The 230686-nt window shown below is 55.3% G+C and carries 193 protein-coding genes, 4 tRNA genes and 1 pseudogene (2 of these 198 running past the window's edge); 94 read left to right on the forward strand and 104 right to left on the reverse strand.

Annotated features, from left to right (window positions below):
* Positions 1-1243 carry the 3' portion of a magnesium transporter gene (mgtE, locus tag JQC75_RS15905; RefSeq protein ID WP_203324999.1) on the forward strand. The gene continues 122 nt to the left of window position 1, outside the view, so only the last 1243 of its 1365 coding nucleotides appear in the window; its start codon lies off the left edge, out of view; its stop codon occupies positions 1241-1243.
* On the opposite strand, the gene JQC75_RS15910 is transcribed toward mgtE, so the two are convergent.
* The 3 genes from JQC75_RS15910 to JQC75_RS15920 form a co-directional block, all read right to left on the reverse strand.
* Positions 1232-1663: a hypothetical protein gene (locus JQC75_RS15910; RefSeq protein WP_203325000.1), complete on the reverse strand. Its 432-nt coding sequence runs from the start codon at positions 1661-1663 to the stop codon at positions 1232-1234. The two genes, mgtE and JQC75_RS15910, sit on opposite strands and share 12 nt — an antisense overlap.
* Before the next feature lie 75 nt (positions 1664-1738).
* Entirely contained in the window at positions 1739-2470 is a 732-nt protein-coding gene (locus tag JQC75_RS15915; RefSeq protein ID WP_283165563.1) for a molybdate ABC transporter substrate-binding protein, read from the reverse strand.
* A gap of 266 nt (positions 2471-2736) precedes the next feature.
* A complete protein-coding gene (locus tag JQC75_RS15920) occupies positions 2737-3405 on the reverse strand; it encodes a YiaD family glycine zipper/OmpA-like lipoprotein (RefSeq protein ID WP_203325002.1) in 669 nt (222 codons plus the stop codon).
* Positions 3406-3780: 375 nt separating this feature from the next.
* Between JQC75_RS15920 and JQC75_RS15925 the strand changes: the two genes are divergently transcribed.
* Complete coding sequence (locus JQC75_RS15925) at positions 3781-4026, forward strand: transposase (RefSeq protein WP_203325003.1); 246 nt, start codon at positions 3781-3783, stop codon at positions 4024-4026.
* 26 nt (positions 4027-4052) lie between these two features.
* On the opposite strand, the gene mnmC2 is transcribed toward JQC75_RS15925, so the two are convergent.
* The 4 genes from mnmC2 to JQC75_RS15945 all read right to left on the reverse strand — a co-directional run bounded on the left by mnmC2 (position 4053) and on the right by JQC75_RS15945 (position 7659).
* Entirely contained in the window at positions 4053-4766 is a 714-nt protein-coding gene (mnmC2, locus tag JQC75_RS15930; protein ID WP_203325004.1) for a tRNA (5-methylaminomethyl-2-thiouridine)(34)-methyltransferase MnmC2, read from the reverse strand.
* Positions 4767-4851: 85 nt separating this feature from the next.
* On the reverse strand, positions 4852-5382 hold the full coding sequence (locus JQC75_RS15935; RefSeq protein WP_239002163.1) for a hypothetical protein: 531 nt from the start codon (positions 5380-5382) through the stop codon (positions 4852-4854).
* A 205-nt stretch (positions 5383-5587) separates the two neighbouring features.
* A complete protein-coding gene (locus JQC75_RS15940; protein ID WP_203325006.1) occupies positions 5588-6772 on the reverse strand; it encodes a winged helix-turn-helix domain-containing protein in 1185 nt (394 codons plus the stop codon).
* A gap of 134 nt (positions 6773-6906) precedes the next feature.
* Positions 6907-7659, reverse strand: a complete 753-nt coding sequence (locus JQC75_RS15945) for an MBL fold metallo-hydrolase (protein WP_203325007.1) — start codon at positions 7657-7659, stop codon at positions 6907-6909.
* A 305-nt stretch (positions 7660-7964) separates the two neighbouring features.
* Between JQC75_RS15945 and JQC75_RS15950 the strand changes: the two genes are divergently transcribed.
* On the forward strand, positions 7965-8531 hold the full coding sequence (locus JQC75_RS15950; protein ID WP_203325008.1) for an excalibur calcium-binding domain-containing protein: 567 nt from the start codon (positions 7965-7967) through the stop codon (positions 8529-8531).
* A gap of 27 nt (positions 8532-8558) precedes the next feature.
* On the opposite strand, the gene JQC75_RS15955 is transcribed toward JQC75_RS15950, so the two are convergent.
* The gene (locus JQC75_RS15955; protein ID WP_203325009.1) at positions 8559-8798 is read right to left on the reverse strand and encodes a DUF3624 domain-containing protein; all 240 of its coding nucleotides are present in this window, start codon (positions 8796-8798) and stop codon (positions 8559-8561) included.
* A 108-nt stretch (positions 8799-8906) separates the two neighbouring features.
* On the opposite strand from JQC75_RS15955, the gene JQC75_RS15960 reads away from it, so the two are divergent.
* On the forward strand, positions 8907-9557 hold the full coding sequence (locus JQC75_RS15960; protein WP_203325010.1) for a glutathione S-transferase: 651 nt from the start codon (positions 8907-8909) through the stop codon (positions 9555-9557).
* A gap of 74 nt (positions 9558-9631) precedes the next feature.
* On the forward strand, positions 9632-9919 hold the full coding sequence (locus JQC75_RS15965; RefSeq protein WP_203325011.1) for a hypothetical protein: 288 nt from the start codon (positions 9632-9634) through the stop codon (positions 9917-9919).
* On the opposite strand, the gene JQC75_RS15970 is transcribed toward JQC75_RS15965, so the two are convergent.
* On the reverse strand, positions 9916-10434 hold the full coding sequence (locus tag JQC75_RS15970) for a SixA phosphatase family protein (protein ID WP_239002026.1): 519 nt from the start codon (positions 10432-10434) through the stop codon (positions 9916-9918). The genes JQC75_RS15965 and JQC75_RS15970 overlap by 4 nt on opposite strands.
* Before the next feature lie 250 nt (positions 10435-10684).
* Between JQC75_RS15970 and JQC75_RS15975 the strand changes: the two genes are divergently transcribed.
* Positions 10685-12238 carry an MFS transporter gene (locus JQC75_RS15975; protein WP_239002027.1) on the forward strand — a complete coding sequence of 518 codons (1554 nt, stop codon included), beginning with the start codon at positions 10685-10687 and terminating at the stop codon, positions 12236-12238.
* A 266-nt stretch (positions 12239-12504) separates the two neighbouring features.
* On the opposite strand, the gene JQC75_RS15980 is transcribed toward JQC75_RS15975, so the two are convergent.
* On the reverse strand, positions 12505-12978 hold the full coding sequence (locus JQC75_RS15980) for a LabA-like NYN domain-containing protein (RefSeq protein ID WP_203325012.1): 474 nt from the start codon (positions 12976-12978) through the stop codon (positions 12505-12507).
* Positions 12979-13741: 763 nt separating this feature from the next.
* Here JQC75_RS15980 and JQC75_RS15985 point away from each other — a divergent pair.
* The 4 genes from JQC75_RS15985 (at position 13742) to JQC75_RS16000 (ending at position 19935) form a co-directional block, all read left to right on the forward strand.
* On the forward strand, positions 13742-14638 hold the full coding sequence (locus tag JQC75_RS15985) for a Tim44 domain-containing protein (protein ID WP_203325013.1): 897 nt from the start codon (positions 13742-13744) through the stop codon (positions 14636-14638).
* 1110 nt (positions 14639-15748) lie between these two features.
* A complete protein-coding gene (locus JQC75_RS15990) occupies positions 15749-16981 on the forward strand; it encodes an ABC-three component system protein (protein WP_203325014.1) in 1233 nt (410 codons plus the stop codon).
* On the forward strand, positions 16962-17627 hold the full coding sequence (locus JQC75_RS15995) for an ABC-three component system middle component 1 (protein ID WP_203325015.1): 666 nt from the start codon (positions 16962-16964) through the stop codon (positions 17625-17627). Before JQC75_RS15990 ends, JQC75_RS15995 begins: the two co-directional genes overlap by 20 nt.
* Positions 17602-19935, forward strand: a complete 2334-nt coding sequence (locus JQC75_RS16000; RefSeq protein WP_203325016.1) for an AAA family ATPase — start codon at positions 17602-17604, stop codon at positions 19933-19935. The genes JQC75_RS15995 and JQC75_RS16000 overlap by 26 nt, the downstream gene beginning before the upstream one ends.
* Before the next feature lie 894 nt (positions 19936-20829).
* On the opposite strand, the gene groL is transcribed toward JQC75_RS16000, so the two are convergent.
* A complete protein-coding gene (groL, locus tag JQC75_RS16005) occupies positions 20830-22467 on the reverse strand; it encodes a chaperonin GroEL (protein ID WP_203325017.1) in 1638 nt (545 codons plus the stop codon).
* Positions 22468-22522: 55 nt separating this feature from the next.
* Entirely contained in the window at positions 22523-22813 is a 291-nt protein-coding gene (locus tag JQC75_RS16010; protein WP_203325018.1) for a co-chaperone GroES, read from the reverse strand.
* A gap of 228 nt (positions 22814-23041) precedes the next feature.
* Here JQC75_RS16010 and JQC75_RS16015 point away from each other — a divergent pair, with 228 nt between their 5' ends.
* Positions 23042-24409, forward strand: a complete 1368-nt coding sequence (locus JQC75_RS16015; RefSeq protein ID WP_203325019.1) for an MATE family efflux transporter — start codon at positions 23042-23044, stop codon at positions 24407-24409.
* 93 nt (positions 24410-24502) lie between these two features.
* On the opposite strand, the gene JQC75_RS16020 is transcribed toward JQC75_RS16015, so the two are convergent.
* From JQC75_RS16020 to JQC75_RS16035, 4 genes are all read right to left on the reverse strand, one after another.
* Positions 24503-25042 (reverse strand): hypothetical protein, encoded by a 540-nt coding sequence (locus JQC75_RS16020; RefSeq protein ID WP_203325020.1) that lies wholly within the window; start codon positions 25040-25042, stop codon positions 24503-24505.
* A gap of 199 nt (positions 25043-25241) precedes the next feature.
* The gene (locus tag JQC75_RS16025; protein ID WP_203325021.1) at positions 25242-27626 is read right to left on the reverse strand and encodes a zinc-dependent metalloprotease; all 2385 of its coding nucleotides are present in this window, start codon (positions 27624-27626) and stop codon (positions 25242-25244) included.
* 21 nt (positions 27627-27647) lie between these two features.
* Entirely contained in the window at positions 27648-31358 is a 3711-nt protein-coding gene (locus JQC75_RS16030) for a response regulator (RefSeq protein WP_203325022.1), read from the reverse strand.
* A 195-nt stretch (positions 31359-31553) separates the two neighbouring features.
* Complete coding sequence (locus tag JQC75_RS16035; protein WP_203325023.1) at positions 31554-32945, reverse strand: PhoH family protein; 1392 nt, start codon at positions 32943-32945, stop codon at positions 31554-31556.
* A gap of 317 nt (positions 32946-33262) precedes the next feature.
* Here JQC75_RS16035 and rapA point away from each other — a divergent pair, with 317 nt between their 5' ends.
* The 3 genes from rapA to JQC75_RS16050 all read left to right on the forward strand — a co-directional run bounded on the left by rapA (position 33263) and on the right by JQC75_RS16050 (position 39040).
* A complete protein-coding gene (gene rapA, locus JQC75_RS16040) occupies positions 33263-36166 on the forward strand; it encodes an RNA polymerase-associated protein RapA (RefSeq protein WP_203325024.1) in 2904 nt (967 codons plus the stop codon).
* Between the two features lie 161 nt (positions 36167-36327).
* Complete coding sequence (locus JQC75_RS16045; protein ID WP_203325025.1) at positions 36328-38031, forward strand: amidohydrolase; 1704 nt, start codon at positions 36328-36330, stop codon at positions 38029-38031.
* Positions 38032-38161: 130 nt separating this feature from the next.
* Positions 38162-39040 carry a DUF3530 family protein gene (locus JQC75_RS16050; protein WP_203325026.1) on the forward strand — a complete coding sequence of 293 codons (879 nt, stop codon included), beginning with the start codon at positions 38162-38164 and terminating at the stop codon, positions 39038-39040.
* 1 nt (position 39041) lies between these two features.
* Here JQC75_RS16050 and JQC75_RS16055 read toward each other — a convergent pair whose 3' ends face one another.
* Together JQC75_RS16055 and JQC75_RS16060 are read right to left on the reverse strand one after the other, a co-directional pair.
* A complete protein-coding gene (locus tag JQC75_RS16055; protein WP_203325027.1) occupies positions 39042-39542 on the reverse strand; it encodes a YqhA family protein in 501 nt (166 codons plus the stop codon).
* An 84-nt stretch (positions 39543-39626) separates the two neighbouring features.
* Positions 39627-40433 carry a crotonase/enoyl-CoA hydratase family protein gene (locus tag JQC75_RS16060; protein ID WP_203325028.1) on the reverse strand — a complete coding sequence of 269 codons (807 nt, stop codon included), beginning with the start codon at positions 40431-40433 and terminating at the stop codon, positions 39627-39629.
* Positions 40434-40720: 287 nt separating this feature from the next.
* Here JQC75_RS16060 and JQC75_RS16065 point away from each other — a divergent pair, with 287 nt between their 5' ends.
* Positions 40721-41728 carry a response regulator gene (locus tag JQC75_RS16065; RefSeq protein WP_203325029.1) on the forward strand — a complete coding sequence of 336 codons (1008 nt, stop codon included), beginning with the start codon at positions 40721-40723 and terminating at the stop codon, positions 41726-41728.
* A gap of 13 nt (positions 41729-41741) precedes the next feature.
* Entirely contained in the window at positions 41742-42701 is a 960-nt protein-coding gene (locus JQC75_RS16070; protein ID WP_203325030.1) for a sensor domain-containing diguanylate cyclase, read from the forward strand.
* A gap of 54 nt (positions 42702-42755) precedes the next feature.
* On the opposite strand, the gene rraB is transcribed toward JQC75_RS16070, so the two are convergent.
* From rraB to JQC75_RS18945, 6 genes are all read right to left on the reverse strand, one after another.
* Positions 42756-43181 (reverse strand): ribonuclease E inhibitor RraB, encoded by a 426-nt coding sequence (gene rraB, locus JQC75_RS16075; protein ID WP_203325031.1) that lies wholly within the window; start codon positions 43179-43181, stop codon positions 42756-42758.
* Positions 43182-43266: 85 nt separating this feature from the next.
* Positions 43267-44004: a 1-acylglycerol-3-phosphate O-acyltransferase gene (locus tag JQC75_RS16080; RefSeq protein ID WP_203325032.1), complete on the reverse strand. Its 738-nt coding sequence runs from the start codon at positions 44002-44004 to the stop codon at positions 43267-43269.
* Positions 44005-44148: 144 nt separating this feature from the next.
* Positions 44149-44904 (reverse strand): metal ABC transporter permease, encoded by a 756-nt coding sequence (locus JQC75_RS16085; RefSeq protein WP_203325033.1) that lies wholly within the window; start codon positions 44902-44904, stop codon positions 44149-44151.
* Positions 44905-44907: 3 nt separating this feature from the next.
* Positions 44908-45813 (reverse strand): metal ABC transporter solute-binding protein, Zn/Mn family, encoded by a 906-nt coding sequence (locus JQC75_RS16090; RefSeq protein WP_203325034.1) that lies wholly within the window; start codon positions 45811-45813, stop codon positions 44908-44910.
* Entirely contained in the window at positions 45797-46990 is a 1194-nt protein-coding gene (locus tag JQC75_RS16095) for a hypothetical protein (RefSeq protein ID WP_203325035.1), read from the reverse strand. Before JQC75_RS16095 ends, JQC75_RS16090 begins: the two co-directional genes overlap by 17 nt.
* 79 nt (positions 46991-47069) lie before the next feature.
* Entirely contained in the window at positions 47070-47363 is a 294-nt protein-coding gene (locus JQC75_RS18945; RefSeq protein WP_239002028.1) for an ABC-type zinc uptake system zinc chaperone, read from the reverse strand.
* A gap of 204 nt (positions 47364-47567) precedes the next feature.
* Here JQC75_RS18945 and JQC75_RS19010 point away from each other — a divergent pair, with 204 nt between their 5' ends.
* Entirely contained in the window at positions 47568-47690 is a 123-nt protein-coding gene (locus JQC75_RS19010) for a hypothetical protein (protein WP_275403198.1), read from the forward strand.
* Here JQC75_RS19010 and JQC75_RS16105 read toward each other — a convergent pair.
* The gene (locus tag JQC75_RS16105) at positions 47687-48016 is read right to left on the reverse strand and encodes a hypothetical protein (RefSeq protein WP_203325036.1); all 330 of its coding nucleotides are present in this window, start codon (positions 48014-48016) and stop codon (positions 47687-47689) included. The two genes, JQC75_RS19010 and JQC75_RS16105, sit on opposite strands and share 4 nt — an antisense overlap.
* A gap of 145 nt (positions 48017-48161) precedes the next feature.
* Here JQC75_RS16105 and JQC75_RS16110 point away from each other — a divergent pair, with 145 nt between their 5' ends.
* Positions 48162-49763 (forward strand): mechanosensitive ion channel family protein, encoded by a 1602-nt coding sequence (locus JQC75_RS16110; protein WP_239002029.1) that lies wholly within the window; start codon positions 48162-48164, stop codon positions 49761-49763.
* A 73-nt stretch (positions 49764-49836) separates the two neighbouring features.
* Here JQC75_RS16110 and JQC75_RS16115 read toward each other — a convergent pair whose 3' ends face one another.
* Complete coding sequence (locus JQC75_RS16115) at positions 49837-51519, reverse strand: formate--tetrahydrofolate ligase (RefSeq protein ID WP_203325037.1); 1683 nt, start codon at positions 51517-51519, stop codon at positions 49837-49839.
* 170 nt (positions 51520-51689) lie between these two features.
* On the opposite strand from JQC75_RS16115, the gene JQC75_RS16120 reads away from it, so the two are divergent.
* Positions 51690-52580 carry an aldo/keto reductase gene (locus JQC75_RS16120; RefSeq protein ID WP_203325038.1) on the forward strand — a complete coding sequence of 297 codons (891 nt, stop codon included), beginning with the start codon at positions 51690-51692 and terminating at the stop codon, positions 52578-52580.
* A 125-nt stretch (positions 52581-52705) separates the two neighbouring features.
* Here JQC75_RS16120 and JQC75_RS16125 read toward each other — a convergent pair whose 3' ends face one another.
* Positions 52706-53542, reverse strand: a complete 837-nt coding sequence (locus JQC75_RS16125) for a MaoC family dehydratase (protein WP_203327254.1) — start codon at positions 53540-53542, stop codon at positions 52706-52708.
* A gap of 244 nt (positions 53543-53786) precedes the next feature.
* On the opposite strand from JQC75_RS16125, the gene JQC75_RS16130 reads away from it, so the two are divergent.
* On the forward strand, positions 53787-54557 hold the full coding sequence (locus tag JQC75_RS16130) for a methyltransferase domain-containing protein (RefSeq protein WP_203325039.1): 771 nt from the start codon (positions 53787-53789) through the stop codon (positions 54555-54557).
* On the opposite strand, the gene JQC75_RS16135 is transcribed toward JQC75_RS16130, so the two are convergent.
* Together JQC75_RS16135 and JQC75_RS16140 are read right to left on the reverse strand one after the other, a co-directional pair.
* On the reverse strand, positions 54554-55192 hold the full coding sequence (locus tag JQC75_RS16135; protein ID WP_203325040.1) for a chemoreceptor glutamine deamidase CheD: 639 nt from the start codon (positions 55190-55192) through the stop codon (positions 54554-54556). The two genes, JQC75_RS16130 and JQC75_RS16135, sit on opposite strands and share 4 nt — an antisense overlap.
* A gap of 119 nt (positions 55193-55311) precedes the next feature.
* Positions 55312-56223: a TraB/GumN family protein gene (locus tag JQC75_RS16140; RefSeq protein ID WP_203325041.1), complete on the reverse strand. Its 912-nt coding sequence runs from the start codon at positions 56221-56223 to the stop codon at positions 55312-55314.
* 42 nt (positions 56224-56265) lie between these two features.
* On the opposite strand from JQC75_RS16140, the gene JQC75_RS16145 reads away from it, so the two are divergent.
* Together JQC75_RS16145 and JQC75_RS16150 are read left to right on the forward strand one after the other, a co-directional pair.
* Entirely contained in the window at positions 56266-56574 is a 309-nt protein-coding gene (locus JQC75_RS16145; RefSeq protein ID WP_203325042.1) for a prephenate dehydrogenase, read from the forward strand.
* Positions 56575-56638: 64 nt separating this feature from the next.
* Complete coding sequence (locus tag JQC75_RS16150; RefSeq protein WP_203325043.1) at positions 56639-58390, forward strand: bifunctional diguanylate cyclase/phosphodiesterase; 1752 nt, start codon at positions 56639-56641, stop codon at positions 58388-58390.
* Positions 58391-58399: 9 nt separating this feature from the next.
* Here JQC75_RS16150 and JQC75_RS16155 read toward each other — a convergent pair whose 3' ends face one another.
* On the reverse strand, positions 58400-58924 hold the full coding sequence (locus tag JQC75_RS16155) for a DUF3016 domain-containing protein (protein WP_203325044.1): 525 nt from the start codon (positions 58922-58924) through the stop codon (positions 58400-58402).
* A 245-nt stretch (positions 58925-59169) separates the two neighbouring features.
* A complete protein-coding gene (locus JQC75_RS16160) occupies positions 59170-59679 on the reverse strand; it encodes a DUF4240 domain-containing protein (RefSeq protein ID WP_203325045.1) in 510 nt (169 codons plus the stop codon).
* Positions 59680-59775: 96 nt separating this feature from the next.
* On the opposite strand from JQC75_RS16160, the gene JQC75_RS16165 reads away from it, so the two are divergent.
* From JQC75_RS16165 to JQC75_RS16180, 4 genes are all read left to right on the forward strand, one after another.
* Positions 59776-60186: a hypothetical protein gene (locus JQC75_RS16165; RefSeq protein WP_203325046.1), complete on the forward strand. Its 411-nt coding sequence runs from the start codon at positions 59776-59778 to the stop codon at positions 60184-60186.
* A gap of 111 nt (positions 60187-60297) precedes the next feature.
* Complete coding sequence (locus JQC75_RS16170; RefSeq protein ID WP_203325047.1) at positions 60298-61098, forward strand: response regulator; 801 nt, start codon at positions 60298-60300, stop codon at positions 61096-61098.
* 131 nt (positions 61099-61229) lie between these two features.
* The gene (locus tag JQC75_RS16175; RefSeq protein ID WP_011761265.1) at positions 61230-61502 is read left to right on the forward strand and encodes an HU family DNA-binding protein; all 273 of its coding nucleotides are present in this window, start codon (positions 61230-61232) and stop codon (positions 61500-61502) included.
* Positions 61503-61722: 220 nt separating this feature from the next.
* A complete protein-coding gene (locus JQC75_RS16180) occupies positions 61723-62412 on the forward strand; it encodes a TorF family putative porin (RefSeq protein ID WP_380797689.1) in 690 nt (229 codons plus the stop codon).
* A gap of 20 nt (positions 62413-62432) precedes the next feature.
* Here the strand turns inward: JQC75_RS16180 and rimK are convergent, their stop codons facing one another.
* The 4 genes from rimK to JQC75_RS16200 all read right to left on the reverse strand — a co-directional run bounded on the left by rimK (position 62433) and on the right by JQC75_RS16200 (position 67702).
* Positions 62433-63338: a 30S ribosomal protein S6--L-glutamate ligase gene (rimK, locus tag JQC75_RS16185; RefSeq protein ID WP_203325049.1), complete on the reverse strand. Its 906-nt coding sequence runs from the start codon at positions 63336-63338 to the stop codon at positions 62433-62435.
* Positions 63339-63416: 78 nt separating this feature from the next.
* Positions 63417-65147 (reverse strand): EAL domain-containing response regulator, encoded by a 1731-nt coding sequence (locus JQC75_RS16190; protein ID WP_203325050.1) that lies wholly within the window; start codon positions 65145-65147, stop codon positions 63417-63419.
* 10 nt (positions 65148-65157) lie between these two features.
* Positions 65158-65586: a response regulator gene (locus JQC75_RS16195; RefSeq protein WP_203325051.1), complete on the reverse strand. Its 429-nt coding sequence runs from the start codon at positions 65584-65586 to the stop codon at positions 65158-65160.
* Positions 65587-65590: 4 nt separating this feature from the next.
* Entirely contained in the window at positions 65591-67702 is a 2112-nt protein-coding gene (locus JQC75_RS16200; RefSeq protein WP_239002030.1) for a CHASE domain-containing sensor histidine kinase, read from the reverse strand.
* Positions 67703-67975: 273 nt separating this feature from the next.
* Between JQC75_RS16200 and JQC75_RS16205 the strand changes: the two genes are divergently transcribed.
* Together JQC75_RS16205 and JQC75_RS16210 are read left to right on the forward strand one after the other, a co-directional pair.
* The gene (locus tag JQC75_RS16205; RefSeq protein WP_203325052.1) at positions 67976-68158 is read left to right on the forward strand and encodes a PA3496 family putative envelope integrity protein; all 183 of its coding nucleotides are present in this window, start codon (positions 67976-67978) and stop codon (positions 68156-68158) included.
* A 123-nt stretch (positions 68159-68281) separates the two neighbouring features.
* The gene (locus JQC75_RS16210; protein WP_203325053.1) at positions 68282-69637 is read left to right on the forward strand and encodes a flavohemoglobin expression-modulating QEGLA motif protein; all 1356 of its coding nucleotides are present in this window, start codon (positions 68282-68284) and stop codon (positions 69635-69637) included.
* A gap of 357 nt (positions 69638-69994) precedes the next feature.
* Here the strand turns inward: JQC75_RS16210 and JQC75_RS16215 are convergent, their stop codons facing one another.
* The 7 genes from JQC75_RS16215 to metB form a co-directional block, all read right to left on the reverse strand.
* Complete coding sequence (locus JQC75_RS16215) at positions 69995-71374, reverse strand: alanine/glycine:cation symporter family protein (protein ID WP_203325054.1); 1380 nt, start codon at positions 71372-71374, stop codon at positions 69995-69997.
* Positions 71375-71485: 111 nt separating this feature from the next.
* Entirely contained in the window at positions 71486-72040 is a 555-nt protein-coding gene (locus tag JQC75_RS16220; protein ID WP_203325055.1) for an SRPBCC family protein, read from the reverse strand.
* A gap of 41 nt (positions 72041-72081) precedes the next feature.
* Complete coding sequence (locus tag JQC75_RS16225) at positions 72082-72282, reverse strand: cysteine-rich CWC family protein (protein ID WP_203325056.1); 201 nt, start codon at positions 72280-72282, stop codon at positions 72082-72084.
* Positions 72283-72507 carry a hypothetical protein gene (locus JQC75_RS16230; RefSeq protein ID WP_203325057.1) on the reverse strand — a complete coding sequence of 75 codons (225 nt, stop codon included), beginning with the start codon at positions 72505-72507 and terminating at the stop codon, positions 72283-72285.
* Between the two features lie 123 nt (positions 72508-72630).
* Positions 72631-73521, reverse strand: coding sequence for a methylenetetrahydrofolate reductase (gene metF, locus JQC75_RS16235; protein WP_203325058.1), 891 nt, complete (start codon positions 73519-73521; stop codon positions 72631-72633).
* 174 nt (positions 73522-73695) lie between these two features.
* Positions 73696-76089: a bifunctional aspartate kinase/homoserine dehydrogenase II gene (locus JQC75_RS16240; protein WP_203325059.1), complete on the reverse strand. Its 2394-nt coding sequence runs from the start codon at positions 76087-76089 to the stop codon at positions 73696-73698.
* A gap of 13 nt (positions 76090-76102) precedes the next feature.
* Positions 76103-77263, reverse strand: a complete 1161-nt coding sequence (metB, locus tag JQC75_RS16245) for a cystathionine gamma-synthase (RefSeq protein WP_203325060.1) — start codon at positions 77261-77263, stop codon at positions 76103-76105.
* A 215-nt stretch (positions 77264-77478) separates the two neighbouring features.
* On the opposite strand from metB, the gene metJ reads away from it, so the two are divergent.
* Together metJ and JQC75_RS16255 are read left to right on the forward strand one after the other, a co-directional pair.
* On the forward strand, positions 77479-77793 hold the full coding sequence (gene metJ, locus JQC75_RS16250; RefSeq protein WP_011761279.1) for a met regulon transcriptional regulator MetJ: 315 nt from the start codon (positions 77479-77481) through the stop codon (positions 77791-77793).
* A gap of 63 nt (positions 77794-77856) precedes the next feature.
* On the forward strand, positions 77857-78594 hold the full coding sequence (locus JQC75_RS16255; protein ID WP_203325061.1) for a sulfite exporter TauE/SafE family protein: 738 nt from the start codon (positions 77857-77859) through the stop codon (positions 78592-78594).
* Positions 78595-78612: 18 nt separating this feature from the next.
* Here the strand turns inward: JQC75_RS16255 and JQC75_RS16260 are convergent, their stop codons facing one another.
* From JQC75_RS16260 to phsA, 4 genes are all read right to left on the reverse strand, one after another.
* Positions 78613-79806, reverse strand: a complete 1194-nt coding sequence (locus JQC75_RS16260) for a conjugal transfer protein TraF (RefSeq protein WP_203325062.1) — start codon at positions 79804-79806, stop codon at positions 78613-78615.
* 139 nt (positions 79807-79945) lie between these two features.
* Complete coding sequence (nrfD, locus tag JQC75_RS16265; protein WP_203325063.1) at positions 79946-80908, reverse strand: NrfD/PsrC family molybdoenzyme membrane anchor subunit; 963 nt, start codon at positions 80906-80908, stop codon at positions 79946-79948.
* Between the two features lie 2 nt (positions 80909-80910).
* Complete coding sequence (locus tag JQC75_RS16270; RefSeq protein ID WP_203325064.1) at positions 80911-81477, reverse strand: 4Fe-4S dicluster domain-containing protein; 567 nt, start codon at positions 81475-81477, stop codon at positions 80911-80913.
* Positions 81478-81490: 13 nt separating this feature from the next.
* Complete coding sequence (gene phsA, locus JQC75_RS16275) at positions 81491-83773, reverse strand: thiosulfate reductase PhsA (protein ID WP_203325065.1); 2283 nt, start codon at positions 83771-83773, stop codon at positions 81491-81493.
* Between the two features lie 640 nt (positions 83774-84413).
* Here phsA and JQC75_RS16280 point away from each other — a divergent pair.
* From JQC75_RS16280 to JQC75_RS16295, 4 genes are all read left to right on the forward strand, one after another.
* On the forward strand, positions 84414-84743 hold the full coding sequence (locus tag JQC75_RS16280; protein ID WP_203325066.1) for a c-type cytochrome: 330 nt from the start codon (positions 84414-84416) through the stop codon (positions 84741-84743).
* 137 nt (positions 84744-84880) lie between these two features.
* A complete protein-coding gene (locus tag JQC75_RS16285; RefSeq protein WP_203325067.1) occupies positions 84881-86620 on the forward strand; it encodes a DUF3373 domain-containing protein in 1740 nt (579 codons plus the stop codon).
* A gap of 88 nt (positions 86621-86708) precedes the next feature.
* Complete coding sequence (locus JQC75_RS16290) at positions 86709-88076, forward strand: tetrathionate reductase family octaheme c-type cytochrome (RefSeq protein ID WP_203327256.1); 1368 nt, start codon at positions 86709-86711, stop codon at positions 88074-88076.
* Positions 88077-88417: 341 nt separating this feature from the next.
* Positions 88418-89539 carry a putative sulfate/molybdate transporter gene (locus JQC75_RS16295; protein WP_203325068.1) on the forward strand — a complete coding sequence of 374 codons (1122 nt, stop codon included), beginning with the start codon at positions 88418-88420 and terminating at the stop codon, positions 89537-89539.
* A gap of 24 nt (positions 89540-89563) precedes the next feature.
* Here JQC75_RS16295 and JQC75_RS16300 read toward each other — a convergent pair whose 3' ends face one another.
* Complete coding sequence (locus JQC75_RS16300; protein WP_203325069.1) at positions 89564-91393, reverse strand: sensor histidine kinase; 1830 nt, start codon at positions 91391-91393, stop codon at positions 89564-89566.
* Positions 91394-91554: 161 nt separating this feature from the next.
* On the opposite strand from JQC75_RS16300, the gene JQC75_RS16305 reads away from it, so the two are divergent.
* Both JQC75_RS16305 and JQC75_RS16310 read left to right on the forward strand, forming a co-directional pair.
* Positions 91555-92130 (forward strand): response regulator transcription factor, encoded by a 576-nt coding sequence (locus JQC75_RS16305; RefSeq protein WP_203325070.1) that lies wholly within the window; start codon positions 91555-91557, stop codon positions 92128-92130.
* A 421-nt stretch (positions 92131-92551) separates the two neighbouring features.
* On the forward strand, positions 92552-93040 hold the full coding sequence (locus JQC75_RS16310) for a cupin domain-containing protein (RefSeq protein WP_203325071.1): 489 nt from the start codon (positions 92552-92554) through the stop codon (positions 93038-93040).
* Between the two features lie 444 nt (positions 93041-93484).
* Here the strand turns inward: JQC75_RS16310 and JQC75_RS16315 are convergent, their stop codons facing one another.
* The 6 genes from JQC75_RS16315 to JQC75_RS16340 all read right to left on the reverse strand — a co-directional run bounded on the left by JQC75_RS16315 (position 93485) and on the right by JQC75_RS16340 (position 99650).
* Positions 93485-96685 (reverse strand): efflux RND transporter permease subunit, encoded by a 3201-nt coding sequence (locus JQC75_RS16315; RefSeq protein ID WP_203325072.1) that lies wholly within the window; start codon positions 96683-96685, stop codon positions 93485-93487.
* A gap of 141 nt (positions 96686-96826) precedes the next feature.
* Complete coding sequence (locus tag JQC75_RS16320) at positions 96827-97984, reverse strand: efflux RND transporter periplasmic adaptor subunit (protein WP_239002164.1); 1158 nt, start codon at positions 97982-97984, stop codon at positions 96827-96829.
* 74 nt (positions 97985-98058) lie between these two features.
* Positions 98059-98226 (reverse strand): hypothetical protein, encoded by a 168-nt coding sequence (locus tag JQC75_RS16325; RefSeq protein ID WP_203325074.1) that lies wholly within the window; start codon positions 98224-98226, stop codon positions 98059-98061.
* A gap of 329 nt (positions 98227-98555) precedes the next feature.
* Positions 98556-98939 carry a hypothetical protein gene (locus JQC75_RS16330; RefSeq protein WP_203325075.1) on the reverse strand — a complete coding sequence of 128 codons (384 nt, stop codon included), beginning with the start codon at positions 98937-98939 and terminating at the stop codon, positions 98556-98558.
* Positions 98940-99071: 132 nt separating this feature from the next.
* Positions 99072-99248 (reverse strand): DUF3012 domain-containing protein, encoded by a 177-nt coding sequence (locus tag JQC75_RS16335; protein ID WP_203325076.1) that lies wholly within the window; start codon positions 99246-99248, stop codon positions 99072-99074.
* A 30-nt stretch (positions 99249-99278) separates the two neighbouring features.
* Positions 99279-99650 carry a SpoIIAA family protein gene (locus JQC75_RS16340; RefSeq protein ID WP_203325077.1) on the reverse strand — a complete coding sequence of 124 codons (372 nt, stop codon included), beginning with the start codon at positions 99648-99650 and terminating at the stop codon, positions 99279-99281.
* A gap of 90 nt (positions 99651-99740) precedes the next feature.
* Between JQC75_RS16340 and arfB the strand changes: the two genes are divergently transcribed.
* The 4 genes from arfB to JQC75_RS16360 all read left to right on the forward strand — a co-directional run bounded on the left by arfB (position 99741) and on the right by JQC75_RS16360 (position 102502).
* A complete protein-coding gene (gene arfB / locus JQC75_RS16345; protein ID WP_203325078.1) occupies positions 99741-100154 on the forward strand; it encodes an alternative ribosome rescue aminoacyl-tRNA hydrolase ArfB in 414 nt (137 codons plus the stop codon).
* Positions 100155-100264: 110 nt separating this feature from the next.
* On the forward strand, positions 100265-100720 hold the full coding sequence (gene aroQ, locus JQC75_RS16350) for a type II 3-dehydroquinate dehydratase (RefSeq protein WP_203325079.1): 456 nt from the start codon (positions 100265-100267) through the stop codon (positions 100718-100720).
* A gap of 5 nt (positions 100721-100725) precedes the next feature.
* Positions 100726-101148 carry an acetyl-CoA carboxylase biotin carboxyl carrier protein gene (gene accB, locus JQC75_RS16355; protein ID WP_203327257.1) on the forward strand — a complete coding sequence of 141 codons (423 nt, stop codon included), beginning with the start codon at positions 100726-100728 and terminating at the stop codon, positions 101146-101148.
* Positions 101138-102502, forward strand: a complete 1365-nt coding sequence (locus tag JQC75_RS16360) for an acetyl-CoA carboxylase biotin carboxylase subunit (protein WP_203325080.1) — start codon at positions 101138-101140, stop codon at positions 102500-102502. Before accB ends, JQC75_RS16360 begins: the two co-directional genes overlap by 11 nt.
* On the opposite strand, the gene JQC75_RS16365 is transcribed toward JQC75_RS16360, so the two are convergent.
* The 3 genes from JQC75_RS16365 to JQC75_RS16375 form a co-directional block, all read right to left on the reverse strand.
* Positions 102470-103510, reverse strand: coding sequence for an MJ1255/VC2487 family glycosyltransferase (locus tag JQC75_RS16365; RefSeq protein WP_203325081.1), 1041 nt, complete (start codon positions 103508-103510; stop codon positions 102470-102472). The genes JQC75_RS16360 and JQC75_RS16365 overlap by 33 nt on opposite strands.
* 19 nt (positions 103511-103529) lie before the next feature.
* Positions 103530-104042, reverse strand: coding sequence for a phosphatase PAP2 family protein (locus JQC75_RS16370; RefSeq protein ID WP_203325082.1), 513 nt, complete (start codon positions 104040-104042; stop codon positions 103530-103532).
* A 105-nt stretch (positions 104043-104147) separates the two neighbouring features.
* On the reverse strand, positions 104148-104396 hold the full coding sequence (locus tag JQC75_RS16375; protein WP_203325083.1) for a YgjV family protein: 249 nt from the start codon (positions 104394-104396) through the stop codon (positions 104148-104150).
* A gap of 340 nt (positions 104397-104736) precedes the next feature.
* On the opposite strand from JQC75_RS16375, the gene rraA reads away from it, so the two are divergent.
* The 13 genes from rraA to JQC75_RS16440 all read left to right on the forward strand — a co-directional run bounded on the left by rraA (position 104737) and on the right by JQC75_RS16440 (position 116176).
* The gene (gene rraA, locus JQC75_RS16380; RefSeq protein WP_203325084.1) at positions 104737-105222 is read left to right on the forward strand and encodes a ribonuclease E activity regulator RraA; all 486 of its coding nucleotides are present in this window, start codon (positions 104737-104739) and stop codon (positions 105220-105222) included.
* 165 nt (positions 105223-105387) lie between these two features.
* On the forward strand, positions 105388-106425 hold the full coding sequence (locus tag JQC75_RS16385; protein ID WP_203325085.1) for a formimidoylglutamase: 1038 nt from the start codon (positions 105388-105390) through the stop codon (positions 106423-106425).
* A 232-nt stretch (positions 106426-106657) separates the two neighbouring features.
* Positions 106658-107413, forward strand: coding sequence for a bifunctional demethylmenaquinone methyltransferase/2-methoxy-6-polyprenyl-1,4-benzoquinol methylase UbiE (gene ubiE, locus JQC75_RS16390; protein WP_203325086.1), 756 nt, complete (start codon positions 106658-106660; stop codon positions 107411-107413).
* Entirely contained in the window at positions 107413-108030 is a 618-nt protein-coding gene (locus tag JQC75_RS16395) for a ubiquinone biosynthesis accessory factor UbiJ (protein WP_203325087.1), read from the forward strand. The genes ubiE and JQC75_RS16395 overlap by 1 nt, the downstream gene beginning before the upstream one ends.
* On the forward strand, positions 108027-109676 hold the full coding sequence (gene ubiB / locus JQC75_RS16400; protein WP_203325088.1) for a ubiquinone biosynthesis regulatory protein kinase UbiB: 1650 nt from the start codon (positions 108027-108029) through the stop codon (positions 109674-109676). The genes JQC75_RS16395 and ubiB overlap by 4 nt, the downstream gene beginning before the upstream one ends.
* Before the next feature lie 62 nt (positions 109677-109738).
* Complete coding sequence (gene tatA, locus JQC75_RS16405) at positions 109739-109972, forward strand: Sec-independent protein translocase subunit TatA (RefSeq protein WP_203325089.1); 234 nt, start codon at positions 109739-109741, stop codon at positions 109970-109972.
* A 6-nt stretch (positions 109973-109978) separates the two neighbouring features.
* On the forward strand, positions 109979-110356 hold the full coding sequence (tatB, locus tag JQC75_RS16410; protein WP_203325090.1) for a Sec-independent protein translocase protein TatB: 378 nt from the start codon (positions 109979-109981) through the stop codon (positions 110354-110356).
* Positions 110357-110359: 3 nt separating this feature from the next.
* On the forward strand, positions 110360-111112 hold the full coding sequence (gene tatC, locus JQC75_RS16415) for a twin-arginine translocase subunit TatC (RefSeq protein WP_203325091.1): 753 nt from the start codon (positions 110360-110362) through the stop codon (positions 111110-111112).
* A 93-nt stretch (positions 111113-111205) separates the two neighbouring features.
* Complete coding sequence (locus JQC75_RS16420) at positions 111206-111748, forward strand: hypothetical protein (protein WP_203325092.1); 543 nt, start codon at positions 111206-111208, stop codon at positions 111746-111748.
* A gap of 23 nt (positions 111749-111771) precedes the next feature.
* Complete coding sequence (locus JQC75_RS16425; RefSeq protein WP_203325093.1) at positions 111772-112575, forward strand: TatD family hydrolase; 804 nt, start codon at positions 111772-111774, stop codon at positions 112573-112575.
* On the forward strand, positions 112568-114442 hold the full coding sequence (locus JQC75_RS16430) for a sensor domain-containing diguanylate cyclase (RefSeq protein WP_203325094.1): 1875 nt from the start codon (positions 112568-112570) through the stop codon (positions 114440-114442). The genes JQC75_RS16425 and JQC75_RS16430 overlap by 8 nt, the downstream gene beginning before the upstream one ends.
* 14 nt (positions 114443-114456) lie before the next feature.
* Entirely contained in the window at positions 114457-115467 is a 1011-nt protein-coding gene (hemB, locus tag JQC75_RS16435; protein ID WP_203325095.1) for a porphobilinogen synthase, read from the forward strand.
* 172 nt (positions 115468-115639) lie between these two features.
* Positions 115640-116176, forward strand: a complete 537-nt coding sequence (locus tag JQC75_RS16440) for a thioredoxin family protein (RefSeq protein ID WP_203325096.1) — start codon at positions 115640-115642, stop codon at positions 116174-116176.
* Between the two features lie 67 nt (positions 116177-116243).
* Here the strand turns inward: JQC75_RS16440 and JQC75_RS16445 are convergent, their stop codons facing one another.
* The 3 genes from JQC75_RS16445 to rhlB all read right to left on the reverse strand — a co-directional run bounded on the left by JQC75_RS16445 (position 116244) and on the right by rhlB (position 121714).
* The gene (locus JQC75_RS16445) at positions 116244-119249 is read right to left on the reverse strand and encodes a TonB-dependent receptor (protein WP_203325097.1); all 3006 of its coding nucleotides are present in this window, start codon (positions 119247-119249) and stop codon (positions 116244-116246) included.
* A gap of 216 nt (positions 119250-119465) precedes the next feature.
* Positions 119466-120383 carry a Ppx/GppA phosphatase family protein gene (locus tag JQC75_RS16450; protein ID WP_203325098.1) on the reverse strand — a complete coding sequence of 306 codons (918 nt, stop codon included), beginning with the start codon at positions 120381-120383 and terminating at the stop codon, positions 119466-119468.
* Between the two features lie 11 nt (positions 120384-120394).
* On the reverse strand, positions 120395-121714 hold the full coding sequence (gene rhlB, locus JQC75_RS16455; RefSeq protein WP_203325099.1) for an ATP-dependent RNA helicase RhlB: 1320 nt from the start codon (positions 121712-121714) through the stop codon (positions 120395-120397).
* A 151-nt stretch (positions 121715-121865) separates the two neighbouring features.
* On the opposite strand from rhlB, the gene trxA reads away from it, so the two are divergent.
* Both trxA and rho read left to right on the forward strand, forming a co-directional pair.
* Positions 121866-122192: a thioredoxin TrxA gene (trxA, locus tag JQC75_RS16460; protein ID WP_011761323.1), complete on the forward strand. Its 327-nt coding sequence runs from the start codon at positions 121866-121868 to the stop codon at positions 122190-122192.
* A 215-nt stretch (positions 122193-122407) separates the two neighbouring features.
* On the forward strand, positions 122408-123670 hold the full coding sequence (gene rho, locus JQC75_RS16465) for a transcription termination factor Rho (RefSeq protein ID WP_011761324.1): 1263 nt from the start codon (positions 122408-122410) through the stop codon (positions 123668-123670).
* Positions 123671-123789: 119 nt separating this feature from the next.
* Here rho and JQC75_RS16470 read toward each other — a convergent pair whose 3' ends face one another.
* From JQC75_RS16470 to JQC75_RS16490, 5 genes are all read right to left on the reverse strand, one after another.
* The gene (locus JQC75_RS16470) at positions 123790-124764 is read right to left on the reverse strand and encodes a LysR family transcriptional regulator (RefSeq protein ID WP_203325100.1); all 975 of its coding nucleotides are present in this window, start codon (positions 124762-124764) and stop codon (positions 123790-123792) included.
* 104 nt (positions 124765-124868) lie between these two features.
* A complete protein-coding gene (locus JQC75_RS16475; RefSeq protein ID WP_203325101.1) occupies positions 124869-125597 on the reverse strand; it encodes a fumarate reductase iron-sulfur subunit in 729 nt (242 codons plus the stop codon).
* Positions 125594-127633, reverse strand: a complete 2040-nt coding sequence (locus JQC75_RS16480) for a fumarate reductase flavoprotein subunit (RefSeq protein WP_203325102.1) — start codon at positions 127631-127633, stop codon at positions 125594-125596. The genes JQC75_RS16475 and JQC75_RS16480 overlap by 4 nt, the downstream gene beginning before the upstream one ends.
* A gap of 80 nt (positions 127634-127713) precedes the next feature.
* Positions 127714-128388, reverse strand: coding sequence for a fumarate reductase cytochrome b subunit (locus JQC75_RS16485; RefSeq protein ID WP_203325103.1), 675 nt, complete (start codon positions 128386-128388; stop codon positions 127714-127716).
* Positions 128389-128552: 164 nt separating this feature from the next.
* Positions 128553-129284: a fumarate reductase cytochrome b subunit gene (locus JQC75_RS16490; protein ID WP_203325104.1), complete on the reverse strand. Its 732-nt coding sequence runs from the start codon at positions 129282-129284 to the stop codon at positions 128553-128555.
* Positions 129285-129625: 341 nt separating this feature from the next.
* Between JQC75_RS16490 and JQC75_RS16495 the strand changes: the two genes are divergently transcribed.
* The 8 genes from JQC75_RS16495 to JQC75_RS16530 all read left to right on the forward strand — a co-directional run bounded on the left by JQC75_RS16495 (position 129626) and on the right by JQC75_RS16530 (position 135742).
* Positions 129626-131035, forward strand: a complete 1410-nt coding sequence (locus tag JQC75_RS16495) for a DUF4397 domain-containing protein (protein ID WP_203325105.1) — start codon at positions 129626-129628, stop codon at positions 131033-131035.
* Positions 131036-131170: 135 nt separating this feature from the next.
* Positions 131171-132058, forward strand: a complete 888-nt coding sequence (gene prmA, locus JQC75_RS16500) for a 50S ribosomal protein L11 methyltransferase (protein ID WP_203325106.1) — start codon at positions 131171-131173, stop codon at positions 132056-132058.
* Positions 132059-132205: 147 nt separating this feature from the next.
* Positions 132206-133177, forward strand: coding sequence for a tRNA dihydrouridine synthase DusB (gene dusB / locus JQC75_RS16505; protein ID WP_203325107.1), 972 nt, complete (start codon positions 132206-132208; stop codon positions 133175-133177).
* A gap of 14 nt (positions 133178-133191) precedes the next feature.
* Positions 133192-133497 carry a DNA-binding transcriptional regulator Fis gene (gene fis / locus JQC75_RS16510; protein WP_011761333.1) on the forward strand — a complete coding sequence of 102 codons (306 nt, stop codon included), beginning with the start codon at positions 133192-133194 and terminating at the stop codon, positions 133495-133497.
* Positions 133498-133790: 293 nt separating this feature from the next.
* Positions 133791-134027, forward strand: a complete 237-nt coding sequence (locus JQC75_RS16515; protein WP_203327258.1) for an AlpA family phage regulatory protein — start codon at positions 133791-133793, stop codon at positions 134025-134027.
* Positions 134027-134251, forward strand: a complete 225-nt coding sequence (locus tag JQC75_RS16520) for a helix-turn-helix transcriptional regulator (RefSeq protein WP_203325108.1) — start codon at positions 134027-134029, stop codon at positions 134249-134251. Before JQC75_RS16515 ends, JQC75_RS16520 begins: the two co-directional genes overlap by 1 nt.
* Positions 134252-134442: 191 nt before the next feature.
* Positions 134443-134682 carry an AlpA family phage regulatory protein gene (locus tag JQC75_RS16525; protein ID WP_203325109.1) on the forward strand — a complete coding sequence of 80 codons (240 nt, stop codon included), beginning with the start codon at positions 134443-134445 and terminating at the stop codon, positions 134680-134682.
* Between the two features lie 442 nt (positions 134683-135124).
* On the forward strand, positions 135125-135742 hold the full coding sequence (locus tag JQC75_RS16530; RefSeq protein WP_203325110.1) for a YagK/YfjJ domain-containing protein: 618 nt from the start codon (positions 135125-135127) through the stop codon (positions 135740-135742).
* A 538-nt stretch (positions 135743-136280) separates the two neighbouring features.
* Here JQC75_RS16530 and JQC75_RS16535 read toward each other — a convergent pair.
* The 11 genes and pseudogenes from JQC75_RS16535 to JQC75_RS16585 all read right to left on the reverse strand — a co-directional run bounded on the left by JQC75_RS16535 (position 136281) and on the right by JQC75_RS16585 (position 150643).
* Positions 136281-136640 carry a hypothetical protein gene (locus tag JQC75_RS16535; protein WP_203325111.1) on the reverse strand — a complete coding sequence of 120 codons (360 nt, stop codon included), beginning with the start codon at positions 136638-136640 and terminating at the stop codon, positions 136281-136283.
* Between the two features lie 212 nt (positions 136641-136852).
* On the reverse strand, positions 136853-137575 hold the full coding sequence (locus JQC75_RS16540; RefSeq protein WP_203325112.1) for a M48 family metallopeptidase: 723 nt from the start codon (positions 137573-137575) through the stop codon (positions 136853-136855).
* Complete coding sequence (locus JQC75_RS16545; protein WP_203325113.1) at positions 137575-140838, reverse strand: type I restriction endonuclease subunit R; 3264 nt, start codon at positions 140836-140838, stop codon at positions 137575-137577. The genes JQC75_RS16540 and JQC75_RS16545 overlap by 1 nt, the downstream gene beginning before the upstream one ends.
* Positions 140839-140848: 10 nt before the next feature.
* Positions 140849-141925: a type II toxin-antitoxin system antitoxin DNA ADP-ribosyl glycohydrolase DarG gene (darG, locus tag JQC75_RS16550; RefSeq protein WP_203325114.1), complete on the reverse strand. Its 1077-nt coding sequence runs from the start codon at positions 141923-141925 to the stop codon at positions 140849-140851.
* On the reverse strand, positions 141925-142575 hold the full coding sequence (darT, locus tag JQC75_RS16555; protein ID WP_203325115.1) for a type II toxin-antitoxin system toxin DNA ADP-ribosyl transferase DarT: 651 nt from the start codon (positions 142573-142575) through the stop codon (positions 141925-141927). Before darT ends, darG begins: the two co-directional genes overlap by 1 nt.
* Positions 142568-143887 (reverse strand): restriction endonuclease subunit S, encoded by a 1320-nt coding sequence (locus JQC75_RS16560; protein ID WP_203325116.1) that lies wholly within the window; start codon positions 143885-143887, stop codon positions 142568-142570. The genes darT and JQC75_RS16560 overlap by 8 nt, the downstream gene beginning before the upstream one ends.
* Positions 143880-146576, reverse strand: coding sequence for a type I restriction-modification system subunit M (locus tag JQC75_RS16565; protein WP_239002031.1), 2697 nt, complete (start codon positions 146574-146576; stop codon positions 143880-143882). Before JQC75_RS16565 ends, JQC75_RS16560 begins: the two co-directional genes overlap by 8 nt.
* Before the next feature lie 433 nt (positions 146577-147009).
* On the reverse strand, positions 147010-147201 hold the full coding sequence (locus tag JQC75_RS16570) for a hypothetical protein (RefSeq protein WP_203325118.1): 192 nt from the start codon (positions 147199-147201) through the stop codon (positions 147010-147012).
* 227 nt (positions 147202-147428) lie between these two features.
* Entirely contained in the window at positions 147429-147698 is a 270-nt protein-coding gene (locus tag JQC75_RS16575; protein WP_203325119.1) for a helix-turn-helix domain-containing protein, read from the reverse strand.
* A 414-nt stretch (positions 147699-148112) separates the two neighbouring features.
* Positions 148113-149378 (reverse strand): tyrosine-type recombinase/integrase, encoded by a 1266-nt coding sequence (locus JQC75_RS16580; RefSeq protein ID WP_203325120.1) that lies wholly within the window; start codon positions 149376-149378, stop codon positions 148113-148115.
* Positions 149379-149627: 249 nt separating this feature from the next.
* Positions 149628-150643: pseudogene (locus JQC75_RS16585) on the reverse strand (IS630 family transposase).
* A gap of 915 nt (positions 150644-151558) precedes the next feature.
* On the opposite strand from JQC75_RS16585, the gene JQC75_RS16590 reads away from it, so the two are divergent.
* Complete coding sequence (locus JQC75_RS16590; protein WP_203325121.1) at positions 151559-151894, forward strand: hypothetical protein; 336 nt, start codon at positions 151559-151561, stop codon at positions 151892-151894.
* 365 nt (positions 151895-152259) lie between these two features.
* Here the strand turns inward: JQC75_RS16590 and JQC75_RS16595 are convergent, their stop codons facing one another.
* Entirely contained in the window at positions 152260-152655 is a 396-nt protein-coding gene (locus JQC75_RS16595; protein ID WP_203325122.1) for a c-type cytochrome domain-containing protein, read from the reverse strand.
* A 369-nt stretch (positions 152656-153024) separates the two neighbouring features.
* Here JQC75_RS16595 and JQC75_RS16600 point away from each other — a divergent pair, with 369 nt between their 5' ends.
* Entirely contained in the window at positions 153025-153525 is a 501-nt protein-coding gene (locus JQC75_RS16600) for a hypothetical protein (RefSeq protein ID WP_203325123.1), read from the forward strand.
* A 36-nt stretch (positions 153526-153561) separates the two neighbouring features.
* On the opposite strand, the gene JQC75_RS16605 is transcribed toward JQC75_RS16600, so the two are convergent.
* Complete coding sequence (locus JQC75_RS16605) at positions 153562-153834, reverse strand: hypothetical protein (RefSeq protein ID WP_203325124.1); 273 nt, start codon at positions 153832-153834, stop codon at positions 153562-153564.
* Positions 153835-154471: 637 nt separating this feature from the next.
* On the opposite strand from JQC75_RS16605, the gene JQC75_RS16610 reads away from it, so the two are divergent.
* Complete coding sequence (locus JQC75_RS16610; RefSeq protein WP_203325125.1) at positions 154472-154858, forward strand: DUF3718 domain-containing protein; 387 nt, start codon at positions 154472-154474, stop codon at positions 154856-154858.
* 407 nt (positions 154859-155265) lie between these two features.
* Positions 155266-155970: an iron-sulfur cluster repair di-iron protein gene (gene ric, locus JQC75_RS16615; protein ID WP_203325126.1), complete on the forward strand. Its 705-nt coding sequence runs from the start codon at positions 155266-155268 to the stop codon at positions 155968-155970.
* Between the two features lie 24 nt (positions 155971-155994).
* Here ric and JQC75_RS16620 read toward each other — a convergent pair whose 3' ends face one another.
* Together JQC75_RS16620 and JQC75_RS16625 are read right to left on the reverse strand one after the other, a co-directional pair.
* Positions 155995-156447: an Sbal_3080 family lipoprotein gene (locus tag JQC75_RS16620; protein ID WP_239002032.1), complete on the reverse strand. Its 453-nt coding sequence runs from the start codon at positions 156445-156447 to the stop codon at positions 155995-155997.
* 129 nt (positions 156448-156576) lie between these two features.
* Positions 156577-157473, reverse strand: coding sequence for a DUF72 domain-containing protein (locus tag JQC75_RS16625; protein ID WP_239002033.1), 897 nt, complete (start codon positions 157471-157473; stop codon positions 156577-156579).
* 40 nt (positions 157474-157513) lie between these two features.
* Between JQC75_RS16625 and JQC75_RS16630 the strand changes: the two genes are divergently transcribed.
* Positions 157514-157660: a hypothetical protein gene (locus JQC75_RS16630; RefSeq protein WP_203325129.1), complete on the forward strand. Its 147-nt coding sequence runs from the start codon at positions 157514-157516 to the stop codon at positions 157658-157660.
* 60 nt (positions 157661-157720) lie between these two features.
* Here JQC75_RS16630 and JQC75_RS16635 read toward each other — a convergent pair whose 3' ends face one another.
* Positions 157721-158743 carry a porin gene (locus JQC75_RS16635; RefSeq protein WP_203325130.1) on the reverse strand — a complete coding sequence of 341 codons (1023 nt, stop codon included), beginning with the start codon at positions 158741-158743 and terminating at the stop codon, positions 157721-157723.
* 59 nt (positions 158744-158802) lie between these two features.
* Positions 158803-160140 (reverse strand): MFS transporter, encoded by a 1338-nt coding sequence (locus JQC75_RS16640; protein ID WP_203325131.1) that lies wholly within the window; start codon positions 160138-160140, stop codon positions 158803-158805.
* A gap of 258 nt (positions 160141-160398) precedes the next feature.
* On the opposite strand from JQC75_RS16640, the gene JQC75_RS16645 reads away from it, so the two are divergent.
* The 4 genes from JQC75_RS16645 (at position 160399) to JQC75_RS16660 (ending at position 165840) form a co-directional block, all read left to right on the forward strand.
* Positions 160399-161658: an ABC transporter substrate-binding protein gene (locus tag JQC75_RS16645; RefSeq protein WP_203325132.1), complete on the forward strand. Its 1260-nt coding sequence runs from the start codon at positions 160399-160401 to the stop codon at positions 161656-161658.
* Complete coding sequence (locus JQC75_RS16650) at positions 161658-164033, forward strand: ATP-binding protein (protein ID WP_203325133.1); 2376 nt, start codon at positions 161658-161660, stop codon at positions 164031-164033. The genes JQC75_RS16645 and JQC75_RS16650 overlap by 1 nt, the downstream gene beginning before the upstream one ends.
* Positions 164005-165285 carry a sigma-54-dependent transcriptional regulator gene (locus JQC75_RS16655; RefSeq protein WP_203325134.1) on the forward strand — a complete coding sequence of 427 codons (1281 nt, stop codon included), beginning with the start codon at positions 164005-164007 and terminating at the stop codon, positions 165283-165285. Before JQC75_RS16650 ends, JQC75_RS16655 begins: the two co-directional genes overlap by 29 nt.
* A gap of 63 nt (positions 165286-165348) precedes the next feature.
* Entirely contained in the window at positions 165349-165840 is a 492-nt protein-coding gene (locus JQC75_RS16660; protein WP_203325135.1) for an AlbA family DNA-binding domain-containing protein, read from the forward strand.
* 20 nt (positions 165841-165860) lie between these two features.
* On the opposite strand, the gene JQC75_RS16665 is transcribed toward JQC75_RS16660, so the two are convergent.
* The 7 genes from JQC75_RS16665 to lptM form a co-directional block, all read right to left on the reverse strand.
* Complete coding sequence (locus JQC75_RS16665; RefSeq protein ID WP_203325136.1) at positions 165861-166430, reverse strand: HupE/UreJ family protein; 570 nt, start codon at positions 166428-166430, stop codon at positions 165861-165863.
* A gap of 134 nt (positions 166431-166564) precedes the next feature.
* A complete protein-coding gene (locus JQC75_RS16670; RefSeq protein WP_203325137.1) occupies positions 166565-167281 on the reverse strand; it encodes an HAD-IA family hydrolase in 717 nt (238 codons plus the stop codon).
* Positions 167281-168171, reverse strand: coding sequence for a tyrosine recombinase XerC (gene xerC, locus JQC75_RS16675; protein WP_203325138.1), 891 nt, complete (start codon positions 168169-168171; stop codon positions 167281-167283). The genes JQC75_RS16670 and xerC overlap by 1 nt, the downstream gene beginning before the upstream one ends.
* Before the next feature lie 2 nt (positions 168172-168173).
* Positions 168174-168809: a DUF484 family protein gene (locus tag JQC75_RS16680; RefSeq protein WP_203325139.1), complete on the reverse strand. Its 636-nt coding sequence runs from the start codon at positions 168807-168809 to the stop codon at positions 168174-168176.
* Complete coding sequence (gene dapF, locus JQC75_RS16685) at positions 168806-169633, reverse strand: diaminopimelate epimerase (protein ID WP_203325140.1); 828 nt, start codon at positions 169631-169633, stop codon at positions 168806-168808. Before dapF ends, JQC75_RS16680 begins: the two co-directional genes overlap by 4 nt.
* A gap of 62 nt (positions 169634-169695) precedes the next feature.
* On the reverse strand, positions 169696-170940 hold the full coding sequence (gene lysA, locus JQC75_RS16690; RefSeq protein WP_203325141.1) for a diaminopimelate decarboxylase: 1245 nt from the start codon (positions 170938-170940) through the stop codon (positions 169696-169698).
* A gap of 11 nt (positions 170941-170951) precedes the next feature.
* Entirely contained in the window at positions 170952-171113 is a 162-nt protein-coding gene (gene lptM / locus JQC75_RS18950; RefSeq protein WP_239002034.1) for an LPS translocon maturation chaperone LptM, read from the reverse strand.
* A gap of 80 nt (positions 171114-171193) precedes the next feature.
* On the opposite strand from lptM, the gene cyaY reads away from it, so the two are divergent.
* Positions 171194-171526, forward strand: coding sequence for an iron donor protein CyaY (cyaY, locus tag JQC75_RS16695; protein WP_203325142.1), 333 nt, complete (start codon positions 171194-171196; stop codon positions 171524-171526).
* 24 nt (positions 171527-171550) lie between these two features.
* On the opposite strand, the gene JQC75_RS16700 is transcribed toward cyaY, so the two are convergent.
* A complete protein-coding gene (locus JQC75_RS16700) occupies positions 171551-173980 on the reverse strand; it encodes a class I adenylate cyclase (RefSeq protein WP_203325143.1) in 2430 nt (809 codons plus the stop codon).
* Positions 173981-174185: 205 nt separating this feature from the next.
* On the opposite strand from JQC75_RS16700, the gene hemC reads away from it, so the two are divergent.
* The 11 genes from hemC to JQC75_RS16755 all read left to right on the forward strand — a co-directional run bounded on the left by hemC (position 174186) and on the right by JQC75_RS16755 (position 199604).
* Complete coding sequence (gene hemC, locus JQC75_RS16705) at positions 174186-175118, forward strand: hydroxymethylbilane synthase (protein WP_203325144.1); 933 nt, start codon at positions 174186-174188, stop codon at positions 175116-175118.
* A gap of 2 nt (positions 175119-175120) precedes the next feature.
* Complete coding sequence (locus JQC75_RS16710; RefSeq protein WP_203325145.1) at positions 175121-175840, forward strand: uroporphyrinogen-III synthase; 720 nt, start codon at positions 175121-175123, stop codon at positions 175838-175840.
* 57 nt (positions 175841-175897) lie between these two features.
* On the forward strand, positions 175898-177088 hold the full coding sequence (locus tag JQC75_RS16715; RefSeq protein ID WP_203325146.1) for a uroporphyrinogen-III C-methyltransferase: 1191 nt from the start codon (positions 175898-175900) through the stop codon (positions 177086-177088).
* Positions 177085-178251 (forward strand): heme biosynthesis HemY N-terminal domain-containing protein, encoded by a 1167-nt coding sequence (locus tag JQC75_RS16720; RefSeq protein ID WP_203325147.1) that lies wholly within the window; start codon positions 177085-177087, stop codon positions 178249-178251. Before JQC75_RS16715 ends, JQC75_RS16720 begins: the two co-directional genes overlap by 4 nt.
* Before the next feature lie 316 nt (positions 178252-178567).
* On the forward strand, positions 178568-191266 hold the full coding sequence (locus JQC75_RS16725) for an Ig-like domain-containing protein (RefSeq protein ID WP_203325148.1): 12699 nt from the start codon (positions 178568-178570) through the stop codon (positions 191264-191266).
* A 94-nt stretch (positions 191267-191360) separates the two neighbouring features.
* Positions 191361-193532 (forward strand): type I secretion system permease/ATPase, encoded by a 2172-nt coding sequence (locus JQC75_RS16730; RefSeq protein WP_203325149.1) that lies wholly within the window; start codon positions 191361-191363, stop codon positions 193530-193532.
* Positions 193529-194911 carry an HlyD family type I secretion periplasmic adaptor subunit gene (locus tag JQC75_RS16735; RefSeq protein ID WP_203325150.1) on the forward strand — a complete coding sequence of 461 codons (1383 nt, stop codon included), beginning with the start codon at positions 193529-193531 and terminating at the stop codon, positions 194909-194911. Before JQC75_RS16730 ends, JQC75_RS16735 begins: the two co-directional genes overlap by 4 nt.
* A gap of 29 nt (positions 194912-194940) precedes the next feature.
* Complete coding sequence (locus JQC75_RS16740) at positions 194941-196350, forward strand: TolC family outer membrane protein (RefSeq protein WP_203325151.1); 1410 nt, start codon at positions 194941-194943, stop codon at positions 196348-196350.
* On the forward strand, positions 196347-196952 hold the full coding sequence (locus JQC75_RS16745; RefSeq protein WP_203325152.1) for an OmpA family protein: 606 nt from the start codon (positions 196347-196349) through the stop codon (positions 196950-196952). The genes JQC75_RS16740 and JQC75_RS16745 overlap by 4 nt, the downstream gene beginning before the upstream one ends.
* A 16-nt stretch (positions 196953-196968) precedes the next feature.
* Positions 196969-197676, forward strand: coding sequence for a transglutaminase-like cysteine peptidase (locus JQC75_RS16750; RefSeq protein WP_203325153.1), 708 nt, complete (start codon positions 196969-196971; stop codon positions 197674-197676).
* An 8-nt stretch (positions 197677-197684) separates the two neighbouring features.
* Positions 197685-199604, forward strand: a complete 1920-nt coding sequence (locus JQC75_RS16755) for a bifunctional diguanylate cyclase/phosphodiesterase (protein ID WP_203325154.1) — start codon at positions 197685-197687, stop codon at positions 199602-199604.
* A gap of 196 nt (positions 199605-199800) precedes the next feature.
* On the opposite strand, the gene JQC75_RS16760 is transcribed toward JQC75_RS16755, so the two are convergent.
* From JQC75_RS16760 to JQC75_RS16775, 4 genes are all read right to left on the reverse strand, one after another.
* Positions 199801-199877 (reverse strand) — tRNA-Pro (locus JQC75_RS16760).
* Positions 199878-199954: 77 nt separating this feature from the next.
* Positions 199955-200031: transfer RNA gene (locus JQC75_RS16765), tRNA-Pro, on the reverse strand.
* 23 nt (positions 200032-200054) lie between these two features.
* Positions 200055-200130: transfer RNA gene (locus JQC75_RS16770), tRNA-His, on the reverse strand.
* Between the two features lie 35 nt (positions 200131-200165).
* Positions 200166-200242: transfer RNA gene (locus tag JQC75_RS16775), tRNA-Arg, on the reverse strand.
* A gap of 215 nt (positions 200243-200457) precedes the next feature.
* Here JQC75_RS16775 and JQC75_RS16780 point away from each other — a divergent pair.
* Entirely contained in the window at positions 200458-203046 is a 2589-nt protein-coding gene (locus JQC75_RS16780; protein ID WP_203325155.1) for a bifunctional diguanylate cyclase/phosphodiesterase, read from the forward strand.
* Positions 203047-203062: 16 nt separating this feature from the next.
* On the opposite strand, the gene rep is transcribed toward JQC75_RS16780, so the two are convergent.
* The gene (rep, locus tag JQC75_RS16785) at positions 203063-205075 is read right to left on the reverse strand and encodes a DNA helicase Rep (RefSeq protein ID WP_203325156.1); all 2013 of its coding nucleotides are present in this window, start codon (positions 205073-205075) and stop codon (positions 203063-203065) included.
* Positions 205076-205219: 144 nt separating this feature from the next.
* On the opposite strand from rep, the gene JQC75_RS16790 reads away from it, so the two are divergent.
* From JQC75_RS16790 to ubiK, 5 genes are all read left to right on the forward strand, one after another.
* The gene (locus JQC75_RS16790) at positions 205220-205786 is read left to right on the forward strand and encodes a TetR/AcrR family transcriptional regulator (RefSeq protein WP_203325157.1); all 567 of its coding nucleotides are present in this window, start codon (positions 205220-205222) and stop codon (positions 205784-205786) included.
* 16 nt (positions 205787-205802) lie between these two features.
* Positions 205803-206921: an efflux RND transporter periplasmic adaptor subunit gene (locus tag JQC75_RS16795; RefSeq protein ID WP_203325158.1), complete on the forward strand. Its 1119-nt coding sequence runs from the start codon at positions 205803-205805 to the stop codon at positions 206919-206921.
* A gap of 12 nt (positions 206922-206933) precedes the next feature.
* Positions 206934-210005: a multidrug efflux RND transporter permease subunit gene (locus tag JQC75_RS16800; RefSeq protein WP_203325159.1), complete on the forward strand. Its 3072-nt coding sequence runs from the start codon at positions 206934-206936 to the stop codon at positions 210003-210005.
* Positions 210006-210295: 290 nt separating this feature from the next.
* Positions 210296-212452, forward strand: a complete 2157-nt coding sequence (katG, locus tag JQC75_RS16805; RefSeq protein ID WP_203325160.1) for a catalase/peroxidase HPI — start codon at positions 210296-210298, stop codon at positions 212450-212452.
* Positions 212453-212570: 118 nt separating this feature from the next.
* Positions 212571-212828: a ubiquinone biosynthesis accessory factor UbiK gene (gene ubiK / locus JQC75_RS16810; RefSeq protein ID WP_203325161.1), complete on the forward strand. Its 258-nt coding sequence runs from the start codon at positions 212571-212573 to the stop codon at positions 212826-212828.
* Positions 212829-213103: 275 nt separating this feature from the next.
* Here ubiK and JQC75_RS16815 read toward each other — a convergent pair whose 3' ends face one another.
* Positions 213104-213412: a hypothetical protein gene (locus JQC75_RS16815; RefSeq protein WP_203325162.1), complete on the reverse strand. Its 309-nt coding sequence runs from the start codon at positions 213410-213412 to the stop codon at positions 213104-213106.
* Positions 213413-213692: 280 nt separating this feature from the next.
* Here JQC75_RS16815 and creD point away from each other — a divergent pair, with 280 nt between their 5' ends.
* Both creD and JQC75_RS16825 read left to right on the forward strand, forming a co-directional pair.
* Complete coding sequence (gene creD, locus JQC75_RS16820; RefSeq protein ID WP_203325163.1) at positions 213693-215132, forward strand: cell envelope integrity protein CreD; 1440 nt, start codon at positions 213693-213695, stop codon at positions 215130-215132.
* A 148-nt stretch (positions 215133-215280) separates the two neighbouring features.
* Complete coding sequence (locus JQC75_RS16825) at positions 215281-216063, forward strand: phosphatase PAP2 family protein (RefSeq protein ID WP_203325164.1); 783 nt, start codon at positions 215281-215283, stop codon at positions 216061-216063.
* Here the strand turns inward: JQC75_RS16825 and JQC75_RS16830 are convergent.
* From JQC75_RS16830 to ilvC, 7 genes are all read right to left on the reverse strand, one after another.
* Positions 216060-216776, reverse strand: coding sequence for a substrate-binding periplasmic protein (locus JQC75_RS16830; RefSeq protein ID WP_203325165.1), 717 nt, complete (start codon positions 216774-216776; stop codon positions 216060-216062). The genes JQC75_RS16825 and JQC75_RS16830 overlap by 4 nt on opposite strands.
* 84 nt (positions 216777-216860) lie before the next feature.
* Complete coding sequence (locus JQC75_RS16835) at positions 216861-217991, reverse strand: pyridoxal-phosphate-dependent aminotransferase family protein (RefSeq protein WP_203325166.1); 1131 nt, start codon at positions 217989-217991, stop codon at positions 216861-216863.
* Between the two features lie 428 nt (positions 217992-218419).
* Positions 218420-220015, reverse strand: a complete 1596-nt coding sequence (gene ilvA, locus JQC75_RS16840) for a threonine ammonia-lyase, biosynthetic (RefSeq protein WP_203325167.1) — start codon at positions 220013-220015, stop codon at positions 218420-218422.
* Between the two features lies 1 nt (position 220016).
* On the reverse strand, positions 220017-221873 hold the full coding sequence (ilvD, locus tag JQC75_RS16845; protein WP_203325168.1) for a dihydroxy-acid dehydratase: 1857 nt from the start codon (positions 221871-221873) through the stop codon (positions 220017-220019).
* A 63-nt stretch (positions 221874-221936) separates the two neighbouring features.
* Positions 221937-222188, reverse strand: a complete 252-nt coding sequence (gene ilvM / locus JQC75_RS16850) for an acetolactate synthase 2 small subunit (RefSeq protein ID WP_203325169.1) — start codon at positions 222186-222188, stop codon at positions 221937-221939.
* On the reverse strand, positions 222185-223840 hold the full coding sequence (gene ilvG / locus JQC75_RS16855; protein WP_380797059.1) for an acetolactate synthase 2 catalytic subunit: 1656 nt from the start codon (positions 223838-223840) through the stop codon (positions 222185-222187). The genes ilvM and ilvG overlap by 4 nt, the downstream gene beginning before the upstream one ends.
* Before the next feature lie 510 nt (positions 223841-224350).
* Positions 224351-225832 carry a ketol-acid reductoisomerase gene (gene ilvC, locus JQC75_RS16860; RefSeq protein ID WP_203325171.1) on the reverse strand — a complete coding sequence of 494 codons (1482 nt, stop codon included), beginning with the start codon at positions 225830-225832 and terminating at the stop codon, positions 224351-224353.
* Positions 225833-226047: 215 nt separating this feature from the next.
* On the opposite strand from ilvC, the gene ilvY reads away from it, so the two are divergent.
* Positions 226048-226926, forward strand: a complete 879-nt coding sequence (gene ilvY, locus JQC75_RS16865; protein WP_203325172.1) for an HTH-type transcriptional activator IlvY — start codon at positions 226048-226050, stop codon at positions 226924-226926.
* A 51-nt stretch (positions 226927-226977) separates the two neighbouring features.
* On the opposite strand, the gene paeA is transcribed toward ilvY, so the two are convergent.
* Positions 226978-228288: a polyamine export protein PaeA gene (gene paeA / locus JQC75_RS16870; RefSeq protein ID WP_203325173.1), complete on the reverse strand. Its 1311-nt coding sequence runs from the start codon at positions 228286-228288 to the stop codon at positions 226978-226980.
* A gap of 80 nt (positions 228289-228368) precedes the next feature.
* Between paeA and JQC75_RS16875 the strand changes: the two genes are divergently transcribed.
* Positions 228369-229172: a substrate-binding periplasmic protein gene (locus JQC75_RS16875; protein WP_203325174.1), complete on the forward strand. Its 804-nt coding sequence runs from the start codon at positions 228369-228371 to the stop codon at positions 229170-229172.
* 86 nt (positions 229173-229258) lie between these two features.
* Here the strand turns inward: JQC75_RS16875 and JQC75_RS16880 are convergent, their stop codons facing one another.
* Positions 229259-230686 carry the 3' portion of a sensor domain-containing diguanylate cyclase gene (locus JQC75_RS16880; protein WP_203325175.1) on the reverse strand. Its footprint extends 402 nt past the window's final position, so 1428 of the gene's 1830 nt are visible here — the last part of the coding sequence; its start codon lies off the right edge, out of view; its stop codon occupies positions 229259-229261.

Consider the following 230686-nt stretch of genomic DNA (forward strand, 5'->3'; position numbering starts at 1 on the left):
CATCGCCCTGGTGCTCGAATCCTCTCCCCCCCGCACCCGTCAGGTACTGTGGCAACTTATCGACCCTGAGCTTGCCGGTGAAGTGCTCGAAGAGCTCGGCGAAGAGATGAAAGACAAGTTTATCCGCCAGATGAGCCCGGAGCGTTTGGCCCGTGCGGCAGCGGGGCTGGATACTGACGATCTGGCCTATATTCTGCGCTCCCTGCCCGACAGCCTCTATAAGCAGGTGCTGCAGTCCATGTCGATTCAGGACCGCAGCCGCGCCGAGCAGGCGCTCTCCTACCCGGAAGAGACCGCCGGCGGCATCATGAATACCGACACGGTCACCATACGCCCCGATGTGAATGTGGACGTGATTTTGCGCTACCTGCGCCAGCTCGGTTCTCTTCCCGAGGCCACAGACATGCTCTATGTCGTGGACCGGCACGATGTGCTGCTCGGGGCGGTGCGGCTGACCGCCTTGCTCACCTGCAACCCCTCCATGCCCATTCGTGAGCTGATTGATGCCGATATCGAAGGCATTCCGGCGAGCATGTCGGATACCGAGGTCGCGGCCCTGTTTGAGCGCCACGACTGGGTGTCGGCCCCCGTAATAGACGCAGAAGGCAAACTGCTGGGGCGCATCACCATCGACGATGTGGTGGATGTTATTCGGGAGGATGCCGAACACTCCATGATGGGGATGGCCGGCATGGACGATGATGAAGATACCTTTGGCCCCGTCCTGAAAAGCAGTTTCCGCCGCTCCCTGTGGCTGACGGTCAATCTGTTCGCCGCCCTGCTGGCGGCCTCGGTCAGCAATATGTTCGAGTCTACCCTGGAACAGTTCGCCACCATCGCCATCCTGATGACCATAGTGCCCAGCATGGGCGGTGTGGCAGGCAATCAAACTCTGGCATTGGTGATAAGGGGCATGGCGCTGGGTCACATAGGCCAAAGCAACTCCCGCTGGCTCATCGGCAAGGAGCTCGCCATCGGCTTTCTCAACGGCTTACTCTGGTCAATTTTGGTATTTGTGGCCATTTGGCTGTGGAAAGGCGATCTGGCCCTTGGGGCATTGATAGGCGGCGCCATGTTGATCAACATGACTGTGGCAGGGCTCGCCGGCGCCAGCATTCCCTTGCTGCTTAAACGACTTAAAATTGACCCGGCGCTGGCTGGTGGTATGGTGCTGACCACAGTCACAGACGTGATAGGGTTGTTTGCCTTTTTAGGTTTGGCAACGGCATTTTTAATGCGCTGAAGCGTCACCGGGCAATGGGGTGTACTGTACGACTTGCTGGCAATCACACCAGCGAACCTGGGGCTGCATCGCCAGGGTTAACACTGAGATGCACTCTTTCTCGGTCACCACCAAAAACTCCCGTGGTGAATGGTGGCTGCTGGCCATAAAGCCGCTGCGCAAGCTTTCCTGCTCGAGCCAGCCCCCCTCTGACACCTCATATAACCAACCGTTGGACAGGCTCAGTTCTGCCCAGTATTCCAGCAGATCGCCCTCATCCAACACCCTGAACCCCAATAGCTTTTCAAATGTAAGCTCACAGCATTGGCCTTCGATGTTGAGCGAAACCTTCAATCCGCGATCCTGGTAATGCAAAAACAGCAAGCGCACATTGTCGCCAAGACGTTCCACTGCCAGTGCAACTCCACGAGGATGACCCATAGCGCCGGACTCCTTGATAAAAGTTACTTTTCATTTAAATGATTTATTTTTTATCTTGCAAGTCCGGCAACACAATCAGCGTGGCGCGGCAAACCCATAATCGCTGAGAATGGCCTGTCCGGCAGGGGACAAAATGTAGTCGGCCAGCGCCCTGGCACGCCCATCTATCACCAACAGCCCATAGTCGGCGCCCACCGCCAAATTGTCCGGTAAAGGCACCAACTGCAGCTCGGCATATTCTTTACTGGCCAGACGACCATTGGTGCAGTAGGTCAAAAAGATATCCGCCTGGCGGGTTTTCATCACATGGGCATAGGGGTTTACGCCCTTGGGCGGTTTGGCACTGTTTGGCCCACCTGTAAGCTGCAGTGCCTTGGTTTTGAGTCTTGCCTCGGCGCCGGGTGTCACAGTTTCTGCCAACTCAAAGACCCGAAAGGCATAGTCACCGGAGGGGTCCGCCTTGGGTGTGGAAGTCCCAACACGCACATCGGCTGACAACATGCGCTCAAGCAAGGTTGCCGGGGTCAGCGAAATTTCCGGCTGCGCCAGCGCACAAAGCTGGTTGCGGGCAAAGGGTTGCACCTTGTCTCCCATCCCTTTGGCCATGAGGGTTTGCGGATGTTTCATATTGGCAGAGGCAAACAGGTCAACTTTTTCACCGGACTCAATACGCTCCCTGAGCAGCCCAGAAGGACCAAACTGGGCCACAACAGTTTGCCCCCTGTCTTTTTCAAAGGCCTGCACTATGTCGCCCATGGCGGCTTTAAGACTGCCCGCGGCGCGCAGCTCCAGAGGTTCATTGGCCATGGCGCAGCCAATGGAGGTCAGTAATGATATGAGCAGCAGAGATTTTTTCATTATTCATCCGTGATATTGGTGAGGAGAAAGGCCCAAGCTGGCCTTCGCAGGTCTTATAACAGGGTCCCAAGCAAAACCCAGTACCAAAACGCTGGCAAGGAGCAGGATCACAACCCGCGACCTATCAAACTTTGGTTTGACCCAGTAATGCAGCGCCACGCCAATAAAAAAGGGAGGCAGAGCCTCCCTTTGAATCGGTGCATGCTAACCCGGACTTAGCCGATAGGAGTCAGAATAATCTCTACGCGGCGATTTTGCGCGCGGCCTTCGGCTGTGGCGTTGGACGCGATGGGGCTGGCTTCGCCCATACCCTGGGTGGAAACACGCGCGGCGGCAACGCCCTTGCTCAGCAGGTAATTGCCCACTTCAGAAGCGCGAACCTGAGACAGGCGCAGGTTATAGCTGTCGGCGCCACTGGAATCGGTATAACCCAGCACATTCAAACGTGTCTTACTGTACTCTTTGGCCACCAGCGCCACTGAGTCCAGTACCTGCATGGCGCGTGGGCTCAGGTCAGTCTTGTCAACGGCGAAAGTCACGTCGTTTGGCATGTTCAGTATGATGTTGTCACCACTGCGGGTCACGCTGACACCGCTGGCCTGCAACTGCTGACGCAGCTTGGTTTCCTGCACGTCCATGTAGTAGCCGATACCGCCACCCACGGCCGCACCGGAAGCGGCACCAATCAGGGCACCTTTACCGCGATCGCTCTTGCTGGAAGAGGCCACGCCTACGGCGGCACCGGCAACGGCACCTATGATGGCGCCGGTGGTGGCTTTGGCTGTTTGCTGCTCGTTGGTATAGGGGTTCACTGTGCTGCAACCAGTGCCCATGGCCGCCAGGGTAAATACGCCAGTCAGGGTCAGAATTGCTTTCTTGTTCATGGAAATACCTCTTGTCATTTTTACGTCCAGTATAACGACTGCAAGATGACTGGCAACTGAACGTTGTGCGTTTGGCCATTGCTTACCCGATTTACCTTGCCAGGCACCAACTTGGGGCAAGGTGCCCTTAAATCAGGCAAATCCAACCCTCGCCCTGACATAAATAAATCATAAACATTTGATATTAATGCCATTAGCAAATTGACATCAAAGTTGCATACCTCTTTGTAGGTGTTGAATAAAGGAGTCGAACATGAAGTACCTGACATCTGTATTTAACCACTTGAGATCAGAGTGGCACTACATTGGGTCTGCTGGCGTCAGTCAGTGGGAACTGGGACGAGAGGTAAAATTCAGGAGGACAGGATTATGATCATGTCCGCAGCATATGAGACCCGACGTCAGGAAGCCGTTACAGCGGTACTGGAAGGCGGCCGTCTGCCATCTGAAGTCGCCAGGGATCACGGCATTGCCAGCAAGACCCTGCTCAAATGGATCCGGGAATCATATCAATCCCGCAGTAGCCGCCAATCGAGGATCATGCAGGAAATTGAAACTCTGGAGATCCGGCTCTCCAGTCTCAAGCGAGAAATAGACAAGCTACAAGCCTTCAGCATGTGAATCCCGTATGCCAGGCACATGGCAAGTCAGGTTAAGGATAGGGATGACACACTGTCCTTCCAGGCCCGGGTCATGTGCCTGCGACCCATTGGGCCTGGATAGCTCTCGACCCTGAATCCTGCGGCTTTCAAATCCCGCTTGAACTGCCCATTGGCACAGTAGCTGACCAATAGCCCCTCTGGCGAAAGCGCATTGAACAGGTTAATGAAGTTTTCTGCTGCCCACAGTTCGGGTTGCTTGGCGGGGGCGAAGGCGTCGAAGTAAATCAGGTCAAAGCTTTCGGGAGAAAACCGCTGCTCCTCGAGCCTGCTACGGATTTTATGGAGCCTGAACCTGTGCAGTTCGGTTTCACTATCCCACGGCGCCTGATGCAGCGCACTGAAGCGCCGGGCAAGGGTATGGCGGTCGCCATAGCCGCCCAGTGCCGCCAAACAGTCTACATAATTCAGCGCGGCCACTATGTCATCATCCAGCGGAAACGGCTCCAGGGTGGTGAAATGGGTCTCAAGTTCCAGGGCTCCGGCCTTTTGCTGGGTCAGGAGCACATTCAGCCCGGTACCAAAACCCACTTCCAGTATTCTCAGCGTGCGCTTTCGTGCCGCCATGGGAACCAGGCCTGCCTCTATATACACATACACAGACTCGGTCAGCGCCCCTTTAAAAACGTGATAGCTCTCATCGAGCAAGCTGTTAACCAGAGTGTGTGAGCCGTCTGCCGTGACTTCTAACTTGATGTTCATGCGAGGAAATACTGGATTAATGACGATAAAAACCAGAGGATTTTAGGCAATTGCGCCATGAATTTCCATGGCGCAAAAAAGGGGTTCAGAGGTTCCGCAGGTGGCTTTGCAGCTGAAAACACAGCTCAACATATAAAATGGCTTCGGCCTTACCCACCTGGAAATCCCTGGCATGGGCAACCTTGTTTCGCAGCCGGCGCAGCTCGGTAAAGAGCTTGCCCTTGGCGGTATCCAGTTTTTGCCCCATCACCAAGAGCTCCCCCATGTGTTTGTATGGTGTATCAGGGCTTAAGGACAAGCCCGGATTATCCCGGCGCAGCAATGTCTCGGCGGCGTCCTCCACTTCGGCCCAGGCGCCCAGAATGGCAGAGTTGGGCAGGTTTTCCACGGCGGCAATCAGCTGCGCCTTGCGATCAGACACCAGTTCGGGGAATGCCTGACGCGCATCTCGGCTCGCGACCTTGAGCTCTTCACCGAATTCCATTTCAAAGTCTTTGTACCTGAGCTTTCGTGCCTGGGGCAGCAAGGCAACCAGCGGCGCCCTGAGCAAGGCGCAGAGGATAAGCACTATCAAAGGCCAGATAAGAATATCCAGCAGTGACAGGGTAAATTCCATCCAGTTCAAGGGGGCTCTCCATGCAGGTGTTTCAGGGCGCAGGCACTAGCGGCCAACATGCCCTTTGGGCGGACAACATGATGCCAGCGACGGCTTCAGGCTGCAAAGGCCTTGTGCAAAGCCAAGTTAAAAGCGCTTGTGCAAATCCAAGTTAAAAGCGCTTGTGCAAAGCTAAGTTAAAAGGGCTCAGGTAAAAGTACTTGGGTCAGATCCACACCTGTCGGGCGTAATGGCGTTTAAGCTGCTTATCGCTGGCGGCTTCCAGCTTCCAGCGGGCCAGACCGTTAAAACGGCAAAACTCAGCCAACGCCTGCTCCATGGGCACTAAAAAAGGCTTAAGGGAACCTGACTTATCATAGGCGGCGTCTTCCAGCGTCAGACGTCTTAAGCGCAGCAATCCCTTATCCCGGTCGGCCTTGACATCCACCCGCCCAACGAAGGTATCGCCCCAGAGTATGCCCAGACTGTAGTAACCAAATCGCCGCTTGGGTTCGGGCACATACACCTCTATCTGGTAATCAAAGTCGAACCACTGTTTCAGGCGATTTCGCTGGATAAGCAGGTTATCGAAGGGGTTGAGCAGCCATACCCGTGAAGGCAACTGCACAGGCGCAATACTGTGCCTGAAATACCTGAGCTTACCGTCGCTGACAAAGCTAGCCAGTTCTCCATTTTCGAGCATATCGTCGATGACTTTTTTCACCAGCGGCTGCACATTGCGGCGCAAATAACAGACTTCTGCCAGGCTGCCATGGCCATGGGCATCCAAAAAGCGCTGCACCAGATAACGGCCGTATTCATCATCGCTGGGTACCCTGTCATCCACACTGGCTGGCAACACCCGCTCGGTTAAGTCGTATACCTTCTGGAACCCGTCACGGCGGGTCACCATCAGCTCGCCTTCCATAAAAAGTTGCTCCAGCGCCTTCTTCGCGGGTTTCCAGTCCCACCAGGCACCGGCCTTACCCGCTGGCGCCTCAAAGTCCGATGCCTTCTGCGGCCCCTCAGCCCGTATACGACTCAGTACTTCACGCATCTCCTTGCTGTCACGCTCGAACCAATGTCGCTCACCGTTCCGAAGTGCCAACTTTCTTGGCAGGCTGAAACGGTAGTCGCTCATCGGTAAATAAGCGGCCGCATGGGACCAGTACTCAAATATCGACTTGTCGGCAATGGCAGCGGCAAGCGCCTCGGGTCGAAAATCGGCCAGACGGCTGTGAAGCACATGGTCGTGGGCCCGTGCTGCCACCTGAATGGAATCAATCTGCACATAACCCAGGCGGGTAATGCAATCTGTCACGTCTCTTGGCGCATCAATAAGTCCCTGTGCGGCGATGTTGATGGCGCGCCACTCGGCGGCAGAAAAGGGGGAAGCGTTTTTCAGGGTCATGGCGCTGTCGAAAGGGCTGTGATGACTTCATCTTGCCGACGAATGCCCTCCACCGCAAGGGAAGCGACCAGCGCGTCAGCTCACCTCGGCGCTGCGCTGCAAAGTGGCCGGTAAGCCTTCACACCAGCCACAGTTCAGGCGCGATGGAAAATTTGTTTCAGCTTGATTTTCACCGAGCGCCAATGGGTCATGGGCACTGTGGGCGAGTCGGCCAGTACCCGGTCCAAATCCACCTCGGCCAGACTGACCTCGCCGCCGTGTGCCAGCAGCACCCGCTTAGGTGCCAGGCATTTGAGTTTCATTAACGAGCTCTTGTAGCGGTTGGGATAAAACAGCGGAAAAGGCGGGATGTACCTGCCCTTTACCTTCACCAGGAGATCGGCCACATAGGCACAGCCTTCTTCCTCATGGAGCAACACCAGATCCCGGTCGGTATGGCCGGGACAATGAAACACCCGCCACTCGGGGAAATCCGGTAAGCGGCTGTCGTCCGAAAGCAAAATATCGGCCTCGAGCCTGCGGGAATACCAGAGCCAGCGCATCGGCTTACCAAGGCGTTTGGCAACCCAGGCAGCGAGCGCCATATCGGTGAGATGCATAGCCACGCCATCCAGCCCCCGGTACCAGTGGCCGGGAACATCGGCGGCGGCAATGCGGGCGCCGGTTTTTGCCCTCAGGGCATGTGCGCCACCGGCATGATCCGGGTGCATATGGGTCACCACCACCAGCTTGAGTTCAGCCAGCGCACGCTTGAGCTTATGGCGAATAAAATGGCACACCAGCGCCACATCGGCCCGGCAACAGCCGTCCAGCAGCACCAGCCCCTGGGGGTGCTCGGCAAGATAAATGGTCTGGATATGGCCCTTGAGCCGGTGAAGCTTGTACATAATCATTCCCTGAACCATGGAAAGATGATTATGGACAAACTCATCAGACCACTCAAGCCCACCCAAGACGCAGGAAGGTGCCTCTTTAGTCGACGTCCTTTAATACCTGAGCCCACAGGCTCAGATTTCTCCATTGACTCAAGCGTGCCATGGCTGCGCCCGAGCGTTGCCAACAACGCTTGTCTCCCCCCGGCGGCACCGGTAAAGTAACCGACATAACCAGGCCCTCTTAAACATCCAATTGGGCATTCAGGGATGGAACAGGCACCACTGTGCTCACTCATTCGCATAAACAGGGAAGCACTATGCAACGCGGTAAACTGGTCAGATGGAACGACGAACGGGGTTTTGGTTTTATCAAACCAGAGCTGGACGGCACTGGCGATGTGTTTATTCACATCTCGTCACTGAAACAGATGAGCCGTGCTCCACGTGTCGGCGACATCATAGTGTTTCAATTGGAAACCTCATCAGACGGCAAACAGCAAGCCGGTATTGCCCGTATCGAAGGGGTGGCTATCAAACCCGCCTCACCAATCAAAGCCCGCAAATCAGCAACGACCTTTCCATTGGGTAAACTGTTAAAGGGCGTGGTACTGATAGCCTTGATAGCCTTCGCCGTGCCCAAATTAGCCCCGCTGGTGGAAGGCTTTACCTCCCAGGATACCCACTATTCACTGCCGCCCATGGAGACCGAGGCCATAGTGCCGGAACGATACCCAGAGCCAGTGTTTCGCTGCGAAGGCAAAACCCACTGCAGTGAGATGCGCTCCTGTGCCGAAGCCACCTTCTATCAAAACAATTGTCCTGGCACGAAAATGGACGGTGACAACGACGGCATCCCCTGTGAATCCCAATGGTGTGGTCATTAAACAGCGGGGTGGCCATGAAACAGCGGCTTAATCGCGCCCAGACAGCGTTCGCCACGCCCATACAACAAGATGCAGCGCCAGCAGGCCAGTCCAGGCGATACAAAACGCCAACAAGGTCAGAGACTCCACACTGGTAATACTGTCCCAAAAGAGCAGATACCAAAGCGGCCAGCCAAGCATGCAAAGCCCCGTGAGCATCAGCATGCAGCGCTTGCAGCGGCCAATCTTCTGGCGAAAAACAGACGAGATACAATCCTCACAAGCCATGGAAAGACTCCATAATTGCCCGGTTTACGGCGATAAAAAAACAGGAAAACACCGTCCCGGGGCGGACGCGTGTTAAAGTGGGCCCACGTTCATTGCTACCGTTTCAACATGACTGAACAAGCCCTGCTTTACAGCTTCCGTCGCTGCCCCTACGCCATGCGCGCCCGTATGGCGCTGATATTTTGCCAGTTACCCATCAGAGTAAGGGAAGTCGCCCTGAAAGATAAGCCCGCCGAGTTACTGGCACTCAATCCCAAGGGCACGGTTCCTGTTCTGGTGAGTGGCGACACCCTGCTGACCGAAAGCCTGGATATCATGTTGTGGGCCACAAAGCAGTCCAGCCAAGCCGCAGCGACCGCTCTCAGGCAACAATTACCTGCCGCGTTGGCCCTGATAACTGCCAACGACGAAGGCTTTAAGCCCTGGCTCGACAAATACAAATACTTTGACCGCCATCCCCAATTCGACCAGAGCTATTACCGCGACAACGCCTGCGAATTTATCGCCGGCCTGGATGACCGGCTCAGCCAAAGCACCATGTTACTGGGTGAGGAGATAAGCCTGGCGGATTTGGCGATTTTCCCCTTTGTGCGTCAGTTTGCGGGGGTAGAACCCGGCTGGCTCGACACCAATTACCCCAAGGTCGCGCGCTGGCTGGATAATCACCTGGCATCAAAGGCGTTTGCAGCTTGTATGTACAAGTATCCCCTCTACCAGCAGCAAGGCGACACTTTGCCTTTGGTGCTGATGACCGGGTAGCGAGTATGCCACAGCCGCCCTGCCAGCGAGTGTGACAGGGATGCCCGGTTCACAACGACAGGATAAGGAAGCACATGAAAGCCGCCCTGGAAGCCGAACTGAAAACCACCCAAAAAGCCATGGCTATGACCCAATGGATTGGCGCTACAGGCCATATCCTGCTGGGGCTTGGCCTCTACGGTATCTTTACCGGTGAGGCCGCATTTCACCCTTTTCTGAGTGACCCCATTCACTGTTATGCCCTGCTCAGCATTGGCGGCATGATTGCCCTCTGGGAAGGCCTGCGGATCATTAAACTGGCGAGGCACAAACAAAAGCTTAAAAATCAGCTCCAGCAACTGTCAGAGCCCAACCGGGATTAAGGCTTATGGGGATCCGATGACAGCTCCTGCAGACTGAAGCCCTCTGCGGCCGGCACAAGATGATAGAGCACATCGAACCTGTCTTCGGGGATATGGCGCTCAATGCCGGTCAGGAGTTTGAGTAACTCAGGCGTGGTGTTGCTGTGACCGGCCACGACAACTGTGCCATCCAGCGTACTCAGCTGCGCCGCCAACTGTGCCAAGTCAGCGGGGTCGTAACTCTCTACCGTCACACCTGTCGCCTTGGCCAGCGGCGCTATGGTTTCCTGGGTGCGGCGATAATCCGTGGAATAGAGCCGGATGTTTTCGCCGGTCGATGGCGCCCTGAGGATAAGCCCGGCAATACGCTGTGCCCGCTCTTTGCCCGCGTCGGTCAGCGCAGGCTCTTTCCCCGGCGCCTTTTCACCGTGGCGAAACAGCCAGATATCGGCGGCCCAGCCCGGGCTGGCAAGCACGCTCAAGAGCAGACCAAGCCCGGTTAAGGCGAATGCCATCCTGTTTTTGTTTTTCAACATCTTACATTCCTCCGCGTCGCCAACCCTGAATCGCTCAACATCAAGGCTGCCCCATGACTGGGGGCAGCCTTGAAGCTTAACGGCCCGGCTTAACGGCCACAAGCCGCACTGTGCCCAGCAGCAAGTATTGGCGGCTTGCGCAAAAATCCGACTCAAGATGGAGACCCAGCTCCCTTTTCTGTATGGATTCCAACAACCTGATGGGTCATTGTTGTTATACTCTCGGTGGCATTGTGACAAGGAGTAGTAGATGACCAACCCACTGCGGACCTTTGCGTCGCTGTACAGCACCACCCTCTTGACGGTGCTGGCCGGTGGCCTGTTAACCACCTATCTCGGCCTTAAGCTGTCGGCCATGCAGGTGCCCCAGATTTGGATTGGTGCCATGATGTCGGCCTACTACGCGGGTCTGGTGGCGGGCTCCAAGATTGGCCATAAGCTCATCGCCCGGGTGGGCCATATTCGCGCTTTTGTGGCCAGTGCCGGTATAGTCACCGCCTCCGCCCTGGGGCATGCCTTGGTAGACGACCTCTCGATTTGGATTGTGCTGCGCCTCTTGGTCGGCCTTGGCATGATGTGCCAGTACATGGTGCTGGAGAGCTGGCTTAACGAGCAGGCCGACAACAGCCAGCGCGGCACCGTGTTCGCAAGCTATATGATTGTCTCTTATCTGGCACTGATTTTGGGTCAGGGCGCCATCAGCCTCTATCCGGATTTGGGGCTGGAGCCACTCTTGCTTATCGCCATCTGTTTTGCCCTGTGCATAGTGCCCATCGCCCTCACCCGCCGCATTCACCCGGCGCCCCTGATACCCGCGCCCCTCAATGTGACCCACTTCTTCAAAAAGGCGCCACAGGCACTCACCACGGTTGCCATTGGCAGCATGATTGTGGGCTCCTTTTACGGTTTGGCCCCTGCCTACGCCAGTAATCTGGGGCTGGACCCGCAGCAGGTGGCGAGCTTTATGACCGCCACCATAGCCGCCGGTCTGCTGGCCCAGTGGCCCATGGGCAAGCTGTCGGACCGGATGTCCCGCAGCCGATTGATTCGTACCAACTGCCTGCTGCTTGGGGTGCTCACCCTCGGCATTGCCATTACCCCCTATCAGCCCACGGTGGCGCTGGTGATGACCTTCCTGTTCGGCATACTCGGCTTTACCCTGTACCCGCTGGCCACGGCGCTGGCCAACTCGCGGGTGGAGCAAAGCGAGCGGGTGGGGCTGTCTGCCACCATTTTGCTTACCTTCGGCCTTGGCGCCTGTATCGGCCCCCTGATTGCCTCGACCCTGATGCAGTGGCTGGGCAACAGCATGCTCTACGGCTTTATGTCGGCCTGCACCCTGGTACTCTTTGCCGGGCTTAACTACATCAATGCCCGTCAGAAAGCGGAAGAGCCTTCCACCAACGACTACATCATGGCCACCGGCGACCTGGTATCGTCACCCCTGGCCGCCGCCCTCGACCCCCGTGTGGATATCGAATCTGTGCAGGAGCAGATGACCCCCACCATAGACACCGGTGAGGCCAGCGCGGCAGATGAAGACTCAAGGGATACGGGCGCCAGCGATACGCTTGATGACCTCGATGACCTCGATAACAAAAACGGTGACAGTGACAGTGACAGCGACGCAGGCATCGACAAAGACGCGGACAACGACTCAGCCACCAATCCCTTTATCCGCGAGCAGGACTTTATCGCCGAGCCCGAGCCCAGCGATGAGGCAGATGTGTCAAAGGTGATGGAAGCACAGAAAATCGCCGATGAGGTCGACGACAGGGAAAACGCCCCCAGCAAGCAGAGCTGATTCTTTCATTGAGAGTGGCTCTTAGAGTGGCTATGAGAGAGCGGCTTTTAGAGTGGCACTGAGAGAGTGGCTATGAGAGAGCAGCTTTTAGAGTGGCACTGAGAGAGTGGCTATGAGAGAGCGGCTTTGAAAGTGGCTATGAGAGAATGGCTTTGAAAGTGGCTATGAGAGAATGGCTTTGAAAGTGACACTGAGAGCGTGGCTTTGACAGTGGCACTGAGAGCGTGCCACGCAGAGAGAGTAGCCATTTCCAGCGTGGCCATTATCTAGAGAAGCAAGGACTCATCTATGGGATGAAAGCGGCTTGCCGCCTCCATCAGGGATTTTGCGGTGAGCGCAGGCACACCATACACCTCAGCCTCGACGGCGTATTTTTGCCTTATCTTCGAAAGCAAGAGCGCAAAGTCCCCATCGCCGGACAGCAGTATCACGCAATCCACCCCGGGCGCGGTCTCCAGCACATCTATGGTGATCCCCACATCCCAATCACCCTTGGCCGAGCCATCGCTGCGCTGAATAAAGGGCTTGAGCTTAAGCTCAAACCCTATATGCCTCATGGCATCCTGAAACTTTAACTGGCCATCGTCACCCCGATGAATGGCGTAGGCAAAGGCGCTGACAATCTCCCCCTCGCCACTTACCTGCTGCCAGAGTTTGCGATAGTTAAACTGGCGCTGATACGCCTCACGGCAGGTGTAATAGATGTTTTGTACATCGACAAACAAGGCGATTTTTTTCACGGGCGATTCTTATAACAGGCCGATTCATAGTAAAGACGAGTAGGCTTTCAGCATTCGGCTGTCAGCGGCGAGACTCTGCGCACTTTAGCACAGGTAGAAACTGATGGCGCGCACCGAACAAGCTGCACCTGCTTTAATCCACAGGCCTCAACACAAACGACAGCAGTCAGCCCTACGCCTGTGGCTCGCCAAAAAAACACTCGATATCGCTGGTGCCACAGTATTATTGAGGCGCGTCTTTATATTTTTCTGGCGAATATTCCAGGCATTCATCCAGGGTTAATTTAATAATCCAGGCAAGAGGTTTTATAATCACAACGCTGACTAAAATTAAACCAACTGAATACACAACACCTTAATAGCACGATAAAAGTTCAATACGCCATAAAGAGCTTGGCGAGCCACTGCCATCTTACTAATTAAAAATACAAAAACCCGATACCACCAATTAATAACAACTTGATAAAAACCACAAAATAAAGCCGGTATCATGCTGATATTGTTGAGCTTTTCATTATACTCACTCTAAATAATCACATAGTAAATACCTGCAACCTTGATAGCTTAAAAAAAAGACGCAGCACGACTCAGGCACTTTGCCTAACGGGTTAAAACACCCTAAAGCTTAAATCAATCTTAAATTAAACTGCAGGATTTTTAATATTCAGCGCTTTCTTATTAATGCGACTTTTATCACCATTGACATGAACTAACATGACGCTATGATGCCTGCCATTCGGTGATCAAAATAGAGATGGAATAAATGAAAAAGTTATTCATTATGCTGGCGATGTTTTTTGCCGTCAGCCTGGCAACCAGCCCCGTGGTGGAAGCAAAAAAATTCGGCAGCAATAAATCTGCCGGTAAGACTCAGGAAACGGCACAGTCGCAGCCTGCGGCCACCAATACCACTGCCACCAATACCACCAATACCACTGCTGCGCCTGCCACGGCAGCACCTGCGGCTAAAAAAGGCATGATGGGCGGTATGCTCGGCGGCCTGCTGGCGGGTGGCTTACTGGCGGCACTCTTTATGGGCGAAGGTTTTGAAAACATCCAGATTATGGACATAGTGATCATCGCCTTGCTTGCCTTCGTGCTGTTTAAAGTCATCCGCATGCTGATGGCCTCCAAAGCACAGGCGCAGCCAAGACCAGCCTATTCAGGTGTAGGGCAAGCCAGCGCCGCGCCTGGCCAGGACCTTTATCGCCAGCAGTCTGAGCCTGCCGCCTTTGGTGGCCATAGCGGCAACAGCGGTTTTGCCCAGCCCCACAGCACAGTGCCATTTCACTTGCCGCCGGGTTTCGATTTAGCCGCCTTTTTGGAAGGCGCCCGCGGCCACTACAAAACCCTGCAACAGGCCTGGAATGAGGGCGATCTGAACAAAATTCAGGAATACGTGTCGATTGAGCTCTTTAACGAACTCAGCCAGCAACGCCGTGAACTCGATGGCCAGCAGCACACCGAAGTGATGTTCCTCGACGCCGAACTGGTGCGCGCCACCTACAACAACGAGCTTGCCGAAGTGAGCGTAAAATTCAGCGGCCGCTACCGCGATGCCGTTGAAGGGGTAGAAGAAGACATCAAAGAAGTCTGGCATTTGGAGCGTAACCTGATCCAGGCCAACGCCCCCTGGCTGATTGTGGGCATCCAGCAATAAAAGCGCGCAGTAGCATGCTCTTTGCCACGCAGTGACACCAAGCAAAACCCCGGCACAGTCCGGGGTTTTCTTTTTACAGTCCGAAAGTCGATAGCAGCCGTTTGCAGAGCTGCCCTCTCTTAAGAAACAAAGAAAGAAGCAAGCACTCACCCGCTCCTTATCGGCTTCGTGATTTACCGCAGCCAACACTTGCCTGTTAAAACACCATACGGTAGTCTGGTTCGGCTGTTTCATTGGCGTACTTTCAGCCGATAAGCGTATGATTATCAAAGTAAGCTTTAGCAGTTGCTGAATCATGGCACGAGCCACGCTGGTATGGGGCGCTCATGCGCTGCCTGTGCTAAAAAGGGCACTGCAAAACAGCGCACAACATACTCAGCACAACAATGTGGATCAGGGAAGAGACGCAACACCGTTAAGACGGCGCAGCAAGGAAGGCTTTCAGTTAAGTAACCCCTCTTCGTTTTCCCCTCCAATTTGTCGCCACTGGCATCGGTGCATTTTTTGACCTCAACCAAGGTTTAGCCGCCGCCAAACTGTTAGTTTTGGTGTTGTTTTAAAAATGATTTTTTGATCAAGGTGCGTTTCACAAACAGAACGCGCCGTGCGGTAGCCATCTCGAAATTTACCTATCGCCCTTCGGTCGCTGGGATTGGATGCCAAGCTGCGCTTGGCGAAAGAGGTGTGGGTGTCCGCACTCTTCGTGGATCAGGGAAGATGCGCGCAGCAAGGATTAGCTTTCACCCCCTCAGCTTCGCCCTTTGCTTTTTGCATTAGCAGCAGGCTCTCCCCTCACCCACCAACTAAATTGTTGACCTGAACCAAGGTTTCGGCAACGACTAACTGATAGTTTTAGTTTTGTTTTTCATGATTTTAATTTGATTTTTACGCTATCTGGCAGCCAGAGTCCGTGCGGTAGCCATATCTAATGGAAGTGATACCGGTGGGACCAAATGCCAAGCTGCGCTTGGCGAAAGTTAAGGGTGTCTGCGCTCTCTTTTTTGTTGAATCATGATTTCAACAACTCTGACCCCTTGAGTCGCGTCAGCACTATTTGGAAACTCAAGAAGAGTGATGGTTGTCCGCACTCTTCCTGTGAAAGGAGTTCATGTGAGCCAAGAAGATGATGAGAAATACCCAGCCAGCGCCATATCCTCGTGGAGCGGCTTCGTTTATCAAGGGAAAGTTGCACTATATCACTCGCTCAAGCTTATTCACGATGGCGACTTGGATTTCGAGCTTCAGCTAGACAGTAGTGACGACTTCGCTATTTATAAAAAAGGAAAGCTACAAACCGCACATCAAGTCAAAGCTAAGATAAGTAAATACCGGAGTGGCTACACCAACGCATTGGAACAGTCCACTTTAATCGAATACGACAAGATAAAAGGGACGACCCGGTATTTTCACGTATCGGTCCAGCTAAACAATGTAGATGATCACAAAGGCGCTAGCGGAGAAACAGTGAAATTCTACCGCTACGGAGACAACTATCATTGCGGACTGGGAGAAATTGAAGGGCTGACCAAAGAACTCATAAAAAAAATATGTGAGAAACAGTCCATCACTGTCAGTGATAACCTTATAAATTTTAACTATTGCTTACTGTCAGAAAAAATAAGCACTAAGGCAATACACAATCATAAGTTAAATCAAGTTGATGAACTCTCAGAAAATAAAGCCGCATACGAGGGCCGTATCAAGGCCAGAAGTATTTTAGATGACCTTCTGAACGAAAATCCTTATCAGAATAGAGACTACTATGCAGTTGAATTAAAGGCTAGACTCCAAACCCATCTAGAAGAAAGACTGGATCAGGCGCTACCAACAATGAGTGACGCCACTTATGAGAGAGCCAGGCGTCTGTGTGAGCACATTCGCGAAACGCACATCAACGAATTAAAAACCCTATGCCAAATGATGAAGCCATCCGAACGGTTTCAAGACGTTCAGACGAACGACATCAGGCGATACACCAAGCTCATACAGACTATTTCGGTGGAGCCCATATTCAACCATCTTCCGCATTACCTCGACAGCGAAAATCGGTTCTACGTACCTACAGCGCTTGACGTAGATGAAAGCGAAGAGTGCGAGTCTGACATGATCCATGAAATGAAAAACAACGGGGATCTGCTGAGACTACTTTTTGAGTACAACCATCTAATTGCCAGCAAAGCGGAAACCTCATTCACCTTTAATACAAAATTCACAAACTCGGATGACTACGACAACAAGCAGGCCACTGAAAAGCTTGAAAGCAACATCACCAAGTCGCTATGCATTAGCGTGATAACAAAAGACGACGCGGAAGATCTACTTAATGATAAAGCAACTAATTAATGAAGCACTTATTGCCCATGGCTTTGTGAGTAAACTCGAACTGGATACCACAAGCTTCTATATTCGCGAGTCTGGAACAGCCGTCAGATTCGCAGTCCTACATAATCTTGACGGCCTGCTAGACCCAGCCGAGCTGAATATTAGAATCAATCAACTTGCTCCTGAGGAGTTTCTCAGAAACCCAAGCTTTAAGAAAAATTGTGATTTGATTTGTATTCACCGCCTTGATGTTCTGGCCGAGTTCAAGGATCACGAAGAAGAAATCTTCGCAATCGAAGAAGACCCGCACTTTTATAAAAAATATGTCCTCTATTACAGTACTGCGGAAGAAAGTGCGCTCACTAATTTCACCTACGAAAAACTGGTATCTGTGATTGCTGACAAAAGGGAATTTCTTGACTACAAAGAAAACCCTCTTGACGCTACACAATACAGCTTCGCAGCAAAGACCTTTATCAAGCTTCCTTTCTTAGAGCTACCCAGCAATCAGGGAAACCTTATCTCCTTGAGGTTACAGGCAGTTGAGGCCGTCGCAGAAGCTGGCCTAAACGACACATATTCGACTATCCAGAAAGTTACAGATAAAAACGCCGAAAAAATTATCAAGGAAATGATTAAAAATGAACTGGAAAATATCCAAGATTGAAGTATCTAGCTTCAAAGCATTCAAGCATATCTACTTGGATCTCGGCGAGTCGTCCTTACTAACCTTGGACGGCCCTAACGGTTATGGTAAAACAAGCATCTTCGATGCAATCGAACTTCTGCTCACCGGCCAGATCAGTCGAATACAAAACCTATTCAATACATTATTAACCAAGAAGAAAAGAGACTACACGGACAACCTCTTCTGGAACAATCGCTCCGGCGATAACGACCTCTGCGTTAAAATTGAATTCGTTAATGATGCTCAAAAACTTGTTTTAGCCAGACATTGCCCAGCTGCGATTTTCAAAAAACCAGCAAACAATCGTGCAGACAAATACGAAAACTTCAAGCTTTACGAGTTACCAGAATTCGAATCATCTGACTTCACAAAAACCAATCAGCGTGACAATAGTTTTCTTGACGAAGTTTTCGGAAAAAATTTCAGGGAAAATTTTTCCTTCCTTAACTATCTGGAGCAAGGACAAAACCGGCTGTTACACACCCGGGTAGATGAACGCAAGGATAAATTAGGAAACCTCTTTAACATCAGCGATATTGAGGCCGAGATTGAAAACTGCAACACCTTATACAATAAGTTCACAAGGTACATCAACAGTCCTGAGCGCACGGCAAAAACGGCATCACTCGAAGAAGAGATAGCCAAACTAAGAGAAGCATTGCAGCCAGAGGCTCGGGTAGTTGAGTACAAAAAACTCACGACGACCGATGTCCAACCAGGATGGGACAAGGAGAGCTTGTTCTCAACCTATTCAGCGGTAGATCATGTTGCTTACCAGGAATCTGTTCGCAAGATCATTGCTCTTCTGCCACTCAGAGCCACGATAAAAACCAGGGTTTATAACGAGACAATCGATGCTGACATTAATCGTAACGAGGAGTCTCTGAGGAGCTTGGCTCGGTTCGGCAAAGACGTTGATAAACTTGATGGTCTTGAAGCAATTAAGAAGAGGATTGATGAACTACGGAGCGCAGCGAAGATCATCAATCGCGGTGCCTCGGTCATCAAGGTCGAAGAAGCCAGAACACTACCAAACTGGAAGGATGGACGCCTTAAGTGGTTTGAGTTACAAATTGAATCTCGAAATAAACTAGGAGAAAAAAGCACCGCCAACGCGAGCATCGTAGCCGAATTGGAACACCTGAAAAAGCAGTTACTTGAAAAACATAAAAAATCCTATCCAGACGACCAGTTGTGCCCTCTCTGTGGCGCTGATTGGGAAGAATATAAATCAATGGTGGATGCGATTGAAGCAAGAACCAAGCAGATCTCTGAGTCGCTATCCCAATACGGCAAGGATTTAGTTAACCTTATCGCTGCAATGGACGAAGAGTTGAAGCTCATCGACACCCATATACAAGACAGCCTCAAAGTTCTCACGCCTACATTTGAAGCAAATCTTCATACAGCACTTTCCAAAATTAAGCTTCGGCTCCCGGCTATAACTCAGCTAAAGGAGAAGCTGCAAAACGAAAACATTCAATTTGCTGACTCATTTACGGAAATTGATGACGTAGTAAATGAGCGACTTGAAAAGCTCAAGGAGATTCTAAGAAGTAAAAAGCAGGTTGAATCTGATGCTTTAGCGCTGCCGGAGGACTGGCGAGAAACAACAAACAACGCTTTCAAAGACCTACAGGACTTCTACATAATTACGGCTGAAGACTTGAGGGATAAAGAGCAGTACATATCGATTAAAGCTAACGAGGCTAAAAATGCCAGGCTACAAACCTGTCTTTCCGATCTTAAATTTATCGAAAAAGAAACCCTGGCAGCCCAAAAAGCACAAGGTAAAATCAAAAAACTCCGCGACACACTAACGGAGACAGAGCAGAGTTATACTGACCAGACAATTTCGGCTATTGAGCTCATATTCCACATCTACAGTGGCCGACTGATCCAAAACTACCAGCGCGGCCTGGGCTTATTTATCGAGAGCCGCGAAGGTACACAGTTGAGGTTCCTGACTGCCGAAAAGTCTGAACACGACGCAGTCATGTCCATGAGTTCTGGTCAGGTGTCCGCTCTTAGCCTTGCCTTCTTTCTATCACTCAACAAGGTCTATGCTAAGGTGCCTCTCATCTTGATTGATGACCCGTCGCAATCCCTGGATGAAGTAAACGTTGCTTCCTTGACTGACCTACTCCGTTGCGAACTCAAGCATTGTCAATTGGTTGTCTCCTCCCACGAGGACGATATCTCGGCCTATATGCGCTACCGATTTGACAGAGCGGGTTTGACAGCAAGTTCGCTCAACATGCAGCTCTTGGCGAAAGAAGCTTCGTAAAAGCCGCTCCTGGCAACCTAGTAGAGCTGGGTGTTCGTGATGGTAATGCTGATGAGTTGGCCATCTTGGAGATGGCAGCTATCAGCAGCCTTTGTCATGAGAGAGACTAATCCGACTTTTACTAAGCATGGCATTTTCATGGCTACTCGATCATAGAAAGTCAGGACACCCAAAACAACTTTTGCCGAGGAATACACCAATCCCGCCCAAAGCGGCCGCAAGGCATAGGTGTCCGTTGCGTGGCCGAGGCATGGATGCCGAGGCAGCGTCAGTCGAATCAGGGATGAGCGTCTGACGCGATAACAAAAGGACGCCTAGTGCCCAAGGGACTGTCCGCTTCGTCGCGGGCGCCCTTTGAGGATAAAGGGGTCCGATAAAGGGGTCGGAGTGAATAATAGAAAACTCAGTACACCCAAAACACTTTTGCCGAGGAATACACCGAACCCCGCTCGAAGCGGCCGCGGGGCGTTTGAGCACATGGCGTAGCTGAGACAGGACGTCGAAGCACGAGGGTCGAGCAGGATGCGAGTCTCTCGTGTAGCCAATGGGCTCAAAAACGCACAAGGAGTCGTCCGCTTCGTCGCGGGTGTCCTTTGGGATGCAAGGGGCTTTGGACAAGCAAAGCTCCTTGCCCGGAGGCGGGCTGGAAGGCCGCGACTTTAAGCCGCTGAAAGCGGCTACAATCCATAAAAGTGCTTCCCGAAAATGCCGGAAGCCATTCCAATACCAAACCATTCCCCCGTCCCCGGCAGATACCGCTGAAATGGAAAAGGCCCGCGTTCGATACGCGGGCCTTTTCCTGTACACCAAAAACTAAACCCAGCCGAAGCTGGGTTTAGTTGTGGTCTCAGAGAGACCAAGGCAACCGCCTTGATCAATCTGCGGCGGGGCAGATTACATCATACCGCCCATACCGCCCATACCACCCATACCACCCATATCAGGGGCATCGGCCTTTGGCAGCTCGGCTACCATGGCTTCGGTGGTGATCATCAGACCGGCTACAGAGGCTGCGAACTGCAGGGCTGAGCGGGTTACCTTGGTTGGATCCAGGATACCCATTTCCAGCATGTCGCCGTAGGTGTCGTTACCGGCGTTGTAACCGAAGTTACCAGAGCCGTTCTTCACCGTGTTGGCCACTACAGAGGCTTCTTCACCGGCGTTGGTGGCGATTTGGCGCAGTGGGGCTTCCATGGCGCGCAGGGCGATAACCACACCGTGCTTCTGATCTTCGTTGGCCACTTCTACGTTGCCAATCTTGGAAGCAACGCGTACCAGGGCTACACCGCCGCCTGGAACCACACCTTCTTCAACGGCGGCGCGGGTGGCGTGCAGGGCGTCTTCAACGCGGGCTTTCTTCTCTTTCATTTCCACTTCGGTGGCAGCGCCAACCTTGATAACGGCAACACCGCCGGCCAGCTTGGCCATACGCTCCTGCAGTTTTTCACGGTCGTAATCGGAAGTGGTTTCTTCGATTTGCTGCTTGATCTGACCCACGCGAGCCTTGATCTGCTCCTCGGCACCGTTGCCATCGATGATGGTGGTGTTGTCCTTGGTGATCACAACGCGCTTGGCAGTACCCAGATCTTCCAGAGTGGCTTTTTCCAGCTCCAGACCGATTTCTTCGGCGATAACAGTACCACCGGTGAGGATAGCGATATCCTGCAGCATGGCCTTGCGACGGTCACCAAAGCCTGGGGCTTTAACGGCAGCAACCTTCACGATACCGCGCATGTTGTTCACAACCAGCGTGGCCAGGGCTTCGCCTTCCACGTCTTCGGCAACGATCAGCAGCGGCTTGCCGGTCTTGGCCAGACCTTCGAGGATAGGCAGCAGTTCGCGGATGTTGGAGATCTTCTTGTCAACCAGCAGCACGAATGGGTTGTCCAGTTCAACAGAGCCGGTTTCTGGCTTGTTGATGAAGTAAGGAGACAGGTAACCGCGGTCGAACTGCATACCTTCTACTACGTCCAGTTCGTTTTCCAGCGCCTGACCTTCTTCAACGGTAATCACGCCTTCTTTGCCCACTTTTTCCATGGCGGTGGCGATGATCTGGCCGATGGACTCGTCAGAGTTGGCAGAGATGGTACCTACCTGAGCAATGGCCTTGGAGTCGGCACATTCCTGAGACAGGGCTTTGAGTTCTTCCACGGCGGCGATAACGGCTTTGTCGATACCGCGCTTCAGATCCATTGGGTTCATGCCGGCGGCAACGGCCTTCAGACCTTCGTTCACAATGGCCTGAGCCAGTACGGTGGCGGTGGTGGTGCCGTCACCGGCAGCGTCGTTGGCCTTGGAAGCCACTTCCTTCACCATCTGGGCGCCCATGTTCTCGAACTTGTCTTCCAGTTCGATTTCCTTGGCCACAGACACACCGTCTTTGGTGATAAGCGGCGCGCCGAAGCTCTTTTCCAGTACCACGTTACGGCCCTTGGGACCCAGGGTCACTTTAACGGCGTTGGCCAGAATGTTTACACCGGCCAGCATTTTTACGCGGGCGTCGTTACCAAATACTACTTCTTTAGCTGCCATGTTCGATTTCCTTTAAATACTTTGCGTTAGACTGAAATTTCACAATTTGAGTGGATTAGCCCACTACAGCCATCAGATCCATTTCGGACAGGATCAGTACTTCCTGACCGTCGATTTTTTCTTTCTTCACGCCGTAACCTTCGTTGAAGATCACCACGTCACCCACTTTTACATCCAGAGGACGTACGGTGCCGTTTTCCAGGATCCGGCCATTGCCTACCGCAAGCACTTCGCCACGGGTAGACTTTTCAGCCGCGCTGCCGGTCAGCACAATGCCACCAGCTGAAGTGGATTCCACTTCCAGACGCTTAACGATTACGCGGTCATGTAATGGACGAATATTCATCTATGGATTCTCCTAAAGATTTTTTGCCCAGCAATGAGGCGGTTTTGTTGAAGTCGCGGCAACCCTTGCGGGCACGCCGCTTGATGGAACCTATATGGGGACAGGGATGTGCGGTCTCAAGGGGGATTTACAAAATTTTTTGGATTTTTTTGGTCTGGATTTCCATCCCCGGACCTCATTCCTGCTAGAATCGCGCCTCGAACCGCAAGAAGAGATGACCCGGCCCCAATGAAAGACAGACACGGCCTTTTAACAGCACCCATAGCAGGCGTGCTTTTAAAAATGACCCTGCCCAACATGCTGGGGATTTTAACCATACTGGGGTTCAGCCTGGTCGATACCTTTTTTGTGAGCCAGCTGGGCACAGAGGCCCTGGCCGCCATCAGCTTTACCTTCCCTGTTACCCTGGTGCTGTCCAGCATTGCCGTGGGCATAGGCGCCGGGGTTTCCACCAATCTGGGCCGTTTGATTGGCTCGGGCCATGCCCCCGATGCCAAGGTGTTTTTGCACGACGCCCTGCTGCTGACCTTTGCCATCGTGGGCACGCTCGCCTCATTGGGGCTCATGTTTATCGACCCGCTCTTCAGCCTCCTGGGGGCCAACGAAAAAAGCCTGCCGCTTATCCATGAATACATGCTGGTGTGGTATCTGGGCAGCCCACTTTTGGTGCTCTTGATGGTGGGCAATCAGGGGCTGCGCTCCACCGGCGATACCAAGTCACCGGCCAAGATCATGGCCCTGGCCGCCATCATCAACCTGATTCTCGACCCCTTGCTGATTTTTGGTTTGGGGCCTTTCCCCCGGCTGGAAATTCAGGGCGCGGCCATCGCCTCTGTTATCTCCTGGGTGCTGGCGATGTCGCTTTCAAGCTATCTGCTGATTGTGAAGCGGCACATGCTGGCGCTCACCGAAATCGCCTGGCCGAGGCTTAAGGACAACTGGCGCAAACTGGCCCATATTGCCCAGCCTGCGGCGCTGATGAACCTGATGAACCCCATCGCCAATGCCGTGATCATGGCCATGCTGGCCCGTATCGACCACGGCGCCGTGGCCGCCTTCGGGGCAGGCACCCGGCTGGAGTCTGTGCTCCTGATAGTGGTGATGGCGCTGTCATCCAGCCTGATGCCCTTTGTGGCGCAAAACCTCGGCGCCGGGCAACACCAGCGAGCCCGGGACGCCCTGATGATGTCGCTGCGCTTTGTGCTCTTGTTTCAGTTTTTGCTGTATCTGCCCTTGCTGCTGCTGGCGGGCCCCATTGCAGGCCTCTTCAGTGATGAACCCAAGGTGTTGGAATGGCTGACGTTTTACATTATCGCCCTGCCCGCCGCCTATGGTCCGCTGGGGGTGGTGATCATTACCGCCACCGCCCTCAATGCCTTCCACCGGCCGCTGGCGTCGCTGATTATCAATGTGTGCCGCCTGTTTTTGCTGATGCTGCCCCTGTGCGCATTGGGGTCTTTCCTCTACGGCGTAAAAGGCCTGATGGTGGCACTGCCGGTAACCAACGCCCTGATGGGCATGGCCTGTTACTATCTGGCGAGCCGGGTGACAGAGCCTGACAACGTGCCGGGCGCGGGCGAGAAGGCGAGGAGCTAGGCCCTCGTCTACCGTCTACCGTCTACCGTCTACCGTCTACCGTCTACCGTCTACCGTTTACCGTTTACCGTTTACCGCTTCCCGCTCAGCGCCTTACAAAAACTCCAGCGAGTCGAGAAAGGCCATGGCGGTTTTCCGCTCTCTGGCGTCCGTGGCATAGCTTGCCATCAGCATCAGCAGGTGGTTGTCGTGGGTGTAGATGCGTTGCACCATCTCGCCCCTGTCCTGCCCAAGACTCACCACCAACTCATAGCCTTTTTTACCCTGATGCTCGATAAAGCCGCGCCTTACCAGCGCCGCATTCAGCCCGGTATCTGTGCCGAACCGGCGGCTTAAACTGCCCAAATCTTCCCGGGACAAGGCATGGATGTCCTGTTCATCAAACACCTCATAGGCGGTGCCCATGGCCAGCACCAGCAGTGTCATGTCGGCGCGGGGCGAGCTGGCGCTGACAACCTGCTCAACGCTGATTTCGCCAGTGACTTTGGAGGCGGTATTGGGCTGGGGCAACATGCGCACCTTTACGGGCACACTGGCCAGAAAATGGCTTTCCAGCGGCAGGGGGGCGAAACATTCCCGGTAAACGAAAAAAACGCCCACCATGGATAACAGCAATATAACCAGTCGTGTCATGGTTCAATCCTTTGAAGCTGACAGGGGGAGGTGTGGCCGACCATAGTAACAGCCAGGCCCATGGCTGGCGTGAGGCAAAAGGCTGACTTATCCCGGAGATCCCCTACAGGACGTCAGGGTGTAAGTACCTGACCGGAGACATACCCGCCAATCAAAAAGCCCGCAAATGGCGGGCTTTTCTGTTTGCAGCGCTGACGGCTTAAATGGGCGAGCCCGGTGGCATGGGCAGCGGCTTGGTGATAATCCGCACCAAAGGATCGTCCAGCCCCCTGGCAACGCCCAGAGCCAGATACTTGAAGTGGGCGGCATCGGCCTCGCTGGAGCGGCTGGCTTTACGCTCCAGCTGCTTGATGGTGTAGGCCAGCTTGGCCCCCAGCACCGCCTTGACCTCGGCACTGGTGTCGTCATGGTGGAAGGCCTCCAGCAAGGTGTCTACCACCACGGCGTTGAGGCGCATCCATACCCCGCGCTCAAGGCCTGTCTTGCCTTCCTGATACAGGGTGACGGCCATCAGCTTGTCCAGAAGCTCATTCACCGACAGCTGCTCACTGTCGCTCTGGAATCCCTGCTCGACGCGGTTAAGGCGTTTGGGCGCCAGCAGCGCCTGAAGGGTATGGCGTGAGAGCACCTCGGCCATGCCCACGGGGTCGGCGACGACGCCAAGACCCGAGGCAAAGCTTTCACGGCCACGGCTGTAGTTACCCTGCTTGGGCAAAAGGGACTCCACCAGCTCACGGGGCAGGGTCAGCTCCGCCGTGTCCAGGGTGGCCAAGAGGGTGCCAAGCGCCTGCTTTTGCAGCTCGGGGGCCACATAGTGCCAGCTGTATACCCCATCGTAGCCATAGTCGGTGCCGCCAATCAGCTTGGCCGCCGCCTCGATTTGGTAACGGCTCAGGAGGTAAATGGGCACCAGGCTGTCAGCGAGCTCGCCCAGCGGCTCGCCGGGCAGCAAGGCCTCGGGATTAAAATCGGCCAGCGCCTTTTGCCGCACCTGCTGCAGGCGGGCAAGCTCGGCCACCGGGTCTGAGCCATTGTCCCACAAACTGGCGTAGGCGTGGCTCGCATCCGGGCTTCGGGAATCACTCTCGCCTATGTATCTCAGCCCCTGGGTCTGCACCTCGACAAGCAGCTGCGACAGGGCTTCAGCCTCGCTGTCGCCAAAGTCGCCGTAGCCATAGGCAATGGCAAACTTGTCCCAGGCACCCACGCCGGGCACATAGGGCTGGCTGATGTCGATTTTGCCGTTACTGATGGTCACCATGGGATGGGGGTAGTCCATCACAGAGGCATTGCTGTTGCTGGACGCGGCAAAGTTATGGTCCAGGCCCAGGGTATGGCCAATCTCGTGGGCCGACAGCTGACGGATACGCTCCAATGCCAGATGCCCGGCGGCTTTTGCGGCGGCGTCTCTGTCTTCCCAGCCTGCGGTGAGGCCTCGGGCAATCAGGTGGTCCTGCCGCACCCGCAGGCTCCCCAGGGTCACATGGCCCTTGATGATTTCGCCGGTGCGCGGGTCGGCAATGGCCGAGCCGTAGGACCAGCCGCGGCTGGCACGGTGTACCCACTGCACCACGTTAAAGCGGACGTCCTGGGGATCGGCATCGTCGGGCAAGAGCGCCATCTTAAAGCCATTGATAAAACCGGCCGCATTGAAGGCCTCTTCCCACCAGCGGCCGCCATCGAGGAGTGCACTGCGGATGGGCTCGGGCACGCCCGGGTCGAGGTAATAGACTATGGGTTCCACCACCTCAGAGGGGGCGGCGCCGGGGGTTTGCTTTTGCAGGCGATGGCGCAGCAAGTGGCGCTTCACCACAGGGGTGTCGATGGTGCTGGCATAATCCAGATACTCATCAGACAGATAGCCGCTTTGCGGATGGTAGTCGCGGGCCACATAGCCTGCCTCAGGCAAGGCGATAAAGGAGAAGCGCATGCGGATGGAAATCGCCTTGGGATCCGGCGTCACCTGAGATACATAGGCGCCCGGCTCCCCGGAGGCAAAGGTGAGCTGCGCGTCTATATCGCTGTTGTTCGGGAAGGATTTCACGTACTCGGGGATAATGAGGGAGCGTGACTTATCCAGGCTGAAGTTGCCCTGCCCCGATGCCTTCAGGGCATCGGCCACACCGTGCAGATCGTTGAGTACCAGAGCGCTCAGGGGGGCGAGGGGCGTTTTGCCATCGAGTACAGAGGCGCGCCACAAAATGGAGTCGGCAAAGGCCTCTTTTACCGCGCGCTGCTCGGGAGCATAGTCGCTGCCGGCACGATAGCGGGTATTGAGCTCCCGCAGGATGAGATCCGGGCCTATGCGTTCAAACTGCACCATGCGGGTGCGGCCAAGCTGACCACGGTCGAGGCCGATATCGTTGGAGCCCACGCCCTGTGGCAGGCTGGTGACCAGCAAAAACGGCTGGTTGAGCCGACTTGCCTCGACAAAGACCTCGCCCTTGTTGTCGTAGTGGAAATTCAGAAACCCCCTGGCCGATTGGCTCTGTTTGATAATGGCTGCCGGGTTATCGGCGGCCCAGACTGACATGGCCGGTGTGCTCGCAAGCAATAGCGCCAGGGCGAGAGTCGAGGGTTTCATTTTATCTCCTTGTTATGGGGGCTAAGGGTTGCCCCTGTGTTTATCTTTATGTCCTATCCAGTGGCTCAGGGTTTCAAAGAGTTCATTGAGCACTATGGGTTTGGTGATGTGGGCATTCATGCCGGCAGCGAGACTCTTTTCCCGGTCGCCGGACATGGCGTGGGCCGTCATGGCGATAATCGGCAGTTCGTCGAAGCTGTAGCGCTTGCGCAGTTCGGTCGCCGCCGTGAGGCCATCCATCACAGGCATTTGAATATCCATGAGTATCGCATCGTAACTGCGCTTGCCCACCATCTCCAGCGATATCTGGCCATTGTCGGCCACATCCACCTCGTAACCGGCGCTCTTGAGAAGCTCGGTGGCCACCTGTTGGTTGATAAAGTTATCTTCCACCAAAAGCACCACGCCCTGATGCTCACCCTCATCCTGCACCTCAGGTGCCGGCAGGGCCTTGGGCGCAGGCGGCGCAAAGGCGCGGATGATTTCATCGAACAGGCTGGACGCCTTGAAGGGCTTTTGCAGCATGGCAAACACGCGGTCGCTGTCCAAATCCACCTTCAGCGGCTCGGCGGCGTAGGCGGTCATGATGATGATCACCGGCCGGGCGGCGAGCTTGCCTTCGGCCACCATCTCATCGATGGCGTCTATCACCTGTATGCCATCCATCTCCGGCATCATCCAGTCGAGCAGCACCAGATCCACCGGCTGTTTACCGAGCTTATACAGGGCCTCGGCGCCGGTGGAGGCGGTTTCCACCTCAAAGTGGAAGTCGCGCATCACGCTGGAATAAATCTGCAGCGCCGTGGGGTTATCGTCCACCACCAGGGTACGCAGGCTTGCCAGACGCTCGGGCACCACCATGGGGGCGACCCTGGCTTCTTCGGCGATTTCAAAACTCACGGTGAAGCTGAAGGTGGAGCCCACACCGGGCTCACTCTCTACCTGCATGGTGCCGCCCATCATGGACACCAGGTGCTTACTGATGGAAAGCCCCAGGCCCGTGCCGCCATACTTGCGGGTGGTGGAGCCATCGGCCTGGGCAAAGGCGTCGAACAGCTTGTCCTGCTGCTCGCGGCTGATGCCTATGCCGGTATCCCGCACCCAGAACTTGAGGGTGATACGGTGGTCGCGCTCGCCCACGTCTTCACAGCCCAGTTCAATTTCGCCGTTTTGGGTGAATTTCACCGCGTTGGACAAGAGGTTAATCAGCACCTGCCCCAGACGCAGCGGGTCCCCCTTGAGCATGATGCCCGCCGACACGGGGGCATACAGCAGGAGTTCGATGCCCTTTTCCTGAGCCCGCAGGGCGTTGAGGTCCAGCGAGTGGTCCAGCACCTTGTCCAGCGGGAAGGCGACTTTTTCCAGCTCCAGCTTACCGGCCTCAATCTTGGAGAAGTCGAGGATGTCGTTAATGATGCGCAGCAGCGACTGGGCCGAGAAGCTCGCCTTATCCAGGTAATCTTTTTGCTGCTCGGTGAGGCTGGTGCGCCCCGCCAGTTGCAACATGCCTATGATGGCGTTCATGGGGGTGCGGATTTCGTGGCTCATGTTGGCCAAAAATTCGCTCTTGTAGAGGTTGGCAAGCTCCGCATCCTGCTTGGCCTCCAGCAGCGCCACCTCGTTGCTCTTGTGGCGGGTAATGTCCTTGTGGGTACCCACCATCCGCTTGGGCTGGGCATCCTGGGTAAATTCCACCACCCGGCCACGGCTCAACATCCAGTGGTACTGGCCCGTCTTGGCGCGCATCCGGAACTCAATCTCGTAGGCGCCTATGGGGTCTTTGAGGTACTGCTCGCGGTACTCCTGCACCCGGATGCGATCGTCCGGATGAATCAGGCTGTCGATGGTGGAGAGCAGCGCCGGGAACTCGTTGGTCTTGTACCCCAGCATGGAGTAATAGGCCGGGTTGCAGATGATTTGCTCTGAGTCGAGATACCAGTCCCACAGGCCATCTTCCACCGCGTCCATGGCGAGATGGTAGCGCTCTTCCGACAGCCGCAGCTGCTCGGCCGACTCGTATTCGCGGGTCACGTCACGCCACACCGCAATCAGGCCCATCAGCTCACCGCGGCGATTGTAGAAGGGCAGCTTGAGGGTATCGAGCAGCACAGGCTTGCCGGCCAGTTCGATTTTTTCCTGATAACGCAGCGGTTTGCGCTCTGTCAGTACCTGCTCATCCTCGGCACGGATGCGGCTGCCCTGCTCGGGGGATGTGAGCTCTTCGCTGGACAGGCCAATCATCTCGGCTTCGCTGAAACCCAACATACGCTCGGCAGCCTTGTTACAGCCGAGGTAATGGCCTTCCTTGTCTTTGAAAACAATGGCCTCGGGAATGGAGTCGAGCAAAGAGCGCAAGAGCGCATATTCACGCTCGCGGCGCTCTGTGGTTTCTTTCAGCCTTTCGGTGCGGCGCGCCACCAGCTTGTCGAGGCGCTTGTTCTGCTCGGCCAGGTGCTTGGTGTACTGCTGGTTTTCTTCAAAAATACGGCTTACCAGCTGGAACCATGGCTCCCAGCCGGGGGTGATTTTTTCCGGCACGGGCATGGGCTCGGCCGAGCAGCCCTCGAGGTGTGAGAGCAGCCTGGATGCGGGGCTTACGAAGGAGCGGCGGGTCTGCCAGTGCACTATGGTCACCAGCACCGAGAGCGCCAGTACCACCAGAATAAAGGTCAGCTGCAGCTTCGCCCAGCTCTCCTGGAAGAGGTCATCCACATCCTGAATGTACAGCAGACGCCAGGGCGCATTGTGCAGCGCCACCGAGTGAATGTAGTAACCATTGCGGATAATGCCGCCCTGGGCATCAAAGAGTTCCGACTCCGGCAACGAGTGCAGCTCAGAGGGGATCTTCTGGCTGATGTGCAGCACCCGCTTGAGGTCGTTGCCCGCCATGTCGGAGTGGGACAGTATGTTGTTGCTCTGGTCGAGCAGGATTACCGTGCCCGGCATCTTGAAGTAGAGACGGATTTGCCGCGCCAGCGAGGCCAGGGTCATGTCCAGATTGATGGAGCCGATAAACTCATCTTCAAGGTAGATGGGTACACCCAGGGTGGTCAGCAGGCCCTTGTCGGTGGAGTCGAGATAGGCCTCACTCCAGAACACGCTGCGCTGGGGGTTCATGGCCGGGGTGGCCAGCTGGAACTGTTTCTTGTTCAGCAGTTCGTCGCGAAAGCGTTGTTCATCCAACGGCCAGGGGAAGTAGGACATCATCCGCCGTTTGGAGATGTAGTAGATGGCAGACGCCTTGGGGGCGGCCTCTTTGGCCACCGGAAACGACAGCGACAGCTCAAACAGCATTTCCAGTTCCTGATAGAACTTGTCGCTTCTGTCTTTGAGGGAGCCAATACCCGTGATGCGGCCCATGTTATTGAAGGGCTTATTGCCCTGGGCATAGTGGGGCTCGAGGGTGAAGTACTGGCCGTCTTCGTTGAATTTTTCGTACTGGGGCAAGCGATCTCTGCGCACCAGCTCACCGAGGCGCAAATGATCCACGGCGACGTCACGCAAGCTCTTTACCGCCCGGATGCTGGACTCCAGCAAGAGGTCGATTTGCAGTACGTGTCGGTCAATTTGCTCTTCGCGCTGGGCCAGCTGCTGGGTCTTTTCCCGGTCGAAGAAAAACCAGGCGGTCAGGCACGCCATCACAATTACACCTATGTAGGTGTAAAACACGGCGCGGTTGTAATTGCGCTGAATAGGCGATTTGAGCTGCAAATCCGGCTCAGTCGATTTCATCAAAAACCCTTTGGCATCCGCTGTCGCGGGTCCCTGCACCCGCAAAACTTAACGGATAATACTAACAGGAACCCCGAGCCAGTCACATCAAATAATTGTCATCGAATTTGTTTCAAAGTCGCTGTTTTTGCATCGCATTAAGGATAAAAAACGGACCCGGCGGGTCCGTTTGTCTGCCATGCCACAGGCGCTGACTTACAGGTGCTCCTCGGCGAATTCGGCAAGCCGGGATCTGACCACACCATTGAGGTAGACATTGGCACTGCCTTCGAAGTTCTTGAACCTTTCCACAATGTAGGTCAGGCCCGAGGTCACGGCGGTCAGATAATTGGAGTCTATCTGGGCCAGGTTGCCCGAGCAGATAAGCTTGGTGCCTTCGCCCATGCGGGTGATCATGGTTTTGATTTGCGATGCTGTGAGGTTTTGACATTCATCCAACAGCACTATGGCATTCTGGATGGAGCGGCCACGCATAAAGTTGATGGATTTGAACTGGATGTTGGCTTTTTCCATGATGTAGTTCATGGAGCCGTGGGGATTGACGTCGTTCTTGTGCAGCACTTCCAGGGTGTCAGTGATGGCCGCAAGCCAGGGGGCCATTTTCTCTTCTTCTGTGCCGGGCAAGAAGCCGATGGACTCGGCAATTTCCGGGGTGTTGCGGGTCACTATCACCTTGTCGTACTGATTGCGTTCCACCACCAGCTCAAGTGCCGCCGCCATGGCCAGCAGGGTTTTACCGCAGCCGGCGGGGCCGGTAAGTATGACCATGTCGATATCCGGATCCAGCAGCGCCTGCAACGCCATGCCCTGATACACGTTTTTAGGCCTTATGCCCCAGGCTTCCAGATTCAGCAAGCGGCTGCGCCCCAAATCCACTATGTGCAGGTGGGTATCGTCCTTGGAGATGACTCTGCCACAAAAGTCAGATTCTTCGTCGATAAGGTATTGGTTGATATAGAGATGGTCGTCTTCGAGATCTTTAAGGGGGACTTCGTGGATAGTCTGGCGGCCGTGGCGGGTAGTGGACACCTTCTCCAGATGCTCCCAAAAATTGCCTTCAAACTGATGAAAGCCCTTAGTTAAGAAGCGAATGTCATCGATAAGTTGGTCGGTGCGGTAGTCTTCTACCAGTTTGATGCCGGCGCCCTTTGCCTTGAGGCGCATATTGATATCTTTGGTGACCAACACCACGGGACGTGGTGAGTGCTGTTTTTGCAGATAGAGCGCAGTATTGATAATACGGTTGTCGTTATGGTCGCCGGGCAGGCCGCCTATGGTCATTTCAAGTTGATGGTCGGGGAAAATGGCGAGTGTGCCTGTGGCTTCGTGGCCTTCGCGGGCCGGCAGGGGAACGCCTGCAATAATCTGTTCGGGGGTGGTTTCGCCGCCAAGGGTATCTTCCAGTGCCCTGATGGCGACCCGGGCGTCACGGCTGACATCCCGCTTGCGGTCTTTGATCTGGTCCAGCTCTTCAAGAACAGTCATAGGGACTATGACATCGTGTTCTTTAAAGGAATAAATCGCTAAGGGTTCGTGCAATAAAACATTGGTATCCAGTACAAACAACTTTCTGTCGTCTTGTTCCATGGCGCCTCCGGTTTTAGTGACATAGGGCGATGATATTGTGATTGCGCTGGGATGTATGGCTGGGGCGGGATCCTCCTTGGATGGCTGGGACGGATAGGACAAGGTCACATCCTGTCGTTGAATCAATACTGACACCCTTCCCGGCAAAGCTCAACACTCCATTAACACCCAATTCCATTCAAAGACAAATGTATGACAAGCCCGTGACAGAATGAAAGTTGTCAGCTGCACGATGGGGATCTAGGCTGATTCAAATATCCGGGCCGTTGGTATAACATACGCGCCCTTTGAGTTCCCCCTTGAGTTGAGAGAGTAAGATGTCGTTTGCGGTTGGGCAGCGCTGGATCAGTGACACAGAATCGGAATTGGGTTTGGGCACAGTGGTGCAGATAGAGGGCCGCATGGTCACTCTGCTGTTTCCTGCCACCGGTGAAAACCGCATGTTTGCCATGGCCGAAGCGCCCCTCACCCGGGTGATATACAACCCCGGAGACACCATCGACAGCGCCGAAGGCTGGGGCATGACGGTGGACAAGGTCGAAGAATTAAACGGCCTGGTATTTTATTTGGGCAAGCGCACCGACACGGGTGAAGACACCCTGCTGCGCGAGACCCTGCTCGAGCACAATATTCGTTTCAACAAGCCCCAGGATCGCCTGTACGCCGGCCAGATTGACCGTATCGAGCGCTTTGGTGTGCGTTATAAGGCGCAGTTGCTGCGCCACAAGCAGGCCACCTCGCCACTGCTGGGCCTGCAGGGCCCAAGGGTTGGCCTGATTCCGCATCAGCTGTGGATTGCCCATGAAGTGGGCCGTCGCCACGCCCCGCGGGTATTGCTCGCCGACGAAGTGGGTCTGGGTAAAACCATTGAAGCGGGCCTGATTATCCACCAACAGCTGATAACAGGCCGCGCCGAGCGGGTACTGGTGATAGTGCCCGATACCCTGCGCCACCAGTGGCTGGTGGAAATGCTGCGCCGCTTTAACCTGCGCTTCTCGGTATTTGATGAAGACCGCTGCGTGGAGGCCTTTGCCGACCACGACAACCCCTTCTACACAGAGCAGCTGGTGATTTGCTCGCTGGAGCTGCTGCGCAAGAAGCGCCGATTGGAGCAGGCGCTGGATGCCGATTGGGATCTGATGGTGGTGGACGAAGCCCACCACCTGGAGTGGAGCGAAGACGAGCCCAGCCGCGCCTATCAGGTGGTCGAGGCCCTCGCCGCCGTGGTACCCGGGGTGCTGCTGCTCACCGCCACTCCGGATCAACTGGGCCACCAGAGCCACTTTGCCCGTTTGCGCCTGCTGGATCCCGACCGTTTTTACGACTATCAGGCCTTCCTCGAGGAAGAAAAAGGCTACCAGGCCGTGGCCGAAGCCGCCGATGCCCTGGCAAGCGGCATCAAGCTTTCCGATGAGGCCATCAACGGCCTGACCGAGCTCTTGTCGGAGAAAGACATAGCCCCGGCCATTCGCCAGATCCAGGCCGAAAACCTCGACGAAGAGCTGCGCCAGGCCGCCCGCGATGAGCTGCTGCAGGAACTTCTGGACCGCCACGGCACCGGCCGGGTGCTGTTCCGTAACAGCCGCGCCTCGGTAAAGGGCTTCCCCAAGCGGGAGTTCCACAGCCACGGCTTCGAACTGCCTGAGCAATACGTGACCGCCATGCGGGTAAACGCCATGATGGGCGGCGCCCGCACCCAGGAAGCCCGGGTGGCCCAGGCCCTGAGCCCCGAGCGTATCTATCAGGAGTTTGATGACAACAACGCCAGCTGGTGGAAGTTCGACCCAAGGGTCGACTGGCTTATCGACTTTTTGAAGTCCCATCGCTCCAAGAAGGTGCTGGTAATTGCCAGCCGCGCCGAGACGGCACTGGCGCTGGAAGAAGCCCTGCGCACCCGTGAAGGCATACAGGCCACTGTGTTCCACGAAGGCATGTCCATCATTGAGCGCGACAAGGCCGGTGCCTACTTTGCCCAGGAAGAAGGCGGCGCCCAGGCGCTGATTTGCTCGGAAATCGGCTCTGAAGGCCGTAACTTCCAGTTTGCCAGCCACCTGGTACTGTTCGACCTGCCCCTGAACCCGGATTTGCTGGAGCAGCGTATCGGCCGTCTGGACCGTATCGGCCAGCGCCACGATGTGCAGATTCACCTGCCGTTCCTCAAGCACACGGCTCAGGAACAACTGATGCACTGGTATCACGAAGGGCTGTGCGCCTTCGAACTCACCTGCCCCGGCGGCCATGTGCTTTTTGGGGAGTTCAAAGAGCGTCTGCTCAGTGTGCTGACCGGTGAGAGTGACGAGCTGGATGAACTGATGGCCGACACCAAGGCACGCTACAAGGCGCTGAAAGCCGCCATGGAGCAGGGTCGCGACAAGCTGCTTGAACTCAACAGCCACGGCGGCGCCAAGGCCGAAGCCATTGCAGCCAGCCTCAGCGACGCCGACGAAGATACCGACCTTATCGCCTCGGTGATCCGCCTGTGGGACGTGATAGGTATCGACCAGGATGACAAGGGTGAAAACTCCATCGTGCTGCGCACCACGGATCATATGATGTACCCCACCTATCCCGGTCTCAACGAGGATGGGGTGACTGTCACCTTCGATCGCAACACGGCACTGTCACGGGACGATATCGCCCTTATCACCCTGGAGCATCCTCTGGTGCAGACCGGGCTCGACCTCATCACAGGGTCTGATACCGGCACCACCTGTGTGGCACTGTTGAAAAACAAGGCGTTACCGGCGGGCACCATTTTCCTGGAGCTGATTTACCTCGCCGAAACCACAGCGCCCAAGGCCAGCCAGCTTTACCGCTATCTGCCGCCCACGCCGGTGCGTGTGCTGCTGGATAAGAACGGTAACAACCTGTCTGACAAGGTGGACTACGACAACTTCGACAAGCAGCTGTCCGGGGTGAATCGCCATATCGCCAGCAAGCTGGTCAATGCCTCCCAGACCATATTGCATCCGCTGTTTGCCAAGGGTGAAGAGTTTGCAGGGGAAGCCCTTGAAATCCTGACCAGGGATGCCAGGGCGCGCATGGAAACCCAGCTGGGCGCCGAGCTCTCACGGCTTGAGGCCCTCAAGGCGGTGAACCCCAGCATCCGCGAAGAAGAGCTGGAGCACCTGCGGCAGATGATGCAGGAACTGTCGGGCTACCTTGGCAATACCCAGCTGCAGCTGGATGCCATCCGCCTGGTGCTGGTAAGCCACAACTGAGGCAAGCCAAATCAAGGCGCCCAAGCCAAGCCCAATCAAAGGCCCGCCACTGCGGGCCTTTTTTATGCCATTCATGGGGTGACTCGGACGAAGGAGCAATGCTATAACCTTAAAAAACATAACAAACTTTAAACATTTCACTCTCTGCACAAGGATTTCCCATGGTCGCTCACCGCTCCTTGCATACAGGCTCACGTTCTCTCAATTCCCTGCCACGCCGCACATTGCTGGCCTCCTTGCTGCTGTTTTGCTGCCAGGGCGCCCCCACAGCCGCCACCATCAAACTGGAAAATATCCGCGGTTACGGTTTTGATGACGAGCGTCAATTGGTCTCCTTCGACACCCTCGCCTATGACGATGCCACCGGCAAGGTGCTGGCAAGGGGCAAGGAGGCGCAGTCGCTGACCACAGACAAGGTGCTTAATGGCGCCGGCAAGACACTGTTACCGGGGCTGATTGACGGCCATGGTCATGTCTTGGGGCTGGGACAGAGCCTGAGCCGGGTTGAGCTCAGGGAAAGCCGCACCGAAGCGGCGGCCGCCAGTCTGGTGAGTGACTTTGCCCGTGCCCATCCGGAGCAACGCTGGATACTGGGCCGAGGCTGGAATCAGGAACTCTGGGACAGCCGCGCCTATCCCAGCAAGGCCTCGCTGGATGCCCTGATAAGCGACAGACCCGTTTGGCTGCAGCGTGTTGATGGTCACGCAGGCTGGGCCAACAGCAAGGCGCTGGCCCTGGCGGGGATAAGCCGGGATACCCTCGACCCGGACGGCGGTCAAATCATCAAGGACGCAAAGGGTGAGCCCACGGGCGTGTTGGTGGATAACGCCATGGCGCTGCTGGAAAGACACATTCCCGAACCCGATAAAGCCGAGCGGCTCGCCGCCTTTGCCACCGCCTTTGACCACCTGCTCTCTCTGGGTATCACTGCCACCCATGATGCGGGCATCAGCGCCGCCGAGCTGGGCGACTATCAGGCACTCAGGCAGCAAGATAAGCTGCCGGTACGGATATACGCCATGCTGTCGGCGGCCGATCCGGCGCTGGATACCTGGCTGAAACAGGGCCCGATTCTGGATGAAGACGAGCGTCTGGTGGCGCGCTCGGTGAAAATTTACAGTGACGGCGCCCTTGGCAGCCGGGGGGCGGCGCTGCTGGCACCCTACAGCGACAGACCCGGCGAAACAGGACTGCTGGTCACCCCTGAGCCGGAACTTGGCAGCCTGATAAAGGCCACGGTAGCGGCCGGTTTTCAGGCCAATGTTCATGCCATAGGCGACAGAGCCAACCGCATGGTGTTGGATAAGTTCGCCCAATTGGATAACAAAACCCGCGAGGCAGGTCGCCATCGCATCGAACACGCCCAAATTATCGATCCCGAGGATTTGCCGCGCTTCGCCACGCTCAAGGTATTGCCCTCCATGCAACCCACCCACGCCACCTCAGATATGAATATGGCCGGGGATCGCCTCGGTGAGCAGCGTCTGCGTGGTGCCTATGCCTGGCGTACCCTGGTGGACCTTGGCAGCCCCATTGTGGGTGGCTCCGACTTCCCGGTTGAGCTGGCTAATCCCTTCCACGGCCTCCATGCCGCCGTCACCCGTCAGGATCAGCGTAATCTGCCGGAAGGTGGCTGGCGCCCGGCTGAGAAGTTGACCCTGGCCGAAGCCCTGCGTGCCTTCACCCGGGATGCGGCCTATGGCGCCTTTCAGGAGCAGAAAATGGGCAGCCTGACGCCGGGCAGCTTTGCCGATTTTATTGTGCTGGACAGGGACATCTTCGCCATCGCACCTGAGCAGCTGTGGCAGACCCGGGTACTTGAAACCCATGTGGCAGGTAAGCAGGTGTATGCCCTGGGGCAATAATGACGGCGCCCGGCACGAAACACCGGGCCCAAGTTCCCATGCCGGTTTATGATCGCCAAGTCAGGAGTTCTGTGGGAGGCGTCAGGTGGGTTATTATCAGCAGGTACATTGCCTTAAAAACGGAAATCCCATGCGCGCCCTCTTTGCCCTGAGCCACAGTGTTCTGCTGAGCCTGAGTCTGTTGTTGAGTCTGTTATTACCCACAGCCCAGGCCGCCGATGATCCTGCATTCGATTACCTCAAGAGCCGCCAAATGCGCGCCATCAACGTGGAAGGCACTGAGCTGCCGGTATTGGTGCGCCCCTGGGAAGGCAAGAGTCAGCACGGTGCGGCGCTGATTTTTGCCGACACCGGCTTTGGCGCCGATGCCCCGGGACTGGTGGCCTTTTTGCGGGATGGTTTAAGCCCTCTGGGCTGGGCCAGTATCAGCATGACGCCACCGAGTAACCCACCCCACCCAAGTTTTTCCACGGCGCCGGAAGAGGTGGCAAAGGCGGGAGACAAACAGCTGTCATTGCCACCGGGCAAGGCCATGGACAGGTTCAGCCCAGAGGAATGGCAACAACATGTGGACACCCAGCTGGGCTTTGTGGAGGCCAGTCTGGGGCAATTGGATCAGATAGGTGCAGCCTATCCGGGCAAGCGCATCCTGGTGAGCATGGACCGCAGCGCCGCCCTGCTGCTGCAGCTGCTGGCGGATGGCAAGGTGGCACCACCGGATCTTCTGGTGATAATCAACCCCTACAGCGAGTCGCCGGACTTTGACGAACGCCTGCCGGGGCTGGTGGCCATACAGGAAGTTCCGGTGCTGGATATTCAATCGCCGGATGGCAATAGAGCGAGCCTGGCTGCCGCCTCGCTGCGGCGAGCCAATTCGGCCATGAAAGATGCCATGGCCTACCGGCAGCTGCCACTGGCGCTCAACATCAGTGAACCCGATGCCTGGGCCGATGTGCTCAGCGCTATCCGGGGCTTCGCCGCCAGTGTCAAGGCCGCTCCCCTTAACTGATTCAGGCCTGCTTGTCCTTGGTGAGCATCAGCGCCAGGGCAACCAACACCACCACGCCGGCCATATACAGCAGCTCCAGTGCGCTCTGGGGCTTGAGCTCGCTGAAAAAGGAAAACAGCTTGATCACCAGCATCATGAGTATGACCTTGCCAAGCTTGCTTTTGAGTGAGTCTATGCTGCTGATAATCAGAATTTTACCGCCAACCTCTGACTCTGACGCCGGCTTGATGTCACGGATAAAGAGCTCGTAAAGACCGAAGGCAAAAATCAGCAGCACAGCGCCCAGCAAAAAGGTGTCGAGGATTTCAATGACCACCATCACCAGATCGTTACGCACCTCAAGGCTGCCACTGGCAAGGTAATCCCACAGCAGGTGAAGCATGTGCAGCACGTCCTTGGCGCCCATGATAAAGACCACCAGAGCCGCCACGATACAGGCCACCACCCCAAAAATCACCGACAGACGGCTGCTCCACAGCAAACGCTCCAGTTGGTTTTTCATCTTCCTGCTCCCTAAAAATAAAGCGCCGATTGTGGGCGCTTTGGCGGGTTGCACGCAAGTCCAATTCCTTGGATTGTGAAGGGTTTACCAGAATTTTTGTCGGGGCCGGTAATCCTGGTCAGTTTTATCCTGTTGGCGCCGGGCGGCGATGGCAAAGTTTTTCCCCAGCAGCAAACGTACCTGATACCAGGACTCCCGCGCCAGCAGCCGGCGGATACCGCCCGTCCAACTGAGATGAATTGAGCCCTTGATGGCCGCCAGTGCATCGGGAGAGCGGGTCATCAACTCGTTGGCAAAAGCCATGGCGTCTTCCATGGGGTCAGCCGTTACCCGACTGACCAAGCCCAAAGCCGCGGCTTCCGGGGCTTTGACTATTCTGGCGGTCATCGACAGCTCCAGCGCTTTATCCTTGGGCAGAATGCCCCTGAGGCTCACCAGCCCTGCCATGTCAGGCACCAGCCCCCACTTGGCTTCCATAATGGACAGCTCGGCACCCTCGGCCGCAAAGCGAAAATCGGCCCCCAGCGCGATTTGCATGCCACCGCCATAACAATAACCTTCAATAACGGCGATAACAGGCACCGGCAAACGACTCCAGCCAATGGAGACCCGCTGCGCCAGATTGGCGTTGCCGGGCAGCCACTTGGCCAGCAGCCCCAAAGGTTGCAACGGCTTGCTGGTCACACTCTTGATATCGAGCCCCGACGAAAAGTGCCCCTGGGCGCCTTGCAGTATCACTACCCGCACCTGTCTGTCCCTTGCAAGCAGCTTCTGCACCCGGCAGATCTCTAAAAACATCTCATAATTCAATGCATTGAATTTTTCTGGTCGGTTTAGTGTCACAAAGGCTATGCCATCCTTTATGACCAAGGTGACTGGAGATTGTGTCATGCCGCATCCTAACTGGTCTGTCCAGAAGCGATAGTAACATATTTGGCATAAATGACTATTCGACGTAACATACGTCAAACTTTTTGACGTCCGTCAGCATTTTGACATTGGAAATTTATTACGGGTTGCACCCCAAACACAGCGGGGTATGATTCGGCCATGGGAAACGCCAGCTTCAGGGCTCACCATGGGATCCAGCCAGGAAAGGCACTACGACCCAGAGCAGGATGACATCAGAAATTGGTGTTATCTTGAATAAGAAGAACAATCGAGGACCTTATTCCAGCATGGCACTTCCAGTATTGATATGTGACGACTCCGCAATGGCTCGAAAGCAGATGGCCCGGACACTGCCCAAGGATTGGGATGTCGACATTACCTTTGCCACCAATGGTGCCGAAGGCATAGAGGCCATCAAAGCCGGCAAGGGCGAGGTGGTGTTTCTTGACCTCAATATGCCTGTCATGGACGGCTATGAGGTGCTGCAAACCATTCAGCAGCAGGACTTGCCTGCGCTGGTCATAGTGGTATCGGGTGACATTCAAATTAAGGCTCACGAACGGGTTAAGGCGCTGGGTGCGCTCGATTTTATCCAAAAACCTGTCAGTGCCGAGGCCATCGCCGGCATACTCCAGGAATACGGTATTCTCGTGCCCGGCGAAGGTGAGGCCGACGAGACCGAAGACAACCCCCTGTTAAAAGTCGATATGCGCGATGCCTGCCAGGAAATCGCCAACGTTGCCATGGGCCGTGCAGCAGACCTGCTGGCCAAGTTGCTTGATGTATTTGTGGTATTGCCCATTCCCAACGTCAATGTGCTGGAAGTGAGTGAGCTGACCATGGCGCTCAAGGCCACCGAAACCTCGGCCAAGGTCACCGCCCTGTGTCAGGGCTTTATCGGTGCCGGCGTCGCCGGTGAAGCCCTGCTGCTGTTCCATGATTCCAGTTTTCAGGATATGGCCAAGCTGATGAAGCTCGATGGCCCCAACGACGAGGCCACCGAGGTGGAAGTGCTGATAGACACAGGCAATGTGCTTATCGGCGCCTTTTTGAATGGCATCGCCGAACAGCTGGATATGCATTTCAGTCAGGCGCATCCCGTCGTACTTGGGCGCCACTGCACAGTCAACGACCTTATCCACGACAACGCCGAAAAATGGCAACGCACCCTGGCGATGGAAATCAACTATCGCATCGAAGATCACAACATTGAATGCGATCTTCTGCTCCTTTTCACTGAAGACTCGCTGCCGACCCTGAACTACAAGCTCGGCTACATGTTGGATACCGATTGAGGCCAAACCGCTGATGTCCAATGACGCAGACCTGATGAACGAACTCCACTGGCTTATCGATATGGTGCAAACCATAGAAGTGGGCCTGGTGGTACTGGACAGAAACTTCAATATCGCCCTGTGGAATGGCTTTATGGAAAACCACAGTGGTGTTTCTCCCAATTCCATCAAGGGCAAAAACCTGTTTGAAGAGTTTCCCGAACTCCCCGCCGCCTGGCTTAAGAAGAAGATGGAGTCGGTGTATCTGCTGAAGAACCGCGCCTTTATCAGTTGGGAGCAGCGCCCTTTTGTGTTCCAGTTTAAAAACTACCGCCCCATCACAGGCCGGGCGGAGTTTATGTACCAGAACGTCACCCTGCTGCCACTGGCGTCGCTCACCGGGCAAATTACCCACATCAGCATCATTGTGTACGACGTTACCGACGTGGCAGTGAATAAACTGCAGCTGAAAAACGCCAATGAGCGCCTGGAACACCTGAGCCAAACCGACGGCCTGACACAACTGCACAATCGCCGCCACTGGCAGGAATGCATGAACCGGGAATACGAGCGTTTTAACCGCTATGGCGACCCGGTGAGCCTGGTGATGTTTGACATAGACCGTTTCAAGCAGGTCAACGATGAGCACGGCCATGTGGCAGGTGACAAGGTTATTCAGCACATAGCCCACCTGCTGAGCCAATCACTGCGGGAAACTGACTGCGCAGGCCGTTACGGCGGCGAAGAATTTGCCGTGGTCCTCACCGGCACCACCGCCGAAGAGGCGTATCATTTTACCGAGCGCCTGCGGGAGAAAGTGGCCTCCTCTGCCATCCAGTTTGGCGGCAAGAGCATACAGGTCACCATCAGCCTGGGCATTTGCGGTATGGATGACTTTGTCGACAACGAATCCCAGTGGCTGGCGTTCGCGGATCAGGCGCTCTATCAGGCCAAACAACAGGGGCGCAACCGCACTGTCATTTACAGCGAATAAGCCGATTTACAGGCATAAAAAAGCCCGTCTCTGGACGGGCTTTTTTATTGAATATCAGTGGCGCTCAATGGGGAAGCCATCATTGTCGTAGTCTTCGTCGTCATCTTCGTCGTCGAAGTCTTCATCGTCGCCCATAAAATAGGTGCCCCAGCCGTCGTAGTCTACCTTCTGCTTGGCCGCGAGGTTAATCAGCTGCTCACAGGCCTTGTCTATCAGGTCAACGTCCAGTGCATGGTTGGCGATAGCATCGAAGCAGAGGATCACACTGCCATCTTCCAGCTCCAACTCTTCGGCGTCAGTCACCTCGAAGCCCAGTTTGAAGGCGTCTACCGCGGCTTTTTCAAGGCGATCGAAATTGGTGCTCGAAAAATGATGTTCAATCATGTACTCGGCATCCGGGTCGGAACCATCATCCAGCAGCGACTGAACGATATCACGGGTCTCTTCCTGTTGGGCCTTCAGCAGGCGCTCAATAGACATGGGCTGACTCCAATAAACAAAGCAAGCGCCTGCCCACCACGGGAGGCGCAATCGGGGTGCAGTATAACAGAGATTAAAAAAGGCGTCAGTTGGCCAGACGGGTGCGGCCCATCAGGGCTTCGGCCTCTCGGTTGAGCTGTTCAAGCTTGGCCGACATGGCGGCATGAATACGCTCAGACAGTTCCTTGACCTGACTCTTGTCCAGCCCTTTGGTTTCAAAGGGTTCCATCTGCTCGATGATCACCACGCCATTGTTCCAGCGATTGAGCTTGATATGGCACTGGTTGGATGCCAGCACAGGCACCATGGGCACACCGGCGGCAATCGCCGTGTGGAAAGCACCGGCCTTGAAGGGCAGGAGTCCACGGCCGCGGCTGCGGGTGCCTTCGGGAAAAATCCACACCGACAGGCACTTATCTTTGATTTTTCTGGCGGTGTTCGCCATGGTCTCAAAGGCGCGATTACGATTTTTACGATCGATAAGGATATTGCCCGACAGCCAGTAGATCTGGCCGAAGAACGGCATCCAGGCAATGCTCTTTTTCCCCAGGCTCACGGTGCCTTTTGGCACGGCTGCGGTATGGGTGAACATATCAAAGTTGTTTTGATGGTTGGCAAGGTATACGCAAGGTTCGCTGCTGGCGGCCTGGGGACGACGTACTATCACCTTGATCCCCAATACCGGGGCTACGGCAGAGAACCATTTGGCGAACATATGTACATTGTCACGGTGCCTTGGACGCAGCAAACAGGCGATGGAACCCACGATGAATGCCATCAGCAGCAATATAGCCAACAGCAAGGATCTGACGATTAACAGCACGACATACTCCCGGTAAAAACTCCTGCGCAGTATAACGACTGAGCAAGACAGGAACAATATTTTGTTTACACGTGTGCGCTGATTTATTAATTGATTATTAAAATCATAAAGTTAAAGCCCACCTCTCGGTGGGCTTTCCGGGGATTATCGCTTGGCTGCCAGCAGCCTGAACACCATGGCAGACAGCGCCAGGGTTGCCACTATCATGGCGCCGCTTGGCAAGTCGAACATGGCCGACAGCAAAAGCCCGGCCAGATAACCGCAAAGGCCAACCAGATAAGCCCAACCCAATGCTTTGCTGCAGCTGAGCTTATTGACTGCCAGCGCAGGCAAAATCAGGGTACTGAACACCAGATAGACTCCAACCAGCTCAACCGACAGGGTGATCACCAGGGCAAACACCAGGTAGAAACCCGCCCCATCGAGCACGGTTGGCCGCGCCATGATGAGCGCCAGCACCGCGGCAGACACCAGCGCGGGCAGATACAGTTGCTCCCAGCTAACCCAAAGGATCTGACCGGACATCAGCTGCTTGAGCAGCTCCGCACCATGGGGGTCATTGGCGAGCAGCAACATGGCCCCAACGGCCGCCAGCACATAGAGACAACCAATCATGGCCTCCAGCTCATCGGCCATGCGCCGCGAGAGCCAGGCAATCAGCCCTGCGCCGGCAAGGGCAAAAAGCGCCGGCATCCAGACTCCCGAAAATGGCGCGTCCTCCAGCACGGGGTGCATGTGGGCCACAATGGCCCCCAGCGCCGCCACCTGAGCAATGGCCAAATCGATAAAGATGATGCCACGCTTAAGCACCTGGCGCCCCAGCAGCACATGGGTAGAGAGCACCAATACCCCGGCGGCGAGCGCCGGCAGCAGTATGTCCAGCAGATCCCAGTCAAACATAGGTCAATTCACCCCGTTCAAAAGGTTAATCACGCTGTCGTAGAGACTGAAAAGATCCTGACTCTCATCGTTGCCTCCCACAGACATGGGCAGCACCAGCACCGGCAAGTTGGCTTTTTCGGCCAGCCAGTTGGCGCCGCGGGTATCCTGATAGGAAGCCACCACAATCGCCGAGACATCCCCCTTGCGGGCACGTTCCAGCAGGCTGGCGAGGTGACCACTGGAAGGCGGCAGACCCGGTTTGGGTTCCAGATCCGCCACCTGCTCTATACCAAGCCAATCAAAGAGGTAGCGAAAGCTGGTGTGATAGGCAATCACCTTACGTCCGGCAAGCCCGTGTGCAGAGGCTTCCCAAGCCGGAATGGCGGCCTGCCAGCGCTCGCTGAAGCTTGCAAAGGCCGCATCGTAGCCGGCGCTGTTGCCGGGATCCAGGCGCTTAAGTCTGGCGGTAACCGCTTCGGCCACCTGCAATAAGCGGCCCGGTGAAAAGTGCAGGTGCGGATTCCCCTTAACATGCACATCCCCCATGGAGCGGTCGACCTTGTCCAGCTTATCCAGGGTCTCAATCAGCTCGGCTGCGTAAAGCATGCCGTCGCTGCCGTCTCTGACCCTGGCATTGGCGGATTTCATCTGCAGCATTGGCAGCCAGCCAATCTCAAGCTCAGCTCCGGCGCAGAGCGCCAAATCGGCCTGGCGCATCTTGGCAATCAGGCTCGGACGAGCCTGCACCTGATGAGGATCCTGCATGGCGGTGGTCGCCGAGTAAATCCTGGCATCCGGGGCCAGCTCTTTGGCCAGCGCCGCATATTCGGGCTCGCAGGCGAAGATATTCAACCCGGCCACGGCACTGGCGCTGTGGCCCAGAGTCAGGGCCAGCAGGCCCCCGAGCAACTTAGAATTGATGCGCACCATGGGCCCCCAGAGTCATCACGTATTGCAGAGTGAACAGGTTATCGTCGCTGATACCGTCAAAGTTGGTTCCCTGTTGGCGGGTATACTGCAAACGCACTGTGGAGAAATGGCTGTGATGCCAGTTTAAGCTGACTTCGGTTTCTTTCAGTTTCTGGGCATCAAAGTGGTCATCGTGGGCCAGCTGGGTATCCAGCTCACCGTAACGAAGACCGGCAGACCAGTTGGGGCTGAACTGATACACACCGCTCAGGTACCAGCCCTGATGGTAGTCTTTGCCATGGGAATGCTCGTGGCCCTCTTCTTCCTCGTGTTCCTCTTCATTGAGCTCAGGTGCCTTGAAGTCGTTCACTCGGAAGAACTCGCCGCTCAGGGTCAGGTGCTGATACTTGTAGTTGCCGTTGGGCGCCCATTTGTAGACAAAGTCAGCCACATAGGTATTTTCGCCCGTGTAGGCAGCGCTATGGCTGTGATCATGGGCTGGCTCATCTTCCTCATGGGGCTCTTCCCCTTCTTCATGGGGTGTCAGGCGGCCGTTCTGGTTTTTCATGTAGGCCAATCCCAGCTGCCATGAACTGTTGTCGCCTATGTCGCCACCCAACTTGGTGAAAGCGTTGTAAACCCCCACGGTATCGAATTCACGCTCGCCATGTTCATCTTCGGCGCGCATATTGTCGCCTTTCAAGGCTTCAACGCCAAAGGTCCAGTAAAGGTCCGTTGGGGCCACCCAGCTCAAGCGCAGACCATCATCAAAGTAATGGCCCCCGAGGAAGGCGCGGTACACCGCTGGGCGACCGGCAAAGGCGTCAGTATGCAGGTGTTGGTTGTTCAGGTAGCCCACATCCGACAGAAAACGACCGGCACGCACGGATAATCCGGCTGGCATTGCCAGCGTCTGGATAAAGGCTTCTTCAAGCTCCAGCTCAGTTTCGCCGTCGTGAACTTCAATCACTGCGGTCAATTTGCCATAAAAGAGGTCATCGATATTGGCGCTGATGGCAAGCTCACTCTCACCCAATCCAAAGCCTTCTTCGCGACCACCCAGGGCGCGATCACCGCTCTGATAATAGCCGTCCAATACAGCACTGATGGCAGGGTTACCCAGGGTAGGTGTCTCAGCAACTGCCACGGCAGAGATCAGGGAAGATGCCAACACAGACAAACGAAAGCTATTCATAAATTCTCCAAAAATACAGCAAGCGCCCGACAGCGAACCACCATCGGGAAATAGTTAAATTATTCAATGCGATATGTATTTATGGAGCGAGAGGTGGCCCACGGGCCTGGGGATGTGGGCGAGCAGATTCTGCCACAAGAAGCAGCGGAGCCTGAGGTTGCTCGAACACCTGAAGCTGAGGCACCTTGGGCAGGTCTGCACCGGGCAAGAGCTTGTTCAGCTGATGCTGGTGGAAGCACAGGGTACAGTGGTTGTAAGCATCTTCATTGAGGTGAGTCGTGGCGTGAGCGGCAGCAATAAACGACAGCACCACCAGTACGGCAGAAAGCCATACAGCGATAAGTCGATGAATTTTGCGCCTTGGAAATTGCACGCACCCTACTCCGGTGATTTGTGAAGCGGCTCAAGTTTACGGCAGCCCAAAAGGGCTGGCAACCGTGACCGCAGTAGAAAAGTTACAGAATGTTACCCAAAGGGCAAGGCGCAGGTTTTCGCCTTAATCTTGTGTTAAGCCGCCTGGCATACTATTCACCACTGTTAAGGTGCTAGCTTGCTTACTCAATCAGGAGAATGCGTTATGGGCCAATTTTTCAAAGAAAACATCAAACTCATTTTGGTTGCGGCCCTGGTGATCGGCGGCATTTTCGGCGGGATCTGGTGGGTTGAAGCCTCACTCAGCGCCCAGGAAACCGTGCTCTAACGGTACTTTTGCCGCTCATGGCTCTTGTCTTCCACTTCAGGAGCCTCCACCACGATAAGCTGGTCCATTAAGTGAGATATCAGCAGCAGCGCCAGGCACATTGCCGCCACCAATACGGCAACACCGCGCCATGGCGCCTGCAACCAGGCAACCAGCAGCGACGCGGCACCCAGATAAAATCCCAGTAATTTCAATTTAACCAGCAAACCACTGCGGGCAAGCCAGGCATCACAGTGAGGACACTGGATCTGGGCATTCAAGCCCTTGCCACGCTGGTCCTTTACGGCAGTCGCATTGAAGTTTTTGTGGCAATGACTACAGATCATGATTTGTCCTCTACACCTTTGGGCTGCAAATTCTACCAGAGCCTGATGGTTTTTGGATAAGAGTTCTGTTCCTGTCCCGGTTGATTGTACGCCCGCGCCATCAGGGGCTATGATGCTTACATCTTCAAGCAACAGGATGTTGAATATGCGTCTGTTAATCCCCTTCCTCTTAAGCATGAGCCTGCTCAGCCCGACGGCAGCACTGGCCGTCAGCGATGAGTTTCGCAGCAATGTTGAGCAGCTGGAACACACCATAGCGCAGGATCTCAAGGCCCTGTCCCAGGTCAAAGGTGAACTGGTTGCCATCAGTGAATATCGGGTAAACCAAAAAACTGCCGAGCTGAGACAACTTATCAGCAGCGAAATTGAGGCCCCTGACGCCGACCGTGCCTACCTGCAAACCCTGGTGGAAAATCAGCTGAGCTTTATCCAGCAGACCCAGGCTTACCTGAGCAAAGACATCCAAAAGCTCAAAAGCAATCTCGGCGGCGCCAATGACGCCGAGCTCTTGCTGGCGCTGTCCAACCGCGAGCGTGAGCGCGACACCAACTTCAAAAAAGAGCTGCAAACCCTGGATTGGGGCAGCAAACTGGGCATGGACACAGAGCCGCGCCGGGCAGAACTGAAACAGGCACTTGCCGAACGGGCAGACCGCCTGGCAAGCCTGGTGAATTACACCCAGGAGCAACTGAAACATGCCGTGGATGAAGCCCGTGCCGCGGGTAAAGATGTGAGTGCCGAGCAGACCGCCCGAGTCAGTGACCTCAAGGCCCGGCTCGAGCAAAACAGCCTGAGTCTGAGCACCGTCGTGGGTTTGATGGAAGAGCTCGGAGCCGATACCACGGCGCTGAAACAGGTGCTCTTTACCGTGTCAGGAGACATTACCCAGGATGTGCTGGATATCGACCTGGTAGGCAGTCTGCTTGGCAAATGGCTCAGTGTTGCCGAGTCGCAGGCAATAGAAAATGGCCCGCGGGTACTGTTTAAGGTGTTTATCTTCCTGCTTATCCTCTTTGTCGCCAGCCTGGTTGCCAAGCTGGTGAAGAGTGTGGTGAAAAAGGCTGTCAGCAACTCCAAACTCAAATTCAGTAAGCTGCTGCAGGACTTCTTTGTCTCTCTGTCCGCCAAGGGTGTATATACCCTGGGGTTACTGATTGCCCTGTCGCAACTGGGTTTTGAACTTGGGCCCCTGCTGGCCGGTTTCGGTATTGCCGGTGTCATCATAGGTTTTGCGCTGCAGGATACGCTGTCGAACTTTGCCTCCGGCATGATGATTTTGATTTACCGCCCCTATGATGTGGGAGACCTTATCAGCGCTGCTGGCGTCACAGGGCGGGTCAGCCATATGAGCCTGGTATCCACAACTATCAAGACCCTTGATAATCAGCGGCTTATTATTCCAAACAATAAAATTTGGGGTGATACCATCAACAACATTACCGCCGAGCGCCATCGCCGGGTCGATATGACTTTCGGCATCAGTTACGGCGACAATGTCGAGCATGCGGAAAAAATCCTGCTGGATATCGTCAACAAGCATCCAAAGGTGCTCAAAGACCCCGGCGTCACAGTGCGCCTGCACTTGCTGGGCGAATCTTCGGTGGACTTTGTGGTTCGTCCCTGGGTGCGGCCGGATGACTATTGGGACGTATATTGGGACGTGACCAAGGCGGTGAAGCAGCGCTTCGATGCCGAAGGCATCACCATTCCCTTCCCGCAGCGGGATGTGCACTTCTACCGCAGCTGACCACAGGCACTCGCTAAATGCGGTAAACAGAAAGGCACCCTCGGGTGCCTTTGTTGTTATTCACCAGGCCCCATTATCCCAGGCCAATGATGTCGCCCTTATCGTTGATATCGATATTCAGATAGCCGGGCAAGAGCCCCAGCCCCGGCATGGTCATTACCTTACCTGTGAGCACAGTAATAAAGCCCGCACCGGCACTTAAGCGTAAACCCACAACGGGCAACTCAAAGCCGCTGGGCGCACCTTTAAGAGCGGGATCATGGCTGATGGACAGGGGCGTCTTCGCGATACAAAGCGGCAACTTGTCCATCCCAAGCTGGGTAATCATCGCCAGATCCCGGCGCGCATCCTCAGACAGGCTGACACCGGCGGCACCATAACGCTCCGCCAGTGTCATCAGGCGAGCCCCAAAATCCATCTGGTCGTCATACAGGTACTCAAAGTTTGATGGCGCATCGCAGGCGCGGGCTACGGCTATGGCCAGCGCCCTTGCGCCCTCGGCCCCATGGCTGAAGGCATCGCTGATTTCACAGCCAAAGGCCCCTTCTGCAAGGCAACGCTCTTTGAGCCAGGCCAGTTCGGCCATGGAATCATCGGGGAAGCGGTTAATGGCAACCACCAGAGGCAAGCCATAACCCATCACGTTTTGCATGTGCCAGTGCAGGTTGGCAAAGCCAGCCTCCAGGCGTTCACTGTCGTCGCCATCCACGCCGGAATTGGCCTTCAGCGCCCTTAAGGTCACCACCAGCACGGCAGCAGATGGAGCAATGCCCGAGGCACGGCTCTTGATATTGCAGAACTTTTCAAAGCCCATATCGGAGCCAAAGCCACCCTCGGTCACCACATAGTCATGGTGTGCCAACGCCACCCTGTCGGCGATGATGGAGGAGTTACCATGGGCAATATTGGCAAAGGGCCCCGCGTGCACCAGGCAAGGGGCGCCACTCAGGGTTTGCATCAGCGTGGGCTCGATGGCATCACGCATAATGGCTGTCATGGCTCCTGCCACCCCCAGATCGTCGGCGCTGATGGGGTTACCGTCCCGGCTCATGGCCAGGATCACCCGACCGATGCGGGCGCGCATGTCGGCAATGTTTTCACACAGGGCCAGAATGGCCATCAGCTCTGACGCCGCGGTAATGTCGAAACCACCGCCGTGAACCGGACCATTGTTATCTCCAAGCCCCAGCTCAATCTGGCGAAGGCTGCGATCGTTGTGATCCAACACCCTGCGCCATAGAATGCGTTCGGGGTCGATGTTCAGTGCCTGCAAACCCGTTTTGGCGCTGAAGGCGTCCGGGCCGAGTCGGGTTTCGTGGAAAAGACGGGCATCGATGGCGGCCGCAGCCAGATTGTGGGCGCTGGTGACGGCATGGATATCACCCGTCATGTGCAGGTTCATCACCTCCATGGGCACCACCTGAGCATAGCCGCCACCGGCAGCCCCACCTTTTACCCCAAAGACAGGGCCGAGACTGGGCTGACGGATACAGGCACAGGCCTTGTGCCCCAGCAGATGCAGGCCCTGGGTTAACCCTATGGTGGTCACGGTTTTACCTTCCCCATGGGGTGTGGGCGTCACGGCCGTGACTATCACCAGTTTTCCACGCCGGGGCTCACGGGCGGCCTCAAGGCTGATTTTAGCCATGGCGTGACCCGCCTCCCGCCACAAATGCTTGCCAAGGCCAAAGTCGTCGGCAATCCAGCCTATGGGGCGTACATTGGCCTGCCGGGATATTTCCATATCTGTCAACATAGTGGAGTTCTCGCTGTAGGGTATGCTTGTGATTGTTATTGTGAGACCCTGTGGCGGGTCCTGGCTCAACACAGCCTAAGCCAAAGGCCCGGGCTAAAGAAGCTCAAGAAATGACTAATTCATCTTTCCTGAATCCAAATCAATTTCAGTGCACTTTTTTGGGGAGAACCATGGTGTCAACTTCGCTCAAACTGTCCGAATTTATTGCCGGTTTCTGGCGGCTGGCCGATTGGCAAACCACCCGGCCTCTGCGGCGTGAATTAATCGAAACCTATCTGTCCCTCGGCGTCAGCTCCATGGATCACGCCGACATCTACGGCCGATACCAGTGTGAGCGCCTGTTCGGTGATGTGCTGCGCGAGGCACCTGCGCTGCGCCACCAAATGGAAATCATCAGCAAGTGTGGCATCCGGCCTGCCATTGTGGGTAATCCAGACCGCTATGTGAACCACTACGACACCAGCCGGGATCACATAATCAGCAGCGTTGAACAGTCATTGAGCAACCTGGGCACGGATTATCTGGATCTGCTGCTGATCCACAGGCCCGACCCTTTGATGAATGCCGATGAAATGGCCGAGGCTTTTTATGCCTTACGCAAGGCGGGTAAGGTGCGCCACTTTGGCGTGTCCAACTTTACCCCCAGCCAATTTGAGCTGGTGCAGTCGCGGCTCGATTTTGCGCTGCAGACCAACCAGGTGGAGCTGTCGCCACTGGCAATGCAGGTGATGCACGATGGCACTCTCGACCAGTGCCAGCGCCTGGGTATTCGCCCCATGGCCTGGTCATGTTTGGCGGGAGGCGCACTGATGTCAGGCACAGATGAGCGGGCTGCGCGGGTGCGAGCCGTCCTTACCGACATACAGCAACAAACCGGCGCCGATGACCTCAGCCAATTGGTTTACGCCTGGGTGCGGATGCACCCCAGCCGTCCACTGCCCATTATCGGCAGTGGTAATGCTCAGCGTATCAAAGCGGCACTGGCATCAAGCCATATAGTGCTTAGCAGGCAGCAGTGGTTCAGCATCTGGCAGGCGTCCATGGGGCACAGCGTGCCCTGAAAACACCACATCGGGCACAGCGTGCCCTGAAAGACAATAAAAACGGCCGCTGATGCGGCCGTTTTTATGCTGGAAGGCGTCATACGCCAATCCGGGGGATTTCTGCTGGTAAGTCAGCCCAGCTTTTAGTCATGAAAGGTCACTTCACCACTCAGATGCGGCCTGCGCCCCTTCTGATCCCTCAGCTCAAACCGCAGGCCATCGTCTTTGGCTTCGCTGGCAAAGGTCACTTCGCCGGGCATAAACAGCGGCAGTTTAAAGGCCACGTCCAGCGTGCAGGGTCTGTTACCTATCTCGCCCATCAACTCGGCCACGCAGCGGGCCTTGGACCACATACCATGGGCCAGTACCCGTTCAAACCCGAACCGTTTGGACAGGAAAGGATGCAAATGGATAAGGTTGAAATCACCGGAAGCCCGGGCATAGCGCCAACCCAGCTTATCGTCCAGGGTCCAGGTCTTGGGGTTATCCCACGCCATGTCGCTGCCCTTTGGGGGGCGGGCGCGGCGACCGGCGCTTTCAATGCGGTACAGATAAATGGAGTGGGCTTCCCATACCAGTTCATCGGCTACCCAAACCTTGGATACCAGCTCAAATTCCAAACCGGCATCGGTTTGCTCACTGGATGCCAACACGCATTCCAAACGAACCTGCTCTGACACTGACACTGGACGGTACTGGCTGATGCGGTTTTTAAGGTGGATCATGCCAAGCAGCGGAAAGGTCACAGCGTCATGGGTGAAGATCACCGCATGCAGACGAAACGCCAGAATGTACAAAAAGGTGGGGGGCAGCGTCTTGCCGTCAAAGTTGAACTCACACACCCGGGCATAGTCGGCCACCACCGCTGGCGACAGCGACACCTGGGGCACAGACACGCGGATTACAGGCAGCGGCTGCTGATCCCAACCGGGTTTGCGGCCGAAAAAAATCTTGCGATACAAAGACAACAGCGACGGCATCCCATCCAGTGCCACTTGATGTTCCATGGTGTAGGTTCCCCCCTGACAAAGAGCGGGAATTATACTCTCATTCACTGCAATGTGTAGCCCCAATAAAACCAAGCAAACAAGTGACTATATTTCAAAGCCTTAAGCCTATTTTGGTCAGCAACAATTCACTGTGTCGTACGAGCAACGAGAGACTGCCAAAACGGCTTCGGCTGTGAGAAACTAGCGCCCGACCTCCCAGCGCCGGACACTCAGATTGCAAGACAAGAATTTCGATACCCTCGCGGGTAAGTTTGCCAAGAACATCTACGGTACCCTCAAAGGGGATATTCGCGCGGCCGTGCTGTGGCGCGATCTGGAAGACATGCTGCCACTCCTGGGTGAGCGCAAACTCAGGGTACTGGATGCCGGTGGCGGATTTGGCTTTTTCAGCCAAAGGTTGGCGGCACTGGGACACAGTGTGGTGCTGTGTGATATTTCTGCCGAAATGCTAGCCGAGGCCAAGCGGCAAATTGCCCTTAGCCCCACCCCGCTCGACATCCAGTGCATTCATGCCCCCATTCAGGATTTGTCACCGGATGCCCTGGGGGACTTCGACCTCGTTCTGTGCCATGCCGTGGTGGAATGGCTCGCCGATGCCAAAGGCACCATGACCAGTCTGCTGACATTGCTCAAGCCCGGCGGCTTGTTTTCACTGATGTTTTATAACCGCGATGCCATGTGTTTCCATTCACTCATCGCCGGTAACTTCGGCTATGTGCAGTCAGGATTCAAGGCTAAAAGGGTTAAGCTAAGCCCCAACTTCCCGGTGACAGTGCCCGAGGTGGAAGCCTGGTGCAGCGACTGGCAGATGGACATTCACTGCCGTTCCGGCGTGCGGGTTATTCACGACTATTTGAAAAAAGGCAGCCTGTCCACCGAATACAGTGACGCAGGCCTGATTGAGATGGAGCTGAAATACTCCCGCGAACCGGCCTTTTTGCGCCTGGGACGCTACGTGCACTTTGTAGCCCAAAAGCCTGCCTAATCAAAAAGCTCTATGGAGCCGGGCTCAGGGGCTTTTGCCTGCTCGGCCACATCGTTGAGATAGGCCTGCTCTTCGCGCTCGATTTGGGCCATGCCGGTCATTTCGAGCCGCTTCAGCCTGACCCTGCCACTTTGGGGATGAAAGAGCACCTTACGCGGCCAGGGGCCACCGAGATCTTCTGACATCACGGGGATCCCCTCCAATGCCAGATACTCCCTCACAAAGGCGATATTGGACTGACCCACATTGAGCACAGAAATGCGCCCCAAATTGGCACCACCGAATATTTTTGCCCTGAGACGGGACTTAAGCCCTCCCGCAGTAAGGATGCCGTTGATTAATTGCTCCATGGCCCAGTTCCCGTAACGACAGGAGTAACTGGTAAGTTGGTGCCAATCTTCGTGGAGGGCTTTTTCAGGTAACAGGAAGTGATTCAGGCCACCAATGCCCATCAGGGGATCCCAGATACAGGCCGCAACACAGGACCCCAAACGGGTGTAGATAAACTCATCCTGACAGGAATAGTAGTATTCACCCGGGTCGACCCGGGCAACCTGCGACTGTTGTTCGTTGTCCCAGAATCGTGGGATCTTTTCAAATCCTGGATATACCAGTTGAGGGGATTGCAAGGCCATGGGTCCTCCGCGGCTGTCTTCCTGAGTATAGCCAACGCTGGCAAATACCCCGGTAATTCAGTCCCTCGGACGACCCGGCGGCGATTAAGCCGCTTTGTCTGGCAAAGGTCGACACCCGCTTACTGGCACAGTCCCTGGGTGGCGGCGCAGTGGCCCAGGTGCCCTTTCACTTTTATCCCACGTTCGGCCAGAATAGACACCAAACTCTGTTCTCCCACCAGATGCCCCGCCCCCACCACAACCATCAGAGTCTTTGGCGTATCCGCCCGGGTCAGGAGGCTTTGCAGCGTATCGGCCATTCGATGGTTTCTGTCCCACAGCAGCAGCTTTAACAATTGGGTATCGTCACCTTCTGCCATGGAGTCGTGCATCACTGCGGCGAGTTCATCACTGTCGCCACCTCGCCAGCTATTGACCAGGGCACCGACTTCTTCATCTGAAGCAACAATGGCCTCACGCACCATGGCCCACTGCTGCGACTTGTCCAGCGACGCCATCAATTTGAACTGATATTCCATACCTTCCAGCTCAAATATCGCCTTGCTGCCCCGGGCACGATCCAAAAAGTGCTGGTCGACACCAAACTCAGGCTGATACCCCAGGCCAGCAAACTGCATCACGGTAATTTGCGATGCCTGCATCCAGGGTGAAAAAGGCGCCATGGCCTCGCAGATTGGCTTTCTGCTGCTGCAGTATTGTTCCAACACGGCGGCGGACTCGGCATCCGGGGAGGAGGCATCCACACCATAGGTCATCAAGAGGCGCTGAATATCAGCACCGGCCGCACCTATATCTGCTTCCACCACCAGCGCTTCGGCGCTGTTAAATGCGCTTTCCACCACCTTGGGCATGGGATAAAAATCGGCACTGCCGACATGAATGGAGCCCAGCAGGTAGACGGTTTTACCCTTGTGGGAAAATTCATAGAAAGGGGGTTTATCTGATTCTTTCGCCAATACCGGCGCCAAACCCGACAACGCCCAGAGTGCCACAGCGCCAATGAGTCCTGTCCTTAAACTTGTTGCCTTCATCCTTGCCTCTTATAATCCCGAAAAATCTGATTGGAAGCTGTTATGCCATATACCAAGGTCCTTGAGCAACTGACCGAAAATCTGCAACTGGCCTATCGCCAGGCAATCGACGCCGATACCCGACTGGATGAATTGCAAAAAGCCGGCATGGGTAAGTTCAGTCATATCTTTAGCGCGGAAGAGGGATTTTCAACCCGCAGCAACCGGTTTGGCCCCTATGTGCAGGAGCTGGGTCAGGACTTCGCCGACCTGAAAGCGGCAGAGGTGACACCCGAAGCGCTTGAGCTCGTAGTCCGCAAACTCGGCGTATTGCTGCAAACCCTGCAAGCTTTCAAATCACAGAGTAAATAAGCGGTCATCTTTCTGTCACAGGGCTGCCATAGACTGCCGGAACCTTGGGCTCCCGGTACTCATCATGGCCGCCATCGATTTACAGGCAGAACTGACAAAAGTCATTGAAAAACAAAGCATATACTCGCTTTTTCAACCCATATTCAATATCGGTGCCGGTAAAATCCACGGCTTTGAAGCCCTCTCTCGGGGGCCTGTCCACAGCCCTTTATATTCCCCGGTTCCCCTGTTTAAAACGGCCGAGCACGAAGGGCGCCTGAGCGAACTGGAGACCCTGTGCCGCCAAATCGCAGCTGGGCGTTTTGCCGAACGTAAACTGCCGGGAAAGCTCTTTATCAATATTTCGCCCAAGGCGCTGCTGGACCCGGATCACCCCAAGGGTAAAACCCTCGCCATGCTTCAGCAGCTGGGCATATCCCCATCTCAGGTGGTGATAGAACTCTCTGAGCAGCACCCAGCTGACGATATCGACTTGCTGAAAACCTGCTTGCTGCACTATCGCAATCAGGGTTTTTTAACCGCCATTGACGATTTGGGTGCCGGGTACTCCGGGCTGCGGCTATGGTCGGAGCTGGCGCCGGACTATGTGAAAATCGACCGCCACTTTATTCACCAAATCGACAAGCATCCGGTCAAACAGGAGTTTGTGCGCTCTATCGTGGAACTTTGCCAGAGCCTGACCTGCAAGGTGATTGCCGAAGGAATAGAAACCGAGGCCGAACTGCAGGTACTCAGGCAGCTCGGGATAATTTACTGCCAGGGCTTTTTACTCGGTCGCCCGCAGACCAACCCAAACACACTCCTGCCCCCGGGGCTAAACCCCCAGCCCAACATGGGACAGGCCACCCACAGATACATAGAAACCGCCGAAAGTCTGGCATGCGGCGCTGTTACTGTGCCGACCGACACCAAACTCAAAAGCATCAGCGACCGTTTCAGCAGCCAACCGGCGTTGCAGGCGGTGGTGGTGGTCGACGGCGACACGCCGCTGGGGCTTATCAGCCGAACGGCCCTGCTTGAATTATTTTCAACTCCCTATGGCCGCGCACTTCATGAAAATCACTGTGTTACCGAAGTGATGAACACCAGGGTGCCCCAATTTGATGCATCCGAGGCGCTCAGCAGCGTAAGCCAGTTGCTGACCTCAGAGTCAGATCGGTTCATGGCGCAGCAGTTCTTGATACTGCGTCAGGGAAAACTCATCGGCGTGGGCCACACCAAGGATCTGCTTGCCCGGATCACCGAGCACCGCATCAAGGTGGCACGCCACGCCAACCCGCTCACCGGATTGCCGGGTAATGTGCCCATTCAAGAAGAATTACAGCGACTCAAGCAGCAAAGCCGTGCTTTTTATTTGGTGTACTTCGATTTAAGCCACTTCAAACCCTATAACGATACCTATGGCTTTTGCCGGGGAGATGAGGTGATTTGTCATGTGGCGTCACTGCTTGCAGTGCATCAGGATGCCGACTGTTTCGTGGGCCACATTGGGGGGGATGACTTTGTGATGATTACCACGGACGATCCCGAATATAAGGTGGCGGGGATCCTCAAGGATTTTGAATCCGAAAAACACAGCTTTTTCCAGCAGGCCCATTGGCAGGCGCAATGTATTTCCGCCGAAGACCGCCAGGGCACAATCAGCCTCCAACCTCTGATCTCCCTGTGTGCGGGCATACTGTCGCCAAGGCACACCTTCAATGCCACCGAACATGAGCTGTCGGCGCTCAGCGCCCGGGCAAAAAAACAGGCAAAGCTCACCGACAGTGGACTTTGCCTGCTTGGCAGTACCCCGCCTCAGCTGAGGCAGGCCTAGTTCAGACAGTTACAGCTTGGGAGCAACCTGCTTTTCAAACCATTGGGTTAACAGACGGACCTCATGGGAAAACGGTCTGTCATTCACCGAACGAATTTCGTTCATAAAATTCAGATTAGTCAGTTTTTCATCGCCGGCAATCACCACCTGATCACCATCGAGTACCTGATAGCTGAAGCTGATGCGTGGGGGATAGATTTCTTTCACCACGCGCAGGTCATTTGCGGTGGCGCCAAAGGTTGGGCGCATATCACCGGCCATATCCACATCTGTGACCACCAGCTCCAATTTTTGACTGGGTTTGAGCGACTTGGACGCTTCTTTGTTCAGTTCCTTGGTGAGGGTCTCAAACATGCGATTTTCGAATCTGGACTGAAGCTCACCGCTGGACTTAATGTCGCGGAATTTCTTGGGCTCCTGCCAGGTGATTTTTACAGCGCCGTTTTCGGTTTGTGGATCCACAGTGGCTGCTTCATCCGCCATCGCTGAACCCGCAACAAAGATGCCGGCAATCAGAATCATCGGGAATTTCATATGAGCCTCCTTAAGGCCTGTAAGCGATTAAATCGCATTCACTTTAGCGAATTTAAGCTGAACCAATACTTAACAAAAACTGCCGTAATCAGACGCCGTCCTGAATATAAGTTTCTGTTTATTATTTAGTTTAGACAGATTAATCCCAAAAGGTTCAGGTATCAATTTGTATCATGAAAAACACACCCAAGACTGAGTGACACTAAGTAGACAGTGCCCAACCGAAACCGTCGGGCATGGCAATATCAGAAGGGGAACAAGCGGCAAAGTTCAGGATAATTGGCTTTGAGGTCTTTGGGACGGGAACTGAATTTCTTGCCGGCCGGATTCACGCTGCCGGACGGCACAAAGGGCAATTCTTGCTGTGTTCTGTCTTCATAGAGCTGCCCGGCAATCAAATCGTAGTCTTCCACAAAGGGGTACGCATAGCCGTCCACCGTTGGCCAGCCGGGCAATCCTGCCAACGCATCCGGCGTGGCGATGACCCGCTCAAACCATTCCTGCCCCAAAGAGATCAGAAAACAGCGAAACTCTGCAAAACCATAATCGGTGTCGCAACCCGTGATCACATAGGCGGCGCCCCATAACGGCCAGGTGTAGGCACGGCGCATCTGCTGGCCAAACAACTTGTCAAATGCCTTTAAGGCCTCGTTGTCCATGGCGCTCAACGCATTGCGCAGGCGTTCTGCCAGGCTCTCCTGTGATTCGTCCGGGCTTTGGCGGCTTACCAGCTGCCAGAATTCTTGCTCAGTCATGTCATTGCCTCTGTTTTGGGAGCGCTATTTTACACCGAACTGGACTGTCCCTCCGGCTTTTTCTACACTTGGGCGACTTTTTTACCGGAACCCGCCATGAAACTGCCACCGCTGCCCCTGTGCCTGTTGCTCTGCCTGTATATTGTGCTGGCGCTTTTATCCATAACCCGCGCCATCATTACCGGTAATCTGGATATGTTTACGCTTGGGGTATTACCGGTACTGGTGGGTCTGGTGCTTAAAACCTCCTGGGCGATTTGGGCAGTGCGTATCTATACCGCCATTCAAACCCTTGGCTGCGCTGCACTTGGGGTCACGGCCATTCTGGCCACCCACATAAGCCCCGAAGATACCCGGCTGTTCTTCGCCGGGACTGAAATTCCACTGTCGCTGGTTGCTGTCACTCTTGTCGCGCTGCTGTCATTTCAATGGTGGGTGGCGTTTCTCCCGTCGACCCGCGATTACCTGCTGGTACAAGCTGAAGCAGACACCCCAAAAAACCACTGAGAATGACCTTGGGCTACCGCATTGGTACGTTGGTGAGCTTGATAAGCGTGCTTGCCAAAGGCTGAGCACTTGAGTTAGCGTTACAAACCCGCAACAAAAGTCACTATAGCCATGCATCAATTGTCACCGGGCGAGCTGTCCATCCTACTGGTGGAGCCTTCAGACACCCAACGTAAAATCATTATCGCCAGCCTGAAAAATGAAGGCATTCTCAACATCGAAACCGCCGGCGGATTTGATGAGGCCAGGCAAATACTCACAGAGCACAAGCCAGATTTGATTGCCAGCGCCATGCACTACAGTGACGGTGACGCCCTCAAGTTACTGACCCACATCAAGAGTGACAGCCGCTGTCAGGACATCCAGTTTATGCTGGTTTCCAGTGAATGCCGCCGCGAGCAGTTGGAGGTATTCCGTCAGTCTGGTGTAGTGGCGATATTGCCTAAACCCTTTTCAAAAGCCCATCTTGGAAAAGCACTTAACGCGACCATAGACCTGTTGTCCAACGATGAACTGGATTTGGATCATTTCGACGTTCAGGACCTGCGGGTATTGGTGGTGGACGACAGCCGTATGGCACGTAACATCATCCGTCGCACCCTGACCAACCTGGGTATGCGGCAAATTATTGAAGCCTGTGATGGCGCCGAGGCGATTGCACTGATGCAGTCGCACATGTTCGATTTGGTCGTGACCGACTACAACATGCCCAGTGTGGATGGCCTGGCCCTGACCCAGTTTATTCGCAACGAGAGTCAGCAGTCCCATATCCCCATTCTGATGGTGTCGTCAGAGGCCAACGATGCCCACTTATCCAATGTGTGTCAGGCCGGCGTTAACGCCCTGTGTGATAAGCCATTTGAGCCACAATTGGTGAAACAGATTTTGTATCAGCTGCTGGATGCCAATTAATGTGACAAAAGCCGCTGGAAAATTGATCCCGAGCGGGATTTGCGCCCCAAAACCGCTTCCCAAACGCTAATGCCTGTGGCATGTTAGGCGAGTTTTAAAACAATAATCACGGAAAGACGAGTATTTAGCATATGAACAGAACTGAACTTATCGCCAAGATCGCTGAGAGTGCTGACCTGACCAAGGCCGAAGCCGGCCGTGCGCTGAAATCCTTCGAAGAAGCTGTGACTGCCGCCATGAAAGACGGCGACAAAATTTCTATCGTAGGTTTCGGTTCTTTTGAAACCAGCACCCGCGCAGAGCGCACTGGTCGCAACCCGCAAACCGGCAAGGAAATCAAAATCCCTGCGGCGACCATTCCAAAATTCAAGGCCGGCAAGGCCCTGCGTGACAGCGTGAACTAATCTCGGCACTCATGCAGTCAAAGCCTCCTTCGGGAGGCTTTTTGTTTTGAGCGCACCAAGTGTGTGCATTGGCGCACGCAAAATGTGCATTTTTCAGCCAATTCACGACGTGTTTAAACACAATTTCTTTGTAAACAATAAGTTAAAAAATGGCATAACCTTGGCTTTAGGTATTCCCGACCAATACAAGTACACACAATAATCATTGAAGGGGAATATGATGACCAAGGTATCCACACTCGCTCTGCTGCTTTCCTGCGCCTTTGCCGCCTTGCCAGCCAAGGCTGAATTTGAGGGCAATATCGGGATAAGCTCCAACTACCTGTGGCGCGGGATCAGCCAAACCCAGGACAGTACTGCCGTGGATGGCGGACTGGATTACAGCCACGAGAGCGGTTTTTACGCGGGTATGTGGGCAGCCAATGTAGACTTTGGTGATGACACTACCTTCGAAATGGATTTTTATGGCGGTTATAGTGGTGATATCACCGACAGCCTGAGCTTCGATGTGGGCTACCTCTACTACGCCTATCCAGATGCTGATGCCGACATAGACTTTGGTGAACTCTATGCCAGCCTGACCTGGCAGTGGTTAACCGTGGGTTATGCCCTTGTGGTCAATGGCGGCGACGATATGGCCCCAGATGAGTTGTCCGATGATGATATGGACTATCTCAGCGCCGATGTCGCCATCCCGCTGGGCGAAACCCTGAGCCTCGACCTGCACTATGGCTATTCAAGCGGGGATATCGCTTTGGGCTGGTATGGCGAGTCCAGCTACAGCGACTATGCCGTTTCGCTGACCAAGAGCACCGAGCTTGGCGATGTCAGCTTTACTGTGTCTGACACCGACCTTACCGAGGACGACCCCAAAGTGGTGCTGCGCTGGTCATACGGCTTCGCACTCTGAACCCTTAACCCTGACTGAGTTCAGGCAATCACCTGGTGGTTGGCCCGGCGGGCCGCCACCACCTTTTCAATGTACTCAACGATGGGCTCGGCAACCTTAATACCCGTTGCCTGTTCTATCCCTTCTATGCCCGGCGCCGAGTTCACCTCCAGCACCAGGGGCCCACGGGCTGAGCGCAAAATATCCACCCCGGCAACCACCAACCCCATGGCCTTGGCCGCCGCAACTGCCGATTTGCGCTCCTGAGGCGTGATCTTCACCGGCTCGGCCGAACCGCCCAGATGCAGATTGGAACGGAAGTCGCCTTCCGGGCCCTGCCTGCGCATGGCGGCCACTACCTTATCACCCACCACAAAACAGCGGATATCGCTGCCGTTGGCCTCTTTGATGTATTCCTGCACCATGATGTTGGCCTTGAGACCCAAAAACGCCTCAATCACACTCTCGGCAGCCTTGCGGGTTTCTGCCAGCACCACCCCAATCCCCTGAGTGCCCTCGAGCAACTTAATTACCAGAGGGGCGCCGCCCACCATGTTGATAAGGTCAGGGATGTTATTGGGTCTGTTGGCAAATCCGGTTATCGGCATGCCAATACCTTTACGAGACAAAAGCTGCAACGCCCGCAGCTTATCCCGGGAGCGGGCAATGGAAATGGAATCATTGGCAGCAAACACCCCCATCATTTCAAACTGGCGCACCACGGCACAGCCATAAAAGGTGACGCTGGCGTGAATTCTGGGAATGATGGCATCAAACATGGGCACCTCTTCCCCTTCGAGATGGATGCTGGGTTTGACCGAGTTAATGTTCATGTAGCAGTTGATAGGGTTTATGACCCAGGCTTCATGTCCCCTGGACTCACAAGCCTCCACCAACCGACGTGTCGAGTAGAGTTCGGGGAATTGGGACAGCACACCGATTTTCATCGCAGTATACCGTGGCGACTCAGGCGCCAAAGAAAGTTAGGTGAGAAAATTCTGTAGTAATCACCAAGGCTTGGCAAGTTATCTCTCTTGGAATTTGGTGAGGGTTGGCAGCAGGAATTGCGTTTCAAATGTCTTGGCATCCACAGGCTTACCAAGCAGATATCCCTGCAGCAGGGTACAGCCATGGTGAGTGCAAAAATCAGCCTGAGCCTGGGTTTCAATCCCTTCCGCTACCGACACCATGCCAAAGCCCTGGGCGAAATTCAGCAGCGCCATTAACAAGCGACAGCCTTTTTCGTCCTGTGGTACGGTTGCCACCAGGCTTTTATCTATCTTGATAACCTGTATGGGAAAATGCATCAGGTGCTCGAGAGACGAATAGCCTGTGCCAAAGTCATCCAGTGCCATGGTAACCCCCATAAGCTCAATTCTCTGAAGCACAGAGGCAATTTCTTCGGGGTTTTTAATGAGCGCGTTTTCGGTGATTTCCAACTCAAGGTTATGCGCCGGCAGTCCGCTGTCTGCCAATGCCTGCTCAATCACAGCAACCAAATTCACCGCCGAAATTTGCGAGGCAGAGAAGTTTACGGCCACGGAGAACCCCGGCATATAGTCACCAATCTGTTTTAACCACTGGCTGACTTGCTGACAGGCAGTATTGAGTACCCATTTGCCAATTTGTTCGGTCAGACCGACATCCTCGGCAATTCCCAAAAACTTGTCCGGGGCCAACAGGCCATCGGTGGGATGTTGCCAGCGCAGCAGCACCTCCACACCACTGAGATAGCCAGACAGCGCATCGAATTTACCCTGGTAATAGAGCACCAGTTCGTTGTTACTCAGTGCGAGTCGCAGCCCCTGTTCGATGCGGGTGCGATATTTAACTTCATTCTCCAGATCCCGGGAATAAAACTGGATTTGATTCCGGCCCTCTTCCTTGGCCCGGTACATGGCGATGTCGGCGCATTTCAAGAGGTCATAAGCTGTGTTGGCGCACTCGCCGTAAATGGCGATGCCCAAACTGGCCCCCATCATCACAGCGCTGTCGCCCAGCTGGAAAGGCTCTTCAAAGGTACTGAGTAACCGCTTGGCGAGATCAAATGGCAAAAAACGGGTGTCCTGATCGCAAATCAGGGCCACAAATTCATCGCCGCCGATTCTGGCTATCAGGTCATTTTCACGCAGCGCCGATGACAGACGCGTGGCCACCTCAACCAGCAACACGTCTCCCATCTGGTGGCCAAGGGTATCATTGACCCCTTTAAAATCATCCAGATCAAGCAAGATAACACTGAGCATGCCACCGGAACGCCGCACCTGACTGAGGGCGCGGTTAAGGCACAGTTCGAACCCGTATCGATTCACCAACCGGGTGAGGGAATCGTGTTCGGCAAGCTCCCGTAATTTTTCATGGCTTCTACGCAATGCCTTGGCCATGGAGAAACGCTGCTTGGCGTTGATAATGGCCCGGCACAGACGGCTTGAGGTGACTTCATCCTTGAGCAAAAAGTCCTGCGCCCCCAATTCTATGCAGCGCTCGGCCAGCTTTTCATCCTCGTAGCGACTTATCATCACCACCGCAATACTCTCGTTGCTGATGTCATTGAGCCAGGTCAGTACTTCGAGGCCATTGGCATCGGGCAGCATATAGTCCAGCAATATGCCATCAAAGTGCTGCTGCTTAATTTTGATCATCGCATCTTTGGCATAGCAGGACTCAGACACGCTGAAGCCACGCTCTGATTGAGACAGTGCGCGAACTATCATTTCACGATCGACTTCATCGTCATCAACCAGTAATAAATTCATGGTTTAACCTTCACAATTGCGGTAATTCCACAATCCGCCAATACCCATCCAACATATTGATAATACTATCAAATTCATCTTTTATATTGCTTTTGACCACATAGCCGGCCACATTGAAACTATAGGCCGCCAACTTGTCTTCGTCGGCACGGGAAGTGGTCAGCACAAACACCACTGCAGAGGCATACTGTGGATTGGCCCTCAGGGCTTGCAGAAATTCAAGGCCATTCATACGTGGCATGTTCAGGTCCAAAAGGATCACAAAGGCGCCCTGAACAACGCCATCTTTGAGCATTTCCAGCGCGGCCTTGCCATCTCGGGCTCGCACCAGCGGATTAAGCAGACGCATTTGACGCATGGCGCGCTCAACCGCCATGTAGTCAACGTCGTCGTCATCCACCAGAAAGAGCACCACTTCACGATATTGTGCTTCTGTCATGCCTTTATGCCCCTAATTGTTTTGGCCATGAAAACCAGAACTGACATCCTCTCCCCTGAGAAATCAGCCAGACCTTGCCGCCATAGCGCTCTACGGTTTTGCGCACCAGCGATAAACCCAATCCACAGCCTTCCACTTCATCCCGGGCCTTGAGTGTTTGAAAAATACTGAAGACTTTCTCCTGATACTCGGCCGGGATCCCCGGTCCATCATCAGCCACGCAGAATTCCACCATGTCGCCCCGGCTATCGACACTGACGCTGATTTCCCCCTCGCCCTTGTCGTGGTGCTTAATGGCATTGGAAAAGAGGTTTCTGATCACCAGCTCCAGCGGCACCTTGGCAGTATGGATTGTGGGAAACTCACCGCCGAGTTTGAGCTTGAAACCAACAGGGGGCGCGACCAGGGCAAAGGTGTCTTTGATGAGGGATTTGACCTCCACCGATGAGAAGGACTCCTCGGCCCGGCCAATACGTGAGTACAGCAGCAGGCCATCCAACAGTTGGGACATGCGCAGGATACGGCTTTGGATAAGCTGTAAATACTTACCGGTGGACGGGTCCAACTTGCCCTGCAAGTCTTCCTCAATCCATTGGGCCAGCTGCTCAATTCCCCGCAGTGGTGATTTAAGATCGTGAGAGGCGATATAGGCGAAACTGTCGAGCTCTTTGTTGATACGCTCCAGCTCAAGTGTATGAGCCATCCTTTGCTCCTCAATATTACGACGCACCGAAATATCGTTGATGGTGGCCAGCACCGAAATCCCGGAAGCAAAGTGAATCGGTGTTAACCCCACTTCCACCGGCACCAGGCCGCCGGATTTGGTCCTGCCATAGAGTTCATCCCTGAGCGACATCTTCTTGGCAATGGGATTCGCCAGGTATGACGCCATGTGCCCCTGGTGCACCTTTGCCAGGGCTTCAGGCAAGAGTACATTCACACTCTTACCCAGCAGCTCTTCTCTGGTATAGCCGAACAGCTGCTCTGTGTGCTTGTTCACCAGGGTAATAACACCGTGCTTATTGGTGATGATAAGGGCGCTGGGTGACGCCTCCACCACCAATCGAAACCGGCTTTCATTGTTCATTATCTCCCGTGAAAGCAAGCTTTCGTGGTGCCTGGCTTTGGCTATGCTGAGCAAGAAATAAAACATCAACAGCTGAAAAACGACCGCCATCAAAAGCATTAATTGACTCTGAAGCGTCTCCGACCGACTTAAAAAATCAGCGTTGCTACCCACGTGCAGTAACCACTTATGTCCACCCATTTCAATGGGTAACTCAGCTTGATTGCGCCAGCTGTCGGCTCTTTGCGGAGAGCGAAACATCAGGTTCTCTTCGCTTGGCTCACCGCCATCAAAAATGTCCAACTGTAACTGGGTAAATCTATTGCCCAGGATGCCGCGAATAAGATCGTCCATCCTAAACGCCGCATAAACCGTGCCCCGCAGCGCCAGAGGACCAGGCTGAATATCCCGGGCATAAAGGGGCAGATACATTAAAAAGCCGGCCTGCATGTCTTCGCCGGTTTCCTGCACCAGGGTAATTTTGCCGGAAATGGCAGCATCACCGGTATCGGTTGCCCAATCAATCGCACGCCGACGCCTGGGTTCTGAATACATGTCGTATCCGAAGGCCCGCTGATTACGCCAATCGAAGGGTTCGAGATAGAGAATAGAATGATAGATGGGGCGGTCACCGTCGGGGTAGACCTTAAACGCCGGGAATCCCTCCGCTCTCACCGCTTCCTCAAAGGCTTGCAGCTGGGGCTTGCTAACCACCTGACTGAACCCCACCCCCTGTATGCCCGGATAGTACTTGTCCAGCTTGGCATTGGCGACATAGGTACGCCATTCGTCACGGGACACACCGTCGGATGCCTTGAACAAGCCCACACCACTTCGCAGAACCTGCTCATAGGCCAGCATGCGGGTCTCGATTGCCAGTTTCAGTTCCTGCGCCATATCGTCAAAGCGTTCTTCCTTGAGGTCGTTGATGTATTGATGGAACAGATACCAACCGGTAAAGGCAAACACCATAGACACCAGCATCACCCCCCATACGAAAGGAGGGAGGTGAAATCGAGTGGGGTCTTTGATTGGTGTCTGAGAATTCACCTGAAATCATCCTTGATTTTAAATGGCTAACGTCACTGACGGTCACTTAACACATGCTTTTAGTCTGGTTCATCCAGACCAATGTGCAAGTAAATGCCCGACTTTTTTAGTAGGACTTTTATCCCGCCCTCAAATCCCCTTTTGGAAATTTATGATCATACTCACAGAGTGGAATAGGGAGAGCATTTTTTACCCATTCAACAAATAATTTTTGCTTTTCTCAATCCACCAAAGTGGTTAGAAAGTCCTTAAATAACCCATGAGGAATTCGTTATGGCTCGAATAGTTGAAATCCTGCCCCAAGATAGCGAAATGGAAGAACTGACCTCACCCAAAAATGCGCAGGCCGCAAAAGCACTCAAGCGCCGTCAGGAGGTCAAGCGTCGACTCGATGATTATCTCGAACGTGCGGAGCTCAAAAAGGCGCTGGGACTCGACGACGACGATGACTTTTAACATCGTGGGCAGGTAATCCCCTGCCCCGGATACCTTGCCAATCTTATAAATTCAGCCGCTTAGGTGGTTCTCCATGGCGCTTGTAGCTATGATATTCCCAAGCCGTCCCCAGAGCGTTAATGAATGAACGATGCAAAACTCAGGTACTGTGAACACCTGCGACGCTTTTCCGACCAACTGATCCAGCTGCAAGCGCCCATCAAAATTTTGGATGCCATTAAGTGGCCCAGAGAACTGGAACAGCAATTTTTTGATGCGGGTGCCAGGCAGCTACCGCCAGTAGACAAAGCTTTTTACGACAATCTTCCCCTGCCATTTGATACCCAAGCCACCCAAAGGGCACTCAAATCCCTGAAGCAGGACATCCAAAAGACGCTGGGCAAGGACGATGATCTGGGAAAGCTGCTGGTTGCCAACGTCGACCAATACCGACTGGTTATCGATATGCTGGGCCACAGAGGAACACCCCAATTTGGCAAACTGAGTAAGGTGCTCTATGGCAGCGCCAGCAACAAACTCCATGGCGACAGGCACACACTGAGGCAGTTGGGTGACCGCCTGAGTTATATCTTCTCGCTGCCCGCAGCCGCGCACATGAACAAGCAGCATCCCAAAGAAATAGATGCGGCCAGCGCCGTCGAACACCTGGGCACCCGTCTGGGGCGTTATTTCCACAGTGATGAAATGCGGGTGCGCCTGAGCGACGGTATTGTTTCCGATGCTGCCGTAGGGGGCGACACAGTTAAAATCAACTCCAAAGCCATGTTCAGCAAAGCAGACCTGAATGTGTACGAAGTGCACGAAGGCTGGGTGCATGTGGGCACCACACTGAACGGCCGCGCCCAGCCCCACGCCACCTGGCTGAGCGTAGGCTCCCCCAGGGTAGCGGCGGCTCAGGAAGGGCTGGCAGTGCTGCTGGAGATGTTGACCCTGAGTTCGACGCCGGGGCGCGCCAGACGTATCAGCGATCGGGTAGCGGCAGTGGATATGGCCGAGAACGGCGCCGACTTTATTGAAGTGTATCGCTATTTCCGCGACCAGAATCTGAGCAAAAAAGACAGTTACCGGGTTACCCAAAGGGTGTTCCGGGGCGGCATGGTCGCAGGTGGCAGCTGCTTCACCAAAGACATTTCCTATGTGCGCGGCTATGTGGAAAACGTAAACTTTATCCGCAGCGCCATCGCCGCAGGCATTCCTGAACTCATCCCCATGTTGTTTTTGGGCAAGCTCGCCATCGAGGATATTCCCACGCTGTATCTCGCCTATCGGGAAGGCATACTCACAGGGCCAAGGTATCTGCCGCCCATGTTTGATGACTACAGCGGTCTCTATGCCTGGTTCGGCTTTGCCTCAGGTCTTGGCAACATCAACCTTAAAGGGGTGCAAAGGCACTTTCAGCGGCAATTCCGCTGCCTGCCAAATGTGGAACCCATGTTCCCCACCGTCGAAGACACAGAGCTTGATGCCTCGGCAGAGTAAGCCGGATGCAATAAAAAAGGATGCCATGGCATCCTTTTTTATTGTTCAGGTTCTGACTGTGCAGGCTTAACCAACACGTTCACTGTCGGCATAACCACCCGCTGACCGCCTGTCGGCACACTGACAAAGCGCCTTCGAGCCGGGTTTGGCAGGCCGTGGCGACCAGTTCTGCGAGTCCCTGATGGTGATCCCTGAGTGATGCCCAAGGCACTTCTTCCTGACTCATTCTTACTGACCCATTCTTCCTGACTCAAGAGCGCGACCCCAGTCGCATTGCCTCCCCCTTGTTAACCAGTAAACCTGGCGAACGAACAGCCCGCCAGGTACATGGGCTGCCTCGGCCCCTGGCCTGCGCAGTTACTCCACTTCTACAGATTTAGGGCTTGCCTCATCACTGCTTGAGAAGAACTCCCGGGTCAACTTGAATACCACAGGGCTCAGCAGCGCCAGCGCAATCAGGTTGGGAATGGCCATCATGGCATTGAGGGTATCGGCCAGAAGCCACACAAAGTCCAGTGAACCCATGGCACCCAGGGGCACCACCAGGGTCCAAATCAAGCGAAACGGCATCACCGCCTTCACCCCCAGCAGATACTGGACGCATTTTTCGCTGTACACACTCCAGCCAAGGATGGTGGTAAAGGCGAAAATCGCCAGCGCGATGGCTACTATGTAGTCGCCGATTGGCAGCGCATGGGAGAAGGCATAAGAGGTGAGCGCCGCACCATTTTCACCGGAGGTCCAGGCGCCCGACACCACGATGGCAAGGCCGGTGATGCTGCAGACTATGATGGTGTCGATAAAGGTACCCAGCATACCCACCAGGCCCTGAGTAACCGGGCTCTTGGTTTGCGCCGCAGCATGGGCAATAGGCGCACTGCCAAGACCCGCCTCGTTGGAGAATACGCCGCGGGCAACCCCCATCTGGATAGCCACCATCACAGCGGCACCGGCAAAGCCCCCCTGCGCAGCCACAGGGCTGAAGGCGCTGGAGATAATCAAACTAAAGGCGGCTGGGATTTCACTGGCATACACCACCAACACGGCAAGGCCGGCGGTAATGTAAAAAATGGTCATCAGGGGAACCAGCTTACCCGCCACGATGGCGATGCGCTTAATGCCACCCATCAGCACCAGGCCCACCAGTACCATCATCACCACGCCCGACACCCAGGCAGGCACACCGAAGTTGCTGGTGAGCGCCGATGCCACCGAGTTGGCCTGCACTGTGTTGCCTATGCCAAAACCGGCGAAGGAACCGAACAGCGCAAACGCGGTACCAAGCCAGGTCCATTTGCTGCCAAGACCATTCTTGATGTAATACATGGGGCCACCGATATAGTTGCCCTTTGCATCTACTTCGCGATAACGCACCGCCAGCACGGCTTCAGAATATTTGGTGGCCATGCCCACCAGGGCGGTACACCACATCCAGAACAGCGCCCCGGGTCCGCCCACAAAGATGGCGGTGGCCACCCCGGCGATGTTACCCGTGCCTATGGTGGCGGAGAGCGAGGTCATCAAGGCGTTGAAAGGACTGACGTCACCTTTCACCTCTTTGCCCTGACCGGGAGTTCGACCCGACCACAGTAACCTGAAGCCCTTGCCAAGCTTAAGGATGGGCAACAGCTTGAGCCCCAATGACAGGTAAAGGCCGACGCCGAGGATCATGACCAGCATGGGAATCCCCCACACCAGGCTATTGAGCGATTTTACTAATTCAGATACAGCTTCCATTCAAACCTCGTCGATGCTTTTCTTCTTATTTATCTTGTTCTTCTCACACCCGAACCCGGGTAAGCGCAGCGACCAGATTACAACGAATAGTTAACAATTGGAAAGCCAGAATCATTCAGGCACAGGCGTCGGTGGCCGCTCCAGTATCTGTTTTAAATTGGCAAGGCCGCTATCCAGGTCTTTCAGGATTAAGGACTCTACATCCATCAGGGGAATGAGCAGGTTCATGGGGTAAGCCATATGGCCAACAAAGCCCCAGGTTACCAGGGTACTGCCATCTTCAATGGGCTCAGTGATGAGATAAGCCTTGTCATTGGAGGCAAAGGGCTCGATAAATCTCAGGGCATAGTCAATGCGTTTGCCGGGCACCATGGCCATGATTTCCTGCTCGCCTTTGCCCACTTGCGGATTGCTGCTCTCCCAGGCACTGACAAAACCGGGCTCGCCATCGGTGCCGGTAAAATGCTGCTGCATGTTGGGATCCATCCTGGCCCAGACGCTGAATTCATCCTGATGTTTTAACAGTCTGATGTAGTCGAAGACTTCGTCAACCGGACGGTCGATGGTGCGGCTGACACTGACCTCATAATCCGACTTGATAAACAGTGCCGCGATAAAGGGGGCGGCTATCAGCAGCAACATCAGGATAAGGAATTTTTTCAACATAGCGGGCTCCGGCTCCGGTGATTGCGGTACGGCCAACTCCGCTACTTCACCTGTTTTAAGCCCAATTTCTCGACTTTGGCAAGTCTCTCGGCGCAGCGCTGGCACAGGCACGAAGACATGACTTCGGGTAATTGCTTGGGAAAAGGAGCGCCCAGACACCAGCACGTGTCAATGGACTTACCGTTTTGCACGGCACAGTCATTGTTGTTCTGGCAAAGAGGGCACTGGTTGGGGTTAGTCATTCAAGGTCGCTGGCGGTAGCAATGCTTCAAGGTCTGCAACCGATACAAGAGGCTGCCAAGGGAGAGAAGCGCATAAATGAGCACCGCACTCCACAGCAAAACCCCTGATGGATTATCTGGTCGCAACTGCAAGAAAAATAAAGCAACAATAATGGATAACGAGATTATCAGCTTAACCACATCCATGGGAAGCTGCTGCTCGAGCAAACGGATTTTATCGTTCATGGTGTTTGGCCTCCTTGTCCATCACCCTAAAACCTCAGCACCTAAAACCTTAGCGTAAGCACCGCCAAAAACCAAAAGGGCTCCTTCAAAAAGGAGCCCTGCCTGGCCTGTTTCGGGTGAAAATCAGTCCTGCCTGGGACGTACCCCCAGGGTATGACAAATGGCGTAACTGAGTTCGGCACGGTTCAGGGTGTAGAAGTGGAAGTCCTTCACCCCTTCACGGGCCAGTACCTTCACCATATCGATGGCCACGTTTGCACCCACCAACTGACGGGTGGCGGCGTCATTTTCCAATCCCTCAAACTGGCGGTGCAACCACCCCGGAATGCTCACATTGGTCATGGCGGCGAAGCGCTTGAGCTGGGTAAAGTTGGTCACCGGCAGAATACCCGGTACGATTTCCACATCGATGCCTGCGGCCACGCAGCGATCGCGGAAGCGCAGATAGGACTCTACGTCGAAGAAAAACTGGGTGATGGCACGGTTGGCACCGGCATCGATTTTACGCTTGAGATTCACCAAATCCGCCTGGGCATTGGCGGCCTCAGGATGCACTTCAGGGTAAGCCGCCACCGAAATATCAAAGTCGGCAACACTCTTCAGCAAACGCACCAGATCGGCAGCAAAACGGGTTGGTTTGGGGCTGCCGGCAGGCAAATCACCACGCAGTGCAACAATATTGCGAATTCCCTGATTCCAGTAGTTTTTGGCCAGAGACAACAGCTCTTCGTCGCTGGCATCCACCAGGGTCAGGTGCGGGGCGGCAACCAGTTGGGTTTCTTGCTGGATACGCTCGATTACACCATGAGTGCGGTCACGCACGCCGGAGTTGGCACCATAGGTCACAGACACAAACTTGGGATTCAGCGGTTCGAGGCGGCGGATAGAGTTCCACAGGATCTGTTCCATTTCAGGGGTTGAGGGTGGGAAAAATTCGAATGACACATTGATATCGCCAACCTCAGCCAGATTCTGGTTCAGTGAGTTTGCGTGTTGTGCGTGATGAAATGCCATTGATAACTCCCTCAATTCTTTAAATGGACGTTTGGACGTCTATATGGCCATATACTAGAGATTCCCGTCCCTAAGTCAAGTTAAAAAATGGCCCGATCTTGTCCTTTTCGCGAACAGAAGGCGGAAAAAACACAGGGACTCAAAAGAGTCCCTGTTATTCAATATGTTACAAAATCATTCCTGTAAGAGATCCCGACAGATCTGCACCAGATCTGACTGAACAGCTGCGGCAGTTACCTCACGGCCAGCGCCTGGCCCTCGAATAATCAAGGGATTACCCTGATAGAAAGTACTGCGGATCACAAACACATTATCACCCGGGGTGAGATTGGCATAAGGGTGAGCCCTATCAACCCACTGCAAACCTACGCGGGCCGTCAGTTGACCACCGGCTCTGTCCAGTGCTGCGATATAGCGCAGCACCTTGCCCTCGGCCGCTGCAGCGGCCAGTGCTTCTGCCATGGGGGTATCGAGTTCATCAATGCGGGCAAGAAACTCATCCAGCGGCAGCTCCGCCAGATGCTGGGGCACAGGGGACTCCACCTCAATATCATCCAGCTCCAAATCCAGGCCGATTTCCCGCGCAAGGATGAGCAGCTTACGCTGCATATCGCGACCAGAAAGATCGTCCCGGGGATCCGGCTCAGTGATTCCAAGACCACGGGCCTCAATCACCAATTCCGAGAACGGACGCTGGCCGTCATAGTGCTCAAAAAGCCAACAAAGCGTACCGGAAAAAATCCCCCCCACGGCCTCAACGCTGTCACCACTGTTGTGCAAATCGTTGAGCGCATGCTGCACAGGCAAACCGGCACCACAGCTGGCGTTGTAGCGCCAATAGAGTCGACGGTTACCCAGTTGCTGCTTGAGATCGCGATAAAAGGGCAAGGGGCCTGAGCCTGCCAGCTTGTTTGCGCTGACCACATGTATGCCACGGGCAAAGAATTCAGGGTATTGGAGTGTCAGGCTGGCACTGGCACTGATATCCAGCGCAACCAGCTCATCGCAATTGAGCGTCGACAAGGCATCGAACAACTGCTCGTACTGCCAGTCGGTGGCGTACTCCTCAAACTCGGTTTTCCAGTTATCCAGGTGCACACCGGTATTATTGATGTAGGCGCGGGATGAACTGACCAACCCCACCAGTTCAATACGGGCTTCGAGTTCACGGCACAAACTGCTTTGCGCCCGGCGAAACAGGCTGACCCAGGCTTCGCCGATATTGCCCACGCCAAGGAGGATAACCCCGATACGTTTGCGCGGCCCGGCGCAGCGGCGATGCACCTTTTGCGTCAGCAGGTTTACCTGTGACTTGGGTACCAGAGTCACCAAACTCAGACCGTCCTGATACAGGGGTTTGGCTTCGCGACTGAGCAGCCGGGCAAAGCTCCTGCGATAAAGCACAGCATCGGCACTCACCAATGCCACCAGACCAAAATCATCGCTTACAGTCACTTCACCCAGCGCATACGCCTCTGAGTTAGCTTTTAAAAAGGCACTTACCTGCTTAAGATTTTCCGGGGTATACGCCAGCTCCACCCCTCCACGGGAACCCTGCCAATTTGCCAGCGGTGTTAAGCCCGAGGCAGACAGCGCCGCCACCAGGTCATCGGCGTCGCCCTGGGTTGTGAGGCTAAAGAGCGCCACTTCGCAGAGGTTAGTCACCACGGGGGCACTGGCCTGAGAGCTGGTTGGGGCAACCAAAGTGAAGTCGGTGTGGGGCGCATAGCTTGAGCGCACCGCCATGCTCACCTGAGTATTAAACAGTGGCTGCAGAGTACGGCTGTGCAGCACAGGCGAACCCAGACGTGCCAGACGGTCTGCCTCAGCCAGGGACATGCTCTTGAGCAGCTTGGCATCATTAATCTTGTTCGGGTCGGCGTTGAACACCCCTTCCACATCGGTCCAAATGGTGACCCGTTCGATATCCGCCAGACTGGCAATCAGGGTGGCGGAAAAGTCTGAGCCGTTGCGACCGAGCAGCAGGGTTTCACCGGCGGGGTTTGCGCAGATAAACCCCGTGATAACGATGCGTTCGTTTTCATGTTCGGCCAGCATGGCCGCCACTTTTGCACGGGATTCCTGCTCACGGATATTGGGCACAGCCCCTTCATCGGCCACCAGTATGCTGCAGGCATCCACATGGCTTGCTGCCACGCCGGATTCACGCAACAGCGCCGCCATCAGCCTGGCAGACCAACGCTCACCAAAGCTCACCACATGGCTGGTCTGGTAATCGTTCAGGGTATCCAGTGATAAGAGGCTGACCAGCTGAGCCTTATCGGTGGACAGACGCTCACGCAGATAACGGGCCTGCTCGGCACTCAGTAACTGCTCAATCAGGTTTTGCTGATAACTTATCAGTACCTGTAACTCTTCCTGCCACAGCGCTTTGGCATCACGCAGCGAAAGCAGCTTATACAAAAAGTTGGTGGTTTTACCGGCGGCGGACACCACCACCAGGTCGTCGCTGTGTCCCTGAGTCAACAGGATATGGGCCACGCGGCGGTAACAATCGGCATCGGCCAGACTGGAGCCACCAAACTTATGCAAATGACAACGCGCCATCACTGACTCCTATTCAACAGGCTGCTACGGCAGCCAGGCCGGCTTTGATATCGGCCACCAAATCTTCTGCATCTTCAATCCCCACCGACAGGCGCAGCAGGGTGTCTTTAATTCCGGCCTCGGCGCGGGCTTCTGGCACCATGGCCCTGTGGGTCATGGTGGCGGGCACGGCCACCAGCGACTCCACGCCGCCCAGGCTTTCGGCCACACTGAAGTGCTGTAAGGCTTCGAGGAAGGCCACCACTTCTTTTTCTCCGCCCACCAGTTCAAAACTCAGCATAGCGCCAAAGCCTTTTTGTTGCCGCGCGGCAATGTCGTGGCCCGGGTGGTCGGCAAGGCCCGGGTAATACACCTTGCTCACCTGGGGGCTGTTTTTCAGTACTTCCACTATGCGCTGGGCATTGGATTGATGCTCACGTACCCGCACGCCGAGGGTACGAATGCCACGCAGGGTAAGATAGCTGTCAAAGGCGCTGCCAGTAAGGCCCAGGGTGTTGGACCACCAATGCAGGGTCTCCCCAAGCTCGGCATCTTTGGCAATGACGGCGCCGCCCACCACATCGCTGTGACCGTTGATGTACTTGGTGGTGGAGTGGATCACTATATCGGCGCCCAGCAGCAAGGGTTGCTGCAAAATCGGTGACAGGAAGGTGTTGTCCACCACCACCAGGGCGCCGACCTTGTGGCTGGCGTCACTGATGGCCTGAATATCCAGCACCCGCAGCAGTGGGTTGGATGGGGTTTCGAGCCACACCATGCGCGGCTTTTGGGCTATGGCCTGCGCGAGCGCAGCCTCGTCAGTCTGGTCCACTACCGCCAGCTTAAAGGCGCCTTTTTTGGCGAGGTTGGTAAAGAGGCGATAGCTGCCACCGTAACAATCGTGGGGCACGACCAGGAGATCGTCCGGCCCCAGGAGGCTGGTCACCAGAGTAATGGCGGCCATGCCGGTGCACGTAATAACGCCGGTCGCACCCTGCTCCAGTTCTGCCAGAGCCTCGCCCAGAATACAGCGGGTCGGGTTACCCGAGCGGCTGTAGTCGAATTTACGCGGATTCTTGTGACCATCGAAGGAATAATTGGTCGATAAATAGATGGGAGGAACCACGGCACCGTGCTGGGTGTCGCTCTCTATGCCTTGACGCACCGCGATGGTGGCTGCTTTGCGCTGTGTCATTCTGTACTCCTCCGATGTTACCGCACGGAAATAAAGATGTCTGGACGGCTAAATTTACCTAAGCACTGTCGACAGGTCAATAGGCATCAAGACGTTTAGACGTCTAAACGTAAGAAAATCTATTGATGTTTGGGGTGATTTCGCAGCAATAATTTGACTGTAGTTTGTAAGGGTTTAAAATCTGCTGCGAATTTTGGAATAAATCAGGTGAGTCAATGACTGAGTGGAATGGCGATTACATCAGCCCCTATGCTGAGCACGGCAAAAAGAATGAGCAAGTGAAAAAGATCACCGTGTCCATTCCTTTAAAAGTGTTGAAAATCCTCACTGACGAACGTACCCGTCGCCAGGTTAACAACCTTCGTCACGCCACCAACAGTGAATTGCTGTGTGAAGCATTTTTGCATGCCTACACCGGCCAGCCACTGCCAAACGACGATGATCTGTCCAAGGACAAACCCGACTCTATCCCTTCAGAGGCCAAGAAGCTGATGGATGAGATGGGCATCGAATGGGAAGACATGGAGTAAGCCTCCCTTCCACACCAGCACAAGGACCCCGCCGGGTCCTTGTGTCGTTTCAGGAGTTGGTAAATGTTGTCCGATCCTCTCACTCTGGTGTTGGCGCTGCTGATTATTTTCAGTGGCGCCCTGATCCAAAGCCTGATTGGTTTTGGGCTTGCCGTGGTTGCAAGCCCGCTGCTGTATCTGGTTGAGCCCGAGCTGGTACCTGTCCCTGTTATCCTGATGGGCTTTTCCATTGCCCTGCTTACGTTACTCAGGGAGCGCAGCGCCCTTGAGTTTGCCGGTCTTCAATATGCCCTGCTGGGGCGAGTTCCCGGCGGCATCCTCGGTGCCGGCCTGCTGCTGATGGCACCCCAATCCATATTGGGTCTTGCCATTGCCGTGATTGTGGCGCTGGCCGTGATGCTGAGCCTGATGAAAATCAGCGCACCTATCAACCGCCTGACTCTGTTTATTGCTGGCACGGTTTCCGGCGTTTTTGGCACCATAGCCGCCATTGGTGGACCGCCAATGGCGATTCTGTTGGCAGGAAAAGATCCCAACAAGTTCCGAGCGGCCCTGTCGGCATTTTTTATTTTCAGCTCATTGATTGCCTTGAGTATTCTGGCATTTGCCGGCCTGGTTACCGCGGCACAGCTCCAGTGGTCACTCATTCTGTTGCCCGCGGTATTTTGCGGCTATTGGGTCGCAGGTCGCCTTCTGGGACGGGTCGATAAACAAAAAACCAGAGTCGCGACCCTGGTTCTTTGTTCAATCAGTGCACTGGTGCTGGCGACCAAGTCGCTGCTCGCCCTGCTGGCAAGCTAATGCCAAACCTCTTGCGACTCAGAAGTGATAGGAACTTTGCAGTACTGCGCCCAGGGTATCCTGTTCTCCCCACATGCCGGCCAAATCCAGTTTAAAGCCAGACCCTATCTGAAAGCCGGTACCGAACGAATAAAGATCTGCCGTCATGTCATTGAGATCCTGACGGTAACCCACCCGCAGCGATAGCCAGTCCAGCGCCTGCCACTCGGCTCCCAGACGCCAATATTTGGTGCCCTCCAGCCCAACAAACTTCTCATTGTCCATCAGGTCCAGGTCTGAGCTCAGCTGCCAACTGCCAGTTTGAAACGCGGCACCAAAGGTGACCATGGGCCCGGCCCGGTATGTCGCACTGACCCCTTCTGACTCTATGGTATCCAGCTCACGCTCAATCAGGTTCCGGCCCACCAGCCCCAATGTCAGTCCTTCCATGGGCATCATGGCAATACCGGCATCCAAATTAAACCCTGAGTCGTCGTTACGATAGTCGTCGCTGTCAAAATCACCGGCATCGAAATTGTTGGCACTGACGGCATAGTTAAAACTGTCGAGCCGCTGCAGTTTAGGGGTCAGGCCTACGGTAACGGGCATATTGACTATGGATAACGGCAAACTGACCGAAAGCGCCAGTTCAGATGAGGCACCGGCAATCACCCGTCCCTGGGAGGTTAAGTCTTCCAGTGCCGGGGGAGCCTGCGGATCCAGGGCTTCCAAAAGTTGAATATCGGCATCGCTGATATCGGCTAAGGCAATCCCATCAATGTAGCTGCGGTAATACACACCCCAGCTTATTCCCTTGGTAGGCATGGCAAAACTGAATCCAATACCGCCAGAGGCATAAGCGGTATTGCCGTCCAGTCCGCGCAAATCACCCAGCAGCGCCTGACGAAAACTGTCGATGGCAGCTGCGTCACCGCGGTTAATCGCCGCATCCAGGCCATCGTAGTTGTCTTCGAGGGTATCGAACTTGTCGGTCATGTTGTCCTTGTCAGACACCTCGGCCCCAAGCACAGGAATAAGCAGCCCGAAATCCCCTTCGGTATAACCGGGCAGAGACAGGAGCGCCGGGTTCATCCAGGGTGCGGCCTCCAAACTGGCCGACGCCACACCCGTGCCCCCCAAGGCATCACTGCGGGCTTCAAATACATCCTGGGCAGCAAAACTGTATGGGCAGAGTATCAGCCCCAATGAGGCTGCGATGGGTTTCATCTTCATGCTGTTCTCCCTGATTTTTCTATTTTTGACCCGGCAACAGTCATATAAAAGCGTAGTTCAGGGCGGAACAAAGGGCGGCGATATCATCATAAAAAAAGCCCGCAAACGCGGGCTTTTTTCTACTAATCGATTAGCGCAATCAGGACAGATAAGATTGACCGGCGTAAAGGATGAAATGCCGAAGCGCAAGTACCCCAATCAGGCTGGCACAGGCCGCTGTCACCATCACGCTGCGACCATGTTTTCCGCTAAGACGCATCAGCAGCGGCACACCAAAGCCGATGGCGACCACCCCAATCCAGAACACCGATGCCCAGAGCCCGTCCGAGAGTGACGCCAGCGCCGCTGCCGCTGCGCCGCCTTTAAAGTAAAGCGCGGTAAACAGCATAAACAGGAACAGCATTTCCATGCCCATCACAGGCAGTTCAAAGGCGTGCTGACGCTCAAGGTCGCCCGAGGGTTCGCCGGTATGCTTATCGCCGCCAAACATCAGTACCGCCAGTAAGCTGTTGGCCGCCGCGCCCGCCGACAGGCCAGACACCAAAAACAGCGCAGGCAGCACCGCGGTATTGAGCATCGGATACGCATTCATGGCGGAAATCAGGAAGCCGGTATAAGCCCCCACCACCAGCGACAGCACAAAGAGCGCACCTTCAAGCATGCCGCGAAGCTTGCCAAGGCTATCGGCAAGGCCAGCGAGGAAGCCCAGACCACACTTTGGCAGCTCATCTCTGAACACCACCAGGGCATAGGCAAAGGTCAGCGGAATGTAAGCCAGGAGCGCTATCACCCCAATCGACATCACGGAGCTTAAGTTGTAGTTAATCAAAATCAGCCAGAAGTGGAACGGCTTGGTCAGGTCAAACACCAGACACAGCATCCCAAGGCAAATGGCGATGGGCGCAATCAAGGCAGCGGCCTTGAGCACGGCGCTTTCAGCACGGCTCTGGCCACCTCCCTGGGTTTGGCCGCGATACCAACGCAGACCAATCCCCATCAGCAAACTGCCCGCCGACAAACCGGCCATAAAGAGGTACACCGCAATCACCCAATGCCAGGTAATGCCGTCGTACTGACTCATATCACCCCAGATATTGTTCATAATCAGATACCTCCACGCTTGGCTGGAATACGGTACAGCCTGGGTTTGGTGCCAAGATGTGTCTTGTCCTGATAGCTCACCTTGGTGGCAAGCAGTTTGGATACCTCGCTGCCTGGGTCGGCCGCATCACCAAAGCACAGGGCATCGGTGGGGCACACAGTCACACAGGCGGGTTGTTCACCCCGGGCAAGACGGGTTTCTTTACAGAAGTTGCATTTATCGGCCACCCTGGTTAGGGGGTTCATAAAGCGCACCTTGTAGGGGCAAGCTGCCACGCAGTACATGCAGCCCACGCACTTGTCGGCCTTGATGGACACAATGCCATCGTCGCCCACATAGGCGGCGCCCGTGGGGCACACCTTGACGCAGGGCGCATCTTCACACTGCTGGCACGACACCCGGTTGTACTTGAAGTGCAAATGGGGTGCCTCGCCGAAGGGGCCTTCGATGCGAACCTGCAGACGGCTCACGCCATCGGGTACCTGATTGATGCTGCGACAAGCCACGCTGCAGGCCTGACAGCCGATGCACTTGTTCTCGTCGTGCACCATTACATATCTTTTGCTCATAGTCCGGGCCCCCTTATGCCTTTTCCAGGATCACACCCGTGGTGTGCACGTTCATGCCGCAGACCGGCGCCGTCACATTGGGCAGCAGGTTTCCACAGTGAATACCCTTGCCGGTGGCGCGCACCAGCTCGCGATTCTTCGACCCAAACCCCATGTAAGCAAACACGGTATCCGGACGAATGCCCTTGGTGACCAGCGCCTTGCCCTCTTCCACACCCACGCTGGATTTAAGCCGGATGGCATCACCATCCTTGATACCCAGCGCCTCGGCGGTGCTGGGATGCACCCATACCGCGTTGTCCGACATCAGGTTGGCCAACATGGGGATGTTGTGTGTGGCACCATTGGTGTGCACCGCCACCTTGCCCTGAATGAAGTAGAGTTCATCCGGCTGTTTTAAGGTCACGGGTCGGTATTGGATGCCGCCACGGCCCGGGGCCATGGCTTCCACCTTGGGGCTCACCAGCTCAATCCGGCCACTGGGGGTTTTGAACTTGAGCAGACTGGCGTAGCTGCCATCCTCATCCGCGGCATGGGCGCCGGGGTAGGCGGCCACAAAGTCCTGCACCATGGATTTTTCACGCAGCATCAGCGGTTTGCCATAGCTGACAAAGCCCTTCTCCTTGATGTGATTCAAAAGCGCGACATCCTTGTTGGTCTGCAGCAGTTGCAGGGTTTCCATGTTCTCCCAGGGGTAGTACTTTTCCATGCCCATCTTGAGGCCCAGCTCGCGGAAGATTTGCCAGGAAGGCTTGGTATCGCCAATCACGTCCACCACCCGCTGACGCACGTAGTAGCCGGGGCTCTTGCCGGACTTGTCGCTGATCTCTTCATCCCGCTCAAGGTAAGTTGACTCGGGCAGAATAAGGTCGGCCCAGGCGGCGGTCTCGCTGATATACACATCCACCACGGCCACAAAATCGAGCTTTTTCATTGACTCAACCACCTTGGCGCGGTCGGTCATGGTTTGCATCGGGTTAGTGCGGCACATCACCCAACCGTGCAGCTGATAGGGTTTGGCCTCCAGGGTTGCATCGATAACCGACTGATAAATGCCGCCTTCGCTCCACATCATGGCGTACTGCTCGTCCACCTGATCGATGCGCTTTGCGGTTGGCTTTGGCATGTCGGCCACGCCGGGTTTACCCAGTACGGGGGCTACGGCTTCACCGGCCAGCTTGTTGTAACCGGCCGCCTTTTGGCCGAAGTAGAGGCCGCCCTTGCGCTCAAAGTTACCAATCAGCACGTTGGCCGCATACAGAGCCCGGCGCATATCAAACTCTTCCGGGGTGAAGGTGGCACGGTGACCAAAGTCCACCACCGCATGGGGCGCGGCCTTGGCAAATTCCCGGGCGATGCGGCGAATGTCTTTGGCGGGTACATCGGAAATGGCTTCTGCCCACTCGGGGGTATAGGCGCTGACTTCGGCGGCAAAGGCCTCGAAGCCTTCCACATAGCGCTCGATAAAGGCTTTGTCGTAAAGGTTTTCGCTAATCAGCACATGGCACAGTGCCAGCGCCACCGCCACATCAGAGCCGGGGCGAATGGCGTACCACTCGTCGGCCTTGTCGGCCACGATGGAGAAGCGTGGCTCAAACACCACCAGCTTGGCGCGCTTGTCGGTTTGCGCCTTCATCATGGCGCGGGTTTCGGACATATTGATACCTTCGTAAAGGTTATGGCCGAAGTTGATGATGTATTTGGAATTACCCAGATCCCGCTTCACCTTGCCACCGAACATGGCATTGGCCGCTATCACATAAGCGCCGGGGCAGGTGGAGGCATGGGTAAAGGTGTTGGGGCTGCCAAAGGCCTTGGCAAAGTGGAACAGATGGCCCGAAAGCGACCCGGATTTGGAGGAGAAAGCCACGGCTTCGGCGCCGTGTTCGCGGCGAATTTGCTCAAGCCGCTGGGCCAGGATGCTGTAAGCTTCGCTCCACTCAATTTCCTGCCACTTGCCCTCACCGCGCTCGCCGACACGCTTCAGAGGCTTCACCAACCGCTGTGGATCGTACAGCAGGCTGTGTCCGGCGCCGCCCCTTGCACACACCTTGCCGCCAAAGGATTTGGCTGCGGCGTTGCCTTCGATGTACACGGCCTTGCCATCCAGCACCCGCGCCGAAATCGGGCAACGGGTGGAGCACATTTCACAAATACTCGGAATGGCTTTTTCGCTGCCACTGAGGGGCTGTGCCCCCATGGCCGCCAGCGTCCCCGGCAATGCCGTGGCCAGGGCGCACCCCGCTCCGGCCGCACCGGCACCTTTGAGAAAGTCGCGCCTGCAGAGCTCTATCATGGTTTCCTCCAAATGCCCAAAGGGCAGAATGGGATTAGCGTTATCGTTCTTCTGTGGCGAATGACAGGCATTCACCGGCTAATGCCATTGTCGGCAGGGCGTATTGGCAGGGATATTGTGGAAAACCACATAGCGCGCCCCTTTGTGATGCAGGCAACACTAATAAGCTCTCCCTGGGAAAAGGAAGCCTTGAGACAGGAGCGTTGGGGAAATGGGGTAACAGAGAGACTTGGGGGATTGGCAATCGACCGAGGCGGTCAGCTTGATGCTCACGGTTCACTGAAATTGACATGCTGAACAAGGCCGTTAACAAGTCAGCGAAATCGGGTTTCACCCCCTAAAGAGGTAGTTAAGGGAAGGGTGAAGTTCAAAAGTGTCACATGGATCACACGTCGTTAACCAGTGTTTCACGCCCAACATCAACAATCACTTAAATAAAAATCATCTATTTTTCTGTAGGTTAATAGATATTCATTAGATTTTTTTCAATGAAATTTTTATCAATTAGATAATTTTCATGGATCTGATCCACTTCAAATTTCTCCGTGTCGTCCTTTGTTAAATTTTAGCCAACAGGAAAACGAGGGAGCCAGGCTCCCCGCTCAGGGAAGAAAACCAGCCAACCCGCGAAAGGAAGATGATGATGAAAACCACCCACTCCATTGGCCTTGGACTGCTCCTTGGCCTGATCCTCGGCAGCAGCGCTCTGGCTGCAGACGGCGGCAATCCCAAGAAAGGCAAACATCTCTACAAAAAAGAATGCAAAACCTGCCACAGCAAAGGCGACGCTGCCGGTGAACTCACGCCCATGAGCAAAACCATGGCTCAGTGGGACAGATTCTTCGAAAAGGATATGCACAAGGGCAAACCCGAAGTATTCCAAAAGCTGTCTGAGCAGGAACTGAAAGACGTACAGCAGTTTCTCTATGACCACGCTGCCGACTCGGACCAACCGCAAACCTGCGGCTAAGCCCAAGGGCTGAAGTCTAGCCCGCCAATAACGGGCAACCACCAGAAAAATATTCCCGGGTTGCGGGACACATGGGGCAAGCCCCAGGGCCTTGTACAACCCAAATTCGACCGGCATGACCGGTCAGGAGCGTGAGTATGCGTACCCTTATCTCTCTGGCAGTAGCAAGTGCACTGGGATTCACTCCCCTGCTGTTTACCCCTCAGTCGCTGGCCGCTGACAACACAGCAGCAAACGATCAGGCCAAGATTGAGCGTCTGCAACAAAAAATCGATGAACTGTCGGAAGAACTGGCTGACCTCGATACCCGAGTCAATAAAACCGAGCGCCACACAGCGCTGGACAGAATTACTTTCAGCGGCGACTTTCGAACCCGGGTTCACTCGCTGCACTACCGGGACGTGACCTGGAACCCCGGCATCAAGATGAACTTTGATGACTTTGGCCGCCGTGCCATGGCCGGTGAATATGGCGATCCCATGGATCCCACCTCCCCCCTTGGCAAGATGATGGCCGCCAACCCGGATCTGGCCGCCGCCTTTATGGGTGGGCAACTGGCCGGTGTTATGCCCTGGGCCCTTGGCAGCACAAACACCTACGATATCGACAACGATCTTTTTTACACCACCCGACTGCGCCTCGATATCAAGGCCAATGTGTGGGAAAACGTGAACTTTGCCGGTCGCCTGTCCATGTACAAAAACTGGGGCGACTCCACCGGGGTACAGGTATTTGACTCCTGGCGCTCCTTCTCCATGGACGGCACCAACTCCGGTAATACCAGTGGCGACTGGCTTAGGGTAGAGCGTGCCTATTTCGACTGGAAAAACATCGGTGGCAGCGAGTTCTATCTGTCCATCGGCCGTCGCCCTTCAACCTATGGCCCACCGTCTCACATCCGCGAAAACGAGCAGCGCGGCGGCACGCCGTCTGGCCACCTGGTGCACTTTAACTTCGATGGCGCCACCCTGGGTTATAACCTAGGCGAAATCACCGGTATCGAAGGCCAGGTGGTACGCTTCTGCTACGGCCAGGGATTCGAATCCCAGTGGGGTAACGGCGAACTCTTTGGCAATCTGGTCACAGAAGACACCCACCTCGGCGGCTTGAATATCGATGTCATTAACGATGGCAACCACTTCGTGCAGCTCACCCTGTTCGGTGCCAAGGACATCAACGATGGCTTCAAGGGTTCCATGGCGTTCCCCAATGAGCTGGCCGCGATTTTTGCCCCCACCATGTACCAGGACATGCAAAAGTTCGACAGTTTTAACTTTGTCACCCGGGTACAGCCCAGTGGTGTGATTGGTGACATGTTCCTGGGCGGCCTCGGCTACGTGTATGAATCCGATGACGACTTCAAAGCCTTTGCCTCTCTGGGCTGGACCCGCGCCGAGTCAAACGGCAATGCCGGCATGTTTGGTGGCCTGCTCACAGACGCCACCTTTACCGGCAAGCTCAGCGCCGATGGCAGCGAGCTGATGATGGTGCCTCTGGCGGCCGAGAGTGATGCGTCCCACGACGGCTACGGCGTTTATATCGGCATGCAAATGCCCGCCCCTGGCGGCAAGTTTGGCCTCGAGTACAACTATGGTTCCAAATACTGGAGCCCCTTCACCCAGGCCCAGGATGACCCCATCGGCAGCAAGCTCGCCACCCGCGGCCATGTGGTTGAGGCTTACTACCTGTTCGAGGTCAATCCACGCATGTTTATCAAGCTTGCGGGTCTCTACTACGACTACGAGTACACAGGCTCGGGCACCCCGGTTGGCGCCCCCGCGAAGGTGGATGATGTGATGGCTGGCAGTGCCGTATCCCTGCTGCCGGTAGTGGATACCGCCATGGACCTCAACGCCTCACTCACAGTGAAGTTCTAACCTCATCAGGCCCCGGCACTGCCGGGGCAGGAGTTTGACCATGAGAACAGTTTTGTCCCAATGGGCCCTCGCCCCACTTTCCGGCCTGATGATGCTGGGCAGCGGCATGGCAGTGGCCGACAATCCCCATAAGGAAGCCATCGAAGGCCCCTTCGCCGCAGGCACCGAGGTGACTCAGCAGTGCCTGGCCTGCCACGAAGATGAAGCCCACGACTTTATGAAAACCTCCCACTGGAGCTGGAGCCTGACCCAGGAGCTGCCCGGCCGCACGGTGGAGCGGGGTAAAAAGAACGCCATCAATAACTTCTGTACCTCCATCGCCGGTAACGAGCCACGCTGCACAAGCTGCCACGCGGGTTACGGTTGGAAGGACAGCAGCTTTGATTTCTCCGACGCCTCCAAGGTGGACTGCCTGGTGTGCCACGACACCACGGGCACCTACATTAAAGACCCCGCAGGCGCCGGTGAGCCGCTGGCCAAGGTGGATTTGGAAAAGGTGGCCAAAAATGTCGGCAAGCCAGTGCGCGATAACTGCGGCAGCTGTCACTTTTACGGTGGCGGCGGTGATGCGGTGAAGCACGGGGATCTGGACTCTTCCATGGCCTACCCGGACAAGACCACCGATGTGCACATGGACTCAGACGGCAACGACTTCCAGTGTCAGGCGTGCCACACCACAGAGTCCCACGCCATCAGCGGCAATGCGATGGGCGTATCTCCCGGCGGTATCGACCACATTGGCTGTGAAAACTGCCACGACGGCGCACCGCACAAAAACAAGAAGATCAATGAGCACACGGCCACTGTGGCCTGCCAGACCTGCCACATCCCCTTCTTCGCCCGTAACGAAGCGACCAAGATGAGCTGGGACTGGTCAACTGCGGGACAAGACAGGGAAGAAACCCTGGACGAGTACGGCCGCAAAACCTTCCAGAAGAAGAAAGGCAGCTTTACCTGGGGCAAGATGGTTAAGCCTGCATACGCCTGGTACAACGGCAAGGCCGGTGCCTACATGGCAGGCGACCCCATCAAGGCCGATGAAGTGACCCGCCTTTCCTATCCTCTCGGGGATATTCAGGATGCGGGCGCGAAAATCTACCCCTTCAAGGTGCACACAGGTAAGCAAATCTATGACAAGAAACACAATATTCTTGCCACTGCCAAAACCTATGGTGCCGGTGGTTACTGGACCGAGTTTGACTGGGATAAAGCCGCCAAACTGGGGATGGAAGCCAACCCCACGCTCACAGCCAAAGGTATCAGTTACAGTGGTGAATATGGCTTTGCACCCACTGAAATGTGGTGGCGAATCAACCACATGGTGTCACCAAAAGAGGAAGCCCTCAAGTGTAATGCCTGCCACAATGGCGGCGACCGTCTCGACTGGAAAGCCCTGGGGTATGAAGGCGACCCGATGAAAACCAAACAGGGACCGAGACACAACAAGGCCAAGTGACGCAATCTGCTCACCGGCACAACAAGGGGCCTGGCAAGCAGGCCCCGAGGTTCATCACCCTCCCGCCGGGGATAAACGGCGGCATCTTTGCAACAGATTCCAGGCACTCGCTCCTGCCTGAACCGGTTCTCTCTGAGTACCGGTTTTTTTATTGGCTGAGCCCCCGGCGAACAGCATCAAAAAGTCACAACAATCCAAGACTTGAAGATAACCAGGGTCAAGTTGTCCCAGGCCTTGTTATAACCCTGGAGTCTTTGTGACTTTGACCGCCTGCCATGGCGTTTAAAGCTGGCATTACCCTTGCTGTATAAGAGGCAATAGTCACACATCAGGCAAGCTGCATGCGCCCATGTCCCCCAATCAGGCTCACCGAATTTACCGGTGCTTTTGCCGATTTGGGTACCTTTCTGCCACTGGTCCTCGGCCTTATCGCGCTCAACCAATTTTCGCCCCAGGGGATTTTCCTCGGCTTTGGCCTGTTCGCCTGTGCCACCGCGCTCTTTTATCGCCGCCCCATTCCGGTACAGCCCATGAAGGTAATAGCGGCTCTGGTCATCGCCCAGCAGCTCACGCCGGGCATGATGCAGGCCAGCGCCATGCTGATGGGTATCATACTCCTGGTGCTGGCGGCCTCCGGTGCCATCAGCTGGCTGGCACGGCAAATTTCCCAGGCTATCAGCGTAGGCATTCAGCTCGCTATTGGGCTGCAACTCTTGTGGATGGGGCTTAAGATGATGGCCGACGCCCCTGTACTGGGCTTTGGTGCCTTCGCGCTGATTTTTGCGTCCCGCTTCTTACCCGTAAGATACCTCGCCATGCCCCTGGTCATCCTGCTCGGCATGCTGTGGCAGTATCACAGCGGCGCCGCAATGAGTCAGAGCTTTAACAACACCCCATGGCAACTTGCCTGGCCCGATGCTTCCGATTGGGGCGCGGCCGCCACCTTGCTGGTATTGCCCCAGTTGGCTCTGACGCTGACCAATGCGGTGATTGCCACCTCTGTGATGGCCAAAGACAAGTTCCCCGACGATGCCAAGCGCTTCAGTACCAAGGCGCTGGCCACCAGCTCGGGACTGGCCAATTTGCTGTTGAGCCCCTTTGGCGCGGCGGCCATGTGCCACGGCGCAGGAGGTCTCGCGGTGCAGTACCATTTTGGCGCAAGGCAACTGTGGGCAGGGCTTATTTTCGGGACAGGCTGCCTGGTGATAGCCCTTGGCTGGAATGAACAGATAGCCTGGCTGTTGGGGCTTATCCCCATGGCTATCCTGGGTAGTCTGCTCTCCACCGCCGGGCTGCAACTTGCCTGGTCCAAACGCTTTCTCGATGGCAGGCCTTACTGCCTGTTTGTGATTGGCGCCACGGCGATTGTCAGCCTCGGGGTCAATGCCGCCGCCGGACTGGCAGCGGGCATGCTGCTGGAATTGGGCCGCCGTCAGTGGCTCAATCAGAGGCAACCGGGCTAAGCCGAAAAGAGCGTGCCCGCTGATTTACACCGGCTCTTCATCTGCCATCAGCGGCAACCACACGGTGACCCGGCAACCAGGGCCATCGCGGCGGTTTTCCAACTGAATATGGCCGCCGTGCTGATTGACTACATCACGGCAGATTGCGAGCCCAAGGCCCAACCCTTCGTCTTTGGTGGTGGCAAAGGAGAGCATCAGCTCGGCCGCCTCAGCCTTAAGACCACTGCCGTTATCCAGCACCTCCAACCGCAGCCAGCGCACCCTGGCCACGCTGCCGGGTTTACTCGCATCAAAATCCAGGGTGATCTGTATCTGCCGTCCGTCAGGCCTGGCGTCCATGGCATCGAGGGCATTTTTCAGCAGATTAACAAGCAGCTGACTGAGGCCAACTGCGTCCCCAAAAAGCGGCCGCTCTTCTCCCTGCTGGGCCAGTATCAATTGCACCCGCTGCTGCTCAAAGGGGCGCTGAAACAGAGCCTGCGCCTCACTGAGCAGCGAGCTCATATACACCGCCTCCTGATTGGCTCGGCGGCGGCGCAGCAGGCTGCGAATGCGATGCACCACGGCCCCGGCACGCATAGACTGGCGATTGATTTTACCCAGCACCTCTTCCACCTCCTGCAAACGCTGCTCTGTACTGGCCTGCCCCTCCTGTTTCAGCGCCATCAAACCGCCCTCGCTGTATTGGGTGATGGCGGCGATAGGTTGATTGAGTTCGTGTGCAAGGCCCGCTCCTATCTCCCCCAAAATGGCGGCACTTTGCATCCGCTCCAGCATCAGCTCTCTGTCTCTTAGGGTGCGCTCTGCCGCAATCAGGCTGTCGCTTTTTTGCCGAAACTTATATTCGAGCCACAGGTGGTAAACCATGCCACCAAACAGAAACAACACCGCACTGACGGCATATTCGAGATTGGCCTTAAGCCAGGCGCGCACCAACTCCAGCGGCCGGGTGCTGTTGCCATGGAGCAGAAGCTCCTCATACAGGCGAATGACGGTAAGCTGACTGATGGGGGCGGTCCAGCCCAGCGTGCGGGCCCGTATGGCAGCCTCTGAGTCTGAGGGCAACTCAAACAGTGCCTTGGTCACCATCTGGGTGATGCGGGCGGGTACCTTATCGGAAGCGGCAAAGGACCAGTTTGGGTACAAACTGGTGCTGATTTCACAGTCATAACCTTCCGGACGCATGCTGTTGAGCACCCGAAAATCCTCCCGGCGCACCAGGCCCGAGTCCACCATTTCCTCCAGGGTGCAGTAAGGCGTAATGGCGCCATCCACCATGCCATCGCGCACCTGATACACCAGCGGCTCCAGCGGAAACCCCAAAAAACGCACATCGGCAAAAAAGTTGCGCGCATCCAAGCCGCGGCGATTCAACAGGCCAATGGTGGCCTGATAACCGCCGAGCGCCTGAGGATCGGAGGCCACGATGCGAGCCCCTTCGAGCTGTTCGATATGCTGCACCGGACTGTCGCTGCGCACTATGATGGTGGAGCCAATGGCGTAGGTGGCACCGTTATGCTTGCGGCTGCGCATGGTGGCAAGCCAGGAGAGGGGCATTTCATTGGACAGGCTCAGGTACTGGCCGGGATTGGTCACAATAAATTGGATGCGCAAGTCCAGCAGCGACTCGCGCATGGCATCAAAGTCCAGCGGTTCGACTTCAAAACGAATGCCGGGCACCCTGTCCGACAAATAGTTCATCATGGGTTGCCAGCGCTGTTTCGCCTCACCAACACCATGATTGGCCAATACCCCGACCCGGAACACGGCTTCGATGGGGTCATCGCCCATCTCGGCATCGGTCGCCAGAGCAGACAGGGGCCACAATAACAAGCACAGCAGCAATGACTTCATCTCATTCCTCCACAACACATTGTGCCTTGGGCAGAGGGATGCCAACGTGAATCGCCCCACAGAAAATACTCTGCGGGCGTGATCCATCGCCAAAACCGAGCAAGCAGACTTGAGCCCTTCTCAACACTTTTCTAGGCTGGTAAAAAACGCGGGAGTACTTTATGCGCCTGTATCTGGTGGACGATGATGAAGCCATTCGGGATTCACTGACCTACATGCTGGATCAGTGCGGTCGGCAGCTAACCAGCTTTGCCAGCGCCGAAGCCTTTCTGGCACAAGCAGACATAACCCAGCCCGGCTGCCTTATTCTGGACAGCCGTATGCCCGGTCTCAGCGGTGAAGCGCTGCAACATGAACTGGTGAATCAGCAAAGTCCCCTTGGGATTATCTTTCTTACCGGACACGGCGACCTGCCCATGGCACTGGCCGCGTTTCGCGAAGGCGCCTGCGATTTCTTTCAAAAACCGGTTCAGGCCGCACCTTTGTGTGATGCCATCGACAAGGCTGAGGCCGAAAGCCAGCGACGCTACGAGGTAGCAGGGCTCAGGTTGAAACTTGCCCGGCTCAGTGAGCGGGAAGCCCAGGTACTGCGGCTGCTAACCGATGGACTTACCAACAAGCAAATTTCAGAAACCCTTTACCTGTCGCTCAGAACCATTGAAGTACACAGAGCCAGCATGATGAAAAAGCTTGGGGTACACAATCTGGCAGAGCTGGGGCGTTTTGCCTGCCGCTGAGGCCGGATTGGTGAAATGAAGAAGTGCAGTGTCTGCCAGCCAACATAGGCTGGCAGAACGACCCGTTAGCCCTGTGTGGAGAACAGAGACATCAGGAGCAATAGACCTGTTACCCGTGCGGCACCGGCAGACTGAGGCCGAGCTTGCTTGGTATGGCTTTTTTGCTGTGTTGGTTTTGGCATGATACACCTGTGGGGTTTAACGCAATGCCCGGTTGGGCGATGCAAATTACAGCAGTTTCCACTGGCAAAAACAAGGGTTCAACGCACACTTTGTGCAATATAATCAACGTGTTAAATTATATTTACCACTTTGTTACACGCTTGATCCTGCACAACTTTTGACCACACCAGATTCATTGCCAAATTTATCAGCCGTGTAACAATAAGCCTCTATTCCTCCAGTCTGAGCAGCCGCGCCGATGAAACCCCTTATCAACCTTAATAACCTCACCAATGGCCAAAGCAGCAGCCAGGGAATCTATGGCGAAACCTATTTTGTGGTGAGCGAGCTCATCGGGGCCAAACGCCTTGGCTACAGCGTCTCTGTGGTGCCGCCGGGTAAACGGGTTTGTCCCTTCCACAACCACAGGGTCAATGAAGAAATGTTTTTGGTGCTTGAAGGCACCGGCACCCTGAGGTTTGGCGAACAAAGTTACCCCATAGGCCCCATGGACATCATCGCCTGCCCTCCGGGCGGGCCTGAGGTCGCCCATCAGATAATCAACAGCGGCAGCACAGATCTCAGATATCTGTGCCTGTCGACTGTGGATCCGGTGGAGGTATGCGAACAACCGGACTCCGACAAACTACTGGTGTTCACCGGCCCACAGGAGGCGCGAACACTACGCCACGTATGCCGCAAACAGGATGCTGTGGACTACTGGGAAGGCGAACACGCCGGGGATTGACGCCCTTCAAACCTGCAGCTCTGCCTCTGGGATAAACCGGATAACCGTCCGCAGCTTCAGAGACCCGCCAGCTTCAGAGACAAGGCAGTATCAGAGACTCGCCACTAAAACCACCCTACCGGACACCGGCGATATCGGCATAAAGCACCTGGTCTGTGGCGGGCTCGCAGAGGCATGCTGCGGCCCTGATGACAAAACCCCGTTTTGGGGACGGGGTTTCGAAGAGAAGTTCACCATTTACCCAAACGACATGGGTTATGGTCGCGCACATGCCCGTAAAACGCCTGCACATCCAGCCTGCGGTAAGGCTCAGAATTTCATACCGCATGGTCCAGCTTGGGCAGCGTTCAAAAACGCCATCATCGCCAAATGCTCATGGTGAAACTCGTCCACAGCGGTTACTGAGTAAAACATCAGGCTGCAGGCCACCGTGGTCAGCCAGGCTCATTCAGGCTCTTCAATCTCACGCTCATCGCGCCGGTAAAGCGCCATGTACAGGGTCGGCAACACCAGCAGCGTGAGGGCTGTCGAGCTGAACAGGCCGCCGATAATCACCACCGCCAGCGGCTGTTGAATTTCGCTGCCCACACCGCTTGAGAGCAAAATCGGAATCAGCCCCAGCGCCGAGGTCAGTGCCGTCATCAGCACCGGGCGCAGACGCGCCGCCGTGCCTTCGTACACCGCCTGGTACAGGGCTTCACCACCTGCACGGCGCTGGTTGATGGAGTCCACCAGTACCACGCCATTGAGCACGGCCACGCCAAACAGGGTGATAAAACCGATGGAGCTGGGCACCGACAGATAGGTGCCGCTGACATAGAGCGCCACCACACCGCCAATCAGCGCCAAAGGCACATTGGCCATGATGAGCCCCACTTGCTTGAGCGCGCCGAAGGAGAAGTACAGCAAGAGCGCTATCAAACCGATGGACACAGGCACCACCAGCATCAGCTTCGCCTGAGCCCGCTGCTGGTTTTCGTACTGACCGCCAACACTCACGGTATAGCCCGGCGGCAGCTTGGCCTCGGGCACCAGGGCGTAGATGTCTTTCACCACCGAGCCCATATCGCGGCCGGAGACGTTGGCCTGCACCACCACCCGGCGCTGCACATCGTCGCGGCGAATGTTGGGCGGCGCCATTTCCACCACCACATCGGCCACCTCACCCAGGCGTACCCGGGCGCCGTTGGCGCCAACCAGCAAGAGATCCGCTATGGCATCGGCGCTGGCGCGGGTGTCGGCCTTAAGGCGCACATTGATGTCGTAGCGGGCGTTGCCGTCAATCACCTGCCCGGCGGCGCTGCCACCAATGCCGGTGCTGACAAGGTTCATCACCTCATCCACGCTGATGCCGTAGCGCGCCAGACGGGCACGGTCCGGGCGCACCACCAGCTGAGCTTCACCGCTCACCTGCTCAAGCGACACATCCACGGCGCCGGGCACTTTTGACACCAGATCCGAAAGCTGCTGACCTTTTTCGGCAAGCACGTCCAAATCCGGGCCAAACAGCTTGATGGCAAGCTGGGCTTTTACGCCGGATAAGAGCTCATCCACCCGGGTGGCAATGGGCTGAGAGAAGGTAAACAGCAAGCCCGGGAACACCGACAGTTTTTCTTCCATCAGCCGCTGCAGCTCGACGCGACTGCCTGCCGACTGCCACTCATCGATGGGCTTTAGGCCGATATAGATTTCGATGTTGCTCACAGGCTCAGGGTCGCCGCCAAGCTCTGGGGCACCGATACGCGACAGGGCATATTCCACCTCGGGAAATTCCAGCAGCATGGCTTCAAGCTTGGGCGCTACCATCAGCGAGGTATCCAGGCTTGCGGTGGGTGCCAGGGTTACCCGCAGGTTGATGGTGCCTTCCTCAAGCTCGGGCACAAACTCGGTGCCAAGCCGTGGCAGCAGCGCCATGCTGAGTCCAAACAGCAGCAGTGCTGTGATACCCAGGGTTTTGGGGCGCGCCATTACGGCGCCCAGCACCCGGCGGTAGCCTTTATCGATGGGGATAAGCAGCGGGCTTTGGCGCAGATGCACGCCGTGGCGAAACAGATACACCGCCAGCGCAGGCACCACCACCAGCGCCACCATCAGTGCCGACAGCATCGCCAGAATGATGCTGACCGCCATCGGCTGGAACAGCTTGCCTTCCACTCCTTCGAGGGCAAAGAGCGGCGCAAACACCACGATGATGATGAGGGTCGCGAAGAAAATCGGGCTGCACACTTCCCGCGCCGCCTGCAAAATCCGCATGGCAATACCGCCATAGCCGCCTTCACGGTGGGCGTCTTCTTCACTGAGGCCCGGGTCGGTCGGCTGGCCATCATCAATCCGACCGTCAGGCTGGGTGAGGTGGCGGAAAATATTCTCCACCATCACCACAGAGCCATCCACCAACATACCTATGGCCACGGCAAGGCCGCCGAGGGACATCAGATTGGCCGACATGCCGAAATAAGACATCACCATCAGCGCCAGCGCGATGGCAACCGGAATCGACAAGAGCACCAGCGCGGTGGCGCGCACATTCACCAAAAACAGCGCCAGCACAGCCACAATAAACACGAAGGCCAGCAACAGGGCGTCGCGCACCGTGGTCACCGCCTTGGTCACCAGATCAGACTGGTCGTAGAACACCTCGAAGGTCACCCCATCCGGCAACGCCTGCTGAATCAGGGCGGTACGGCTGTTGATGTCATCTATGGTCGCCTTGGTGTTGGCGCCCATGCGCTTCAAAATCACCCCGGCCACCACTTCACCCAGTGGCTCAGGGCTACCGGCTTCGTCACGGCGGGTCATGGTCACGGCACCGACGCGGATTTCACTGCCAAAGGCAACCCTGGCCACATCCATAATCCGCACCGGCGTGCCCAGCCATTCTGCAAGGGGTATTTGCGCAATGGCATCAAGCCCGGCGTCACCGGCAGGCAAGAGGCCATAGCCGCGCACCACCAATTGCTCCTGGCCCTGGGCCATAAACCAGCCACCGGCGTTACGGTTATTGCCTTCCAGCGCTGTGGTCACATCGTCCAGTTTGATGCCATAAGAGAGCAGCTTGGCCGGGTCGACCTGTACCTGATACTGGCGTACCTCACCACCGAACGAGAGCACATCGGTCACGCCACCCACCGGCATCATAATGAGCTTCACCAGATAGTCGTTGAGGCTGCGAAGCTCGTCAGGGGCTATGCCCGACTCGGGCGCAGCCCGCAGAATGTACTGGTACACCTGCCCAAGGCCCGAGGTGTTGGGGCCAATCTCCGGCACGCCCACACCGTCCGGAATAGTCTCCCTTGCTGCCTGCAGCTGCTCAAACACCTGCTGGCGGGCAAAGTAGATGTCGGTGCCTTCTTCAAACACCACGGTCACAATGGAAAGCCCGGTGCGCGACAAAGAGCGCACTTCGGTCACCGAAGGCAGGGCATACATGGCCGATTCCACCGGGTAGCTGATGAGCTTTTCCACCTCTTCGGCGGCGAGCCCCTCGGCGGCGGTATTCACCTGCACCTGCACGTTGGTCACATCGGGAAAGGCATCCAGATTCAACCTCGGCAGCATCACGGCAGCAGCTGCCATGGCGGCTATCAAAAAGATGAGCACTATCAGACGGCTTCGCACCGCCTGCTCTATGAGTTTCTGTAGCATGGCTTGCCCTCTTATCAGTGGTTGTCGTTGTTCGCAAAAGGCGAATCCAGACTTGGCCCAAACGCTTGAGACATATTCCACCCACCTGGGTTTGAATAACCAATTTTATTCATGTATTTCAGCAGCATGGATCAAACCTCATCAGTGGTTGTGGATATCAAAACCAGACTTGGCCAGCTCAGAGGCCAGGAAGAAGGCACCGGACATCACCACGGCGCTGCCGGGCTCAATCCCCTTCACCAGATTCAGGCCTCGGGCACGGGATTCGATTTGCACTTCCACCGCCTCAAAACCGTCGGCGTCTTCCACAAACACCTGCCAGTCGCCATCGCTACTGCGGCTCAGGGCCGAGTCCGGCAGCACTATTCCCTGTTGGCCGCCCTGCTGATTGGCTTGCTGGGGCAAAAACAGCTCGGCAAACTCACCGGCGTGCACCTCGTGGCCGGGGTTTGCCATCGACAGCAGCACCTTTTCGGTACGGGTGATGGGGTTAAGCTCGTGGGAGCGGCCAATCACCCTGGCCTTGAGCCACTTGCCGGACACGCTCACCCGGGCATCGCTGCCCATGGCAAGGCCGCGGGACTGCATTGGCGTCAGCTCGGCCTCTACCCACAGGAAGGATTCATCGGTCAGCTGCATCAACGGCGAGCCGGCCGGCATTACCTGACCACGACTGGCCACATCCTGCTGCACCCGGCCCTGGATGGGTGCCAGCAGTTTAAAGCTGCCGATGCTGTCCGGCGCCGTTTCCAGGGCTTTGATTTGCTGAGCCGTCATCTTGATGGACTCGAGAATGGCGCGCTTAAGTTCGTAGTCCACCCGCGCCTGCAACCTGTGGGATTGACTCACGGCACTTTCGCCCATGCGGCTGATTCGGCTCCATTCGGTGGCGGCATTAATATAGTCGGCCTGGGCCTGAGCAATGGCGGCGCCACCCAGGGTGAGTAAGGGCTCACCCTGTTTTACCTCCTGCCCGGGCACCACATGGCGCTCCAACACTCTCATCTCAAGCTGCGGCGCAAGGGTAATGGTGCGGTCACGGTCCACCACCAGGCTGGCGGTAGCCACGGCGCTTAAATCAAAGCCTGTGGCCGACAGGGTTTCGACCCGAATACCGGCAAGGTCGCGCTGGGTCTGACTGAGCTTCAGCGCCTTGTCTTCGTCATGGGCGTCTTCGATTTCAACGGCGCCTTCTGCCGCGCCATGGCCATCGCCTGCCAAGGCAGGCTGCGACACAGCTAACGCAAACGTGAATGCAACCACGAACGCCAGTGCAGACAACAAGGTTTTGGCATTCATTGCAGACAAGGCGTCAGCTCCGCTGATAACTGATTTACTAAAGAAAAATGGTTTCATCGGTTGGCCTCCGCCGTCTAGGTTTCGCTGATAAAGGGCAACGTGGGTTCGGCGCTGATATCGGGCCTGGCTTTATTCGCAGCCAGCTTTGCCAGTTGCACCCCCGGATAAATCAACATCAGCGCAGCCGGCATATCGCCAGCTACAGCATGGGTGCCACCAGCCGCAAGTAAGGTCTGTTTCATACAGAGTCCTGAACGTAAAGGGACAAAGTCGGTTAACGCGCCGTCAGGGCGGTTAAGTCATGGGGAAAGAAGATGACCTTTGGCAGCAAACGCCTGAACTGAGCCGTGGCGACTCATGTGCCATAGGCCGGTTACAGGCGGTGCTTGCTGATTGCCTTTGCCACAGCCCTCTCGAACCTGATGGCGATTGCGGCAACCCGCGAAAGCGACAGCCACAACGACCAGTTGCACAAATCAGCAGGTGCGAAAAGTCACACGCAGGCCACGCAAAGCGAGACTTTATCACTCAGCAGGGCTGAGGGCGGTCTTCTTTCCTGAGATGATCAGGTTCAGACAATGGGAGGGCGGTAATCGGGGTAGCCCACTACCGAGAGGTAGTCAGACGCGTATCCGGGTGCCTGTGTGGCAAGGGGGTGATAATCGAGATTGACCAGGCCTGCGACGAGGCTTGGGTGACCGCCATGACAATGGCAATCGAGACAAATATCCAGCTGTTTCAGCTCGGTTTTTTCAACCTTGTCGTGTTGATGCGTGTCGCTGGCCACGATGTCAGGTGGGCAGGTGCATTCAATACATTCACCGATGGATGTCACCTCGGCCATAAAGGTCAGGTGGCTGTGATTGCGCGCTTCCTCATCGGCACTGCCAGTGTGCAACTGGTGCGCGCCCAGATTGGCACCTGCAAATTGCAGTACCACCACGGCCAGCAGCATCAGGCTCAGTCTGTGCAGTGTGTTGAGGGAGAAACGAATCTATTCAATCCTCGGCTGGTTAATGCGCCCAACGGAGTGCTTTGCAAAGTCAGACCGGGGACTCGTGGTTAAGTTCCCCGGTCTGACAATCTCTTACTTGAATACGCAGTGCTTGGCGTAGTCAGCGGCTTCGTTAGACGTCCAGTCACCTTTTGGCTTGTCTTCCATCTTTTTACACCAGGCTTCACTGCCCACTTCGGGGGCACAGGCGGCAAGGCCGGCAACCAGAGTCAGAGCGGCGGCGATCTTGGCCAGTGTCAGCTTATTCATTGTAGCGTCTCCTTTTAATATATTGATTTTTCAAGCTTTGATTAGCGAACGCTTTTGAATCCAGGCAATGGCTTTTGCCTTATCCTGAAGGGGAAACCAGGCGATTTCACCGGCCACAAAGGGACCGAGCAGTCGAATGGCGTTACCGACCCAATCCGGACCGCCAACAAAAACCAAGGCATCGAACGCAGGTAACTGTACCTCACCGGCGCCGGACAGGGAAGCTTGCTCCCAGCCTTCCAGCAGTACGTCGGCCTCAATATACAAGCAGACCTGACCCCAATCCTCCCGATAGCGCTTGATGGCCGGCTGCAAATGGGTGCGATAATCCTGGGCCGTAATGCGGCCGCTGGCAAAAAGACTGATTACGCCCTTAGCAATCTCGGGGATCTGGCATAACATAAAGGTTCTCCCTGGGGCTGGCTCGGCCATCTGCCGAGGTTGCCGATAATAACAAATTCCTTCAGCTCACATTAAGCCAAAACTTAGGCCATGATCACAATCTCACAGCGCGTCCAGCTGCAGGACCAGGAAATCGAATGGCAGTTCATCCGCTCCAGCGGGGCCGGTGGCCAGAACGTGAATAAAGTCTCCACCTGCGCCCAGCTTATCTTCGATATCCGAGCCTCTTCATTGCCGGAGTTTTATAAAGAAAAGCTGCTGGCCAGGAGCGATCATCGCATCACTCCAAGCGGCAAAATCATCATCAAATGCCAGGAGACCCGCAGCCAGGAAGCCAACCGCGAAACCGCGCTGGCGCAATTTATCAGTCTGGTGCAGTCGGTCAATCAGGTACAGAAAAAACGTATTCCCACCAAGGCCACCCGTGCCAGCCAGCAGCGCCGGGTGGATACCAAAAAGCAGCGCGCCTCCACCAAGGCCATGCGTGGCAAGGTCAGTTACTGAGAAACGCTTTCCTGCCTGCTTAAGATTAATTGCATTGAAAATGCAGGCAAGTTTGGCGATATTGGGCCTTATTGAGTTCAACATGTCGATAACTGACAAAAAGGATACCCATGACTGCCAACCAAACTGTTCCCAAGGTATTGCTGATAAACGGCCCCAACCTGAATTTATTGGGAAGGCGCGAGCCGGGTGTGTATGGCAGCCAGACCCTGGCACAAATCGTCGCCGGATTGGAATCACAGGCAAGCGCACTTGGCGTGGCGCTCGAGCATATCCAGTCCAATGCCGAGCATGTGCTGATTGACGCCATCCACAACACGGATGCGGATTTTGTGATTATTAATCCCGCCGCCTTTACCCACACCAGTGTGGCCCTGCGGGATGCCCTGCTCGGGGTCGCCCTGCCCTTTATCGAGGTGCATCTGTCCAACGTCCATGCCCGTGAGCCCTTCCGTCATCATTCGTATTTTTCAGATAAGGCCGTTGGCGTGATTCTGGGGCTGGGCCCCAAAGGCTACTCGCTGGCACTCGCAGCGGCAGCCGAAAGGCTCAAAGGGAGCAACTGATGGCCATGGATCTGCGAAAAATCAAAAAGCTGATTGAACTGGTGCAGGAGTCCGGCATCAATGAGCTTGAAGTTAAAGAAGGCGAAGAGTCGGTACGCATCATTCGCCACGGCAATCTTCCGCCCCAGGTGACCGAGGCAGAGACAGGCACCAAGGCTGCCAGCGCTCCGCTTGCACAGGAGGCAGGCCACCGAGTGCTATCCCCCATGGTGGGCACCTTTTATCGCGCTCCCAGCAGCGAAGCCCGCCCCTTCGTGGAACTGGGCACTGAGGTCGCCGTGGGCGACACGCTTGCAGTGATTGAAGCCATGAAAATGATGAATCAAATCGCCGCCGACCGCGCCGGAACTGTCAAAGCCATTCTGGTGGATAATGGGACAGCAGTGGAATTTGACCAACCCCTGTTTGTGATTGGTGATGCCGACTAAAGCCCGCTTTGAACGGGTACTGGTGGCCAATCGCGGTGAAATCGCGGTGCGTATTATCCGTGCCTGCCACCAACTGGGGCTGGAAACCGTTGCCATCTATTCAAGCGCCGACAAGGGCGCGCTGCATACCTTGCTGGCAAGTCGCAGCCTCTGCATAGGTCCGGCGACAGCCAAAGACAGCTACCTCAATATCAACGCCATACTGGAGGCTGCCAAACTCGCGGCTGCCGATGCCATACATCCGGGTTATGGCTTTCTGGCCGAACGGGCCGAGTTTGCCAGGGCAGTCACGGAGGCGGGCCTCGTCTTTTTGGGGCCGGATGCCGACACCATAGCCACCATGGGCGACAAGGTCAGGGCCATTGAAGCCATGAAGGACGTGGGTATACCCACTCTGCCGGGATCAGATGGCGCGCTGGACGACGATATGGCCAAGATTGGGGCGCTCGCCTCCGATATCGGTTATCCGGTTCTAATCAAGGCCAGCGCCGGAGGCGGTGGCCGCGGCATGCGCCGTGTCGACTCGGCAGAGGAGCTGGCTGCGGCCATTGCCCTTACCCGCAGTGAGGCGCTGTCTGCCTTTGGCGACGATACCCTGTATCTGGAGAAATTCCTCACCCATCCCCGCCATATCGAATTTCAAATGCTGGCTGATGGCGAAGCTGCGCTGTGTCTGGGTGAGCGCGACTGCTCAGCCCAGCGCCGCCATCAAAAGCTGATTGAAGAAGCCCCGGCGCTTGGAATTGCCCGAGAGCAAATCCGGGAGATGGCCAATATCTGTGAGGCGGCCTGTCGACGCCTGGGTTATAGAGGAGTGGGCACCTTTGAGTTTCTCTATCAGGATGGCGCCTTTTTCTTTATCGAAATGAACACGCGCATACAGGTGGAGCACACTGTCACCGAGATGGTGACCGGACTGGATCTGGTTGCATGGCAACTCAAGGTGGCACTTGGCCAGGCTCTGCCCCCTAAACCCCAGATACAGGGTCATGCCATCGAGTGTCGCATCAATGCCGAAGACCCACACAGCCAGTTGCCTTCACCGGGTTTGGTTACCCAGCTCAAGGTGCCAGGGGGGCCTGGGGTGCGCTGGGATTCTTATCTTTTCCCCGGAGCAAGGGTGCCTGCCTTTTACGATTCATTGGTGGGTAAACTCATCTGCCATGGTGCCACCCGCGAAGAGGCCATAGCGCGCCTGCGCCAGGCACTGACAGAGCTCGAAATTCAGGGGATCGCCATCAATAGCTCTCTGCATCTGCAACTCATCGCCTGCGAAGCCTTTCAGCCCTGGCAGCGGGACATTCATTTTGTTGATGCTCTCTCAGCGCCAGGTATCGGGCAGACGAACCTGTGACCACAAGAGTTCGCTGAGCCCATCGCCCCTGTGCCATTCTCCCTGTTCAATCCATTTCACCAGCTCATCTCCCACGGCAGGATAACGCACAGGCTCAGGACTGGCCGACTTCAGCCAGGAGCGCATGGCGTCGCGGCTTAAGTACATCATGCTGTGGGCCGCGCCCAAAAGCTGCAACGCCGCCACGTTTGAAAGCTGTTCAAACTGCCCCAGCAGCGGCTTTACCAGCAGTTTTTTTCCCAGCGTCAGTGCTTCGCTGGCAAGTTCAAATCCGGCATTGGCCACCACACCACCGGCCTCTGCCAGGTGCTTACGAAACCCCTCACGACAGAAGCCATGCCACTGAATATGCTCGGGCGCTGCGCCGCTGGGTGACTGAGCGTGGTAGACCAAAAATCGATAGTTATCGAAGGGGCGCAGGAAGTCGATGATGTCGTCCGGGGCCTCAAAGGGCAGATACACCAGGATATCGTGGCCATGCTCTTCGCTGACCTCTCCCACGTCTACAAAGGGTGGCAGCAGCGGAAAGCCAAAATGATGCCAGTGGCAGCCAAGCGCCACATCCACGGGAGCAAAGTATTCCAATAAGCGCTCGTTAAACCAGGTATTGCCCATCTTGGGTACATCAAAGCGCAGCGCCGCCTGATGGCTGATGCCAATGCAGGGTACCTTTTGCCGCCGGGCCGCCCAGGCACTCACGGGGTCAAAATCGTTGAGCACCAGGTCGTAAGACGAGAGGTCGAGGGCACGAATATCCTGCCACCAGCGGCAACTGAGATTGTGACGCACCGTGTCCACCGGGCTGATACGCCCGGCCCGGCTCAGAAAGGTCAGCCCGGTGGCGACCCGGTAATCGCCGAATACATCCATATCAAAAAACTGCGACCTGGGTCTGCCGCTGAATAAATAGTCCACCTCGGCACCGCGCTCGGCAAGGGCCCTTGCCATCACCCTCGCCCGGCTCAAATGGCCATTACCCGTCCCCTGCACTCCGTACAGTATTTTCATGTTTTCAATGACATCCTTATCAAATGAATTTGTCTGCCCAGACCACAGACAGGCTGCCAAGTGCAGCGCCGGCCAGAATATCCATGGGGTAATGTACCCCCAGCGCCACCCGGGACAGGCCAATCAGGCTCGCCCAAAGGTACAGGGGCAGTATGGCGGCGGGATAGATGCTGCCGATGGCACCGGCCATCACGAAGGCGGCAGCCGTATGACCGGATGGCAGGCTGAACTTGTCCGAAGGCTCAAAGCTGCAACCCAGACCTATGGCGCTGTGGCAAGGACGAGTACGGCGAATGCTGTTTTTCAGCAGCAGGTACAGGGGCAGCTCAAGCAAAAAAGCGGCCAGCGCCAGGCGCAGCAGCTCTTCTCCCCGGCTGTCGAACAGCATCAGGGCAACGCAAAGGTAGATATAGAGGGGGCCATCACCGGATGCAGATACCAGCAAGGCCGGTTTGTTCAACCCGTGCTCACGGGCTCCATCGACGATGAGCAGATAACTGCATCTGTCAAACTCGGCAAGGCGTGCCAGCATCCAGCGTCCTCAGGATTTAACCAGGATGTCTCGAATGCTAGCTGGGGTGCGTGACGGGCAGGTGACACCCACCCGACACTTTTATGACATTCGCCGGGGCGAAACTCAGGCTACAACGGGCTTTTGCGTCTTGGCGCGGTAAATCTTGAAGAGATGGTAAATGTTGATACAGGCAACGAAAGCGTTCATGCCCGCCACCGGCCAGGCCGTGATGGCAACACCGTAGGCAACAAACAGGCTGCAGCCGACGAAGTTCAGCCATCTTAGCCAGATAATATCTTTCATCATCAGCGAGATAGCGACCATCACCGAGGCCATGTAGCCGACGATTTCAGTCATGTTCAAAGCTTCCATAAAGGCACCTCGATATAAGGCCCTCTGCCTTCCCTGAGCTTAATGGGGGGTCCGTGCCCCTAAAGCGATTTGTTAATTGAAACTGGAGTGAGACTGGGGACTATAGTAACAAAAGCCACCACAGAGCTGTAATAAAAAACCGTCATATGATGACAAAAGTCAAAATATTGCGCCATAAAGATTGGAAGTGATGAAATTAAACTACATAAGTGACTGGAGAGTGAGGCTCGCCAATACCGTGATTGATAACACTTTTCTTTTCAAGATTCCCTTATATACTGGCCTAAGTTCAGTGTAGAGCTGCCTAACAGCCTGATTTAGGGCGAAACAGGAGATGACTATGGAATACAACACCTCAGAATTATGTGACATGTTTCTGGACGTCGTGGATGTGGTAGAGCCCATGTTCAGTAATTACGGTGGTGTTAGCTCATTCGGAGGCGCCATCAGCACAGTCAAGTGTTTCGAAGACAATGGGCTGATTGCCGATGTGCTGGCTGAAGAAGGGGAAGGACGTGTCTTGTTGGTCGATGGCGGTGGCTCCCTGCGCCGTGCTCTGATTGATGCTGCCGTGGCTGAAATCGGCGTCAACAATGGCTGGGAAGGCATTATCGTCTACGGCAGCGTCCGCGATGTGGATGCCCTGGAAGAGCTGGATATTGGTATCCAGGCACTGGCCTCCATTCCCGTGGGCGCCGATAACAACGGCATAGGCGAAATCGATATACCGGTGAACTTTGGCGGCGTCTCTTTCCTGCCCGGCGACCACATTTATGCCGACAGTACCGGCATTATTCTATCGCCCGAACCTCTGGATATCGAGTAACGCGCGTTATTTCTGATTCAGCAAAAAGCCGGCCAGTGGCCGGCTTTTTCATGCCACAAGAGACAGACTGGATCGCGCTTCCACGCGCCTTTGGCTGCTTTCCCGTTGCCTTTTTCCCGGCCTTTGCCACAATAACCATCAAACAATCCAAAGAATCCAAACCCTATGCAGCACCTTATCGTTTTTTCTGCCAAAGACATGATCCCCATCCTCGGCAAACGCCCCGGAGAAACCCGTCTTGGAAACCACTTTTTGCTGCCCGAAGGGCCAACCCTTGCCGCCACCCTTGAGTCGGCCAAGGCAAACGGCGCCCGATTTGCACTCCTTGGCGTGGGAGAAGATGCCGGCCCCCGTGCTAACCTGGGCCGCGGCGGCGCAACCAATGCCTTTGAGGCCATGCTCAAATACCTGGTTAACCTGCAATCCAATCGTTTCTATCGTGGCGATGACTGCCTGCTCCTTGGCCAGCTGGACTTTGGCGATCTGCTGCCCGGGGAAGATGCCGATGTAGACAGCCTCAGAGCAGCCGTTGCCGCCATGGATGAGCGGGTCATCGAAGTGGCCACGGCCATTATGGAGGCCGGACTCGAACCCATAGTCATAGGCGGCGGCCATAACAATGCTTTTGGTTTGTTGATGTCGGTGAAAAACGCCTTCGGCCGCCCGGCCGCCGCGGTAAACCTGGATCCCCACTCGGATTTCCGACTGCGGGAAGGACGCCACAGTGGCAACGGCTTCAGCTACGCCGCAGCAAGTGGTGCGCTGGATTTTTACCATGTACTGGGTCTGCATGAGCTGAAAAACAGCGAGGCCAATCTCGAGCAACTGGCCACCTTTGGTGGCAGCTGGCACACGCTGCAGCAAATCTGGGTTCGGGGTGAGCTGAGCCTGGATGACGCCCTTAAGCAAATCGGCAAAAACCTGCGGGCCACCGGACTGCCGGTGGCATTGGAGCTGGATGTGGATGCCATTGCCAATATGCCATCGAGCGCCATGACAGCCGCCGGGGTCCCGCTGCTGGATGCGGCCAGGTACATCAGCCATATCGCCCGCCACTGTGATTGCGCCTATCTGCACCTGGCCGAGGCAGCTCCTTCCTGCCACGATACCGGCGAAGACGCAGGCCTGCGTGAAACGGGGCAGAGCCTCACCGAACTGGTTTACGCCTATATTCGTGGCCGCCATTTGGCTCTCGGCGCCTGAGTCCTGACATCCAAAGCGCTGGTTTCAGCGCTATTCATTAAATTCGCATATTGTGGTCTAATGCGCAGTCATTGCGCGTACGCCAAAATCCTACCGGGCTCACAAGCTTGACATTCCATGGGTCACTGGATAGGCACTGGATCACAAAGCTGGCGGCTCAAGGATTCAGCTGAAGTGCTGCTTTAGCGTACACTCGCGTTTAAACAGTTTGGGAAACAATAGGAAAGAGCAGATGTCCGACGGCACATCAAATAGTACTCACTTTGGTTTCAAGACAGTCGAAGCCGATAAAAAGGCAGATCTGGTTGCCGGTGTATTTCACTCGGTGGCAGCCAAGTACGACATCATGAACGATGTGATGTCTTTCGGGATCCACCGCCTGTGGAAACGATTCACCATCGAGACTGCGGGCGCGCGCCCCGGCATGAAGGTACTGGATCTGGCCGGTGGCACCGGGGATCTGACTGCCAAGTTTTCCCGTTTGGTGGGTGACCGCGGTGAAGTGGTTCTGGCCGACATCAACGACTCCATGCTGAAAGTGGGCCGCGCCAAACTCAGAGATCTGGGTGTGGTGGGTAACGTCAGCTATGTGCAGGCCAACGCCGAGGCACTGCCGTTTCCTGACAACCATTTCGACATTATTACCATTGCCTTTGGCCTGCGTAACGTCACCGACAAGGACGCCGCGCTGCGCTCCATGCAGCGGGTGCTCAAGCCCGGTGGCAAGCTGCTGGTGCTGGAATTTTCCAAACCCCAGCACGAGGTGATGCGCAAACTATACGACCTCTACAGCTTTAAGATTCTGCCCAAAATGGGGGAACTTATTGCCCAGGATGCCGGTAGCTACGAGTACCTGGCCGAATCCATCCGCATGCACCCGGATCAGGACACCCTCAAGGGCATGATGCAAGACGCAGGCCTCGAACAGGTGGACTACATCAATATGACCGACGGCGTGGTTGCGCTGCACCGGGGTTACAAATTCTGATGGTCAAGCGGGAGCTGGCACTGATTCTTTGCGGCGCCGTGGAACTCGGCTTTGAAAAACTATTGGCCCAAACGGGTGTCAGCCCCAGACAGTACGGCCTCTATGGCAAACGTATCGCCATCACCCTGTCTGAGCTGCCTTTTGCCCTGCACCTGATTTTCGATGACAGTGTTACTGTACTCAGCCGGGATGAAGCGCAGGCCGATGTGTCTGTCAAAGCTTCAATATCTGCGCTCTATGCCCTCAGTCAGGGCGAAAGCCTGAGCCTGCTCATCAAGAGCGATCGCCTCGATATCGATGGCGATTTAAACGTGCTCCAGGGTTTCAGCCGCCTGCTCAAAGAGCAGCAGTTTGATATTGGCGAGCCCCTGTCACGCTATATCGGCGATGGCCCTGCCCACATGTTGCAATCGGGCGGACGCAAACTCGGACAGGAACTGCAGCGCGTGGGCCACAAAACCCTCAGTCATCTCGCACAGCTTTCCACCGAAGAGTATAAGCTCGCGCCACATCGTATTGATTTTATTCATCTCAAGGACAATATTGACACCCTGGTTCAGGCCGTAGACGCCATGGAACACAGAGTCAATCAGTTAAGGGACCGCCTCACACCATGACCTTCGCCAGTCTTCGCCGTGGATATCAGGTGATTCGGACACTGCTCCACTATGGCCTGGATGACGTACTGCCACCCACCCTGCTTCCTGGGTATTTCAAACTGCTGCGTCTGTGCCTGTTCTGGGTACGCAACCGCCATAAAGACAAGTGCGGCGGTGAGCGACTCAAACTCGCCATGCAGGAACTTGGGCCTGTGTACATCAAGTTTGGCCAGATGCTCTCCACCCGTCGCGATCTGCTGAGTGACGAATGGGCGGATGAATTGTCTATGTTGCAGGACAGGGTGCCACCTTTTGATTCTGCATTGGCACGTGAGGCCATCGAGGCCGAACTTAAAGCCCCCATCGACAGCCTGTTTGATGATTTCGACGATACCCCACTGGCTTCGGCGTCCATCTCTCAGGTGCATACTGCCACCCTCAAGTCCAATGGTCAGCAGGTCGTGCTCAAGGTGCTGCGCCCCAATGTGGAGGCCAACATCAAGGCCGATCTGGATCTGATGCTGCAGGTGGCCACCTGGGTCAATCGCTTGCTGGGCGAAGGCAATCGCCTGCGGCCGGTGGAAGTGGTGCAAGACTACCAAAACACCATTCTGGGCGAACTTAACCTCAAACTCGAGGCGCTCAATGCCATCAAGCTGAGGAATAACTTTCTCGACTCAGACGCGCTCTACATCCCCTACGTGTATGAAGAGCTGTGCCATCCCAGACTCATGGTGATGGAACGCATCGACGGCATCCCGGTATCAGACGTAGAGTCCCTCAATGCCCAGGGCACCAACCTGAAGCTGCTGGCCGAGCGTGGCGTGGAGCTGTTTTTCACCCAGGTATTCCGCGATAACTTTTTCCATGCCGATATGCACCCCGGCAACATCTTTATCAGCCGCGAACACCCTGAGAATCCATTCTACATCGGGCTCGACTGCGGCATTATGGGGAGCCTGAATGAAGAGGATAAGCGCTATCTGGCGGAAAACTTCCTCGCCTTTTTCAACCGGGATTATCATCGCATCGCCCAGCTGTATGTAGAATCGGGTTGGGTTTCAGCCGATACCGACATCCTGGCTTTCGAGCAGGCGGTCAAGCTGGTGTGCGAGCCCATGTTCAATAAGCCACTGAATGAAATCTCCTTTGGCCATGTGCTGCTGGAGCTGTTTCGCACCGCGCGGCGCTTCGATATCGTGGTTCAGCCGCAACTGGTACTGCTGGAAAAAACCCTGCTGTATATCGAAGGTCTGGGCCGCCAGCTCTATCCTCAGCTGGATTTATGGCAAACCGCCAAGCCCTTTTTGGAGCGCTGGATGGCAGAACAGGTGGGGCCCAAAGCGATATTCAAAAAAGTGCAAACAAATTTGCCCTTCTGGTCTGATAAACTCCCGGAGTTTCCTGAACTTATTTATGACAATCTCAAGCTTGGCCGCAAGCTTCTGGGCAGTCAGCAACAGATGCTCGACAGGTATCTCAAGTATCAGCAAAAGGCGCACAAGAGCAACTTCCTGCTTATCACCTCTGCTGTTTTGTTGATCTGCGGCACTATTTTGTTTGCCCAAACAGATACACTGTGGCTCGCATCTGCTTGTCTTGGTTCCGGCGCACTGGTTTGGGGAGCCGGATGGAGATCCAGACCAAAGAATCGCAAATTTTAGCTAGCACTAAATAATCACAGGTTCATAATAGAACCACTTAATTTTGTAGAGAGGAATCCTTCATGGGTGGTATCAGTATTTGGCAATTGCTCATCATCGCACTTATCGTGGTTCTGCTGTTTGGTACCAAGAAGTTGCGTTCTCTGGGTGGCGACCTCGGTGGCGCTATCAAGGGATTCAAAAACGCCATGTCTGATGAAGAAAAAAAGGCATTGGAAGACAAAGAAGCCTCTGCTCAAACCACACAACAGGCAACTGAAAAGAAGCCTGAGGCCGACAAGAAAGAACAGGCGTAATTCCTTATGTTTGACGGTATCGGCTTTATGGAGCTTCTGCTCATCGCCATCATAGGTTTGGTGGTGCTTGGGCCGGAGAGATTACCTGTTGCAGTGCGTACCGTGTCCGGCTGGATCCGGGCCATGAAACGCATGGCCAATTCGGTCAAAGACGAACTGGAACAGGAATTGAAGATAGAGCAGTTACATGCCGATCTGAAAAAGGCCGAAAGCAAGGGGCTTTCCAATCTGTCGCCAGAGCTGCAGGAATCAATCGACCAGCTCAAGCAGGCCGCACAGGAGGTTAACCGCCCCTATCAGGTCAGCGAGCCAACCCCGGAAACACCGGCGGCGACCGAAGCGACCAAAGATCCAGGCGTCGAGCCCCCTAAAGCCAACGGATAATTCATGTCGTCACATCAACAACCTCTGATCAGCCACCTGCTTGAGCTGCGCACCATACTGCTCAAGTGTATTGCCGGTGTCATGCTGGTATTTGTTGCTTTGGTCTATTGGGCCAACGATATCTACCACTACATGGCCATCCCTCTGATGCAGGCACTGCCAGAAAGCTCAAGCATGATTGCCACCGATGTGGCCGCGCCCTTCTTTGCGCCCTTCAAGCTGACCTTGGTGCTGTCGTTTTTCATCGCCGTGCCCTATGTGCTTTATCAAATCTGGTCATTTGTGGCTCCGGGGCTCTATAAACACGAAAAGCGCCTGGTGGTCCCTCTGCTTGTCAGCAGTACCTTGCTGTTTTATCTGGGTATTGCCTTTGCCTACTTCGTGGTGTTCCCCGTGGTATTCGGCTTTTTCACCAGTGTCGCCCCGGAAGGGGTCACGGTGGCAACTGACATCAGCAGCTACCTGAATTTTATTCTGAAACTCTTTTTTGCCTTTGGTTTGTCCTTTGAGATCCCCATTGCCGTGGTGCTGCTGTGTTGGGCGGGGGTAACCAGTGTCGAAGACCTCAAGGCAAAACGCCCCTATATTGTGGTTTCCGCCTTTATTATCGGAATGCTGCTGACGCCGCCGGACGTGATTTCACAAACCATGTTGGCCATTCCCATGCTGTTGCTGTTCGAAGGCGGATTGCTTGCGGCCCGCTTTTACAGTAAAAAGAGCGAAGACGAACAAGAAGAACAACCACACGCCGATTGAACGATTGGCCTGTGACCGTGTTTTATCGGCCTGTCCCGTCTGGGTTGGGCCGATTTTGTTATTAATGCCAAGGTAGAAATACAAGGAATAATTATGCGCAGCTTTTGGCTTCTGGCCCTCGGCCTGACTTCTCTCTCTGCATCCGCGTCCGTTGAACAAGGTCTGGCCCAGTGTGCTGCGGTTCAGGACAAGCTCGACCGTCTTATCTGTTATGACAAACTGGCCGAAAGCGTGGCCAGCAACCCTGCTGCCGCAACAGTTACCCAGCCTCAGGCTGGCGCGCCAGCGGCCGTGGTAGCCGCGACGCCGGCTGCAACAGCAGTGAGCGCCGCCCCTGTTGCTCCTGTTGCCCCTGTGTCTCAACCCGCCCCGGCTATGGAAGATAGTTTTGGCAAGGTGAAAAAGACCGAGGCAGAACCTGAGCGTATTGAACTGGTGATTTCCGCACTGGAAACCGATGCCTATAACAACCTCAAGATAAGCTTTACCAATGGCCAGGTGTGGAAACAAACCGACGGTCGCAAATTCAAGCTGAAAACCGGTGAAAACGTCTACATCGAAAAAGGTGCCCTTGGCGCTTTCTATCTGGGCCTTGAGAGCCGCAACACCACCATCAGGGTAAAACGTCTTAAGTAACTATCTCATTACCTTAAGTGAATATGCCCCGTTACCTGGACATTGCCGTCAACCTGATAGGCAGTGCGCTCGAGAGCGATATTGAAGCTGTGATTGCCGGCGCTGATGCCGCCGGCGTATCACCGCTTATCGTCATTGGCAGCAGCCTCGAAGAGAGCGAGGCGGTTTTGGCCGCCTGCCAGCGTTTCCCCGGCAAGCTTTATGGCACGGCCGGAGTGCATCCCCATCACGCCTCAACCTGGCATCAGCAAAGCACGGCACTGCAGCGCCAACTGTGCGGTGACAGCGCCATAGTCGCCGTGGGTGAGTGTGGCCTCGACTATAACCGCGATTTTTCTCCCCGCCCCAAACAGCGTGAAGCCTTTGCGGCCCAGCTGGCGCTTGCCTGTGAGCTGGGAAAGCCTGTATTGATGCACGAGCGCGATGCCCACGATGACTTTATCGCCATTGTGAGAGAGCATTGCAGCCAGCTCGGCGGCGCCTTGCTGCACTGCTTTACCGGCACCGCCGTCCAGATGGAAGCCTACATAGAACTTGGGCTTCACCTGGGTATCACTGGCTGGGTCTGCGATGAGCGCCGGGGCCTGGAGCTGGCCGAACTGGTGAAAGACATCCCCATCGAGCGGCTACTGATTGAGACCGACAGCCCTTATCTGCTGCCAAGGTCGATGCGCCCCAAACCCAAGTCAGGCAAAAACCTGCCACAGTACCTGCCCTATATTGCCAACGAAATTGCTCGCCTCAGAGGGGAAGACCCCGGTGACTTTGCCCGGCAGGTGTACGACAACAGCCTGGCGTTCTTTGGTCTGGACAGGGCCCATGGGTAGACTCCTGCTGTTGTTACTCGCCCTGGGATACAGCCTGCTGGTACAGGCTGCGGGCCCATCATTGGTCTACACCGAAGAGGCCGGCGAAGTAATAGATCTCACCCCCTGGGTGAGCGAGTTTCAGGCCAGAGAACTTCTTGATTACCGAAAACTTCCGCCCCAGAATGACCCGCGCTGGCACCAACTTCCCAAACAGGGCATCCGCGGCATGGGCGCCCAAAACCGCTGGTTGCGCTTCGATATTGATGTCAGAACCCATCCGGGCAGCCGGGTACTGAGCATCAACAACCCGCTGCTGGATAACCTGCGGATCTACCATCTGGTCAATGGCAACCTGATGGACGAGCACCATTTTGGCGACAGTCTGCCATTCGATGAGCGTCTGCTGCAAAGCACTCAATTTCTTTATCCGCTGCAATTACGCCCCTGGGAACATCACACCCTGCTGCTGCGTGTAGATACCGAGGGCAGCCCCCATGTTCCCCTGAAACTCGTGACGCCCGGCCATCTGAGCCAGATGCTGGAAAGCCGTAATCTGAGCCAGGGTTTCCAGCTTGGGATCCTGACCGCTATCGGCCTGTTCAGCCTGTTCGTGGCACTGGCCTCCGGCTCCTTCAGCTACAGCTATTACGCCGCCTACGTGCTGTCCATGACCCTGCTGGTTGCCTCCTTGCAAGGGGTCGCATTTCGCTATCTTTGGCCGCAGCTGCCCGCCATGCAGGCCTGGGTTATCCCCTTTCTGCTGCCGCTGGTGATGTGTTTTGCACTCATGTTTGCCGAAAAGGTGCTGCAACTTAAGTACCTGAATATCCGAATGCTGCGCATTTGCCGCTTCAGCGCCGCCTTCAGCCTGTTTTTGGCGCTGCTATCGCCCTTTGTCAGCTATAACCTGGCTGTGTATTGCGACATAGTGGCCCTGCTGGGCATTGCCGTGGTACTGCTCGCCTTCGCCCTGGTGCAGGCCCTTCGAGGCCAAAAGCTCGCCCGGCTGTATTTCATCGGTTGGATAGTGCTGCTGGCCAGCGTCATTGTGAGCAGCCTGATTTATCTTGGCGTCATCCAAACCTCGCTGGACCCACTCAGTCCTGCCATGGCCGGGGTGACCTTTGAGATTGTGTTTATGTCACTGGTGCTGGCCATTCGCTACAGTGATGAGCGCAAGGCCAAACAGCGCATTCAGCAGGAGGCGTTGGAACAGGCCAAACGCATCCGCGAAGCCCGGGAAGAAGCCCTCAAGACTGAAGCAGAATCAAACGAACGCCTGGAAGAAATGGTGCAGGAACGTACTCTGGAGCTTGAAATCGCCCTGCGAGAGCTTAACGAGGTGAATCAAAAGCTCACCGAGCAAACCACCATCGACAGTCTCACCGGGGTAAGAAATCGCGCGGCATTCAACAAACGCTTACAGGCCGAAGGTCGGATAAGCAGACGCCAGCAAACGCCTATGGCACTCTTGATGCTGGACATAGATCATTTCAAGAATATCAACGACAAGTACGGCCACCTTGCCGGCGATCACACCCTGAAAATCATAGCAGACACCCTGAGTACACAGCTGAGGCGCCCAACGGATCTCGTGTCACGTTTTGGGGGGGAAGAGTTTGCTATCATACTGCCATCCACCGATGCCGAAGGGGCTGTGGCCGTCGCCGAGCATATCCGCGAAGCAGTAGAGCAGCTCACCATCGAGTGGGAACAATTTGAGATCCCGCTGACCGTGAGCATAGGTGTCAGCAGCAATATTATTGAGAGCGACGAGCATCCGCTGCAACTGCTGGAGCAGGCGGACAAGGCGCTCTATCAGGCCAAACACGACGGCCGTAACAGGGTGAGCCTCTTTCAGGACATGCCCGTTCCCCATTCATAGCCCAGGAGACGATAGTGAACATCATCACCAGTGCCTTCCCACAACGCAGAATGCGCCGTATGCGCAAACACGAGTTCAGCCGTCGCCTGATGGCCGAAAACACCCTGACGGTCAATGACCTGATTTATCCCATGTTTGTGCTCGAAGGTAATCACCGCACCGAGCAGGTGGCCTCCATGCCCGGCATCGAGCGCTACAGTATCGATCTGCTGCTCAAAGAAGCGGAAGAACTGGTCAAACTGGGTATTCCGCTGATTGCCCTCTTCCCCGTGACCCCGGCGGAAAAGAAAACCCTGCTGGCGGAAGAAGCTTACAATCCGGATGGCCTGGCACAGCGTGCCGTGCGTGCGCTCAAGCGCGAGTTCCCTCAGCTGGGTGTAATGACCGATGTGGCACTGGATCCCTTCACGACTCACGGTCAGGACGGCATCATCGATGATACCGGCTACATAGTAAACGACATCACCACCGACATTCTGGTGAAACAGGCTCTGTCCCACGCCGAAGCTGGTGCCGACATTGTGGCCCCGTCTGACATGATGGATGGCCGTATCGGTGCTATCCGCGCGGCGCTCGAAGCGGCTGGCCACGTGAATACCCAAATCATGGCCTACTCGGCCAAGTATTCATCCAACTACTATGGCCCCTTCCGCGACGCCGTCGGCTCCGCCGGCAACCTCAAGGGTGGCAACAAGCACAGCTACCAGATGGACCCGGCCAACAGCGATGAAGCCCTCCATGAAGTGGCACTGGACATTCAGGAAGGTGCTGACATGGTGATGGTGAAGCCAGGTATGCCCTATCTGGATATAGTGCACAGGGTGAAAACCGAACTGGCAGTGCCCACCTTCGCCTATCAGGTCAGTGGTGAATACGCCATGCACATGGCAGCCATTCAAAACGGCTGGCTGGCCGAAAAAGCCATTGTGATGGAGTCACTGCTGTGCTTCAAGCGCGCCGGTGCCGATGGCATTCTGACTTACTTTGCCAAGCGTGCCGCCCAGTGGCTTAACGAGCAGAAGTAACCCTCTGTCTCCAGCCAAAAGCCACCCCGCGGGTGGCTTTTTTGTTTTCAGCACAAAAGGTGATCCAGCCCAAAGCCTCGGACACCCGTACTTCCCTTGTGCTCACAACCATGGTTGGATAACCCCATAATGCGCGGCCAGGTTGCTGCCCCTTCGCTTGTGAGGAAACATGATGCACAATAACGTTAAAGCTTTATTGGCCACTACAGCCCTGTTTTTTACTGCGCCCCTGCTGGCGGACTCAGGCTGTGGTTTCGAGAATAAATCCGGTGGTGTGTTTGCCACCTGCAGCGAGGAGAAACAGGAAGTGATCCTGACCGGCATCGTTGAGGCCCAGCGCCTCGTGACCGAATTACCCGAATTTGCCGAGGGTTATAAAACCTATGAGGTGAATACTGCGGCCCTTGACCCCATCAAGGCCGAAACCGAAGCCACCGAAATTGTGGTGATCATCGGCACCTGGTGCCCCGACTGCCACCGTGAAACCCCGCGTTTTATCCGTATTATGGAAGACGTGGCCAACCCCAATATCAAGGTGACCTACATTGGGGTGGACCGCGCCAAGGCCGACCCTGAGGGCCTGGCCGCCAAGTATGATTTCAAGCGCATTCCCACCTTTATCGTGATGCAAAAAGGTGAGGAAATCGGCCGTATCGTCGAGCGCCCAACAGAGTCACTGGAAATCGATTTGGCGAACATTCTGAAGTAGCCTCAAAGACACAAAAAGGCCGGCAATTGCCGGCCTTTTTCGTTCTCCAAGATAATCCGTAGCGCTATCAGAACTCGTAGCGAGCAATCAGCGACATGTAGCGCGCTTCCTGACGGCCGGTCACCATGCCGTAGTCCGGATTCAGCTCCAGGCCCGAGGCGGTATCGGCGTAGCGGGTACGCTCTTCCCACACCGAAGTGGCGCTGTCGGCATTGAGCAGGTTGTACACTGTGCCCTTGAGCATCAGGTCACCGCCAAACAGCTCTGTGTTGTAGGTCAGCGACAGATCCACATTGGTCACCCAGGGCAGATTGCCTGCGCTGCCGCGGGGTGATGGGTTGCCGTTCTCATCATAGTGCGACACATGGTCGTAGTAACGGCTGATACAGTCTTCCCATGGGCTGCCTGCGGCGCAGCTGTCCACGCCCTCTGGGTGCTGGGAGAAGTAGCTCTGCGGACGGCCCGAGGTGGTGCGCGCCACCAGCCCCAGCACCAGGCTGTCGGTGATGTTGTAAGCACCACTTACCTTGAACGCGTGGCGGTGATCGTTCGGCAGATTACCATAGCCATGGTCCATCAGATCGGCATAGTCGTAGGAGGTGGTCCAGCCCGGATCGGCCTGATCGTTGTCGGTCTTCACCAGGCCTTCGGTATTGCCGTAGCTGTGTGACCAGGTGTAAGAGCTGTTGATGGTCAGGTCATCATTTACACGCCCATCCAGGGTCAGCTCCACCGCCAGATAGCGGCGCTTGGCCTCGGGCAATTGCAGCTCATCCTTAGTGAGAGTGACATTGTCGACCTGACCATCGCCATCGAAGTCGTAGGACATGGTGATGTCTTCACCGGGGTTATTGAGCACGTAATACGAGCCCTGCCCGACGTTATCGTCGATACCCAGCTCGGCCAGCTTCTTCGCCAGCACAGGGCCGACGTCTGTGTCTTCCACACTGCGGCCAAGGTCGCGGTAGATAAAGCGCACGCCGCCGCTCATGGTATCGAACAGCTCCTGCTGATAGCCCAGGGTAAACTCGTCGCTGTACATGGGCTTTAAGCTGCTCGAAGCAATCAGGCCAGGCTCAGTGATACCACGCTGACGCCAGTAGCGGTCACGCAGCATATCGCCGCGGCTCGGCGAGCCGTCAGGCAAGAGTACAGGAGCGCCGCTGCCATCCACCTGATCAAGGGCGAAATACTCAAACCACTCAATGGAGGACGAGCCCTGGGTGATGTTCATGTTGGCCGACACCGGCTGAAAGTAGCGACCATAGGTGGCGTACACCTTGGCAGAGCCATCGCCGTGCAGGTCGTAAATGGCCTGTAGGCGCGGCGCAATCTGGTTGTCGATGGACACGTAGGCACGGCCATCGGATACCGTGTTTTCAAAGCCGCTGTAACGCAGACCGAGATTCAGCACCAGCTGGTCAGTCACCTGCCAGGAATCATTGGCATAAAACGCCAGTGAGGTGATTTCAGAGTCGGTGTAACGGGTACGGACACGGCGCTCGATATAATCTTCCCCCGGCGCGGCGCCAGAGACACTGTTGTTACCGGCGGTCTTCACCCCCCACCAGCCCTGGGCATCACCAATGCCGTTCTGGGCCGAGGTGTAGTCCACCAGCACCCGGGTGTAATCCACACCAAACTGCAGCGAGTGGTTATCCAGATCCCAGTTAAAGTCCACCCGAGCCTGATCGCGGATAAACTCCTGCTCAGACACCGACGAGTTGGTGTGCTGGCTGAGGGTGGTGCTGGTGCGGTAGTCGTATACCGACGGGTTGGTTGAGGCCACCACGTTATCAATGTTCTCAGAGGTACGGCCCACCACGGCAGACACCGAGAAGCTGTCGGTGAAGTAGCCGTTGTAGTTCAGGCTGTATACCTTGCCGCCGTCGCGGCCGGGGGCGGTTTCACCAATCTGATCGCCCACTTCGTTGGTTTGCCAGTCGTAGGCGAAGGTGCCGGTATCCCAGGTACGCTCGTTGCTCATGGCCGAGAGGCCAATAGAGTGGTTTTCTGAGATATACCAGTCAAGTTTGGCAAACCAGCGGTCTTCTTCGCGCTCCATTTGGCCTGCGGTTGTCTGCCCTGCCCAGTCGCTGTCATCGCGGCGGGGATTGAACAGACCATAGTAGAACAGCTTGTCCTGCACGATGGCACCGCTCGCCCACAGTTGCAGCTCGCGGAAGTCATAGCCGTTTTGCATGGTGTTGGTGGAAATATTGCCGGCACTGTCGAAAATCGAGTCGTGATTGGCGCGCAGGCTGTCCGGCTCCCAGCGTACCTGGGTACCAAACTTGAATTCATTGTCACCGGACTTGGACACGGCATTGACGATACCGCCCATGGCGCCGCCAAACTCGGGGCTCACGCCGCCGGTCATCACCTGGGTCTGGCTGATGGCTTCCCACGGCAGGTTGATGGAACCCAGGCCGGTGCGAATGCTGGTGACGTTCATGCCGTTGAAGTAATAGCCGTTCTCAGCAGATGACGCACCGCCGAAGCTTGAGGCACCACGGAACGACGAGCCACCGGGTGCAGCCGTACCCGGCGCCAGCAGGGCAATGCTTTCAAAGCCCGAGTTCACCGGCATCTGATTCAAATCATCCTGGGTGAAGGTGACACCCGAGGTGGAAGACGCCATATCCACCCGGCGGATCATGCTGCCGGTTACTGCCAGACGCTCCATGGCCGCATCACCTGCGCCATAAAGCTGACCGTCGAGGATCAGCGCCTGCCCCACCTCCACCCGCACGCCGGACTCTTTGGAGTCACTGTAGCCGTCCTTGTGGATTTCGATGTCGTACTCGCCCACGGGCACGTTACGCAGCAGGTATTCACCCTTATCGTTGGTGGCTACCCTGTACACCAGGCCTTTGGTTTTGTGTCTTAAGGTGATGGTGGCGCCGCCAAGGCCAGCCCCATCGGCGCTGACAACCTGCCCCTTAACGATACTGGAGCCATCCACGGCCACGGCGGGGGCTGACAGCATCAAGGCCGCACCTACGGCCGCTGCAGCCAGCGTTTTACGGGCATAAAAGGCACCTTTGAGGGCCCGGTTATGTATTTGATTCATTGTTAAGATTTCCTTCTTCCCTTGCCTGAAAAAGCTTTCGGCCTCAGTCCTTCTGACGGGCATTTTCTGACCGAAAACGGGAAAAACCTTAACACCATTTACATAATGTATACAATCTATTTTATTCTATTGTAATGACCAAAAATGCGGTTTCTGATAAAAACCCACGGGGAGAATCAAAGGAGATAGAAAGAAAAAACGCCGCTAAGCGGCGTTTCAGTCGAGGAGTTTTTGCGAGAGTTCCAGCAGCACACCCTCTCGCAGGGCGCCGCCGGACAAAGACAGGTTTTCAAGCCCAAGTAATCGGAACAACGCCAGCAAAATCGCAATGCCTGCCGCAAAGGTGGGTGCTCTTTCCGGGCACAGACCATGGATACCCAGAAGGCTGGCATCTTCATGGAGCAATATTTCCCGCTTGAGCCCTTCGAGGACGGCCAGGGTAATGACTTGAGACTCGCCTCTGTGCCCCAGTAACTCAACCACTGACTGAACCGTGCCTGAAGCGCCCACCACAGTGTGCCAGCCAAGGCGTTTCAGCTCAGCTTCGGCGGGCCCCAGAATACGGTGCACCTCGGCCTCGGCGTCGTCAAAGTCGCGCTCCTGCAGCGGCAAATCGGTGAAAAACAGCTTTTTAAAGGTCACACAGCCCATGGGCAGGCTGGTCTTGAACAAGAGCTTATCGCCATCGCCGACGATAAATTCGGTACTGGCACCGCCGATATCGATAACCAGACGGCGGCCATCTCCCACGGTGGTGGCTACCATGCCGCGATAGATAAGTTCCGCCTCGCGCATACCGCAAATCACCTCAATGGGGATACCCAAAATAGGCAAAGCGCGGGACTTGAATTCGTCGGCATTGGTAATGGCACGCAGGGTGGCCGTAGCCACAACGGCCACGTTTTCGGCGGCAATATGGTGCCTGGACAGCATCTCGGCAAACATCGCCAGACAATCCAGACCCCGCTGCATCACGCTCTCACTGAGCATGCCATCACAGCCGATCCCTTCGGCAAGACGCACCTTGCGTTTGTATTTGGCTTCAACCCTGGGCTTTCCGGCCACTGTGGTGGCCACCAACATATTAAAGCTGTTGGAACCCAGGGTGATTGCGGCGTATGCGGGTGTCTGCATCTGCGACTGTCTTATGAGTGTCTGCGGGTCCTGTCGTGACGAGGGGGACGACCACCACCGCTGCGATGTGCACCGGATGGACGTGGTGCGCCATTGCGATCGCGCAGGTTACGGCCACCGAGATGGGGCTTGCGATGGATTTTCACCGGTGGGGGAATATCAACCAGGGCTTCACGATCGTAAGAAGTCACAGGGATGCTGTGCTTGATGTAGTCTTCGATGGCCGGCAGGTTGAGGGCATATTCCTCACAGGCAAAGCTCACCGATACCCCTTTCTGACCCGCACGACCGGTACGACCGATACGGTGTACATAGTCTTCGCAGTCATCGGGCAGGTCGTAGTTGTACACGTGGGACACATCGGAAATGTGCAAGCCACGGGCAGCTACGTCGGTGGCAACCAGAATATCCAGCTCACTCTGGGTGAACTGCTCGAGGATTTTCAAGCGCTTCTTCTGCGGCACATCGCCTGTCAGCAGGCCTACGCGGTGGCCATCGGCCTCCAGGCTCGCCCACAGCTTTTCACACTGATGCTTGGTGTTGGCAAACACAATGGCTTTTTCGGGCCAGTCTTCTTCAATCAGTGAGTGCAGCAGTTTGAGTTTGTCTTCCATGGAAGGGTAGAAGATTTCTTCTTTGATATTGCGGGAAGTCTTTTCTTCCGGGGCAATCTCTACCTTCACAGGGTCGTTCATATGATCGTACGCCAGTTCCTGCACCTTCATAGACAGGGTGGCAGAAAACAGCATGTTCAAACGCTCTTTGGCGCCGGGCATACGGTTGAAAAGAAAACGAATGTCTTTGATAAAGCCGAGATCGAACATGCGATCGGCTTCATCCAATACCACGGCCTGGATGGCCCCCAGGTTAATCACACCCTGGCGAACATAATCGATGATGCGGCCTGTGGTACCGATAAGTACATCCACGCCCTTGTCCAGCACCTTACGCTGGGCTTCATAGCCTTCACCGCCGTAAACAATGCCCACCTTGAGTCCGCTGTGCTTGGACAGCAGAGTCGCATCTTTGGCAATTTGAATCGCCAATTCGCGGGTGGGTGCCATCACGATGGCACGGGGCTGATTGAGTTGGCGGTTTTCGGGGATGGGGGCTGTCAGCAGGTGGTTAAAGGTGGCGACCAAAAAGGCGAGTGTCTTGCCGGTACCCGTTTGGGCCTGGCCTGCGATGTCTTTTTTCTCAAGCAATACCGGGAGGGAAAGCGCCTGGATGGGCGTGCAATGCTCGAAGCCGTTTTCGTTAAGTGCCTGTTTGACCTCGTCACACAAGGGCAGGTCGGCAAACTTCTGTTGGGTTAAATGTGTTTCGCTCATAGCGGCAGCATACCAGTTAGGGTTGCAATAAGATACTCGATCGTTTGAAATAGCGACAACAAGTAGGTGGGCACTTGAATTCCTGTAAATCCGCCTCAATATACATGCTAAGCCATTCACAGACCAGCGATGGCATCAATTGGAGAACATCATGAGCGACAAAATTGTAACCCTGAGCGACGACAGCTTTGAAAACGACGTACTGAAGTCTGAACTGCCAGTTCTGGTAGACTTCTGGGCAGAATGGTGCGGCCCTTGCAAAATGATCGCCCCGATTCTGGACGACGTAGCTGCCGAATACGAAGGTAAGGTTACAGTTGCCAAGCTGAACGTTGACCACAACAACGCCTCTCCCGCCAAGTACGGCGTACGTGGTATCCCAACGCTGCTGATGTTCAAAGGCGGCGAACTGGTGGCTACCAAAGTTGGCGCTCTGTCCAAGACTCAACTGAAAGAGTTCATCGACGCTCAGCTCTAATCTTCGCCTCTGGCGTGACGCCCGGCACAGCTTTTGGGCTAAAATGTGCCGGGCAGCCCTAAAAATCTGGACGCACCCCTGCTTAGGTGCTACTTTAATAGCCAGATTCTTATCGATTAACCCACTTCTTCGCACTTCAATCTTTTCAATACCCTCTGTAAGCATTGCAGATTGAATGCGACAAACTTTTCTCGCGTACAAAAAGACCCATCAACATGAACCTAAATGAACTGAAAAACATGTCCATCGCCGACCTGGTGGCCTTGGCGGAGAGCATGAATCTCGAAAATATGGCCCGCGCCCGCAAGCAGGACATCATTTTCTCCATCCTCAAAGCCCATGCCAAAAGCGGTGAAGACATCTTCGGTGGCGGTGTGCTCGAAATTCTTCAGGACGGCTTCGGCTTCCTGCGCAGCGCCGATGGGTCTTACCTTGCAGGCCCGGACGACATCTATGTGTCTCCCAGCCAGGTCAGACGCTTTAACCTGCGAACGGGCGATACCATTGCCGGTAAAATCCGTCCTCCCAAAGAAGGTGAGCGCTACTTTGCCCTGCTGAAAGTCAACGAAGTTAACTTCGATAAGCCTGAAATCTCCCGCAACAAGATCCTGTTTGAAAACTTAACGCCCCTGCACGCCGAAGAGCGTCTGCGCATGGAGCGTGGTAATGGCTCTACTGAAGACATTACCGCCCGTATCCTGGATCTGTGCTCCCCTATCGGTAAAGGTCAGCGTGGTCTGATTGTGGCCCCGCCAAAAGCCGGTAAGACCATGTTGCTGCAAAACATTGCCCAGTCCATCAGCTACAACAACCCCGAAGTGGTGTTGATGGTGCTGCTGATTGACGAGCGCCCTGAAGAAGTAACCGAGATGCAGCGTCTGGTACACGGCGAAGTGATTGCTTCTACCTTCGATGAGCCAGCCAGCCGCCACGTGCAGGTTGCCGAAATGGTCATCGAAAAAGCCAAGCGCCTGGTTGAACACAAGAAAGACGTGGTGATTCTGCTCGACTCCATCACCCGTCTGGCCCGCGCCTACAACACAGTAGTACCTTCCTCCGGTAAGGTACTGACAGGTGGTGTGGATGCCAACGCCCTGCACCGTCCAAAGCGTTTCTTCGGTGCTGCCCGTAACATCGAAAACGGCGGCTCCCTGACCATCATCGCCACCGCCCTTATCGACACCGGCTCCAAGATGGACGAAGTGATTTACGAAGAATTCAAGGGCACAGGTAACCAGGAGCTGCACCTGTCTCGCAAGGCCGCCGAAAAGCGCGTGTTCCCTGCGATTGACTTCAACCGCTCCGGTACCCGTCGTGAAGAGAAACTCACCACCAGCGACGAGCTGCAGAAGATGTGGATCCTGCGTAAGATTTTGAACCCCATGGACGAAGTTGCCGCCATGGAGTTCCTCATCGACAAGCTGGCGATGACCAAGACCAACGACGAGTTCTTTACCGCCATGAAGCGCGCCAAGTAAGCGCCAAATGTTCAGGTAAAGCCAACCCGTAAAAAAGCCGCTCAATGAGCGGCTTTTTTTATTGCTTTAATCTCTACCCGGGCTGAGCCTTGGCTCTGGTCTGATTGAAAGCCTGGGACTCAACCCCATCCCTCATCAGAGGCTGCACTGCCCGTCATTGCCTTATCCAGCATGGCTTTATCCAACATAGCCTTATCCAGTTGGGCCAAACGCTCAGCCACCTTGGCCCTTAACATATCCCGCAGGGCCAGCACCGCCGGCGTCACCTGCGCCCGTCCGGGGCAAAGCAGATAGAGCTCCAGCGGCTCGGTGCCGTATTCCGTCAGTAAGGGGACCAGTCGACCATCGAGTAAGTCGGTGGCCAAATCCAGCCGCGATTTATACACCAGTCCCTGCCCCGCCACGGCCCATCGCCGGGCGATTTCGGCATCGTTGCAACTGCGTCTGCCACTGACACGCACCCTGTGCTCTTCGTCGCCACTGAAAAAGTGCCACAGATCGTGGGTCTTGTCGGCACGCTTGTACAGCAGGCACTGGTGCGCAGCCAGTTCATCGGGCGTGGTAGGCGTGCCCTCCCGTGCCAGATACAGAGGTGACGCCGCAAGCTGACGATACAGGTGCCCAATGGAGAAGGCCACCGCTTCCGAGTCCTGGGGCATGCCATAGCGCAGTGCTACATCGATATTGCTGCGAAACAGGCTGCTGACCTTGTCTCCCAGCTCCAGCTGTACCTCAAGCCCAGGGTGCTGTTCCATCAGCTCATCGAGCCAGGGCAAAAAGATATTGCGGCCAAAATCCGACGACACCGAAATCCGCAGTGTACCTTCCACAGTGCCGCGCTCGCTGGACAGCGCCATGCGGCCCAGTTCGAGTGCGCTGAGCGCCTCGCGGCAATGGCCAAGATAACGCTCACCTGCCTGTGACAGCCTGAGGCTGCGGGTGGTACGGATAAAAAGCGCCGAGCCCAGTTGTTTTTCCAGCCGCTTGATGGCGGCGCTGGCCGATGCCGGCGTCATATCCAGTTCGGCGGCGGCCGCACTGATACTGCCGGCCTCTGCCACCCGAACAAACAGCGCTAAATCTGTGGTCAGCAATTGCAATCCTCGCCTGATATTTACCGGCTAACACTAACCCCAAATTAACCCTAAAACAAAGCCCGCGCGGGAATTTCCGGCGCGGGCTTACGGGTCAGCCACAGTTACAGCAGGGTCGAGGCCATCTTACGGCGCAGATAGGCAATTTGCTGCATGTGGGGCAAGTCTTTGGGGCAATTGTCCTGACAGCCCAGCAATGTCATACAGCCAAACACCCCGTCCTGATTGCCAATCACATGGTAGAAGTCATCGGCGCTGCGACCATCGCGGCTGTCGAGTTCAAATCGGGCAATCTTCATCATGCCCACGGCCCCCACAAAGGTATCGCGCATCTGCTTGGTGGCACAGGCGGATACACACACCCCACATTCCACGCAGCGCTCCAGCTCATACAGCCTGGCGGCCTCCTCCGGATCCATGGGGTCTTCCAGCCGGTGAATATTCAAATCGTCACTCTTGGGATGCAGCCACAGCTTCAAACGCTCGGCCAGCTCACGCATAAACTTGCCGGTGTTCACCGACAGATCGCCAATCAGCTCAAAGCCCGGCAGCGGCATCAGCGTGATTTCCCCCTTGGGGTACTTGGCAGTAAGGGTACGGCACGCCAGCGTGGGGAAACCGTTGATCACCATGGCACAGCTGCCACAAATCCCGGCGCGGCACACAAAGTCGAACTGCAGCGAGGGGTCCTGCTCCTGACGGAGCTTATTGAGGGCAATAAACACCGTCATGCCACTGGTCTCTTCCAACTGGTACTTGACCATTTTGGGCTTATCACCGGCGTCCTGAGGGTCGAAGCGGAAAATATTGAATGTCAGAATGCGGCCGCTCATGAATTATCGTCTCCGGCAATGTTGGGCATAGATGGGCTGCCTGTGGTTTCAGTGTTCACCAGCCCGTTGAGGCGGTCGGCCAGTCGTTCGTTGGCCGGTGTCAGTGATTCGGGTAACTCAAACGGCATCAGGGCCTGCTGGCGTGCTTCACGGCTGGCATTGGGGCCAAGGGCAGCAAGCAGCTCAGCAATTTCGGCCTCGCGCTTGGCAGTATCCGGGTGGGCGATGGCATTGTCGGCGCCATAACCGCGATAACCCGGTGGCAGCTCCATTTGCATCACGTCCAACGGCTCGTAGCTGAGCTTCGGTTCCAGGGCATTGGCATCGGGCCAGCTTGCCAGAGTACGGCACAGCCAGTCTTTGTCGTTGCGCTGTGGGAAGTCTTCCCGCGCGTGGGCACCACGGCTCTCGGTGCGGGCCGCAGCGCCGCAGGCCACGGTGAGCGCGACTTTCAACATGCGCCGTACCCGCAGCGCTTCCACCAGCTCAGGGTTGGCATGGCGTTTTTTACAGCTCACTCCCAGATTGACCGAGCGCGCCAGCAGCGCCTTGAGTTGTTTCACCGCTTCGTCGAGTTCGGGGCCATTACGGAAAATGCCCACATAGTCCATCATCACACGCTGCATGGCATACTTGAGCTCCCAGGGGTTCTCAGTCCCCTTGCCTTCAATCAGCTCATCGATTTCGGCGCGCACCTTGTCCACATAACGTTTGGCCAGGCCGGTATCCAGCACCAGGTCGTTGTCGTCACAAAAATCCGCCACGTATTTGCCGATGATCATGCCGCCCACCACGGTTTCGGCCAGCGAGTTGCCACCGAGGCGGTTAAAGCCGTGCATGTCCCAACAAGCGGCCTCTCCCACCGCAAACAGGCCCTTGAGCTGGGGGCTCTGGCCGGTGGGTGTGGTGCGGATACCGCCCATGGAGTAGTGCTGGGTTGGCCGCACCGGAATCCAATCCTTCGCCGGGTCTATGCCGAGGAAGTTTTCACAGATTTCTTTTACTTCCCGCAGGTTGGTCTCAATGTGTTTTCGCCCGAGCAGGGTGATATCCAGCCACAGGTGCGGGCCGTATGGGCTGTCGACCCCCTTGCCCTTGCGCATATGCTCTGTCATGCGGCGCGACACCACGTCGCGGGAGGCGAGTTCCTTTTTTTCCGGCTCATAGTCCGGCATAAAGCGGTAACCGTCTTTGTCACGCAGCAAACCACCGTCACCGCGACAGCCTTCGGTGGTGAGAATGCCCACGGGCACAATGGCGGTGGGGTGAAACTGCACCGCTTCCATGTTGCCCAGGGTGGCAACACCTGTCTCCAGCGCCAGCGCCTGACCTATCCCCTCACAGATGATGGCATTGGTAGACACCTCATAAATACGGCCATAGCCACCGGTGGCTATGGTGGTGGACTTGCCGATGTAGGCACGCAGTTCGCCTGTGATAAGACAGCGGGCCACAACACCATGGCAGCGCTCACCATCGTGAATAATCGACAGCGCCTCGACCCGCTCGTGTACCGGAATGCCAAGGGAAATGGCCTTGTTGTCCACCGCATACAAGAGCGAGTGGCCGGTGCCATCGGCTGTGTAGCAGGTGCGCCATTTTTTGGTGCCACCAAAGTCGCGGGCGTTAATCAGCCCATGGGCGGCTTCGGCTTCTTCGATGGTAATGCGCTCGGCATTCACCACCACTTCACGGGGGCCCTTGGTCACCCGGGTCCAGGGCACGCCCCAGTTGGCCAGCTCCCGCACCGCCTTGGGGGCACAGTGGGCAAACATGCGCGCCACGGTTTGGTCACAGCCCCAGTCAGAGCCTTTTACCGTGTCCTGAAAGTGCACATCTTCATTATCGCCAAGGCCCTTGACCGTATTCCCCAGACTCGCCTGCATACCGCCCTGGGCCGCAGCCGAATGGCTGCGCTTGGCCGGAATGAGGGATAACACCAAGGTATCGTGGCCCCTTTCTTTGGCGGCGATGGCAACCCTGAGGCCCGCGAGGCCCGCGCCCACCACAAGACAGTCTGTATAAATGAGTTTCACGTTTACTCCTTGGCACACTTTTGCAAAGTACAGCTTAATCAGTGGCAGTTATCTGCCTTATTTTTAACACTTTTTACGACTTACGCCGGAGTGTGGGGAATAAAGGCCAGCAAGGCTGCCAGCCCTATACCCACAAACAGCACACTGAGTACCGTCTTGATGGTTCTTAATCTTGCCCGTGTATTGAGATCCCGCGCCGCGCCCCACTTAAGCGCCACCCGGTAAAGACCAATGGCGGCGTGAAGCTCAACGGTGAGCAAGAGCGGCAGGTAAATCACATACCCATATTCGCCCCAAATTCGCTGGGCACTGCCCACAGGGCCTATGGTTTCGGGGGCGCTGCCCACCAGCCACAGATGCACAGGCAGCAGCATTAAAATCACTATGCCGGTACCGGCCTGCCAGCTCCACAGGCGGGTATCGCTGTGATTGATCACCTGCATCTGGCTTTTCAGTGCCCTTTGCTGACGCAGGCTCAGGGGTAATTTATGAATGGCCACCAGCACATGAAAGGCGGCGAGGGCCGCCACGCCTATGGCTATCAGGCTCACCACCCAGGGATAGCCATGGCCATCGTCAGACAAAAAGGCCAGCTCCATATTGCGGGCCACCCAGGTCATGGCCTCGGGCCCCAGCAAAATGGACGACACCAGCAATAAGTGGGTCCACAGAAAGAGTGCCAGCACCACCCCGCTGATGCTCTGCCCCAAATCCAGCACGCCACTCCAGCGTCTTATGTCCAGTTTGCCAGCCATGTTCATCCCTCTTTACCTGTTATTCTTGTGTCGGTTATGAGTGCCAATGTCGCTCACAAAACCAAGCTAAACCCTGATGCAAATCAACACAATGTTCGTTAATTCATCTGTTGCTGAATCAGGATCTGCATCACCCTTTGGCACAGAGGTCATGCCAGTTTGGCTTAGCCCGCCGGTGAGAAGGGCGTGACCGGCAATGTGAGGCTGGCACCTATCAGCAGGTACGCCACCAGGCTCGATGTGCCCAAGCACAAAAGATAGACGATAAGCAGCTTGACCACTTTGCGAAGCGGCCTGCGACGCACCACCCAGCCCCACTTCACCGACACCCGGTAAAGACCAATCATGGCGTGTACCACCACCGCCGGCAGCAACAGGGCATAGAGCACCCAGGCGTTGTCATGAAACACGCGCTCGGCCGACAGATGGGGGCCAATCTCGGGATTCAAAATCATGGTAAACAGGTGCACAGGCACCAGGAAAAACAGCACAAAACCGGTAACGAGCTGCCAAAACCAGGCGTGGGTATCCTTGTGGGCGATGGAGCCCAGATGGGAGCGCAGCAGGCGCCACTGACCAAGTTGGGTCGGGAAGCGGCGCAGGGCCAATGCCGCATGCAGACACACCACTATCAGCACCAGCACAGAGAACGCCTTGGTCACCCAGGGAAAGCCGTGGCCCGTACTGGAAAACATGCCTCCTTCCAGCAGCTGCACCACCTGATAAAACACCTCTTTGCCCAGCAGAATGCTCGACTCAAAGTGCATATGCAGCAGTAAAAAGCCCCCCAGCATGAGTCCCGTAAGGCTCTGCAACTTATCGGCACGCGCCGACCAGGGGTGCCCTGCCGTACGTGGGTTTAACGTGTGTTCTGTGAGTGTTCGTGCGCTGTTCATGCTTGCCTCTTCCCCTGTGCCGCGCCCGGGCGACATTACCGAGGAGAACACAATATCAGCTGTAAAAACTGTGGCGAGACGGGCAGAAGCAAAGCGTGAGGCATCTCACCGCCACTGTGGTCATTATTGGAAGCGGATCACAAACAAAGGGCGAAAAACAAACAGAGGTCATACCATTTAACCGCATTAAATCATGGCGTTAAATGGCTTTTAAAACAAAAAAGTATAAGCAGCAACACGAAAAACCACCCCTAAAGGGGTAATTAATGAGCAAAAAGTGATCCTGTTTCATGCCGTTACTCGTAGTTAATAACGCCAATCACCAGCTAAGAGGAAACAACATGAAAAGGATCACTGGCATCATCTTACCGCTAATGGCAACCACATTCATCTTCGGCTGTTCAGACGACGATGACAAACACACAACCGAGCCTGAAACACCCGCGGCCTTGGCCTCAGTGCGGGTAATCCACGGTAGTGCCGATGCCCCCATGGTCAATATCAAAGCCAATGGCGCGCTGTTTGCCGGGCTTGAAAAGGTCGACTACCTGCAGGGCAGTGGCTTTATCGACGTCACAGAAGGCAGTTACGATCTGGCCGTGGATGCCGTTTTGCCCGATGGCACCGCAGCCGAAGTCTTGTCACTCAATGATGCAGCTCTCGCAGGCGACACCCAGTACACGGTGCTTGCCCACGGCACAGTGGCAGAGGACAACAACAGCGACAACGACCTGGGACTGCTGGTAATTGCCAATCCCAAGCAGGCCATCAGCAGTGGCAATATCCGCTTGCAGGTGGTCCATGCCGCCCCCAACGCCCCCACAGTGGATGTGCACCTTACTGCGCCCGGTGCTGAGCTTGGCGCCAGCGCCGCGACCCTGGGTTACGGTGAGTACACCCAACCCATTGAAGTCGCCGCAGGCAGCTATCAGGTGAGGCTGGTACTGCCACAGGGCAGCGAAGGGGCGGGCACGGTGGCCTATGACCTTGACCTGCCACAACTCGATGCCGGTCAGGACTGGTTTATTGCCGCCCTGCCAAACACAGGTGTCGCCACCTCTCCTGTGGTGCTGCTTGCCAACAACGGCACAGATACCCTGGTGTTCAATGACAAGCGCACCGAGGCCAGCGTCCGGGTTGCCCACAGCGCTGCCGATGTCCCCCAGGTGGATATTCTGGCCGATGGCACCAAGGTAGATGCCCTCAGTGGTGCCGCCTTTGGTCAGGCCAGTGACTATCTGAACATTGAACCCGGCGAGTATCAGGTTGATACCGTACTGACCAGCGACAACAGCGTAGTGGGCATCAGTGAGACGCTTGCCTTAAGCGCCAACCAGATGGTCACCGTGGCCGCCATTGGCACCCTGGCCACCGAGTCGCCCGATGTGCCCCTGGAGTACCTGCCATTGGATGACAGCCGCCGCCGGGTTGCCACCGAAGCGCAGCTGCGCCTCACCCACGCCCATCCTGCGGTGGGCAATGTGGACATTTATGTCACCGCAGACGGCATGATAGACAACGCGACCCCAGCCTTCACCGATGTGGCCTACAAGGCGACTACCGGTTGGGTCAGTGTGGCCCCCGGTGACTACGTGGTCAGCGTCACGGCCGCAGGCACCAAAACGGTGGCGATTGAAACCCCAACCCTGAGCCTGGCCGCCCTTGGCAAATACTCGGCCCTGGCCGTGGATAACCCCGGCGCCATGCCTGCCAACCTGCTGCTGATGGACGACTTCGTCAGCGCCAACTAACCCACCTGCTGTGACGATAAGGTGACAATCACGGTGACGATAAGGTGCCACAAGTGGCCTTATCGTCACCCTTGATGCCAGCCAGACGCTTGTGGGGTAGAATAGGGCTTTTCCCATTCAGCCACAGGATTATCCATGCCCTGGATCCAATTGCGCCTGCATTCAAGCAGCGATCACGCCGATGTCATCAGCGATCTGCTGATGGAGGAAGGCTCTGTCTCCATCACCTTTGAAGATGGTAAAGACCAACCCATTTTCGAACCCAAGCTGGGCGAAACCCCGCTGTGGAACGATACCGTGGTGGTGGCCCTGTTCGATGCCGACTTCGATTTGGCCCCGGTGGTGGAACTGCTCAAGGCGCAGCCCTTCCTCGGCAGCGAGCTCAAATACAAGATTGAACAAATCGAAGACAAAGACTGGGTACGCGAATGGATGGACAGCTACCACCCCATCCAGTTCGGCAAGCGCCTGTGGATTTGCCCAAGCTGGCGCGACGTGCCGGACCCAGAGGCCGTTAACGTGATCCTCGATCCGGGCCTGGCCTTTGGCACCGGCACCCACCCCACCACGGCCCTGTGCCTTGAGTGGCTCGACAGCCTGGATTTGGCCGGAAAAGAGATTATCGACTTTGGCTGTGGCTCAGGCATCCTCGCCGTGGCCGCCCTTAAGCTGGGCGCTGCCAAAGCCACCGGTATCGACATCGACTATCAGGCCATCGACGCCTCACGCGACAATGCCCAGCGTAATCAGGTAGAAGACCGTCTGGCCCTGTATCTGCCCGAAGACCAACCCGCCGGTCTCAAGGCCGAGGTGCTGGTCGCCAACATTCTGGCCGGCCCACTGCGCGAACTGGCGCCGCTTATTCAGGATCTTGTTCAGCCCGGCGGCAAGTTAGCCCTCTCGGGTTTGCTCAAAGAGCAGGCCGAAGAAATCCGTGAATGTTACGCCCAGTGGTTTGACATGGACGAACCTGCCCACAAAGACGACTGGAGCCGCTTGACAGGGGTACGCAAATCGCTGTAAAAGGCGCGCCAACCCGCATTGGGGCGGGAAACCCCGCCCCGTAAAAGTCAAGCAAAAAAGTTGTGCTCAGGTCATTTATTGACCTTTTTTTCCCTCACAAAAAGACGTACTATAGCGCCCCTTTGACGCACAAGGTGAAACGCAACAATGCAAATTGGACCCTATCAACTGACCAATCAGCTGATCGTGGCACCAATGGCAGGTGTCACCGATCAGGCGTTCAGAAATCTCTGTCTGCGCTATGGTGCTGCCATGGCCGTGTCAGAGATGTTGTCTGCCAATCCCGAACTCTGGGATACAGACAAAAGCCGTCAGCGCATGGCACATTCGGGAGAGGAAGGCATACGCTCAGTGCAGATTGCCGGTGCCGACCCCGAACAGATGGCCTGGGCCGCCCGCTTCAACGTGGAGCAAGGCGCACAGATCATCGACATCAACATGGGCTGCCCGGCAAAAAAAGTGAATAAAAAGCAGGCCGGTTCGGCACTGATGCAATACCCCGACCTGGTGGAGCAAATCCTCAGGGCCGTGGTAGGCGCAGTCGAGGTGCCGGTCACGCTGAAGATTCGCACGGGGTGGGAACCGGAACACAGGAATGGTGTTCAAATCGCCCGGATAGCAGAAGATTGTGGCATTGCCTCGTTGGCCGTTCACGGCCGTACCCGGCAGTGCATGTACAAAGGCGATGCCGAGTACGACACCATCCGCGCCATCAAACAGAGTGTCTCGATTCCTGTTGTCGCCAATGGGGACATCGTCAGTCCGGAGAAGGCACGTTACGTGCTCGACTACACCGGTGCCGATGCCCTGATGATAGGACGGGGTGCCCAGGGACGGCCTTGGATTTTCAGAGAGATCCAGCATTTTCTCGATACCGGGGAGCAACTGGCACCGGTGGGAGATGAAGAAAAGCGTCGCGTGATGCTCGAACATCTCTCCAAACTGTATGACCTGTATGGCGAATTCAAGGGAATCCGTTTCGCCAGAAAGCATATAGGCTGGTACCTGGATCAGGAACAGCAGCGTGATTTCCGTTCCCAGTTTAATACGCTGGAAACCGCTGCCGAGCAACGTTCCGCTGTGGAACGTTATTTCGACGAATTAATACAGTATCAATAAAGAGCAGAATACGAATGTTTGATCAGACAACTCACACTGAAGCTCATCCGCTTACCGTAGGCAAAATCGAAACCGCAAACGGCACCATCAAGCCGCAACTGCTGCGTGATGCCGTTAAGCGCGCTGTTAGCAACTTCTTCGCCCAGCTGGATGGCCAGGAAGCCCAGGAAGTCTACGAAATGGTGCTTTGCGAAGTTGAAGCCCCTCTGCTTGATATCATCATGCAACACACCCGCGGTAACCAAACCCGCGCAGCCAACATGCTGGGTATCAACCGTGGCACCCTGCGCAAGAAGCTGAAAAAGTACGGCATGAACTAAGAATTCATTCTTAATTCGTTGTATTAAAACGGGCTTTTCAGCGATGAAAAGCCCGTTTTTGCGTATATGTACCCCCATATGTACCCCCACCGTTTTGTTGCCCCTCCTATTTGCCCGTCGTTTTGGCCCTTAAAAAATGTCATGCAAAAAGTTTTGGCTGATACGTTTTAAGCTCATTTGCTAAAACCCCCGAAAATTTCGTGTTTGCTTGCCCCGCCCTCAACAATCACTCCCGCGCAATCAAGCGCAATGAATACGAGGGGAAACGAATGACAAACGTTAATTTAGCTATGATGGATACAGACACGGCCAGTGAATGTGTGTTCGACCGCATAGTCAAAGAGCAAGAGCGTCGACTCATTACTTCTGTCAGCAGAGCCGAGGCCTTTCAACTCGAACGCAAAGGGTTGTTCCCTCGACGTAGACGAATATCAAATCGCTCTGTGGGATGGTTGCTCTCCGAGCTACTCGATTGGGTCAAGTCAAGAGAGGCCGTCATCTCAAAAGACAGCCCAGGGAAGGCGCTGTGATGCAGGACAATCGCGTGAATTCCTCCTTCGATTTAGACATCACTCCGCTGATAAGCATCGCTGAGATGTGCGCGATACTGCAAAAGAGCCGGGCCACAGTACATAGATGGGTTAGAGCACAAAAGCTCATCACCCCTATTCGTCGCAATCAACGCACCCTGGGCTGGTGCCCGGATGAATTTAAACGCTGGCAGTCCGACCAGGGCAACCTCCCCCTTAACTAATCCACCAATACGTTGCTGGTGGCCAAAAGCCACCAGCCAACATGCTTCACTTATTGACCACAAATAACACCCCCACCAGCCCAAACTCGACCTCAAAACGCTAAAATCCCCGAAAATTTAGTTTTTAGTTGCATCTTAAGCAAACTCCTCGACGCAAACGCCAACATCCCTTTGAAGCCGAGGAGAAACCAATGGATACATCCTTCTTTACGCCAGAGTCTGAACCCAACGACATTGTCATAAATGAGCAACAGCGCCGATTCATTACATCGGTAAGTCGAGCACAAGCCTTTCAATTGGAGCGAGAGGGCCGATTCCCCAAACGCATCAAGCTAAACGCGCATACCAACGGTTGGAAGCTAAGCGAAATAGTCGCATGGCTGCGTGCCTGCCCTGTGGTGGATCTGAAGCACCTGGAGGGCAATCAATGACTCAATCAACCGAGGCCAACGGCAAACACACACAGAAACCCCGTCTATGTCAAATCATTGCGGCAACCCATACCGTTGAGCCTGTGCTGACCTGCGCTCAGATCGCCAAGCGACTGGGCCGGAATGCTAAAACCGTGAGGCAATGGCTGCAACAGGGCCAGGATGCGCCCAAAGCCTTTAAGGACCAAAACAGATGGATGGTACGGGAATCAGAGTATCAACGCTGGGAGCGTCAAGCGAAGCGTTAACCAGTCGATGGTTCGAGGGCAATGCGTTGCCCTTTTCTTAACGCAGACGTGAGACAACCTGGGCTGTTCCAGTGGGTTCTCGAACTGAATAAATTGAAAAAAACACCAGCAAAACACAAGTAAAACAGCAGGCTACAAGTTTGTTAGTGCGATTTTTTGCTAGGTAATTAAATATTATTATGTCCGAAGCTTTTATGAAAAGACCTGCTGTGACTATTTCACCAGGTACTGAGTCAGCGCTGTCGCATGCTAACACACCAACGGAAGACGTCGTGATAAAAGGACGCGTTTGGAAAATCATGTCATTTCCCGAAGGGATCAATCGACCACTGCTTAACAGGCTATACGACCAGCTAGACGCTTTCCTATCTCGGCATTCTAAGGTTTACATGATCCGTTTCGATATTTCACTATACGACTCATCACCTCACAATCATGAAATCAGCAAACTTAGAAGCTTTGTCGTCAAATCACTGAAGTCACACTACAAATCGTCCGTGGACTTCGGCTGGGTAAGAGAACAGAACACCACTGACGACAAATGCCATTATCACTGTTTTGTGCTACTCAATGGCCACAACGCCGATAGCACCAATACTACCTTCGACATTGTGCGACACGCCGTGGAATTGGTGGTAGACATCAATGCTCATTTTCCTGAAAACTGCGGCTATATGATTGAACGTCATTCACCTGAAAGCTTCCAGGCAGCCCTGTTCAGACTCAGCTATCTCGCTAAAAATGCCACGAAAGAGGGCAAGCCAGGCGCCGCCAAAGGTTATTACTTTAGCCGCATTAAACGTAAAGGATAAATTCGCTGGCTTTCAGCCCGTTCCATCATTTCGCCGACGAATCGTAGCTTTGCAACAAAATATGTTGCAAAAAGGTTAACCGTCTTATGTTTTTTGTGATCATCTAGCCTGCTGGCGCAACTTCTGATCAAGCCGCCCTGGTAATTACTGCTTTTTTTCAACGGTTTAAATTTTTACTGGTGCAAGTGAGTGATCAAAAAAGCTCGTCCACCAGCGAGTGATCACTTTTTGTGATCACCCAATCAAGCCACTCCCCTGGCGTGAGCCCAGGGTTTGAAATGAAAGCCACTTTCAGCGGATTACAAAATGCAGGTTAGAACGAGTGTCACAACGCAATATCCAGGCCTACAACCAGTAAGCCTGTAGGGTCGATGTCTCACCTATTTTCATATCGCTGGTGGACAATGCCGCAATTAATGAGGTAACGGCTTGGTGAGAGCCGCTCTCTGGAGAGGAGCTACTCGAATGGGAAAAGGGTTTATCCGACTGTCTATGCAGATGGCCCGGTCGAGGGTATGGGGTGCCGCTCAGGTTTGGACTAATAGACCCTATCGTCTAGCGGCTCTATACTCTGCTGCGATTCCCGCGCTTCCAGGCGTTCATATTCCGGCGAGGGTATAACGGTATAGCCCATGCCCTCCATGACGGCTTTCAACTGCCTTGGCGCAGCGATAAGAGGCTCATCCGAGTCGTACATTATGTTCCCCTCCAGCATTTTGCCATCCAATACCGTCTTCAGCGGTTCAAGCAAGCTTTGCGGCAGCACATCAACCATACAAGGGAATGCCAGCATCGGTTGGTCAGTGACATCTTCTACCAATGGAGTAAAACTCAACTCAAACGCATCCGCATCGCCCAAAATCATCAGGCCAATTCGATCGTCATTAACAACACTCATCAAGCGCTCCCTCCTAAAACGGCGATTCCTTAAACAGGCCTGGCAGTTCGCTGTTCAGCCTATTTGCCATAGCTCAGACCTCATCAGACTGTTGCCGGATTAGGACCAAAAGAATGCAGCATACTGTATCTGATTCACTGCCAATCAAATCCAGGCTGTAGTTCCCCCGTTGAAGCAGGGCTTACAGCACCTTGGCAGGAGCTACGTTTGCGTTAAATATCCAACTCTGCACCGCGTCGTCTCAGCCACTCTTTTCTTTCTCTGAAATCCGGGAGCACCTTATCCACTTCATTCCAGAATGCATCGGAGTGATCACGATGGTGAAGATGGCAAAGCTCGTGAACAATGATGTAGTCGATGATGGTTAAGGGGGCCATTAGGCACTTCCAGTGGAAATGTAGATCACCGCGTTTGGTGCACGATGCCCATCGGTAGCCGAGGTCTTTAATGAATATATCACCCGCCGTCACGCCAACCTTTGCAGAGAAGTAAGCTACCCGCTTTTGCAGGCGAGGCAAACCTTTGGCTCGGTAGAAGGATTCAAACACTTGGTGTGCTGCATCTTGACCGCCATGTTCAACCAACTCACGCAGCAAACAGAATCGCCCTTCTTTCAGCTTCAATGGCTCATCCTGCTCGGCCACTAATTGAAGACGGTAGCGACTACCTAAATAGAGAAAGCTTTCGCCGCTGACCCATTCCCGAGTAACTCGAGTGGCGTTGAGATCGCGCCACTCGGCCAGGTTACGGTAGATCCACATGCGTTTGGCGAATACGGTTGCATCTACCTGCTCGGGTGACATCCGTTTCGGCGGGCGAACAGTAATGATGCCATCGCGTTCGATCACGATATCCGTGGTCTGCCGATCAGACCCGGGTAGTAAATGATATTCAATATCTCGTATCTGTCGCAATTGATGTTGGCGTAGTTGCATCATTCGCTCCCCGCTCGTGCCATGTTAATCAATTCATCGTGGCGGTTTCTTGCCAGTTTCATGACTTCGACAGCCACGCGCTCACGATTGAGCTTCAGCTCTTCAATACCCGTTTTGGCAATCTCGGTCTTGATCAGGCCGCGCACGCGTTTTTGTTTGTCGGGGTTCTGCCAGAAATCGATGCTGGCAATGGTTTCTTGCAGTATTTCCACCGTGGTTTCCATCAGCGCCTTAAAGGCAGGCTTGTCTTCATCATTGACTGAACCGCTGGAGAAGCCAAGCTGAACAATATATTCGTAAAAAGTTGTGGCTTCTTTGCTCATGCCTTCTTCGCCTTGCTGGCGGCCTGCAATGGCTTCTTTGCGCAGCTCAGCTAGCTTTTCGGCCAGTAGCTCCCATTCGTCGTGGTGTTTCTCGATCAGCGCATCCACTTTTTCTGACAGGCTCTTGTAGAAGGCCGGATCTTCATCATGGTGAACGGTACAGTGCTTGCGAATGGCGTGTTCCATTTCGCTGGCTTTGGCTTCGTTGTTTTGGCCTGCGTGGGCGGCCAATTTGTCGAGGAAGTCTTCGGCCAACAGTTCCACCGGCGGCACCTTGGGGTTGATGCCCAAACTAATCAGGTGCTCGTTGATCAGCGCCTTCACCTTTTCACCCGCACTGCCCAAATCAAGGCTGCTGTCCTTATAGCGTTCTTTGGTCACCTGCAAAATGTAGCCGAAGCGTTTGGCAGGCACACGATAGGTTTGTGCAGATACGTTAGGCAGGATGATGTCCAAACTCATCAGGAACTTCTTCAGATACACCTCAAAGTCAGCGCGCTTTTTGTCATCCTTGAGCGCCTTCACCGCCTCATGCACCACGGCGGCTTCGGCATCCAGATCGGGCAATTCGCCGTTCACAAAGGCCTGAATCTGTTTGATGCCCAACGCCGTGAAATGCTGTAGCAACCGCTGGTAGCGCTCTTCCAGCACAGGCAGTTCCGATGCAAGATTTCTCATTCCATCGTGCAGTTCTTGTAACTCATCGCTGGCGGCATAGAGGGTTAAGGCGTCGGTCAGGTGGTTAGCCAGGCCGATATAATCGACGATGTAACCTCGTTGTTTGCCCCTCTTCACCCGATTGGTACGAGCAATGGCTTGCAGCAGGGTGTGCTCGCGCAGTTTTTTGTCGATGTACATCACCTGCTCGATAGGTGCGTCAAAGCCAGTGAGCAGCATGTCGCACACGATAAGGAAAGCAATGCCGGTGTATTCCTTGTCCGGGTCTTCAAAGTCAAAGCTGCGGCAGAAGTTCTCTACCGCGTTCATACGCTGGGCTTCTTTGCGCGCCTGGGTGATGTAGGCCGCTTCATTGGTGCCGTCCGACGACACCACGACAGCAGTCTTGAGAAAACGCAGACGCTGAATCAAATCGCTATCCGGCGAGGCCTTGTCCTCCTCACGGGCCAAGCGCTCTGCCAATGCGGCCTTGATACCGTTCTGATAGCGGATGCACGCCAGCTTCGAGTGGCACACCACCTGCGCCTTAAATCCGTTAGGCAAGATGTTGTCGACGTAGTGCGCCACCATGTCACGCGCAATCGCATTGATGCGGTTCTCGGCCTCCAGAATGTCGCCGGTCGCGCCGTACTTCTTTTTGATGGCCAGCAGCTCTTCTTCGCTGCGGTCGCGGAACAGATCTTCAAAAGCTTCGTCGAACGCGTGTTTTTCGTTCAGTGCGCTGTCGGCGGTTTTACCTTCGTAGAGAATTTGCAGCGTGGCGCCATCCTCCACCGCATCCATCAGACGGTAGGTATCGATGTACTTACCAAAACGCTTGTGGGTTTTCTTTTCGCCGTGGCGCTCGGTAATCAATGGCGTGCCGGTGAAGGCAATGCGCGTGGCATTGGGGAAGGCCTCGAACAAGTTGTCGCCCAGGTCTGAGCTTTGGGTGCGATGAGCCTCGTCGATCATCAGGATGATGCGATCCGAGGTATTGACCACGCCGAAAGTCTTGCCCGCAGGCATGGCCAAGTATGTACCCAAGGCTTCCGCCACCGTGTTGGTCAGCGTCTGCTTGTGCTCCTGAAACTTGTGGATCATCACCATGCTGATGTCCGAGCTGTCTGTCGCCAGGTGCTGGCGCAGCCCCGCCCGGGTTTCGATCACATTCACCCGCCCGCCAATCAGCGTGGCGGTGTCGCCCAGTTGTTCCTCCAGGTCTTGCCGGTCGTTCACCAGCACGATCTTGTAGTCGGCCAGGTCGCGGCTGGCGCGCAGCATTCGCGCTAAGAACACCATGGTCAGGGATTTACCCGAACCCTGCGTGTGCCACACCACACCGCTGCGCTCGGTGGCTGTTTCACCCGTGCGCAAGCGTTCAACGATCTTGCTGGCCGCGCGGAATTGCTGATAGCGGCACACCACCTTTACCCGTGGGCCGCCGTCGGTATCCATGAATACCGCGCTGGTGCGCAAAATCTGCAGCAGGTTGGCCTTGTTCAACATGCCGGCAATTAACTGCTGCTGGGCATTCAGGCCTTCGAGTGCGGCATCGTCGGCGGGGTGGAGCGTTTTCCAGGCATAGAAATGTTCTTCGCCCGAGGTGATGGTGCCGTAGTCGGCTTCCAGGCCACAGCTACGCACCAGCATCAGGCTGCTGTGGAACAACCGGGGCTCGCCTTCCTTCAGGCCAGAGGCTTCGGTTTCTTTGCGGCGGCGCATGTAGCGCTGCAGTTGCACAAAGGCTTCCTGCATCGGGTTAGCACAGGTTTCCGAACCCTTTTTGCATTCCACCACCACCAGCGGGATGCCGTTCACGAACAACACGATGTCGGGAATGATAAACGCCTTCACGCAGCCGGGTGTATCAATACGGAACTGGTTGATGGCGTGGAACTGGTTGTTCTCGGGGTTATGGAAGTCAATCAGCCGCACCACTGGGTCGGCTTCGCCGGTCAGCTCGTTCAGATCAGCTTGCGCTTTAAACAGCAGCGCCTGCACCGCCTCGTTGGCTTCCAATAGCGTACGGTTGGGGTGGCGTAACAATTGGCTGCGTAGTTCTTCCAGTTGGCGCGCTGTCAGCCATTCCCGTCCATCGTCGGTACGATTGATGGTGCTTACGGCGCGGTCGAACACCTCTGGTAATAACCATTGGCGGAAGTTGCCGCGTAGGCTTGGGGCTGCGTCATGTGGCACGCCGGTGCCCTGGTCGATCACCGTCCACCCTTGCTCGGCCAGTTGTTGTAAAAAGGGGCGTTCAACCTCCGTGTATTCGCTCACGTCATCGCCCTCACATCAGCGCCGTGGCCGGTTGGGTCAGGCGCTCCAGGGCAATGCCCAGCGCCCGGTCGTCAAACAGCCGGTCTTTACGGGCTGCCGCATCTGCGCCGCCGCGCCAGTGGCGCAACCCTTCACGCAAGGCCGGCACAGTGGGCGCAACGCCTTCGCGGGTTAGTAGCCAGTCTACGGTGGCCAGCAGCTCCATACCAAAGGGCGATTCAAAGCCATCAATCAGCGCGGCAGTCGCTTCCAGTGCTTGGCTGTATGCTTTGGCCTCGCTATTCAGATAGGTTTGCACCAGGGTTTTGCGTTCATCGTCAAACCAGATCACATCCAGCGGGTCGGCGTCGCTGATGCGTTTGTCGGCATGCAAATAACTGCCATCCAGATTGTTCAGCAGGTGGTCGAGCCGGTTGGCATAGGGGCCATATTTGTGCGCCACAAACTGTAATTTGAGCGGGTTGTCATTCGGGTTATAGCGTTCGATGGCGCGCTCCAGAAACCACGCCAGTTTTTGTATTTCCAACAAACTGCATTCCATACCCAGCACCCAGTAACGGCGCACCAGTTCGGCAATCAGCGCGCGGGCCGGGGTCAGTTTTTCTACCCCGGTACGCTTGGCCACGTTCTGGTACTGGAGGGTGGGCTCAAATATTTGAATATCGGTGTCCAAATCACCCAAGGCCCGCTCAATCTGCTTGCGCACTTCATCCCACTCCAGGCCGCCATTGCCAGCACCCAGCGGCGGGATGGCGATGGATTTCACCTGTTGTTCAATCAAAAAGTGTCGTAGGTCTTGCAGGCCTTCCACCACCCACGCCATCTGCGACTTGGCGCGCCAGTGCTGTTTGGTGGGGAAGTTAACAATCCAGCGCGGGCCATCCAGCTCATACACGTCGGTGACGAACATTTTGCCGGTCTGCACCTCTTTGGCTTTGCATGCAGCCACGTACAGGCGGAAGTTTTCGCCAAAGCGTTCTTTGAACATCAGCGCGATGCCTTTGCCCATCACCCCGACGGTGTTCACGGTGTTCACCAGTGCCTCGGCGCGGGCTTCCAGTAAATTGCCTTGTGTGTATGTAATCATCAGAAGTACCACTGTGGCATCACCCGAACATCCATGGTCAAGCCTCTGGCTTGAATCTGGTTGTCGAGTGTGTTTTTAACGTTATCTGTGTAGCAGATGATGCCCACCAGCCCAGCGACCGGTAAATGGTGATGCACCAAAGCCTCGGCCTGGTAGCGCTCAATCTGCTCCGGATCATCCGGGTTGCGCTGAAAATTGCGGGCCTGCAACAGCGGCCAATCAATTTCATGCAAACTCTCAATGCGATTAAAGTACCGAGCAAGCGGCGGGTAGGCGTGCCGATCGGTAAACACAAAGGGCAAACCCAACTGGTGCACCTTGTGCAGCGTGGACACCAGAATGCAAATGTCCTCATTGCGCCGCTTTGTTACCTCGCCGCGCCCGGTATGGATGTTGTACATCATGGGCGAAAAGGGTGTGAAGTAAAACGGCACATAATCGGAGAGCACCCCGCCCGGTGCGATCGGCACCCCTCGGTGAGTGCGCCGATCAATCAAATCGGCATTACCAATGGGCACAAAGTTCGGGTCCTGCACGGCAGCGCTTTTGCAATGCACGCCGTTATCCAGAATCCACGGCAGATTGTCGCGGTGGACAATGCGCCAGATAAGCGCTTTCTGTGGGTTGAGGTTGGGATAGTGGTTAACCATCGACTGCCTCGGGTGTTTCGACCTTGACCGGCACTTTGCCGGTTAGAAGGTCGTGCATCAATCCTTGCTTCTGCTTCCCAAGCTTCGCATGTTGATCTCTGAGTTTTGCTAGCTGGTTGTCCACAACTGTCAGTCGCTCTGAAATTCTCCCTTGCTCATCTCTGGCTACCTTGACGCACATCATCTTGGCGAATCGGTCAGCGCCCAAGTGCGCCACCGACGTTGTCTGCTTTGCAATTCGTTGAAACGCACCTTCATCAAGGAACTTCTTGAATAAGTGAGCGAAGAAGTCAGGCAAGTTTTCGGGGTTGCAACGAAACCTGACTAGCGTGTTTTGGAAGCAATACACACCGGACTCACCACGATAGATTGAACTGCGTCCAACCAACTCAAGGCTCTGGCCTTCATTGAGCAAAACGTCACCATCATTGACTGCGAAAGTCTCCCTTTCAGAAGGAGTGAAATCCATCTCAAGAACATCGGAAACGTCGATGAATCCGTCAAAAACATTGGCCACTCTAAGGTAAGGCTTCGACCACTTCCCGGAATGTTGATCAGGACTGCGTTGTCGACCGAGCTTTACATCCCCGCAGTCACTAATTCGGCAGACATCCCACTCCCTCGGAATCCATCCAATCGCTGTTTCCTGATACAGCTCCGGGGCCTGTTCACGGGGCGGGCGCAGTTGGCCGTTGGGCAGCACGCCACGGGTGAACAGGTCGTGCATAAGGCCAGCCTTGATCTGCTGGTATTTGGCAATCAGGGCTTCGGTTTTTTCGATGGCGGTGTCGATGCTGTCCAGAATATCGGCAATTCTTGACTGCAGATTTACGTCCACAGGAATGCGAACTGAAATGCTGGGCACCTTCTTCGTGTCGAGGTGCAGAACTGTTGAGCCAGCGGCATAGGCGACCATCTGCCGACGCACATCAGAGAGCATCAAGCTGTGATAGAGGAATCGTTTATCACAGCGGTTGGCTATCGGATCAATGCGCATACAATCCATCGAAGCGAGTGCCGGCTTTGTGCTGCCAAAGTCGGGGACGCGTAATGGGCTGCCAACGATATCTCCTGCGCGAGTCAGGTCGGTGACTGAAAAAAGCAAATCGCCAGGCGACAGATGATCGGCCGTGGTTGAGAAGCCATCGTAGAACTTAATCCCTGTCGGTTCGTAGCCACCACCCTTTACAAAGCATTTGATTGTGATGAACGGATGGCCAGAGTGCTCGTCTCCGTAGTCTTCTGACTTGTAATTGATGCCCTTCCTCTGTGTGGAGAGATGGCCAAGTGTGAGAGCTTTCCACTCACTCATACCCCAACTCCACCAAAAAGCCTTGCAGCATCTTCGCCGCATCATCCCGCTCGGCTTCAATCTGTTTGGCCGTAACGGCGTACTTGCCCCACAGGTTTTCAACCGCTGCAATGCAAGCGCGCTGATCCGCCCGCAGGTATTGCCGGTAGCTGTTGAACAGCAGCTTGCCCAGACGCTCGACGATAACCTGCCGTGCTTCGTCTTTGCTGATCTTGAGGCGTGCCTGCTCTACCAGATCGTCCTTCTTCGCTTCGGTGGACTTGATGGCGGCTTTCAGAGCTTTGGCTTCATCTTCCAGTGCCTTGTGGGTAGTCAGTTTGGCTTCGATGCGCTCAGAAGTGGCCTTGGCTTGCTGGCCCGCAGCCATGGCGGCTTCAATAGCTGCCGTAAACGTTGAGCTGTGATTTACCTCTGCGGCAAGGTCGAGCACGCGCTGGCCGTTGCCAAATTGGGCATCGCCCTGGGCCAAACCTTCAGTGCAGTAAAAGGTTTTTTTCGCGCCCTTGGGTAACAAGCCAGCCACTTTGATTTCGGTAAACAGGTCGCCCGCTACGCCCTTGAGGGTTTTGAGCTGGGCCTTCCACTCGGCGTTGACTTCTTTGAGTTCGTCTTTAAGTGTTTTCACCTCATCGGCAGGCAGCACGCCGGTGTCGTCGGTATCTTCAAAATCGTCTTCACTGGCAGCGGCAAACAGGGCTTGCAACTCCGCGAGGCGAGCGTGTTGTTGTTCCAGTTCTGCCAATACCTGCGGGAACTGGCTTTGCAGAATGTCTTCGTCCGGGATCAGCTCCGGCCCCCAACCGCTGGCGGCGATGGATTTGAAATCGGACACCAGCCCTTTGTAGTAATTAGCGAACGCGCCGCGTACCTGATAGCGGTTCAGCAGGTGCTGCCCAGCAAACGTGCGTTCGATGCTGTCGAGCAGCGTGGCGCGCACGGCGTACACATTACGGCCTGTGGCATGTTGGTTGTCGGTATCCGGCGCCAGCGCTTCGATCACAGGCAGGTGCTGTTGCCACCAGTCAGCCAGATCGGTCATGAACTGGGCGTGGCGCTGGGTGACGCTGGTGTGGCTGTTGATGTGCGGGGCAATATCACGCTTGTCACTAAGCTCGGCTGCGAAGTCGGCATACCAAGTACCGTGTGCGGCCGTGGCACGAGGCACAAAAATACTGTCGCGCAGGCCGGCGTAGTTCTGCCAGAAATGGCCCAGCGCATCGACCTCGCTGACGGGTACACCACCGTGCAGATGGGCGCGCACGTCGTGCGGTTCCGGTGGCGGGGCGTTATCCACATAGCGACGGATATTGCAGTTGTATTCTTCGGCTTGAATGTCGGCCACCGGCACGCGCTTGGCGTAACCATCGATATTTTTGCCATCGCGGTAGGCATGCACGATCTTGTCGATGTCTTCCGGCCGCAGGTGGTTTTGTGCCTTGCCTTCGCGGTATTCGCGGTCGGCATTGATAAACAGTACATGGTCGCGCTGCTGGGCGCCGTCTTTGTTCAACACCAGAATGCAGGCGGGGATGCCGGTGCCGTAGAACAGGTTGCTGGGCAGGCCGATAACGGCTTCCAGGTAGCCCCGCTCGATAAAGTACTGGCGCGCCTCGCGCTCTTCACCCCCTCGAAACAGCACGCCGTGCGGCATCACGGTGGCCATGCGGCCATTGCTCTTGAGCACGGCCAGCATGTGCTGCACAAACATCAGATCAGCCTTTTTGCCTTTCTCAGGCATCCAGACGTGGAAGCGGCCGGGGTAAGCGATGGGCTCTTTCTTCTTGGCACCGCTGCCGTCGTCTTTGGATTTGGTCTTGGCGTAGTTCTGGCTGAACGGCGGGTTGGCTAGCACGCGGTCGAAGCGGCGCAGTTCGTTGTTTGCATCTTTGTGCTGCGGGTCGGCCAAGGTGTCAGCGTTGCGGATGTCGGCGTGGGAGATGCCATGCAGCAGCATGTTCATCTTGCAGATGGACCAGGTGGTGCCCATTTTTTCCTGCCCGTTGAGCGATAACTCGGCAGCATCGGCCCCACACTCGCGCAGGTAGTCCCGCGCCTGGATCAGCATACCGCCTGAGCCAACGGTCGGGTCATAAACACTCATCCCCTCTTTTGGATCGCAAATTTCCACACAAATGCGCACCACCTCGGCCGGGGTATAAAATTCGCCAGCCTTTTTACCCGCCGAATCAGCGAAATGCTTAATCAGCCATTCATAGGCCGCTCCTAGCAGGTCAGGGAATTCGAAATCGTCATCGTGTAGTGGGATTTTTTCGAAGTTCTGGATGAAATCGACCAAGGTGTCGTCATCCAGCGTGTTCTGACCAATTTTGCGGTTGAAGTTGATGGTACCCTTGAGCACATCTTGTAAGGCATCGACGTTTTCTTCTTCCAACGCTTCCAGTGCTTTATTGAGGGCTGTGCCGACGTTTTCTTTGACGTGCTTGAGCGCTGGCTGCACGTCGCCTGTATCATCAACCCATGGTTCGTTCCAGCGGGCGCGAGGCGGCACATAAAAATATTTACCGGAGTACTGATCGGGGTCTTCTAGATTGAGAGCAATATCAGCGTCCGACAAGCCAGCCGCTAGACCTTCCTTCTTTATCTCTTCTCTGCGCTGGTCAAACAGATCACTGGCGCGCTTGAGGAACAACATGCCAAAGATGTATTCCTTGTACTCGCTGGCATCCATGTTGCCGCGCAGGTCGTCGCATGCAGTGAGTAGCAGGCTTTCCAGGCGGGCGAGTGTGAGTTTAGCTCTAGCCATTGTTTAATCTATACCTACGTTTGAGTTACTTTTACAGTCAATCCAGTACTGTGCTGCACCAGAAAGAACAATGCGATAGCGAAACCGCAGCACAAACCTGTGATTGCTGAGATATTTATTTTTCCACGAGGATTCTATCCCAAGGAACATTCAACTGGAACTCCGTGGCATAGTTCTAACCTATAGCGAACCCGGCTTTTGGTCACACATTGCGTTTTGAAGATACCTAATCTTTCCTCAAGACAATTGAGTTGCTTTTTTACGAGCCCTCAACTTACCGAACCTTCAACAAGGTCAGGTTCTTGGTTTGTCGGCATCAAAGTCAGGTCAGAATTGGACTGAGCTAGTACAGAGCATGCTAACGGCTCGCCTGCCAGATATTTTCTGCGGTCAGGCGCGTTGCCCGTTCGGTAAGCCCGCCCATTATTGACTCGCGTATGTGCTCAGGGAAGTCGGCAGGAAGCTCAGCCCACACTTTGGCGACCACGGGTTCCAACATATCAGCCAATCCCAGCATGATCCCAGCCATGATATCGGTATCAAAACCCACCGCTTTGGCTGTTTGAATAAAGTGCCTGGGAAAAATGGCATCCAGCTGCGCCTTTTTACCCTTGCTCGCTTTAACGCCATCGCGAGTTTCACCTCGCGTATGTTGGGGCCTTGCCCTCCAAGGGCGGGGTAAATCGACAGAATGTCGTAGAGGGGCGCCAAGCGATAGCCGCCACCAGCTTCAAGAAAAATGGAGATAGCCATTCATATACACATCCAGGACTGCCATCACCATTCCTCTTTCCAATCCTGAGTGTCTGGCGTTGTGTCAGCGGAGTCTGCATCCGATGCTCTTGGCCGAACCTCAAGCTCAAGATTGAGTGATGAGAGCAGCTTGAAAAGGGTCTCTAATTTGGTTGAGTCTGGATTTTGCTCAAAACTCGACACTGTATCCTGGCGGATCCCCACTTTGCTTGCAACCTTGCTCTGCGACAGTTTCATCGCCAAACGGGCATCTTTTAAATAGTTGCTTAACTGCTTTGAGGTGGTCACTTTCATGTCGCGCCTTCGATTCACTTAACGGTACCTGGACTCAGTCTACACGCTATAACAGGTAAATAAAATTTCACACGCTGTAGCCGTTAAAATTTGCTTTACACTCTACAACAGGTAAGTTGAGTCTGACACGCTGAGGCAGGTAAGCACGAATAGTCAAGGAAGCCACCACTGGGTAAGATGTCATCCAGAAAGCAACGCCAGCCCGGTTGAGCGATATCATCGAAAATAGCTAACAAGATTGCTCAGTGACACTGGATACCTGTCATCTTTATCCAGCCAGGTTCGCCGCTCGTAGTTCAGCCTGAACAGCCGACGGTGACCTCGCGCGCTTTGCTGAAACGAGATTTGAGCACCGCCTGTCCATTGACGATGAAAGCAACCACTTCTGCATGGCGCTACGCCAGCAGCCTCAGACTATCCGGCTTTAAGGGGATTGATGAGGACCACGTTATCAGCTGGGTTAAGCAAGCGATCAAGCCACTCACACCACATATCGAGGGCAATGGCCTTTTCCGGTAAATACTGACTGCGATTATAGATAGCCATAACGCCCCCTAAGGTATGGCCCAATAACTGCTCGACAACATAAGGCGCCACACCGAGATCGTTCAGTTTGGTCGTGAAAGTTCGACGTAAGTCATGCAATGACCACGACTCCTTATGCTTTAGACGCCCACAGATACGCCCACCAGCAAAACTGACCGTTTCTCGACTTTTGAGCTCACCAAGAAGATAGCCGCTATTTCCATGCCGCTTATATAAAAACTCAATGATGGGCTTCACCTTCGCGGGTATCGGCCTGATGATGATTTTGTCAGTCTTGCTATGGGCTTTGGGCACAGTCCACAGATTGCGCTCCAGGTCCCACTCATCAAAGGTTGATAAGCGTAATTCTTGTGTACGAGCGCCAAAAATGACTAATAGCTGACACAGATAGCGCATATAAAAGGCCCCTTGACGCTGTTGAATTGAGCGGAGCAAATCGTATAACTCAACGTCGGTCAGCACCCGGTCTTTTTGTCGCTGCTTTTTACCGACATCGGCAGCATTTAAGTCATCAAGCTCACGACTGATGGCATAGCGACGGACACGGCAAAACCTCAGAGCCTGTTTAGCATTTTGCAGAATTTGACCTGCGGCTACCGGAGCGGGTCTCTGTTTCCCCTTTATCCCTCGACGAATACGGTCAAAGCATTCAATCCAATGCCTGGTTTCTGTTTGTTCCAGGGGGAAATGGCCGATATAGGGATAGATATGGCGCTTAAATTGAGCAAGGGTTTTATCCACGTTCACCCGATGGTCTTGGGCATATTCGTCTATCCAATAATTGAGTGCCTGGGCAACGGTCACTGGGGCCAGTGACTTTTCCCGCTCCATACTGCGCTTAATTTTGGGGTCGTGACCTTCCGCAAGCCATGTACGGCATTCCTCTGCAATATCACGCGCTTTACTGAGGGATAAGTCCGGATAACTGCCCAGGTCCACTCGCTTATTTTGGCCCTGGATTTTATAGCGATATTGAAAGCGGATTTTGCCTTGTTTGGACACGCGCACGCCAAGGCCCCTGCCATCAGAAAGCTCCTGGTTCTTGAGTTGGGGCTTGCAGTTTAAAGCACGCAAACTGGTTTCGTATAACATGGCATTTATCACTTCTAAAGGCAGAAAAAGGGTCAAATCCATGTACCCCCATATGTACCCCCATCTCACCATAGGAACCAATACGCCTCAATACAAACCAGAACGCTAAAAACCTCTTATCTGTTGATAACTAAGAAAAACTTATGCAAAACAGAGACATCTAAAAACCACTGGAAACACCAAAATGCGATCTACGGCATGAACTAATCAAAATTCGTATTTGATTGTTTTAAAAAGGGTTTTGCACAACTTGCAAGACCCTTTTTCATTTTATACCAATCCCATTAAACATCATGCCAATCTTGCCCACTCCCGATGACACAGCGATTTGACCCGCTCTGTATCCGCTATAAAGCTTCGCCAGGCCGCACTGCAGTCATCGACTATCCCTTGAACGTGCGATTCGCCAGCACATGGTGTCACAACCAACTCCAGACCTGCTCCACCGGATTTAGCTCGGGCGAATCGGGCGGCAATTTAACCAGCGTCAGGTTGGGATAGGCTTGTGCGCATGTTTCCGTATGCCAGCCTGCCCCATCCATGATGACCACGGCGTGGCGACCCGCTGGCGTTCTGGCCGAGAGCAAGGCTAGGTGCTGTTTCATGGCTTCCTGATTGACCACCGGGCTTATCAGGGCTTCCGTCTCTCCCGTAGCCGGACAGATCGCCCCAAACAGATAGGCATACTCGAATTGCTGCTGGCGCACTGCTCGGGGGCGGGAGCCCTTGCGAACCCACAGTCGGGTCGTGGTGTTTTGCTGGCAAAAGCGGGCCTAATCCTGAAGCCAGATATCAATGTTTTCCAGAGGGATCTGGGTCGGCACGTTCAGGATCGTTTCCAGCGGGAAGTTTTTAAACGCTTGCTGCGCTTGGCTATCTTGCTTTGGGTGCCTTGAGCGGCTGGTGAGCCAGGAGAATCCCATCTGCTTGAGTAGACGGTAGATGTTTGACTGTTGGTAGGTCACGCCAAAGTGCTGGGCTACGTAGGCCTGAATATCGTGCCCCGTTAAGCGGCCGCCGGTCGTGCGCCGACTTTGCTCATCAATTAAAGCATGCAGTTGCGTACATTGTTGGGGCGTGAGCTTAGCGATGCGGCCGGCAGGGCGAACCAGCATCAGGCCCTCCAGGCCGCGAGCATGAAACTGTGCAACCCATTTATTGACGCTGGCGCGGCTGACCTTGAGGAAGAGGGCGATTTGAGTACGGTTATGACTCTTTTGGAAATGGGCGAGTGAGAGCAGGCGGATGCACATCCTGGCATGAGTTTGAGCCTTGGCAAGGGCAAGGAAATCGATGGGTTGAGACATGATCGCAAGCTCGAGATAGGTAAGTCCCTCATTAGATCACATCATTAATGGGATTGGTATTACATACCAGGTGCTCTACACATCCTTAAGCGCTGAATTTAGCATCTAAATTTTATAGCTTTTATTGACATGCTTGGTAGTAATACAAGCGGTTGATAAAAATATATTTTCATGTCATCCCTTATTGTCATTGCTGTTTTTTTACCCAGTGCTAATCTAATTTTGCTGGGCAGATTTTTCACCAGCAAAATGGCAACAATCGATTTGGGAGGGCATGCAGAGAAAAAGACAGTTGCTTCCAAGTAAGCCGAAAAAGCTGCGAGAAAAATCAAGCAAAGCGACCTAGCAGCTCGTGTATTAGGTTGAGCGATATCTGAGCATAAGTCATCGTTCGAATGTAATGAGCTGGTTTCACTAAGAAATATCATGAGCATTGCTGTGATGTCGCAACTTTTTGTTCTGGAAAGTTCGTGCTTTGGCTGCAATGATTAAATCCCTACAAAGCTATTATTGATGTGCGATCAAGACGCTATATTCATCTTTAGTAAGGACGATTTGTCCTCACAAATATGACTAAGCCTATGCTTGTATGGAATAAATCGTGTCATCCGTTCGCGTTTATGACCCACGGTCAGTCAAAAATGACGTACTGTTAGCAAATAATGTTGAGAGGACGAACTTGAACGCAAACAAAAATGTAGTAATCCAAACATAAGCTGGTGCTCATTGAGTTCTGGCAATGTTCATGATGGGAAATTGTTGGTACATCTAAGATCACAATGTGACTGATGAGATGGTAAAAAGAGATTTCGATTGGTGTAATTGTTAAAGCGACCATCATTCGCGACGCATTCGCCATTACGAAAGGCTATGATTAAACTTTGATTGATTTAACTCTTTCAGTGTGGAGGCGTTATGCTAAAAATCAGTTCAAGCCTGTTGTTGTGCGTTGTTTTATTCGCTTGCAGCTCGGTTCCCAAAGATTGGTCTGGTATGAGTGCAGATGAAATTTCTGCATGGAAGGCGGCAGGATTCAGCTCTCAGATTGCACAAAAGTGGCAACAACAAGGCTTTAGTGCTGAAGATGCCGCGGATTGGAATCGTGCCGGTTTCAATCTGAAAGATGCGTCCAAATGGGGCGAAGAAAAGTTTACCGCGCAAGAAGCAAAAAAATGGCGTAGTTCAGGGTTCGACCTGGATGATGCAGTAAAAAGCCGCAGTAAAGGATTAACCCCCATAGAAGAGAAATGATCTCAACATCAATTCTCGTCTCAGCAAACAGTGAAAAGAGCATACTCAGTATGCTCTTTTTATTTAGACTAGCTCATCCAGCTGCATAGCTTCGCTGGCAATACAGTAACTAACGATGCCCAGACCTGAGCATACCGAGGCAGAGGTAAATCAACATAAGTCGTAAGCAAAATGCAGATACACTGAAGGCCTGCACTAGTACTGACAAATAGGAACCCATCAGGTAAGCCTGCGCCAAGTAACCCACGCACCCAAAAAATACGGGGCTTTTGCCTGCATCACCCTGAGGGTGGAGAGCATCTTACTCTGGTATCTGTCGTGAGCCAGAGAATGGTTACTTCAACCTGAGCCTGTTATCGCCGCTATCAGTTATCCTGGGCGCCCTGGTCTATCCACAGCTTGATGGTGTCTATCTGCTCCTGGCTTAAGGGTTTACCCTCCCCCTGAGCCATTCTGTCTGAGTGATGTGGCGGCATCTGAATTTTCGGGTCCACATTGTGGGAAATCACCAGATATAGGGTACTGGATGCGGCGCTGCCGGGCACTATCACAGGCCCCATCTTGGTGCCTGCCATCATGCTGCTGTGGCTGCTCAGAATTAAGCCCGCATTCTGTGCGCCTTCACCCGCCACATGACAACTGAAACAGGAGCCCTGCAGGATGGGCAGTACATCGTTTTGATAGCTGACCTGACGACTGCAGCCGCTCACGACCATGCCCGCCCCCAGCAGCAGTATCAGCGTAATATTTTTCAGTAACATAACGCCTCCTTAGTCAAGGACTTCAGTAGCAGGAGTGGGAGTGGGCAAGCCCGAGTCGACCGCAAAGGGCCAGCACCTCGAAAAATCACCCCATGCCATAGCCTTAAGTGTAGTTGTAAAGCACCTTTAACCACACTTTTTTCATGGGCTAATTTCAGGTAAGAGGAAAGTGATGGCTGCGTACCGCCCTGGACCCAGAGACTCTGGTTTGCGGGTCTTGATTGACTCTCTACATCAGTACGCCTGCTTAGCGGCAGATTGCCGCAAGCGGCCAACCGGGCCGGGGATGCCAGTCTTAATCGTGTATCCCTTGCTCAATTGGCAGCACAAGATCGCTGCACAGGCACTTTATTATCACAAGGAACACAGATGAACGGACTATTGAAACTCGTATTGGTGGCGGCGCTGGCCTACGGCGGCTACGACCTGTATCAAAAGCACTATGCCGTGAAGGCCGAGCCCGAGGTGGTTTGGCAGCCCTATGTGCTGGACACAGTGAACATCAGTGTGATGTTTCCAAAGGCGCCCAGGGTGGAGCGGCGCTCGGTAGAGGGACACACGGTGGAATGGCAAGGCTCCCGCCACGCCGCTGCCGAGTACACCCTGACTGTGATACAAAACCCGGATGTGACCCTGGGTGACTATTACCCCAGCTCCCTTATCAACATGGGCGCCCGCCTCAAAGACAAGCGCTTTATCATGGTGGATGGTTACGATGGCTACGAGTTCATCCTGGACTTTAACGACAAGCTGGTCACCCAGCGGATGATAAGCTTCCACAACGCCATGGTGACCCAAACCGCCATCTATACCGACCACGAGGCCAACAATGGCGACACCGAGAAGTTTCTGTCCTCACTGTCGCTGTAAGCTGCACTGCGGTTGGCTTGGCACCGCGCCTTAAATTCAGCGTCCAGCCCTGTCCGATACCTGCCCGTCCTCTGCGGCCGGGCGTTTGGCCATTTCCTCGCGGCGAACAAACACAAAGGTGAGATACATCTTGGTGGGCAGGGAGAGCGCCATGCCAACGGCCACACACAGGGCGCTGAGGATAATACCCTTTACCCCCATCGCCTCGACCGTCTCATTAAAGTTGTGCAGGTAGATCCCGAGCAAAATTAACGAGATGCCAAGCAGCATCAAGGTTTTCAGCACTCGAATGAGCGTCTCATCGCGCATCTGTGGTTACCTGCATCTCCTGCAGTGCCCGCCTTTCGGGGTGGGAGCCGCATAAGCTCAATCTGATACAGCCCAAGCTAACCTATTACGACAGATTTACCCTGATCTGGATCAGTGATGCGCTTGTCCTTTCGTCCCTTTATTTCCTTATTCCCTGATTCCCCTTACTCCCTTACTCCCTTACTCCCTTACTCCCTTACTCCCTTACTCCCTTACTCCCTTACTCTCTTATTCCCCTTATTCCCCTTATTCCCCTTATTCCCTTTAATCCCTTTAATCGCTCTTTATCCCGGAATGCATCACAGCCCACGGTGAACGACGCAGGCAGCACTGGGCTGGCTCAGGCGGCACAGCCTTCAGCAGGGCCGCACCGGCGACAGGTTTCAGCCCCTCGCAGATGTTAAATCTGTTTCCGGTGACATTTGCAGACACATCTGCTTACTCAGCGACACTCGGCAATACAGAATTTCCATTCAGATACAAGTCTCCTACAAGCGCTTACAGCTTTTCCATGCAGAAGTTCCTACAGTGAATGTGCACTGAGCGCACCTGATTGGGGCGGCGCTCACAGGCAAAGCCTTACAGAGCCCATCACAGGGCCGGGAAACTAACAGGTCATCATTGAAGGAACAAACTAATGAAAGCTCGCATCATATTGATACCCGCATTACTGCTGGGATTAACCGCCACAGCAGGCGCCACCGAATACCGCTTTATCGCCGCCGACAACAGCCCAGAAACCCTGATGTGTGTGGCTGCTGGCAGTAACAAGCTGACCAAGCTGAGGATGCAGATCACTGAGTCCAATGCCAGTGCCCGCTACCATGCCAACAGTATTCGCTGCAACGACAAGAGCATTGCCCAGTTTGCCTACGCCTATGGCGCCGACAAGGCCTATGACTATTTGGCCTCTCACTCACGGGATAAAAACCGGGTGATAGAAAGCGTGACCATTAAAGATCTGTCCGCTGCCGCAAGCCAAAACAGCGACGAGATAGTGTACGTTCAGGTGTCTTCCCGCTAAGCGGTTGCTTTATCTGGCAAGGTCCCCACCGGGTTTTGCCCTGCATGGTTGCGTTCTGACCGGCAGGGTCCCGGCGCACCTGATACGCCAACCGCCTCACATCCAAGCCCTTTTTGGTTTTCTCATTGCCATTTGTACACGCTCACATCCCAGACTCGCTTTAGGTAGTCTCAAATGGCCTGCTGATTGCGAAAAGGTGGGCGCCTTATCAGCGCAGCGCTGACACAAGATGCGTAAAGCACACTGGCAAACCCCGTTTTACCGAGTGTTAACCGCCCCTTGGCTACTCCTTTTGGCATAAATTGGCCCCCATCCTGTGATTAACCCAGCAAAATACTCAGGCTTATATTGCCGCCATCGGCGTGGGTTTTTAACATGCATACAGATTGCAGCTAAAGGAGCGCATTATGTATTCACAGGCTTTACTCGAATGTTCAGTTGGTGAATTGGTGGCACAGGACTACAGGCGCGCCCATGTGTTTTCCCGCTTTGGCATCGATTTTTGCTGTGGCGGCGGTCGCCCCCTCAAAGAAGCCTGTGACAGGGCTGAAGCCGACCCATCCGAGGTGATGCAGGCATTGTTACACAGCGCTGCCAATGGCACTGCCGAAGACCAGCTGGACAAGCTGCCTCTGCCGGAACTCATTGACTATATCGAGGCCACCCATCACACCTATGTGAGAGAAAAGGCGCCCCTGCTGCTGGAGTATGCGGCCAAAATGGTTCGCGCCCATGGCGAAAACTACAGCGAAATCAAACCGCTGGCAGGTTGGATCCGGGCACTCGTGGACGACCTGATGCCGCACCTGCTCAAAGAGGAGCAAATCCTCTTTCCCGCCATTCGCGCCCTCGCGGCCGGTGAGCAGGTCAATGGCTGTTTCGGGCATATTGGCAATCCGGTCAGGGCCATGGAGTATGAGCATGAAGACGCGGGCAACGTGTTGAAAAAGCTCAGGGAGTTAACCGATGACTTCACCCCGCCACCCCATGCCTGCACAACCTGGCGCATCTGCTACCACACGTTGGCCGAGTTTGAAGTGGATCTGCATCGCCACATCCATCTGGAAAACAATGTGCTGTTTCCAAAAACACTGAAGCTCACCCTGGGGTGAGCTTCATCGAGCTTACACAGTGAATCAGGGCGCCACTTGCCAGGGGACGACCGGGGTAGCGGCTGACTGCTTTTGTGCCAGCAGCTGCTCAATCAGTTCACGGATTTTGGGCTCGGCGTCGATAAACTTACTCATATTGGCGCCGCCCATGCGGGCGTCATAGATTGCCTCACCATCCAGCTTGCCCTGATGGAATACCTTGATTTCGGCGTAGACCAGATACAGCGCCAGATCCCAGGCCCAGCTGGCAGTGTAAGTGGCCGTCCATTCGCAGCCATCCCGGGCATCCAGCTCTTTTACCACCCGATAGTTGATTTGCTTTTCCCGCAGTACCTTCTCCATCTCCAGCAAAAATCCTTCCCGCACATCCGGATTTTCCAGGATACAGATGGCGGCCTGCTTATCGAGATTGACGGGATCGACATGCTGCTTGATGGTGCACCCCGCCAGCACCCCAACGGCTAAAACCAAGGTCATGATCTTTTTCATTATTACCCCCAGAAACACTGAGTTCCCCGACTATCCGGGTCAGGGCTTCTCAGGCATAGCCTGAAAAGCCATGTAACAAATATAAAACAAGAACAACTTCCGCGTAGGACTTTGATACTAGAGCGCAAGACCAATCTGACCACGGTCAGAGTCGGCCCGATTCAGCGTCACCGATGGCAAGGGCAACCCGGGGTGCAACGCCTGCAGATGCTCTGCGACCCGCGCCACCAGTTCGGCAGCAAGCAGCGGGGCGTCACTGTTATCCGGCGTATGGATAAAAAGATAAGGGGAGCGACCTTCGGCCAGCCAGCCGGCGAGTTTGCCAAGCCAGGGGGCAAAGAAAGCCTGATTATCGGCGCAACCAGGGTCGGCAGGTTTGCCACCCACCCCCCATGCAGCAGGGCTATGGGGCTGGGCAATAAAGCGCACCACCGGATGGGCACCCGTGGCGATGGGATGTACCGGCACCCGTGGCTTTTTTTGGTGGGCATCGATAATGGCCTCATTGATGGGTGGCAGCGCAAACACCGGTCGGGTATCCATGATGATGCGATTGATGCCCTTGTCCATCAACAGGCGATTGAAGCCTCGCTCTGCCTCCCCCTTGGCAAAAAAGGCGCTGTGTCGCACCTCCACCCCAAGGCAAATGCCTTCAGGCAGCAGCGATAAAAACCGCTCCAGTACCGGTAAAGACTCCGGCCCAAAGCGGGCTGGCAGCTGGATTTTCCACACCCCGGTTTTCGCCATCAAGGGTTCAAACAGCTGAAAAAATTGCAATACTTCCTCACGGCAATCGCGTAGTGAAAGCTCGTGGGTGATACGTCTTGGCAGTTTGAAGGTAAAGCGAAACCCATCCGGCGTTGCCCTTTGCCAAATACTCACCTGCTGCGCCGATGGCAGCGCATAAAAGCTGGTGTTGCCTTCCACTGTGTCAAATACCCGGCCGTAGGCGGCCAGCCGCGCTTCGGCATCGATACCGGGAAACAGGCTTTTCCAACCGGGATGGGACCACATGGCCATACCAACGCGGATATGGGGTATTTCGGGGAGTAACATGTCGGCTGAAGTATTGAAAGGGGTGGCCCACCTTAACCAAAGCGGCGGGGCTTGTCACGGCGAAGGCTTAAATCCAAGAGGTGGTGCAGAGAAGGAAAAAGTGGCCGTCGGTGAAGAGGCGCCCGACGGCCATTGCCCAGGGTGAAGGAGCAATCACGAGCCAATGCCCGCTTGAGATAGCTGTTACAGTGGAAACAAGCTGAGGTTAAAAGTCGTAGCGAACCCCCAGAGTGATAAGGTCGTCATCGAGGGACACATTCACACCGCCAAGCAGCAGGTCGCCATCGAAGCGGGTGTAATGGCCGTAAAGTTGGGTGCTCTTTGCAAGCTTGTAGTTGGCGCCCACACTCAGCTGACTCAGGTCAACCTCGCTGACGTCACTGAGCTTGCCGTCGGTTTGCGACTTGATAAAGCGCGACACATATTTGCCAAGGCCGGCATCATCCTGGCCGTACTCCAGCTTCAGCCGTGTCTTACCCAGGTCCCAGGCGAGGTTCACAAACCAGCTGCGACCATCGAGGGCGGCAAGTTGCGGGTCCTGATGCTCGCTCTGCTGGAAGATACCGCCCAGCGTCCAATCACCCAGTTTTACCTGAGTCACGGCGCGGCTGGCGTCGATGTTGTCGATGCCGCTGTTGTAGGCAAGGGCCAGATACCAGGGCTGCTTCTTGAGGGATGCATCACCGGCAGTGGCCGAGACCGCATAAGCCGCCTCATCGGCGCCATAGTTATCGCTCAAAAGATAAGTGCCGTTAAGCTGCACCCATCCTGCCAAACTGGGCGACTGATAAGTGAGGCTGTCGCCAAAGCGGCCCTGACCCGGCAACAGGCGATCGATATCCGAGTTGCTGGTGCCGAAAATATCCACCTTGCCTTCGGCGGTTTTGAACACGCTGTCATTGCGGCCAAAGGTCAGGGCGCCGAAATCGGTTTTCACCCCAATGTAGGTGTTACGGGGTTTGAAGGTTTTGCCTGAGTTATCGAAGTTATCAACCCCAAACTCCAGCTTGTAAAACACTTCCAGCCCTTCGCCTATGGCTTCGCTGCCTTTCACCCCGATGCGGGATGAGTTGTTTTCCAGTACGGTACCTGCCTTGCCATTTTGGGCGGCCACACCGAGGCCAGAGTCGGTAACCGACAGATTGATACGACCATAGAAGTCAGCGTCGGCGGCCAGGGCGGCGCTGCCGGGAGCAAGCAGAGCCAGTGCAATAAGCGTCTTGTTCATGATGAAATTCCTTACGCGTTTGGTTTGCTTCGGGCCACCCGCTGGTGGCCCGGCCGTTATCAGTAATCCACGACTTTCTTGGCGTTCCACACACTCATGGCGAGGAACATGGACACCACGGCAGCGGCGAGCCAGAAGTACTGGGCGGTGGCAAAGTCATAGTGTTTTACGCCATCCACTTCATGGATTTTGATAAGAGACGCAGACACGATTTCCTGAGCAGAGGCGGCGATGTATGAACACAGGCCAATAAAGCCTTTCACCGCGCCAACGGCTGTCTTGGGCATCAGGTCACAGGCAGTAAGACCGGCCAGGAACACCACCAGACCACCGATGGCATAGCCAATCAGACCAAGAGCAACCGCATCCACCACCCGGCTTTGAGGCCCCCAGAACATCAGGCACAGACCGGCGATGTTGGCCAGACCGTACAGCAATGTTGGGATGTGACGATTGGCGTTAAACAGCTTGTCAGAGATGATCCCGGCGAGGATAGCACCGGCGAAACCAGCAATGGGGTAAGCCGACATGGCAAAGCCCGCATCAATCAGACTGTAGCCTTTGGACTCCTGCAAATAGAGCACGGCCCAGGAGCTCATGGCATAGCGTGAGATATACATGGCAGCACAGGCAAGGGCGATGATCCACACGGTAGGCTGCTTGAGGATAAACAGCTGGGCGCGGCGGATTTCCTTGGGATCGACCTTCTTTTTGATCTCGGCTTCTTCGCCATAGGCAACCGCTGGTTCTGGCAGACCATAGGTTTGGGGTCTGTCTTTGAGCGCAAAGTACATGGCGATGGCAGCGGCAAAGGTGGCAATACCTGCACCCACAAAACCGGCTCTCCAGCCAAAGAAGCTCACTACGGTGGCGGTCAGAATCCAGGTGATACCCTCACCGATGTTGCGCGAGCCACCCCAGATGGAGTACACAGAGCCCCGCTGTTTCGGCGAGAACCACTGGAAAATCGACACGCACGACGGCGCACTGCCCACCGACTGAAACCAACCATTCATCGCCCACAAGAGGATGAAGAAGAAGGTGGCAGTGTTCATACCCATCATCAAACAGGTGATGGCCGACAACCCCAGCGACACCGACATAAAGCGGCCGATGTTGGCGTAGTCCGACAGGAAGCCGTTGGAAAACTTACCCACTGCATAGGTTAAGAAAAATGCCGAGCCTATGATCCCCAGTTCCTCCAGGGTCACAATGCCGGCGTCCAGCATAGGTTTCTTTGCGACGTTCAAACTCATGCGGGCGACGTAGAACATGGCATAACCCAGCACCAGTCCCAAGAACACCTGCCATTGATATTTCTTATAAATAGAGCGGATTTTTTCCGGTGTCCCTTCAATCAGGGGCTGATCCGGCCGCGTTTTGAAAAAGTCCAGCATCTGCCTTCCTCCCACGTTAAGTTGCTCGTTCGCCGGGATCCGGCTCCCGACTCGCCAGCATCTTTTCAGGCACAATTGCCGGATACAAAAGCGGCAAACTGAGTCAGAATTAACTCAAAAGGCAGAATTTCCGGGTCAAATTTGGAATGGCTACACTCACCCTTGAGCACAGATTGTTGGAAAATAGGCCAACCTTGAGTCAGTTCCGACTCAGCAGGTTGTAAAAAACGTTAAGAATTGATTAAAAAGTTTTGAGCCATGACACAAAAATCCCTGCTCGTCCTACTGCTGATGCTCTTGGTTGGCTGGCCGCTAAACGGCCAGGCAAAAGAAAACTGCCTGGTGATCCTCACCTCTTTTTCCGAGCTGCCCTTTAAAGGACTGGTCGATAAGTTCTCGGCGCGGGAGCAGTGCGACGTGCGGGTGATTTATCGCCGTACCCTGCCCGCCATCCGGCTGCTGACCGATGAGAATCAGCCCCGCATCGATTTGGTGGTGTCATCTTCCCCCACCCTGTTCCAGACTCTGCATGAGCAAAATCTGCTGGCGCCACTGGGTGAGCTGCCCGCCGCCCCCGCCTGGCTCAAACGCCACAGCCTGCCCGCCGCCGATTATGTGCTGCCGGTGGCCTATTCAGGGATTGGGCTGATGTTTAATCGCGACTATCTCAATAAGCACGGGCTGCCACAGCCCAAAAGCTGGCAGGATCTCGCAGAGCCCGGTTTTAACGGCCATGTGATGATGAGCTCCCCCAGCCATTCGGGCACGACCCATATGATGGTTGAAAACATATTGCAATCAGAAGGATGGGATGAGGGATGGGCGCTTTTAATGCGCATCGGCGGTAACCTGGCCTCCCTGTCGGCCCGAAGCTTTGGGGTGAGTGATGCCATCAGCCGGGGGTTGGTCGGTGCCGGGCCCGTGATAGACAACTACGCCAGCGTGGCCCGCAGCCATTTTGATTATCTGGGCTTTACCTATTTGCCCGACACAGTGATTTTGCCCACCTATTGTGGCCTCACCACCAAGGCTGAACACGCCACCAAAGCGCGGCAGTTTTTAAGCTTTTTGCTGTCGGCCGAAGGCCAGACCATTCTCACCGAACCCGAATTTGCCAAAATCCCCCTGAGTGATGACAAGCTCGCCAACAGCACGGCCTTTGTTATCGAAAAGCAACAGCTGTTTTTACGCAACAACGTTATCAAGGCGGTGTTTGAACAGGCCATTGCGCAGCAGCTGCCCAAACTCCGCTACACCTGGCTTGCCATCATCAAGGCCCAGGGCGCCATGAAAGACTCCCCGAAAAACCATGACATATTGCGTCAGGCGATGACTCTGGCCAGTCGGGTGCCCATCAGTGAAGCCGAGGCCATGTCCCCCGATTTGCAGGCGGTGTTTGCCGACTATGAGCAGCAGCCCTCGGCGCAAATGGAGCGCACCATGCAGGACTGGCGTATGCAGGTAGCTCAGCAGCTGGAGCAGGCCATGGCACTGGTTCGCACCCTGGAGTACCCCTGATGTCCCAGTCCCATTCACCCTTGGGCAGACGGCTCTTTATTGCCTTTTCGGCCATGTTGGGACTGACCTTGTTGGTGGGCCTCACCAGCCTGCTGATGTGGGACAGGCTCAGTGCCCAGGTCAGCAGTATCGTCAGTGAAAGCGTGCCCACGATTAATGCCACCTACAAACTTGAGCGCGCCAGCAACCGGCTGTTGCAACTCCTTGGGCAACTGCCCGGCGCAGAGGACGAAATCACCCTGCTGACACTGGAGCGGCAGGTAGCCGAGGCCATGGGCGAGCTCGAGAACGCCTATCTGGTGAACCTGCACAGTGACGATGAACTGGCCCTGCAGCAGGCCCGCTTTGCCGACCTGGAGGCGTTGATTCAGAGTCAGAGTGAGCTGCTGCGCCACCAACTGACACTGGCGCAGCACCTCTCGTCGCAGCAAAAACAGCTGGCGCGGCTGCATCAGGACTTAACCGATGAAATGACGCCTCTGCTGCAGGAAGTGGCCTGGCACCTGAGCGCACAGCTTGGCAACCGCACCTCGGTTAACACCATCAATTCGGTGCTGCAGGAATTTTCGGTGCTGCAGAATATCGCATTGAAAGAAAATGAAATTCATCAGCTCAGTGTCGAGATTATCAACCAGCGCCATCAGCGGGAGCTGGAACATGCCTTCTCGTTTATAGGCTTTCAAATTGATGAATTGAAGCTGCTCACCACCCAGCTCGCGGCCTACCCCTCTACCGTGAGCCATCGCCAGATTCTGCAGGAACTGGTTGAGCTGGTGAAACCCGATGGCGCCCTGCATCAACTGCTGACAGAAGATGTGGAAAATCAGCGTCAAATCAGAGGGCTGCAACCCAAAATTAATGAGCTTATCCAGCCCTATCATGCTCAGGTGGTCACGGCAGTAACCCAGGCGAACACCCGTCTGGAGTCCTTGGTGCGGGCGACCAACCGCCAGGTGAGTCAGGGCAAGGCCTGGTTGCTGCTTATCCTCACCGGGGCGCTGATTTTAAGCACTTTCGTGCTCACAGGCCTTATCTCGCGGCGCCTGATTGGCCGCCTGAACCTGCTCAGCGAAGATTTGGCCAAGGTATGCAACAACGACCTGTCGAGCCCCTTAAGCGTGCGTGGCAATGATGAGATTGGCCGTCTGGGTGAACAGCTGCTGCAGTTTCGTGCCCAGCGGCAACTGATGGACAAGACCAACGCGCTCAACCTGATTAACAACACCCAGGCATGCCTGATTACCTGCCTGATGGACGGCACCATAGAATCGGTTAACCCCACCGCGAGGGAGCTGTTGCCCCTGGGAAATGAACCGGAGCAATCGCTGCTGTGGCAAGCCTTTCCCCCGGCGGCCGCGCAGCAACTGGCTGACCAGTTTGCCCCGGGCAGCAGCTTACAGGTGCTCGGCCAGAGCGACTGTCTGCTGGAGCTGGGAGGCAACGAGGAGCAGGCCTTCTGGCACTTTGATTTTCGCCGCTACGAACAGGCGGGGGAGCTTAAAACCATTATCACCATCACTGACATGACACGGCAGGAGCTTAATGCCCGCGAGCTGTCTGAACGGGTTGCCGAGCGAACCCGGGATCTTAAAGAAAAAAATCAGCAACTTGAGCAGGAAGTCGAGCGTCGTACCCAGGCCCAGAATGATCTGCTGCGCGCCCAGGATGAACTCATTCAGGCCGCCAAGATGGCAGTACTGGGCCAGGCAATGACCAGCATGGCCCATGAGCTGAACCAACCCCTGTCGGCCATATCCACCTTCCTCTACACCAGTCGTCTGGCCGCCGAGCAGGGCGATACCGCAATGCTGACCGATAATCTCGAGCGCATAGGTCAGCTCAGTCAGCGGATGCACCGCATTGTGGGCGCCCTGAAGGAATTTGCCCGCAAAGGCCCACAAGTCCGGGTCCGGGAAGCCGTTTCGCTGGGCGAAATAGCCGATAATGCCCTGCTGCTGCTCGCCCCAAGGATAAAACGCGAGAACGTGCAGGTGGAGAGCCACCTCGACACCAATCTCAGCGTTATCGGCGATCCGGTCGAGATAGAACAGGTACTGATTAACCTTTTGGTCAATGCACTCGATGCCATTGCAAGCTGCGAGCAAAGGCAGATTCTTATAGAACAGCTGCCGCAGCCCGGCAGCACCCTGATTGCGATACAGGACAGTGGCCAAGGCTTCCCTGAGGCCGTGCTGCAAAAGCTCTTTTCACCTTTTGTCACCACCAAGGAAGTGGGTTTGGGGCTTGGGCTGTCTATTTGCCGAACCCTGATGGAGCGCCAGGAAGGCGATATCCGCCTTGCCTGCTCCATGGAAGGCAATACCCTGATGCTGCTGGAGTTTAATCATGTCCCATCTGCTGAAACCCAAGCCTAATCTGCTGCTTATCGATGACGATGAAGACGTGCTGGACGCCTGCCGTCAGCTGTTTAGTCTGTCCGGGTATCAGGTGCGGGCAACCAGCTCACCGCAAAAAGCGCTGGAGGTGTTGAGCCGCGACTGGAACGGCGTGGTGGTGAGCGACATCTATATGCCCGCCATGCACGGGCTGGAGCTGCTTGCTGCCGTGCACCACATTGACCCGCAGATCCCTGTCATCATGATAACAGGTCATGCCGATATTCCTCTGGCGGTGAAGGCCGTCAAACAAGGGGCAGCCGACTTTATCGAAAAACCCCTGGACCCGCCGACGTTTCTTGCCCTTGTGAAAAAAGCGGCCACCCAGCGCCACCAACTGATTGACCTGCGGCAAAACATTCAGGACTCCCTGGCCGGTCAGCTCCTTGGCAGCAGCGCCCAAATCAATGACCTGCGTGAGCAGCTTGGGCAGCTCGCCTTAACCGACAGAGACGTGATGCTGGAAGGCCCCCGCGGGGTGGGTCGCAATACCCTGGCGGCCCTGCTGCATAAACTCGGGCCCCGCTGTGACGGCCCACTGCAACAGCTGGAATGCGCTCTGGTGGAAAGCCCGGAGAAACTGCAGCAGGCGGTGGAGGCAAGCCGCGGCGGCACCCTGATCTTACGGGAGCTTGAGCACCTTGCCACCGACAGCCAGCGCTGGCTGGCGAGTTTCCTGCTGGATCAGGAACGCAGGGGCAACAAGGAAGTACGCACCATTGCCATTCTGGAAAGCCAGCCCGAAGCCCTGGTGCAGGAGCAAACCCTTACCCCCGAATGCTTTTACTATTTCTCTCAGGTCAGGCTGCGTCTGCCGGCACTTTGCGAACGGCCAAGCGATATAGTGCCCCTGTTTATGGCCTTTTTGAAAGAAAGCTGCCGCCGCTTGTCCCGCAAGATGCCCGCGGTGGAAAACCGCTATCTGGACAACCTCAAGCAGCACAGCTGGCCCGGTAATGTGCGTGAACTCAGAAACGTGGCCGAGCTCTATGCGGTCGGTATCGTCAAGCTGGCCAATGTACAGCGGATTGCCACCGCGCCGTCGGTCAAAGGCCCATTGGATGAACTGGTGGACGACTATGAAAAGCGCCTGATTGAAGATGCGCTGTTTCTGTTCTCTGGCCGGGTATCAGAGGCGGCGGACTACCTGAATGTGCCCCGTAAGAAATTGTATTTGAGGATGAAAAAGTACGGTCTCGATAAGGAGTGTTTTAAGCCGGGACGGGGCTAATGGCGCTGGCCATGGAGTAAAACCCGTGTTATATCAGGGAAAAGTGCAGTTCAAGGACAGCCCATGACCCAGTTCGCCCTCGATGACATTCAGCATCTGCGTGAGTCGGTGCAGGTGGAGTTTAAGCTGGCAGCAGGCCGGGATGGCAAGGGACAGCTGCCTGAAGGCATGTGGGAGAGCTACAGCGCCTTCGCCAATACATTGGGCGGCGAGATTATTTTGGGTGTGCGGGAATCTCAGGGCGAGTTCACTATTGAAGGCATAGCCAACCCGCTGCCGATGCTGGAAGACATCTGGCGTATTCTCAAGGACCCGCGGCGGGTGTCCTGTAATGTACTGTCACCAACAGATGTTCAAATTATTGAGCTCGCGGGTAAAAAGCTCATTCGCCTGCACGTGCCCGAGGCCGCCGCCCACCAAAAGCCGGTATTCCTCGGACCGGATCCCTATACAGGCACTTTTTTCAGGGTGGATTCGTCAGACATGCGCGCCAGCCGTCGTCAGGTCAGCCAACTGCTGAAAAAGCAGCGCCGCCTCTGTCCGCCGGAACAATAGGCCGCAGAAAGCTCGGCGTCTCAGAAGAACCACAGCAACAAGCCCAGGGACGTGATTATCCCTCCAAGCCCACGCAGCAAGGGTTTTGGCGTTTCTATCAGGCTCAGATACCAGGCTACCGCACCGCCAAACAACATAATGGCCACAGTACCCATACTGATCCCCAGGGTATACCAGACGGGGTTTGCCCCCATGGGAATTTCAGCGCCATGGGCATGGCCATGGAACAGGGCAAAAATGCCTACCAGAGCCTGAGCAAACGACAGCGGCACTTCGCGCCCCATCAGCAAAGCCAGCCCCAGAAGAATCCCTGACAGTGCTATGCCCGGCTCCACCCAGGGCATGGGCACCTGCAGCAAGCCAATAACGTCACCAAAGATAAAAAACAATAAAAATGCCACCGGCACGGAAATCTGCGCCCTTCCGCCAAGCTGCATGCCGATAAGGCTGGCCGCAAAAATGGTCAGGAGATGATCCAATCCGAGAAAGGGATGGATTACACCGGCCAGAAATCCTTCGTTGGCGTAAATATCGTGGGCAGCAGCAGGCCATGCCACCATGGTTAAGATGACAAATACTAACGAAAACATGACTTTTGGCCTGAGCATGCGCTTCACCCTTCCCCTTTCCATTGAGGAGGTTATAGGCTAACAGGTTAAGAATGTTAAAGAAATGATAAGTTCAGACTGAATTTGTATCGGGGCTCGCTTTAGTGCTTCGCGATTTACAGCAGAGCCAGCAAAGCATCCAGCTTCTGAATTTGCAGGTGAGGCAAAGGCGATGCAAGGGGGCGCGGCTGTGTTCCTCCATGTGCAGGGTTGAGCAGCACCGCCTGGCAACCAGCCTTGAGCGCCCCCACCACATCGGCGCTGTGGCTGTCCCCTACATGGAGCAACTGCTCAGAGGCTATGCCAAGGCGATTGCATCCCATCCGGAACAAATCGTCCACCGGCTTCATCCGCACCCCACTGCCCGCAGCGAGCACAAAGGCCAGCCGGTCCCCCAGGCCTATGCGCACCGGGTCAACATTGCCGTTGGTGAGACCTATCAGGGGGTATTTTTGCCCGAGTTTTGCCAGTAGCTGTAACGAGCTATCTGGTACCCGAAAATGGCTGCGAGCCCGGATAAATTCATCCATGACGGCGCGGGCAGCCATTGTGGCTTCTGCTTCCGGCAGACCAAAATATAGCAGCCCCGAATGCAGGGTCAGTAATCGCAGTGCCGTGGGGTCGTGGGCCAGCATGGGATGATGGGCCAATACCCGAAGCTTGTGATGACGCCATTCATCCCGCCCCCAGGCCTTGGTCACCGGATAATGGCGGGCAAGATACATGAGCTGTGCAAGCTCCGCCGCCATAATCACGGGCCGGTTGTCATACAGGGTGTCATCCAGGTCAAAACTGATGGCGGCAATGGGTTTCAGGCGGCGAAATATCTGCATCAATCCCCCTTCTTGCGCGCCCGGGGGTGAGCACCGTCGTACACCTTGGCCAGATGCTGAAAGTCGAGACTGGTGTATATTTGCGTGGTGGCGAGATTGGCGTGACCCAATAATTCCTGCACGGCCCGCAAATCGCCACTGGACTCCAGCATGTGGGTCGCGAAGGAGTGCCTGAGTTTGTGTGGATGTACTCCAACGCTGAGACCTTGTATTTTGGCCCATTTCTCCATACGCGACTGAATACTGCGATGGGAAAGCCTGCTGCCCCGGGTAGAGACAAAGAGCGCATCGTCCTGACAGGGCATCTGTGCCCTGACATTCAGCCAGTCGGCGATGGCGGCCAGGGCGACACTGCCCACGGGTAAAATCCGTTCCTTACTGCCTTTTCCCAGTACCCGCACTTCCCGACTCTCGCGGTCCAGGTCCTTCACATCCAGCGCCGCCAGCTCGGCCAGACGCAGGCCGCAGGAATAAAACAGCTCCATGATGGCCCTGTCACGCAGCGCCAGGCCATCTTCCGGTGGAATATCCAGCAGGTGGTTGACCGAATCAGGGTCGAGGTTTTTCGGCAAGGTTTTGGGCTGTTTCGGCGCACTCAGGGTAGCGGCAGGGTTGGTTTCTATCAGGCCTTCTTTTAACAGAAACTGACCAAATTGCTTCAGCGCGGACGCGGTGAGCGACAAGGAGCGTGGCGACAGCCCCTGGCGATGCAGCCGGGCCATCAGGCCACTGAGATCCTGGCGACTCAACTGCTGCCAGCTCCGCTGCCCCAGCAGCGTATCGGCGCGTTCCAGTTCAAAGCGATAATTACGTACCGTCATGGGGGACAATTGCCGCTCGGTGGCAAGGTAGCGGGTAAAACGTGCCAGCCAGTCGGCTTGGTCGGCCATGGTTACAACCTTGGCAACAGATGGTCCAAAATCCGCCGCAGCTGATCCAGCAGCAAGTTGTCCATCTCGGGATGAAAATGGGCCGGATCCTGACTGGCGATGGCAAATACCACCTGACCGCAATGTTCAGACAAGCGGGTCAGCGCCACTGAGCCCACTTCAGAACCAAACAAACGCCGTGACTCACTGGCGGTGAGACGGCCGAAATAGTGACCCCGGGCGAGGCGGTTGCTCCAGATGGCCGAGAGTTCACTGTCCACATCATGCACCGTGATAAGCCTGACATGGGTAAAGCCAAACTCGCCCATCAGCGCCTGGGACAGGGTCTGACGAACATCCCCCAGGTCTTCGCTTTCCAACAACATGAATTGCAAATCGTTGTTGAAGCGAAAGATTTTCTCGTTTCTGCGGGCCTGGGTCATCAGGGCAGTAATTTCTTCTTCAAGCTGGGCCACCCGGCTTCTGAGCATTTCCTGACGGCGCTCGAGGAGCGATACTGTGCCCCGCTCATTGTGGGACATGCGCATCGCCAGCAACAGCTCGGGATAACGACCAAAAAAGTCCGGATTATCCAGCAGATACTCGCGGATTATCTGTTCATCAAAGGGCGCTTCTGTCCTGTGTTTGGGATCTGTCATAACTGGATTTGTCCGTCGTATACCTGCTGAGCCGGGCCTGTCATCCACAGGGGTTTGCCCTCGCCATCCCAGCTGATGGTCAGGCTGCCACCGGGTAAGTCTACCCGCACACGGCTACCCAACTTACCCTGGAGTTGCCCCACCACCGCGGCGGCGCATGCACCGCTGCCACAGGCAAGGGTTTCGGCCGCACCGCGCTCGTACACCCTGAGCTTGATATGATCAGGGGCTATCACCTGCATAAAGCCGACGTTAACCCCTTTGGGGAAACGTTCGTGGCGCGTCAACTGGGCCCCCACCTCAGCCACAGGGGCCTCGGTGATGTCATCCACTTCGAGCACCACATGGGGGTTACCCATGGACACGGCGCCACACAAAAAGGTTTGCTGTGCCGACTGCAGCAGGTAGGTTTTTTCAAATTTTTTGGCTTTAAAGGGGATTTGTGCCGGGTCGAGTATGGGCACGCCCATATTCACGGTCACCCCACCATCGCGCTCGAGGCGCAGCGTCATCTTGCCTGCACTGGTGCTGACCTTGATTTTATGCTTTTGGGTGAGCCCTTTATTGCGCACGAAGCGGGCAAAACAGCGTGCGCCATTGCCGCACTGCTCCACCTCGCTGCCATCGGCATTGAAAATGCGATAGTGAAAATCCAGATCCGGGTCATAGGGCGGCTCTACCAACAACAGCTGATCGAAACCGATACCGAAATTGCGGTCGGCCAGACGACGAATTTGTTCCGGCGAAAAGAACACGTTCTGGGTGACACCGTCGACAACCATAAAGTCGTTGCCCAGACCATGCATCTTGGTGAAGTGGATCAAGCTATGCTTCCTTAGCGCCGGGCCAGTGCTCCGGCGCCCAAAAATCGGGTACTTTCCCCAGTTTACGGCAGGAGTTGCTCTCCTTGCCAGAGCTGACTGAGTTTTTCCCGCTCACGTACCACATATGCCTTGTCACCATCCACCATCAGCTCGGCCGCACGGGGGCGGGTATTGTAGTTGGAGGCCATGGTAAAGCCGTAAGCACCGGCGCTGCGCACCACCAGAAGATCGCCACTGCCTGCGGCCAGTTCACGGTCTTTACCGAGGAAATCACCGGTTTCACACACGGGGCCGACCACGTCACAGCGGGTAGTTGGCTGATTGGTTTTAACAGCGGGAATGATGTTCTGCCAGGCGCCATAGAGGGACGGACGGATAAGGTCATTCATGGCGCCATCCACAATCACAAAGCGCTTATCACCATTATCCTTGGTGTACAGCACCTGGGTGACAAAGATACCTGCGTTGGCGGCAATGGCACGGCCCGGCTCAAAAATCAGCTTCAGCGGACGACCATTGAGTTTTTCGAGGATAGCAGCGGCATACACATCCGGATGCGGTGGGGTTTCGCCGTTGTAGGTCACACCCAGGCCGCCCCCCACGTCAAAGTGTTCAATCACTATGCCCTGCTCTGCCAGGCGGTCAATCAGGGCCAGCATGCGATCCATGGCATCGAGGAAGGGCTTAAGTTCGGTCAGCTGTGAGCCAATGTGGCAATCCACGCCTTTGACTTCCAGATTCGGCAGGGCGGCAGCGCGCGCAAACAGGGCCTCAGCCTCCTCCATGGGAATACCAAACTTGTTTTCTTTCAGGCCGGTGGAAATATAAGGATGAGTCCCTGCATCCACATCGGGATTGACCCGCAGTGACACGGGCGCCACCTTGCCGACGCGGCCGGCGACCTCATTCAGGAGCTCAAGCTCAGCGCCCGACTCCAGGTTAAAACACAGAATGCCGGTTTTGAGCGCCAGTTCCATTTCGGCCACGGTTTTGCCCACGCCGGAAAACACCACCTTGGCCGGATCGCCACCTGCTTCGATAACGCGGCTGAGTTCACCACCGGAGACGATATCAAAGCCACTGCCAAGACGGGCCAGCACATTGAGTACTGCCAGGTTGGAGTTGGCTTTGACCGCATAGCAAATCAGGTGAGGATGCGTCGCTACAGCGCCATCGAAGGCATGCCAGTGGCGCTCGAGGGTAGCACGGGAATAAACATACAGGGGTGTGCCATGTTCAGCGGCAAGGCTTGCCACATCGCAGTCTTCGGCAAACAGCCGCTCGTCACGGTAGAGAAAATGATCCAAGGTAGGCGTCCTTATTGTTTGCGCTCATCGATTTTGGGTGTATCGGCTGCCGGAGCAGTTGCCGGTTGCTGAGCCTGATTCTCGGGAGCAGGCGGTGTCTTATAGAGCGGGCCTTTTTGGCCGCAGCCCAAAAGCAGCAGGCTAACAAGCAATAGGGATAAATACAGTCTCATTTTTCTCAACTTCAATGCATAAGGCGCGGGTTTGGCCTTATAATCGCATTCAAGCCCAAGATTGAAAAGGACCAACACACATGGCGATGACAGACACAGAGTTTCACCATTTGGCCGATGAGATGTTCAATATCATTGAAAGCGCCATCGAAAACGCCATCGACAATGAAGACGCCGATGTGGACATCGACAGTTCCGGCGGGGTGTTACAGCTGACCTTCGAAGACAATTCCAAGGTAGTGATCAATAAGCAGGAGCCGCTGCATGAAATCTGGTTGGCGACCCGCTTTGGTGGTTATCACTTTGGTTTTAAAGAGGGTAAATGGATTGACGAGCGTAACGGCGGTGCCGAATTTATGCCGTTTTTGAAAGAATCCATCAAGCGCCAGGCCAATCTGGACCTTTGCTGGTAACCCGTTCACGGCGTCGGTTGGGGGCTAAAACTCGGCCCCCATATCTTCTCTGGCCATTCCCACGGGCTGTGCCTTCAACTCCCCCTGCATTCTCACCAGCTGGAAAAATTGCGGCAAGTTAAAGCGGCCGTGCATTTCATACAAGCCCTCAAAGGCATGTTGCTGGCTCACTTTACTCACCAGCGCCTCCACCGTGGTGCCGTGCTGGACATAGTGGCTGATTTCATTCTTGTGATTGAGAATAAAGACATCAATACCGGCTTCTCTTGGCCGCAGGAAATATTGAATCACATCCTCGGTGGCATAATCCTGGATAAGCTCGGGCACGCTGGCGAAGGGGTCGTCGCCCAATCCGGGCCTGGGGATCGACAGCAGATGACCACGGCTCATTTGCTTATAAATTGAAGGCGCATCGGCAAGGTCTTCATAAGCCACGCCCAGAGTATTAAAGAACAATCCGTAGCTTCGAGTGCCGATTCGCAGTGGCTGAACCAGCGTCGATGAGGCGTTGGCCTGACAACTGAGAGTTGCCACCTGTTTCAATAACGAGTGTACCGCCAATTCAAGCTGAAAGGTTAAGCGCGTGCTGCAACCCAGGGTGCGCAGATCCAGCTTGCCTGCTGCCCTTCGGATCCCGGGCGCCAGAAAGGTCATGGCCTTAAGCAGTGCCTGCTCCCCCTCAAAATGGTGTGCATGCCACTCGCCCCAGGAGTTGAACGACAGCACATCCAGTGAGCCCAGCATATTGCGCTGGGTGCGACCGAGTGAAAACAGGTTGGCATTCATGATATCCACCAGGACTTCCTGACCGGGCCAATCTGGGGTGGGGTCATGTTCCAGGTTGACCAGTAACACCAGTTTTCGGTAGTGCCAGGGCTGACACAGGTCCTGTTTGGAGACCTTAAGTTCGGTATCCCGAATCGCCTCCCGCAAGCGTTTGCCCGTGGCGGCAAGGCGTGCACCCAGCTTGCGCTCGCCGTAACAGTACCACTGGGTCTGGTCATCACAGACCTGATTAATACAGGACCAGAGCAGCAGCGACGCGAGGTTATCGGCAACATATACCGCCGCCTCCCCCTTCAAGGCCGATGCCTGGGGCTCCTGACGATAGAGGTAATGGGTCCTGTCTGACTGACTGGTAATCACCGTCAGCACAGGCTCTTGTAACCGGCTGCTCCAGAGTGGATTCAACTTGGACACCAGATGTTTGTCTTCATTGAAGCAGGTGTGCAACTTGCGGGTGAGCATGCCCAGGTCTTCGACCCTGAGCCCCTCATTAACGCCGTGATTGGCCGCAAAACGCAGCAGGGTTTGATAGCTCGCCAGCATCAGCTCATTCAATTGGGCGTTGAACCACTGTAGCTGCCCCGTATGCCATTCTTCACAGTCATCCAGAGTCTGAATCAGGGTATCGGGCCATTCCCAGGCCGACACCAACAGCTGCATCTTCAGGTAGCGCCAATCCTTGGGTTGCTGGGGATGGCTTAAACGCACGGCACATTTGAGATAAAAGCAGCGCCGCACAATCTCCAGCCGGCGATGGTCCTCAATCGCAAGCAGGTATTCTTCAATCGCTTCGTACAATAAAAAGTAAGGGTCGTTGGCGGTGGAAAAATCCCCTTTGGTGGTGTGAAGCCACACCCTGGCACTCAGCTGCTCAGTATTGGGGTAACGCCATGCATAGGCCTCAAGCAGCAATACCTTTAGCAGCGCCTTATGGGGTTTGACCAAGCCTTTATAAAGTTGCCATAACGAGGCGCTGAAATATTCGCTGGCGGGCAAGCTTTGCACATCCCCCAACCAGAGGCCCTCACTGGTGGACCTGGCATCCGGCCACCAATACAGAGGTTTACCGCCCAGGCAAATCTGGGTGCGGTAAAACTCCTCCAGGAGCAGCCAGTGCTGCGCGCTGCCACTGTGTTCTACCCCCAGCCTTACCTGACCGTTCCCCGAATAGCTTTTATCGGCACGAAACTGGAAGGGATGCACCAGATAAAAGTTCACCTCAAACTCAAAACCCGCAAACCATTGATGCAAGAGCGCCAACTTATCGGCCAGGGCCAGAATGTCATCGGCGGACAAATTAGGCTCGTGAATCACCCATACATCAACGTCGCTGAAAGGGTTTTGTCCGAAGCTGCCGGTGCTGCCCATGGCATAAATACCTTCGATGGCATAAGGCCAGTCGGCACGCAGACTGGGCAGTCCCAGAGACAAGACGCTGGCGGCTTCCAGATGGGGTTCCTGGGGTTCAAAACTTGCCAGACCACAGGGTGTGGCATGACCGTTGTAGCCGGGAATTCGGGGGCCATGAAAGTGCAGCAACAGCGGAATCGCATGCAGCAGGTGTCTTTTGAGGGGAGAAAGCAGTGCCAGGGCCCGTGCCAGTCGCACCTTGTTGAGGCGTTCTGACAAGCTTAAAGCAGATGTTGACCACCGACTGTGCGCGATCATCTTAGTGCGTCACCATTCCCTGGACCCAAAGTTACCCCATGCTAGCACCCAGGAAGGCGAACGCAAACATTTGCGATGAAGATCACATTTTTGCGAGCGGTTTCCCCCTCCACACCGCAAAGATGCGACGGCGGTTCCTTACATAGTCGCCGAGGCAATGTTAGCATTGGCGCAACTAACGCAGACCATAAGATGGAAAATCGGCATGTCTCAAAACCTTATTCGTATCGCGACCCGCAAAAGCCCCCTTGCCATGTGGCAGGCTGAGTTTGTTAAAGCAGAGCTCGAGCGCATTCATCCAGATTTGACCGTGGAACTGCTGCCCATGAGCACCAAGGGCGACGTTATTCTGGATACGCCCCTGGCCAAAGTAGGCGGCAAAGGCCTGTTCGTGAAAGAGCTGGAAGTCGCCATGCTGGAAGGCCGTGCAGATATTGCCGTGCACTCCATGAAAGACGTGCCGGTGGATTTTCCCGAAGGCCTGGGCCTTGAAGTGATTTGCGAGCGTGAAGACCCACGGGACGCTTTTGTGTCCAACACTTACAAGAGTATCGATGAGCTGCCACAGGGCGCTGTGGTAGGTACCTCCAGCCTGCGTCGTCAGTGTCAACTGCGTGCACGTCGTCCCGACCTGATTATCAAAGACTTGCGTGGTAACGTAGGCACCCGCCTGGCAAAGCTCGACTCCGGCGAATACGATGCCATCATTCTTGCAGCAGCGGGCCTCATTCGCCTGAAGCTCGCCGAGCGTATTGCGGGTTTTATCAGCACCGAAGAGTCGCTGCCAGCCAATGGTCAGGGCGCTGTGGGCATTGAATGCCGCACCGATGATGCGCGTGTCAAAGCCCTGCTGGCACCGCTGGAACACAAAGAAACCCGTCTGCGAGTGCTTGCTGAGCGCGCCATGAACACCCGCTTGGAAGGAGGTTGTCAGGTGCCTATCGGCGCATTTGCCGAAATTGAGGCCGACACCCTGACACTGCGAGGCTTGGTAGGTAACCCCGATGGCAGCGAAGTCATCACAGGCACAGTGACAGGTTCAACTGCCAACGCCATTGAGCTGGGTCATCAGCTGGCCGATGATTTGCTCAGCCGCGGCGCCAAAACCATTCTGGATGCAGTATACGCCCGGAACTAACCATGAAGCTGCTGCTTACCCGTCCCGAGGGCAAGAACGCCGCCATGGCCAGTGCACTGGATGCGCTGGCCATACCCTATTTGGTGGAGCCCTTGTTATCGGTGCAGGTAGCCGACGTCACCCCGGTGCAGCTGGATACACTGTTCAGCGCCGACATACTGATATTTATCAGTACCAGCGCCGTCAGCTTCGCCGAGCCCTGGATGCAGGGCCATTGGCCAGATGCCGCCTATTATGCGGTGGGAGATGCCACAGCCGATGCCCTGGCTTTGCAGGGTATCAAGGCAGAACGTTCACCCACCGACAGTCAGGCTACCGAAGGCTTGCTGACTCTGCCCTCTCTGGCCCATGTATCCGGTAAACAGATAGTGATAGTCCGGGGCAAAGGCGGCCGCGAAGCCATGGCCGACGGTTTGCGGCTTCGCGGGGCTAACGTCAGCTATCTTGAGGTCTATCAGCGCGCCTGCCCACCGCTGGATGCATCTGCCTGTGTCGGTCGCTGGCAATCCTTTGGCATAGACACCATAGTAGTTACCAGTGGTGAAGTACTGGAAAACTTGATAAATCTGGTTCCCAAAGACAGTTTTGCATGGCTCATAGACTGTCATATCATAGTCCCCAGTGCCCGGGTCGAGATCCAGGCAAGGGAAAAGGGACTTCTTCGAGTCACTAACGCCGGAGCAGCAAACCAGACCGCCGTGCTGGACGCATTGGGCATTTGAGCTTTTGCTGCTTTGGTTTCCCTGAATTGCACGCTTTCTAGCATCAAGGACTGTTTCATGGAAAACCAACAGCAAGAGGCCACCGCAGCAGAGTCCAACGCTTTGCCTCCTACACCTTCTTCTCAGCCCAAAGACCCAGCCTCTACAAAAGAACCCCGTCACGGCAGCTCATGGGCTATGCGACTGGCCGTATTGGTGGCATTGCTCATGGGAGGCAGCGCCCTCGCCGGTGGCTATTACCTCTATCAGCAGTTGGTGGAGCAATACCACTACACCTTGTCGGTGGATGAGAAACAAAGCGATGCCCTGAAAGACCCCCTGTCGCGTCTGGGTCGTTTGGAGCAAGGGCTGAAACAGATAGCACAACTGGAAAGTGAGCTTGGGCGTCTTACCGCTGATCAGAGTGCCCTGGAGCGACGCCTCACCAATCTGTCTCAGAAAACCCCCGACGACTGGTTGATTGCCGAAGCCGACTATCTGGTACGCATGGCAGGCCGTAAACTGTGGCTTGAGCAAGACCCAGCCACAGCGCTGAGTCTGCTGAAGGCGGCCGATGAGCGTATCGCCGCCATGCAGCAGCCTTCGCTGTTCAGCCTGCGTAAAGCCCTCGCTGCCGATATGGAGCAGGTGGCTTCTGTCCGCAGCACAGATATCGCCGGCAACGTCTATGCGCTGGACGAAATCATGAAACGTATTGAGCAGCTAACGCCGGGCCGTAATAAACAGGAATACACAGCGCCGACGGATGAGACCATCAGCGGCTCCCTTAAAGACTGGCAAACCAACCTGGCAAAAAGTTGGAAAGCGCTGATTAATGACTTTGTGACCGTACGTCAGCGCACCGGCGATATTACGCCGCTCCTTTCCCCTGAGCAGGAGTGGTATCTGAAAGAAAATATTCGCACCAAGCTGCTGCAGGCCCAGCTGGCTCTGTATCGCCACGATGAACTGAGCTTCCGGGAAGCCGTTTTAATGGCCAGCGGTTGGGTAAAACTGTATTTCAGTGTGGACTCAGGCACCGGGGCGCAAATACTCGAGCGTCTGGACGCTCTGGCCTCCCTGCGTATTGATGCAGTCCCCATCAGCAAATTCCAGTCCAGCGACATGCTCAGAACCCTGGCTCAGGAAGGCGTCAAGGCACCTTTGCCAATGCCAAGCCCCGCACCAACACCAACCGTCAATCCGCTGCCCGAGCCAGATCAGGAACCGGAACCTTCAGCAGCAGCCGAATCGGAGGCTGAGGCATGATCAAGACGCTGATTTATCTTGGCATTATTCTGATTGGGCTGTGTTTAAGCCCCTATATTGTCGGCAATACCGGCTACCTGTATTTGTCAGCCTGGGGCTACGAAATAGAAACCAGTCTGGTGTTTGCCATTGTGGTGCTGGTAATTGCCTACGGCGTTATCGTGATTGCCGAATGGATAGCGGTCAAATGCGTTACCCTGCTGCTGGGCAGCCGTTACTTGCCAGAACGCTGGCGACGCAATGCCGCCAAGCGACACACTCTGAGCGGTGCACTGGCACTTGCTGAAGAAAACTGGCCCGATGCCGAGCGTTTTATGGTAAAGGGTGCCGCAAAAGGTGAACTGCCCGCACTGAATTTGCTTGCTGCTGCAAGGGCGGCACAGTACCAGGGCAAATATGCCGAGCGCGACGACTATCTGGAAAAAGCGGTCACCGAACCGAATGCAGAAACCGCAGTGTTCACCTCCCGAACCCGCTATCTGCTAAAGCAGGGGCAGCTGGAACGCGCCAGGACGGCTCTCAATCATTTGGCGCCAACCAGTAAAAGCAGCGCCGCCGTAGTCAAACTTGCCATGGAAGTCTATCTCTCCCAGCAGGACTGGCGGGCATTACGCGAGCTTTTACCCGCCATTAAAAAGCAGGCGCTGCTCAATGAAGCCAGCTTTGAAGACTTGTCCATCAAGGTTAGCGTCAACCTGCTTGAGCAGGCGGGCAACAAAGATTGGGACACTCTGGATAAGGAATGGCAGTGGCTTTCCCGCAGCGAAAAGCAGCACAGCGCCAACCGAGCCGCCTACGCACTTGGGCTGGCCAAACAAGGGAAAAAGGCGGAAGCCATTAAATTACTCTTCAAAGATCTGGCATCTTTACCCGAGCCTCAAGTTCTGACGCTGCTACCCCAAATCCTTAATGGTCAGGATGAGGCCCCAAGGCAACAACTGCTCAAACTGGCACCCAAATATGACGATGTGCATGAGTATCACGAATGTATGGCGCGGCTTTGCCAGCAGGCAAGGGAGTTTAAAGCCGCCAATGAGCACTGGCGCAAAGCCTGCGAGTTAAATCCATCCAAAGAAAATTGGCTGGCCCTCGCAGAGCTCGACGAGCAACTCGGCAATGCCGAACTGGCACTGCAACATTATCGCAAGGCCGCCAAGACCTGACGCCATCCCCTAAAACATTTTATTAACACAAACAAGGCGTTTTCATGGTTTTAGCCATGGAAACGCTTTTTTTTTATTTGTCACCTACACTATATATAGGCATTTCCTGATGAATAAACCACCAGATATTCGGTGTCAGAATTAGTATAAAAACGTCAAAAAAGACGATAAAAATTCAAGTTTTTTAATAAGTAAGGATGCCGTCAAAAAATTGACTTGAGAGTATTTTAGAATTACACTTCACTTCTTAAGTTGGGTTAATTTTGTCTGTTAACAGGCAAATTCTGTATCGAATATAAGCCGTTGGGAGCTTGTTATGGGTTCGTATATCACACCGAAAAATGGATTGCTCAAGTCGGTAAATGGGCAAATTAGCATGGTCGCTGAAGGCGCAGAAAAAGCAGTTTCTGCAGGTGATGCCATTCCCGCTGGTGCCGTGCTGTGGATCAAGGAAGGCGCGCAGTTTGAATTAGTGCTGGAGGACGGCACCATTATCAGCGAATCAAACACACCCCAAACGGCCAATCAGCCAGAATTTGGTGCAGACCAGATTGACCCTAACGCGCTGAATGAAATCGAAGCGCTACAGGCTCAAATTGCAGCTGGCGATGACCCCACGGCAGACTTGCCTGAGACCGCTGCAGGCGGCCAAACCGGTAACGAAGGCGGCTCTGGATTTGTCAGCCTGGATAGAACCGGCAGCGAAACCCTTGCAAGCGCGGGTTTTGACTCAACTTTCGATGCCCAATCCCCAGAGTCAACCATACTCGAAACCCAACCCATCGAACCCCTGCTTGTAACGCCACTGGCTATTACTGTTGATGCTCCCGACAACTCAACAGACACCACTCCCACCATTACCGGTACCACAGATGCAGAACCCGGCAGCACAGTTACTATTGTCGTCACCGACAGTAACGGCGATACCCAGACGCTGATTACCACAGTGAATGAAGACGGTACCTACAGTGTTGATGTGGCCGACCCACTGCCCGAAGGTGGTTACACCGCCGATGCCAGCGTAATAGATACTGCTGGCAACACTGGCACAGCAACTGATGTGGGCGATGTTGTCTCTCCCGAAGTGAGCATTACCGCCAATCAGACCGACGTAGAAGAAGGCAGCGCAGCCTCTTTCGTTGTGAGCCTTGATGAAGCCTCAAACGAAGACATCACAGTCACCTTTACTTATTCTGGTGTTGCTGAAGACGGTACCGACTTTATCGGTGTCGCCAGCGTAGTAATCCCTGCCGGCCAAACCAGCGTTACCATTAACATCAATACGATTGATGACAATCTGCACGAAGTTTCTGAAGACTTCACCATCACCATTTCCAGCGTCACCGGCGGCAATGCCGTAATAGGTGCCGAAAACAGCGCCAGCACCAACATCGTCGATGAAGACGTACCCGGCCCTGAAGACACAGTCACTGTAACCCTGAACGGCCCTACTACTGTTGCAGAAGGTGAGAATACCGGCACCTACACTGTGACTCTGAGCGACCCAGCCCCTGCTGGCAGCATAGTTACGCTCACTTACACGTATATAACTGCTGATGGCAACGACATTGTTGAAACGGTTCAAGCCATAATTGGCGCAGACGGCGTTACTGCGACCTTCACAATCGCAACCGTTAACGATGACGCATTCGAACCAACTGAATCCTTCAGTGTCAGCGTCAATGGCATTGTGACTCCTGATGGCACACCTGTGTTTGAGAACCTCGATCTGACGAATGCCAGTGTCACCACAGAAATCCTGGACAATGATCTGTCGGCCAGCATCACTCTCGATGCCAATATCACCGCCGATGACATCATCAACAGCGCCGAAGCCGGTCAAACCATCCCTGTTACTGGCGTAGTGGGTGCCGATGTTAAGGTAGGCGACACTGTTACCCTCACCATCAACGGTAAAACCTTCACCGGTCAGGTATTTGATGACAATGGCACTCTGCGTTTCAGCATTGATGTGCCCGGCAGCGATCTGGCAGCAGATGCAGACCGTGTTATTGATGCCTCCGTCACCACCACCGATGACGCCGGCAACAGCGCCTCAGCCAACGACACCGAAGGCTATGGCGTCGACACTGAAATCAGTGCCACCATCGACCTCAACCCCATCGTGGTCGGCGATGACAACGTCATCAACCAGGCCGAAAGCGAAGGCAGCGTGACCCTCAGCGGTACCGTTGGCGGCGACGTCAAACTCGGCGACACCGTGACCCTGACCCTCGATGGCAACGTGATTGCCACCCTGGAAGTGATTGACCTCGGCGACGGCGTACTGGGCTTCACCACCACCGTGGATGCCGCCCTGCTGGTCGGCGCTGACGTGAACAGCATTACCGCCTCCGTCACCACCACCGATGCCGCCGGCAACAGCGCCTCAGCCAACGACACCGAAGGCTATGGCGTCGACACTGAAATCAGTGCCACCATCGACCTCAACCCCATCGTGGTCGGCGATGACAACGTCATCAACCAGGCCGAAAGCGAAGGCAGCGTGACCCTCAGCGGTACCGTTGGCGGCGACGTCAAACTCGGCGACACCGTGACCCTGACCCTCGATGGCAACGTGATTGCCACCCTGGAAGTGATTGACCTCGGCGACGGCGTACTGGGCTTCACCACCACCGTGGATGCCGCCCTGCTGGTCGGCGCTGACGTGAACAGCATTACCGCCTCCGTCACCACCACCGATGACGCCGGCAACAGCGCTTCAGCCAACGACACCGAAGGCTATGGCGTCGACACTGAAATCAGTGCCACCATCGACCTCAACCCCATCGTGGTCGGCGATGACAACGTCATCAACCAGGCCGAAAGCGAAGGCAGCGTGACCCTCAGCGGTACCGTTGGCGGCGACGTCAAACTCGGCGACACCGTGACCCTGACCCTCGATGGCAACGTGATTGCCACCCTGGAAGTGATTGACCTCGGCGACGGCGTACTGGGCTTCACCACCACCGTGGATGCCGCCCTGCTGGTCGGCGCTGACGTGAACAGCATTACCGCCTCCGTCACCACCACCGATGACGCCGGCAACAGCGCTTCAGCCAACGACACCGAAGGCTATGGCGTCGACACTGAAATCAGTGCCACCATCGACCTCAACCCCATCGTGGTCGGCGATGACAACGTCATCAACCAGGCCGAAAGCGAAGGCAGCGTGACCCTCAGCGGTACCGTTGGCGGCGACGTCAAACTCGGCGACACCGTGACCCTGACCCTCGATGGCAACGTGATTGCCACCCTGGAAGTGATTGACCTCGGCGACGGCGTACTGGGCTTCACCACCACCGTGGATGCCGCCCTGCTGGTCGGCGCTGACGTGAACAGCATTACCGCCTCCGTCACCACCACCGATGACGCCGGCAACAGCGCTTCAGCCAACGACACCGAAGGCTATGGCGTCGACACTGAAATCAGTGCCACCATCGACCTCAACCCCATCGTGGTCGGCGATGACAACGTCATCAACCAGGCCGAAAGCGAAGGCAGCGTGACCCTCAGCGGTACCGTTGGCGGCGACGTCAAACTCGGCGACACCGTGACCCTGACCCTCGATGGCAACGTGATTGCCACCCTGGAAGTGATTGACCTCGGCGACGGCGTACTGGGCTTCACCACCACCGTGGATGCCGCCCTGCTGGTCGGCGCTGACGTGAACAGCATTACCGCCTCCGTCACCACCACCGATGCCGCCGGCAACAGCGCCTCAGCCAACGACACCGAAGGCTATGGCGTCGACACTGAAATCAGTGCCACCATCGACCTCAACCCCATCGTGGTCGGCGATGACAACGTCATCAACCAGGCCGAAAGCGAAGGCAGCGTGACCCTCAGCGGTACCGTTGGCGGCGACGTCAAACTCGGCGACACCGTGACCCTGACCCTCGATGGCAACGTGATTGCCACCCTGGAAGTGATTGACCTCGGCGACGGCGTACTGGGCTTCACCACCACCGTCGATGCCGCCCTGCTGGTCGGCGCTGACGTGAACAGCATTACCGCCTCCGTCACCACCACCGATGACGCCGGCAACAGCGCCACCGCCACCGACACCGAAGGCTATGGCGTGGACACTGACATCAGTGCCAGCATCACCCTCGATGCCAACATCACGGCCGATGACATCATCAATGCCCAGGAAGCTGGACAGGATATCCCTGTCACCGGTATCGTCGGCGGCGACGTCAAGGCCGGTGACATCGTCACCCTCACCGTCAATGGCAAGGAATTCACCGGCGCGGTGTATGACGACAACGGCACCCTGCGCTTCAGCATCAACGTGCCCGGCGCCGATCTGGTCGCCGATGCCGACCATGTGATTGATGCCTCGGTCACCGCCACCGATGACGCCGGCAACAGCGCCACCGCCACCGACACCGAAGGCTATGGCGTGGACACTGACATCAGTGCCAGCATCACCCTCGATGCCAACATCACGGCCGATGACATCATCAATGCCCAGGAAGCCGGACAGGATATCCCTGTGACCGGTATCGTCGGCGGCGACGTCAAGGTCGGTGACATCGTCACCCTCACCGTCAATGGCAAGGAATTCACCGGCGCGGTGTATGACGACAACGGCACCCTGCGCTTCAGCATCAACGTGCCCGGCGCCGATCTGGTCGCCGATGCCGACCATGTGATTGATGCCTCGGTCACCGCCACCGACACCGCCGGCAACAGCGCCACCGCCACCGACACCGAAGGCTATGGCGTGGACACTGACATCAGTGCCAGCATCACCCTCGATGCCAACATCACGGCCGATGACATCATCAATGCCCAGGAAGCCGGACAGGATATCCCTGTCACCGGTATCGTCGGCGGCGACGTCAAGGTCGGTGACATCGTCACCCTCACCGTCAATGGCAAGGAATTCACCGGCGCGGTGTATGACGACAACGGCACCCTGCGCTTCAGCATCAACGTGCCCGGCGCCGACCTGGTGGCCGATGCCGACCATGTGATTGATGCCTCGGTCACCGCCACCGACACCGCCGGCAACAGCGCCACCGCCACCGACACCGAAGGCTATGGCGTGGACACTGACATCAGTGCCAGCATCACCCTCGATGCCAACATCACGGCCGATGACATCATCAATGCCCAGGAAGCCGGACAGGATATCCCTGTCACCGGTATCGTCGGCGGCGACGTCAAGGTCGGTGACATCGTCACCCTCACCGTCAATGGCAAGGAATTCACCGGCGCGGTGTATGACGACAACGGCACCCTGCGCTTCAGCATCAACGTGCCCGGCGCCGATCTGGTCGCCGATGCCGACCATGTGATTGATGCCTCGGTCACCGCCACCGACACCGCCGGCAACAGCGCCACCGCCACCGACACCGAAGGCTATGGCGTGGATACTGACATCAGTGCCAGCATCACCCTCGATGCCAACATCACGGCCGATGACATCATCAATGCCCAGGAAGCCGGACAGGATATCCCTGTGACCGGTATCGTCGGCGGCGACGTCAAGGTCGGTGACATCGTCACCCTCACCGTCAATGGCAAGGAATTCACCGGCGCGGTGTATGACGACAACGGCACCCTGCGCTTCAGCATCAACGTGCCCGGCGCCGATCTGGTCGCCGATGCCGACCATGTGATTGATGCCTCGGTCACCGCCACCGACACCGCCGGCAACAGCGCCACCGCCACCGACACCGAAGGCTATGGCGTGGATACTGACATCAGTGCCAGCATCACCCTCGATGCCAACATCACGGCCGATGACATCATCAATGCCCAGGAAGCCGGACAGGATATCCCTGTGACCGGTATCGTCGGCGGCGACGTCAAGGTCGGTGACATCGTCACCCTCACCGTCAATGGCAAGGAATTCACCGGCGCGGTGTATGACGACAACGGCACCCTGCGCTTCAGCATCAACGTGCCCGGCGCCGATCTGGTCGCCGATGCCGACCATGTGATTGATGCCTCGGTCACCGCCACCGACACCGCCGGCAACAGCGCCACCGCCACCGACACCGAAGGCTATGGTGTGGACACTGACATCAGTGCCAGCATCACCCTCGATGCCAACATCACGGCCGATGACATCATCAATGCCCAGGAAGCCGGACAGGATATCCCTGTGACCGGTATCGTCGGCGGCGACGTCAAGGTCGGTGACATCGTCACCCTCACCGTCAATGGCAAGGAATTCACCGGCGCGGTGTATGACGACAACGGCACCCTGCGCTTCAGCATCAACGTGCCCGGCGCCGATCTGGTCGCCGATGCCGACCATGTGATTGATGCCTCGGTCACCGCCACCGACACCGCCGGCAACAGCGCCACCGCCACCGACACCGAAGGCTATGGCGTGGACACTGACATCAGTGCCAGCATCACCCTCGATGCCAACATCACGGCCGATGACATCATCAATGCCCAGGAAGCCGGACAGGATATCCCTGTCACCGGTATCGTCGGCGGCGACGTCAAGGTCGGTGACATCGTCACCCTCACCGTCAATGGCAAGGAATTCACCGGCGCGGTGTATGACGACAACGGCACCCTGCGCTTCAGCATCAACGTGCCCGGCGCCGACCTGGTGGCCGATGCCGACCATGTGATTGATGCCTCGGTCACCGCCACCGACACCGCCGGCAACAGCGCCACCGCCACCGACACCGAAGGCTATGGCGTGGACACTGACATCAGTGCCAGCATCACCCTCGATGCCAACATCACGGCCGATGACATCATCAATGCCCAGGAAGCCGGACAGGATATCCCTGTCACCGGTATCGTCGGCGGCGACGTCAAGGTCGGTGACATCGTCACCCTCACCGTCAATGGCAAGGAATTCACCGGCGCGGTGTATGACGACAACGGCACCCTGCGCTTCAGCATCAACGTGCCCGGCGCCGACCTGGTGGCCGATGCCGACCATGTGATTGATGCCTCGGTCACCGCCACCGACACCGCCGGCAACAGCGCCACCGCCACCGACACCGAAGGCTATGGCGTGGATACTGACATCAGTGCCAGCATCACCCTCGATGCCAACATCACGGCCGATGACATCATCAATGCCCAGGAAGCCGGACAGGATATCCCTGTGACCGGTATCGTCGGCGGCGACGTCAAGGTCGGTGACATCGTCACCCTCACCGTCAATGGCAAGGAATTCACCGGCGCGGTGTATGACGACAACGGCACCCTGCGCTTCAGCATCAACGTGCCCGGCGCCGATCTGGTCGCCGATGCCGACCATGTGATTGATGCCTCGGTCACCGCCACCGACACCGCCGGCAACAGCGCCACCGCCACCGACACCGAAGGCTATGGCGTGGACACTGACATCAGTGCCAGCATCACCCTCGATGCCAACATCACGGCCGATGACATCATCAATGCCCAGGAAGCTGGACAGGATATCCCTGTCACCGGTATCGTCGGCGGCGACGTCAAGGTCGGTGACATCGTCACCCTCACCGTCAATGGCAAGGAATTCACCGGCGCGGTGTATGACGACAACGGCACCCTGCGCTTCAGCATCAACGTGCCCGGCGCCGATCTGGTCGCCGATGCCGACCATGTGATTGATGCCTCGGTCACCGCCACCGACACCGCCGGCAACAGCGCCACCGCCACCGACACCGAAGGCTATGGCGTGGACACTGACATCAGTGCCAGCATCACCCTCGATGCCAACATCACGGCCGATGACATCATCAATGCCCAGGAAGCCGGACAGGATATCCCTGTCACCGGTATCGTCGGCGGCGACGTCAAGGCCGGTGACATCGTCACCCTCACCGTCAATGGCAAGGAATTCACCGGCGCGGTGTATGACGACAACGGCACCCTGCGCTTCAGCATCAACGTGCCCGGCGCCGATCTGGTCGCCGATGCCGACCATGTGATTGATGCCTCGGTCACCGCCACCGACACCGCCGGCAACAGCGCCACCGCCACCGACACCGAAGGCTATGGCGTGGACACTGACATCAGTGCCAGCATCACCCTCGATGCCAACATCACGGCCGATGACATCATCAATGCCCAGGAAGCCGGACAGGATATCCCTGTCACCGGTATCGTCGGCGGCGACGTCAAGGCCGGTGACATCGTCACCCTCACCGTCAATGGCAAGGAATTCACCGGCGCGGTGTATGACGACAACGGCACCCTGCGCTTCAGCATCAACGTGCCCGGCGCCGATCTGGTCGCCGATGCCGACCATGTGATTGATGCCTCGGTCACCGCCACCGACACCGCCGGCAACAGCGCCACCGCCAACGACACCGAAGGCTATGGCGTGGACACTGACATCAGTGCCAGCATCACCCTCGATGCCAACATCACGGCCGATGACATCATCAATGCCCAGGAAGCCGGACAGGATATCCCTGTCACCGGTATCGTCGGCGGCGACGTCAAGGCCGGTGACATCGTCACCCTCACCGTCAATGGCAAGGAATTCACCGGCGCGGTGTATGACGACAACGGCACCCTGCGCTTCAGCATAAACGTGCCCGGCGCCGATCTGGTCGCCGATGCCGACCATGTGATTGATGCCTCGGTCACCGCCACCGACACCGCCGGCAACAGCGCCACCGCCACCGACACCGAAGGCTATGGCGTGGATACTGACATCAGTGCCAGCATCACCCTCGATGCCAACATCACGGCCGATGACATCATCAATGCCCAGGAAGCCGGACAGGATATCCCTGTGACCGGTATCGTCGGCGGCGACGTCAAGGTCGGTGACATCGTCACCCTCACCGTCAATGGCAAGGAATTCACCGGCGCGGTGTATGACGACAACGGCACCCTGCGCTTCAGCATCAACGTGCCCGGCGCCGACCTGGTGGCCGATGCCGACCATGTGATTGATGCCTCGGTCACCGCCACCGACACCGCCGGCAACAGCGCCACCGCCACCGACACCGAAGGCTATGGCGTGGATACTGACATCGGCGCACCCACTGTATGGATTGTTGATGACGGCACGCCAGGCGATGGCTTGCTCACTCAGGGTGAAATCAACAGCAATGGCCCTGGGGTTCAGTTGCAGGCCAATGTGAGCCACGCCGATCTGTTGGAAGGGGGTTTTGTTACTCTGACAGTGACGATTGGCAATGCCCAGCCTCAAGAATATGAGCTGGAGTTGGTAAATGGCGTACTGCAATTTACCAATGGCGATCCTGCACCAGACTTCGACTACAACAACGGTGTTATTACCTGGAGTGAAGCCGCACCCGATGCCGGACAAAGCATTACGGTAACCGTCACTCAAACCGATCTTGCTGGTAATGAATCTGCAGAAGACTCTGATACTGCCCAGGTATTTGCTCCTGCCAATAATGAGATAAGCGTCAACGAAAGCGATCTGCGTGACAATGTGCCCAATGTGGTTTCGCAGCAGATTTCCTTTACCGCTGGCAACGAAGCATTGACTCAGTTCCGCTTTGGCGATGTAAGCAGCATTCAAGCTGCAACCAACCTTGCTACAGGCGTAAGTATTGCTTGGGCTCTGGCATTGGATGGTAGCTTGGTCGGTAGTATCGGCGGTGTACCTGTCATCAAGTTGACACTGACCGATACAGATCCAATCTCTACCAACACGACTGGCAGCATCAGCGTTAACGTGGAATTGCTGGATAACATTAAGCAAGTCAACGGCGCAAATGACATCAATCTCAGTTCGCTGATTGAAGGTATCGTTATCGAGGCTGTTGGCGAAAATAACAGTGTTATTTCTGCAACCTTGAATGTCACCATTAATGACGACGTCATTGAAGCCTCGGCCACTAACAGCAGCGGCTTGAATGCTGCTGATACCCAGATCAGCGGCACAGTTTCGGTAGCAGGCGCAGACGGAAACGATAACGAATCAGCCGATCAATACAGTGCTGATCTGTCTGTAAACATTTCTGGTTGGAGCGAATCGTCTACCTATGCCGACTCCGGTCTGATGACCTCGGGCAAGGCGATTTACTACTATGTCGATCCGGACGACACTTCGGTGCTGATTGCCTATACGAGCTCCTCAGCTGCCGAATGGGGTGCCCCAGGTGCGATTCAAACCAAGATCTTCACACTGACACTGGATCCAAACAGCGGTGAATATGTGCTGGATCTCGAAACACCGATCACCAAGATCACCAGCACAAACGCCGATCTGACTGGTAACATCCCGGGCGGTAACGACGAAGATTTGTTCGTCATGCTGAACGGCGCAGTTAAAGGTGAACCAGAATCAGGTGACGTGGTGCTCTGTACTATCACAGCAACTGACTCCAACGGTGTCAGTACTGTTAACACCAGCCCCAATGGTATTGGTGTTGGTACAGGTAAGGACATCGGCTCTGGTGAAACGCTGACGCTTGATTTTGGCTTCCCGGTCACGAACTTCACTGGCATCAGCCTCTCCTACAATAACGGCAATGCATACACTGGCGTGTTTACCATCAACATTGTGGGTAAAGATGCATATGGCAACGATCTGATAAAGAGCTTTATTGCCACGCCTGCAACTTTGGCCAATTTGATAGCCTCCGAAGGGTTTGCTGAGTTCACTAAGATAGAGCTCTCTACCGCAGCAGGAGGACAAGACTTCAACTTGAAGAACTTCACTGCGAACAGCCTCAGTGTTGACCCTCTGGGAACCGTATTGAACTTCAATGCTGCAATCATAGACAGTGACGGTGACACAGATTCCAACAACCCATTCACTGTGACGCTGAATGTGCCGAACGCACTCAACGCCGTCACACCCGCTGCGTTTACCAGCCTGGCAGAAGCCAAACTGGTATCCGATACCATGGATGCCGATACCGATACCTTGGTATTCAAGGCGGGTAGCAGTGACGTTAACAACGTCAGCTTCAGCGCCGACGTGAGCGATATCCAGGTTGAAGGCATTCGCCAACCAATGAGTTGGAGAATCGAAGGTGGCGTGCTGATTGGCTCTATGCCTGGCCGTGGCGACCTGCTGAAATTAACCTTGGACTGGAATGCAATCGAAGCCGGTGAGCAGGGTTCTGTTGTTGTTGAGGCAGAGCTGCTTGGTAAGCTGCCTCACAACGTAGACTATGACTCTCTGACTGTTACGGGTATCAAGGTTGTTGCAACCGATACCAGCGGCGAAACAGCCAAGGCAGACGTCACAGTAACAGTTGCCGATAGTCAGCATATTGCTGCCGATGACGACAACCATGTCGATGTACTGATAGACGCCTTTGAAGTTCGCGATATCACGGCCAGATGGACTGACTGGAAAGCTGAATCAAGCAGCTCCAATGTAAGAACCTCTGACGGCCCAGATGACGATAATGGCCACGATAGAATTCGTTGGGGCAACGTTGGCTACGAACAACCACGTTCTGGCTATAACTTTGATGAAAACACCGACATTCAGGTGGGTGATGTAGGGCTGAACCAGAACATCATTCTGGGCAACTTTACCCATGTAAACCAACCAATCAATGGCTATTCATCAATTACTGAAGCCACCCTCGAAGTCACTCTGATGATCAATGGTGTACCAGCCAAGGTCACTCTCGAGTTTAATCACAATGAAACCGGTGGTTACAACAACCCACCCGATATAGTGACTGTTGCCAACACATCCTCTGAGTTTGTGTACGATGGCGCTCGTTACACCCTGAAAGTAATGGGCTTCCTCGATAGCAATGGCGAGGTCGTGACCAGCATCAAGACAGCTGAGGGCGCCTCCACCAGCTTCCCGTTGGTTGTGCAGTTGATTCCAGGTGATGGATTTGAACTGCCGCTTATCGGTGGCAACGTGCTCCACAACGATATCCAGGGCGCCGATGGCGATATGGAAATCTACGGAGTGTCACACAGTGGCAACAACGCCACTGAATCCAATGGCACCTTTGTAATTCAAGGCACATACGGAACCCTGACTCTGTACGGCAATGGCAGTTACAGCTATCAGGTCACAACTGTAGGCAGTCTGATACCGGACAATGCAGTCGACACATTCAGCTACACCATTGCTGACAGCGATGGCGACCTTAGCACTGCGGAATTGAATATTAACCTCAATGCCGTAGAAGAATTGCCTACCGTTTACGAAGGCACACAGGGCGTAGATTCGTTCCTGCTGACAAACTCGACCACAGGAAAGGGCCAGTTTGCCGTGTCTTCCAGTGGTTATGACGCCGTCGCTTCAACAGCATCTGCCGATGTGATCAATCTGGATACTGCCTTGCACATCAAGGCTGGTGACAGTAACGATTATGTGGATCTGGGCATCTCACGGGCTGATAACACTGTGGAAACCGGCAGCGCATTACCCAATGTAGCCAGCCAAATGTCCCAAGAGGACGTACTTTCCAGCAAGTTTATGTCAGCACGCGATATCTTGGATAACGATGGCAAGCTGAAACAAAATGTGTTGGAAGAAGTGCAGCCCAACACAGATACCGTCAACCTAGGCCTTGGTGACGACACCGTTTATGGCGGTGAAGGCTCTCAAATGGTGTTTGGCGGCGCCGGCAACGACTTACTCATCGGTGGTGAGGGTATTGACGGACTGCGTGGCGGCGAAGGCAATGACACCATCATCGGTGGCCTTGGAGACGACGTGCTGCGCGGTGACGGCGGCGCTGATACCTTCGTATGGAGAGCTGGCGAAACCGGGACTGACCATATCATCGACTTTAACGTCAACGAAGACAAACTGGACTTGAGCGATCTGCTGCAAGGCGAAGAAAATGGCAATCTGGAAGATTACCTGAGCTTCAGCTTTGAGCGGGGTTCAACCACCATTGAAATTGATGCCAACCGCGATGGTACTGTTGATCAGCGCATCGTACTGGATGGTGTTGATTTGGCCGATGAGTATGGTCTGGCCTCAACCGATGAATCAGGGATCATCAATGGTCTGCTGGGGAACGGTACTGGCCCATTGATAGTGGATACCCAAGCCGATACAGGCGCAGCTCAGGCTGTGGGACGTATCATGTCACTCGATGAGGATCATAAGACTGAGTTGATGCCTTAATACCTCAACCAGGAAAATGCCGGGCTATAGCAATATAGCCCGGCATAACTATACTGGGTCTAACGTCATAAAAATAATAAGGTAAATGTAAACGGTGTCTTTATCTGCTTCCGGAAGCGATGAGCAATGGACTATCGCAGCTTCCACGCGGGTCACTGTCGATCCCCTGTTGGATAGCCTGGTGCTCCTCACTGAATATTTTGGCTCCCCCTGCTCCAGTGAATCGCTGGCGGCGGGGCTTCCCTTATCGGGAGCCATACTGACGCCTGATTTGGTCCCTCAGGCTGCTTCAAGAGCCGGTCTCAACGCCCGCTTGACCCGTAAAGGACTGGATCAGATCTCCCCCATCATGATGCCCTGCATCCTGTTGCTGAAAGACAAGAAGGCTTGCCTACTCAGAGAATTAACCTCTGAAAAAGCAGTCATTCAGTTACCTGAAACCGGTGGTGAAGAAACACTGCCCATTGAACAGCTTGAAACCCTCTATGTTGGCTATCTGTTTCTGGTAAAACAGCAATATCGTGGTGACATGCGCTTTGACGTGCATCATCACGACAATAAAAGCCACTGGTTACTGAAAACCCTGAGAGATGCGGCACCCATTTACCGCGATGCGCTTATTGCCTCAGTGTTGGTCAACCTCTTTGCCTTGGTGTCACCCCTCTTTATCATGAATGTTTACGATAAAGTGGTGCCCAATCTGGCATTCGAGTCTCTGTGGGTATTGGCCATTGGCGCCGGCATCGCCTACATCTTTGATTTGGTAATGCGCCAGCTTAGAAGCTACTTGATTGATGTTGCTGGTAAAAAAGTTGATATCATAGTGTCATCGCAACTGTTCGCCAAAGCAGTGGGCATACCACTGTCGAAACGCTCCCCCAGCGTTGGCGGTATGGCCAAACAGCTCGGCGAGTTTGACAGCATCAGGGACATACTGACATCCGCCACCATTACCACCTTGGTGGATTTACCCTTTGCCCTCTTTTTCCTGATTATCATTTTTATTGTTGCCGGCGATCTGGCGATGCTGCCGTTACTCGGTGGCGCCATCATTATTGGCTACACCTTGTATATACAGCCAAAGCTGAAGGCCGCTATTGAAGAAAGTAATAAATTTGCCAGCCTGAAGCATGGCCACCTGATTGAAAGCCTCGCAGCGCTGGAGTCCATTAAGGCCTATGGCGCCGAAGGACTGGTGCAAAAAAGCTGGCAACAGATGATAGGTCACACCGCCAACTGGCAGCTCAAGGCCAAAAAGCTGTCCAACTCGGTATCAAACGTCGCCAGTTTTATGGTGCAACTGACCGTGGTCGGCGTGGTCATTCTGGGGGTTTATCGGGTTGCCGATAATGCCATTTCCATGGGGGGGATTATCGCTGCGGTAATGCTTTCCAGTCGCGCCATGTCTCCCATGGCACAGTTGGCAAGCCTGTTAACCCGCGCCAATCACACTGCCAGCGCCTTGAGGCAGCTTGACCAAATCATGACCCAAGAGGATGAGTTTCAAAACAAGGGTCATCTGGTCAGTAAAACCCGTCTGATGGGTAAGATTGAAGCTGACCATGTGAGCTTTTGTTATCCGGGCTCCGAAAAGCCTGTGCTGCATCCAACGTCTTTGTCCATTCAGCCGGGCGAAAAGGTGGCCATCATAGGTCGAAACGGCTCGGGGAAAAGTACACTGGCAAAACTCCTCTGTGGCCTTTATAAGCCCACCAAGGGCAGTCTCAGATACGATGGAGTAGACAGCGCACAAATCCATCCCAGTGACCTGCGCAGAAACTTCGGTTATTTGCCTCAGGATGTGGTGCTCTTCCACGGCTCCATCAGAGACAACATACTCTTCGGTACCCGGCAGGTATCTGAGCATCAGTTGATCCGGGCGGTTCAAATCTCCGGGGTGAGCCTCTTTACCAATCTCGAATCAGAAGGCCTGGATCAACAGGTCGGCGAAGGCGGACAGGCACTGTCTCGGGGCCAGCGCCAGACTGTTGCCCTGGCTCGGGCCACCCTCAACGACCCACCAATATTGCTGATGGATGAACCCACTGCCAGTTTGGATGCCAGAGCGGAAAAACAATTTATCCGTGCAATGGAGCATGTCAGTAAAGACAGGACTCTCGTTATCATCACCCACAAGATGCACCTGCTGAAATTGGTTGACCGGGTGATTGTTTTGGACCGGGGCCATGTACTGGCCGATGGCCCCAAAAATGAAGTGCTTGAAAAACTGAGTTTGGGACTGCTCGCGGGAGGTGCAAAAGGATGAGTAAGGCACTGACTACCCGTGACCTTGAGATGGTCGATGACGTTTATGGCGCCATGATGACCGATGCCCCGACCAGCCATAGACTTACCATCTGGGCGCTCACATCGTTAATCTTCGCCTTCCTTATCTGGGCGTATTTTGCTGAGCTGGATCAGGTCACCGTGGGCACAGGCAAGGTTATACCCTCTTCCCAAATCCAGGTGATTCAGAGCCTGGACGGCGGTGTATTGCAGGAACTGTTTGTGCGCGAAGGTAACATAGTCACCAAGGGAGAGCCCCTGGCACGTATCGATGATACCCGCTTCCGCTCCGATTTTGCTCAACAGGAGGAAGAGGTATTCAGCTTACAGGCAAATGTGATCCGCATGAGGTCTGAACTCAACAGCATTACCGTGTCGGATATGGCATCAGACTGGCGTGAGCAGGTTCGAATCGTCAAACAGGACCTGGTATTCCCCGAAGCACTTAACGCGCAAAAACCTGAAATGATTGCGCGTCAACAAGCCGAGTACAACGGCCGGCTCGATAATCTGGAAAACCAGCTGGAAATTCTGGCCAGGCAAATTCAGCAACGCCAGCAGGAAAATGAAGAGCTGACCACCAAAATTGCGACCATGACCACCAGTTTTCAGTTAATTAGTCGCGAACTTGAGCTTACCCGTCCGCTTGCTCAAAAAGGCATTGTGCCCGAGGTTGAACTGCTGAAGCTGGAGCGGACCGTCAATGAACTCCAGGGTGAACTCAAGGCCATGCGTCAGCTCAGGCCTAAAATCAAAGCCACTCTGGATGAAGCAATTTTAAAACGCCGTGAAGCCGTGTTTGTATTCGCTGCTGATGCCCGTGCGCAATTAAACGAGATGCAAACCCGTTTGTCCCGTATGAGCGAAGCACAGGTAGGGGCGCAGGATAAGGTAAGCAAGGCCGTCATCACCTCACCGGTCAATGGCACAGTGAAAACGGTGCACATCAACACACTCGGCGGCGTGGTGCAGCCCGGGGTCGATATTATGGAAATCGTACCCTCCGAAGATCAGCTGCTTATTGAAGCCAAGATCACCCCTAAAGACATCGCGTTTTTACACGTTGGCTTGCCTGCCGTAGTTAAGGTCACAGCCTATGATTTTACCCGCTATGGCGGGTTACAAGGCACTGTTGAACACATCAGTGCCGATACCACCCAGGACGAAGAAGGTAACAGCTTTTATCTGATACGCGTCAGGACCGCAGAGTCCAGCTTGGTTAAAGACGATGGCACGGAGATGCCAATTATCCCCGGGATGCTGACCTCTGTTGATGTCATCACCGGACAAAGATCCATTCTTGAATACATACTTAATCCAATTCTAAGAGCCAAAGACACCGCACTTAGGGAACGATGAGGCTCTAACTAAACCGGGAGGGTTTATCAATGAACAAGAAACGCTTGCAACAGTTGCGCTTGGGCGTACTGGCTGCAGCCATAGCTGGCATCATGATGCCTATGGCCGCAAGTGCCATGACGCTTGAACAGGCCGTCGCCCACACGCTGGACAGCAACCCTGACCTGCGTGCTGCCTTCAACCGCTTTAAAGCGCGTGAAGAGCAGGTAAATCAGGCGATTTCCGGCTATATGCCTACGGTGGATATCACCGGTGGCTGGGGCTGGGAACAAACGGACAGTCCAGCAACCCGTCGTCGCTTTGGTCGTGACGATGGTGAGTTTGAACTCAAGCGCGGTGAAGCCGGGATCAGCATCCGTCAAATGCTGTTCGATGGTTTTTACACGTCCAGCGAAGTGGATCGCCTGACTTTTGAAGCCAGCGCCGATCAGTGGGCCTTGTTCGCAGCTGCCGAGGACATGGCACTGGATGTGGCTAAGGTGTATGTCAATTATATCCGTGCCGAGCAGGTAATGACGCTGGCGGAGAAAAACCTGGCGACTCACAAAGAAATCTATGACCAAATCAAGCAGCGTACGGATTCCGGTCTGGGTTCTATTGCTGACTTGTCTCAAATCACGGGTCGTCTGGCTCGTGCCAATGCAAACGTGATTTCAGCCCGCAATAACTTCTTCGATGCCAAGGCGCAGTTCGCCCGTGTAGTGGATAAAGCCCCCGAGGATATGATTGTCCCCGTGCCTGATGCCGATATGCTGCCCACCGACTTATCGACCAGTGTAACTCTGGCCCAGGATAACCATCCTGTACTCAAGTCAGCAGCGGCCGACATCAATGCAGCAGAGAACGAGCGTTCATCTGCGCAATCGAACTATTACCCTCGCGTCACTCTTGAACTCGATGGTAACTGGAACAATAACCTCGATGGCGAAGACGGTATCGCAGGCTCAGGCGCCTTCCGCACCGATGTGGGTGGTTACAACAACGACCTGGTTGCCATGGTTCGTGTTCGTTATAACCTGTTCGCCGGCGGCAAAGACCTGGCTCGTGAAAAAGAAGCAGCCTACAAAATCGGTGAAGCCAAAGAAATCCGTCAACGCGCTTATCGTGAAGTCGTTGAAGGCGTCAATCTGGCATGGAATGCCTACGAAATGCTGACGCCTCAGAAAGACTACATCCGTGAACATGTCAAAGCGGCAAAAGACACTCAAGTGGCTTATACCCAACAGTTCAATCTGGGGCAGCGCACCTTGCTCGACTTGCTGGATACCGAAAACGAACTCTTTGAAGCCCGTAAAGACTATCTGCAGGCCGAGTTCGATGAGATTGTTGCCAAGTATCGGGTACTGAATGCCACGGGTCGCCTGTTGGATTCACTGAAGGTGACCAGACCCACGGTATGGCAGGGAGAGCATGAATATGAAGGGGGAGTAAAACCATGAGAATGACTTTATTGATGTTGGCTCTGCTGAGCCTTGGTGCCTGTTCCATGCGCGATACCGTGAACATGGATCAGCCTACGACGCAGGTATTTGATCTCAACGATCCGGACAAAGACGGTGTGATTGAAGCCCGTGAGCGCTGCGCCGGCACCATGATGGGAGCTGCTATCGACAACTATGGCTGCGGTGATATCAAAACCATCAACGAGCGCAGGGAAGTAAAGGTATTGTTCCCCAACGACTCTTCCTATCTTGCCCCACAATACTTCGGCCAAATTGAGGAGCTGGCGTCTTTCATGCGTCAATTCCCCAATACCAAGGTGACCATTGAAGGTCACTGCAGCCGGACAGGTGGATATGACTACAACATGGAGCTGTCTCAGCGCCGTGCCAATGCCGTCACCGAGGTATTGATCCAGCAGTATGGTATCGACTCCGGCCGCCTCAAGGCGGTGGGATTTGGCTACAACAACCCGGTTGACCCAAGTGACACTCCTGAAGCACATGACAAAAACCGTCGCGTGATTGCAGAAATTGTCGGTGACGACACTACTGCCGACATGAAGTGGAACATATATACTGTCGACCAGGAAGTGAAATAACATCTGAATCAAGAGCATGAAAGGCAGACAAACGTTTACCCAAACAATGCTTAAGGTCTGCCAACACAGCCTGTTGGTATCGGCCATATTGGGAACGTGTCTGTTTGCCCAGTCCAGTACACAACTGGACAGGAGCAAAATCGTTTCCACCCTGGAAGGCAAATATGGCACCAGGGCTGGCAAACGGGCCAATGCCTGGTTTCAGGTGGTTGACTCGGCTCAAGGGCTGAGCGAAATGGAAAAGCTGACGAAGGTGAACACCTTTTTTAATCTGTTCACCTTCGTCGACGACATTAAGTTGTGGGGCGATTCCAACTATTGGGCAACACCCATGGAATTTATCGGGGTTGCCGGTGGCGATTGCGAAGATTTTTCCATCGCCAAGTATTTTACCCTGTTGCAACTCGGTATACCGGACGAGAAGCTCAGGATCACCATGGTAAAGGCAACCTCAGTCAATCAATACCACATGGTGCTGGCCTACTATGAAACACCGGGCTCCGTGCCGTTGGTACTCGATAATCTGGATAAGGAAATCAAGCCGGCAACCGCGAGGCGAGATCTGCTGCCTGTTTATAGCTTTAACGGTAAACAACTGTGGTTAAACAAAGAAAAGGGACGGGGTGTGCTCGCGGGCTCTTCCTCGCGGCTGGAAAAATGGACCGATTTGACCCACAGATTAGGGGTTGAACGGCTCAGGCAACCCAAGATGAGATTGGAGTAACTAACGATATGACACTGTTTCGACAGCTGTATTCGCTATTGTTTGGTCTGTTTTTATTGGTAATCACCGCCTTGGCTTATGTGCAATTTACAGAAACCAAGAGCTTTTTAACCAAACAGATGGAGTCAGACCTCAATAACGTCAGCAATTCGCTGGGTTTGTTGCTGGTCCCTGCCCTGGAAACCGGCGATATCGCCACCGCCGAGACACTCATCAATGTTATTTTCGAAGGTGGTTACTACCAGCAGGTAAAGTTGACCTGGTTAGTGGATGGCAAACAACAGGAATGGAACAATAGCCTCGAAATCCAGGGCGTTCCTCAGTGGTTCATTAACCTTGGTATTTTCGGCACCATCAAAAGGGAAAGCACTATCACCTCGGGTTGGCTGCAGCTGGCGCAACTGGAAGTGACTGCCCACCCAGGGTTTGGTTACCACGAACTGTGGCGCATTCTCACCAACACCATCATCGTCTTTTCCATCCTGTTTTTGGTCGCCATATTCCTCGCACGCTTTGGCCTGAGCTGGATCTTAAGGCCGCTGCACATAGTGTCTGAACACGCCAAGAGCATTGCCAATCGTCAGTTCGGCCCTGAGCTTGCCATCCCCAAGACCAGCGAGTTAAAGGAGGTGGTGATTGCGTTTAACAGTATGTCTTCCCAGCTCAAGCAAATCTTCAGCTCGCTGGACGAAGAAGTGACCGCACTGCGCAAAAAGAATCTGGTGGATCAGGTTTCCGGCTTGCCCAACCGCCAGTATCTGGTGGGGCGCATTAACAGCTGGCTCTCTGAACCCGGCAGCGGTGCACTCTTTATGGCCAAGTTTGATTGGCTTGAAGAAGTGCATGCCAAATACGGATATCAGGTACGGGACGAAACCATCAAACTCCTGTCAGAAAAACTGCAATCCCAACTGGAAGAAATTGCGCCGGGCGTGGTTGCCAGAATTGCCGCATTTGAGTTTGCGTTTCTGGTATTTGATGTCGATAAAGAACTTATCAGTAAGTACCTGCAAACCCTGATCCGCACGGTCAATCAGGAAATCTCCAAAGCGGGTGGCAAACCCAATGAGCATTTCGCCATAGGTATTGCTGAACGCATTGGCTCTATGACTGTGTCTGACATCCTGGCGCAATCAGATAACGCACTGCAAACCGCTATCAAGGGTGGCAAGGTATATCACTGGTTTGAATCCAGTGAAGAGCAGATGTTTACCCGGGAGCAGTGGCGTGAAAAGCTCTCCAGCGCCATTAATGCCAAACTGTTTCAGTTCCGCTGGCAGCCAATTCAGCTCAGCGACGGCGCAGGCCTGTTGCAGCACGAACTTTACTGCCAATTGGAAATTGGCGATAAGCTGGCCCATGCAGGGCAATTTATGCCCTATGTAGAGCTGCTTTCTCTGGGGGCATTGCTGGATAAGTGCTTGATCCAAAAGGTGCACGACATACACCTGCTGGAGCGGAACTTCGAGCCGGTCGCCATCAATCTGACCCATCAGAGTTTGACCGACACAGATTTTCACCAGTGGCTGCAGCAGTTCCTGCGCTCAACGCCCATGGCAGACCGTCTGTGTTTCGATATTCCTGAATCCGGGGTCTACAGTAATCCTGAAGCCTGTGAGGCTCTGTGCGCCATCATCAGGGACAATGGCGCCAAATTTGGTATCGATCACTTCGGTCGTCAGTTTGGCTCTATGTCTTATCTGCAGACCCTGAGACCCAGCTATGTGAAACTGGATCAATCCTTCGCCTACTACGACGAAAACCAGCACAACGCAGAGCTCTGCCGTGCCTTGGTCAACGTGGCCCGAGGCCTGGAAATTCAGGTTATCGTCACAGGTATTCAGGAAAAAGCCCAGCTGGATCGCTTTATTCCGCTGAAAACTACGGCATACCAGGGCTTTATTGCACCACCGGTGAATGTGAGCTGAGTTCATCAATAATGACGTGTACTTAAGGCACCCTCTGAGGTGCCTTTTTATTGGGCCGTTGAAGGCCTTGGTTTGACAGAATTGCCGCCTGCTCATCGGCGGAGTCAGCGCTAAAGACGGCTGCACAATGCCACAAGGCTTGCACGCATGGCTTGCAAAACGGAGTAATGGATTCAGAAGGTATACAGAAAGGAGGTGGTCGGTGATAGAGGATTCGAACCTCTGACCCTCTGCTCCCAAAGCAGATGCGCTACCGGACTGCGCTAATCACCGAAACATCAAATAACACTGTGACTGAAAACAAAAAAATGCCTTACGGCATTGTTCTGTATTCAAAAAGAAGAATGAAGTGGTCGGTGATAGAGGATTCGAACCTCTGACCCTCTGCTCCCAAAGCAGATGCGCTACCGGACTGCGCTAATCACCGACGAATTTCTTCATCAGGAAAAGTGGGGTGACTGATGGGGCTCGAACCCACGACAACCGGAATCACAATCCGGGACTCTACCAACTGAGCTACAGTCACCACTGAATTTCCTTGCTGACCCGACTTAATCCAACTGGCGCACCCAGAAGGATTCGAACCCTCGGCCTCACCCTCCGGAGGGGTGCGCTCTATCCAACTGAGCTATGGGTGCCCCGCCGTGTCAGCGCCGCATATAGTAGGAGGTATTTGTTCCTGAGTCCAGAGCAGAAAATGCTTTTTTTCATCGTTTGCTCAAGTTTTGATTAATCCACTGGTGTGCATGCGCAAAAATCCTGCTAAGAATTCACTTTGACCCTATCCCATTCGGGAGTATGCTGTTCTTTTAACGTCTCTGTTACCCACCTATATACAACTGCGACGAACAATATGTTTAGGGATACTGGATTTAAGGATGAAGCCAATTCCCCGTCAGGGGAAAGCATTGAGCGGTTACTGAAGCGGGTTGACAGGCTCAGACGGCTGGCTGGCAAATATAAACGTGCCGAAATCATCCGGGATGCACTCTTACAAATTACCCATATCGCCACCGAAGTGAGTTCTCCGGAAGACTTCTATGCTGGCGTGCACACGCATCTCAAATCCCTGATAGCCGCAGACAACTTTTTTATTGCCACCTATAACCACCGCACCGAGCGCCTGGAAATTCCCTTTTTTGCCGATGAGATGGATCCCCATCCGGCACAAATGTACCCTGATAGAGACATTCACAGCATACTGATGCGCGGCATCACGGGTTATGTCTTTCGCTGCGGCGAAACCATGCTCTGTAACGAAGCCGATTTTGAACGCCTGGTTGCCGAGCAAGCCATCGAGAATTGGGGCAGCGCCAGCCACCAGTGGCTCGGGGTGCCCATTCGTTATCAGGAGCGTACAACCGGCGTCCTGGTGGTACAAACCTACGACCCCAAGGTGAATTACGGCCTCACCGAAATCGAGCTGATGGAATTTATCAGCCACCATATTTCAGGCGTGATGGAGCGTCTTCGTCATCAGGAGCAACTCGAACAATCCATAGACCAACGCACCCGGGAACTCAGCGAAGCCTACGACAAGCTGAAACTCGAAGTCTATGAAAGACGCAGAGCCGAGCGGCTGCAAAAATCCCTGTTTGAAATTGCCGAATTGTCGGCCTCAGGGCTGGAGCAGGAAAACTTCTATAGCCGACTTCACAACATTCTCAGCCACCTGATCCCCGCCAGTAACTGCTACATAGCACTGCTCGACGATCGCAATCAGCAGCTGCATTTTCCCTTTTATGTGTCGCAGCTGGGTACAGAGCCCCCAAGCCGTCGCCCCTTAACCGACGGTCTGACAGAATACCTGCTCAGTAGGCGCCGACCACTGCTGCTGGACCAAAATGACATCCGGGACCTGATTAATAAGGGGGAGATTTATGTCAACACCCCCGCACTGAACAACACCCAAAAGATGCATCAATGGATTGGTGTGCCACTGTTTATTGGCGACGAAGTTCGCGGCGCCCTGACCATTTACAGCCTCAGCATGACCCAGAACTATCAAATACGCGATCTGGAGCTGCTGACCTTTGTTTCCCAGCACATAGGCACCGCCATTGAGCGCAAGCAGCATGCCGAGTTTCTGAAAAAGAGCTACGAGCGGCTCGAGGAAAAAGTGGCTGAGCGCACCCGCGAGCTGGAACTGGAAATTCAGCGCCGCCGTGAAGTGGAACAAAAGCTGATTCACGACGCCAAGCACGATACCCTCACAGGTCTGCCCAATCGCAGCATGTTTACCGAGCGCCTGGGGCAGGCAGTGCGCCATGTCAGGCGCCATGGCCGCGACCAATTCGCGTTGCTGTTTATCGACCTGGACAGATTCAAACAAATCAACGATACCCTGGGTCACCTTGAGGGTGACCGCTTCCTGATAGAAACGGCCCGCCGTCTGTCCAATTGCATCCGCGAAAACGACACCCTCGGCAGGTTAGGCGGCGACGAGTTTGTGGTGCTGCTTGACCAGATCAACACCCCCAAAGACGCCGAGGAAGTGGCAGAGCGCATCCTGTCGCAACTGTCGGAGCCCTTCCAGCTGGGGGACGCCCTGTTCCAATCCGGTGCCAGTATTGGTATTGCGGTCAGCGGACGCAGCCAGCAGGATACCCCCGAGTCCATGTTGCGCGACGCAGATGCCGCCATGTATCAGGCCAAATCCCGTGGCAAGGGTTGCTATGTGGTTTACGACAGCAAGCGCCGCGAAGAACATCAGGCCGAGCTGCACGATGAAGGCTTATTGCGGGATGCTTTAGCGCGGGACGAGCTGTATCTCAAAATCTTGCCGGTGGAATCCCTCTCTACAGAGGAGCCCTTGGCCTATCGCCTAAGCCTTGGCTGGCGCGACCCCAAAGGGGGCGAACTGGCTGAAGAAACCATGCTGTCCATTGCCGAGCGCTCCAATCTGGTTCTCGAGTTGGACCGCTGTCTGCTGAGGCGGATCAAACGGCCACTTCCGCTCGAATTGAACGAGGCAGAACTGCATTTGTGCCTTTCCAGTGCCCATCTCAAGCATAAACATGCCCTGAGAGGCCTGAAAAACATGGTGAGAGAGTTGAACCTCGATCCTGCTAGGCTGTGGTTGTTCTTCGATGAACGTGCTCTGGTGCAGGATACACAGGGACATATTGCAGGCTTTGAAGCGCTGGGCAAACTGGGGGTCAGTTTTGGGCTGTCAGGATATGGCAACGGCTACAGCTCGCTGAAATCCCTGACCCTGATGCCTATCAAGGCGTTAAGGTTGGCGCCCACCACCGACCGACACGGCTCGGAAAAAGTGCGCTTACTCACCGCCTCGGCCATGGCTGCTACTTCATTGGGATTAACCGTTATAGCCTCTGGCACTGAATGCAGCCTGACCCGTCAGAGCCTCATTCAGGCAGGAATAGACCGCATTCAACAGCTGCAGCCAACCTACCAAGAACAGAGCAGCGTCTGCGCCTGATACTCAATCAATGCCATTACTTTTTAAACATGGCTCTGAGGTTGGCGATGTTGGCTTTGCCCGTTTCCTGACGTTGTTGCTCTGTCTGGGGCGGCTTGCGACTCTCCCAGATCAAGTCATCCTGGGGTAACTCATCCAAAAAGCGGCTCGGCTCACAGCGCATGGTTTCACCGAACTGTCGCCGCTCACGGCACAGGGTAAACCACAGCTCGCGCTGCGCCCGGGTTACCCCCACGTAAGCGAGCCGGCGCTCTTCTTCCACGTTGTCTTCATCAATGCTGGTCTGATGCGGCAAAATTCGCTCTTCCATGCCAATCATGAACACATAGGGAAACTCCAACCCTTTTGAGGCATGGAGGGTCATCAATTGCACCTGATCCCCTGCTTCATCTTCGCTGTTGCGCTCCATCATGTCTCTGAGGGTCAAACGGCCAACCACTTCCGGTAGTGTCATGGGCTCGTCCAAATCGTCGCCATTGAGCATCTCTGTAACCCAGCGATACAGCTCGGAGATGTTCTTCATCCGCATCTCAGCCGCCTTGGCGCTGGGACTGGTCTCGTAGAGAAAGTCCTCATAATTGATGTTGCGAATGAGCTGCTTGATGGCATCGACGCCTTCACCGCGCTCGGCAATGTCACCGGTTTCCACAATAAAGCGGCCGAATTGCTCCAGTGCACTCATGGCACTGTTACCCAAATGGAGTTCCAGCTCAGGCTCAAAGATAGCGGCGAACATGGAGATGTGTTTGCTGTTGGCAAAGTTACCCAGCCGCTCAAGCGTTGCCGGGCCTATGCCGCGCTTGGGCAGGTTTACTATGCGCAAGAACGCATTGTCATCGTCGGGATTCACCACCAGCCGCAGGTAGGCCATGATGTCCTTGATTTCAGAACGGGCAAAAAACGAAGTGCCGCCGCTGAGTTTGTAGGGGATGCGGTTGGTCATCAGCGCCCGCTCTATCAGGCGCGACTGATGGTTGCCACGATAAAGAATGGCGTAATCGCCATAACTGGTTTTACCCACAAAGCGATGACGAATGATTTCAGCCACCACCCGCTCGGCTTCCTGCTCTTCATTCAGCGCCGTAATCACCCGCATCGGCTCGCCGTAGGCAAGCTCAGAAAACAGTGACTTGTCGTACACATGGGGGTTGTTGGCAATGAGTATGTTGGCTGCGCGCAAGATGCGCTGACTGGAGCGGTAGTTCTGCTCCAGCTTGATAAGCTTAAGGCTCGGGAAATCCTTGCCGAGCAGCACCAGGTTTTGTGGCTTGGCACCGCGCCAGGAATAGATTGACTGATCATCGTCACCCACCACGGTAAAGCGGGCGCGCTCACCCACCAGCAGCTTTACCAGTTCATACTGGCTGCCATTGGTGTCCTGATATTCGTCCACCAGCAAGTACTGGATACGTGCCTGCCAGCGCCTGCGCACTTCTTCGTTGTGCTTTAGCAGCAGGGTCGGCAACAGGATAAGGTCATCAAAGTCCAGTGCGTTGTAGGCCTTCATGTGCTGTGCATAGCGCTGGTACAAGAGAGCGAACAGCTGTTCCCGCTCATCTTTGGCTATCTTGCGGGCGTGGTCGGGAATGACCAACGCCCCCTTCCAGTTGGAAATCGAGGTCGCCAGCAGCTTGAGCAGATCCTTGTCTTCCTGAAGTTCTTTTTCGGTGAGCTCCTTCAAGAGCGCCAGGGTGTCCTGATCATCAAACAGTGAAAAACCGGCCTTGAGCCCCACAGCCTTGTGCTCGCGCTTGAGAATTTCCAGCCCCAGGGTGTGGAAGGTAGAAATCCACAGCCCCCGCGCTTCTTTACGCCCCATGGACTGGGCAACACGCTCTTTCATCTCGCGGGCGGCCTTATTGGTAAAGGTCACGGCGGCAATATTGCGCGCCTGATAACCACACTTTTGCACCAAATAGGCAATTTTGTTGATGATCACCCGCGTTTTACCACTGCCTGCCCCTGCCAATACCAGACAAGGACCGGAAACATAGTGGACTGCATCATTTTGAGCGGGGTTGAGCTTCATCGGGGCAAACTTCTCTTGGGGCCAGGCAATACAGAAGCGGGATCATAGCAGATCCTTTTTATAAAGGGCGACCACAGCCGCGCTTGCCAATGTTACGTTATCACTCCAAAATGAATGAACGTTCATTCACTGCAGGTATCAGACATGGACAATAAGCGGGAACAAATCCTCAGGGCAGCTGAAAACATCATCGCCAACGACGGACTGCACAATCTGTCGATGCAGAAACTGGCCAAAGATGCCGGTGTGGCTGCGGGCACCATTTATCGGTATTTCGCCGATAAAGATGCCCTCATCGACGAATTGAGGCGCGATGTGCTGACTCAAATCGCCAACTTTATCCTCGAAGATGCCATTGAAGGCAGCCTGGAGACGCGCTTTCGGCGTATTTGGTTCAACATTATCCGCCTCGGTGAAACCTGCACCCTGGAGCGGCTGAACTTCGAGCAATACACCCATTTGCCCGGAGCCAACAGCGAAGAACACCGCAAGTTTGAGCGGGAAACCTTCGCTCCCCTGCACGCACTCTTTGCCGATGCCAAGGCACAGGGGCAGATGCTGGATATGGATGACGAACTCTTGTTTGCGCTGGCCTTTGAGCCGGCCGTAGGCCTGTGCAGGCGGATGCGCCGCACCGGCATGAACTTTCAACAAAGCGAGCTGGAGCAGGTATGTGACCTGTGCTGGCGCGCCATCAAGCCTCACCAATAAGCGGAGCCAATAGGCAATGAAAAAGTGGATTCTGGTCATGCTGACCATAGCGCTGGTGACTCTGGGGAGTGTCATCGGCTTTAATCTGTTTGTAAAAGGCAAGATTGCCGACGCCATCGCCAATATGCCGGAAGCCGAGTTTCCGGTCACAGCGCTGGCAGTAAGCCCTACCCAGTGGCAACCCACCATTGATGCCATCGGCTTTGTCGAGCCCCATCAGGGTGTCACCATCGCCAACGAAGCAGCGGGCGTAGTCACCAACATCGCTTTCGAAAACGGCAGCAATATCAGCAAAGACCAGTTGCTGGTTGCCCTGGACACCCGGGTCGAAAAGGCAAACCTGCAGGCCAGGCTGGTGCAGCTGCCTGCCGCTGAAGCCGACTTCAAACGCTTAACGCGTCTGTACGCACAAAAATCGGTATCAAAGCAGGACCTGGACAACGCCGAGGCCAAGTATCTGGCACTGAAGGCCGATGTCGAAAGCCTGGAAGCCACCATAGGTCGCCGCGAAATCCGCGCCCCCTTCTCTGGCCTGGTGGGTATCCGCAACATCAACCTCGGTGAGTATCTGCAGGTTGGCAGTGACATAGTGCGCCTTGAAGACATCAGCACCATGAAAATCCGCTTCACCATTCCACAAACCCAGTTGCCCAGAGTGGCCGTGGGGCAAAAAATCCATGTGTATGTGGATGCCTATCCTGAAGAAGCCTTCGAAGGGGAAATTGCCGCCATCGAACCTGCGGTCTTTTATCAAAGCGGTCTGATTCAGATACAGGCCCGTATCCCCAACGATCATGCCCGCCTCAGAAGCGGTATGTTTGCAAGGGTCAGCGTCCTTCTCGATAAGCTTGAGCAGCAAATCGTACTGCCGCAAACCGCCATCAACTTTACGCTTTATGGCAACTCGGTTTATCTGGTTGAGAAACATGATGAAAACGGTCAGGCCGTTTTACGAGTTCGCCAAATCAACGTGAACGTACTCGAGCGCAGTGGCAACAATGCCCTGGTCACAGGCCCGCTGAAGCAAGGCGATCTGGTGGTCACATCCGGGCAAATCCGCCTGTCCAACTACAGTAAGGTCACCGTGGTGGAAGACAAGGCCATGACTGACGCCGCCTCCATGCCCAAGCTCTAAGGAGATATCCGGATGCGCTTTACAGATATCTTTATCAAACGGCCGGTGCTTGCCGTTTCGATAAGCTTCCTCATACTGCTGCTGGGATTGAATGCCCTAAAAAGTATGCAGGTGCGGGAATATCCCGAGATGACCAATACCGTGGTCAACGTGGCCACCAGCTACTATGGTGCCGACGCCAACCTCATTCAGGGCTTTATTACCCAGCCGCTGGAACAGGCATTGGCCCAGGCCGACAACGTGGATTTTATGACCTCCGAGAGTTTTCTCGGCAAGTCCAACATCAACGTGTACATGAAGCTCAACACCGATCCCAACGGCGCACTGGCTGACATTCTTGCCAAGGTAAACTCGGTGCGCTCGCAGCTGCCCAAGGAGTCGGAAGACCCGACTGTGACCATGTCCACCGGCTCACAAACGTCTGTGCTGTATATCGCCTTTTCCAGCGACAGCATCAACTCGAGTCAGCTGACAGACTATCTGGAGCGGGTGGTTAAACCGCAGCTGTTTACCATCAATGGGGTGGCCAAGGTTAACCTCTACGGCGGTATCCAGTACTCGATGCGCATATGGCTCGACCCGGCTCGCATGGGCGCGTTTAACCTGAGTGCCACCGAAGTGATGCAGGTGCTGCAGGCCAACAACTTCCAGTCTGCCGTGGGTCAGGCCAATGGCGTTTACACCCTGTTTAACGGCACCGCCGATACCCAGGTCGCCACCATTGATGAGCTTCAGCGCCTGGTGATCAAAAGCGGTGACGGCAAGGTGGTGCGCCTCGGTGACATCGCCGAAGTGTCGCTGGACAAGAGCCATGATGTATACCGCGCCCTGGCCGATGGTCAGGAGGCCGTGGTCATAGGTCTGGACGTAACACCCACCGCCAACCCGCTCACTGTGGCCGCCGATGCCCGCACCCTGTTACCGGAAATTGAGCGCAGCCTGCCGCCATCCATCAAGGCGCGCATTCTCTACGATTCATCCCGCGCCATTGATGAGTCCATCAACGAGGTGATCAAAACCATAGGTGAAGCGGCCATTATCGTGATTGTGGTGATCACCCTGTTTTTGGGTTCGCTGCGCGCCGTACTGATCCCGATTGTCACCATCCCGCTGTCGCTGATTGGCGTGGCCATTATCATGCAGACCTTCGGCTTCAGCCTGAACCTGATGACACTGCTAGCCATGGTGCTGGCCATTGGTTTGGTGGTGGACGATGCCATCGTAGTGGTGGAAAACGTCGACCGTCATATCAAACTCGGTGAAGACCCCTTCCGCGCGGCCATCATAGGTACCCGTGAAATCGCCGTGCCGGTAATTTCCATGACCATCACACTGGCGGCAGTGTATGCCCCCATCGCGCTGATGGGCGGCATCACGGGCTCCTTGTTCAAGGAATTTGCCCTGACCCTGGCGGGCGCCGTGTTTATTTCGGGGATTGTGGCGCTGACCCTCTCGCCCATGATGTGCTCGAAAATCCTCAAAGCCCACAGCGCACCGAGCAAGTTTGAGCATGCGGTTGAAACAACCCTGAGTCGCATGACAGACAGTTACGCCCGTATGCTGGCGGCTGTCATGCAAAGGCGTGCCGTGGTAGTGGCCTTCGCGATCATCGTGTTTGCCTCGCTGCCATTCTTGTTTAAATTCATCCCCGCTGAGCTTGCCCCCAAGGAAGACAAGGGTGTGGTGATGATGATGGGTACAGCGCCTTCCACGGCCAATCTCGATTACATCCAGGCCAATATGGCCCTGGTCACCAACATGATTGCGGCCCAGCCTGAGTCGGCAGCGTCTCTTGCCTTTGTGGGCATTCCCAATGCCAATCAGGCATTTGGTATTGCGCCACTGGTGCCCTGGAGCGAGCGAGACAAGAGCCAGAAGGAGATGCAGAAGTTCTTCGCCGGTGAGGTAAAGAGCATTCCCGGCATGGCGGTTACCACCTTTGAGATGCCCGAATTGCCCGGCGCCTCCAGCGGCTTGCCCATTCAGTTTGTGGTCACCACCGCCAGCAGTTTTGAGAGCCTGTTCCAGATTGGTACTCAGGTGCTGGAGAAGGTGCAAAAGAGTCCTTATTTCATCTACTCCGAGATGAACCTCAAGTTCGACTCAGGCAGCATGCGCATCCATATCAAGCGCGATCTGGCGGGCACCTACGGGGTAACCATGCAGGATATCGGCATGACGCTGTCTACCATGATGAGCGACGGCTATGTTAACCGCATCAATCTGGATGGCCGCTCTTACGAGGTTATCCCCCAGGTGGAACGTAAACTGCGCGCCAACCCCGAGTCGCTGGCAAATTATTACGTGAAGGCCGCCGACGGTAACTCCATCCCGCTCTCAAGCCTTGTGGAAATCGAGATGGTGGCCCAGCCCCGCTCTTTGCCCCACTTCAACCAGATGAACTCGCTGACCATTGGCGGCGTGGCCACCCCCGGGGTTGCCATAGGTGATGCCATCGCCTTCCTGCAGAACATAGGTGATAACGAGTTGCCCAAGGGCTACAACTACGACTTCCTCGGCGAAGCCCGTCAGTTTGTAACCGAAGGTTCGGCGCTGTACAGCACCTTCCTGCTGGCCATTGCCATCATCTTTTTGGTGCTGGCGAGTCAGTTCGAGAGTCTGAAAGACCCTGTGGTTATCCTGGTGTCTGTGCCCCTGGCCATCTGCGGCGCCCTGATTGCGCTGGGCTGGACCCATGTGTTCGGGCTCTCGTCCATGAACATCTATACCCAGGTGGGTCTGATTACTCTGGTGGGTCTGATTACCAAACACGGCATCCTGATGTGTGAGGTGGCCAAGGAAGAGCAGCTGCACCGCGGTATCGATCGCATCGAGGCCATCAGCCTGGCGGCCAAAATCCGCTTGCGCCCCATCCTGATGACCACTGCAGCCATGATTGCGGGCCTTATTCCGCTCTTGTTCGCCTCCGGCGCTGGCGCTGTGGCCCGCTTCAACATAGGTCTGGTGATTGTGGCAGGCCTTGCCATAGGCACTGTTTTCACCCTGTTTGTACTGCCGGTGATCTACAGCTTCCTCGGTGAAAAGCACAAGCCGCTGCCAGAGTTTGTTGAGGCCAACGCCTGATAGCTGAACCTACGAAAAAGCCGGGACTATCCCGGCTTTTTTATGGCATGTTCGCCAGTTATCACACCGTGCCTGCCGGTGCTAACGCTTAAATAACAGGTTGTTGCAATCGCTAAATGTGATTGGAAGCCCGCTCCCCCCTCTACTAGTATGAGGGGGTCAATACAATGTGCAGCCCAAGGTAACGGCAGCAAATCGCAGCTGAATGACTCAGGTGCCAACGTCCTGTCGATACCGTGTTTTCTGATGGAAGCCCACAAGTTGGGCATGGTACTAAGGAGAGCAGCAACATGAGTAATGAAGGCAAATGTCCGGTCATGCACGGTGGTGTAACCTCTGCCACCCAGGCAGACAACCACTGGTGGCCCAGGGCCCTGAATCTCGACATACTCCACCAGCACGACAGCAAAACCAACCCCATGGCACCGGGATTTAATTACCGGGAAGCCCTCAAAGGCCTCGATGTGGAGGCGCTCAAAGAAGATCTCAAAGCCCTGATGACCGACAGCCAGACCTGGTGGCCAGCAGACTGGGGCCATTATGGCGGCCTGATGATCCGCATGGCGTGGCACTCGGCTGGCACCTACCGCATTGCCGACGGTCGCGGCGGCGGTGGCCATGGCGCCCAGCGCTTCGCCCCACTCAATTCGTGGCCAGACAATGGCAACCTCGACAAGGCCCGGCGCCTGCTGTGGCCCATCAAACAGAAATACGGCAACAAGCTGAGCTGGGCCGATTTGATGATTTTGGCGGGCAACATGGCCTATGAGTCCATGGGGCTGAAAACCTTCGGTTTTGCCTTCGGACGCGAAGATATCTGGCATCCCGAGAAAGACACCTACTGGGGAGCAGAAAAAGAATGGCTGGCACCAAGTGGTGGCGCCAACAGCCGCTATTCCGGCGTTCGCGATCTGCAAAACCCGCTGGCTGCTGTGATGATGGGGCTGATTTACGTTAATCCGGAAGGGGTGGACGGCAACCCGGACCCGCTGAAAACCGCCCAGGACATGCGCGTCACCTTCTCAAGAATGGCCATGAATGACGAAGAAACCGTGGCTCTGACCGCCGGAGGCCACACCGTGGGCAAGGCCCATGGTAATGGCAGCGCCGCCAATCTGGGACCAGAGCCAGAAGCTGCCCCACTGGAAGAACAAGGCTTTGGCTGGATGAATCATCAAAGCCGCGGCATAGGCCGCAACACAGTCACCAGCGGTATCGAAGGCGCCTGGACCACCCACCCCACCCGCTGGGACAACGGTTATTTCCATCTGCTTTTCAGCTACGACTGGGCGCTCACCAAGAGTCCCGCCGGCGCCTGGCAGTGGGAACCGGTCAACATCAAGGAAGAAGATAAGTCGGTGGATGTGGAAGACCCCAGCATCCGCTGCAATCCCATCATGACAGATGCAGATATGGCGCTGAAGATGGACCCGGATTACCGTCGCATCGCCGAAAAATTCTATAACGATCCCGAGTATTTTGCCGACACCTTCGCCAGAGCCTGGTTCAAGCTGACCCACAGAGACATGGGCCCCAAATCCCGCTACTTTGGCCCCGATGTACCCGCTGAAGACTTGATTTGGCAAGACCCGGTTCCCAAGGGCAACAGCCAGTACGATTCTGAGGCCGTAAAAGCACGCATTGCCGGCACAGGGCTTGGCGCCGCAGAGCTCGTTGCCACCGCTTGGGACAGCGCCAGAACCTTTAGAAACTCAGACAAACGCGGCGGCGCCAATGGCGCCCGCATCCGCTTGCTGCCGCAAAAAGACTGGGCGGCCAATGAGCCCGCCAGGCTGGCGAGGGTACTGGAGCTGCTCACCCCCATCGCCAGCGACATGGGCGTCAGCATTGCCGACATTATCGTGCTGGGTGGTAACCTCGGTGTCGAAATGGCTGCCAAGGCCGCCGGTTTCAATATCAAGGTGCCTTTTATCCCAGGTCGTGGCGATGCCAGTCAGGCACAAACCGATATCGACTCCTTTGAGGTGCTCGAACCCCTGGCCGATGGCTTCCGTAACTGGCAAAAGCAGGACTTTGTGGTTACGCCGGAAGAAATGCTGCTCGACCGGGCACAACTGATGGGGCTGTCGGCGCCGGAAATGACGGTGCTGATTGGCGGTATGCGGGCCATGGCAGTCAACCATGGTGGCGCGGTACATGGGGTGCTGACCGACAGACCCGGTAGCCTCAGCAATGACTTTTTCGTTAACCTCACCGATATGAACTACAGCTGGAAGCCGGTCGCGAACAATCTCTATGAGATTTGTGAGCGGGCCAGTGGCCAGAAAAAATGGACCGCCACCCGGGTCGATTTGGTGTTTGGCTCCAACTCGGTATTGCGCGCCTACGCCGAATACTACGCCCAGGACGACAACAGGGAGACCTTCGTGAAGGACTTTGTGGCGGCCTGGTGTAAGGTGATGAATGCAGACCGCTTCGATGCCTAGGCCGATAGCGCCCGACAACGCCTCCATTAAGGGGGCGTTTGATAGGCCACAGAGGCACTTGGGCTTGGGCATTGGCTGGGGTACAATCTAGCCAATTCAAATTAAGGCGGAACGACAGATGCTGAACCCCAAAAAAATCGAAGAATTGGCCAAACAGCTCAGTGAAAACCTTCCTTCTGGCCTGAAGCAGTTTGCCGGAGAAGTGGAAGAGCGCAGCAAGCAGGTATTGCAAAGCCAGTTGATGAAACTCGACCTGGTATCACGGGAAGAGTTTGAGGTGCAGCAACACGTGCTGCTGCGTACCCGTGAAAAGCTGGAAGCGCTGCAGACCAAGGTCGAGGCCCTGGAAAAGCTGTTGGAAGACAAGCAGGCCTGAGCCTGTCATTCATGCTGATACATAAAAACGCCAGGCAATGCCTGGCGTTTTTCATATGGCCCTTCAGTCTTAAACACGGCATCTATCCGGCAGAAGACACATATTTTGACTACTCCAGCCCACTTATTCGGAGCAGGGAAACAGGGCATGCCTTGAGAGCCAACATGCGAACCACACCTCGCCTACAGATGGTTCGGCACTGGTTCGCAAAAGCAGGCTAAGGCGGAAAAACCAAACCACCCTGATATCGTGCCTAACCACTTCAAGGTAATTGGCTATGCGGCCAGCTCGTAAATTTTTGCGGCGCCTTCCCAGCCATTTTCCCTTGCTGACTCAATCAAATAGTCCAGATCAAGCTCACAGCCCTGGGGCATTTGCGCCTGAATGGCATCGATATGACAGTGGAAAGTCTGGGTTTCGTCGGACCAGGCAACAGAGATCACCGGCTCACTGTTGCCACTGTGCTCCACCAACTGTAATCCCACAAAGGGCACAAAGGGCAATGTCATTTTTTTCGACAGGAAAGCCGCGCGTTTACGATCGAAACTGCGAATGGCCAGGGTAAATTGTACCTGAAAGCGCATCTTGGACCTCCTTAGCATTCCCGGGGCACAAGTGCGCGCCCGGGCCACACCTGATGTCAGCATATGCCAGCCACCCACTTGCCGGAGTGACCCGGGTCAAATTTGCTGCATCCTGTACTAACTTTAGTCAAGGATGACAGTAATTTGCACAATCGCTGCTTTATGCACCGCAATTGCCATAATTCTGCCACTATTTATCATTGGTCTGCCCCCCTGTTCAGGCCGGGTTCTGCTTCAATATCTGCAATTACCTCACGTACCAGACTGCAAGGAAGAACAGATGGCGGACATGTTTTTCGGCCTCATGGCGCTCGCGCTTCTCGGGGCCATTGGCTTTGGCGCCTTTGTGGCCATTCGCGCCGGGCTGACCCGGCTTTACGGCAATACCGATAATCCGCTGTTATTGAATCGGATCTCACTCATTCTCAAGGGCACGCTCACCCTGATGCTATGCCTGCTGGCCATCATCCCGCTGACACTGGTGCAAGATCTGGCCTCAGACAGAGAACGCCTGTACCGCGATGTGGTGCGGGACATAGGCCAGGCATGGGGTGAGGAACAGGTACTCGCCGGTCCTGTGTTAGTGCTCCCCTATCGCTATTCAGTGCTCACCGAAGAAACCAGCGCCGATGGCAGCCGCAAGCAGAGGCGCAGCAGTATTGAGGATGAGCTCCTTATCCTGCCCGAGCACCTGAAAATGAAGGCGAGCCTGAATCATGACTTTCGCGACAGGGGCATTTACCACTCGCTGGTTTATCAAAGCGGAGTTGAGGGACAAGCCGAGTTTTCGCTGAATCTGCCCCTTATCAGCAACCTGGAAGCGTACGAATTCAATCGCGCCAGACTGGTGTTTGGTTTGTCTTCCAATCAGGCCATCGATGGAGTGGATAATTTTGTAGTCAGTGGTGATGGCTTGAGTTCCCATGGCTCGCTGATGTCAGGCACAGGCCTGGCTCAGGAGGCGCTTAGCCGGGGATTTCATCAACCTGTGCAGCTTGGACAAAACACAGCGCCCTTCAAAGTGGACTTTAAACTGCGCCTGCGGGGCTCACAGGGCATTGGTTTTCTGCCGCTCGGAGAAGACTCACACTTCGAACTCAATGCCGACTGGCCCCATCCCAGTTTCCATGGCATTTTGCCCGAGGCACGCGAGATAAACGCCAATGGCTTTAATGCCAACTGGCACATCAGTCACCTGAGCCGCAATTATCCCCAGATTATGCGGGCGTCGCACCCTATGGATCTGATGGAGGCCCGGGCGCACACCCAATTGTTTGAACCCGTAACCCACTACGGCAAGGTGGAGCGCGCCATCAAGTATGGCCTGCTGTTTGTGGCCCTGACCTTTATTCTGCTGCTGATGTTTGAACTTGGGCAGGGACAAGCCTTGTCGGCCTTGCAATACCTGCTGGTTGGTGCCGCCATGACCCTGTTTTATTTGTTGCTACTGGCATTGTCGGAGCATTTGAGCTTTGGTCAGGCCTTTATGATTGCCGCAGCCGTGCCCGTGCTCAGTATTCCGGCCTATGTGGCCAGCGCCACCCAAAGCTATGGTCGGGGCAGTATCATGCTGGCCATGCTGCTTGGTCTCTATGGTCTGCTGTATTCCATTTTGCGGCTCGAGGATTATGCCCTGCTGATGGGCAGCACGCTCTTGGTCACTGTCCTCCTGGTACTCATGTACCTCACACGCCGTCAGGGCAAATGCCTGCCTGAATAAGCAGAATGTCCAATTCATCCCTCGCGCCTTGAATATGAAGGACACGGCGGCCAAAAACTTTGTGGTCGCCGTTTTTTTATTTGGATTTCCGTGAGTTAATAGTTAGTCTGCCTGGGATTATTTGAACTGTTGCCTGGAAGGAGTCTTAATGCAGCACACCCTGGCCCCCCACGTTGACCGCCGCACCCGCCCCTTGCTTTTACTCACCCTGTGGCTTTTGTTAATGGTGCCTGCCACTGTGCTTACCCTGGCACAGCTCCCACTCTTCCCCTGGATGCCATTGGATGGTATCGCTGCCGATGTTGTTTATGCCATCACCTTTAGCGGCACAGCCCCCTGGGGCGCCATCAGTGCAGCAGCCGTGGCACTGCTGGCCTTTCTTCGTCTGTCACACCCCCAGGCCATCAAGCTGCTGTTGGCCCTCGGACTCTCACTCGGCAGCAGTCTCTGGCTCAACGAAAGCCTGAAGACCCACTTCGATGAGCCCAGACCCAATGTACTGTTTCTCTCAAAGCACAAGCTGCTCGACAGCGATGACTTTTACCGGCTTCACAAGGCCGACCGTCGCACTCAAATGACGACACTTTTTGCCCATAACCCCTCGGTGTTGCCACCCATGAATCCCCGTATTGCCAGCCATTGGCAGCAGGAAGTGGGGTTGTCGTTTCCCTCTGGCCATACCCTGTTCGCCACCATTCTGGCACTGACTGCCAGCTGGTTTTTTATCGCCTCCGGACACTGGGGCACCTGTGCATTGTTGGGAGTCTGGGCATTGGCAATGGGGGGCTCGCGGATGCTGCTTGGCATGCACCACAGCCAGGATGTGATGGCAGCAACGGCACTGTCGCTGCCCCTGAGCGTGATGGGAATTATGATGGCAAGCTGGCTGGGACCCCGGCTGTTCAAAAGCCGTCAGGACCCACCCGTTTAGTCGAGAAACTGCTTTATCAGAGCATCGTAACGGCCATTTTCACGGATTTTACGCAATCCTTCGTTGAAAGCGTCACGTACTATGGAATTGCGGAACATCAAGCGGTAGGCCGTACGGGGAAATACCTCATGGATATTAATCGCTTTGGATGTATCTATCTCTGTGGCAAGCCTGTCGTTATTGGCCAGAAATATATACTTGTCGGCCACCGCCACATCAATGCGCTTGAGATACAACATCTTGTTTTGATTCTCGGCAGTGTCGAGCTCGCGGTATATGGTCTTTTTGCTCACCTTATAAAACTCGCCGCCGAGCAGAATGGAGGCATCTTCAAAAGCCACAATACTGAAGTTCTCCAGATCAGCAACCCGATCCAGGCGGATCTGTTTTTCCGCAAGACTGATGGCAACGTTTTGATAATAGATATAAATATCAGAAGGGTAGCCCGTTAAATCCAGTGAGCTGTTGACCGTCATAATGCCGTCAAAACGTTCTTTCCCGTAGAAGAGCAACTGTCGTTTGCGGGAATAAAATTTGAATCTGGCTTCCATTCCCACGGCCGCAAAGGCAGCACGTATGATTTCCACCTCGAGCCCTGATTCGGCGTCTTCCAGTATATAGGGTGGACGATTTGAAGAGGCGCCAATGCTGATGGTGGAGGCGTGCGCCCCAACCATCACGAAAAGCAGCCATAAAATCAAAGGTAAGCGCATAAAATCTCTTAACATTATCACTGTCATTAACTATAGACACTGACAACCGAAGAGGCCAAAACCCGCAGGTTTTGGCTGCGCAAATTACCGCAACACCTCTTCCAGAGCCTTCAGGCAAAGTGCCACATTTTCGGCCCGGGCGCCATAGCCCATGAGCCCAATCCGCCAGGCTTTACCGGCCAAATCACCAAGTCCGGCGCCAATTTCAAGATTGTAACTCTTAAGCAGCTGGTTGCGCACCGCGGCATCATCCACGCCTGCAGGGATATACACGGCATTAAGCTGCGGCAGTCGGTAAGCTTCATCCACCACAAAACCAAGGCCCAGTTTTTCAAGGCCCGCCTTAAGCAGCTGATGCATCTTTTGATGTCTGACCCAGGCGTTTTCGAGGCCTTCTTCGGCGAGTAACCGCAATGACTCGTGCAACGCATAAAGGGCATTAACCGGCGCCGTGTGATGATAAGCGCGCTTGCCACTGCCCCCCCAATAGCCCATCACCAGAGTCTGATCCAAAAACCAGCTCTGCACCGGCGTCTTGCGATTTTTAAGCTTTTCCACCGCCCTTTGGGAGAAGGACACAGGCGACAAGCCCGGCACACAGGACAGGCACTTCTGGCTGCCCGAATAAATGGCATCTATGCCCCACTCATCGACCCTGAGTTCAACCCCGCCAAGGGAGGTCACCGCATCCACAATCGACAGGCAGTTGTGTTCGCGGGCAAGAGCACACAGGGTTTTGGCGTCCGACAGCGCGCCAGTGCTGGTTTCGGCATGGACGAAGGCGAGGAATTTGGCATCAGGATTAAGCTTCAAAACCCCGTCAACCACTTGTGGGTCAACAGGCGCGCCCCAGGGGAAATCCACCACCACGGCAATACCGCCCAAGCGCTCCACATTCTGGCGCATCCGCTCACCAAACACGCCATTGCGGCACACCACCACCTTTTCTCCCGGCTCCACCAGGTTCACAAAACAGGTTTCCATACCGGCACTGCCCGGGGCCGATACCGCCAGCGTCACCTCGTTTTGGGTCTGAAAGGCATATTGCAGCAAGGATTTAAGCTCATCCATCATGGCCACAAACAAGGGGTCCAGATGGCCCACGGTGGGGCGGGACTGGGCCAGCAACACCTCGGGATACACATCAGAGGGACCGGGGCCCATCAGAATACGGCGCGGCGGCATAAAGGGCGCTATCTTGGGAGCGGCTAGCATGGAAACTCCTTGTAGGTTGTCGCGGCAGTGCCGCGCTGAGGTCTGGATTATCTGGTTATCCAATGATTTCGAGCATTTACCCTAGCATATTCCTGATACTAAAACGCCCCTGCCTTGGTCTAAGGGAGGTACGCATGAGCCCCTTGCACGCTCTGCGCTGGCAAACCTTTGCTGAAATGAGCTGTCGTTAATGACAAATAGGGGCTGACCTATGAATGCGCCGCTAACCATACCCAGCTAAGCCACGCCCAGATAAGCCGCGCCCAGGTAAGCCACGCCCAAAGGAGCTTTGGGGGGCTGTAGCATTTCGTCGTTATTCAACTTTGACATGCCACGGCATGCCTTCAGTTGAATGCCTCGAACTCCTGTTGCCGCCAAAGCCAGAGCACGCAGGGACTCACTCACACCTCCCTTACGGGCTTTCCCACTTATTTACTACCCAAAAACAATCGGTAAGCCGGACTGTGGGTTTCTTCCTGCCACACAAAGCCAAGCTCGGTGAGGAAGCGGCCAAAGGCTTCATTGTCGCCCTCCGGCACCTCGAAACCGGCCAGCACCCGGCCAAAGGCGGCGCCGTGGTTGCGGTAGTGGAACAGGCTGATGTTCCAGCGGCTGCCAAGGGTGGTGAGAAACTTTAAAAGCGCGCCCGGATACTCGGGAAACTCAAAACTGAGCAGCCGCTCACTCAAAGGCTCGGTGGGATGCCCGCCCACCATGTAACGCACATGCAGCTTGGCAGTTTCATCGTTCGATAAGTCCTGCACCTCAAAGCCACCGGAGGTGAGCGACGCGATAATCTCGTTAAGCTCCTGCTGACCGCCGGAAAGGCGGATACCGGCAAACACCACGGCGCTGTCGCGGCCGGAAAAGCGGTAGTTGAATTCGGTCATGGCGCGCTTGCCCAAAAGCTCGCAAAACTTAAGGAAGCTGCCGGGCACTTCGGGCACCTTCACCGCCAGCACGGCTTCTTTTTGCTCGCCAAGTTCACAGCGCTCAGACACATATCTCAGGCTATGGAAATTCACATTGGCGCCACTCAAGATGGCCGCCACTTTACGTGGCTGATTGTCGACCACCTGCAAAGCCGCTCCGCTGTGAGCCAAGTACTTCTTCAGCCCCGCCAGCGACAAAGCACCGGCCGGCTCGGCGATGGCACGGGTATCTTCGAAGATATCCTTTACCGCAGCGCAGATTTCATCGGAGCTGACGGTCACCACCTCATCCACATAGTGTTTGGCGATACGAAAGGGCTCGGCGCCGATACGCTTTACTGCCACACCGTCGGCAAAGAGGCCCACCTGGGACAAAGTCACTGGCTCACCCGCCGCCATGGCAGCCTTGAGACAGGCGGCATCCTCTGGCTCGACACCGATGATCTTCACCGACGGGCGCACGGCCTTGTAGTAAGCGGCAATACCGGCCACCAGGCCGCCGCCACCCACGGGCACAAACACCAGCTCCAGATCCCGCTGCTGCTGCAACATTTCCTGGGCCACAGTGCCCTGCCCGGCAATCACAGCCTCATCATCGAAAGGGGCGATATAGACCCGGCCCTCGGTTTGCGCCAGATGCTGGGCGTGGGCGTTGGCCTGATCGAATGACTCACCGTGCAAGAGCACATTGCCCCCGCGGCGACGTACCGCATCAATTTTAATGTCCGGCGTGGTGGTGGGCATCACAATCACCGCATCGATGCCGCGGCTTGAGGCCGACAGCGCCACCCCCTGTGCATGGTTACCGGCCGAGGCGCACACTACACCGCGCTCGCATTCAGCCTGACTGAGCTGCGAAATGCGGTTGTAGGCCCCACGCAGCTTAAAAGAATGCACCGGCTGCATGTCTTCACGCTTTAAATAAATCTCCTGCCCGAGGCGCGCCGACAACTTGCCCATATGGGACAGTGGCGTCACCTTGGCCACGTCATACACGGACGAGAGCAGGATTTTTTGCAGATAATAATGAGCAAGATCCACAGGCTTCACCTCTGATTTATTACCGTCACCACAGCCAGCAAAATCCAGCATCTCAGCCCTCCAGTTTGGAGACGTCGCGCACCGCGCCCTTATCGGCACTGGTGGCAAGCATGGCGTATGCCTTAAGCGCCAGCGACACGGGGCGCACCCGTGACAGCGGTTTCCAGGCCAGCGGCCCTTTGGCATTCATGGCCGCGCGGCGGCTTTCAAGCTCGGCGTCGCTCACCAGCAGTTTGATGCTGCGGCCCGGGATATCGATATCGATACGATCGCCATTTTCAATCAGGCCTATGGTGCCACCGGAGGCCGCCTCGGGGGACACGTGCCCGATGGACAGCCCCGACGTGCCACCGGAGAAGCGGCCATCGGTAATGAGGGCGCACTGGGTACCCAGACCCCGTGATTTAAGATAACTGGTAGGGTAGAGCATTTCCTGCATGCCCGGGCCGCCCTTGGGGCCTTCATAACGAATGACCACCACATCACCGGCCACCACTTCGCCGCCAAGGATGCCGGCAACCGCGTCTTCCTGGCTCTCGTATACCCGTGCCACACCGCTGAACTTGAGGTTGGAGTCATCCACCCCGGCGGTCTTCACGATACAGCCGTTTTCGGCCAGATTACCGGAGAGCACGGCAAGGCCACCTTCCTGACTGAAGGCAAACTCACGGCTGCGGATACAGCCTTCACGGCGATCATCATCCAGGGTGTCCCAGCGGCAGGACTGGCTGAAGGCGCGAGTCGTGGGGATGCCCGCGGGCCCTGCGCGGAAAAACTCGTGCACTTTTTGATCCTGGGTCAGCACCACGTCGAAGCGCTCCAGCACAGATTTCAAGGTGCCGTCTTCCGAGGCCACATGGTTTACGTCTGTATGCAACAGCCCGGCGCGGTCCAGCTCTCCCAGAATCGCCATCACGCCGCCGGCGCGGTGCACGTCTTCCATATGGTATTTGGGCGTGGAGGGCGCCACCTTGCACAGGTGCGGCACCTTGCGGCTGATGCGGTCGATGTCGGCCATGGTGAAGTCCACCTCGGCTTCCTGGGCGGCCGCCAACAGGTGCAGTACGGTATTGGACGAGCCGCCCATGGCCACATCCAGCGCCATGGCGTTTTCAAAGGCCTTGAAAGACGCGATGGCGCGGGGCAGTACAGAGGCATCGTCTTCACCGTAGTAACGCTTGGCAAGCTTCATCACCCGGCGACCGGCCTCGAGGAACAGCTCGCGGCGGTCGCTGTGGGTCGCCAGCATGGAGCCGTTCCCCGGCAATGACAGGCCCAGTGCTTCGGTCAGGCAGTTCATGGAGTTGGCGGTAAACATGCCGGAGCAGCTGCCACAGGTCGGGCAGGCACTGCGCTCGATTTTCTCGCTGTCGGCGTCGCTGATCCGGTCATCGGCCGCCGCTACCATGGCATCCACCAAATCCAGCTTGATAAGCTTGTCCGACAGCTTGGTTTTGCCCGCTTCCATGGGTCCGCCGGAGACAAACACCACGGGGATATTGAGGCGCAGCGCCGCCATCAGCATGCCGGGGGTGATTTTGTCGCAGTTGCTGATGCACACCAGGGCATCGGCGCAGTGGGCATTGACCATGTATTCCACACTGTCGGCAATCAGCTCCCGGGACGGCAGCGAATAGAGCATGCCGCCGTGGCCCATGGCGATGCCGTCATCCACGGCGATGGTGTTGAACTCTTTGGCGATGCCGCCCGCCTCTTCGATGGCAGAGGCCACCAGTGAGCCCATGTCTTTTAAGTGCACATGGCCGGGCACAAACTGGGTAAAGGAGTTGGCAATGGCGATGATAGGCTTGCCGAAGTCGGTATCTTTAACGCCGGTGGCACGCCACAGAGCGCGGGCTCCCGCCATATTGCGGCCTTCGGTACTGGTGGCGGAACGTAATTTAGCCATTGAAACTTCCTTTGCTTTATAAATTTTTCGATGGAAACAGAATATCTTACTTATGTACTGAGATCAGGCACTGGCCGACTGGGGCATGGCTGGCTGCATCACATGGCAACCTGTCACATCCACCAGCTTGGTGAGCTGATTGCTCAAAAGCTCAATGCCCCGCTCGCTTGAGACCGACAGCGACAGGTATACGCTCTCATCCACCAGGCGCATGTTCATGTTGGTCAGGGTAAAACCCCGATGGCGAACAACCCTCAGCACACGCTCTACCACTTCGGGACGCTGATCCATGGTGACTTCCAGATTATGGTTCATGTGCTTCTCTCCATTTCTTCCATCATATCGCTGTTGGAGGCACCCGGCGGGACCAGGGGCCAGACGTTAAAGGCATCATCTATCGCCACGTGCAGGAGGTAAGGCCCCTTGCTGGTGAGCATTTCGGTTAAGGCTTCTTCCACCTCTTCGGCGGCAAAAATGGTGCGGCCGGGGATCTCAAAGGCAGACGCCAGTGCAACAAAGTCCGGGTTATCCGACAGGTTGGTCTCGCTGTAGCGCTCTTCAAAAAACAGCTGCTGCCACTGCTTCACCATGCCCAGACGCTGGTTGTCGATAAGCAGGATTTTTACCGGCAGCTTGCGGCGCTTGATGGTGGTCAGCTCCTGCACGTTCATCATGAAAGAGCCATCACCGGACACGGCCACCACGGTGGCATCGGGGCGTGCCATCTGGGCGCCAATGGCGGCAGGCAGACCAAAACCCATGGTGCCAAGGCCAGCGCTGGACAAATGATCTTCGGGGCGGCGGAAATGCATGTGCTGAGCAACCCACATCTGGTGCTGGCCCACATCGCAGCTCACCACGCTGTCCTCGGGCAGCTTGTTGGCCAGGCGGCGCAGCATGGCGGGGGCGTAGATGAGGCTGCCGGGGTGGTTATAGTCCCAGCGATGTTCGGCGGCGAGGGTTTCCACCTCGGCGCACCAGGGAGCGATATCCAATGGCATTTCAAGCCTTGGCAGCACGGCGCGAAGTTCGGCGGCAATGGCCACGTCTGGCTGGCGCAGCTTGCCAAGCTCGGCGGCGTCTATATCCAGATGCAGCACTTTGGCATTGGGGGCAAAGGATGCCAGGCGGCCGGTAACGCGGTCATCAAAACGGGCACCGACCACCATCAAAAGGTCGCATTCCTGCACTGCGAGGTTAGCCGCCTTGCCGCCGTGCATACCCAGCATCCCCAGATAACCGGGGGTACCATGGGGGATGGCGCCGAGCCCCTTGAGGGTGGCAACGGAAGGCATATTGGTGGCCTTGATAAAGCGGCGCAGCTGCTCGACCGCACCGGCCATACCCACGCCGCCGCCCACGTACAGCATGGGCTTTTTGGCAGCCGCTATCAGGGCGCGGGCGGCATCAATATCGGCGTCCTGAACTTTGGGCTCGTCGGCCACGGCCAACAGTGGGGCACGATATTCGAGCTGGGCAATCTGCACGTCTTTGGGAATATCCACGAGCACAGGACCGGGGCGGCCAGAGGCAGCCAGGTCGAAGGCGCGGTAGAGGGTCGGCACCAGCTCATCCACGCTCTGGACCATAAAGCTGTGCTTGGTGCAGGACAGGCTCATACCGAGTACATCAATTTCCTGAAAGGCATCGGTGCCAATCACAGAGGTGGACACCTGCCCGGTGATGGCCACCACGGGCACTGAATCCAGCAGCGCATCGGCAAGGGCGGTGATGAGGTTGGTGGCACCGGGGCCAGAAGTGGCGAAGCAGACGCCGGTTTTACCGCTGGCACGGGCATAGCCCACGGCAGCGAAGCCGGCACCCTGCTCGTGGCGGCACAGGGTGTGTTCGACTTCACTGCCGTAAAGGGCGTCATAGATGGGCATAATGGCGCCACCGGGATAACCGAATACCGTATTCACCCCATGGGCGGCCAATACCTTGATGACTGCGTCAGCCCCTCTCATCATCTGTCCTTCCATCTAAATTCCTGCCCTGTGCCTTTACGGTAGTTTTCAAATGCCCTGAAACGAGAAACCCCCCGGTCCTTTCGGAGCGGGGGGCTTTTCTGCAACTTCTTTCCTGGATTAGGTCTGTCAGTTTGCCATGCGCCGTCCCCGCTGTGACTTAATAATCACTACGGTAATAATCACGAGAATGAGCTTGGCAGCCTGGTTAAACACGTTTGACAGAGTCCTTAATCAACTTGCGTAATCGTTTCTGATGTCGCCTTTTTAAGCGAGCTTTAAGAATTAGCACAAAGCTTGCCGGCTTTACAACAGAAAATTTGCATTCCAAAAAAGATTCAGCTTCCCTGCCGAGACAATGCAAACAACAACAGAAAAAGTATCGAGCTTGGCCACAAGCTCAGGCCTCTCGGCCAGCGTCAGTTGTGACCACTCAACACAACTGTTGCTTTATTGCATTTGTTGCAACCGGGCTGTTGGCTCCTTGAACGGCCCGGCATGGTGCCCCTGTTACTGGGCAGCGCTGATGCGCTTCATGTCTTTCATGTAGCCGCGCAGCTCTTCACCGATAAACTCGACGGCGGTGTTGCGGATGGCCTGGTTCACTTCAATCAAACGCACGTTATCCACGGCATTGCTGATGTCTTTCAGCCCACCACCCAGGTACTCGGATGACATGGACTTCACGTAGCCGCGCAGCAAAGGTACGGCGGCATGGTTGAACAGGTAGCAGCCATATTCGGCGGTATCTGAAATCACCACGTTCATCTCGTACAGACGCTTACGGGCGATGGTGTTGGCGATCAAAGGCGTTTCGTGCAACGACTCGTAATAGGCTGATTCTTCGATAATTCCGGCGTCAACCATGGTATCGAACGCCAGCTCTACACCGGCCTTGATCATGGCCACCAGGAAGATGCCCTTGTCGAAGTAAGTCTGCTCGTCGATATGCTCATTGCTGCTTGGGGCATTCTCAAACGCAGTCTCGTTGGTTTCGGCGCGCCAGCGCAGCAGATTGGCATCGTCGTTGGCCCAGTCTTCCATCATCACGCGGGAGAATTCGCCGCTGATGATGTCATCCATGTGCTTCTCGAACAGAGGTGCCAGAATGCCTTTCAATTCTTCCGCCATATCAAAGGCTTTGATCTTGGCTGGGTTAGACAGGCGATCCATCATGTTGGTGATACCGCCCTGCTTGAGCGCTTCGGTGATGGTCTCCAGACCCTGCTGGATAAGCTTGGCGGCATAGCCAGGCTCAACACCGTCGGCCACCATCTTCTCGTAGCCGAGGATGGCAGAGGTTTGCAGCATGCCACACAGGATGGTCTGCTCGCCCATGAGGTCAGATTTCACTTCAGCGATAAAGGATGAGTGCAACACGCCGGCACGGTCGCCGCCGGTGGCACTGGCGTAGGCCTTGGCAATCTCCAGGCCGTCACCGCGTGGGTCGTTCTCCGGGTGAACCGCAATCAGGGTAGGTACACCGAAACCACGCTTGTATTCTTCACGTACTTCGGTGCCGGGGCACTTGGGCGCCACCATGATAACGGTGATATCGGGGCGAACCTGCATGCCTTCTTCAACGATGTTGAAGCCGTGGGAATAAGACAGGGTCGCGCCCTGTTTCATCAGCGGCATCACAGTGTTAACCACGTTGGAATGCTGCTTGTCCGGGGTCAGGTTCAGTACCAGATCCGCCTGAGGGATCAGCTCTTCGAAGGTGCCAACCTTAAAACCGTTGTCGGTGGCTTTTTTCCAGGAAGCGCGCTTTTCAGCAATAGCCTCAGCACGCAGGGCGTAGGAGATATTCAGGCCAGAATCGCGCATGTTCAGGCCCTGGTTAAGGCCCTGAGCGCCACAGCCGAGGATAACGATATTCCAGCCCTTGATGTAGTCACAACCGTTTTCAAACTCGCTGCGATCCATAAAACGACACTGGCTCAGCTGGGCCAGCTGCTGACGTAAATTCAATGAGTTAAAGTAGTTAGCCATAGTGAATACCACTTATCCTTCGTCAATTGGGTTCAAACAATCAGTGTGGCGTTAATGTCGTTAACCGATTGTGATTGAACTCACTATAGAACAGAGATAGCATTGCTCAAAATGATATAAACGAAACATTACATTTCATTTTTTGCAATGAACTTCCTATCATTAGATCCTGATACGGCGTCCGGGACACCTGTGAGGACGCCAGTGAGGTTGGCATGGATATTCGCGAGATAAAGCTGTTTTTAAACCTGTGCGACACCCTGCAGTTTGCCCGCACCGCCGAGCAAATGCATGTGAGCCCATCCACCTTAAGCCGTGCCATGCAGCGACTGGAAGAAGAAGCCGGTACCCGACTCTTTGAGCGCGATAACCGCAGCGTTAACCTGACCTCGGCCGGGGTGGAGTTTCGCCGTTTTGCCCAGGACATGGTGAATGGCTGGGACCAGTTGATAAGCCGTATCGACCCTAATCAGCTGCAGCTCAAGGGCAGACTGAATCTCTACTGCTCGGTCACGGCCGCATACAGCCACCTGCCCAAATTGCTGGACAGATTTCGCCGGGAACACCCCTTGGTGGAAATCGTGCTCAATACCGGTGATGCCGCCAATGCCGTGGGTGAGGTGCAACAAAACCGCGCCGATATCGCTATTGCCGCCCTGCCAGAGCCCTTTCCGGATAACCTCCATTTTTCGCCGATTGAAACCATTCCCCTGAGTATCATTGCCCCTCAGGTGGCTTGCCGCGCGCGGGAGCTTTTGGCCGAAGAGACCATTCCCTGGGACAAGCTGCCCTTTATCATCCCCGAGCATGGCCCCGGCAGACGCCGCGCCGACGCCTGGTTCAAGGCCATGGGGATCAATGCCAACATCTACGCCAAGGTGTCGGGGCACGAGGCGATTGTGTCCATGGTGGCGCTCGGCTGCGGCGTGAGTATCACCCCGGAAGTGGTGATTCAGCACAGTCCGGTGCGCGACCGCATAGCGCTTATTCCAAGCCCTGTGGCCATAGCGCCCTTTGAGCTGGGATGTTGCTGCAAGGCCAAGCGCCGTAACGACCCGCTAATAGCCGCCTTTCTGGATTGCATCGACTACTGATCGCCAGCCATAAAAAAGGCCGCATCATGCGGCGATTTGTTATTTTGGGGTTTACTGATCCTCAGCACCCGTCGGCAATTCCACCTTGGTCACCAGCAGTTGATCCACCTTGTATGAGTCGATATCGACCACTTCAAACTTGTAACCGGCATAGACCACAAAGTCAGTGCGACGGGGAATTTTTCGCAGCATAAACATAATGAAGCCTGCGATGGTTTCGTAGTTCTGGCTCTGGGGGAAACTGTCGATGCCAAAGGCACGCATCACATCGGTAATGGGGGTCACCCCGTCCACCAGCCATGAGGACGCATCACGGGCGACGATTTGCTCTTCGCCTTCGGCAAGCGACCAGGTGCCCATCACGGCACTTTGCAGGTCGTTAAAGGTCACCACACCCAGCACCAGCGCATACTCATTGAGCACTACAGCAAAGTCGACCCTGTTATTACGGAAGTAATCCAGCGCCTCAGACAGGCTCAGGGTATCGGGAATGATGGGGCAGCTTTGCACCAGTGAAGGGTCTTTCAGATTCAGGGCCTGACCGCTGATCACCTTGATGAGCAAATCCTTGGAGTCCACATAACCCTTGATGGCATCCAGCTGACCATCACAGAGCAGAAACTGGCTGTGGGGGTCGGCGGCAATTTTGCGCTTGATGTCTTCCTCGGTGTCGCTTTGCAGGAAGAACACCAGGCTCTCCCGCGGCGTCATGGCAGAAGTCACAGGAACGCTTTGCATTTCAAACACGTTCTCCATCATCTTCTGCTCACCTTTGTCGATAACACCTGCCTCGGCACCGGCATCCATCACAGCATAGATATCATCTTCAGTGATGGCGTCGTTACGCTCCGTGCGGATCCTCAGCATGCGGAACAGGCCATTGGCGAGGCCGTTGAATACCCACACCAGGGGGCGCAGCAAGGTAATGCAAAGGCCCATGGCGCCCACCAGGGACACGGCAACCCGCTCCGGCATGGCCATGGCGATACGCTTTGGCATCAAGTCTGCCAGCAAAATAAACAGGCTGGTCACCAGCATAAACGACAAGACAAAACTGAATTGACCCAGCCACTTAGCCGGCACTATGCCATCCAGCATCGCCATGATGTGGGGCGTAAAGGCCGACTCACCCACAATACCGCCCATGATAGCCACGGCATTGAGGCCTATCTGCACCACGGTAAAGAAACTGCCGGGATGAGCCTGTAACTCCAGTACTTTGCGAGCCCGTTCATTGCCCTCATCGGCCAACTGTCGCAGGCGAATTTTACGGGCAGCCGCCAGGGCAATTTCTGACATGGAAAAAAAACAGCTGATGCCAATAAGCATCAGAATAATCAAACTATTTTCAAAGAAACTCATCTTTCAATCCGTCCTGCAACTGAGGCAATACGCAGATATCTTGCTATACTCAGGGATGCGGCTAAAGCCGGAGGGGAGCTATGTTTAAGCTATTATATACACTCGTGTTTTGCAGCTTTGTGACCCTGTTCTCGACCGCAGTCAATGCCCAGAACGAGTCCCCCTTGGTGTTTTGTGTTGAATCCACGGAATTTCCACCCTTCAACTACTTTGTCCGGGACGGAAAACATAAGACAGAGACCCTTGCCGGTTACGACATTGAGGTGCTCAAACACGTTTTTGAAGATATTCCCTATGAAGTGATAGCCCTACCCTGGCGGCGCTGCCTGATGTCGCTGACGACAGGGGCCGTGGACGCTGCCATGAGTGCCTCAATGAATGATCAGCGCCGCAAGGATTATATCTCATCCGCTCCCTATTATTATCTGACACCCGGTTATTTTTTTCTGAAACAAAACACTGATGCTCCCCGGGAAGTCGCGGCCGCCGAAGACCTCTGGCAATACGGTGCCCTCTGCGGCCTTGGGGGCCATAACTACGCCAACTTTGGACTGGCTGCCGAGAAGGATGTGATGCGAATGGCGAGTTATGAGCAGCTGGCGGAGACCCTGAAAATGGGGCGCTGCCATTTTTATCTGGACCGTCTGGAACTGGTCGCCCCCAATATGGCCTTGATGGACAACCCACCCTTGCCACCCTTGGAGAAAGGCCTGATTAACGGCGCCGCCGCTGAGCCTTTTTATGTACTGATTTCCCGCAAAAGTCCAAACAGCGAAAGTCTGAAACGCCTTTTTGATGAGCGCATTGCGGTGCTCAGAGCATCCGGGAAGCTGGCACAAATCCTGGAACAGGCAACAAAACAAGTGGAACCTGCCACCCGCTAGACCCTGCGTTCATGCCGCTGCGATATCTGATAGGTACCGGCATGACTGCACCAGACCAAAGCCCGCCGCAGAGCGGCAAATCGCACTCAGGAAGAAGAAATCAGTCTCGCCTTTGGGCTGACATCGCCATTGATGACCGCAAGGTTGCGCCCCAGCTGCTTGGCCCGATACAGGCTTGCATCGGCCTGGCTCAAGGCATCGCGGATATTGCAGCTATCATCCAGAGTGATAGCGCCCAAACTCAGGGTGACTATGCCAAAATGCGATCCCCTGTGCTCTATGCCGAGATTTCGCACATATTGCAGCAGCCTGTCGCATAACGCCTCAAGCTCGGATTCGCTCATCACAGGCGCTATCAGGGCAAATTCTTCACCACCGATGCGCGCCAGCAGGGCATCATCAGGCAACAGCGTTTGAAGGGCCTGTGCCAGCTTTTTCAGCACATCGTCACCGGCCACATGGCCATAGGTATCGTTGTAACCTTTGAAAAAGTCCACATCCGCCATCAACAGCACTCCCCCTTGCTCGAGTTGCGTCGATAAGCGCTCAGTAAAGGGACGCCGGTTGGTGAGGCCAGTCAGCGGGTCAGTTACGGCCTCTCTGGCAAGGTGCATATTGGCGCGCAGCAGTTCCTGTTGCAGCTCAAACATCCTCGCCTCGTGCCGCTCTCTGAGCCATAACTCATTCAGTGCCGAGGCAAACTGAGTCAATATGTGCGTCTTTTCCGGACTCCAATTCAGTGGGCCTTGCCGATTGGCCACCGACAGCACCCCCAGCAGAGTGTCTCCATCGGCAATGGCAAACCCCGCCACCGAGACAATACCCACTTGTTTCATGTAGCGGTATTCCAGCGATGATGGGTCCTTCAGGTTTTCAATATCTTCAATGACCAGCGTATGACTCTGCCCAAATTTTTGTTTGAGCAATGGCAGGTTATCTATCACCAACTCACTGGCGGGGGTATCTGAGTCGTTAGAAGACCAGAAGCTGCGATATCTGGCCTTGCCCTGCTGAAACTCCAGCACACTGACCCGCTCAACCCCCAATAACGCGCCAAGCTCACGGGTGAAATGGTTCAGCTCTTCGCTGGCATCGGCGCTGCTGGCCGCCAAAAATTGCAGGCTCACCTGGGCCAGCAGGCTGTTGGCACTGGCAAGCCAGGTCAGCTGGGAGTCCTGGGCGGCCACTGTGTGACTGAGGGCTCTGCCTCTTCTTGCCAGCTGGCGCTGCTGCAGGCGGATAAGGGCAAGATCGGACCTGAGTCTGTGGTACATCGCCTCCAGCGCCCGGCCCACCGAACCTATTTCATCCTGCTCATTGGCGGGCCAAAAGGGCTTATTGATGCGCTCGCCATTGGCCAACCTCACGGTATTGGCAAAGGCCGATAAACGGGCAAGGCGCCTAATCACCAGATGTTTGAGCAGCGACAGAATGACGAAGGCCATGACCAGGGTTTTAATGCCGTTTCCCAGCACCAGAAACACCATCTGCTGCCACAGCATCCGATAAATTTC

Origin of the sequence: Shewanella litorisediminis (genome assembly GCF_016834455.1) — a bacterium.
Lineage (GTDB): Bacteria > Pseudomonadota > Gammaproteobacteria > Enterobacterales > Shewanellaceae > Shewanella > Shewanella litorisediminis.

What these genes read in the sequence shown, in the direction of transcription:
- JQC75_RS15910 (WP_203325000.1), bottom strand. Translation starts at nt 1,663, where the DNA reads ATGGGTCATCCTCGTGGAGTTGCACTGGCAGTGGAACGTCTTGGCGAC.
- JQC75_RS15915 (WP_283165563.1), bottom strand. Translation starts at nt 2,470, where the DNA reads ATGGCCAATGAACCTCTGGAGCTGCGCGCCGCGGGCAGTCTTAAAGCC.
- JQC75_RS15920 (WP_203325002.1), bottom strand. Translation starts at nt 3,405, where the DNA reads ATGAACAAGAAAGCAATTCTGACCCTGACTGGCGTATTTACCCTGGCG.
- JQC75_RS15925 (WP_203325003.1), top strand. Translation starts at nt 3,781, where the DNA reads ATGTCCGCAGCATATGAGACCCGACGTCAGGAAGCCGTTACAGCGGTA.
- mnmC2 (WP_203325004.1), bottom strand. Translation starts at nt 4,766, where the DNA reads ATGAACATCAAGTTAGAAGTCACGGCAGACGGCTCACACACTCTGGTT.
- JQC75_RS15935 (WP_239002163.1), bottom strand. Translation starts at nt 5,382, where the DNA reads ATGGAATTTACCCTGTCACTGCTGGATATTCTTATCTGGCCTTTGATA.
- JQC75_RS15940 (WP_203325006.1), bottom strand. Translation starts at nt 6,772, where the DNA reads ATGACCCTGAAAAACGCTTCCCCCTTTTCTGCCGCCGAGTGGCGCGCC.
- JQC75_RS15945 (WP_203325007.1), bottom strand. Translation starts at nt 7,659, where the DNA reads ATGTACAAGCTTCACCGGCTCAAGGGCCATATCCAGACCATTTATCTT.
- JQC75_RS15950 (WP_203325008.1), top strand. Translation starts at nt 7,965, where the DNA reads ATGCAACGCGGTAAACTGGTCAGATGGAACGACGAACGGGGTTTTGGT.
- JQC75_RS15955 (WP_203325009.1), bottom strand. Translation starts at nt 8,798, where the DNA reads ATGGCTTGTGAGGATTGTATCTCGTCTGTTTTTCGCCAGAAGATTGGC.
- JQC75_RS15960 (WP_203325010.1), top strand. Translation starts at nt 8,907, where the DNA reads ATGACTGAACAAGCCCTGCTTTACAGCTTCCGTCGCTGCCCCTACGCC.
- JQC75_RS15965 (WP_203325011.1), top strand. Translation starts at nt 9,632, where the DNA reads ATGAAAGCCGCCCTGGAAGCCGAACTGAAAACCACCCAAAAAGCCATG.
- JQC75_RS15970 (WP_239002026.1), bottom strand. Translation starts at nt 10,434, where the DNA reads ATGTTGAAAAACAAAAACAGGATGGCATTCGCCTTAACCGGGCTTGGT.
- JQC75_RS15975 (WP_239002027.1), top strand. Translation starts at nt 10,685, where the DNA reads ATGACCAACCCACTGCGGACCTTTGCGTCGCTGTACAGCACCACCCTC.
- JQC75_RS15985 (WP_203325013.1), top strand. Translation starts at nt 13,742, where the DNA reads ATGAAAAAGTTATTCATTATGCTGGCGATGTTTTTTGCCGTCAGCCTG.
- JQC75_RS15995 (WP_203325015.1), top strand. Translation starts at nt 16,962, where the DNA reads ATGATAAAGCAACTAATTAATGAAGCACTTATTGCCCATGGCTTTGTG.
- JQC75_RS16000 (WP_203325016.1), top strand. Translation starts at nt 17,602, where the DNA reads ATGAACTGGAAAATATCCAAGATTGAAGTATCTAGCTTCAAAGCATTC.
- groL (WP_203325017.1), bottom strand. Translation starts at nt 22,467, where the DNA reads ATGGCAGCTAAAGAAGTAGTATTTGGTAACGACGCCCGCGTAAAAATG.
- JQC75_RS16010 (WP_203325018.1), bottom strand. Translation starts at nt 22,813, where the DNA reads ATGAATATTCGTCCATTACATGACCGCGTAATCGTTAAGCGTCTGGAA.
- JQC75_RS16015 (WP_203325019.1), top strand. Translation starts at nt 23,042, where the DNA reads ATGAAAGACAGACACGGCCTTTTAACAGCACCCATAGCAGGCGTGCTT.
- JQC75_RS16020 (WP_203325020.1), bottom strand. Translation starts at nt 25,042, where the DNA reads ATGACACGACTGGTTATATTGCTGTTATCCATGGTGGGCGTTTTTTTC.
- JQC75_RS16025 (WP_203325021.1), bottom strand. Translation starts at nt 27,626, where the DNA reads ATGAAACCCTCGACTCTCGCCCTGGCGCTATTGCTTGCGAGCACACCG.
- JQC75_RS16030 (WP_203325022.1), bottom strand. Translation starts at nt 31,358, where the DNA reads ATGAAATCGACTGAGCCGGATTTGCAGCTCAAATCGCCTATTCAGCGC.
- JQC75_RS16035 (WP_203325023.1), bottom strand. Translation starts at nt 32,945, where the DNA reads ATGGAACAAGACGACAGAAAGTTGTTTGTACTGGATACCAATGTTTTA.
- rapA (WP_203325024.1), top strand. Translation starts at nt 33,263, where the DNA reads ATGTCGTTTGCGGTTGGGCAGCGCTGGATCAGTGACACAGAATCGGAA.
- JQC75_RS16045 (WP_203325025.1), top strand. Translation starts at nt 36,328, where the DNA reads ATGGTCGCTCACCGCTCCTTGCATACAGGCTCACGTTCTCTCAATTCC.
- JQC75_RS16050 (WP_203325026.1), top strand. Translation starts at nt 38,162, where the DNA reads ATGCGCGCCCTCTTTGCCCTGAGCCACAGTGTTCTGCTGAGCCTGAGT.
- JQC75_RS16055 (WP_203325027.1), bottom strand. Translation starts at nt 39,542, where the DNA reads ATGAAAAACCAACTGGAGCGTTTGCTGTGGAGCAGCCGTCTGTCGGTG.
- JQC75_RS16060 (WP_203325028.1), bottom strand. Translation starts at nt 40,433, where the DNA reads ATGACACAATCTCCAGTCACCTTGGTCATAAAGGATGGCATAGCCTTT.
- JQC75_RS16065 (WP_203325029.1), top strand. Translation starts at nt 40,721, where the DNA reads ATGGCACTTCCAGTATTGATATGTGACGACTCCGCAATGGCTCGAAAG.
- JQC75_RS16070 (WP_203325030.1), top strand. Translation starts at nt 41,742, where the DNA reads ATGTCCAATGACGCAGACCTGATGAACGAACTCCACTGGCTTATCGAT.
- rraB (WP_203325031.1), bottom strand. Translation starts at nt 43,181, where the DNA reads ATGTCTATTGAGCGCCTGCTGAAGGCCCAACAGGAAGAGACCCGTGAT.
- JQC75_RS16085 (WP_203325033.1), bottom strand. Translation starts at nt 44,904, where the DNA reads ATGTTTGACTGGGATCTGCTGGACATACTGCTGCCGGCGCTCGCCGCC.
- JQC75_RS16095 (WP_203325035.1), bottom strand. Translation starts at nt 46,990, where the DNA reads ATGAATAGCTTTCGTTTGTCTGTGTTGGCATCTTCCCTGATCTCTGCC.
- JQC75_RS19010 (WP_275403198.1), top strand. Translation starts at nt 47,568, where the DNA reads ATGGGCCAATTTTTCAAAGAAAACATCAAACTCATTTTGGTTGCGGCC.
- JQC75_RS16105 (WP_203325036.1), bottom strand. Translation starts at nt 48,016, where the DNA reads ATGATCTGTAGTCATTGCCACAAAAACTTCAATGCGACTGCCGTAAAG.
- JQC75_RS16110 (WP_239002029.1), top strand. Translation starts at nt 48,162, where the DNA reads ATGCGTCTGTTAATCCCCTTCCTCTTAAGCATGAGCCTGCTCAGCCCG.
- JQC75_RS16115 (WP_203325037.1), bottom strand. Translation starts at nt 51,519, where the DNA reads ATGTTGACAGATATGGAAATATCCCGGCAGGCCAATGTACGCCCCATA.
- JQC75_RS16120 (WP_203325038.1), top strand. Translation starts at nt 51,690, where the DNA reads ATGGTGTCAACTTCGCTCAAACTGTCCGAATTTATTGCCGGTTTCTGG.
- JQC75_RS16125 (WP_203327254.1), bottom strand. Translation starts at nt 53,542, where the DNA reads ATGCCGTCGCTGTTGTCTTTGTATCGCAAGATTTTTTTCGGCCGCAAA.
- JQC75_RS16135 (WP_203325040.1), bottom strand. Translation starts at nt 55,192, where the DNA reads ATGGCCTTGCAATCCCCTCAACTGGTATATCCAGGATTTGAAAAGATC.
- JQC75_RS16140 (WP_203325041.1), bottom strand. Translation starts at nt 56,223, where the DNA reads ATGAAGGCAACAAGTTTAAGGACAGGACTCATTGGCGCTGTGGCACTC.
- JQC75_RS16145 (WP_203325042.1), top strand. Translation starts at nt 56,266, where the DNA reads ATGCCATATACCAAGGTCCTTGAGCAACTGACCGAAAATCTGCAACTG.
- JQC75_RS16150 (WP_203325043.1), top strand. Translation starts at nt 56,639, where the DNA reads ATGGCCGCCATCGATTTACAGGCAGAACTGACAAAAGTCATTGAAAAA.
- JQC75_RS16155 (WP_203325044.1), bottom strand. Translation starts at nt 58,924, where the DNA reads ATGAAATTCCCGATGATTCTGATTGCCGGCATCTTTGTTGCGGGTTCA.
- JQC75_RS16160 (WP_203325045.1), bottom strand. Translation starts at nt 59,679, where the DNA reads ATGACTGAGCAAGAATTCTGGCAGCTGGTAAGCCGCCAAAGCCCGGAC.
- JQC75_RS16165 (WP_203325046.1), top strand. Translation starts at nt 59,776, where the DNA reads ATGAAACTGCCACCGCTGCCCCTGTGCCTGTTGCTCTGCCTGTATATT.
- JQC75_RS16170 (WP_203325047.1), top strand. Translation starts at nt 60,298, where the DNA reads ATGCATCAATTGTCACCGGGCGAGCTGTCCATCCTACTGGTGGAGCCT.
- JQC75_RS16175 (WP_011761265.1), top strand. Translation starts at nt 61,230, where the DNA reads ATGAACAGAACTGAACTTATCGCCAAGATCGCTGAGAGTGCTGACCTG.
- JQC75_RS16180 (WP_380797689.1), top strand. Translation starts at nt 61,723, where the DNA reads ATGACCAAGGTATCCACACTCGCTCTGCTGCTTTCCTGCGCCTTTGCC.
- rimK (WP_203325049.1), bottom strand. Translation starts at nt 63,338, where the DNA reads ATGAAAATCGGTGTGCTGTCCCAATTCCCCGAACTCTACTCGACACGT.
- JQC75_RS16190 (WP_203325050.1), bottom strand. Translation starts at nt 65,147, where the DNA reads ATGAATTTATTACTGGTTGATGACGATGAAGTCGATCGTGAAATGATA.
- JQC75_RS16195 (WP_203325051.1), bottom strand. Translation starts at nt 65,586, where the DNA reads ATGACAGAAGCACAATATCGTGAAGTGGTGCTCTTTCTGGTGGATGAC.
- JQC75_RS16205 (WP_203325052.1), top strand. Translation starts at nt 67,976, where the DNA reads ATGGCTCGAATAGTTGAAATCCTGCCCCAAGATAGCGAAATGGAAGAA.
- JQC75_RS16210 (WP_203325053.1), top strand. Translation starts at nt 68,282, where the DNA reads ATGAACGATGCAAAACTCAGGTACTGTGAACACCTGCGACGCTTTTCC.
- JQC75_RS16215 (WP_203325054.1), bottom strand. Translation starts at nt 71,374, where the DNA reads ATGGAAGCTGTATCTGAATTAGTAAAATCGCTCAATAGCCTGGTGTGG.
- JQC75_RS16220 (WP_203325055.1), bottom strand. Translation starts at nt 72,040, where the DNA reads ATGTTGAAAAAATTCCTTATCCTGATGTTGCTGCTGATAGCCGCCCCC.
- JQC75_RS16225 (WP_203325056.1), bottom strand. Translation starts at nt 72,282, where the DNA reads ATGACTAACCCCAACCAGTGCCCTCTTTGCCAGAACAACAATGACTGT.
- JQC75_RS16230 (WP_203325057.1), bottom strand. Translation starts at nt 72,507, where the DNA reads ATGAACGATAAAATCCGTTTGCTCGAGCAGCAGCTTCCCATGGATGTG.
- metF (WP_203325058.1), bottom strand. Translation starts at nt 73,521, where the DNA reads ATGGCATTTCATCACGCACAACACGCAAACTCACTGAACCAGAATCTG.
- JQC75_RS16240 (WP_203325059.1), bottom strand. Translation starts at nt 76,089, where the DNA reads ATGGCGCGTTGTCATTTGCATAAGTTTGGTGGCTCCAGTCTGGCCGAT.
- metB (WP_203325060.1), bottom strand. Translation starts at nt 77,263, where the DNA reads ATGACACAGCGCAAAGCAGCCACCATCGCGGTGCGTCAAGGCATAGAG.
- metJ (WP_011761279.1), top strand. Translation starts at nt 77,479, where the DNA reads ATGACTGAGTGGAATGGCGATTACATCAGCCCCTATGCTGAGCACGGC.
- JQC75_RS16255 (WP_203325061.1), top strand. Translation starts at nt 77,857, where the DNA reads ATGTTGTCCGATCCTCTCACTCTGGTGTTGGCGCTGCTGATTATTTTC.
- JQC75_RS16260 (WP_203325062.1), bottom strand. Translation starts at nt 79,806, where the DNA reads ATGAAGATGAAACCCATCGCAGCCTCATTGGGGCTGATACTCTGCCCA.
- nrfD (WP_203325063.1), bottom strand. Translation starts at nt 80,908, where the DNA reads ATGAACAATATCTGGGGTGATATGAGTCAGTACGACGGCATTACCTGG.
- JQC75_RS16270 (WP_203325064.1), bottom strand. Translation starts at nt 81,477, where the DNA reads ATGAGCAAAAGATATGTAATGGTGCACGACGAGAACAAGTGCATCGGC.
- phsA (WP_203325065.1), bottom strand. Translation starts at nt 83,773, where the DNA reads ATGATAGAGCTCTGCAGGCGCGACTTTCTCAAAGGTGCCGGTGCGGCC.
- JQC75_RS16280 (WP_203325066.1), top strand. Translation starts at nt 84,414, where the DNA reads ATGATGAAAACCACCCACTCCATTGGCCTTGGACTGCTCCTTGGCCTG.
- JQC75_RS16285 (WP_203325067.1), top strand. Translation starts at nt 84,881, where the DNA reads ATGCGTACCCTTATCTCTCTGGCAGTAGCAAGTGCACTGGGATTCACT.
- JQC75_RS16290 (WP_203327256.1), top strand. Translation starts at nt 86,709, where the DNA reads ATGATGCTGGGCAGCGGCATGGCAGTGGCCGACAATCCCCATAAGGAA.
- JQC75_RS16295 (WP_203325068.1), top strand. Translation starts at nt 88,418, where the DNA reads ATGCGCCCATGTCCCCCAATCAGGCTCACCGAATTTACCGGTGCTTTT.
- JQC75_RS16300 (WP_203325069.1), bottom strand. Translation starts at nt 91,393, where the DNA reads ATGAAGTCATTGCTGCTGTGCTTGTTATTGTGGCCCCTGTCTGCTCTG.
- JQC75_RS16305 (WP_203325070.1), top strand. Translation starts at nt 91,555, where the DNA reads ATGCGCCTGTATCTGGTGGACGATGATGAAGCCATTCGGGATTCACTG.
- JQC75_RS16310 (WP_203325071.1), top strand. Translation starts at nt 92,552, where the DNA reads ATGAAACCCCTTATCAACCTTAATAACCTCACCAATGGCCAAAGCAGC.
- JQC75_RS16315 (WP_203325072.1), bottom strand. Translation starts at nt 96,685, where the DNA reads ATGCTACAGAAACTCATAGAGCAGGCGGTGCGAAGCCGTCTGATAGTG.
- JQC75_RS16320 (WP_239002164.1), bottom strand. Translation starts at nt 97,984, where the DNA reads ATGAATGCCAAAACCTTGTTGTCTGCACTGGCGTTCGTGGTTGCATTC.
- JQC75_RS16325 (WP_203325074.1), bottom strand. Translation starts at nt 98,226, where the DNA reads ATGAAACAGACCTTACTTGCGGCTGGTGGCACCCATGCTGTAGCTGGC.
- JQC75_RS16330 (WP_203325075.1), bottom strand. Translation starts at nt 98,939, where the DNA reads ATGCTGCTGGCCGTGGTGGTACTGCAATTTGCAGGTGCCAATCTGGGC.
- JQC75_RS16335 (WP_203325076.1), bottom strand. Translation starts at nt 99,248, where the DNA reads ATGAATAAGCTGACACTGGCCAAGATCGCCGCCGCTCTGACTCTGGTT.
- JQC75_RS16340 (WP_203325077.1), bottom strand. Translation starts at nt 99,650, where the DNA reads ATGTTATGCCAGATCCCCGAGATTGCTAAGGGCGTAATCAGTCTTTTT.
- arfB (WP_203325078.1), top strand. Translation starts at nt 99,741, where the DNA reads ATGATCACAATCTCACAGCGCGTCCAGCTGCAGGACCAGGAAATCGAA.
- aroQ (WP_203325079.1), top strand. Translation starts at nt 100,265, where the DNA reads ATGACTGCCAACCAAACTGTTCCCAAGGTATTGCTGATAAACGGCCCC.
- accB (WP_203327257.1), top strand. Translation starts at nt 100,726, where the DNA reads ATGGATCTGCGAAAAATCAAAAAGCTGATTGAACTGGTGCAGGAGTCC.
- JQC75_RS16360 (WP_203325080.1), top strand. Translation starts at nt 101,138, where the DNA reads ATGCCGACTAAAGCCCGCTTTGAACGGGTACTGGTGGCCAATCGCGGT.
- JQC75_RS16365 (WP_203325081.1), bottom strand. Translation starts at nt 103,510, where the DNA reads ATGAAAATACTGTACGGAGTGCAGGGGACGGGTAATGGCCATTTGAGC.
- JQC75_RS16370 (WP_203325082.1), bottom strand. Translation starts at nt 104,042, where the DNA reads ATGCTGGCACGCCTTGCCGAGTTTGACAGATGCAGTTATCTGCTCATC.
- JQC75_RS16375 (WP_203325083.1), bottom strand. Translation starts at nt 104,396, where the DNA reads ATGGAAGCTTTGAACATGACTGAAATCGTCGGCTACATGGCCTCGGTG.
- rraA (WP_203325084.1), top strand. Translation starts at nt 104,737, where the DNA reads ATGGAATACAACACCTCAGAATTATGTGACATGTTTCTGGACGTCGTG.
- JQC75_RS16385 (WP_203325085.1), top strand. Translation starts at nt 105,388, where the DNA reads ATGCAGCACCTTATCGTTTTTTCTGCCAAAGACATGATCCCCATCCTC.
- ubiE (WP_203325086.1), top strand. Translation starts at nt 106,658, where the DNA reads ATGTCCGACGGCACATCAAATAGTACTCACTTTGGTTTCAAGACAGTC.
- JQC75_RS16395 (WP_203325087.1), top strand. Translation starts at nt 107,413, where the DNA reads ATGGTCAAGCGGGAGCTGGCACTGATTCTTTGCGGCGCCGTGGAACTC.
- ubiB (WP_203325088.1), top strand. Translation starts at nt 108,027, where the DNA reads ATGACCTTCGCCAGTCTTCGCCGTGGATATCAGGTGATTCGGACACTG.
- tatA (WP_203325089.1), top strand. Translation starts at nt 109,739, where the DNA reads ATGGGTGGTATCAGTATTTGGCAATTGCTCATCATCGCACTTATCGTG.
- tatB (WP_203325090.1), top strand. Translation starts at nt 109,979, where the DNA reads ATGTTTGACGGTATCGGCTTTATGGAGCTTCTGCTCATCGCCATCATA.
- tatC (WP_203325091.1), top strand. Translation starts at nt 110,360, where the DNA reads ATGTCGTCACATCAACAACCTCTGATCAGCCACCTGCTTGAGCTGCGC.
- JQC75_RS16420 (WP_203325092.1), top strand. Translation starts at nt 111,206, where the DNA reads ATGCGCAGCTTTTGGCTTCTGGCCCTCGGCCTGACTTCTCTCTCTGCA.
- JQC75_RS16425 (WP_203325093.1), top strand. Translation starts at nt 111,772, where the DNA reads ATGCCCCGTTACCTGGACATTGCCGTCAACCTGATAGGCAGTGCGCTC.
- JQC75_RS16430 (WP_203325094.1), top strand. Translation starts at nt 112,568, where the DNA reads ATGGGTAGACTCCTGCTGTTGTTACTCGCCCTGGGATACAGCCTGCTG.
- JQC75_RS16440 (WP_203325096.1), top strand. Translation starts at nt 115,640, where the DNA reads ATGCACAATAACGTTAAAGCTTTATTGGCCACTACAGCCCTGTTTTTT.
- JQC75_RS16445 (WP_203325097.1), bottom strand. Translation starts at nt 119,249, where the DNA reads ATGAATCAAATACATAACCGGGCCCTCAAAGGTGCCTTTTATGCCCGT.
- JQC75_RS16450 (WP_203325098.1), bottom strand. Translation starts at nt 120,383, where the DNA reads ATGCAGACACCCGCATACGCCGCAATCACCCTGGGTTCCAACAGCTTT.
- rhlB (WP_203325099.1), bottom strand. Translation starts at nt 121,714, where the DNA reads ATGAGCGAAACACATTTAACCCAACAGAAGTTTGCCGACCTGCCCTTG.
- trxA (WP_011761323.1), top strand. Translation starts at nt 121,866, where the DNA reads ATGAGCGACAAAATTGTAACCCTGAGCGACGACAGCTTTGAAAACGAC.
- rho (WP_011761324.1), top strand. Translation starts at nt 122,408, where the DNA reads ATGAACCTAAATGAACTGAAAAACATGTCCATCGCCGACCTGGTGGCC.
- JQC75_RS16475 (WP_203325101.1), bottom strand. Translation starts at nt 125,597, where the DNA reads ATGAGCGGCCGCATTCTGACATTCAATATTTTCCGCTTCGACCCTCAG.
- JQC75_RS16485 (WP_203325103.1), bottom strand. Translation starts at nt 128,388, where the DNA reads ATGGCTGGCAAACTGGACATAAGACGCTGGAGTGGCGTGCTGGATTTG.
- JQC75_RS16490 (WP_203325104.1), bottom strand. Translation starts at nt 129,284, where the DNA reads ATGAACAGCGCACGAACACTCACAGAACACACGTTAAACCCACGTACG.
- JQC75_RS16495 (WP_203325105.1), top strand. Translation starts at nt 129,626, where the DNA reads ATGAAAAGGATCACTGGCATCATCTTACCGCTAATGGCAACCACATTC.
- prmA (WP_203325106.1), top strand. Translation starts at nt 131,171, where the DNA reads ATGCCCTGGATCCAATTGCGCCTGCATTCAAGCAGCGATCACGCCGAT.
- dusB (WP_203325107.1), top strand. Translation starts at nt 132,206, where the DNA reads ATGCAAATTGGACCCTATCAACTGACCAATCAGCTGATCGTGGCACCA.
- fis (WP_011761333.1), top strand. Translation starts at nt 133,192, where the DNA reads ATGTTTGATCAGACAACTCACACTGAAGCTCATCCGCTTACCGTAGGC.
- JQC75_RS16515 (WP_203327258.1), top strand. Translation starts at nt 133,791, where the DNA reads ATGGATACAGACACGGCCAGTGAATGTGTGTTCGACCGCATAGTCAAA.
- JQC75_RS16520 (WP_203325108.1), top strand. Translation starts at nt 134,027, where the DNA reads ATGCAGGACAATCGCGTGAATTCCTCCTTCGATTTAGACATCACTCCG.
- JQC75_RS16525 (WP_203325109.1), top strand. Translation starts at nt 134,443, where the DNA reads ATGGATACATCCTTCTTTACGCCAGAGTCTGAACCCAACGACATTGTC.
- JQC75_RS16530 (WP_203325110.1), top strand. Translation starts at nt 135,125, where the DNA reads ATGAAAAGACCTGCTGTGACTATTTCACCAGGTACTGAGTCAGCGCTG.
- JQC75_RS16535 (WP_203325111.1), bottom strand. Translation starts at nt 136,640, where the DNA reads ATGAGTGTTGTTAATGACGATCGAATTGGCCTGATGATTTTGGGCGAT.
- JQC75_RS16540 (WP_203325112.1), bottom strand. Translation starts at nt 137,575, where the DNA reads ATGCAACTACGCCAACATCAATTGCGACAGATACGAGATATTGAATAT.
- darG (WP_203325114.1), bottom strand. Translation starts at nt 141,925, where the DNA reads ATGATTACATACACACAAGGCAATTTACTGGAAGCCCGCGCCGAGGCA.
- darT (WP_203325115.1), bottom strand. Translation starts at nt 142,575, where the DNA reads ATGGTTAACCACTATCCCAACCTCAACCCACAGAAAGCGCTTATCTGG.
- JQC75_RS16560 (WP_203325116.1), bottom strand. Translation starts at nt 143,887, where the DNA reads ATGAGTGAGTGGAAAGCTCTCACACTTGGCCATCTCTCCACACAGAGG.
- JQC75_RS16565 (WP_239002031.1), bottom strand. Translation starts at nt 146,576, where the DNA reads ATGGATGCCAGCGAGTACAAGGAATACATCTTTGGCATGTTGTTCCTC.
- JQC75_RS16575 (WP_203325119.1), bottom strand. Translation starts at nt 147,698, where the DNA reads ATGAAAGTGACCACCTCAAAGCAGTTAAGCAACTATTTAAAAGATGCC.
- JQC75_RS16580 (WP_203325120.1), bottom strand. Translation starts at nt 149,378, where the DNA reads ATGGATTTGACCCTTTTTCTGCCTTTAGAAGTGATAAATGCCATGTTA.
- JQC75_RS16590 (WP_203325121.1), top strand. Translation starts at nt 151,559, where the DNA reads ATGCTAAAAATCAGTTCAAGCCTGTTGTTGTGCGTTGTTTTATTCGCT.
- JQC75_RS16595 (WP_203325122.1), bottom strand. Translation starts at nt 152,655, where the DNA reads ATGTTACTGAAAAATATTACGCTGATACTGCTGCTGGGGGCGGGCATG.
- JQC75_RS16600 (WP_203325123.1), top strand. Translation starts at nt 153,025, where the DNA reads ATGAACGGACTATTGAAACTCGTATTGGTGGCGGCGCTGGCCTACGGC.
- JQC75_RS16605 (WP_203325124.1), bottom strand. Translation starts at nt 153,834, where the DNA reads ATGCGCGATGAGACGCTCATTCGAGTGCTGAAAACCTTGATGCTGCTT.
- JQC75_RS16610 (WP_203325125.1), top strand. Translation starts at nt 154,472, where the DNA reads ATGAAAGCTCGCATCATATTGATACCCGCATTACTGCTGGGATTAACC.
- ric (WP_203325126.1), top strand. Translation starts at nt 155,266, where the DNA reads ATGTATTCACAGGCTTTACTCGAATGTTCAGTTGGTGAATTGGTGGCA.
- JQC75_RS16620 (WP_239002032.1), bottom strand. Translation starts at nt 156,447, where the DNA reads ATGACCTTGGTTTTAGCCGTTGGGGTGCTGGCGGGGTGCACCATCAAG.
- JQC75_RS16625 (WP_239002033.1), bottom strand. Translation starts at nt 157,473, where the DNA reads ATGTGGTCCCATCCCGGTTGGAAAAGCCTGTTTCCCGGTATCGATGCC.
- JQC75_RS16630 (WP_203325129.1), top strand. Translation starts at nt 157,514, where the DNA reads ATGTCGGCTGAAGTATTGAAAGGGGTGGCCCACCTTAACCAAAGCGGC.
- JQC75_RS16635 (WP_203325130.1), bottom strand. Translation starts at nt 158,743, where the DNA reads ATGAACAAGACGCTTATTGCACTGGCTCTGCTTGCTCCCGGCAGCGCC.
- JQC75_RS16640 (WP_203325131.1), bottom strand. Translation starts at nt 160,140, where the DNA reads ATGCTGGACTTTTTCAAAACGCGGCCGGATCAGCCCCTGATTGAAGGG.
- JQC75_RS16645 (WP_203325132.1), top strand. Translation starts at nt 160,399, where the DNA reads ATGACACAAAAATCCCTGCTCGTCCTACTGCTGATGCTCTTGGTTGGC.
- JQC75_RS16650 (WP_203325133.1), top strand. Translation starts at nt 161,658, where the DNA reads ATGTCCCAGTCCCATTCACCCTTGGGCAGACGGCTCTTTATTGCCTTT.
- JQC75_RS16655 (WP_203325134.1), top strand. Translation starts at nt 164,005, where the DNA reads ATGTCCCATCTGCTGAAACCCAAGCCTAATCTGCTGCTTATCGATGAC.
- JQC75_RS16660 (WP_203325135.1), top strand. Translation starts at nt 165,349, where the DNA reads ATGACCCAGTTCGCCCTCGATGACATTCAGCATCTGCGTGAGTCGGTG.
- JQC75_RS16665 (WP_203325136.1), bottom strand. Translation starts at nt 166,430, where the DNA reads ATGTTTTCGTTAGTATTTGTCATCTTAACCATGGTGGCATGGCCTGCT.
- JQC75_RS16670 (WP_203325137.1), bottom strand. Translation starts at nt 167,281, where the DNA reads ATGCAGATATTTCGCCGCCTGAAACCCATTGCCGCCATCAGTTTTGAC.
- xerC (WP_203325138.1), bottom strand. Translation starts at nt 168,171, where the DNA reads ATGGCCGACCAAGCCGACTGGCTGGCACGTTTTACCCGCTACCTTGCC.
- JQC75_RS16680 (WP_203325139.1), bottom strand. Translation starts at nt 168,809, where the DNA reads ATGACAGATCCCAAACACAGGACAGAAGCGCCCTTTGATGAACAGATA.
- lptM (WP_239002034.1), bottom strand. Translation starts at nt 171,113, where the DNA reads ATGAGACTGTATTTATCCCTATTGCTTGTTAGCCTGCTGCTTTTGGGC.
- cyaY (WP_203325142.1), top strand. Translation starts at nt 171,194, where the DNA reads ATGGCGATGACAGACACAGAGTTTCACCATTTGGCCGATGAGATGTTC.
- JQC75_RS16700 (WP_203325143.1), bottom strand. Translation starts at nt 173,980, where the DNA reads ATGATCGCGCACAGTCGGTGGTCAACATCTGCTTTAAGCTTGTCAGAA.
- hemC (WP_203325144.1), top strand. Translation starts at nt 174,186, where the DNA reads ATGTCTCAAAACCTTATTCGTATCGCGACCCGCAAAAGCCCCCTTGCC.
- JQC75_RS16710 (WP_203325145.1), top strand. Translation starts at nt 175,121, where the DNA reads ATGAAGCTGCTGCTTACCCGTCCCGAGGGCAAGAACGCCGCCATGGCC.
- JQC75_RS16715 (WP_203325146.1), top strand. Translation starts at nt 175,898, where the DNA reads ATGGAAAACCAACAGCAAGAGGCCACCGCAGCAGAGTCCAACGCTTTG.
- JQC75_RS16720 (WP_203325147.1), top strand. Translation starts at nt 177,085, where the DNA reads ATGATCAAGACGCTGATTTATCTTGGCATTATTCTGATTGGGCTGTGT.
- JQC75_RS16725 (WP_203325148.1), top strand. Translation starts at nt 178,568, where the DNA reads ATGGGTTCGTATATCACACCGAAAAATGGATTGCTCAAGTCGGTAAAT.
- JQC75_RS16735 (WP_203325150.1), top strand. Translation starts at nt 193,529, where the DNA reads ATGAGTAAGGCACTGACTACCCGTGACCTTGAGATGGTCGATGACGTT.
- JQC75_RS16740 (WP_203325151.1), top strand. Translation starts at nt 194,941, where the DNA reads ATGAACAAGAAACGCTTGCAACAGTTGCGCTTGGGCGTACTGGCTGCA.
- JQC75_RS16745 (WP_203325152.1), top strand. Translation starts at nt 196,347, where the DNA reads ATGAGAATGACTTTATTGATGTTGGCTCTGCTGAGCCTTGGTGCCTGT.
- JQC75_RS16750 (WP_203325153.1), top strand. Translation starts at nt 196,969, where the DNA reads ATGAAAGGCAGACAAACGTTTACCCAAACAATGCTTAAGGTCTGCCAA.
- JQC75_RS16755 (WP_203325154.1), top strand. Translation starts at nt 197,685, where the DNA reads ATGACACTGTTTCGACAGCTGTATTCGCTATTGTTTGGTCTGTTTTTA.
- JQC75_RS16780 (WP_203325155.1), top strand. Translation starts at nt 200,458, where the DNA reads ATGTTTAGGGATACTGGATTTAAGGATGAAGCCAATTCCCCGTCAGGG.
- rep (WP_203325156.1), bottom strand. Translation starts at nt 205,075, where the DNA reads ATGAAGCTCAACCCCGCTCAAAATGATGCAGTCCACTATGTTTCCGGT.
- JQC75_RS16790 (WP_203325157.1), top strand. Translation starts at nt 205,220, where the DNA reads ATGGACAATAAGCGGGAACAAATCCTCAGGGCAGCTGAAAACATCATC.
- JQC75_RS16795 (WP_203325158.1), top strand. Translation starts at nt 205,803, where the DNA reads ATGAAAAAGTGGATTCTGGTCATGCTGACCATAGCGCTGGTGACTCTG.
- JQC75_RS16800 (WP_203325159.1), top strand. Translation starts at nt 206,934, where the DNA reads ATGCGCTTTACAGATATCTTTATCAAACGGCCGGTGCTTGCCGTTTCG.
- katG (WP_203325160.1), top strand. Translation starts at nt 210,296, where the DNA reads ATGAGTAATGAAGGCAAATGTCCGGTCATGCACGGTGGTGTAACCTCT.
- ubiK (WP_203325161.1), top strand. Translation starts at nt 212,571, where the DNA reads ATGCTGAACCCCAAAAAAATCGAAGAATTGGCCAAACAGCTCAGTGAA.
- JQC75_RS16815 (WP_203325162.1), bottom strand. Translation starts at nt 213,412, where the DNA reads ATGCGCTTTCAGGTACAATTTACCCTGGCCATTCGCAGTTTCGATCGT.
- creD (WP_203325163.1), top strand. Translation starts at nt 213,693, where the DNA reads ATGGCGGACATGTTTTTCGGCCTCATGGCGCTCGCGCTTCTCGGGGCC.
- JQC75_RS16825 (WP_203325164.1), top strand. Translation starts at nt 215,281, where the DNA reads ATGCAGCACACCCTGGCCCCCCACGTTGACCGCCGCACCCGCCCCTTG.
- JQC75_RS16830 (WP_203325165.1), bottom strand. Translation starts at nt 216,776, where the DNA reads ATGCGCTTACCTTTGATTTTATGGCTGCTTTTCGTGATGGTTGGGGCG.
- JQC75_RS16835 (WP_203325166.1), bottom strand. Translation starts at nt 217,991, where the DNA reads ATGCTAGCCGCTCCCAAGATAGCGCCCTTTATGCCGCCGCGCCGTATT.
- ilvA (WP_203325167.1), bottom strand. Translation starts at nt 220,015, where the DNA reads ATGCTGGATTTTGCTGGCTGTGGTGACGGTAATAAATCAGAGGTGAAG.
- ilvD (WP_203325168.1), bottom strand. Translation starts at nt 221,873, where the DNA reads ATGGCTAAATTACGTTCCGCCACCAGTACCGAAGGCCGCAATATGGCG.
- ilvM (WP_203325169.1), bottom strand. Translation starts at nt 222,188, where the DNA reads ATGAACCATAATCTGGAAGTCACCATGGATCAGCGTCCCGAAGTGGTA.
- ilvG (WP_380797059.1), bottom strand. Translation starts at nt 223,840, where the DNA reads ATGAGAGGGGCTGACGCAGTCATCAAGGTATTGGCCGCCCATGGGGTG.
- ilvC (WP_203325171.1), bottom strand. Translation starts at nt 225,832, where the DNA reads ATGGCTAACTACTTTAACTCATTGAATTTACGTCAGCAGCTGGCCCAG.
- ilvY (WP_203325172.1), top strand. Translation starts at nt 226,048, where the DNA reads ATGGATATTCGCGAGATAAAGCTGTTTTTAAACCTGTGCGACACCCTG.
- paeA (WP_203325173.1), bottom strand. Translation starts at nt 228,288, where the DNA reads ATGAGTTTCTTTGAAAATAGTTTGATTATTCTGATGCTTATTGGCATC.
- JQC75_RS16875 (WP_203325174.1), top strand. Translation starts at nt 228,369, where the DNA reads ATGTTTAAGCTATTATATACACTCGTGTTTTGCAGCTTTGTGACCCTG.